At 42.9% G+C, this 187,647-nt stretch carries 145 protein-coding genes, 1 tRNA gene and 1 other RNA gene (1 of these 147 running past the window's edge); 60 read left to right on the top strand and 87 right to left on the bottom strand.

Annotated elements, in window-relative coordinates; genetic code table 11:
* The 3 genes from ald to Q0895_RS03545 form a co-directional block, all read right to left on the bottom strand.
* Positions 1-1,061: the 5' portion of an alanine dehydrogenase gene (gene ald, locus Q0895_RS03535; RefSeq protein WP_299185547.1), read on the bottom strand. It extends 55 nt beyond the left edge of the window; 1,061 of the gene's 1,116 nt are visible here — the first part of the coding sequence; its start codon is at positions 1,059-1,061; the stop codon falls past the left edge of the window.
* 229 nt (positions 1,062-1,290) lie between these two features.
* Positions 1,291-2,649, bottom strand: a complete 1,359-nt coding sequence (locus Q0895_RS03540; RefSeq protein WP_299185548.1) for an NCS1 family transporter — start codon at positions 2,647-2,649, stop codon at positions 1,291-1,293.
* A gap of 60 nt (positions 2,650-2,709) precedes the next feature.
* The gene (locus Q0895_RS03545) at positions 2,710-3,408 is read right to left on the bottom strand and encodes an aspartate/glutamate racemase family protein (protein ID WP_299185550.1); all 699 of its coding nucleotides are present in this window, start codon (positions 3,406-3,408) and stop codon (positions 2,710-2,712) included.
* A gap of 185 nt (positions 3,409-3,593) precedes the next feature.
* On the opposite strand from Q0895_RS03545, the gene Q0895_RS03550 reads away from it, so the two are divergent.
* The 3 genes from Q0895_RS03550 to lspA all read left to right on the top strand — a co-directional run bounded on the left by Q0895_RS03550 (position 3,594) and on the right by lspA (position 8,148).
* Positions 3,594-4,310, top strand: a complete 717-nt coding sequence (locus Q0895_RS03550) for a GntR family transcriptional regulator (RefSeq protein ID WP_299185552.1) — start codon at positions 3,594-3,596, stop codon at positions 4,308-4,310.
* A gap of 399 nt (positions 4,311-4,709) precedes the next feature.
* Positions 4,710-7,529, top strand: a complete 2,820-nt coding sequence (ileS, locus tag Q0895_RS03555) for an isoleucine--tRNA ligase (RefSeq protein WP_299185554.1) — start codon at positions 4,710-4,712, stop codon at positions 7,527-7,529.
* Positions 7,522-8,148 (top strand): signal peptidase II, encoded by a 627-nt coding sequence (lspA, locus tag Q0895_RS03560; protein ID WP_299185556.1) that lies wholly within the window; start codon positions 7,522-7,524, stop codon positions 8,146-8,148. The genes ileS and lspA overlap by 8 nt, the downstream gene beginning before the upstream one ends.
* Before the next feature lie 127 nt (positions 8,149-8,275).
* Here lspA and Q0895_RS03565 read toward each other — a convergent pair whose 3' ends face one another.
* Positions 8,276-8,887 (bottom strand): glutathione S-transferase family protein, encoded by a 612-nt coding sequence (locus tag Q0895_RS03565; protein ID WP_299185557.1) that lies wholly within the window; start codon positions 8,885-8,887, stop codon positions 8,276-8,278.
* 200 nt (positions 8,888-9,087) lie between these two features.
* Between Q0895_RS03565 and Q0895_RS03570 the strand changes: the two genes are divergently transcribed.
* The gene (locus Q0895_RS03570; RefSeq protein ID WP_299185559.1) at positions 9,088-9,738 is read left to right on the top strand and encodes an O-acetyl-ADP-ribose deacetylase; all 651 of its coding nucleotides are present in this window, start codon (positions 9,088-9,090) and stop codon (positions 9,736-9,738) included.
* 9 nt (positions 9,739-9,747) lie between these two features.
* Here the strand turns inward: Q0895_RS03570 and Q0895_RS03575 are convergent, their stop codons facing one another.
* Complete coding sequence (locus Q0895_RS03575; RefSeq protein ID WP_299185561.1) at positions 9,748-10,407, bottom strand: DUF1294 domain-containing protein; 660 nt, start codon at positions 10,405-10,407, stop codon at positions 9,748-9,750.
* A gap of 150 nt (positions 10,408-10,557) precedes the next feature.
* Between Q0895_RS03575 and Q0895_RS03580 the strand changes: the two genes are divergently transcribed.
* Entirely contained in the window at positions 10,558-11,055 is a 498-nt protein-coding gene (locus Q0895_RS03580; protein ID WP_299185562.1) for a peptidylprolyl isomerase, read from the top strand.
* 50 nt (positions 11,056-11,105) lie between these two features.
* The gene (locus Q0895_RS03585; protein WP_299185564.1) at positions 11,106-12,146 is read left to right on the top strand and encodes an aldo/keto reductase; all 1,041 of its coding nucleotides are present in this window, start codon (positions 11,106-11,108) and stop codon (positions 12,144-12,146) included.
* 132 nt (positions 12,147-12,278) lie between these two features.
* Here Q0895_RS03585 and Q0895_RS03590 read toward each other — a convergent pair whose 3' ends face one another.
* Positions 12,279-13,079, bottom strand: coding sequence for a lysophospholipid acyltransferase family protein (locus tag Q0895_RS03590; RefSeq protein ID WP_299185566.1), 801 nt, complete (start codon positions 13,077-13,079; stop codon positions 12,279-12,281).
* Positions 13,080-13,570: 491 nt separating this feature from the next.
* On the opposite strand from Q0895_RS03590, the gene hflX reads away from it, so the two are divergent.
* From hflX to Q0895_RS03610, 4 genes are all read left to right on the top strand, one after another.
* Positions 13,571-15,019 (top strand): ribosome rescue GTPase HflX, encoded by a 1,449-nt coding sequence (gene hflX / locus Q0895_RS03595; protein WP_299185568.1) that lies wholly within the window; start codon positions 13,571-13,573, stop codon positions 15,017-15,019.
* A 246-nt stretch (positions 15,020-15,265) separates the two neighbouring features.
* Positions 15,266-15,700, top strand: coding sequence for a CidA/LrgA family protein (locus Q0895_RS03600; RefSeq protein ID WP_299185569.1), 435 nt, complete (start codon positions 15,266-15,268; stop codon positions 15,698-15,700).
* Between the two features lie 16 nt (positions 15,701-15,716).
* Positions 15,717-16,406, top strand: a complete 690-nt coding sequence (locus Q0895_RS03605) for an LrgB family protein (RefSeq protein WP_299185571.1) — start codon at positions 15,717-15,719, stop codon at positions 16,404-16,406.
* A 480-nt stretch (positions 16,407-16,886) separates the two neighbouring features.
* Positions 16,887-17,705, top strand: a complete 819-nt coding sequence (locus Q0895_RS03610; protein WP_299185573.1) for a lytic transglycosylase domain-containing protein — start codon at positions 16,887-16,889, stop codon at positions 17,703-17,705.
* A 172-nt stretch (positions 17,706-17,877) separates the two neighbouring features.
* Here Q0895_RS03610 and tsf read toward each other — a convergent pair whose 3' ends face one another.
* From tsf to Q0895_RS03665, 11 genes are all read right to left on the bottom strand, one after another.
* Positions 17,878-18,759: a translation elongation factor Ts gene (gene tsf, locus Q0895_RS03615; RefSeq protein WP_058368171.1), complete on the bottom strand. Its 882-nt coding sequence runs from the start codon at positions 18,757-18,759 to the stop codon at positions 17,878-17,880.
* 250 nt (positions 18,760-19,009) lie between these two features.
* Positions 19,010-19,819, bottom strand: a complete 810-nt coding sequence (gene rpsB / locus Q0895_RS03620; RefSeq protein ID WP_299185575.1) for a 30S ribosomal protein S2 — start codon at positions 19,817-19,819, stop codon at positions 19,010-19,012.
* A gap of 412 nt (positions 19,820-20,231) precedes the next feature.
* The gene (locus Q0895_RS03625; RefSeq protein WP_058368169.1) at positions 20,232-20,681 is read right to left on the bottom strand and encodes a chemotaxis protein CheX; all 450 of its coding nucleotides are present in this window, start codon (positions 20,679-20,681) and stop codon (positions 20,232-20,234) included.
* Positions 20,682-20,722: 41 nt separating this feature from the next.
* Positions 20,723-21,172, bottom strand: coding sequence for a chemotaxis protein CheX (locus tag Q0895_RS03630; protein WP_299185576.1), 450 nt, complete (start codon positions 21,170-21,172; stop codon positions 20,723-20,725).
* 30 nt (positions 21,173-21,202) lie between these two features.
* Positions 21,203-21,565: a response regulator gene (locus Q0895_RS03635; protein ID WP_058368167.1), complete on the bottom strand. Its 363-nt coding sequence runs from the start codon at positions 21,563-21,565 to the stop codon at positions 21,203-21,205.
* Positions 21,566-21,585: 20 nt separating this feature from the next.
* A complete protein-coding gene (locus Q0895_RS03640; RefSeq protein ID WP_299185581.1) occupies positions 21,586-23,757 on the bottom strand; it encodes an ATP-binding protein in 2,172 nt (723 codons plus the stop codon).
* 12 nt (positions 23,758-23,769) lie between these two features.
* Positions 23,770-24,651 carry a transporter substrate-binding domain-containing protein gene (locus Q0895_RS03645; RefSeq protein ID WP_299185583.1) on the bottom strand — a complete coding sequence of 294 codons (882 nt, stop codon included), beginning with the start codon at positions 24,649-24,651 and terminating at the stop codon, positions 23,770-23,772.
* Between the two features lie 499 nt (positions 24,652-25,150).
* Positions 25,151-26,032, bottom strand: a complete 882-nt coding sequence (locus tag Q0895_RS03650; protein WP_299185585.1) for a transporter substrate-binding domain-containing protein — start codon at positions 26,030-26,032, stop codon at positions 25,151-25,153.
* Between the two features lie 345 nt (positions 26,033-26,377).
* Positions 26,378-27,637 carry a multidrug effflux MFS transporter gene (locus tag Q0895_RS03655; RefSeq protein WP_299185587.1) on the bottom strand — a complete coding sequence of 420 codons (1,260 nt, stop codon included), beginning with the start codon at positions 27,635-27,637 and terminating at the stop codon, positions 26,378-26,380.
* Positions 27,638-27,903: 266 nt separating this feature from the next.
* Positions 27,904-28,716: a crotonase/enoyl-CoA hydratase family protein gene (locus tag Q0895_RS03660; RefSeq protein WP_299185588.1), complete on the bottom strand. Its 813-nt coding sequence runs from the start codon at positions 28,714-28,716 to the stop codon at positions 27,904-27,906.
* A 241-nt stretch (positions 28,717-28,957) separates the two neighbouring features.
* Positions 28,958-32,545 (bottom strand): ATP-binding protein, encoded by a 3,588-nt coding sequence (locus Q0895_RS03665; protein ID WP_299185589.1) that lies wholly within the window; start codon positions 32,543-32,545, stop codon positions 28,958-28,960.
* Between the two features lie 438 nt (positions 32,546-32,983).
* On the opposite strand from Q0895_RS03665, the gene cysM reads away from it, so the two are divergent.
* The 6 genes from cysM to Q0895_RS03695 all read left to right on the top strand — a co-directional run bounded on the left by cysM (position 32,984) and on the right by Q0895_RS03695 (position 41,038).
* Entirely contained in the window at positions 32,984-33,952 is a 969-nt protein-coding gene (cysM, locus tag Q0895_RS03670) for a cysteine synthase CysM (RefSeq protein WP_299185590.1), read from the top strand.
* Between the two features lie 56 nt (positions 33,953-34,008).
* Positions 34,009-34,833, top strand: a complete 825-nt coding sequence (locus Q0895_RS03675; RefSeq protein WP_299185592.1) for a 3'-5' exonuclease — start codon at positions 34,009-34,011, stop codon at positions 34,831-34,833.
* Between the two features lie 71 nt (positions 34,834-34,904).
* Positions 34,905-36,440, top strand: a complete 1,536-nt coding sequence (gene rlmD / locus Q0895_RS03680; protein ID WP_299185594.1) for a 23S rRNA (uracil(1939)-C(5))-methyltransferase RlmD — start codon at positions 34,905-34,907, stop codon at positions 36,438-36,440.
* Between the two features lie 364 nt (positions 36,441-36,804).
* Positions 36,805-39,363, top strand: a complete 2,559-nt coding sequence (locus Q0895_RS03685; RefSeq protein ID WP_299185596.1) for a bifunctional (p)ppGpp synthetase/guanosine-3',5'-bis(diphosphate) 3'-pyrophosphohydrolase — start codon at positions 36,805-36,807, stop codon at positions 39,361-39,363.
* A gap of 146 nt (positions 39,364-39,509) precedes the next feature.
* The gene (mutM, locus tag Q0895_RS03690) at positions 39,510-40,421 is read left to right on the top strand and encodes a bifunctional DNA-formamidopyrimidine glycosylase/DNA-(apurinic or apyrimidinic site) lyase (protein ID WP_299185597.1); all 912 of its coding nucleotides are present in this window, start codon (positions 39,510-39,512) and stop codon (positions 40,419-40,421) included.
* Between the two features lie 176 nt (positions 40,422-40,597).
* A complete protein-coding gene (locus tag Q0895_RS03695) occupies positions 40,598-41,038 on the top strand; it encodes a hypothetical protein (RefSeq protein WP_299185599.1) in 441 nt (146 codons plus the stop codon).
* A gap of 81 nt (positions 41,039-41,119) precedes the next feature.
* On the opposite strand, the gene typA is transcribed toward Q0895_RS03695, so the two are convergent.
* On the bottom strand, positions 41,120-42,970 hold the full coding sequence (gene typA, locus Q0895_RS03700; RefSeq protein ID WP_299185601.1) for a translational GTPase TypA: 1,851 nt from the start codon (positions 42,968-42,970) through the stop codon (positions 41,120-41,122).
* A 355-nt stretch (positions 42,971-43,325) separates the two neighbouring features.
* On the bottom strand, positions 43,326-44,594 hold the full coding sequence (locus tag Q0895_RS03705; protein ID WP_299185602.1) for an OmpA family protein: 1,269 nt from the start codon (positions 44,592-44,594) through the stop codon (positions 43,326-43,328).
* 627 nt (positions 44,595-45,221) lie between these two features.
* Here Q0895_RS03705 and Q0895_RS03710 point away from each other — a divergent pair.
* The gene (locus tag Q0895_RS03710; protein ID WP_299185604.1) at positions 45,222-45,863 is read left to right on the top strand and encodes a GspH/FimT family pseudopilin; all 642 of its coding nucleotides are present in this window, start codon (positions 45,222-45,224) and stop codon (positions 45,861-45,863) included.
* A gap of 61 nt (positions 45,864-45,924) precedes the next feature.
* Here Q0895_RS03710 and Q0895_RS03715 read toward each other — a convergent pair whose 3' ends face one another.
* The 19 genes from Q0895_RS03715 to coaD all read right to left on the bottom strand — a co-directional run bounded on the left by Q0895_RS03715 (position 45,925) and on the right by coaD (position 66,277).
* The gene (locus tag Q0895_RS03715; protein ID WP_299185605.1) at positions 45,925-46,698 is read right to left on the bottom strand and encodes a pyridoxine 5'-phosphate synthase; all 774 of its coding nucleotides are present in this window, start codon (positions 46,696-46,698) and stop codon (positions 45,925-45,927) included.
* 133 nt (positions 46,699-46,831) lie between these two features.
* On the bottom strand, positions 46,832-47,578 hold the full coding sequence (locus tag Q0895_RS03720) for a DNA repair protein RecO C-terminal domain-containing protein (RefSeq protein WP_299185607.1): 747 nt from the start codon (positions 47,576-47,578) through the stop codon (positions 46,832-46,834).
* Between the two features lie 46 nt (positions 47,579-47,624).
* A complete protein-coding gene (gene era / locus Q0895_RS03725) occupies positions 47,625-48,797 on the bottom strand; it encodes a GTPase Era (protein WP_299185608.1) in 1,173 nt (390 codons plus the stop codon).
* Positions 48,798-48,985: 188 nt separating this feature from the next.
* Complete coding sequence (gene rnc / locus Q0895_RS03730; protein ID WP_058368149.1) at positions 48,986-49,780, bottom strand: ribonuclease III; 795 nt, start codon at positions 49,778-49,780, stop codon at positions 48,986-48,988.
* 202 nt (positions 49,781-49,982) lie between these two features.
* Entirely contained in the window at positions 49,983-50,378 is a 396-nt protein-coding gene (locus Q0895_RS03735) for a DUF4845 domain-containing protein (protein ID WP_299185611.1), read from the bottom strand.
* A 188-nt stretch (positions 50,379-50,566) separates the two neighbouring features.
* A complete protein-coding gene (lepB, locus tag Q0895_RS03740) occupies positions 50,567-51,469 on the bottom strand; it encodes a signal peptidase I (RefSeq protein WP_299185613.1) in 903 nt (300 codons plus the stop codon).
* 103 nt (positions 51,470-51,572) lie between these two features.
* Entirely contained in the window at positions 51,573-53,372 is a 1,800-nt protein-coding gene (gene lepA / locus Q0895_RS03745) for a translation elongation factor 4 (protein ID WP_299185615.1), read from the bottom strand.
* Between the two features lie 424 nt (positions 53,373-53,796).
* Positions 53,797-55,026 carry a capsular biosynthesis protein gene (locus tag Q0895_RS03750; protein WP_299185616.1) on the bottom strand — a complete coding sequence of 410 codons (1,230 nt, stop codon included), beginning with the start codon at positions 55,024-55,026 and terminating at the stop codon, positions 53,797-53,799.
* 131 nt (positions 55,027-55,157) lie between these two features.
* A complete protein-coding gene (locus tag Q0895_RS03755; protein WP_299185618.1) occupies positions 55,158-57,611 on the bottom strand; it encodes a capsular polysaccharide biosynthesis protein in 2,454 nt (817 codons plus the stop codon).
* Between the two features lie 56 nt (positions 57,612-57,667).
* Positions 57,668-59,449 (bottom strand): polysaccharide biosynthesis/export family protein, encoded by a 1,782-nt coding sequence (locus Q0895_RS03760; protein WP_299185619.1) that lies wholly within the window; start codon positions 59,447-59,449, stop codon positions 57,668-57,670.
* A gap of 153 nt (positions 59,450-59,602) precedes the next feature.
* Positions 59,603-60,709 (bottom strand): capsule biosynthesis protein, encoded by a 1,107-nt coding sequence (locus Q0895_RS03765; RefSeq protein ID WP_299185620.1) that lies wholly within the window; start codon positions 60,707-60,709, stop codon positions 59,603-59,605.
* Positions 60,687-61,358: an ABC transporter ATP-binding protein gene (locus Q0895_RS03770; RefSeq protein WP_299185621.1), complete on the bottom strand. Its 672-nt coding sequence runs from the start codon at positions 61,356-61,358 to the stop codon at positions 60,687-60,689. Before Q0895_RS03770 ends, Q0895_RS03765 begins: the two co-directional genes overlap by 23 nt.
* Positions 61,359-61,419: 61 nt before the next feature.
* Positions 61,420-62,232, bottom strand: a complete 813-nt coding sequence (locus Q0895_RS03775) for an ABC transporter permease (RefSeq protein WP_299185623.1) — start codon at positions 62,230-62,232, stop codon at positions 61,420-61,422.
* A 250-nt stretch (positions 62,233-62,482) separates the two neighbouring features.
* A tRNA-Met gene (locus tag Q0895_RS03780) sits at positions 62,483-62,559 on the bottom strand.
* A gap of 121 nt (positions 62,560-62,680) precedes the next feature.
* Positions 62,681-63,042, bottom strand: an RNA gene (gene rnpB, locus Q0895_RS03785) — RNase P RNA component class A.
* Positions 63,043-63,128: 86 nt separating this feature from the next.
* A complete protein-coding gene (gene bioD / locus Q0895_RS03790; RefSeq protein ID WP_299185625.1) occupies positions 63,129-63,851 on the bottom strand; it encodes a dethiobiotin synthase in 723 nt (240 codons plus the stop codon).
* Entirely contained in the window at positions 63,848-65,164 is a 1,317-nt protein-coding gene (bioA, locus tag Q0895_RS03795) for an adenosylmethionine--8-amino-7-oxononanoate transaminase (protein ID WP_299185626.1), read from the bottom strand. The genes bioD and bioA overlap by 4 nt, the downstream gene beginning before the upstream one ends.
* Positions 65,165-65,411: 247 nt before the next feature.
* Positions 65,412-65,660, bottom strand: coding sequence for a YfhL family 4Fe-4S dicluster ferredoxin (locus tag Q0895_RS03800; protein WP_058368137.1), 249 nt, complete (start codon positions 65,658-65,660; stop codon positions 65,412-65,414).
* A gap of 26 nt (positions 65,661-65,686) precedes the next feature.
* Entirely contained in the window at positions 65,687-66,277 is a 591-nt protein-coding gene (gene coaD / locus Q0895_RS03805) for a pantetheine-phosphate adenylyltransferase (protein WP_256713882.1), read from the bottom strand.
* 281 nt (positions 66,278-66,558) lie between these two features.
* Here coaD and smpB point away from each other — a divergent pair, with 281 nt between their 5' ends.
* The gene (smpB, locus tag Q0895_RS03810) at positions 66,559-67,035 is read left to right on the top strand and encodes an SsrA-binding protein SmpB (protein WP_058368136.1); all 477 of its coding nucleotides are present in this window, start codon (positions 66,559-66,561) and stop codon (positions 67,033-67,035) included.
* Positions 67,036-67,168: 133 nt separating this feature from the next.
* Here the strand turns inward: smpB and rarD are convergent, their stop codons facing one another.
* Positions 67,169-68,179: an EamA family transporter RarD gene (gene rarD / locus Q0895_RS03815; protein ID WP_299185629.1), complete on the bottom strand. Its 1,011-nt coding sequence runs from the start codon at positions 68,177-68,179 to the stop codon at positions 67,169-67,171.
* Between the two features lie 216 nt (positions 68,180-68,395).
* Between rarD and Q0895_RS03820 the strand changes: the two genes are divergently transcribed.
* From Q0895_RS03820 to Q0895_RS03840, 5 genes are all read left to right on the top strand, one after another.
* On the top strand, positions 68,396-68,863 hold the full coding sequence (locus Q0895_RS03820) for an Lrp/AsnC family transcriptional regulator (protein ID WP_299185631.1): 468 nt from the start codon (positions 68,396-68,398) through the stop codon (positions 68,861-68,863).
* Between the two features lie 226 nt (positions 68,864-69,089).
* The gene (locus tag Q0895_RS03825) at positions 69,090-71,540 is read left to right on the top strand and encodes a YgiQ family radical SAM protein (RefSeq protein ID WP_299185632.1); all 2,451 of its coding nucleotides are present in this window, start codon (positions 69,090-69,092) and stop codon (positions 71,538-71,540) included.
* 470 nt (positions 71,541-72,010) lie between these two features.
* On the top strand, positions 72,011-72,463 hold the full coding sequence (locus Q0895_RS03830) for a hypothetical protein (protein ID WP_299185633.1): 453 nt from the start codon (positions 72,011-72,013) through the stop codon (positions 72,461-72,463).
* Positions 72,464-72,748: 285 nt separating this feature from the next.
* On the top strand, positions 72,749-73,285 hold the full coding sequence (locus Q0895_RS03835) for a hypothetical protein (RefSeq protein WP_299185634.1): 537 nt from the start codon (positions 72,749-72,751) through the stop codon (positions 73,283-73,285).
* 76 nt (positions 73,286-73,361) lie between these two features.
* On the top strand, positions 73,362-74,945 hold the full coding sequence (locus Q0895_RS03840; protein WP_299185636.1) for an RNA-directed DNA polymerase: 1,584 nt from the start codon (positions 73,362-73,364) through the stop codon (positions 74,943-74,945).
* Between the two features lie 79 nt (positions 74,946-75,024).
* Here Q0895_RS03840 and ligA read toward each other — a convergent pair whose 3' ends face one another.
* The 3 genes from ligA to Q0895_RS03855 form a co-directional block, all read right to left on the bottom strand.
* Positions 75,025-77,019, bottom strand: a complete 1,995-nt coding sequence (gene ligA, locus Q0895_RS03845; RefSeq protein WP_299185782.1) for an NAD-dependent DNA ligase LigA — start codon at positions 77,017-77,019, stop codon at positions 75,025-75,027.
* A gap of 263 nt (positions 77,020-77,282) precedes the next feature.
* Entirely contained in the window at positions 77,283-78,302 is a 1,020-nt protein-coding gene (locus Q0895_RS03850; protein WP_299185638.1) for a cell division protein ZipA C-terminal FtsZ-binding domain-containing protein, read from the bottom strand.
* A gap of 216 nt (positions 78,303-78,518) precedes the next feature.
* On the bottom strand, positions 78,519-82,442 hold the full coding sequence (locus Q0895_RS03855) for an AAA family ATPase (protein WP_299185640.1): 3,924 nt from the start codon (positions 82,440-82,442) through the stop codon (positions 78,519-78,521).
* Positions 82,443-82,581: 139 nt separating this feature from the next.
* Between Q0895_RS03855 and Q0895_RS03860 the strand changes: the two genes are divergently transcribed.
* Complete coding sequence (locus tag Q0895_RS03860) at positions 82,582-82,881, top strand: DUF4298 domain-containing protein (protein ID WP_299185641.1); 300 nt, start codon at positions 82,582-82,584, stop codon at positions 82,879-82,881.
* Between the two features lie 8 nt (positions 82,882-82,889).
* On the opposite strand, the gene Q0895_RS03865 is transcribed toward Q0895_RS03860, so the two are convergent.
* A complete protein-coding gene (locus Q0895_RS03865; RefSeq protein WP_299185783.1) occupies positions 82,890-83,693 on the bottom strand; it encodes a sulfite exporter TauE/SafE family protein in 804 nt (267 codons plus the stop codon).
* 339 nt (positions 83,694-84,032) lie between these two features.
* On the opposite strand from Q0895_RS03865, the gene Q0895_RS03870 reads away from it, so the two are divergent.
* Both Q0895_RS03870 and Q0895_RS03875 read left to right on the top strand, forming a co-directional pair.
* A complete protein-coding gene (locus tag Q0895_RS03870; protein ID WP_299185642.1) occupies positions 84,033-84,980 on the top strand; it encodes a biotin--[acetyl-CoA-carboxylase] ligase in 948 nt (315 codons plus the stop codon).
* Positions 84,981-85,124: 144 nt separating this feature from the next.
* Positions 85,125-85,853: a pantothenate kinase gene (locus Q0895_RS03875; protein ID WP_299185644.1), complete on the top strand. Its 729-nt coding sequence runs from the start codon at positions 85,125-85,127 to the stop codon at positions 85,851-85,853.
* 89 nt (positions 85,854-85,942) lie between these two features.
* Here the strand turns inward: Q0895_RS03875 and Q0895_RS03880 are convergent, their stop codons facing one another.
* The 12 genes from Q0895_RS03880 to Q0895_RS03935 form a co-directional block, all read right to left on the bottom strand.
* On the bottom strand, positions 85,943-87,130 hold the full coding sequence (locus Q0895_RS03880) for an isovaleryl-CoA dehydrogenase (RefSeq protein ID WP_299185646.1): 1,188 nt from the start codon (positions 87,128-87,130) through the stop codon (positions 85,943-85,945).
* Between the two features lie 191 nt (positions 87,131-87,321).
* The gene (locus Q0895_RS03885) at positions 87,322-88,242 is read right to left on the bottom strand and encodes a hydroxymethylglutaryl-CoA lyase (RefSeq protein ID WP_299185647.1); all 921 of its coding nucleotides are present in this window, start codon (positions 88,240-88,242) and stop codon (positions 87,322-87,324) included.
* Positions 88,243-88,451: 209 nt separating this feature from the next.
* On the bottom strand, positions 88,452-90,557 hold the full coding sequence (locus tag Q0895_RS03890) for an acetyl/propionyl/methylcrotonyl-CoA carboxylase subunit alpha (RefSeq protein ID WP_299185649.1): 2,106 nt from the start codon (positions 90,555-90,557) through the stop codon (positions 88,452-88,454).
* 56 nt (positions 90,558-90,613) lie between these two features.
* The gene (locus Q0895_RS03895; RefSeq protein ID WP_299185651.1) at positions 90,614-91,408 is read right to left on the bottom strand and encodes an enoyl-CoA hydratase/isomerase family protein; all 795 of its coding nucleotides are present in this window, start codon (positions 91,406-91,408) and stop codon (positions 90,614-90,616) included.
* 136 nt (positions 91,409-91,544) lie between these two features.
* On the bottom strand, positions 91,545-93,155 hold the full coding sequence (locus Q0895_RS03900) for a carboxyl transferase domain-containing protein (protein WP_299185652.1): 1,611 nt from the start codon (positions 93,153-93,155) through the stop codon (positions 91,545-91,547).
* Between the two features lie 148 nt (positions 93,156-93,303).
* Entirely contained in the window at positions 93,304-95,061 is a 1,758-nt protein-coding gene (locus Q0895_RS03905; protein WP_299185654.1) for an AMP-binding protein, read from the bottom strand.
* Between the two features lie 397 nt (positions 95,062-95,458).
* Positions 95,459-97,231, bottom strand: a complete 1,773-nt coding sequence (locus Q0895_RS03910; RefSeq protein ID WP_299185656.1) for an AMP-binding protein — start codon at positions 97,229-97,231, stop codon at positions 95,459-95,461.
* A 269-nt stretch (positions 97,232-97,500) separates the two neighbouring features.
* On the bottom strand, positions 97,501-98,748 hold the full coding sequence (locus tag Q0895_RS03915; RefSeq protein WP_299185657.1) for an FAD-dependent oxidoreductase: 1,248 nt from the start codon (positions 98,746-98,748) through the stop codon (positions 97,501-97,503).
* Positions 98,749-98,954: 206 nt separating this feature from the next.
* The gene (locus Q0895_RS03920; RefSeq protein ID WP_299185785.1) at positions 98,955-99,686 is read right to left on the bottom strand and encodes an amino acid ABC transporter ATP-binding protein; all 732 of its coding nucleotides are present in this window, start codon (positions 99,684-99,686) and stop codon (positions 98,955-98,957) included.
* A 113-nt stretch (positions 99,687-99,799) separates the two neighbouring features.
* Positions 99,800-100,471, bottom strand: a complete 672-nt coding sequence (locus Q0895_RS03925) for an ABC transporter permease subunit (RefSeq protein WP_299185659.1) — start codon at positions 100,469-100,471, stop codon at positions 99,800-99,802.
* Positions 100,468-101,214, bottom strand: a complete 747-nt coding sequence (locus Q0895_RS03930; protein WP_299185661.1) for an amino acid ABC transporter permease — start codon at positions 101,212-101,214, stop codon at positions 100,468-100,470. Before Q0895_RS03930 ends, Q0895_RS03925 begins: the two co-directional genes overlap by 4 nt.
* Before the next feature lie 98 nt (positions 101,215-101,312).
* The gene (locus Q0895_RS03935; RefSeq protein ID WP_299185663.1) at positions 101,313-102,290 is read right to left on the bottom strand and encodes a glutamate/aspartate ABC transporter substrate-binding protein; all 978 of its coding nucleotides are present in this window, start codon (positions 102,288-102,290) and stop codon (positions 101,313-101,315) included.
* Between the two features lie 333 nt (positions 102,291-102,623).
* Between Q0895_RS03935 and Q0895_RS03940 the strand changes: the two genes are divergently transcribed.
* Complete coding sequence (locus Q0895_RS03940) at positions 102,624-103,601, top strand: Hsp33 family molecular chaperone HslO (protein ID WP_299185664.1); 978 nt, start codon at positions 102,624-102,626, stop codon at positions 103,599-103,601.
* A 126-nt stretch (positions 103,602-103,727) separates the two neighbouring features.
* Here the strand turns inward: Q0895_RS03940 and Q0895_RS03945 are convergent, their stop codons facing one another.
* The 10 genes from Q0895_RS03945 to Q0895_RS03990 form a co-directional block, all read right to left on the bottom strand.
* Positions 103,728-105,221 carry an alpha/beta fold hydrolase gene (locus tag Q0895_RS03945; RefSeq protein ID WP_299185666.1) on the bottom strand — a complete coding sequence of 498 codons (1,494 nt, stop codon included), beginning with the start codon at positions 105,219-105,221 and terminating at the stop codon, positions 103,728-103,730.
* Between the two features lie 175 nt (positions 105,222-105,396).
* On the bottom strand, positions 105,397-107,622 hold the full coding sequence (locus tag Q0895_RS03950; protein WP_299185668.1) for a PhoX family phosphatase: 2,226 nt from the start codon (positions 107,620-107,622) through the stop codon (positions 105,397-105,399).
* Between the two features lie 226 nt (positions 107,623-107,848).
* Entirely contained in the window at positions 107,849-108,589 is a 741-nt protein-coding gene (locus Q0895_RS03955; RefSeq protein WP_299185669.1) for a fumarylacetoacetate hydrolase family protein, read from the bottom strand.
* A gap of 146 nt (positions 108,590-108,735) precedes the next feature.
* A complete protein-coding gene (locus Q0895_RS03960; protein WP_299185671.1) occupies positions 108,736-109,461 on the bottom strand; it encodes an ABC transporter permease in 726 nt (241 codons plus the stop codon).
* 13 nt (positions 109,462-109,474) lie between these two features.
* On the bottom strand, positions 109,475-110,194 hold the full coding sequence (locus Q0895_RS03965) for an ABC transporter permease (RefSeq protein ID WP_299185673.1): 720 nt from the start codon (positions 110,192-110,194) through the stop codon (positions 109,475-109,477).
* A 427-nt stretch (positions 110,195-110,621) separates the two neighbouring features.
* Complete coding sequence (locus tag Q0895_RS03970; protein WP_299185675.1) at positions 110,622-111,569, bottom strand: ABC transporter substrate-binding protein; 948 nt, start codon at positions 111,567-111,569, stop codon at positions 110,622-110,624.
* Between the two features lie 60 nt (positions 111,570-111,629).
* On the bottom strand, positions 111,630-112,571 hold the full coding sequence (locus tag Q0895_RS03975; protein WP_299185676.1) for a transporter substrate-binding domain-containing protein: 942 nt from the start codon (positions 112,569-112,571) through the stop codon (positions 111,630-111,632).
* Positions 112,572-112,603: 32 nt separating this feature from the next.
* The gene (locus Q0895_RS03980) at positions 112,604-113,404 is read right to left on the bottom strand and encodes a transporter substrate-binding domain-containing protein (RefSeq protein WP_299185678.1); all 801 of its coding nucleotides are present in this window, start codon (positions 113,402-113,404) and stop codon (positions 112,604-112,606) included.
* A gap of 348 nt (positions 113,405-113,752) precedes the next feature.
* Positions 113,753-114,550 carry an ATP-binding cassette domain-containing protein gene (locus tag Q0895_RS03985; protein WP_299185679.1) on the bottom strand — a complete coding sequence of 266 codons (798 nt, stop codon included), beginning with the start codon at positions 114,548-114,550 and terminating at the stop codon, positions 113,753-113,755.
* 315 nt (positions 114,551-114,865) lie between these two features.
* Positions 114,866-115,243, bottom strand: a complete 378-nt coding sequence (locus tag Q0895_RS03990) for a hypothetical protein (protein WP_299185680.1) — start codon at positions 115,241-115,243, stop codon at positions 114,866-114,868.
* A 451-nt stretch (positions 115,244-115,694) separates the two neighbouring features.
* Between Q0895_RS03990 and Q0895_RS03995 the strand changes: the two genes are divergently transcribed.
* From Q0895_RS03995 to Q0895_RS04020, 6 genes are all read left to right on the top strand, one after another.
* Positions 115,695-116,996, top strand: a complete 1,302-nt coding sequence (locus tag Q0895_RS03995) for a glutamate-5-semialdehyde dehydrogenase (protein ID WP_299185682.1) — start codon at positions 115,695-115,697, stop codon at positions 116,994-116,996.
* Between the two features lie 202 nt (positions 116,997-117,198).
* On the top strand, positions 117,199-117,387 hold the full coding sequence (locus Q0895_RS04000) for a cold-shock protein (protein ID WP_299185684.1): 189 nt from the start codon (positions 117,199-117,201) through the stop codon (positions 117,385-117,387).
* The gene (locus tag Q0895_RS04005; protein WP_299185685.1) at positions 117,384-117,962 is read left to right on the top strand and encodes a ribonuclease domain-containing protein; all 579 of its coding nucleotides are present in this window, start codon (positions 117,384-117,386) and stop codon (positions 117,960-117,962) included. Before Q0895_RS04000 ends, Q0895_RS04005 begins: the two co-directional genes overlap by 4 nt.
* 1 nt (position 117,963) lies before the next feature.
* Positions 117,964-118,308, top strand: coding sequence for a barstar family protein (locus tag Q0895_RS04010; protein ID WP_299185686.1), 345 nt, complete (start codon positions 117,964-117,966; stop codon positions 118,306-118,308).
* Positions 118,309-118,396: 88 nt separating this feature from the next.
* Positions 118,397-119,671 carry a sodium/glutamate symporter gene (gene gltS, locus Q0895_RS04015; RefSeq protein WP_299185687.1) on the top strand — a complete coding sequence of 425 codons (1,275 nt, stop codon included), beginning with the start codon at positions 118,397-118,399 and terminating at the stop codon, positions 119,669-119,671.
* 192 nt (positions 119,672-119,863) lie between these two features.
* Positions 119,864-120,562: a zinc transporter gene (locus Q0895_RS04020; RefSeq protein ID WP_299185689.1), complete on the top strand. Its 699-nt coding sequence runs from the start codon at positions 119,864-119,866 to the stop codon at positions 120,560-120,562.
* A gap of 216 nt (positions 120,563-120,778) precedes the next feature.
* Here Q0895_RS04020 and glyA read toward each other — a convergent pair whose 3' ends face one another.
* A complete protein-coding gene (gene glyA, locus Q0895_RS04025; protein ID WP_299185690.1) occupies positions 120,779-122,035 on the bottom strand; it encodes a serine hydroxymethyltransferase in 1,257 nt (418 codons plus the stop codon).
* 399 nt (positions 122,036-122,434) lie between these two features.
* The gene (locus tag Q0895_RS04030; RefSeq protein WP_299185691.1) at positions 122,435-123,757 is read right to left on the bottom strand and encodes a GNAT family N-acetyltransferase; all 1,323 of its coding nucleotides are present in this window, start codon (positions 123,755-123,757) and stop codon (positions 122,435-122,437) included.
* 771 nt (positions 123,758-124,528) lie between these two features.
* On the opposite strand from Q0895_RS04030, the gene Q0895_RS04035 reads away from it, so the two are divergent.
* The gene (locus tag Q0895_RS04035) at positions 124,529-126,748 is read left to right on the top strand and encodes an NADP-dependent isocitrate dehydrogenase (RefSeq protein WP_299185693.1); all 2,220 of its coding nucleotides are present in this window, start codon (positions 124,529-124,531) and stop codon (positions 126,746-126,748) included.
* Between the two features lie 210 nt (positions 126,749-126,958).
* Positions 126,959-127,492: a potassium channel family protein gene (locus Q0895_RS04040; protein WP_299185695.1), complete on the top strand. Its 534-nt coding sequence runs from the start codon at positions 126,959-126,961 to the stop codon at positions 127,490-127,492.
* Between the two features lie 219 nt (positions 127,493-127,711).
* On the opposite strand, the gene icd is transcribed toward Q0895_RS04040, so the two are convergent.
* The gene (gene icd / locus Q0895_RS04045) at positions 127,712-128,971 is read right to left on the bottom strand and encodes an NADP-dependent isocitrate dehydrogenase (protein WP_299185696.1); all 1,260 of its coding nucleotides are present in this window, start codon (positions 128,969-128,971) and stop codon (positions 127,712-127,714) included.
* A gap of 386 nt (positions 128,972-129,357) precedes the next feature.
* On the opposite strand from icd, the gene Q0895_RS04050 reads away from it, so the two are divergent.
* Both Q0895_RS04050 and Q0895_RS04055 read left to right on the top strand, forming a co-directional pair.
* Complete coding sequence (locus Q0895_RS04050; protein WP_299185698.1) at positions 129,358-129,972, top strand: pseudouridine synthase; 615 nt, start codon at positions 129,358-129,360, stop codon at positions 129,970-129,972.
* Between the two features lie 168 nt (positions 129,973-130,140).
* On the top strand, positions 130,141-130,950 hold the full coding sequence (locus tag Q0895_RS04055; protein ID WP_058368079.1) for a DUF305 domain-containing protein: 810 nt from the start codon (positions 130,141-130,143) through the stop codon (positions 130,948-130,950).
* A 158-nt stretch (positions 130,951-131,108) separates the two neighbouring features.
* On the opposite strand, the gene Q0895_RS04060 is transcribed toward Q0895_RS04055, so the two are convergent.
* Complete coding sequence (locus tag Q0895_RS04060; RefSeq protein WP_299185700.1) at positions 131,109-133,112, bottom strand: PDZ domain-containing protein; 2,004 nt, start codon at positions 133,110-133,112, stop codon at positions 131,109-131,111.
* A 461-nt stretch (positions 133,113-133,573) separates the two neighbouring features.
* Here Q0895_RS04060 and Q0895_RS04065 point away from each other — a divergent pair, with 461 nt between their 5' ends.
* The gene (locus Q0895_RS04065; RefSeq protein WP_299185701.1) at positions 133,574-134,059 is read left to right on the top strand and encodes a peptidylprolyl isomerase; all 486 of its coding nucleotides are present in this window, start codon (positions 133,574-133,576) and stop codon (positions 134,057-134,059) included.
* 512 nt (positions 134,060-134,571) lie between these two features.
* On the opposite strand, the gene Q0895_RS04070 is transcribed toward Q0895_RS04065, so the two are convergent.
* Positions 134,572-136,800, bottom strand: a complete 2,229-nt coding sequence (locus tag Q0895_RS04070) for a carboxy terminal-processing peptidase (RefSeq protein ID WP_299185787.1) — start codon at positions 136,798-136,800, stop codon at positions 134,572-134,574.
* Positions 136,801-137,289: 489 nt separating this feature from the next.
* On the opposite strand from Q0895_RS04070, the gene nagZ reads away from it, so the two are divergent.
* Positions 137,290-138,375: a beta-N-acetylhexosaminidase gene (gene nagZ, locus Q0895_RS04075; protein WP_299185702.1), complete on the top strand. Its 1,086-nt coding sequence runs from the start codon at positions 137,290-137,292 to the stop codon at positions 138,373-138,375.
* A 104-nt stretch (positions 138,376-138,479) separates the two neighbouring features.
* On the opposite strand, the gene Q0895_RS04080 is transcribed toward nagZ, so the two are convergent.
* Positions 138,480-140,168 carry an OmpA family protein gene (locus Q0895_RS04080; protein ID WP_299185704.1) on the bottom strand — a complete coding sequence of 563 codons (1,689 nt, stop codon included), beginning with the start codon at positions 140,166-140,168 and terminating at the stop codon, positions 138,480-138,482.
* A 395-nt stretch (positions 140,169-140,563) separates the two neighbouring features.
* Entirely contained in the window at positions 140,564-142,273 is a 1,710-nt protein-coding gene (locus Q0895_RS04085; RefSeq protein ID WP_299185706.1) for a hypothetical protein, read from the bottom strand.
* 661 nt (positions 142,274-142,934) lie between these two features.
* On the opposite strand from Q0895_RS04085, the gene Q0895_RS04090 reads away from it, so the two are divergent.
* The 6 genes from Q0895_RS04090 to Q0895_RS04115 all read left to right on the top strand — a co-directional run bounded on the left by Q0895_RS04090 (position 142,935) and on the right by Q0895_RS04115 (position 148,005).
* Positions 142,935-143,543 (top strand): rhomboid family intramembrane serine protease, encoded by a 609-nt coding sequence (locus tag Q0895_RS04090; RefSeq protein ID WP_299185707.1) that lies wholly within the window; start codon positions 142,935-142,937, stop codon positions 143,541-143,543.
* Between the two features lie 64 nt (positions 143,544-143,607).
* Positions 143,608-144,552 (top strand): metallophosphoesterase, encoded by a 945-nt coding sequence (locus Q0895_RS04095; protein ID WP_299185708.1) that lies wholly within the window; start codon positions 143,608-143,610, stop codon positions 144,550-144,552.
* A 109-nt stretch (positions 144,553-144,661) separates the two neighbouring features.
* Positions 144,662-145,210, top strand: coding sequence for a 5-(carboxyamino)imidazole ribonucleotide mutase (purE, locus tag Q0895_RS04100; RefSeq protein WP_299185709.1), 549 nt, complete (start codon positions 144,662-144,664; stop codon positions 145,208-145,210).
* 177 nt (positions 145,211-145,387) lie between these two features.
* Positions 145,388-146,758 (top strand): 5-(carboxyamino)imidazole ribonucleotide synthase, encoded by a 1,371-nt coding sequence (locus Q0895_RS04105; RefSeq protein WP_299185711.1) that lies wholly within the window; start codon positions 145,388-145,390, stop codon positions 146,756-146,758.
* On the top strand, positions 146,758-147,207 hold the full coding sequence (locus Q0895_RS04110) for a YaiI/YqxD family protein (RefSeq protein ID WP_299185713.1): 450 nt from the start codon (positions 146,758-146,760) through the stop codon (positions 147,205-147,207). The genes Q0895_RS04105 and Q0895_RS04110 overlap by 1 nt, the downstream gene beginning before the upstream one ends.
* A gap of 159 nt (positions 147,208-147,366) precedes the next feature.
* The gene (locus Q0895_RS04115; protein WP_299185715.1) at positions 147,367-148,005 is read left to right on the top strand and encodes an NAD(P)H-binding protein; all 639 of its coding nucleotides are present in this window, start codon (positions 147,367-147,369) and stop codon (positions 148,003-148,005) included.
* A gap of 178 nt (positions 148,006-148,183) precedes the next feature.
* Here the strand turns inward: Q0895_RS04115 and epmA are convergent, their stop codons facing one another.
* From epmA to Q0895_RS04130, 3 genes are all read right to left on the bottom strand, one after another.
* On the bottom strand, positions 148,184-149,206 hold the full coding sequence (gene epmA, locus Q0895_RS04120) for an EF-P lysine aminoacylase EpmA (RefSeq protein WP_299185717.1): 1,023 nt from the start codon (positions 149,204-149,206) through the stop codon (positions 148,184-148,186).
* A gap of 54 nt (positions 149,207-149,260) precedes the next feature.
* Positions 149,261-150,388 (bottom strand): 4-phosphoerythronate dehydrogenase, encoded by a 1,128-nt coding sequence (locus Q0895_RS04125; protein ID WP_299185788.1) that lies wholly within the window; start codon positions 150,386-150,388, stop codon positions 149,261-149,263.
* 112 nt (positions 150,389-150,500) lie between these two features.
* Positions 150,501-151,646: an AI-2E family transporter gene (locus Q0895_RS04130; protein ID WP_299185718.1), complete on the bottom strand. Its 1,146-nt coding sequence runs from the start codon at positions 151,644-151,646 to the stop codon at positions 150,501-150,503.
* A 767-nt stretch (positions 151,647-152,413) separates the two neighbouring features.
* Here Q0895_RS04130 and Q0895_RS04135 point away from each other — a divergent pair.
* Complete coding sequence (locus Q0895_RS04135) at positions 152,414-154,135, top strand: NAD+ synthase (protein ID WP_299185719.1); 1,722 nt, start codon at positions 152,414-152,416, stop codon at positions 154,133-154,135.
* A 244-nt stretch (positions 154,136-154,379) separates the two neighbouring features.
* Positions 154,380-155,654, top strand: coding sequence for a hemolysin family protein (locus Q0895_RS04140; protein ID WP_299185720.1), 1,275 nt, complete (start codon positions 154,380-154,382; stop codon positions 155,652-155,654).
* 80 nt (positions 155,655-155,734) lie between these two features.
* Here the strand turns inward: Q0895_RS04140 and Q0895_RS04145 are convergent, their stop codons facing one another.
* Positions 155,735-156,460 (bottom strand): YggS family pyridoxal phosphate-dependent enzyme, encoded by a 726-nt coding sequence (locus Q0895_RS04145; RefSeq protein WP_299185722.1) that lies wholly within the window; start codon positions 156,458-156,460, stop codon positions 155,735-155,737.
* A gap of 331 nt (positions 156,461-156,791) precedes the next feature.
* Here Q0895_RS04145 and Q0895_RS04150 point away from each other — a divergent pair, with 331 nt between their 5' ends.
* Positions 156,792-157,847 (top strand): type IV pilus twitching motility protein PilT, encoded by a 1,056-nt coding sequence (locus tag Q0895_RS04150; protein ID WP_299185723.1) that lies wholly within the window; start codon positions 156,792-156,794, stop codon positions 157,845-157,847.
* 84 nt (positions 157,848-157,931) lie between these two features.
* Positions 157,932-159,053 carry a PilT/PilU family type 4a pilus ATPase gene (locus tag Q0895_RS04155; RefSeq protein WP_299185725.1) on the top strand — a complete coding sequence of 374 codons (1,122 nt, stop codon included), beginning with the start codon at positions 157,932-157,934 and terminating at the stop codon, positions 159,051-159,053.
* Between the two features lie 90 nt (positions 159,054-159,143).
* Here Q0895_RS04155 and fur read toward each other — a convergent pair whose 3' ends face one another.
* Positions 159,144-159,578 (bottom strand): ferric iron uptake transcriptional regulator, encoded by a 435-nt coding sequence (fur, locus tag Q0895_RS04160; protein ID WP_299185726.1) that lies wholly within the window; start codon positions 159,576-159,578, stop codon positions 159,144-159,146.
* A 282-nt stretch (positions 159,579-159,860) separates the two neighbouring features.
* On the opposite strand from fur, the gene bamE reads away from it, so the two are divergent.
* The gene (gene bamE, locus Q0895_RS04165) at positions 159,861-160,295 is read left to right on the top strand and encodes an outer membrane protein assembly factor BamE (protein WP_299185728.1); all 435 of its coding nucleotides are present in this window, start codon (positions 159,861-159,863) and stop codon (positions 160,293-160,295) included.
* Positions 160,296-160,321: 26 nt separating this feature from the next.
* Here bamE and Q0895_RS04170 read toward each other — a convergent pair whose 3' ends face one another.
* From Q0895_RS04170 to Q0895_RS04185, 4 genes are all read right to left on the bottom strand, one after another.
* Positions 160,322-160,690, bottom strand: coding sequence for an RnfH family protein (locus Q0895_RS04170; protein ID WP_299185730.1), 369 nt, complete (start codon positions 160,688-160,690; stop codon positions 160,322-160,324).
* Positions 160,678-161,829 carry a hypothetical protein gene (locus tag Q0895_RS04175; RefSeq protein ID WP_299185732.1) on the bottom strand — a complete coding sequence of 384 codons (1,152 nt, stop codon included), beginning with the start codon at positions 161,827-161,829 and terminating at the stop codon, positions 160,678-160,680. Before Q0895_RS04175 ends, Q0895_RS04170 begins: the two co-directional genes overlap by 13 nt.
* 144 nt (positions 161,830-161,973) lie before the next feature.
* The gene (locus Q0895_RS04180; protein ID WP_058368039.1) at positions 161,974-162,642 is read right to left on the bottom strand and encodes a c-type cytochrome; all 669 of its coding nucleotides are present in this window, start codon (positions 162,640-162,642) and stop codon (positions 161,974-161,976) included.
* A gap of 346 nt (positions 162,643-162,988) precedes the next feature.
* The gene (locus tag Q0895_RS04185; protein ID WP_299185734.1) at positions 162,989-163,324 is read right to left on the bottom strand and encodes a c-type cytochrome; all 336 of its coding nucleotides are present in this window, start codon (positions 163,322-163,324) and stop codon (positions 162,989-162,991) included.
* 401 nt (positions 163,325-163,725) lie between these two features.
* Between Q0895_RS04185 and yihA the strand changes: the two genes are divergently transcribed.
* Entirely contained in the window at positions 163,726-164,490 is a 765-nt protein-coding gene (gene yihA, locus Q0895_RS04190; RefSeq protein ID WP_299185736.1) for a ribosome biogenesis GTP-binding protein YihA/YsxC, read from the top strand.
* A gap of 75 nt (positions 164,491-164,565) precedes the next feature.
* Here yihA and Q0895_RS04195 read toward each other — a convergent pair whose 3' ends face one another.
* The gene (locus tag Q0895_RS04195) at positions 164,566-165,234 is read right to left on the bottom strand and encodes an HAD-IIIA family hydrolase (RefSeq protein ID WP_058368036.1); all 669 of its coding nucleotides are present in this window, start codon (positions 165,232-165,234) and stop codon (positions 164,566-164,568) included.
* A gap of 69 nt (positions 165,235-165,303) precedes the next feature.
* Positions 165,304-166,329 (bottom strand): RluA family pseudouridine synthase, encoded by a 1,026-nt coding sequence (locus Q0895_RS04200; RefSeq protein ID WP_299185737.1) that lies wholly within the window; start codon positions 166,327-166,329, stop codon positions 165,304-165,306.
* A gap of 1,186 nt (positions 166,330-167,515) precedes the next feature.
* Between Q0895_RS04200 and Q0895_RS04205 the strand changes: the two genes are divergently transcribed.
* Positions 167,516-171,565 (top strand): Rne/Rng family ribonuclease, encoded by a 4,050-nt coding sequence (locus Q0895_RS04205; protein ID WP_299185739.1) that lies wholly within the window; start codon positions 167,516-167,518, stop codon positions 171,563-171,565.
* Between the two features lie 151 nt (positions 171,566-171,716).
* Here the strand turns inward: Q0895_RS04205 and Q0895_RS04210 are convergent, their stop codons facing one another.
* Positions 171,717-172,637, bottom strand: a complete 921-nt coding sequence (locus Q0895_RS04210) for a DUF808 domain-containing protein (RefSeq protein WP_299185740.1) — start codon at positions 172,635-172,637, stop codon at positions 171,717-171,719.
* 407 nt (positions 172,638-173,044) lie between these two features.
* Between Q0895_RS04210 and Q0895_RS04215 the strand changes: the two genes are divergently transcribed.
* The 5 genes from Q0895_RS04215 to Q0895_RS04235 all read left to right on the top strand — a co-directional run bounded on the left by Q0895_RS04215 (position 173,045) and on the right by Q0895_RS04235 (position 178,954).
* Positions 173,045-173,911, top strand: coding sequence for a DsbC family protein (locus tag Q0895_RS04215; protein ID WP_299185741.1), 867 nt, complete (start codon positions 173,045-173,047; stop codon positions 173,909-173,911).
* A gap of 179 nt (positions 173,912-174,090) precedes the next feature.
* Positions 174,091-175,431: a homoserine dehydrogenase gene (locus Q0895_RS04220; protein WP_299185743.1), complete on the top strand. Its 1,341-nt coding sequence runs from the start codon at positions 174,091-174,093 to the stop codon at positions 175,429-175,431.
* Between the two features lie 160 nt (positions 175,432-175,591).
* On the top strand, positions 175,592-176,773 hold the full coding sequence (locus tag Q0895_RS04225; RefSeq protein ID WP_299185744.1) for a thiolase family protein: 1,182 nt from the start codon (positions 175,592-175,594) through the stop codon (positions 176,771-176,773).
* A 495-nt stretch (positions 176,774-177,268) separates the two neighbouring features.
* Positions 177,269-178,117 (top strand): PRC and DUF2382 domain-containing protein, encoded by an 849-nt coding sequence (locus Q0895_RS04230; RefSeq protein WP_299185746.1) that lies wholly within the window; start codon positions 177,269-177,271, stop codon positions 178,115-178,117.
* Between the two features lie 195 nt (positions 178,118-178,312).
* The gene (locus Q0895_RS04235; RefSeq protein WP_299185749.1) at positions 178,313-178,954 is read left to right on the top strand and encodes a DUF2382 domain-containing protein; all 642 of its coding nucleotides are present in this window, start codon (positions 178,313-178,315) and stop codon (positions 178,952-178,954) included.
* A gap of 126 nt (positions 178,955-179,080) precedes the next feature.
* Here Q0895_RS04235 and Q0895_RS04240 read toward each other — a convergent pair whose 3' ends face one another.
* The 3 genes from Q0895_RS04240 to Q0895_RS04250 form a co-directional block, all read right to left on the bottom strand.
* Positions 179,081-179,611, bottom strand: a complete 531-nt coding sequence (locus Q0895_RS04240; RefSeq protein ID WP_299185750.1) for a hypothetical protein — start codon at positions 179,609-179,611, stop codon at positions 179,081-179,083.
* Between the two features lie 228 nt (positions 179,612-179,839).
* Positions 179,840-182,662, bottom strand: coding sequence for a preprotein translocase subunit SecA (gene secA / locus Q0895_RS04245; RefSeq protein ID WP_299185751.1), 2,823 nt, complete (start codon positions 182,660-182,662; stop codon positions 179,840-179,842).
* A gap of 90 nt (positions 182,663-182,752) precedes the next feature.
* Complete coding sequence (locus Q0895_RS04250; protein ID WP_299185753.1) at positions 182,753-182,941, bottom strand: hypothetical protein; 189 nt, start codon at positions 182,939-182,941, stop codon at positions 182,753-182,755.
* A gap of 187 nt (positions 182,942-183,128) precedes the next feature.
* Between Q0895_RS04250 and mutS the strand changes: the two genes are divergently transcribed.
* The 3 genes from mutS (at position 183,129) to Q0895_RS04265 (ending at position 187,584) form a co-directional block, all read left to right on the top strand.
* Entirely contained in the window at positions 183,129-186,380 is a 3,252-nt protein-coding gene (gene mutS / locus Q0895_RS04255) for a DNA mismatch repair protein MutS (protein WP_299185754.1), read from the top strand.
* Positions 186,381-186,476: 96 nt separating this feature from the next.
* Positions 186,477-186,800: a ferredoxin FdxA gene (gene fdxA / locus Q0895_RS04260; RefSeq protein WP_299185756.1), complete on the top strand. Its 324-nt coding sequence runs from the start codon at positions 186,477-186,479 to the stop codon at positions 186,798-186,800.
* A gap of 358 nt (positions 186,801-187,158) precedes the next feature.
* Positions 187,159-187,584, top strand: coding sequence for a PAAR domain-containing protein (locus Q0895_RS04265; protein ID WP_299185757.1), 426 nt, complete (start codon positions 187,159-187,161; stop codon positions 187,582-187,584).
* The last annotated feature ends 63 nt before the right edge of the window (positions 187,585-187,647 follow it).

Consider the following 187,647-nt stretch of genomic DNA (forward strand, 5'->3'; position numbering starts at 1 on the left):
GCTTCACAAGTCATATGGCCTTGCATAGTATTGACACCTTTTGCCAATGCTGCATCATCAAGGCAGGCCTTTTGATAGCCGTTTTTGGCAAGTGCTTGTATATATTTTAAGGTAACGTTAGACAATGCCATGGTAGAGGTACGTGGTACGGCGCCCGGAATGTTAGCAACTGCATAGTGGACGATGCCATGCTTTGTGTACGTTGGACTATCATGAGTGGTAATACGATCTGTGGTTTCAAAGACACCGCCTTGATCGACTGCAATATCAATGATGACACCGCCATCGTCCATAGATTCAATCATCTTCTCAGTCACCAGTTTGGGCGTCGCTGCGCCCGGAATCAGTACTGCACCGATGATCAAGTCACTGTTTTTTACACTCTCAGCAATATTGACCTTATTAGATACTAAAGTTTGTACGTTATTACCGAACATCTCGGACAACTCTTTTAACCGCTGAGGATCTAAGTCTAAAATAGTAACGTCAGCTCGTAGACCAACGGCGATTTTGGCAGCTTCCGTACCAGATACACCGCCACCGATGATAGTTACTCTACCCTTTTTAACACCGGGGACACCGCCCAGTAGGATTCCTTTGCCGCCATAAAAAGTCTGCAAAAACTGCGCACCAATTTGCGTACTCATACGCCCAGCGATTTCACTCATCGGTGTGAGTAGTGGCAATGAATTATCCGTTAGCTGTACCGTCTCATAAGCAATGGCCGTCACTTTATTGTCGATTAATACTTTGGCAAGCTCAGGCTCATTTGCTAAATGCAGGTAAGTAAATAGGATTAAATCTTGTGTTAGATATTGATACTCATCTGTTTGCGGCTCTTTTACTTTGATGACCAATTCTACGTCCCAAGCATGAGCCGCGTCATCAACGATGGTTGCGCCAGCTGCTTTATAATCGTCATCAGTAAACTGTGAGCCTATACCAGCATCCGTTTCGACAAGTACATCGTGACCATCGTCGGTTAGGACACTAACGCCATTTGGCGTTAAGCCGACCCGATTTTCGTTATTTTTTATCTCTTTTGGAATTCCTATTTTCATAATTTTATCTTCCTTGATGAGAGTAAAGTTAGGCACTTAGATATGGGAGGTAAGCAGTGTTATTTTAGTGTTTTAAGATTGGGCTAAAACGCGGCAGCCCAAAGGTTATCATGCCGTAACGAGTAACCTAACGCAACAGTCCCTACAGTAGAGCGTTCTACGATAGGGACTGTTTGACTGTTTGTATAAAACGGCTTGTACAAACAATTGAGTACATTAGTAGTAATGACTATGGCATAAAGCGCTGTGCGGCTGGCATCTTAAGCATCAATATCCAATAGACGGCCCCTGCTGGGATTAAGCTTGCATACCAAGAGACGCTTGAGAACATCAACGCGACTACGATACCGACGGCCATGGCGATAACTGCGGCCATATTCACACCTTTATAAGGACCATCTTTATCATATAGCTTGTCGAGATTGAGTTTTTGTTTGCGTAAGAAGTAAAAGTCTACTACCAAGATGGCAAATAAAGGACCTAAGAATGCTGAGTAGGTTTGGATAAATAAATTCAGTCCAGCCGCCGATTCATCTTTTACCAGTTCCCAAGGGAAGGTGCAAAATGCCAGCAAACCCACAATAACAGCTGCTGTTTTATATTTAATGTTAAATATATCCATTAATGCATAAGCAGGTGGAATGACGTTATTTAAGATATTGGTTGTGACTTGCGCAAAAGCGATGAAAAGCATGGTGATAATCAATAAAGGCTTGTTATCGACAGCACTAGAAAACACTTGAATAGGATCAACCTCACCCGTCGCACTGGTGACCATAACGCCGATTAACCCCATAAATAGCGTCGCAGGCAAAATTGAGTTGGCGTAAATAACCACTTGACGAAACAATCCAACATTTTCGCGTAGCTCGCGCGAATAGTCAGATACGTTGAGCATCATGGTACTGTACACTCCCAAAAACAGCATTGTGGCGCCCCAAAACGGTGTGCCCCATGTGCCTTCGACGTTGATAAGATTGGTCGAGATCGTATCGCCGTATTTATTAATGACACTAAAAAACATATAAGCAAGCGCGCCAATAATAAAAACTGAACCGATATTTTCAAGCCATTTAATACCGTGAAAACCAAGGACAGATAAACCAATCTGCAAAAACTGAAAGCCGACAAAAAAGACCACAATATTGTTATAACCAAATAGAGTGTCAGATACTAGATTCAGTGCTCCAGCACCAATCCAGCTTTGGAAACCAAACCATACAACCGCTGGCACCGATCGTACCAGTGCCGGAATACGACTACCTGAGAAGCCAAAGGCAGAGCGAGTCTGTACCATGAACGGTATGCCATATTTATGGCCTGCTCGGCCATTAATCATGAGCGCAGCCCCAATAACAGTACAACCAATTGCGATAGCCAATACTACTTGTAGCAGGTTTAATGTACCAACAAGCCCCGAACCAACGGTGAATGTGCCAATGGATACACATCCCCCTAACCAAGCAAACAAATAAGACCATGAGCCCATAATACGCGTAGTTTGCGGTGCCAGACTCTCCTCCCCGATGGCTTTATTATCGAGGGTTTGTACTCCTGCCGCAGCGACGGCAACTTTCGCATTTTCCATTACGTTCCCCTTCCTTGAGAAAGATTATTGGTTAATCGTGGGTTAATTCATTTGGTTAATTTAACTCTCAATCGGTGCAGCATAAGCACCAACCTTGCTGGTTTTAAGACCGCAGCCAATCAAAGCCTCAACCATGCGCGTGGCAACTGTGACACCATCGATGACAGGCACGCCCGTCTCTTTTGTCAGCCATTCTGTCAGATCTGCCATGCCTGCACAGCCTAAAACAACGGCTTCACAATTGTCTTCATGCACTGCACGTAAGATCTCATCACGAACCTTTTCACGTGCGCCAGAGCCTGGCTCCTCAAGAGCAAGTACTGGTATGGCAGCCGAGCGTACACGGCGGCAGCGATGCGATAAGCCATAACCATGGATAAGATCTTCGATGACAGGTACAGAACGAGGTAGCGTTGTGACCACACTAAAAGATGTCGAAATCATACTTGCTGCCTTGACTGCGGCTTCACAGATTCCAAGAACTGGCCCTGAAAAGACTTCGCGGCAAGCACCGATTCCTGGATCATCGAAACAGGCAACCACTACCCCATCAACGCCCTCTGCTTCAGCTTGCTTTAAACGCTTGATTAAACCAGGAACAGACATCGCTTCATCGTGATGCCCTTGAATAGAGGCAGGTGCATCCGTGCCAGAAGCTCCAATAATGGTAGTGCCTACGCTGACCTTTTGACGTGCGCTTTCTACGATTTTGTCTGTCATAGAAGTGGTAGAGTTTGGATTCATGACTAAGATTTTCATAGCGACTCTCTATTTATAAATTTTGCTATTGGTTTCATTTTCCATTATTGGCTTTTGTCTTTGATTACCCATTGGTATGGAATAATCGTTGTTAACAAGTATTGTTAACTATTATTGTTAACAAAACAATCAAAAATTTATAATATTTGTTGTGGAGGTAACAGCGGCACACTATAATTGCGCCTATGAATGATATAAAAACTGAAAATACAGCTTCTAGGGTCGATGCGATGCCAGAGCAAACGATTATTAACTCAATTACTGCGGCTGTGTCAGAGCAGCGGCTGCCAGCTGGAACAAAACTGGGTGAGCAAGTACTAAGCGATCTATTTAACTGTAATAGGGCCAATGTTAGACGGGCGCTCTCTACGCTTGCCACGATGCATGTGGTGCAATTGCAGCCCAATCGAGGAGCATTTGTCTCAACGCCCTCTCCTAAAGAAGCGGGTGATGTCTTTGAAGCGCGTCGAACGATTGAGCGTATGCTGGCACGTAAAGTCATCGAAAACTTCACGTCACAAGATATCGCTGACATGCGTGCTACGATAGCCGCTGAGGCCGAAGCACGTACCAAGGGAGACAAACCTGCTGAGCTTCGCTTATCACGTACGTTTCACATGCGTTTGGCGACGATCGCTGACAATCAGGTCTTAGAGCGATTTTTGAGTGAGCTCACGTTACGTACTACCTTAATTATCGGATTGTACAATACGGCCGGCTCATCTCATTGTGCCGAAGATGAGCACCTCGAAATAGTACAAGCTATCGAAAATAAGGATGAAAAGCGCCTTTTGCTACTTATTGATCAGCACTTAAATCATTTGGAAGCTGGCCTTGATTTTAAAGCCTCGACCAAACCTTTTTTCAATTTAGCAGAGCATCTAACCATCGTACCTGTTTAAAGGAATAAAAAAGCCTGTGATACAGCCAAATGATAATATTGCAGGTATTCTCCGTCTCTTGTGCCAACCCCTTCCCTCTAGCCATACAACAGTTTGTTGACTGCGCAGTCTATACTGGCATTCTGTTGTAAGCTAAATCAAACCTCATCCTTCTAGCCTATTGTCACGAAAAGTCACTTAACCACAACTCAAACATTTGGTCTGCTTTTGTCCTAATAACTGCTTGATTTTGTCGGTCAGCTCCATACATGATAGCCCCTATTTTTAGTCCCTTTTTTATCCTATAATGAGTAGCTTTGATTTTGCTAAATATGTCTGCTGGTTTATGAGTCATCACATAATATATCGCATCCCAACCCTTATCTTTCCACTGTATAAATAGAGACAAAGACGAAGACTATGACCGAATCTATCGACTATAAAGACACACTAAATCTTGCTGACACGCCTTTTGCCATGCGTGCAAATCTTGCCAAACGTGAGCCTAATTGGCTTGCAGAATGGGAAGCTGACGATGTATACGGTAAAATCCGTCAAGCACGTACAGGCGCAACCAAATATATTTTGCATGATGGCCCTCCATACGCAAACGGACAGATTCATTTAGGTCATGCAGTCAATAAAGTGCTTAAAGACATCATCGTCAAGTCAAAAACACTATCAGGCTTTGATGCGCCTTATGTGCCCGGTTGGGACTGTCACGGTCTGCCTATTGAGCAAAAGGTTGAAGCCAAGGTCGGTAAAGTCGGAAAAAAAGTCACTGCTACTGAATTTCGTGGTCTTTGTCGTGAGTACGCAAGCACTCAGATTGAATTGCAAAAAGCGGACTTTAAGCGTCTAGGGGTGTTTGGTGATTGGGACAATCCTTATCTCACCATGAACTTTGCGCAGGAAGCCAACATCGTACGCGCCTTAGCCAAAATCTATGACAACGGTCATGTGACTCGCGGTATGAAGCCTGTGAACTGGTGCTTGGATTGTAGCTCTGCTCTAGCTGAAGCCGAAGTTGAATATCAAGATAAAGTCTCTGACGCTATCTATGTCAGCTTTGATGTACTTGATACCGAAAAGGTTGTGACATTAAGTGAAATTGATGGCAGCATCAAAGCCGTTATTTGGACCACGACGCCTTGGACATTGCCTGCTAACCAAGCGATTTCGGTACATCCTGAACATAACTATAGTGTAGTCGCAACTGACAAAGGCAACTTCCTATTAGCGACTGACCTTGTTGAAACGGCATTAACCGAGCTGAAACTCAGTGATGAAGGCGTATTGGCTACCGTATCAGGGCGCGAGCTTGAAGGCTTGCGAGCTCAGCATCCATTGATTGCAGATCGTCAAGTGCCATTTATCTTAGGCGATCATGTGACTACTGATAGCGGTACGGGTCTGGTACACACTGCCCCCGGTCATGGTCTTGACGATTATATCGTGGGTCTTAAGTATAATCTGCCAGTCGAAAATCCAGTGGGCGGAACGGGCGTCTATCTAGACAGCGCGGCAGTATTTGCCGGCGAGCACATCTATAAAGCCAATCCAAAGATCATTGCTACTTTGCATGAAAATGGCCACCTCGTTAGCCATACCAAGATTGAACACAGTTACCCGCATTGCTGGCGCCACAAGTCGCCCATTATTTTCCGTGCAACACCGCAGTGGTTTATCAATATGGAAACCAAAGGTCTGCGCGAACGTGCTCTAAAAGACATACCAACCGTTAAATGGACACCAGCTTGGGGTCAAAATCGCATTGAATCTATGATGACAGGTCGTCCTGACTGGTGTATTTCACGTCAGCGTACTTGGGGTGTACCGATTGCCTTTTTCACTCATAAAGAAACAGGCGAGCTGCATCCAAAGACGCTTGAGCTGATGGAGATGGCCGCACAAAACATCGCCAAAGGTGGCGTTGAAGCATGGTTTGATGCCAGCTGTGAAGACTATCTAGGCGATGAAGCTGCTGATTATGACAAGTCTACTGACACCTTAGACGTTTGGTTTGACTCAGGGACGACGCATTTTGCGGTACTTGAACAACGTGACGAGCTGACCAACCCTGCTGATATGTATTTAGAAGGCTCTGACCAACATCGCGGTTGGTTCCAGACTTCACTGCTTACGTCTGAGGCGATGTATGAGCGTCCACCGTTTAAGCAAGTATTGACCCACGGCTTTGTCGTTGATGAAAACGGCCGCAAGATGAGTAAGTCACTTGGCAATATCATCACGCCGCAAGATGAGATTAATAAAACGGGCGCGGATATGCTGCGTTTGTGGATCGCCTCTAGCGACTATCGTTATGAGATGAGCGCAGGTAAGACGGTGTTTAAAGGCGCAATCGATATGTATCGCCGCATCCGTAACACCTTGCGTTTTTTGCTTGCCAATACTGATGACTTTAATCCTCAGACCAATAGCATCGCGATGGATGAGCTGGTCAGCCTCGATAAATTTATCATTAAGCGTACGCAAGCAGTACAAGCACAAATTGTCAGTGCTTATGATGCCATGGACTTTCACCAAGTCACCCAGCATATCGCCGCGTTTTGTTCGCAAGACTTGGGCAGCTTTTATTTAGATATTATCAAAGACCGCCAGTACACGACTCAAACTGATGGACAGCCGCGCCGCTCTGCTCAAACGGCTATTTATCATATTGCTCATGCACTCATTCGCTGGATTACGCCGATTTTGTCATTTACTGCACAAGAGGCTTGGGAAGTATTGCAAGGTAAAAACGGACAAGACGCCGGCTATGTGTTTACCCAAGAGTGGTACGAGTTCCCAGAATTTGAGCTCAGTGCTATCAGTAGTGAGGACTGGCAACGTATCATGCAAGCCAAAGACATGGTCAATAAAAACATCGAGACCGCACGCGGTGATAAGATTATTAACGCTAATTTGTCCGCTGATGTCACTTTGTATGCTGATGGCGCGATGCATGAGAGCCTAGCAAAACTTGGTGAAGAGCTACGGTTTGTCTTGATTACTAGTAAAGCGACCTTAGCACCACTAGCTAAAGCGCCTAACGAGGTTAAGCAAACAGAAGACAGCTCAGCCGACTTGGCTGTAAATGTGAGCGCTGCCACTGGCACGAAATGTGTGCGCTGCTGGCATATCCGTGATGACATCGGTACAGATCCAGCACACCCTGAGTTATGTGCGCGCTGCGTAACCAACGTCGTAGGCGATGGCGAGGTGCGTCACTATGCCTAACCCAACGGACTCAACTGAAAACCAGTCGCCGCAGGTTGAGGCCGACGGCTCGCCCAAACCTGCTCACGCGACCACGGGTAGTTCATCAACGCCCAAAGGACGCTTGACTAAAACACCAAAAGTTATCGCTAATGGCAGTCGTGCCTTTATGTGGTATTTGCTGTCGCTTGCTGTGCTTGTCGTTGATCAATGGACAAAATGGCTGGCTGAAACCAAGCTGACTTTCCATGAGCCAGTACCCGTTATTGAGCCGTTTCTTAATTGGACCTTAGCGTACAATTATGGCGCTGCTTTTAGCTTTTTAGCTGATGCAGGCGGTTGGCAAAAGTGGTTTTTTGCCGGCCTTGCTCTAATCATGTCGCTGTTTTTAATCAGCTATCTGATAAAAGCACCACGGCAAGCCAAGCTGCTATCGATAGGCCTTGCGCTGGTACTCGGCGGTGCGGTTGGTAATCTGATTGATCGCTTGCTACATGGTCATGTGATTGACTTTATCCATGTGCATAATGCGGATGTTTGGCATTATCCGATATTTAACATTGCTGATATGGGTATCAGTATTGGTGTAGCGATGATTGTCATTGATATGCTTTTTTTAGAAAAGAAGCGTGAAGTTTAGCAATTATAATCGTAGATAGTTTTTAGATTTGGCAGGTGGGTTTACGAATACGTAACCCACCTTTTCTTTTACCTGTTATTCTTAATAAATTAACGTGTTGGAGCTGCTCTTGCTATACGCTATTATTTCACCTCCCATGAAACTTCTCACGCTTTGATAACTTCTTAAGATAAGCCTTAACATGCTCAGGCAATTCAACTCCTAACATTCTTACCCACGAAAACAGCTGCTGATAATAAATATCTGCCAGCGTAAAGCTATCCCCTGCTATATATTCTTGGCTCTCTAACCAACTGCATGCAATCGGTAGCGCATTTTGGATACATTTCATGCAGTTCTCAGCCGTACCCTCAGGCCAGCTCTCAAAGTTTTGTAGTACTTTGATTTTGGTCAGTATCCATAGATAACTTTCCATCTCAATCATGCCAAATGAGATGACTTGACGCAGTTTATAGTTTTTCTCCGCGTAATTCTCATCATCGTGACTTGGCGTGAGTGGTTTATCAGGATGTAAGTCGTTTAGATATTCAATGATAGCCAAGGATTCTGTAAATACTTTGCCGTTATGGGTTAATGCTGGGATTTTCCCAAAGGGATTAATCGCCAAAAACTCAGGACTTCTTTGCTCGTTTTTTTTAGCGTCTATCTCTTTGACTTCGTAATCTAGGTCAAGCTCGGTTAGTGCCCAAATCACAGTCTCTGCTCGACTTGGCTGGGTATATTTGTATAGAGTAATCATTATTATTCACCTTGCTATGATTAAAGTCCATTTACCTGTTTGACTGTTTGACTGTTTGACTGTTTGGTTGTTTATAGTTCTATAAAATTGCACTGATAAAACACAACTTATTATAACCATATAACATATAAGCTAATGATGACAATCATTTAGAATAAGGAATAAAAGACGATTATTAAATCATTAAAAAGGTAACTACAATGACAAAGCCAAACATTAAAACAAAACCTGACTCTCAAAAAAGCCCTATCTTTGAAAAACCTAACTCTGAGAAAACAGTCTTCGCGGCTAACCACTCTAGCACTCAGCATACTAATGACAACGCTGTCACTCTATCCGTGCGACAGGCAGACATTACTACTTTAGACGTAGATGCTATTGTTAATGCTGCCAACTCGAGCTTACTGGGTGGTGGCGGTGTCGATGGTGCAATTCATCGGGCAGCGGGACCTAAGCTGCTTGAGTATTGCCGTACATTAAATGGCTGCCAGACTGGCGATGCCAAAATCAGTCCAGCATTTGACTTGCCCTCCCAGTATGTGATTCATACTGTAGGCCCTGTTTGGCATGGCGGTCGTAGTAATGAACAAGCACTACTTGCCAGTTGTTATCGAAAATCTTTAGAACTGGCAACTCAAAAAGGTCTCACCAGTATTGCCTTTCCATCTATTAGTACAGGCGTCTACGGTTACCCTATTGATAAGGCAGCTAAAGTTGCAATCGATACAGTCACAGAGTATGTGCAAAACGGTTTAGAACAAATGGATGATTTTTCAATTTATGAAGTGATCTTTTGCTGTTTTTCGGCCTCAGATGCAGCCATTTATGAGCAAGTACTGGCGCAAATTTAATTCAACGCTTTATACTAATTCGCTTAAAAACTCTAAGCCGCCGCCCACTATGATAAAGAGTAATCCTGCTAAGTTGATAATGACCGTCAAATAGTAAGTCATACGAAATTCAGGCTTTTGTGATTTGTGGCGTAAATAAGTCTGTGCGACCATCGCTCCGACCCAGCCACCAAGCATGCTAAGTAGGTGCAGTGTTGATTCAGGCGTACGCCAATCGCCACTTTGGGCAGCGGCTTTATCTTTGGCATACATCATATAAGTGATAAATCCTAGTGCGGCGTACCAAGCAACCACCAGCCAACTTATTTCACTGGTCAACGCAAGTAATATAAGCACGCCATAAAAGCCAACACCAAGGAACAAACGTTTTTTTTGACCATCCTCAAACTCAGCTTGCGCCGTGCGCTGTTGATTACGTTTACGGATTTGACTGTTTTTCTTCGCCATTTGTTGTTGTACATATTCAAGCTCTTGTACTTGTCTTGCCTGCATACGACCTTTGTTATCTTGCCCAAGCGTAAAGATGACAGACTCACCAATCTTGGGACGACGCTGTGCTTTAAATTCACTGATATGAAAAAACAATGACTCACCGCTTAGGGTTTCGATAAAACCAAAACCCTTATCGTCTTGCCATTTTTTAATCGTGCCCTGTTGTCTATCTGTCATCTTTTTGGCCTATACCTTAAACAGTCAAATATTGTACACTATTTAGGTTACATTATTAACGCTTACATTAATGGTTAATTGTCTTATCATTTCTTACACTATATGCATTATATAACCCCTGATTATTTTAACGACTAATGGTTTTTGACTATGACTGACTCCCAATTTATCAATCCAAATGAAGACACACGTATTACCTACGGCAGCCTTGTTAGGCTTCATTTTGAAGTGTCTCTAGAGAACGGTACCATCGTTGATTCAACCTTCCACCGTGACTCACCTGTTAAGCTCACGATTGGTGATGAGAGTCTGTTACCAGGGTTTGAGCAGGTACTCATGAACCTGCGTGCTGGCGACACGCGCTCAGCTCATCTTGACCCTGAGCAGGCTTTTGGTGAATGGAATCCTGAAAATATACAGCATTTTAGTCGTGCTCAGTTCGCTTTAGTCACCGACAATCCAGAAGTTGGCATGTTGGTCGAATTTGAAGACAAAGGCAAAAACACCTTACCTGGTACGATCAGCGCCATCAACGACGATGAGATAGAGGTGGATTTTAATCATCCTCTAGCTGGACAGTCCGTGCTATTTAAAGTCAAAGTCTTTAAAGTTACCCCTCCTGGGGTGACTGGCGTCCAGCTAATGTAATGCTTAAACGTACTATAGACAACAAAAACAATCTTCAAAAGGACATTTATATGCAATATCAGACGCTTCCGCAAATCGATGAACAAGTCTCCAAAATCTGTCTAGGTACGATGACATGGGGCCAACAGAACACCGAAACTGAAGCACATGCGCAAATGGATATGGCGCTCAGCGAAGGGGTGAATTTTTGGGATACGGCTGAGATGTATCCATCGCCGCCAGACAAAGACAAGCAAGGTGATACAGAGCGTTACGTAGGTACATGGTTTAACAAGACCAAACAGCGTGACAAGGTTATACTTGCCAGCAAAATGTCACCGATGAGCTTTTTACGCGATGGCCAGACGCGTTTTAACGCTGAGCAAATTAGTAGCGCAATTGATAGTAATCTTGAGCGTCTACAAACGGATTATATCGACATCTACCAATTACATTGGCCTGAACGCCAATCCAACTATTTTGGAAAACGTGGTTATACTGAAGATATGGCCGCACAGCCATTAGAAGACTTAACACCATTTCTAGAAACCATCACAGCTTTAAACGATGAAATTAAAAAAGGCCGTATTCGCGCTTATGGTCTATCGAATGATACTGCTTGGGGTCTGATGCGCTATTTGTGGGAAGCGGATAAACATGGTTTAAAGGCACCGATTACGGTACAAAACCCGTACAGCTTACTCAACCGCTTATATGAAGTAGGAATGGCAGAGATTGCACATCGCTCAAACGTCGGTCTACTCGCCTACTCTCCACTTGGTTTTGGCGTCCTATCCGGTAAGTATTTAGATGGTAAACGTCCAGAGGGCGCACGCCTGACGAAATATGATCGTTTTGAGCGTTACGTCAATGAGCAAGCTAAAGAAGCAACTGCTCAGTACGCTAAGATAGCCGCAGATGCAGGCTTAGATATGGCGCAGATGGCACTAGCCTTTGTCAATTCACGCTCATTTGTCACTAGTAATATCATCGGAGCCACCAATCTTGAGCAGCTAAAGTCAAATATTGACAGTATTCATCTAACCTTAACCACTGATGTACTAGACGCCATAGAAGCGGTACACACACGCCAGCCTAATCCGTCTCCATAAACCGCTTATACTAGTATTTACACTACTAATATGATGTTATCTATTGCTGACATCAAAAGGCGCAAATCGCTATAATGATAGCGATTTGCGCCTTTTTTATATGCTCTTACTCTCAATGTTAAGTGTGAAGTCTTAGGCGGCAGGTGACGTACTAAGTACTCTTGAGTGCAATTCAGCCAACCCCTCTTGCATACGTTTTTGTAGCTCGTTGGTCAGCTCACTCTTACTACGGCCACTTGGGTCTAACGGTTCAAGTGGTAGTACATAAGCGGTCACGTTTTTACTATCAAGGACACGTTTGATACTGTCTTTCATCGTAAGCTTGCCATAATAAGGCAATGCTTCACTTAAGGTGCCATCTTGATTAGCATAGCATAGTACGAGCGGTTGAATCGGTACATCGGCATCGATTGCTGCTTGTAATAAAGTACCATGAATACGCTTCACTTTTTTGCCATCAGTGGTGGTCGCTTCAGGGAAGAATATAACTGAAAAACCTTCATTTAAAAAACTGGCGATTTGTGTGGTCACTGAGCCTACGTCGCCAGAGCCGCGTTTGATAAATACTGTACCTGCCGCGTGGACAAGCTTACCAAAAATGGGCCAATCGCCAATCTCGGCCTTTGACAAAAAGAAAGCGGGGCTGACAGTACCAACTACAGGAATATCCATCCACGAAACATGGTTAGATACCCATAGCCCATGATACTGCGGCACAGGCTCGACTTGGACAATCTTGACACCAAAAGAGCTTGCCATTTTGCGACAAAAAGTCTGAATATAACGTGGTAGCGTCTCACGTGGTGGTTCACGAAAAGCACCAATACGCTGTGCTGTGCGCATACCGCCCGCGATAGTCGTCGTCATGCCAGCTATTTTTTTGCCGCGGCCCACTTGCTTTCTGAGCGAAAACTTCGATTTAGATTGGCTCATCTGTGCCCCTCATGATTAGATAACGGTTTGAACAATTATCTGAATAAACTCATAATTAGATAAATTAAAATTTTGATTCAGCCTAAAGATTAATATTCTTATCTTGATAAACTTAAGCCAAAAAACGAGGTAAGTATAACAAAGTTTTGTGAGTCAGTGATAATTTGTTCACTCAGTTTCCTTATGCCCTTAGTCTCCATTATCGTCAGTCTCCTTACACTGCTTTAAAGCAAGCGCGTTTCTTCTTTTCTTAAAATGTAGTACCGTTTTATCAGCAGTTTTTACCTCTATTAATAAAAAATTTAAAACAACAATATTACTTGTAACAAGTCGTACTAAAAGCGCTGTAACATAAAAACATCGCTAATTATCTTTATACGCTTTAATATCAAGACATCAGGCCATATATAGGCTTTAACTGAACGCTGCTTACATGCTATATTTTTATAAAATAGTAGCGATTTATTTACTCTATTTATAGGTGAGAATTTTTGGAATATTTTGAAAGACACTCAGGTGGCGAACGCGCCATTATCGTACATTTAGACATTCGTCAAATCCAAGATCCTGATGATCTAAGTGAATTTGAGTTGTTGGCAGATTCGGCAGGGGCTGATCGTCTGGCACTAGTCACTGGGTCACGTTCAAGACCCGATGCCAAATATTTTGTTGGCAGTGGTAAAGCTGAAGAAATCGCTGAACTGGTTCGTGAACATGATGCCGATATTGTCTTGTTTAATCACAGCTTATCGCCCTCACAAGAGCGTAATATCGAAACCTTAGTAAAATGCCGCGTACTTGATCGCACCGGTTTAATTTTAGATATTTTTGCTCAGCGTGCACGTACTTATGAAGGTAAGCTGCAAGTAGAGCTTGCGCAGCTAAATCATTTGTCTACTCGCTTGGTACGCGGTTGGACGCATTTGGAGCGCCAAAAAGGTGGTATTGGTCTGCGTGGTCCCGGTGAGACTCAGCTTGAGACTGATCGCCGCTTGTTACAGACGCGCGTCAATCAGCTGAAAAACAAGCTTGATAAAGTAAAGCAAACTCGAGCTCAAGGTCGAGCCAAACGTCAAAAGTCAGATGTACCTACCATCTCTTTGGTCGGCTATACCAATGCGGGTAAGTCGACCTTGTTTAACCGTTTGGTTGATGAAAACATCTATGCAGCAGATCAGCTGTTTGCAACCTTAGACCCTACGCTACGCCGCTTAGACTGGCAAGGTGTTGGTCGAGTTGTGCTTGTTGATACTGTAGGTTTCGTTCGTCATCTGCCGCATGAGTTGGTAGAGTCGTTTCATGCAACCTTAGAGGAGACATTAGAAGCTGATTTATTGTTACATGTTATTGATTCATCTAGTGAAGATATGCATGAGCAAATCCAAGCGGTTAAAGATGTCTTGGCTGAGATTGATAACGATGTCCCCGTACTCAATGTTTATAACAAAATCGATATAACCGGTGAGCCTGCGCATATAGGCTACGCAACTGAAGGTAAACCCAACCGCGTCTATGTGTCTTCAAAAGATAACTTAGGTATGGAAGAGTTGACACTTGCTGTGCAGCAATTATTGACGGGCACATTGACGACGTTTGACTTGACGCTTCCTTATGATGCCGGTCAGCTCAAAAACACGCTTTATGAGTTGGGGGTTATTCAAGCAGAAAGCTACGATGAGACAGGACACGAATGCCTAACCATTCGTCTGCCAAGTGACAGGCTCAAGCAAATACTAGGGCAAGCAAACTTATCACCACTGGATGTCTTACCATTAGCGCAGGCAACTCTATTAATGCCTACACTTGAACCATTTGAACAGGCTATTAGCTCTGAGCAGGCGGCAGGTGATGGTGACAATAGTTTTAAAAATACGGATAGCCAAGAGGCTCATGAGCCTGTTAATATTGATGATGCACCAGCTACCGATTCATCTTCTTAATAAGCCAAATGAAATCTATAATTTTAGTCTAAAGAAGGCTTGTACTTGCGACGTTCGCTTGTACAGGCCTTTTTTAGTCTATCCAACATGTATATAATCAAGCACAAAGTCGATAGAAGTACTATTACCTCGTTACTGTTGCGCTTTGCTTATCACTTTATGCTATGGCGCCACTTTCTGCGCTAATAATGCAACTCCTACTTTATTGATGACACCGATTGATTGCTATTTCGGCAAGGATTGTTTATGAAAGCTACCCACTCCTCGACTGTGCCTCCATGGATTGCCTTAATATTGACGTTAATCATGGTTATTGTGGTTCGTGAGTCCTCTGTTATAGTCTGTCAGTGGGCAGGTATTGAAAAAGCCGCTAATGTGGTTGGGCTGGTGGCGATGTTTTTTATTCTTATTGCATGGCGTATGCTCAAAGGTTTACCAAACTGGTTGACCAAAGCGAGTAACACACTATTGGTCGATAGTGGCTTTGCTTTTTTACCTGTCTCAGCTGGCGCAGGTTTATTGCTTTTCGCGTTAGGTGATGAGCTATGGGGAGTCATGATGACTATCTTGATAAGCACACTTTTACCGCTTTGGGGACTTGGTCTACTTGCCAATCGTTGGTTAAGTAACCGTACAAGTATCGATAACGACACTATTATTCAGCATAAAGAATCACAATAAGCTTAGGAGAGAAAGTATGAGCTTTGATAGTGTATTTATAGCTACTTTTGCAGCGATATTACTAACGCTAGCGGCCCATGTGATAGCCCGTGTATTGGCACGGAGAATATCGTGGCTACCAATGGTCATTACTGCGCTTATTTTGGTCATTGTGTTTTTGCTTATTTTACAGTGGGATTATGACAATTATTACGCGGTTGCCAAGCCTGTATTTGACCATTTATTAGGTTACGTAACCGTGCTATTAGCTGTACCGTTAGCAGCCATGAGCTTTAAAGGATTGCCTGTCAAAAGCTTGATCGTGATTGTAGTCATCGCTAGTGTGGTCGGCGCGCTGCTACCTATGTCATTGGCCTATATGTTTTCCTTAAGTCATGACACTCTATTGGCTTTTGCTACCCGTTCTGTGACGACTCCTATTGGCCTTAGCGTGGCAGATTTGATAAAAGCACCTTTAGCAATGGCCAATCTAATTATCATTGTGTCAGGATTAATAGGTGGGATGTTGGCTCGGTTCTTATTTCGTGGTATAGATGATGACCGTGCGAAAGGCTTAGCGTTGGGATTGGCAGCTCATGCTTTTGGTACAGTAGAAGCTTGGCAGATCAGCCATACGGCTGGGCGTTATGCGGCCTTTGGACTAGCGGTCAACGGTCTACTGACAGCGGTTTGGGTACCTATCTTTATCAGTGCCTTAGGCATCTAAAATCTGAGCTCACGAAGCATATAAGGTTACTTACTCTCAAAACTGTTACAGGCTGTGTTAATTTGCAAACTTATGTCTGTAAAAAATTCATAATTTTATATAGTCATCTGTCCTTGACTTTTTTTTATTGCTTCGTAACTACGTCATATACACACGTACCTACTCTTTATCGTTCACCTTATCTAAAACAATAATAATGTTAATATTTGATTTTCCTAAGCTTTTATTACAAATTCAAAGAATACTGAGTAAGCATTTTTAATCAAAATTATAGGGTCGAAAGTTATTTTATGATATAGTAAGCAACTATTATCTTTTGTATCTATTATAAGTAATTTTTGTTAGACGTAATTTTTGTTGGCTATTTATTGCCGCCTTTGGTATGAATTTTAATAGTCACCAATGATATTTATATAAAGCAGAACATTACGCCTATAAGCAGAGCCATTTGCTGTTATTCGATAAAAAGTGATATTTTCTATGATAAACATTGCCCCTCTATTTAATCGTTTTCTGTCTCCTTTTATATTGACTGCTATCACTCTATCTACTCTGTCAGTTACCGCTCATGCTGGTAATATGTATATATATAAAGACAAGGGTGGCCAAGTTCTCTTAACAAACGTCAATCCGACTGGTAATTTTGATAAGTTTACTAAGAAAGTAAAAGTGACTTATTATAAAGATTCAAAGATGTATGACGGTGATAATAGTAGCAATAACTATGGTAGTAGTTCTGCTAGCAGAAGTAGTAGTCGCAATGCTTATGATAGCTATATTCGCGCCTCTGCAGCGCGACATGGTGTTGATCCAGGTCTGATGAAAGCGATGATGCATACTGAATCAGCTTTTAATCCAAACGCTCGTTCTCCTGTCGGAGCGCAAGGACTTATGCAATTGATGCCAGCTACTGCTAGACGATTTAAGGTTAGCAATCCTTGGAACCCTGCTGACAATATTGAAGGCTCGGCCAAATATATCGCTTGGCTTATGCGCCGCTTTAATAATAATGTCGAATTTGCGATTGCAGGTTATAATGCAGGAGAAGGTAACGTCGATAAATACAATGGTATACCACCTTTTAAAGAAACTCGTAATTATGTCAAAAAAGTGATGAGTCGTTATCATAGCTTATATAAAAATGACTCAGGTCTGACTGGCAATACTATGAGCGCTAACAATAACGCTACCATCAATAGTAATGACAATAATGGTGGGATGCAAACTGTCAGTTATGGTACTAGTAATAACATTGGTAGTGCCAGCTATGCCAACTCTGCCTATGCTGCGCTGCGCTGATACTAAAAGTGGGATACAGATTACAACATTAAAACCCGCCCACAAAAAAGCCCGCTAATTCGTTAGCGGGCTTTTCATTTTTTACTTCGTCATTCAAATAGAGCCAGTTTATGACGTTAAATACAAATCTAATTAGCATTTAACATTCATAGTCTCTAATAGACTGTATCTCTTAGTTACTAGCAGCTTGAGCAGCAGCAACTTCAGCAGCAAAGTCTTCTTGCTTCTTCTCGATGCCTTCACCAACTTCTAGGCGTTTAAAACCAAGTACTTTTACGCCTTCAGCTTTTAGTACATCGCCAACTTTTTTGTCGTTGTCCATGACGTACGGTTGACGTAGCAAAGTTACTTCGTCTAGGTACTTACGTAGGCCACCTTCGATCATTTTTTCAACGATATTGTCAGGCTTACCAGATTCTTTAGCTTTTGCTTCGATGATGTCTTTTTCGCGTGCTAGTACGTCAGCTGAGACGTCTTCAGCATCAACAGCTGCAGGGTTGAACGCTGCGATATGCATAGCAAGGTTTTTGCCAGTTTCTTCACTGCCGCCTTCATACGATACTACAACCCCGATACGTAGACCGTGACGGTATGATGCAATGTTATCACCTTCGATAGTTTCGACACGACGAACCTGAATGTTCTCACCGATTTTTTGTACCAAAGATACACGTGCTTCTTCAACCGTTTGACCGTCGCCATAAGGCAATTCAGAGATTTTAGCCACGTCAGTCACGTTGTTTTCTAGAGCAAGGTTTGCAACTTTTTCTGCAAACGCTGTGAAGCTGTCATCTTTTGCTACAAAGTCAGTTTGGCAGTTAACTTCTAACAAGAATGCTTTTTTATCACCTTGAGCGATAATAATAGCGCCGTCAGCTGCGATGTTACCTGCTTTTTTGGCCGCTTTCGCTTGACCAGACTTACGCAAGTTATCGATGGCAACTTCGACATCACCATTGGCTTCTTGTAGGGCTTTTTTACATTCCATCATGCCAAGACCAGTACGGTCACGCAATTCTTTTACCATTTTGGCGGATACTTTTACTTCTGACATAAGAGTTACCTTAGTATTGTTATGTATGAGGAGCTTAACTTTTGCTGATGTTTTACTATCTACATATAACAGAAGAAAACATAGACGATAATACTTAGCTATTAACGAGCTATCCATCAACAACAAAGCATGACGAGTAAAACTGCATCATGCCTATTGTAAGCTTGTACGTTGTTAATAACCTAATATGGATGCAGATAGATACACTATCAAAACATCCTTATAACGTTAGACCTTAACGATTAGCTATTTATTCTGCTGGCGTTGTGGCGTCTGCTTTATCTTCAGCTGGTGCTTCTTCAGTCGTAGATGCTTGCTGTGCAGTTTGCTCTTGGTCAGCTTTGCCACCAGCTTGAGTCTGTGCATACTCTTTGCCAGCGATAATTGCATCAGCAACAGAAGACACATATAGAGTCACAGCACGAATAGCATCGTCGTTTGCTGGAATGATGTAATCAACGTTGTCTGGGTTAGAGTTTGTATCAACGATACCGATAACTGGAATACCTAGATTCTTAGCTTCTTTGATTGCAATCGCTTCATGATCAACGTCAACGACAAAGATTGCATCAGGTAGGCCGCCCATATCTTTGATACCGCCTAATGAACGCTCAAGTTTTTCCATATCGCGAGTACGCTCTAACGCTTCACGCTTAGTTAGCTTAGCAAATGTACCATCTTCGCTTTGCTTCTCAAGCTCTTTTAGACGAGTGATTGACTGACGTAGAGTTTTCCAGTTAGTCAACATACCACCTAACCAGCGATGGTCAACGTATGGCATACCGGCACGTTGAGCTTGCTCACGGATGATACCGCTCGCAGCACGTTTAGTACCAACAAACAATACTTTGTTTTTCTTAGCAGCTAAGCCATTTACGTAAGTCAAAGCTTCGTTAAATGCTTTTACAGTATGCTCTAAGTTGATGATATGAATCTTGTTGCGTGCACCAAAGATGTAAGGACCCATTTTTGGATTCCAAAAGCGTGTTTGGTGACCGAAGTGAGCGCCAGCTTGTAATAAGTCGCGCATTTCAATTTTGGTTGGATTATTTGTAGCCATGTTAAATGTCCTGTTGGTTGGGTTATGCCTCCACATCACAAAAATTACCTATCTAGCAACACGCATTTGCTGGCGATACCCTCTGCTTTAGAGTCATATCGTCATTATCTACTATATGCAAATTAATCAAGTCGCCAAACACCCAGTAATTTTTTACCGTGGTGTGTGTGTCATTGGTTGATTTAAAAATTGAGCTATTACTTAAAAAACAAGCAAACTCTAAAAATAGCTGCGCTGTATTTTATCATAACTGGCTATCAATTATAAACAACTACTTTGACGATATATTCTTTATATTCAGATAACAGGCAATAAAACCAATAACTTATTAAGAAAACACTAAAAATTAAGGATGCACAAAAAAACGACGCCTATACGTCGTTTTTTGATGATGATTAGTTTGTTAATTGGATTAAGCGATACAAATACCTATTACTGCTTCATAACCACGCCATGTAAAGGTTGTAATATAACTATGTCGCTCTTTTGGCAAATAGGACACACTTGGTGCACCTTCAACGATATGAGGCGGTGAGATAATAAACTCTGGACCAAACTCGGTACGAGCATTACCAGATATCGTATTGGCCATTTCGCCAAGTAAGTCCTTCATCATTGTAATCGATGAATCAGGCTCACCCATTATTTTAATCACTTGTCGCAACATATTGCTAGGAGCGCTCACATAAACGCAGCCTTCAAGAGGGCCTGATATTTCAATAACACCGCTATAATCATAACCGATAGCGCTTTTGTTGTTATTCAAATAAGGGGTATTAACAGCCACTTGTGCGTCGTCGATTTGTGCAAAAAATGCATTAATCGAACTTAGGAACACACCTAACTTTTCTACTTTAACCATAATATATTATTGTCCATATTCAACACATGTCAGCAATATGATTAATCCTGCAGACAGACCACAATTTCGCCAACTTGTGACAGCCAAGTAATAGGAATAATAAAGGAACGCTCATCGCTAGGTAATACAATACTTTGCGGTGCGCCTTTAAACACGAATGGTACAGAGATATGAAACTCTGCTCCGAACTCATTACGCGCATTGCCAGCGATAGTGTTGGCAACCTCACCTGCAAGGTCCATGTAAAGTTCTTCACTATTTTCAGTTTCGCCCATACTACTTAATAAAGAGGACAGTAATTCGCGCGTTGCCGAAAAATATACCACGCCTTTTTGGACGCCTGATATTCCAATCACACCTGTGTAGTCATGGACCTTTGGCTGCTTGTTTTCTAACAGATAAGGCGTATCAGCGATAAGCTCTGATCCACCAAACTGATTGAAATAGTTACTAATAATACTTAAAAAAATCTGTAGCTTTTGTTCTTTCATAATGACATCTGCTTAGGTCGTTGGATGATATTAGTCTTGCACCAGCTCATACAAAGACTCTACGAGATCTTCTTCTGAAAAGGGTTTACACAAAAACCCACTAGCACCAAGCGATAACGCCTCAATCCCCGTAGATTTATCTGACAAAGCCGATACCACCAAGATTCGTACATTAGGATCAATAGCGATGATTTTTTCGATGCATTCAAGACCATCCATTTGTGGCATGGTTAAATCCATAGTAATAACATCAGGGCGGTGTGTATTGAACTTCTCAATAGCTTGAACGCCGCTGGTGGCCGTAGCAACCAACATAAAGTTCCCTGAGTCATAAGCCCGTTGGATGCGGTTTCGAATGATATTGGAATCATCAACAATCATTAGTTTATACATAACGTATTTATTATCCTTAATTAAGCGTTAGGCAGCGTAATGACAAAACGTGTCATCTTACCGTGCTCACTATTTACATTGAGCTTACCGTCATATTCTTTTACTTGAGCTTTGATGATGTCTAAACCAACACCGCGTCCACCATCTTCATCAGCATCCTCTTTCGTAGAAAAACCAGAAGAAAACAGATGTTTTAGTAGACCATTACGATCAAGTTGGTTCGCCTCTTCAACATCGAAACGACCTTGTTTGACTAACTTCTCGCGAATACCATCATAGTCAATACCTTGACCATCATCTTGTAGAGTCACAATGAAATCTTGACCACTACTTTGCATCTCAAGACCAATTGTACCGACAGTGGGCTTGCCAGCTGATTGACGTACATCAGGCGCTTCAATACCATGTACCACAGCATTACGTAACAGCTGAATACTGATTTCTTTTACAGTCTTTTTAAGGCGTTCTGGTATCTTGACTTGACCTAAAGTCGCACTATCAAGCTGTACTTGCTTGCCTTGTCTGGCTGCGATGTCTTGTGCAAAGTCATGATAATAATCTAACAAATGATTGTCAGCTTCTTCATCTAAGTCAATCTCATTGCCTGCAATTTCTGAACCATCTATTGACAGATCTGTTGCTTGGTTTTGAACTACTGGTTCATGCACATCTGACGCTGTACTCGCTGGCGCTGTACGGTTGATACGCTCACCCAGTGTTTCAATAGTGTTAGACAAGCTCAGTAAGTCATCTAAATGCACCGCTAGAGGTAAGAAGTCATTACCAGATAGCTTGCCTTGATTTTGTAGCACATTAAGCTGATCTTCTGCTTCTGATGCAATCTTAGTAAAGCTGTGTAGCTTTAATGCTGAGGCCTCACCTTTTAAGCTATGCATTTCGCGATAGATAGCGTTTAATTTAACTTCAAGCTCATATTGCGTACTGCCAGGATTTTTTAAGATATTGTTGATCTTTTCAATATGCGTTTTGGTGTTAGTGATAAACTCATTAATGATTTTTGGATTTACGTTTAAGATGGTCGTTAACATCTCAATCTGCATATCATTTTGTGAACGTTCTTTTTCTAGACGTTGTTCTAGATGAACAGCGTCCGATACATCGTTGACGTTGACCAAGATACGAGCGATATCTTTATCTTCATAAACACGTGAAAACCTAAAGTCTAAGAAGCGGCTGTCTGAACCATGTTCGCCAGTAGTATTATGTAGTAATACCTTATGCAGCGGGTTTAGATCATTGACAAGTTTTTCTTTAACGCGTGGGTTGTATAGCTGCTCAACGAACTGACGTGTGGTCGTGAGATCTTTATCAGAGATACGCCCACGTAATACACTGGCAAAGTTTTCTCCTGCCAAGTTATCAGAGCCAATGATTTTATTGAGGGCTTTTGAATGCTGCTGACCGATATTTAGATCTTTATCAAGCAAGAACAGACCGGTATTAACCGTTTGCATAATCTCTTGGGTTTCGCGACGTGCTGCTAATGCCTCAGCATCTGTTTCACGTAGACGACGTACAAAGAAGAATACAAAGATCAAGAAGTAAGCGAAGATAGCTGCAACACCAAGTATCTGCACTAGACGAATAGTGTTGGCTTGGTTTTCAGCACTCGTAAATACGTTATCAGTTAGGTCATCTAAAGAGTCGTTAATAAACAAACTTGACGTCTTTGCCTGCTCAACTGCTTGGGTCAACTCATCAGCAGAGTCAACCATGATGTTATCAGCATCTTTTAGATACGCCTGAATTTTAGGCTCTAAAAGCTGCCACTGCTCATTGGCTGCAGCGATATCGGCCTGTGCCTTGCTATCGACTTGCGGTAAGTCATAGGTATTGCCGTCGATATCAGTAATCGTACCACCTTGTCCGATAGCAGTAATAGAGTTTGTAATCAATGCTGTATTTTGCTCTAAACGCTCAAAAACTCGCTGCATGTGAGGAGAGTTGGTATCTTCACCATAGCTATTGTCCAAGTCAAACAAGTCTTTAATCACCGCCTGTGCGCTGTTAGCAACTTGGTTGGTTTGGTCAATTAGTACGGTGTTTCTTTCTAATAAACTTGAGGTATAAAACGTAAATGCAAGCAAAGCGCCAATCAACGACAAGAACAATGCAATTGATATAATCAGACCTTGATAACGTTTATTATCGACATTATGTGTGGTTGCCATGTTAAAAGTCCTTTAGTTTGCCTGCTCAGTAGTTTGGGCATCAGGTTGAGCTTCACCTAACCATTTTTCTTCGATTGTCTTAAACGTTCCTTCTGCTTTAAGTTTGGTGATACCTTCATTAACAGTGTCGATAAGCTGAGTGTTATCCTTTGCCATTAGTACAACTTGCTGCGCTGAAGGCGTATCTTCACCTTCATACGGTACGATAGTCACTTTATATTCTGGATGAGTTTTAGCGGTATATTGCAAAATAGGCAAATCATGTAGGATAACGTCGACCTTGTTTTGCAGTAGGTCTTCAAATAGTAAAAAGGCTGTGGTTCTTGTAGAAAGCTCACCATATTTGCCAATTTCTTTTAGTTGCTCTACAGGTTTTGCACCTTCCATACCAGCAACATGTAGTCCTCCTAAGTCCTCTAAACGCTTCAAGTTTAAGTCTTTATTTGAGTACATCATGGCTGATGGGTTAAAAAAGTAAGGTGTGGACAAGCCATACTTTACGTTACGGTCGTCTTTATAAGAGATACCTGATACAGCCAAGTCACGACCGCCAGTCTCTACGCTATCAAACATGTCTTGCCAAGTTTCTTTATAAAACTCGACTTTAAAACCTTGCTCTTCTCCAATAGCACGGATAGCATCAATATCGATACCTTGCATATTTCCATAGTCATCTTGGAAAGAAAACGGAGGCATTGTACCTGTCGTCGCCACTTTAACTACTGGTGCGTCATCAGGTAATTTACTAACAAAAGTATCTTTGTTTTCTGCCACTGTTGGACTGGTTGTAGTTGCATTTTCTTGCGTAGTTGTATTGCTGGCGTTGTTAGAATTGCCACAACCAAATAAGCCCACACTTAGTACAATAGGAAGTACACGATATAACTGTTTCATAATCTATCCTTGAAAAATAGGGAGGTTTTACAGTTTAATAAAACGCACTTGTCGTTCTTTCATATTCAACATTTACTTTTTATTTAATACAAAATGATTTTTCATAAATACCTTTTGTATTTTGAATCAATAAACTGTCATAAACTCAAATGAATTTTGACTATTGCAGCTTAAAAATAAATATTGAACCCATATTTTTCACCTAAAACGATATACAATGACTAGGTAAATAACACGTTGAACTCGCAGTACATTTATTACACAAACTTACAATGAATAATACTCAAGTAACTTTGTAATAGCAATCAAGGTAAGCGAGTGGTAATTGATAATCGTTATCATTAAATTGGTAAATTTGCATACAATAACGCCTATGTAGACATAAACGGTGTCAGATAGGTTCAGGTGTTACAAAAAAAGCATTCATACGATTAATATGTATGAATGCTTTTTAACAGAGAATTTTTTAGTTAATTGAGTGTCTTTGAGCTGATAAACATTAAGTATTTGGTTTACGTTGTTCTGATACAGCTTGCGTCAGATCTTCACCGAACCATTTTGTGGTTAAAGTGGCATACGTACCATTTTGTTTTAGACTCTTTAATCCGGCATTGACCTTTTCAAGTAACTCAGGTTGCCCTTTTTCAACAAGCAGTACTTTGTATGCACTTTCTGCATGGATATCTTCATAATCAAAATATTTTGGCTTCAAATCAGGCAAATCGTTCATAATATAGCGAAGGGCACCTGCATCTTCGGCAACCGCATCAACTTCACCCCGCGCCATAGCCTTTACTGCTAAAAAAGTTGACGGATATGGGCTAACAGATTCAACATTGATTTCGCCACTACTAAAATAATCATATTGTACGGTATCGCTAAGCACTCCAATCTTTACATCGTCTAATTCGTCTATAGAGGTAAGAGTTAAGGACTCATCTAGATATACCAAGCTTGAAGGTAGCGGCGCATACGGGTCTGACAGTAAATACTTTTTGTCACGTTCCGCACTATATGGTACAGCCGCTGCAAGCATATCTCGAGTTTTGTTATCTAAGTTATCAAACACCTCTTCCCATGGATCACTATAGATTTCGACTTTAAAACCTTGGTCCTCACCAATCTCACGCATAAGATCGATATCAAATCCAGTAACACTTCCATACTCATCATTAAATCCATAAGGAGCAAACTGCGCGTCAGTAGATAGCTTTACGGTCGGTGCATTATCAGGCAATTTACTTACAAATTCATTTTTGTCTTTGATAGCTGCAGTGCTGTTGGTACTTGTATTGTCTTGAGTAGTCACATTGTTGGCATTACTACAACCAAACAATCCTACGCTCAGCATCACTGGAAGTACTTTATACAATGTCTTCATAACTCATCCTTGAAAATTAGAAAATATTTGTAGCCTCTCAAATAACAACTTAACGGATTTGTATATAACTTTTTTGTAATACAAAAAACAAACCGTTACATTTGATACTAATTCAGTAATTTTAGGATAGCTAGAAACATAGCAAAAAACAGATGAATGGACGCACAGTATGACGAAAGGTATTAACAGAAGTTATTATGAATAATTACTCATTTATTTGAGAAAAATAATTTTTTAGTTTTGTATTAAATATTATAGTATGAATTTTATTATAGATATAAAAAAAGCATTCAGTACCTATCAGGTACCTAAATGCTTTTAAATAAAGATCCAATAATAGAACTTTTAATCTGTATCTTCAAGATTTAAGTTACGATCTATTTTCCAAATTAAAAAACAACCGAGGCTCATCAAGGCAAACATTGCAATACCAATCTTAAGCACAGGATTGACTGGAAACAGATTCAATAATAACCCACCAAAAATACCGACTGAAAACATCAAAGAGCCTTGTAATGCACTCGCCATACCAGCACGGTGTTTTTGAAACGCTAACGCAATGGCAGAAGCGTTTGGCTGAGTCAGACCAAGACCTGAAATACAAAAGAAGATACAGCTTAAAACAAGCGGTAGCCAAGCATCCGTACCAAGAAAAATCCCAACTAAAAATAGTACGCCTGCAGAAATCACCTGCATCATCGCACCAAAACGTAAGATACTCAAAATACGAAAGCGATTGGTAAGCCATTGATTAAGCTGAGTTAATGCCACAAACCCTGCAGCATTCATACCAAAGAGCCAACCAAAATGCGTCGCTGAGACCCCATAAGTGTCCATAATTAATTCAGAAGCTGAGCTAATATAGACAAACATCGCCCCCATCAACAGCCCGCCACCAATCGCTGGATAGTTAAAGTTTTGATCCTTTAATAGGCTCCAATACTGATTGAGCACCTCTTTAGCAGGGCGTACATTACGATTTTCTTCTGTGAGAGTTTCAAAAAAGAAAAACTTAGTTAACAGTAAGTTAAGCACCCCAAAAGCCGCTAAAAACCAAAAAATAGAATGCCAACTAAAGAATTGTAAGAATAGCGCGCCAAGAGATGGCGCTAAGATAGGTGCCAGTCCCATTACCAAAATCATAATAGAAAAAGCTTTGGCAGTTTGTTTGGCGGTAAGTCGATCACGTATCGCTGCGCGAGTGACGACAGCACCCACACAAGCGCCAAGTGCCTGTAGCGTCCGCCCAGCGAACAACACATACTCGTTACTGGTCGTGGCACAAACTATCGATGCAATAACGTATAGGGTCATGCCAATATATAAAGGTTTGACACGACCAACACGGTCACTAAAAGGACCATAAAACAGCTGTCCAAATACCAAACCAAAAAAATAAGCCGGTACAGAGTTGGCCATAAATGCTGTGGTTACAGCAAAATCATCTGCCATCGATGGTAGAGCCGGCAGATACATGTCGATAGATAATGGCCCTATTGCCACAATCAGCCCAAGCATCATAATCCAGGCAACAGGCAAATCAGCAGAACGCACACGCTCAGCAGTAATAGGTTTATTGGGCAAAGAGGATTTTGGAGCAGACATAGTGAGACCATTCTATACAAAGATTGTCGTTGATACTTCGATTGTTTTTATCCAATATAAACTTTATCAATAAAATGATCCTATTTGTTGACAGAAATCACTGATAAAAACAATGATGCATATCTAATTTATTATCATTACAAATATGCAAGCGGACAGTCCTATATCGTACTATCTGCTTATATTTCAATAGACGTACACCGTTAATAGAACAAACCTCAATAATTAAACACTAACCAAGATAACGCCATAAGTTGGGAGTCAAATTAACGAAATTGGCGTTTGCTAAATGCTGTACTGGCTTCTTTGGCTTTTTTGAGCGCAAGCTTACGATTTCGTCCTAGCATAAGTTTTAACTGCCACATTTTTTCTTTATATAGCGTGGTATGCGACTGCTGATACATGGCATTGATGACACGCTTACTTGCGAGCACCGCATCAGGAGAACGCTCAGCGAACTCAGCGGCCAGCAGCTGTGCCTGTTGTAGTGGCGACTCGCTACAATGACTAACCAACCCCAATGCTCTCCCCTCCTCAGCATCAATGGTACGCGCACTCATTGCCAGCTCTTTTAGCACGTCTGCACGCACGACCCCTAGCGCCGATTGCGTCAGTCCCATGTCTGGTACCAACCCCCATTTGGCTTCCATAATAGATAGTTTGCAATCAGGATGGCTGATACGCACATCACAAGCCAATGCCAGCTGCAATCCTGCGCCGATACAGTATCCTTCTAATACAGCAATTACAGGAACTGGCACCTCGCGCCAGACCAAGCAAACCCGCTGAAATAGGCTTTGGTGAGGTTTAATTAATTCCCAAAAAGCGTACGCTTGATTTTTAGGATGATTCAAATCACCCATATCGATGCCAGCACAAAACGTCCTCTCAGCACCATTAAGAATGACAGCACGTAGCGTTTTATCCTTACTAATATGTCCAGCAGCAGCAATCAGCTCATCAACCACTTTAAAGCTCATAGCGTTCTTTTTTTGAGGACGATTTATAGTGACGGTGGCAATATTTTCGGTAATGCTAACTTGTAGGGTTTCATATTGATAAGCGGCGATAGCATGCATAACAATCCTTAATAAGCAGTTTGGATGATAAGTTGATGTTCGTTTTAGCAGTTATATTTTATTAATCTTAACAGGCTTATATCTGCTATGCCGTGCGAATAACTGACTGTGAAGGTAGCAATTTTCTATTAGCCATAACGTTCTATAATATCTGGCTCTTTGCTCAAGCCGCCGCTAACCAGACATTTATTTTGATGACTTCTTCCACTAGATTCTTTTTTAAATCAGATCCTTTTTTAAATCATATCATCTTCCAAGTCATATCATTTTCGCTTAAGCGATGATAGTTCAATTGCGGATATGGCGACAGATCAAGCGTTTGTAAATTGGTAAGCGCAAGCAACAAATCTTCATAATATGGCTTGAGCATAGCAAACTGTGCTGGCGTAGTATGTTGGACATTTAATAGACATTTATCTTCCAAATCTTGACTGGCTTGACGTAACTGCGGTACACCAGTATAGCGACTGGCACCCAAAATACGATGTGCAACTTGCGCCAGCATGTTTCGATCGCGTGCTTGCCATGCTTGAGCTAAGGCTTCTTTTTCATCTGCTATTGTATCGATCATCATAATAATTAGCTTGGCGGCCAGATCCGGCTTGTTTGCCGAACGTGTCAACGCATCTTGCCAATCTAGTATCTCCAACCCTTCTATACTGCTGTTTTTTGAGCCATACTCATGCTGTGCCTGTTCTGATGAGTAGCTTTGTGACTGCTCATCTTGTTCGATGAGAGTGTCCTCATGCAGCTGGTTTTGGTACTGTAAGCCTTGATAACGCGGCTGAGTCGCCCGTTGGGGTTCTCGTCTATACTCATCACGAGGGTGAATATCTCGCATATAGTCGTCACGAATTTTCTTTAAAGAGAGCGGCCGTGGTACGGTTTTATCTACAGGTGGACTTTTGACTTTGGTATCGTCTACAGCATTAGACGCCATACTATCTGCAGCATCAGTAGATGCTATTTGTAATAAATGCTGCGACGTTGACGTGCGTCCCAACCATTTTTGTAGCACTTGTAATAACTGCGGCTGGCTAATTGGTTTGCCAACATAATCATCGATACCACTTGCAAGCAGCTTATCGCGCTCATCAGATAATCCATGAGCCGTTAGGGCAATAATAGGAATATAGCTGTCACCAACCTCTATTTTACGGATTTGCTGCGCCGCTTCACGACCTGACATACGCGGCATTTGAATATCCATAAAAATAAGATCGATACGGTCTTTATCCTGTAGTCTATCTTGTGAGTTGCTTTTTGAATGGGTCGATGTTTTTTCTTCTGTATTTGCGTCTATCGTTGAGGCAGCATTGGATGACACATGGGTTTGTGCGCGAGCTTGAGCTTTTGATATCTGTGTTTTGTTGGATAAGCTTTGTTGAGCAGATTTGGCGTTTTTTATATTTTTGGCCTGCTGCTTGCTGATCAATTCGATAGCATCAAAGCCGCTATTGGCAGTAATGACATGGATACCAAGCTCACTAAGAAGCGCATCTAATACCAAAAGGTTGGGCAGATGGTCGTCTACCGCCAGCACGGTTATGCCATGCCAGCGCGGTGCTTGCGCTGCGACCGGTTCGCTTTTCTTTTGTGTATCGAGCATGGCATATAACTGCCTTTTATCCAATGGCTCATATAAGACATTGGCATGATAGCGGTTTAATAATGCCTGATCAGCGGCAACCTGATAGCCAAACACAGCAAGCTTACCTTGATAGTGCAAACGAATTTGCTTGAGCAGTGCTGTCATGTCATCTTGCGTATCATTATCGACGATTACCCAATCCCAATAATTGCCACGCTCTTTTAAAGATTCAAGCACACCAGGTAGCGAGTTGGCTTGAGTAAGTTTGATAGGTAGAGCTTGCAGACTGGCTTTGAGGACTTGTCTTGAAGCAATGTGATTGATCCAGACCAATACATTGAATTCGTCATTTGCACTAGCCAGTGGCGCAAGTACTGGTAAGGCAATGGTTTGACCAGTAGCAGCTTCCAATACATCGATATGAGTTGGCATACGAAACCAAAATGTTGCTCCTTGATTGGCTATATTCTCTTGTGCATTGTCATAAAACCCAATATCACCGCCCATAAGACGTGTTAATTGCTTAGAGATGACCAAGCCCAATCCTGTGCCACCATACTGACGCGTGATAGAGGGATCGCCTTGACTAAAGCTTTGAAACAGCATCTTTTGGTCTGCAAGAGATATCCCCTTGCCACTATCTTGGACGCTAATCATTAGATGATTATCGCGATGATCATCTAAGCTTACGCGCACCACGACATCACCGCTATCAGTAAATTTAATGGCATTACCAACAAGATTGGTTAAAACTTGTTTGAGGCGCAGGGCATCACCTACGATTCGCATCGGCACATCGTTGTAAAATAGCACAGCCATACGTAGGCCTTTCTCTGCCGATACAGGAGAGAGCATATCGACCACGTCATAAATGGTGTCATAAAGGTCAAACTCGTGACGATCAAGTACCAGTTTTCCTGCTTCAATTTTGGAGAAGTCCAAGACATCATTTACCAGTGCCAGTAGATGTGCGGACGATTTACGAATGGTATGCACATACAAGTCTTGCTCAGGATTTAGCTCACCGTGACGCGCCAACAAATTAATAAATCCGTCGATACTATTTAGCGGCGTGCGCAGCTCATGACTGATATTGGCTAAAAATGCAGACTTGGCTTGACTGGTTGAGATCGCATCATCTCGAGCATTTCTGATAGAAATATTTTGCATCTCCATCTCGTCAAAAGCCAGACGTAGATCGTCTTCGGTTTGCTCAGCGTGGTCTTTTAAATCCTGAAAGCTACTGTGTAAGCGCCGTAACGTCTTAACCAAGTCTTGTTGTAATAAGTTTAACTCACCATCAGACTCAACGGGAATAGGCTTGTATAAATTGTCCACATGAGTACGCTGCAGCTGCAAACGCAGCTCATAAATAGGCGCAATCCAGCGTTTAGCATAGATATTGAGACTTAATAGCAAAATTAAGATAGTGAAAAGACCAGTAATGACCAGCGCCATCGCGATACGATAACGTGCAATATAAAGTGGTTCATTATCCATATCGACAAGCAACCACAATCTATGACCTTCAAAATCACCCAATACAGTGCCATAAGCTGTACCAATAGGCGTCGATTGCTGTGATAAAAAACTCTTTGACGCATCGATTAGAGGCCAACTCTCACTCACCCCATAGCCGACTGTTGCAAGTACCTGATTATTTTCATTGATAATGGCGATGCGTTGTACATGCTGCTCTGATTGCATGCGACTGAGCCTATCGCGAATCGATACCAATGTCGCCATCGCCCCTTGCGGAGCGTCTGCTGTCTCGTTGAGACTTTCATCAATGACTGCAGCAGTCGATAAGTGAGAGGTAGACACTCCTCCAAGCGCTTCTTCTGACAGCACTGTACTACTTAGTCTGCCTCCGCGAGCACTAATATAATGGTCCGAATGTACTTGTGATAACGGCAGATACTCAGGCCGAATATTGTTTTCAAGTGCTGCTTGACTGGCTGCTGCCATATTATCAATCATATCTTGCGAATTTTTTTCATTGGCTTTTGATCGCTGACGTTCTTGCACTAGCAATGCAGGGATCAGCTCAGTAACCATAGGCTTATAACGAATCAATACAGCCTCAGCTAATGCTTCTTGCTCTGATTCACTAGCACGCATCGTTTCATGAAAAACGAGAATACCGCCGACTGCCGCCAATACGCATATCGGTAAAAACACCAAGATGATCAACTGACCATAGGCGCTACTGGTATCAAAGCGTTTTTTGTATGCCATGCTAAATCTTATCCCTACAGATGTCTTTGCTATGTATAAATAGCCACTATAAACGGTTTTACTCAACCATTACGTTCTAAGTACTTGCGTTATTTTAGCAGCATTTAGAAGTGTAGGTATTATCTTCGCCCTTCATATCAGCTTATTATAAATATCTACTTTACATTACCATCGCTATCAATCGCCTCACCATCTATAGTTACTTATTCTTTTTAGTAGATAAGTTATTAGTAGATAGTTTAGGGTTTAGCTCTTTTAATTTTATTCATTTACCAAAATATCTTGATGCTAACAGCGTAGCCAAAAACAAAATGATATAATGATGCCATTTTTAATTTGTCAAAATTCTCGGGTAACAGCGAACCACTCATTATTGGCTAGAACAAAATTTAGAACCATATTTACAAACTATTATTCCAAAATAAATAAGGGTACCTTATGTCCTCTACCGCTACGCCAAACGCCAATTTTATCAATCAAGTCACCGAACTTGCTGATTGTGTCGGCCAAACACCGCTTGTAAAACTACATCGTTTGCCTATAGAGGAAAGCATCACCAATGGAGCGATGTTGCTGGCCAAACTCGAGGGTAATAACCCTGCAGGCTCTGTAAAAGATCGACCTGCTTTTAATATGATTTATCAAGCAGAACAGCGCGGAGATATCAAGCCAGGTGACACTTTGATTGAAGCAACCAGCGGTAATACTGGTATTGCCTTAGCCATGGTTGCTGCTATGCGTGGCTACCCGATGACCCTATTAATGCCGACAAGCTCAACCCAAGAGCGTAAAGATGCAATGAAAGCTTATGGCGCAACCTTAATCGAAGTCGATGAAGGGATGGAAGCTGCACGTGATTTGGCATTACAGATGCAGGCTGAGGGTCAAGGGGTTGTGCTTGATCAGTTTAATAATGCTGACAATAAGCAAGCGCACTATTTGACGACAGGCCCGGAACTGTGGACGCAAACTGAGGGCAAAATCACCCATTTTATCAGCTCAATGGGTACTACAGGTACCATTACAGGCGTATCGCAATACCTAAAAGAACAAAACCCAGCGATCAAAGTTATCGGCTTGCAACCTGATGAGGAAGCGTCCATCGCTGGTATTCGCCGCTGGCCTGCTGCTTATATGCCAGGTATCTTTGAAGCAGATTTAGTCGATGAGATCATGGATATTGATCAACATGTCGCTGAAATATATATGCGCAAATTAGCGAAGACTGAAGGTATTTTTGCTGGTGTATCATCAGGAGCAGCAGCGTGGGCGGCTATGCAAGTCGCCAAAGAGAACCCTGATGCTGTTATTGCCTTTATCGTTTGTGATCGTGGTGATCGCTATCTATCGACCGGCCTATACAATGTCGATGATAGTGACGTTGATGATAGTAGTACTCAGTCGTAATGTCTGCGTCACGCTTGCCGAAGTCACGCTTGCCCAATAAGTAACTAGGACTATTTATGTCATATGCCCTACCTGCCAATCCTGTACTGGTCTTTGATATTGAGACCGTGGCAGATACAGATGCTGCACGTCGTATTTATCCAAAACTGGCTAACTTAAACGACGCTGATGCGTTAAGTGCCCTGACTGCCATTCGGATACAAGAGGCTGGGCATGACTTTATGCGCTTGCCATTACAGCGCATAGTGTGCATCTCAGCGCTATACATCAAAGATGGACAGTTTTCTTTATTTTCTTTGACAGCAGATAAGTTTAGTGAAAAAGATATCCTTGCCAAGTTTTTTCGCGCCTTTAGCGATATCGAAACCCTGCCACAGCTGATTAGCTGGAATGGTTCAGGCTTTGATATCCCTGTACTTATTTACCGTGCTATGCAATATGATCTGTCCGCGCCATGGTTATTTGAAGAGGGCGAGCGCATTAAAAACATGCGTTTTGATAATTATGTCAATCGCTTTCAAACCAAGCATCTAGATTTAATGGACAGATTTAGCCAATATGGTGCGAGTCGCCGTGAAGCGATGGATGTGGTTGCAAGCCTGTATGGCCTACCCGGCAAAACCGATGTGGATGGCAGCATGGTAGGTGCTCTGGTTAATGATGGTGACTGGCAGACGTTATCGATATATTGCGAATCTGATGTCATGAATACATGGCTGATATATCTACGCTGGCTGCGTCTAACCGGTAAGTTATCTTCACCCGCTTATAATCATTGGCAACAACAAAGCCGTGACTATTTAACAAAATTTACTCAAGCAGATGGCAAAGCGCGCCATCACGAGTTTCTTGCCGATTGGTCATCTGCACCCGAACCATAAAAAGACAAAACACAGTATTATCAACAATAGCACTTACTCTCATTTTAGTTACTTATTATTAAGGCAGGTTTATGCAACCCACCGATACTCACACAGCACCTGACACAAAGTCGCAAGCCCGCGACACTAAAACGATTACTATCCCGCCTAATAAGAAAAAATCCAAACCATCGTCAAAGACGCGTCGGCGTTTGAAAGAGGCAGAACCACTACCCTTCAATGTCGATGGATTGTCACACGATGGGCGCGGGGTTGCCGTATATGGCAATGGCTTTGATGAAAAAGAGGGACACGTAGCAGACAAGCATGGCAAAAAAGTCTTTGTCAGCTTTGCCTTGCCGGGTGAAAGCGCCTTGGTCAAACTAACCAATAGCCGTGCCAGCTTTGAGGAGGGAGATGCGATTGATATCACAGCCAATCCAAATCCTGAACGTGCTGTACCGCCCTGCCCACATTTTGGCGTTTGCGGTGGTTGCAGCTTGCAGCACTGGCAGCCAGATGGCCAAATCAACTTTAAGCAATCGGTACTTGCTGAGATGCTTATGCATCAAGCCAATGCTGAGCCTGATAGCTGGCTTGCCCCTGTGGTCGGTGATCGCCTTGGCTATCGTACCAAAGCACGACTTGGCGTACGCTATGTCGCCAAAAAAGAAACTGCCTTGGTCGGCTTTCGTGAGCGCTCAAGCAACTTTTTGGCTGAATTAAATGAGTGTCATATCTTAGATCCACGTATTGGCTTTGAGATTGAAAACCTAAAAGCGCTTATTAGTACGCTTGAGAGCCGCGATAAGATTGCCCAACTAGAGCTAGCAATGGGAGAATACCTACCAGAGCTGCCTGATGGCGATCAGCCAGTTGCTCTTATTGTACGTAATCTAGCCCCATTATCAGACTCTGATATCGAGAAGCTAAAGACGTTTTTTGCAGCGCGTCATTGGCAGCTATACCTACAGTCCAAAGGCGCTGATAGTATCCAACGTATTGCTTTAACTGATAAAGACGACTTAAGCCAGCAATTTGGACGTTTATATTATCAACTGCCAGAATATGACCTTACCTTTGAATTTATCCCGACCGACTTTACGCAAGTAAATCTCTCTGTCAATCGTCAGATGACCAAACTTGCTTGCGATTTGTTAGATTTAAAAGCAGGCGAGCGGGTACTAGATTTGTTTAGCGGTTTAGGTAACTTTAGTTTGCCCTTAGCTCGCCTTGTTGGTGAAACTGGCGCCGTGGTAGGCGTCGAAGGTAGCGATGCAATGACGGCCCGAGCAGCAGACAACGCTCGCCGCAACGGTATCAATAATACTGAGTTTTATAACCAAGATTTGACTCGCGACTGTACTGATGAACCTTGGGCCAATCAAGGCTTTGACGCCCTACTCATCGACCCGCCTCGCTCTGGTGCTTGGGAGATCATGCAATACTTGCCTAAATTTAATGCCAAGCGAATTGTCTATGTTTCTTGCAACCCTGCTACCCTTGCGCGCGATACAAAAGCCCTGTTAGAGCAAGGCTATCGTCTCACCCACGCTGGAGTGATGGATATGTTCTGTCATACTGGTCATGTCGAATCCATCGCTCGCTTTGAGAGGATAGCGAGTTAATTTTATTAATTGTACCGTTAGGCTCTTTACTGCTCTAAATTGAACGGTTTTGAACGAATAAAATTTCGTCAGAATATAGTTACGCTTATATGCATTATCACTACAGAGCCTTGCTTGAAATACCATTTTAAAGTGACATAATAATACCCATACAAGCTGTATGTGTATTATTCGCACATTGTGCATATTTGCGCTTATCGTCTCAAAATACTGGGCATAAACTCTTTACAACAGCTGCTAAAAAACGGATTTTTGCAGCTGTGTTGATCACATCTAATAATAATGTATTACTGTGTAGATCAAGCGTTTTTGCAGAGCAGGTAAGACGATAAGAAATTTCGAAAATAGCTAAGAGGAGCCGGCTATGGTAAAAATTCGGGAAGGTCTACCGCTTATTGATGGACAAACAACAAAAAATGATAGTGCGACCATAGCAGCGCAGCTAGTTGCAAGCCAGCGTTCTCATCAATCTGCTAATAGTTACGCTCAAGTGCCACTTGATATTAAACAACAGCTGGCAACCCATAAGCTGCATACCACTTTTGATCGCTCTGCCCGATACTCTTATCACAGTCATGATCCTAAATTAGAAAACGAATATTCGGACCTTATTCTTCCAGACGATATGCAGATGCTTACAGAAGCATCTATCGCTGATGATTCAGATCAAGCCAATATTGATGTGCCTGTATGGCTTGATAATGTCGCAAAACGTATTGATCAAGACTCTGTCCCTAATTTAGCGGCTGCTTGCGAGTTTATTCGTAGTCGTATGAATACTAGCGAGTCTGAACGTTCTGGTGCTTATGTGACGGGTATTGGTATGGCAGATATCTTGACCTACCTATACCAAGATGAAGACGCTTTGGTGGCTGCTATGTTATACCGTAGCGCACGTAAGTCGCTGGTGAGTTTGACTGATATTGAGCAAAGCTTTGGTGCTGATATTGCACGTTTAGTCAAAGACGCTTTGGCGATGGGAAAGTTGTCTGCCATTATAGAAAGCAATAAACGTCTAGAAGATCATTTCGTTAATAATCAACGCGATCAGCTATCTAACATCTATAGTATGCTCATTTCTGTTACTAATGATGTACGCGTAGTGCTTATCAAGCTTGCCGAACGTACCTTTGCTATGCGTGAGCTATCATTTTCCAAACCTGAACGTCAACAACGCGTAGCTCGCGAAGTGATGACTATTTATGCACCGCTTGCTCATCGATTAGGTATTGCTCAGTTAAAATGGGAGCTTGAAGACTTAGCTTTTCGCTATCTTGCCCCTGAGCGTTATAAAGAGATTGCCAAGTTATTGTCCGAAAAGCGCAGCGAGCGCGAGGACTATATTCAACGAGTGCAAGACAAGCTCAATGAAGCTTTAGCAGAAGCTGGTATTACCGCTGATGTCTCAGGACGAGTTAAACACATTTATTCTATCTATCGCAAAATGAAGCTAAAACGCTTATCGTTTGATCAGCTTTATGACATTCGCGCACTGCGAGTATTGGTAGAAAACCCAGCGGATTGTTATCATGTGCTAGGCTTAGTACACGGCCTATGGCGTTACATTCCTGAGCAGTTTGATGACTATATTACCAATCCAAAGCCAAATGGTTATCGCTCTTTGCACACTGCCGTCATCGCCGAAAACAAATCACTTGAAGTACAAATACGTACCCAAGGCATGCACTTTGAAGCTGAGCTTGGCATGTGCGCTCATGTAAACTATAAAGAAGGCCTCAAAAAGAAAAAAGACAACTACCTCACTCAAAAGATCAGCTCATTGCGTCATCTGCTTTCTATCAATAATGAAACCCGCAATCAAAATCGCTTAGGAATAACGCCAGATGGTGAGTTCAATGACCGTGAGTTAGGTGAACTAGAAGACGAAGAGCCAATCGTTGATTTTGATGAGCTCGAGAGGATTTATATTTTTAGCCGAGATGGTGACATTACTGAACTGCCAAAAGGTGCTACCGTACTTGATTTTGCTTATTATGTACATACGCAAGTAGGCAATCGCGCTCAAGCAGCTCGAGTAAATCAGCGTTACGTGCCGTTGACTTACCAGCTAAAAACTGGCGAGCAGGTCGAGATTATCACCAAGGCCGCCCGCGAGCCTAATCGTGATTGGTTGGTCGCATCACTTGGTTATATTCATACCAATCGCGCACGCTCTAAATTACGCCAATGGTTTAATAAGCAAGACCGTGATAAAAATATCGAGATTGGTAAGCAGATGCTGAGTAAAGAGCTTGAGCGACTTTCAGTACATCCCAATAGCATTGATTTGAATGACTATACGCAGTATTTTCATGTCAATAATACGGATGATATCATCGTCGGCTTAGTCACAGGTGAAATTGGACTCCATCAATTAACTGGTCACATTTCTCGTCAGCTCCATCTAGAGCCTGAAAAAGAAAAGGAAGAATATACGCCTAGCGTTGATCCAAAGACGACAGGTAAACTTGACGCGTATAAAATCTGCATTGATGGCTTAGATAATATTGAGGTAAATTTGGCGGGTTGTTGTCATCCTGTACATGGCGAGCCAATTTCGGGTTACATTACTTTGTCTCGCGGTGTCAGTATTCATAATCGTGGCTGTCCTGAATATATGCGCCTGATTGAACGCGACCCTGAAAGAGAGATTAGTGCGGCTTGGAAGTCTAAATCCGGTCGCTACCAACCTGTCGATATCCATATTGAAGCTTATGATCGACGCGGATTATTGCGCGATTTGACCCAAGTTATTGACAAAGAAAGCGTCAATATACGCAAGGTTGAGACCTTGAGCACTGATGACAATATTGCTTCGTTAAAATTCCATATTGAAGTTTCAGGATTGGCGCATCTATCTAAACTGCTAGCCAAGCTCGAGCAGCAGCCAGGTATCTTGCATGCCCGTCGTACCATTGTCTAACAGCTAACAAGTAATACCTGGCGCTTTATACATGTGTCAAACCTAAAGATTATTATTTGATAACTAACTCATAGCGTTAAAGACAATTAATATAAATAGATGGTGATTTGTCCTTTATATTTTCCAATTTTTTGTAGAATGCCCTTATGCCTGAATTACCTGAAGTTGAAACCACAAAAACAAGTCTTGTCCCCTTATTGGAACAAAAACTTACTGCCATACAAGTGTTTCAGCCAAAACTACGTTGGCCTGTGCCTGATGACTTAAATACGCTGATTGATTATACGTTACAAGACGTAGAGCGCCGAGCGAAGTATCTAATCCTAACTTTTGTACCCAAAGCACAGCTAATACAAAACAGTCAAAATGCAATTGAACGTCAACGTCAATTGATCATACATTTAGGCATGTCAGGTAGTTTACAACAGCACTCTTTAGGTGCTGACAAGCGTAAACACGATCATTTAATAATGACTTTTAACGATAGCAACGGCATTCAAACACAACTTCATTATCATGATCCTAGACGTTTTGGCGCAGTTTTATGGTATAAAGATTACAATACCAAGCTCTTAGATCATCTAGGGCCTGAGCCGCTATCAGAAGATTTCACCGCTGATTATCTATATCGTTTGATTCAACGTAGCGATAGCGATGGCATAACAAATAAAACAACCAAACAACGTCCTATCACTCGTGCTATCAAATCAGTCATTATGGAACAGCAGGTTGTGGTTGGCGTAGGCAATATATATGCAACAGAGAGTCTATACTTGTCCGCTATTCATCCTGCCACCCCAGCACATAAGTTGTCTTATGAACAAATAAGCATATTAGTTGAACATATTAAGGTCATACTACAACGAGCGATCGAGCTTGGAGGCTCAACATTGCGTGATTTTACAGTAGCGAGTGGACAAACGGGGTACTTTCAACAAACCTTAAATGTCTACGGTAGACAAGGTGAGTCTTGTCCGCATTGCGCTACTGTACTTGATAATATCAAACTTAATGGTCGTGCTAGCGTGTTTTGTCCATTTTGTCAGCCAATTCTATAAACAAACTTTTATTAAAAAATAAACTAAAGAGCAGTATAACGTGTTTTCATATTGCTTATCGGCACGCATCTTGCTTTAATAAGAAGTCAATGCTGCTTTATAAGTACCTTTATTTGTAAGTATCTTCAATAGCAGTGTTCGTTACTTATACCGCTTACATGTTTTAGGAAATTATAATGACTGTTAATGCCGATAACCGACGCTCCAATAAAAGTAAGCTTTTGACCGCTGCCCTAAGCTTGGGCTTTATGATAGCTTTCACACAGCCAGCTTCGGCCGCTATAGAGATAGATGAGAGTGATTTTGGCCCATCGTATGACACGATGGTCGTTGATACAGTCGTTGGAAAGCCATTACAGCTGGTTACTGCTGTCATTGGTACTGCTGCTTATCTTGTCAGTCTGCCCTTTTCTCTTATTGGCGGTAACGCTGATCAAGCGCAGCAAAAACTGTTCGTTGAACCTTGGAATGCGATGGCTCGCTGCCTAGGTTGTACAGTCGCTGAAGACAATTTTTATAAATCACAAGACGTCAATGACAACATCGTACGCATCGTCGTCGATCAACCGTCGGAGATTCTCATCGATACCAATGACTATGTCGTAGTGACAAAGTGATTTGTTATAAAATGTGAGTCATTAAACATAAAAAAAGGCTAACGTAACGTTAGCCTTTTTTAATCATACTATACAGAAGTATTAAGCACCTTTCTTACTACGACCATGACGTTTACGCTCACTTTCAGTCAAATAGCGCTTACGAATACGGACAGCTTTTGGCGTTACTTCTACCAATTCATCATCTTGAATAAATTCAAGCGCTTGCTCAAGGGTAAACTTAACCGCTGGCGTTAGAGTCAAAGCCTCATCAGTACCGCTAGCACGTACGTTAGTAAGCTGTTTAGCGGTCGTTGGATTAACAGCCATATCATCGTTACGTGAGTTCAAACCAACGATCATACCTTCATATACTTCAAGCTGTGGCTCAGCGAACAGTTTGCCACGCTTTTGTAGATTGAATAGCGCAAAACCTAAACAAGTACCAGTCGCCATAGATACCAATACGCCATTAGAACGACCACCGACATCACCGATTTTCTGCGGCCCATAATGCGAAAAGCTTGACGTCATGATACCAGTACCTGAAGTTAGTGTTAAAAACTCAGAACGGAAACCAATCAAACCGCGAGCAGGTATGGTCGCTTCAATACGCATACGACCTTTGCCATCAAGTTCCATATTGGTCATCTCGCCTTTGCGCAGACCTACTTGCTCCATAATAGAACCTTGATGTTCTTCTTCGATGTCAAAGACCACATTTTCATACGGCTCTTGTAACTTACCATCAACTTCTTTAACGATAACTTCTGGGCCTGAAACACCCATCTCAAAACCTTCACGGCGCATGTTTTCGATCAGCACTGATAAATGTAGCTCACCGCGACCTGATACTTTGAATTTATCAGGAGACTCTGTATCTTCTACGCGTAATGCTACGTTGTGAATCAGCTCACGCTCAAGACGCTCACGAATGTTACGTGAAGTCACAAACTTACCATCACGACCAGCAAATGGCGAGTTGTTTACTTGGAAGTTCATTGAAACCGTTGGCTCATCAACAGTCAGAGCTGGCAACGCTTCTACGTGATTAGGATCACAAATAGTATCAGAGATATTCAGTGCATCAATACCAGTAATACAAACGATATCACCTGCCTGAGCATCTTCTACTTCGATACGGTCGAGACCATGATAGCCCATGATTTTTAAAATACGACCATTACGCGTGTTGCCGTTTTTATCAATGACAGTCACTTGAGTATTGGTTTTTACTTTACCGCGCTGAATACGACCAATACCGATGACACCGACGAAGCTATTGTAATCAAGGCTTGAGATTTGCATACGGAATGGTGCATCTGCATCAACCTGTGGCGGCTGTACAACATCGACGATAGTCTTGAAAAGTGGAGTCATATCTTCAGCCAAATCATCGGCTTCTAAACCTGCAATACCGTTCAATGCTGATGCATAAACTACTGGAAAATCTAACTGCTCGTCCGTTGCACCCAAGTTATCAAATAGATCAAAGATCTGATCCATAACCCAATCAGGACGTGCGCCTGGACGGTCGATTTTGTTGATGACAACGATCGGCTTTAGGCCTTGCTCAAACGCTTTTTGAGTCACAAAACGGGTTTGAGGCATTGGTCCATCAACAGCATCTACGACTAAAAGTACGCAGTCAACCATTGACATGACACGCTCAACTTCACCACCAAAGTCGGCGTGACCTGGAGTATCTACAATATTAATACGGTATTCTGTATCGTCAGAACTATCTGTCCAACGAATGGCTGTATTTTTAGCCAAAATAGTAATACCACGTTCTTGTTCAATATCACCTGAATCCATTGCACGTTCAGCAATGTTTGCACGATCGCCAAAAGTACCAGATTGATGTAATAATTTATCAACTAGAGTTGTTTTACCATGATCAACGTGGGCAATAATTGCAATATTACGCAGATGTTTGATATCGTTCGCCATATAAAATGCTCGTTTTGTCTTAATAAAATGCAGTAGCAGTAAGCGCCGCTGGAGAAGCTTTTATCATAAAGCAGATAGTTATTTTTACTTTACTATAAAATGACTACGCAATAGGGGTAGTGAAATAAAAAATACTGGCAAAGTAAGGTTTTCTACTGATAAATCCATCATACAGATAGCTATGCTAATGTACACTTTGTCAATCTACAAAGTGTTTGGGCGGCTAGTATAACATTATTAGATTATAAATTTATGCAATAAGTTATTTATCTCACAGTATAAACAAAAAAAAGCCACCTAATAGGTAGCTTTTTTTGTAACTATATAATTTAGAACATAACTAATTGGCTATATGTTATTGAATAACCATGTCTTTAGTTTGTTCAACAGTCATAGTTTTGTCACCAGTGATGATGGCATAAACACGACGGTTCATTGCACGACCTTCTTCAGTATCGTTTGGTGCGATTGGACGGTCATAACCGTAGCCAACTGTTGATAGACGGTTTGGAGCGATACCAAATTCGTTAGTCAACATAGATTTCACAGCAACTGCACGAGCTTCAGATAGACGTTGGTTATAACGTGCTGAAGGACCAGTTTTAGAAGCGTGACCTTCTACACGAGCGCTAGAGTTAGGATACTCACGCATCTTCTCAGCTACTTTAGCGATTTCAGTTTTGTACTGGTCTTTGATAGCTGATTTGTCGTTATCAAAGAATACACGTAGTTCCATTTTTAGCTCGTCAGTAATATCTACTGCTACTGGGCAACCACGCTCATCAACAACAACGTTCATTGGAGTGCCTGGGCATTCATCGATGCTATCAGGTACACCGTCGCCGTCTGAATCAACGTCTTGCTCAACCACTACTACTGGTGGAACAGATACTTCAGGCTCAACTTGTGGTGGTACTGCTACTGTTGGCGATAGATGGCCACCAAGGACAACTTCTAGACCAGCCAATGCCATGCCTTCCCACCAGTTGTTATCAAAGTTATGAATCGCACGAGCTTCACCACGTAGGCTTAGTGCGTCGTTGATGCGATACATAGCACCTAGACCTAGGTTACCGATAGTATCTTTCGATGATGATACTTCAGTACCAGCTGAAATTTCTTCACCAGTAACGTCAGAGATATAAGTTTCCTGATTTTCTACTTCAATCTTAGACTGACCAGCACCAACTAATACATATGGTTTGAACGCGCTATCAGTATAACCAGTAAACTCTTCAGTACCGATCAAGAAGTTACCAGAAATCATCGTTTGTTCGACGTCAAAACGATTAGCACCAGACTCAGCAGAGTCTTCAGACGCTTCACCATTTGCATTTGATACGCCATACTCAACTTGGAACTGAGTAGAAGGAGTTAGCTCAATACCTAGAGCAGCACCAGTATATAGGCTACTTTCTTTAGCAACGCCACCGTTAGGATTACCTTCACGATCAGTGTTATTTTGTAAGTTTTTACCAGTACGTAAGATTTCACGCTGCTCATCATGCGCTTCATCAGTGTAGTGATAACCTAGTAATAGCGGGCTAATAGTAACGCCAGCATTAGCTGCTAAAGGCGCAGCTGCTACGGCAACCAAAGCTAGAGCAATTTTATTCAATTTCATGGACTTCCTCCAAAGGATGATTTGAGTGATGCATTAAGCAAAACCGCTTCCTAAGATGTAATAAAAGTAGACATCTTTTACGAATGCATAATTATACAACAAAACTAATTAGGAAGTAGCTTATCGACTATCTATTAAGTTTACAACTTTTTTCGTTAGGCAGCTACACATTATTACACGATAGTGTTGCAACACAAACACAATAGCCTGCTTGTTTTACTAAGAACTAACATACGTTGCAATTTTAGTCTTTTGAATGTTAATTCGCAATAGAAGTAGAGTAAATTCTACTTATTGTCTGCGGTTAGTTTAATACAATCGAATTTTTTTCTCTATTACAAAAGGTTAGTCTTCACTAATTGAAACAAATTTTGACAGTCGTACTATAATTCGTATATATTTAATAGTGAACATTATTCTAGTATGGATACTTGTTATTTTAAGCTGATCTGAAATGTCATATTAAAGATATTATTGTTAAAAATTTGTGAATTTAAAAGTCGCGGGTATTTTTAAGAGTTAACGTCTTGTATATGAAAAGGTATCAACGTAAGACCTGATTTAAACGTATGAAGCTAATGAAATCAACTTATATAATTCAATCTATGGTATAGGCGATGACTATATATGATTAAGCTACGTCATACGTTATTAAACGTTCATAAAGTAACAAACCCTACTCTATTTTACCTAAGTCTCGTTAAACCTTTAACAAACGAGGGCTCTTTAAAACCTTACAAACAAAGCGGCTTTAATCTTGTAGAGCTTATAGTAACAGTGGCAATTCTAGCTATTATCGCAACCATTGCAGCGCCAGCGATCATGGATCAACTAGCAAGTATGGAAGCCAAACGTATCAAGAATCAACTAGAGAGCACTTTAAAAATAGCAAAAGCTGAAAGTTTTATTCGACGGCAGAATTTATTAGTATGTTTATCTGATGCAGGAGGACGCTGTCATAGAGATAGTGATCAAAAGCTTCTATTATTTGTAGATAACAACAATAATAAGCACTTTGATGCTCAAATAGACCTTTTAGTCAATGAAGAAACTTTAAACCCTAAATATAGTACATTGAGTTTACGAGTAGGAAACCAACGTCATTACACCAAGTTTTGGGGAGATAGTGGCAAACCTCGAGGACACTTTGGTCACATAAAATACTGTCCAAGCCCGACGTATAGTCAGGCTATGTATCAAATTTCTTTTAATCAAAATGGTAATATCACATACAAACCTAATGATAGACACCCTACTGGTTGTGTATAAATGCATTATTTATTGTAGCAACATTATTAGAGGCATATTAGCTTAGACTCAATCTAAAAAGTCACTTATGCATTGCCGCTTTCATCATAATTACTGCTTGCGCCAAACCAACAAATACAGCGTCAGCAATTAAGGCATGTCCAATATTGAGCTCATAAATACCATCGATTTGAGCGATAGCGTTTACATTGTCACGAGTTAGACCATGGCCTGCATTAATAAGCAACTGGTTATCTAGATCTTTTGCGATGGTCACAGCTTGTTTAATACGCTCTAATTCGGTCTTTTGCGCATCAATATTCCCAACCAGACCTAATTCAGCATAAGTACCAGTATGTAGCTCAATAGCATCAGCATTACAGGCAACGGCAGCAGAAATCTGCTCCTCATCTGGATCTATAAATAAAGAAACGTTAATTTCTTTGGCCTGTAAGTCTTGGATATAGGGTTTTAAATAACTGATCTGCCCTGCTACATCCAGTCCACCTTCGGTCGTTAGCTCCGCACGCTTTTCAGGCACTAAGCAAACCCAATACGGCTTAACTTTATGAGCAATAGATAACATCTCAGATGTTGCTGCCATCTCTAAATTCAGTCTGGTCGTCAACTGTTCTGCTATCTCATAGACGTCTGAGTCTTGAATATGACGACGATCTTCACGCAAATGTATAGTGATACCATCTGCTCCCGCCTCCTCACACAATAGCACTGCTTCTAAAGGACTAGGATAGCCAACCCCGCGGGCTTGACGTAAGGTTGCAACATGATCAACATTAACACCGAGTAAAGGTGTTTTTACTGTACTTTTCGATGAATGCTGTAAAGATGTGGTCATAAGAAATCCTTTTGATAACGAGACCCGATATAATATATAGATAATGACGCTACAGTAGCATTGGCTTAAATACTTTTTAAACGACCATACTTCTTACGACTATCGACTATGCTTTGACTAAAGGTTGACGCTATCATTGGTAACGTTGCTGCTGCTGCCATAGTAAACGGCTCTGTAACGGCTGATAATCAAGCAGGTGGTCAATCAGATGTTTATGAAGCCGTGACCAATTGCTCAATGTGGGCTCAGATATTCCTAGACGTGCCATGTCGATAATATCGGCGCCAGTAAAAAGTGTTTGTAACGAATTAATCGTCGTTTTATCAGGTTGATTAGTAGCGACAAAACCTACATCAGATAAAAACCGATAATCAGTATCAGGTTCGATAGGCGCTAATACATTGTCATGGGCTAGCGCCAAAGAAAAGCCCAATTCTTGAAACAAGTGAGACTCAAACTGACGTAAGCATAATCTAAGTGCAGTTGCGGTCAATGGCTGCTTTAACTGCATCAAGCTGTCTTGGTAATGCTGCCATAATACGGGCATTGGATCTTCGCTGGGCAATAGCTTCCACAGTATCTCGTTCAAATACAAAGCTGCATACTGCTGCTGACCGCTTATTTGCTGGTAACGTGTTGGCTCAGTGGTTATAGCATCTTTTGTAAAACTATCTTCTGCCGGCAATAAACCAATCTGACTAAAGGTCTTTAGATCCCGCTTACCTGTCGCAAACAGTTGGAGCGGCTCAAATAAAGGCGCACCTTTTTTGCCAATACCGTGCACTACGCCATGTTGCCAAGAGAACAAATAGTAAAGTGCCCGTTTTTCTTGATAAGGACGCTGATGTAATAAATACCCTGTTAACGCTTCATTACGCATCGTCTATTACCTCAGCACTATACATAGGCTAAATATTTATTTTAAATTAATAACCTAGACTGGTGAGCGCGCGTTCATCATCTGACCAACCACGCTTGACTTTTACCCATAAAGTTAGCATGACCTTTTTGCCAAATAATTGCTCCATATCTTTGCGTGCATCTATTCCAACTTGCTTGATACGTTGACCTTTTTCACCAATTACAATAGCTTTTTGTCCATTACGCTCTACATATATTGTGGCATCAATGAAAGTACAGGCTTTACGTGGACGACCAGTTTTGGGATCTGTATGAGCCGCTTCATCTTTAAATTCATCAATTTGTACAGTGAGATCATAAGGTACTTCATCACCTGCACTACGCATGATTTTTTCGCGAATGATTTCACTGGCCAAGAAACGCTCTGAGCGATCGGTAATCTGTTCAGTGTCATAAATAGGTGTGGCATTCGGTAGATGCGACGCGATTACCTCTTCAAGACGATTTAAGTTTTGGTTCTTTAAAGCCGAAACGGGTACGATATCAGCAAAGTCAAAACTCTCATTAAACGTTTCAATCAATGGGAGCAACGTGCCTTTATCTTTCAACGTATCTGCTTTATTGATGACCAACACGACCGTCAAATCAGTTTCGCCAAGCTTTTGTAGCGTCAACAAGTCATCTTCACGCCACTGGTCTGAGTCGACCACAAACAATACTAAATCCACATCTACCAATGCTGATACGGCCGCTTTATTCATACGCTCGTTAATAGCACGTACTTCATTATGATGAATACCTGGTGTATCTACAAATACTGCCTGCATCTCATTGGTACTCAAAATACCATGTATGCGATGGCGCGTTGTTTGTGGCTTACGGGAAGTAATTGATAGCTTTTGACCCAGCAGATGATTCATCAGAGTCGACTTGCCAACGTTTGGACGACCGACAATCGCTACATAACCTGCTTTAAAGTCGTTAGCAACACCATTGTTACTACTTGGCGCAAAAAACCCATCAATCGCAGCATTGTTTTCAAGAGTAATGCTATTATCATGTTCGTCAGCACCACTACTATCGTGCGGCTGAACAGCTGTTAATGACTCACCTATTTTTCTTGTTTCTTGCATATCTTCAACGTTTTCTACAGTATCATTTTGACTGGTATCAGTGTTTTGTGTCATATCATGGGTATTATTTTTGGGAGTTAATGGCAAGTCGTTATGATTGCTCATAAGGTAATCCTGTGGGGTTTTGATAATAATCTTAGCAGCACATTTTATATACTGATCGTGCCAACTAAGCTTATTTTGATTTAAAGGTGTTTGAAGATTTATATCATCTATTAAAACATGAAAGATAGAAATTTTTTATCAATGTCTTAGCGCTTATATGAATCAAATATAGTGTAAAGCTAAAACCATCAACGTTTTTTAAATACACCAGGTAGCTTATGTAACTGATTAATCATTAATTCAGCTGCTTTTTGCTCTGCAATACGGCGACTCTCTCCAGATTCAGTAATATCAGGACAGTTGTTAATATTAACCTGACAGCGTACTACAAATATCTGATAAGGGGCATTGCCTCGTGTTTCAACCAACTCGTAATGAGGCAAATCAAACTGTTTAGATTGTAGCCATTCTTGCAAACGGCTTTTGGCATCTTTGAGAGCTTTTTGGTCGTTGACGTTATCAATAAGATCACCATACCAGGCCAATACGCAATGACGAGTAACTTCCATATCTTGGCTATCTAAATAAATAGCGCCAATTAATGACTCTACGGCATCGGCCAATATCGAGGCGCGGTTACGGCCGCCACCTTTACGTTCACCAACTCCTAGAATCAGATGATTGGATAGATCTAAATTTTGCGCAATAGTCACCAATGATTCTTGACGTACCAACGTGGCACGCATACGCGTCAGGCGTCCTTCGTTTTGATTTGGATAACGATGGTATAAGGCCTCACCAATAATCATACCAAGCAGCGCATCCCCCAAAAACTCTAAACGTTCGTAATTTTTTTTGCTATCAAACGAGCGATGCGTTAAAGCCAAATTCGGCAAACTCAAATCATTAAACTCGTAGCCTAATTTGCGAGTCAATACTGCCAGACGCTGAACAAAATCTGAGCCTTTAGGTAAAGTCTCCATAGTTGCGCTATTTTTTTTGGCGGTAGGCAGCGCTTTGTATGATTGTGAAGTTGATTTCATGCGTGGCTTTTGGTTATCCTTTAATGTTGGTAATTCATACGGTTAAATAGTTGGTAGAGTAGCTGTATAAAACCTATTAAACGCTTATAAACAGCCTATGTTTTGCTAATCGTTGCAGATCAGTTATTACAAATGGTGAATGCTTTTTAATTGGTTAACTTCCATCTACTATAAACGATAAAACAGCTACTTATGTCGATATTTACTCTACTGAAGCGGCGTTTATCTCACCTTCAAAACGATTAACGATATCAACGTTACCAAAGAAATGACTGGTTTTATCATAATCCTTATAGATAGCAAGCTGACCTGGTTGTTTATTGGTAAAAGTAAATACTTCTTCAGCAGTCGTGTCATAATCAGCATTGATAGACAGTTGACGATTGACACGTTCAACGAACTGTTTTGCAGTCTCGCCATTATTATTGGCTTCTTTTAGCTGAGTACCTAATGTTTTGCTCAGCTGATAGTCTCCAACTTGAGCAGGCATAATGGCAATCACCAACTTGCCAGCAATAACGATAATAATAAGTAATAAAACTATGCTAGTCACACCAGACCCACGTTGCGACGACAACCCTGTTAACTGCTGCGGCATAAATTCTCCTAATGACTCAATATAATATAATTGTATTTCATGCTCTATTGGTGTTTATGTCTTAATGTTCTATAACCATTTTGTGCATCTCTTGCGCAACATGGTTGATGAAGTACATACAGTATATATATTAATTTAATTAGGGTTAATATTGATATTAGCACAATAATCAATCAATAGAATAGCGACTAATCAATTGAGCCGTTACGTGCGAAAGTCGGCAGATTAAGCCCAGGTGGTTTATGCATCCAAATATACACAGCTTTACCGGCTAAATTCTCATCAGGTACAAATCCCCAAAACCTGCCATCAGCACTACGGTCACGGTTATCACCCATCACAAAGTACTCGCCAGCAGGCACGGTGACGCGCCACTCTGTACCTGCTGAGCTTACCACTTCTGGTGCTTGCTGTTGCAAAAACGGCGCATATTGCGAGCTATTCATACCTGATAAATAGCGCACTAAATGCTTATTCTCACCTTGTGTTTCTTGAAAATACTGAGCCTGTTCTTCTTCTTGTTGGCCCATTTTCATAGCCTCAGACTCAGTCAATACTTGACCAGTCGTTACTTGACCAGCAGGATAAAGCTGCGCAGTTAGATCTTTATTAGCATCAAAATCTACTGGCTTAGTATCGACTGGTACATCATTGATCGCAAGCTGTCCTTGGCTGTAGCTGACAGTATCACCAGGCAAACCGATGACACGCTTTATATAATAGATGCTGGGGTTTTCAGGGTAGCGAAATACTATCACATCGCCGTGTTCAGGACTCCCCGTGTCCAACACTTTATTATACGTCAAAGGCAAGCGTACACCATACGCATACTTATTAACCGCGATAAAATCACCAGTATATAAAGTTGGCACCATAGAAGATGATGGAATGTTGAAAGGTTCAATTAAGAACGAGCGTACAACCAACACCACTGCTAAGACAGGGAAAAAGTCGTAAGCCCAGCGTACCAACAAGCTCTCTTTACCATGGCCACGGGTTTTACGCTGTTTTAATGCCAACTTATCTAGTAGCCATATTAGCCCTAGACCTAACGTTAATGGCACCAAAATCAAATTAAAATCAAAATCCATACTCATTTGCCTATTAAAGAGCTGCTTATCTCACGACTTTAACGCTAAGAATAACGACATGCGACGTATCATTTGCAAAAACAAGGTAAAACAGTTTAAACCATTAACTATCTACTTGCAGTACCGCTAAGAAAGCCTCTTGAGGAATCTCGACGTTACCGACTTGCTTCATACGCTTCTTGCCTGCTTTTTGCTTAGATAACAGCTTTTTCTTACGCGATACATCCCCGCCATAACACTTAGCAAGGACGTCTTTACGCATGGCTTTGACCGTACTACGACCAATGATTTGACTACCAATTGCCGCTTGAATGGCCACATCGAACATCTGCCGCGGGATAAGCTCTTTCATCTTGGTCACTAACTGATTACCACGGAAACGCGCTTGATCCTGATGTACGATCATCGCTAGGGCATCAACTTTATCACCATTGATCAACACATCAACTTTTACCAGCTTATCTACTTGATAACGCTCAAAGTTATAATCAAGCGATGCAAACCCACGAGAGACGGATTTTAGACGGTCAAAGAAATCCATGACCACCTCACCCATTGGAATATCAAAGATTATCTGCACTTGCTTGCCCATAAAGCGCATATCAACCTGCACCCCGCGTCGCTCGATGCACAGCGTCATAACGTTGCCTAAATAATCTTGCGGCACTAAAATCTGACAACGAGCAATCGGTTCGCGAAACTCTTCTATATTGTTCGGTTCTGGCAATTTTGAAGGGTTGTCGACATAGATTATTTCACCATCTTTCTTTTCAATCTCATAGATAACAGAGGGCGCCGTGGTAATTAAGTCCAAGTCATACTCACGCTCTAAACGCTCTTGGATAATCTCCATGTGCAGCATACCCAAGAAGCCGCAGCGAAAGCCAAAGCCTAATGCATCAGAGGTATCAGGCTCAAAAAATAGTGAGGCATCATTAATTTGCAGCTTTTGTAGTGCTTCACGAAATTTTTCAAAATCGTTGGCATCAACAGGGAACATACCTGCATAGACTTGCGGGGTGACTTGTTTAAAGCCTGGGATACGCTCGACATCTGGCGTCTTGGCGTGGGTGATCGTATCACCGACAGGAGCACCTGCAATATCTTTAATACCAGCGATAATAAAGCCCACTTCCCCAGCTTCTAAAATACCTGTATCGACAGGCTTGGGCGTAAATACACCAATAGAGCTGACCGGATGCGCCTCTTTGGTCGATTTGATATAAATCTTATCGCCTTTTTTTACTGTGCCTTCACGCACACGCACCAAAGAGACCACACCTAAATAACTATCAAACCAAGAGTCGATAATCAAGGCTTGCAGCGGGGCTTCTCGATCACCAGTTGGTGCAGGAATAAACTCCACGAGCGCTTCTAACAGGGAATCGACGCCCAAACCAGACTTGGCTGAAACACGCGGCGCATCAATGGCTTCAATACCAATAATATCTTCAATCTCTTGAATGACACGCTCAGGCTCAACTTGCGGTAGGTCAATCTTGTTTAAGACTGCCAGTACCTCTAAGCCTTGATCAACGGCAGTATAGCAGTTGGCAACGGACTGTGCTTCTACGCCTTGGGCTGCATCTACAACCAACAAGGCGCCCTCACAAGCGGCTAATGAGCGAGAAACTTCATATGAAAAATCGACGTGTCCAGGCGTATCAATAAAGTTAAGCTGATAGCGTTCACCATTTGGATGGTCATAGAACAGGGTTACTGACTGTGCTTTAATGGTAATACCACGCTCACGCTCGATATCCATGGAATCGAGTACTTGTGCTTGCATTTCACGATCTTGCAAGGCACCGCACATTTGAATAAATCGATCAGCAAGCGTTGATTTGCCATGATCAATGTGGGCAATGATAGAAAAGTTACGAATATTGGCTAATGCAGTCACAAAGCGCCTACTAAATAAAAGGTGATTGGATAACCGTTATTGAACAACGATACGTGAACAATAGTAAAAAACGAACGGTTATTAGATATTAATTATGATAAAAATGTTGCAAAATAGAGTTAATAGCAAAGATTAGTGTGGTCGGTGATAGTAGTCAAAGCGTGTTTGGTTAAACTGAATTAATGACATTAATTATTCAAATCAAGACGAACGACGCTTGCTAATATACACAGACATATGAGCGTATTCTAGCAGTTTTCCACTGTAAAGTAAGGAGATTTTGTTAGTAGCGATCTGGTTAAAAGTGAAATCAACGACTGATTAGCGTTGACCGTTGTATCAGCCACAAAATTTAAGGTTTATGGCTTCCGGTAATTGACTATGAATCATTGCACCAAACAAATTGGTCACTATGCCTAAAACATTATTTGGCTGTATCAGACACTATGTCCGTGGTCACGGGCCGCTGCAAATATTTATACATCCATGGCGACTTACCATAGAACGCTCCATTTATCTGTGTTTGTTCAATCAAATACTCGCGAAACCTTAAATAAAACTCATTGTCTGGATATTTAGGCTGCTGCCAAAACTGCGCGAGCGTCTTAGGGTCTGTCAGCTTAGGAGTATCATAGATAGCGCGTCCCATAACCTTGGTAGGCTTTTTATGATACACCGATTGTAAGCCTGTCGTGCTATTTATGGTGACCATACCAATACTGTGTTTCATGAGCGTTGGTAGGTGCATATCACAACCATAAAATACTCTAGATTTGATTTGATAGCGGGCTGCTAGGCTTGCCACCAATTCGCGATAATCACGATGACCACGATCTAAAGGGTGATGCTTGAATACGAGCATCTGCTTTGTATCAGCATGCTTAGCAAAGCTTGCAATAACCTCATCTATAAACTGTACTACATCACGATAACCACTATGGTGGGTGATCTGTGAGTCATTGTGCACTTGCAAACTGACTAAAAAGTAGTTGTTATCTGCTTGAGTAACGAGATGGTTTTGTAGTTTTTTATCGGGTAGATACCCGCGCAACTTACGCCAAGGTGCTTTTAACCAAGCGATTGCTTCTTGCCATGCTGTCATCCCGCGATAATGTGAATAATGCGGATAACGCGACTTGTATAGCCGAGTAACGATATAATAAACGATAGCAGCGATACTTAACCGATAAAAGCGATTGTGCGTATATAATGGTTTGTCATTGGCTTTTTTGAGCGCTTTAATATCAGCAATGTTTAAGCGTGAGTAACCATTGATACCGTGCTCTTGTAAGGTAATATAATCGGGGCGTAAGTAGCCTTCTTCAAAAACAAAAAAGGATATGCCTAACTTCTCACTCAAACAGGCAGCTTGCGTATGATGCGGGCGACAATCACCGAAGCAGACAATCGCATCAATGCTGTGCTCTTCAATAAAAGCTTGTAACCAAGAGGAAAACTGACCCAAAGTCCCTACATAATCATGAGCGTTAGAATGACGATAAAAAAATGCGTCACCAGCATTAAAGTTAATTTTACTTACTTGGATATCTTGAGTTTGCAAGAATGTTGCAAAACGGTTGAAAAACCCACCCATCTTTCCTTGTAGCAGCAAGACATGTCGATGAGTAAGCAATTGATGCATCGAAGCTGCCATAAGAGTATGTACCGTCGGTTAGAAAGTTAAAAAGTAGCGATAAACAGATAAAGCAATTATATAATAACTGCTAAATTGTACACAAATTATACCGAAAAAAACATAATTGTCGTAATAGTTTTATTTTAGGCTTACTGGTTTTTTTTACGCAGATGCTGTTGCCATCGATGACGCTGTTGCATAAAGCGCGTAGCAGTATGGCGTTTAAACTGATTAGTGAGCTTTGATAGCGTAGATAACGTAGATGACTTTACTGGCAAAATAGTGGCTATATGGGCCGTACTATCACGTGACATCTTTTGAGACGTCTCTTTACGGTGCTTAGAAGGATATAAGTAATCAACCACTTGCTCTACTTGTGCAAGTCCATAACCCTCAGGTAAACGATATAGTGGATAGCGTATGAGTGCGCAGTACAGTAGTTGTTCAAGCGATAATGCTGTATCCCGCTTTCGCCTCTGTAGATAATCCGCTTTTGGTGATAACTGCGCATCTATATCAGTCGTCAAGCCCCACCCTGCATAAAACGGCAAACCGTAACAAGTCACTTTTAGCCCGCGCAATAATGCTTCAAAGCCAGTCAATGAACTAATCGTATGTACCTCATCGACGCACTCTAAACAATCAGGCATCGCTGCATCATAGGCAACTGCTTGTACTTTTGCTAAGCACTCCTTATCAACTTTGCCTGCTCGTAGACCAGCTTCTACATCGGGATGCGGTTTATAAATCAGATAGGCATCAGGATTATCTCGTCTGACACGCTCAATCAGACCTCGATTGGTCTTAATATCTGAGCCGCAATACTGTACCGACAGATCGTCTTCTACTTGCCCAATGATAAGCAAACGTGGTCTGCCAGATACCTTTGCATCCTGCATCCATTGCTTTTTTTGCTCAATAGTGTCTGCTTTGTCAGTAGTATCAACCGCAGCATTGACTTCTGTGCCGACGTTGTATTTACTCACTCGCTGAGTAAGCAGTTTTGCTTGAAGCCTCTGTACTCGTGCATTTTGCTGTGGCGTCAACGCTTTACAGTTGCGGAGTAAGGTTTCTAAATCTGAGGGCTGAGTGGCATCATAATAGATACCTTGTTTGTCTATCACCACCGATAATGGCGCAAGAAGCGTCGCACCCAAACCATTTGAGCGGATAAAACCATCTTCCATACAATAGATAGCAGGAATATCCAAAATCCTGTTTTTTGAAACTTTACTTTGTAGCTGTTTTTGGACTTGTTGACGTTTAGCCAACCCCCATACCAATAAAGGCTGGTTGTAATCAACTTTAAAATGATCTGGATGTAGCAAGTTTTTTAGACGCGGCTTTGGTTTGATAAATAATGTCGTACGCGGCAGACCAGTAAAGGCTCTAACGAAAGGCAGCTTCCATCGGCTAAACTCATATACCGTCAAATTACCTTCAAGATGCGATTGCCAATGGCGATTGGTTACCAACCATTCAATTGCAGTATCAATATCACATGCCTGCCTCGTAGCTGGATCGACATAGCGACTGTAATCAATATAAGCGCTATAAAATAATGTCTCTAACGTTGCTGTTGAGTTTTGACGGCGCTTTTTAACTGTTTTTAGCAACCGTTTTGGTGCGCCGCTGTCATCAGTGAGTCCCCAACCGCTATACCAATTTACCCCAAAGCAATGTACAGCCTTGCCTAGCATCAACCCCTCAAACCCCATATGCGAGCTGACTGTATAGACATGATCTACTTGTGCCAGTAGCGCGATTGGATTAAGAGCTTGCGTTAATAGTCGAACATTTTTAGGTAGCTTGAGACTGGTCAGGTAACCTGACTTGGCGGCAGGATGCGCTTTAATCCATATATAGGCATTAGGATGGTTGCGACAGGCAGCCTTTAGCATGCGCTTAAACTGACTCTTACTTGCACCAGCACCTTTGATAGAAGCATCGCCAGCGACTTGATCAAGTAAGAGGACGTGCGACTGTACTGAATCTTTTTTTTGATTGATGTTTTCTTTAGCAATCAGTTCATCTAGTGATGGACAAGTAAACACAGCATTATATTTGCTTAACTTTTTATCGCAAATACGTGTTATCAACTGGCGAGCACGTACTTTATCTAAAATATTACTATCAGAGTTAGCGTATTCTTTAGCGCGTGCAGCGATTAATTGCTCAAGGCGTGAGCTTTGCGTTAGATCAAAGTAGATACCGATGTCATCAACCACCATGCTTAGTCCATGACGACTGCCAATACCAGAATCTAGAGAGCGCAAAAAGCCATCTTCGATACTTAAAGTTGCAAGCTGTTGACGATCTGCTGCTCTTTTAGCGCGTCGATAGCTTTTTTTGTGCCCCCAACCGATAAAGGCGTCGGGCGTTTGAATAGTCGAATTAAAGCGTTGCTGTACTCTTGACCATGGATACCAGCGTTGAATATCAGCTTGTAATACTTGAGATAACAGCTCGTTGTTACGACGCATGCCTTTACCAATTACTGCTAGATTATTGGGTAATCGTCGTTGAGTTGATAACAAACGTAGCGCATCATTAGAGGTAGAAGTTAAGGTCATCTTGCCTTCATGTGCTACGCTTTTTGCCATCTCTAATATCCTTGTTAACTATTTATGTCTTAACTTATGTATCAAGCATCACATAGTTATAAGTCTAAAATAACTTTAGCCGCGACTGCCAATTGATAGACAATCTGTGAGATTCCGCGGGTAATCTCTACACGTTTGGTTTTGACCTTTGGTAAGACCATGATTTCATCACCTTGTTGAATGCGATACGCAGTATTGACCACTTCATTCGCCCCATTTTGATGAATTACTAAGATCTCTTTGGTATCAGCGTTGTCTCCAAAGCCGCCTGAATTAGCAATATAATCACCAACCGTAAAGTCTGGATTAAAGGTCAGCGCGCCTTGTGATCGTACTTGACCATTGACAGTAATCACTGATGTTTGCGCAGGTATTTCGATGACATCGCCTTGCTGAAGGATGATATCCTGCCAAGAGTTTGGTACAACTACTATCTGACCATCAGGTCTCACAGTACGTGCCTTGGCTACAAATTGCTTGACCAGATTGGCATCGTCTTGACGTAGCGCTGCCTCCTCACGCGTCGTTGATTGAGTAGCTAGCGTTAATTCTTCTAAGCGATCAAGTGACTCGTTGATCATGCGTTTTTGCTGCTCAGCCACTGACTCACGGTAAATCGTCAAGTGCGTAAGCTTCGCTAATGGACTTGGTTGTAACTGCGGAATGATATCTTTTAGACGAGCGCCATAAGGCACGACCATAGCACCATTACCAGTATGAGCGCCTTTTACTTGTACCGCGATTGTGCCAGCGTAGCGATCTGAGGTGACGACCATTTGATCGCCATTATAGACAGGCACATTTTGTGCTTCAGCAAGCGAGTAATATTCTGCCGTTTGTGCACGTCCTGCACTGCGAGTGATGCTGACGTTGGTTGCATTGGCAGCTGGATTGGCAACTTGCAATACATCACCAATGGTCAAGTCGTTGACATCGAATTCAAAAGTATATTCGTTCTGGACCTGCCCGCCTACGGCAAAGGTTTTTTTCTGCGGTGCCACCGTGATTACATCGCCATCACGAAAAGAGAATGGCTGCAGCTTACCCGCTAACAAGAAATCATATAGATTGACTTGCTGTAATAGCTGACCATTACGCTTGATTTGAATATCAATGTAACTGCCGCGAGTGGGATCAACACCGCCTGCCCGATCTAAGTATGACAACACTGAGTCTGCGGCAAGTCCGCCATAATAACCAGGTTGCTTAACGAAACCTGTGACAAACACTTTAACGGGCTGGGCTTGCTCTAATGATGCATAAACACCAACGTTTGAGCGATAAATACGGTTAACAGCACTTTTAACGACGTTTTGTAGGTTGCCGTTCTGTACACCAGATACACGCACTGGACCAACATTGGGTAGAAATATATTTCCTTGCGGATCGACGGTCATAGTCGATGCAAATTGATAGGCGCCCCACATACGTACCTGTACATTGTCGCCAGGGTTGATGACGTAGCTGTCATTAAAAGTGGAGCCTGATGTGGTAGAAAACGCACCGCGAAACAATTGCTCACCGAACATCAAATCTTGTGTATTGATATCTTGATAAGCGTGGGTGGTATTAATAACCGATTGACTCGGTAAGCTTGCTGCGTTAACTGCCTCTTGTGTCGTGGCTTGACCAGGAACACCGCCTGCAAATGCTTGAGTCGAGACATTGATGTTATTACGGTTTTGATCTTGACTATTATTATTGGCATTGGTCCCAAAGCTAGATCCCGCTATTTGATCCGCATAACTGGTTGCGGCCAATGCTGGAAGACTAGTAGCAGCCATCGTCAAACTGATCACTTTAATCATCATCACGATTGGGCGTGGTTTCATGTTCATGAGCGGTATTCCTTTGCTGATCTGTCGATCATTGCTGATATCTGCTTATATAAGCCAAGTTTATCAAATCGTTTATGGTTATTAAGTACCTTAAGCTTCTAACCACTTATAGTACTAATAACCAGCTGTTACTTTCTAAACACCAATGCCAAACTAGCTACGATGATCACGTATGACTGCCATGACTAACCGTACAAAGCCGTAAAGCATCAGTAATAACGCCAGCGATGTCCAGATAATGTAAGCACGGCGCGGATATAACGCATCTTCAGCCTCGTAAGGGGCGGAGATGACGATTAGGTTTTTCATCTTTTTAAAAGCTTCTAAACGTGCTTTTTCAAGCGATGATAGCGATAGCTTATAGAGTTCGGTCGCAAAATCGACGTCTGCTTTAATCGTCTCAAACTGAACTGCTTGACGATTTAGTTTGGTCGTATTTGGCGAGGTCAGCTTAGTTTGTTCTTGACTGATTTGTTCCTCTACCGCTCTAATCTGACTTCTTAATGACACCACTTGCGGAGCGTCAGGATTCAAGTAGCTAAGCAACTGCCGCTCTTCGGTGCGTAGTGAGCTTAACTGCGCTTGTAAACTACCAATCAGTTGATTCACTATCTGCGCATTGGCTTGCGGATCGTAGATCTCGTTAGTATTTTGATAAGTGAGTAGCTGCTCTTTGGCTTCATTTAAGCGATCTTGTGACTCCTCCAGTTGGGTTTCGGCAAACACCAGCTGATCGCGCGCGACTTCTTGTGAGATACGGTTGACGAACTGCTCAGACTCACCCAAAATGGCTTTATTGAGCTCATGAGCATAATCAGAATCAAAAGCTTCTGTCGAGACACTAAGTATGTAACTTTGTTCATCTAGGTCAATATGAACGCGCTTTTTGAAGTACTCAAGCAATTCTTCTTGTGACGCTTCAGGGTCTATCTCATAGATAGGGTCTGAGCCATCGACATAATAAGCTTCCCGAAATTGAAACTTATTATCAAGACGTTTGATCATGTCATTGGACAAGATATACTCGGTCAGATAGGTAGCATCTTCTTTACTTGTGCTATTAACGCCAAGCAGCGCCGATAAGCCACCGCCAGAGGGTACGCTTGCATCACTAACTTGCTTGACCACTACGTCAGCTGTGGAGATAAAGCGCGGATGTGCAAGCGTCATGACATAAAAAATCACCAGCACCCAAGGCAGGATTACCAAGCCGATAAACAGCGAGAAGTTAACTATCTTATTTTTTCGCTTTGTGGACATGCTCTTCATATACTTCAATCGCTTCTTTTGTATCGTTAAACACGAGTGCTGTTTGATCCATTAACACAATACCAATATCACAGTTACGCTTAATATCGCCGATATTATGTGACACTATCAAAAATCCTGCTTGCTCACGGCGAGCTGCCAAAATATCCTCACTACGCTTACGAAAAGCGGCATCACCAACAGCGCCCGCTTCATCGAGCATGTAATAATCAAAATCAAAAGCTAGACTCAAACCAAAAGTTAAGCGTGACTTCATCCCTGATGAGTAGCTTTTGACTGGCATATCAAAATAGTTACCGATATCAGCAAACTCTTCGACAAAGCGAATCTTTTCATCGATGTAGGGCCCACTTGAATATAAACGACAGACAAAACGGACGTTTTGACGTCCAGTCAAACTGCCTTGGAAGCCACCTGCAACGCCGACTGGCCATGAAATCGTTGAATCAGTAATAATCTCACCGTGGTCCGGCTCGTCAAGTCCGCATATGATGCGCAGCAAGGTAGACTTACCAGCACCATTACGGCCTAGCAAACCCACACTTTGTTTATCACCAATGGTCAGGTTTAAGTCTTTAAATAGATAATGCCGACCTTGCTTAGTCATAAACGACTTAGAAATATTTTTAATTTCAATCATTTATTTACCATGAGTTAGAACTAATTCCTATAAACACTGTATTTGGTAGTTATTAGATATTTTACTTTGAACGTATCAAATCCTTTTCTACCGCTTTATACATAAGCAGACCTAAGAAGTTTGTCGCTACCATCCATTCTAGAAAATATCCAATATCAATATGATAAGAAGGATAATTAGGTGCTAAAGCATGCCGCATTAACTCGATATTATGAGTGAATGGTATGTAAAGTAAGTAACTAAAATAGGGCTCTGGAACAAGATGAATAGAGTAAATAATTCCTGAAGCAAAATATAAAATAGTAAATACTAAACTAATAATTTTGCTAATCTCGCCACCATAGTAACCTACTACCATCATAATAAGGGCAAGACCAAAACCAAATAAAAATAAGGTTATCCAGCAAAATAGCACTATATGTAGCTGCGCAAAACTAATAGGAATACCAATAAAAAACAATATCGCTAATAAAAGCACAAAGGTAAAAAAGTAAATAACCAACTCTAAAAACGAGCGCGCGATGATGACATCAATATGACGGACTGATCGGTACATTAAGAGGCCTTGGTTGGCCTCTACTGCTCCCAATGACCTTGTCGCTATCGTACTCATCATCCGAAACGGTACTAAGCCTGCAACCAAAAATAGCATATAGTCTATTCCAGGCATGACTCGAGTCATAATAGTGCCAAATATAATCAAATAAATGGCCACTTGGAATATAACTTCCAATGGCGCCCACAGGTAGCCCAAACGATAACCACCAAAGCGCGTTTGCAGCTCACGCATTAGTAAAGCATGAAAGGCGGCGCCCATGACTTTAAGGCCACTGCGATGCTTAATAGGACGATAAGGAGGCAATTGTACAGACATAGCGTTACAGGACTTCACCAAAAACAGCCCCTATGATAAGTAAGAGGGACATAAGTTACAAGAAATAATCTGTGAGTAGGTAGATAAAGCTATGATTTAGCAAGAAATTGGCAAGTAAATAGCAGTAGTAATGATTGTTTATTGAGCTTGTATCATTAATACAGACACTGTCTAACGACTTATTTTAGACAAAAAAAAACCAACCACAAAGGATTGGATTTATTCATACTACACATTACTGCTATATAGATGGTGGCGATGGAGAGACTTGAACTCTCGACCTCACGATTATGAGTCGTGCGCTCTAACCAGCTGAGCTACATCGCCATTTAAGGCTCGGTATAATACCGATAGAGGTGGATATCGTCAACCCCTAATTGGCTTTTTTTGCAAAAAATCTAAATTTAATTCAAATTAGTTGTAAATATTAGAGCATAAACAATAAAAAAGGTTTGGTAAACCGATAAGCCGGGTTCTGTCGTGGACGATCATTCCTCTAGGCGTATCATCGCTGATACGCTCAAGCAACCTACCCGCATCGAACGCGGGCCGCGCCATGCCGATGCCTATTTGGTCTTGCTACGCGTGGAGTTTACCATGCCGTGAGATGTTGCCACCCACGCGGTGCGCTCTTACCGCACCCTTTCACCCTTACCTCACGTGCTGACGCGAGGCGGTCTGCTCTCTGCTGCACTGGTCGTCGGGTTACCCCGCCCAGCCGTTAGCTGGCACGCTGCCCTATGTAGCCCGGACTTTCCTCCCCTGCAAGTCTGTTAAACAGTATGCAGCGGCGATCGCCTAGTCTACCAAGGGCGCTAGTATAGCAAACCAAAGGATTATCTGGAAATATCTTTTGTGTTTAATTTTAACTCATCGAGCAGTAGACTTTAGCAGTCTCAGACAAAGTCGTTTGGCAGGCAAAAATCTGGCAAGGCTCTAGGTTGCTCAGCCTTTATATATGGCAACTTGAGCCAATGCGTAGCTGGATAGTGCTGCTGTAGGTGTTTTTTCAAAAAATCAATCGTGCTATTAGCAATCTCAGCATCTGTCTGAGCAGCATTATCATGAATGGGGTTGTAAATTACACTATGCACAGACAAACCGCGCTGAGTAATAGCTTCAAGGCTAAGCAGCGTGTGATTGATACTGCCAAGACGTCCAGAAGTTACCAATATAATAGGATAGCCTTGAGTAGCAATATAATCTAAGGTTAATAATTGCTCTGTAATAGGTACGAGCAAACCACCTGCGCCTTCTAGCAGCACCACGTCATAGTTTACTTGCAATTGCCGCGTCGCGTGAGTGATGACATCAGGGTCTAAAACTGCGTTGGCAAGTTTTACCGCCAGATGCGGTGAGGCAGGCTTGTGATAACGATAAGGACAGGTTGTAAAATCCAAATCATAAGACTGTAGAGGAATACCCATTAACCTACGATGAGTGATAATGTCATCAGCAACTTCCATCTCGCCCGTTTTTGGATTTATGGACACGCCCGTTTGCACCAGCTTTTGAGTGATGACGTTGACGCCTTGTTGCATCAATGCGTTAGCAATTATTCCAGTCGCGTAAGTTTTGCCAATGTCGGTATCGATACCGGATATAAATAGGACGCTCATATTGAAGCTCTATTGGCGACAGAAACCTGATTCAAATAAGAAGTGACAACGGTTAGTAGCGCTTGGCACAATGTCACTAGCTCATCGTCAGTAATGACATAAGGCGGCATAATATAGACCAATTTTCCAAAAGGTCTGACCCAAATACCATTGTTGATCAACAATGCTTGAAAAACTGGCATATCAACGGCTATCTCTAGCTCTATTACGGCAACTGCTCCCAAACACCTCACTTCTTTCACACCATTTAATGCCATAGCAGGCGCAAGCTGCTGCTGCATCACAGCTTGCATATTCGCCGTACGCGCCTCGATATCATAAGACATAATTAAATCAATCGACGCACAAGCGACCGCGCATGCCAGTGGATTACCCATAAAGGTCGGCCCATGCATCAGCGCTGGATAATCACTGTGATGAATAGTATCCGCGATTTGTCTTGCACATAAGGTGGCAGCAAATGTCATATAACCACCTGTTAGCGCCTTACCAATGGTCATGATGTCAGGGCTAATATCAGCATGTTCACACGCAAACAGCTTACCGCTGCGTCCAAAGCCCGTGGCAATCTCGTCAGCGATTAACAACACGTCATACTCGTCACATAGCTTACGTAACAGTTGCAGGTATTCAGGACTATAAAAGCGCATACCGCCTGCGCCTTGAATAATAGGCTCAATAATAAATCCGGCAAGCTTATCGCTGTTGTTGGCAAAAAACTGGGTTAATTCATCGCGCACGTCTTGCGTTAACTTATGCTCAAACCCCATAGGCGGCGCAGAAACAAAATGCTGCGTCGGCAATTGCGTGCCATATAAGCTGTGCATGCCATTGACCGGATCACAGATACTCATGGCATGCCAGGTATCGCCATAGTAGCCTGAATGGGTCGAGGCAAATTGGTTTTTATTAATACGTCCAACCGCGATTTGATATTGCAGCGCCATTTTAAGAGCCACTTCTACTGCAATACTACCGCTATCAGCATAAAAAATAGCATCTAGGCCTTTTGGTACGATAGAGAGCAGCTTTTGACCCAAATCTATCGCCGGCTTGTGCGTCAACCCTCCAAACATGACATGCGCCATTTTGCCCAGCTGCTTTGTGATAGCAGTATTTAGTTTGGGATGATTATATCCATGTACGCTCGCCCACCATGACGACATGCCATCGATAAGGCGCGTACCATCTTCGGTGACGATGTAGATACCCTCTGCATAGTCAATAACGATATTAGGATAAGTGGGCGGTAAGCTGGCGTAAGGATGCCACAGGTGGTTTTGATCAAAATCGCTAGTAGCAGGTTTCGTCATAGCACACTCTTAAACATCAAACGTGGGGAAAATTGAATGTCCATATTCGTCATATTATTCCTAGTTTTTAGCACTTCCATATAGATAGTGAACTCAATTTAAAATAGGTAAAGTGCGACTGGGATGAATTTTTCGTAGCCTCTGTGATAGCAGCAAGCAAGGGAAATTTATACCAGTCGCATACAACTATTAACGTATCGATTTTATTTTGAGCTGAGTATTTATCAATAGCATAATCTACAACGCATCATTGACCAGTAATACGTTTATATTTAGCCAACAAATCATTTTCGGTCTCAAGGTGGTTTGGATCCTTAGGAATACAGTCCACAGGACAGATGACCACACATTGTGGCTCATCAAAATGACCGACACATTCAGTACATAGATCGGGGTCAATGACATAAATATCTTCCCCTTCTGAGATGGCCTCATTTGGGCAAGCTGGCTCGCATACGTCACAGTTAATACATTCGTCAGTGATTAATAAAGCCATAAACTACTCCTATTAAATAAGTAGGGCTATGAGCCAAGTTTGTTAATAAAAGCTTGTGAGACGCACTTGGGCACAAATTTACTCACATCACCATCAAGCTTGGCGATCTCACGAATCATCGTCGATGAGATAAATGAATAATGCTGAGATGGGGTCAAAAACACTGCTTCAAAGCGCTCATCAAGCTCACGGTTCATATTGGCGAGCTGAAACTCATACTCAAAATCTGACATAGCGCGCAGGCCTCGTAATACCGCGGTAGCATTTTTTTCACGCATAAAATCTACCAATAGTCCTTCAAAGCCCACCACCGATACTTGCGGTAAGTCTGCAAATACAGTCTCTACCAAGCCAACACGCTCCTCAAAGCTAAACAACGGCTTTTTGTGATGACCTGAAGCAACAGCGATCACCACTTCATCAAACAACTTGGTCGCACGGGTGACCAAATCGACGTGACCATTCGTAATAGGATCAAAAGTACCTGGGTATAAAATTTTGGTATGTAGCTTTGAAGACCTTGAAGATTCTAGAGATGTGGCAGCGTTCGAAAGCTCCGACGTATTAGAATTTGGGGTATTAGAATCTAAGTCATTAGAAGTAGTTACTGGATTCATGGCGCGGCTAATTTATTGGTTAATAGTAGCGCTTATGCTAACAAATTTTGGTTAAACATAATACTTATCTATGGTCAGTACTTAGTATAATTTTTAATCTAAATGCACTAAACAGCGATCACGCATGACTACATTTGCCCTAACATTTTTAGCATCAGCTTTGCTACAATAGACGGTTCGACTCATCTCTTGCTTTTGTTAAAGTAATGATCCAATAACAGGGTTACGATGAGGAATAGTTAGACAAGGACCTGGTATATTGCGGTCCTTATGGAGAGTTTATGTCAAAAAAATCAAGAAAACCTGACAATCAGATTTGCTCAAACAAAAAAGCGCGTCACGAGTATTTCATCGAGGAGACGTTCGAGGCAGGATTGTCGCTACAAGGCTGGGAAGTCAAAGCCATCCGTGCTGGTAAAATGTCCATTACCGAAGCTTATATCACCTTTCGTAACGGTGAAGCGTTTTTGTTTGGGGCACACATTCAGCCACTATTATCAAGCTCAACGCATGTCAGCCCTGATAGTATCCGTACGCGTAAGCTGCTGCTCAATCGCCGCGAGATTGACAAACTCTACGGCGCGGTCAATCAAAAAGGCTATGCTTGCGTGCCGTTATCGTGCTACTGGAAGCGCTCTATGGTGAAATGTCAAATAGCGCTGGCAGTTGGTAAAAAGCAGCATGATAAACGCAAAACCTTAAAAGACCGTGATTGGGAACGTGATAAGCAGCGCGGCTTTAAACAGCATTTGGATTAATACCCTAACTAAATTTACTTTACGGTATTAGCATTCAAAAAAAGGACGATTCAACTTTAAGCTGTGTCGTCCTTTTTTCGTTCTAGGTATAAATATAGTTTCACAAAAGCAATCTACTTGTACTGACAACTATTTAGACGGTTTTAGCAGTTAGCGTCGCTTTTGTTTCTCGATTTGCCTTACGTAATTGACGGACGCCATGAATAATCAAAAAACCTATCCCTAACCAAATCAATCCGTAGCTGTATATCATCGCTGACTCAAATGGGTTGCCAAGTACCGTGATAGCTAAGATAAATAATAGCGCAGGCTCAATATAGCTCATCATGCCATAGACATTTACTGGCAACATTTGGCTAGCATCGACGTTGGTTTTCATCGCCAACACACTAAGTATGCCTAATCCTACTAGCATCATAATAAAAAACCCAGAACCGCTAACGAGCATCAAACTGGTCGGTGCAACGAAGAATAAGTAAGCCATTGCAAATGGTGCAAAAATAGTCAAATCGACCAATAATCCAGTGATTGCGCCAATACCTTGCAGACGGCGAATGATATAGTACAGCGGATACGTACCACAAACCCACAAGGTCGCCCAAGACACGCTTTGGGTGCGCACAATTTCACTGCCCACGCCTAATGCGGCAAAAGCAACAGCCAACCATTGCAAACGGCTTAATTTTTCGCCAAACAAAACGCAGCCGAACACCACCATCATGAGGGGAAATAAAAAATATCCCATCGCGGTTTGGACGCCTTGACCGTTGACTGGTGCCCACATAAACAGCCAAAATTGACTAAGAAATATCGGTGTCGGCAATAGCAACCATGCCCATTGTTTAATGGAGCGCAAGCTTTTTAACTTTTTAACATGCATCCTCAAACGGCCGCTAACCATGAGATACCCTACCAAAGCCGTCCACATCGCTAACATCCGCCAGATGAATACTTGCGTACCTGATAATGGTGCCAAAAAGCTGCTGTACGCATAAAGCACGCCAAATAGAAGGTTTGATAATACGGCCAATGCCACGCCCATTATTAATGTACGTTGCTGAACGCTGCCCGCTGTCCACATTGCAGGTAACGGCATGCGCGCAATAGTATTTGCGAATGTATTAGATAGCATTGAGATAGACATAATCAGCACCGTAAGTTTGAATAAACGTTAGAGAGATCAGCTTTTATTTTGTATAGAACAAGCTTTATCGGTATGTTTTATTCTACTAAGGTACTACGAGATATTATCTCTATATAAATACTATTTTGAATTTTTTTATCAAATTACTAGTGCTAAACTGAATTATTTATCAACTATTAGGTTATAGTGATAATACTTTCTATAAGAGCCAATACAATGAGTGAAACTTTAGATGATATTGATAAAGCCATTTTAAATTTATTACAAGATGATGCAACGCTGCCATTAAAAACAATCGCAGAACGTGTTCACGTGTCTATCGCTACGGCCCAACGACGTATTCAATCACTTGTCAATAATGGTGTTATTACCAAACAAGTCGCTATCGTTAATCCAAATAAGGTTGGCTACGGTCTAACGGCAGTGGTGATGATTCAAATGCTACGCTCGAATAACTCTATGCAGCACCGATTTGAGCGCTTGATGAGTGATCAACCGCAAGTAATGAGCTGTTATGAAGTATCAGGGGACGCGGATTTTATGCTAATGGTCAATGCAAAGAACATGCAAGACTATCATCAGTTTACCCGTAATCTACTGACGCATGAGAATAATGTACGTAGTTTCAGCAGTCAGTTTGTGATGAATTTTACAAAGAGTGGGACAAAAATTTTGTTGGATTAACCACAGATAAGCTGTTGTATTGTCGATATATTTAGCGGACTTATCGTTATTAACCACCTATAAATGGTAAATACTGCAATATTATCTCACGCTATCAATAACTTATCGCTACCTGAGGGTAATTCATGTTAAAATGAGCGGTTTTTAAAGGCACAGAAAACCTGTCCGTCTGCCTTTAAATCCTCTTTATGCTCTACAGCCAAACTCTTAGCTAATAGGTCCGCCCATGTCTGCCGATACCATCGCCCGCACCGCCTTTAAACAAGGCGTCAAACCGCTTTACGACTATGATAAACATTGGGCAAGCTGCTATGAGCCCGCTCCTTACTTGCCGATGACGCGTGCTGAGATGGATGCGCTCGGTTGGGATGCTTGTGATGTCATTATCATCTCAGGTGATGCTTATGTCGATCATCCAAGCTTTGGCATGGCAATCATTGGTCGTCTATTAGAGTCGCAAGGCTTTCGTGTCGGTATCATTGCCCAGCCTGATTGGAAGAGTAAAGACGCTTTTATGGAGCTTGGTAAGCCCGTCTACGCTTACGGCGTCACTGCGGGCAATATGGATAGCATGATTAACCGCTACACCGCTGATCGCAAGATTCGTAGTGATGACGCTTACTCACCAGGAAACGTCGCCAATAAACGCCCTGACCGCGCGGCTATTGTCTATAGTCAGCGCTGCCGTGAAGCTTATCCTGATGTGCCGATTATCTTAGGTGGTATTGAAGGCAGTCTGCGCCGTATTGCTCATTATGACTATTGGTCAGATAAGGTGCGCCGTAGTATCCTCCTCGACTCTCGCGCTGACGTTTTATTGTATGGTAACGCTGAGCGGGCCATCGTCGATGTGGTACATGGTCTCTCAAAAGGCTATACGTTTGAGCAAATGAGCAAGCTACGTGGTACAGCTTATTTGCTGTCGCCTAGCCGTCGCCATTGGCAAGCGGATATGACTGAAGTGGCAAGCAACGATGTCGATACCGTCGGCCGTGTCGATCCCATTATCAATCCGTATGTGATGACCGAAGACGTTGATAGCTGTAAAATCGAGCAAGAAAAGCCTAGCGACTCGCCAGTTGGGCAAGCCATGACAGGAATGTCTGCCCAATATGCTGGCTTCGTCGCAGAGCCAGTTACCAATAAAGTTATTAACGCTGATCAAGTCGATGAAGATACTCAAGTGGTGCAGCTGCGAGGGTTCGACAACGTCAAAGAAAAGCCTAAGACTGCGCGTAAATATAAACTTAAATTACCTGCTCGTGAAAAGACGGTGATTCGCCTACCTGATTATGAGCAAGTCAAGTCTGATCCTGTTCTTTATGCTCACGCCAGCCGTATCCTGCATTTAGAGACCAATCCAGGTAATGCTCGTGCGCTGGTGCAGCGTCATGGTAGCGGCGGCGGCAACTCGCACACTGCTATCGATGTATGGCTCAATCCACCACCGATTCCACTCTCAACTGAAGAGATGGATTATGTGTTTGATCTACCCTATGCACGCTTGCCGCATCCAAGCTATGGCGATGCGCGCATTCCTGCTTATGACATGATTAAGTTTTCGGTCAATATCATGCGTGGCTGCTTTGGTGGTTGTACGTTTTGCTCTATCACTGAGCACGAAGGACGTATCATCCAAAACCGCTCAGAAGACTCTATCTTACGTGAAGTCGAAGCCATCCGTGATACTGCGCCAAACTTTACTGGGGTGATATCTGACCTTGGTGGTCCAACTGCCAATATGTATCGCCTAAACTGTAAAGATGAAACCATTGAGAAAAATTGCCGTAAGCCGTCTTGTGTCTATCCTGATGTCTGTGAAAACCTGCTTACTGATCACAGTAATTTGACTCAGCTATACCGTAAAGCCCGTGATATCAAAGGCGTCAAAAAGATTCTTATCGCTTCTGGTTTGCGCTATGACTTGGCAGTAAAAGATCCTGAATATGTCAAAGAATTGGTCAGTCATCATGTCGGTGGGTATCTCAAAATCGCACCAGAGCATTCTGAAGAAGGCGTGCTATCGAAGATGATGAAGCCTGGTATGGGCAGTTATGACGCATTTAAAGCGATGTTTGAGCGCTTCAGTCAGGAAGCAGGTAAAGAGCAGTATTTGATTCCTTACTTTATCGCGGCTCATCCGGGTACTAAAGATGAAGACATGATGAATCTTGCGCTATGGCTCAAACGCAACGATTACCGCGCTGACCAAGTGCAAGCGTTTTACCCAAGTCCTATGGCGACGGCGACCACCATGTACCACACTCACAAAGACCCGCTACATAAGGTCAGTCGCAGTGAAGGTGATATGGATATTGTCAAATCTGGTAAACAGCGCAAATTACACAAAGCTTTTCTGCGCTATCATGATCCAAAAAACTGGGCGATGTTACGTAAAGCGCTACAAGATATGGGCCGCAGCGATCTAATCGGTAAAAATCGTGGCTGTTTAATACCGCCATTTAATGCACATTTAGAAGGACGCGACGGGGCGCAAGATAGCTATCAGTCGGCACGCAAAAAGAATAGCCGCGTAGGCAACGACTCAGTGAAGCGTAGCAATGGTTCAACCAATAATACTTCAGCGAAGAAGTCAGCTAAGAAAAATACGAAACGAGTGAGCAAAGGTAACTTCCAAACGCAGCATACTGGTTTGCCGCCGCGTAAAACTAAGTAGCGTTAATAAGTCGTATTAAATATTAGAAATTAGTTACTACAAATTATAGGCTAAACGTTATTAGCTCATAGCAGTAAAACAATAAAAGCGCATATCAGCTCCCAAGCCGATGTGCGCTTTTTATTTAAACTGGTTTATTGAGCCTGATAATTATCGATATAATCAATTCACTCTAAAAATGTCGCAGTACGGCTGATAGTAATTTTTGCAGTCTCTGTCTGCGTACGCACAGTAAGCAATATAATTTTATCAGTCGCGCATTTAGACAAAATATATGCCACTTTAATTTAGAGTTTTTAAGGTTCTCCAAATTCTGAATTACATTAGCCAGCGATCACGTAACGTAAATAACAGCTTACAAACAATTTCTAACAATCTACCGTCTTTATTTTCGCTAATATGTGCGTCATATGCTTAACGCATTGTTAAATACAAATAAACGATATGACTGTATGTTTTTGGAGAGAATTATGAAGACCTTAACTAAGATTGCTACTGCCCTGCCTGCCCTTGCTTTACTTAGCGCTTGTGCTACTACCGCACCTACCCCTACTGCTCCAAATACTCCTACTACTCCAACGACGCCAAGTACGACTACCCCTGCTTCAGAAAGCGTGACTGATGCAGCCTATGATCGTATGGCGCCTGCGCCTTATACTTGTACTGACGACAGTCAAATTCTTGCCAAACAATCTATTAACAAAAAACAAGTCATGTTGACTGCCACACTTCCTAAAGTAAACTGGTCAGAGCAGCCAATTATCTTAAATGGCGATGTGAAAGGCGACACAGCAAGCTATGTAAATGAGTCAAACCCAGAAGTTGTCTATGCATGGCACATGACAGGCGACAAAGGCATCTTAGCTATGAAATGGGCTGATGGTAAAGAGTATCAAGTTGATTGCAAAATAGGTAGATCATAATTCTGGTTGTACTCTTGATCGATAATCAACCTACACCAAAGAAGCTGAGCACTAGAATGAACAGTCATTAGTAATGGCTGTTTTTTTATGCGTGTAGTCCATAAAACATATAGTCAGTTCGAAATAAAATCAATACGTTAATGGCGAAGTGAACCAACTATACCTGTCTTGCCGATATTTTTATAACAATCGCTCGTTTGCTGCGTTTTGCTAGAGAAGCATAACGAAAGCTGTCAAAATAGTGCTTATATAAAATTTATAACCAATGTTAAAGAGGAGACGTCGATGACGAAGCGCTTAATGAATATAATGGTAATCGCTACCGCTAGTATGTGGGTGCTAACAGGCTGTAATAATAGTGCTGATACGACTGGTAGCGCCGACACAGCTACCGAGCCAACTGTCTCAGACTCATCGACGCCAACCAACGAAATCGACTGGTCTTTGGTAGCAAGCGGACAGGAGCCTGCTGACCTTGCTGATTACAACTATCCATTTGCACATGATAGTCAAAATGTACGCGACTACGCCGAGTATTTCGATGTAGATAATGCCACTGCCCAGCACAATCTAACCGTGAGTATGGCAAGTAACGAAGCGCTGTCAAAGGTGCTCGATCAAGTCAATGATAGCTATATCTCTCATGAGCTGACCGATGATAAAGATATGACGCTTATCATCCATACCACACCTGATATCACGGCCAGTAGCTATAATTATGTATTGGCTGGTGACTTTGCTGAAGGGCTGGTGTTACCTATTGAGATTAAACCTGATGGTAAAAAGGGTGAGGGTGAGGTGCATGGAGAGGTGGAGGAGTAAAGGTTAAGTTTTACTGTTCTAAACTAAGAGTGATTAGACTGAAAAAATTAGATAGATTGTAAAAACAAGGAAGTCTATGTTTAAATCATATTATCAACAACATCAATTGCTTAGCTCGGACGAAGTTTATGCGGGTTTATTAAGCTATGGCATGTTTAGCGACAATTTACCCCCATTTCTGCAGTCTATTGATTTTTTTGGGTGGTGTAAAAAACAAAAAGAAACTACTTTCCAAAAGGAAGAAACTACTCCCGTTTATTATGAAAGTATAAGGAATATAAACATACCCAGAATTCTTACAATCCCAAATCCTATAGCGTATAGAAATCTTTGCTTCAATTTGAAAAATAATTGGAGCGATATCCTATTACATTTTCAAACTAATACAGATAGTCATGATTGGAAAGTTAGTAGAATACATATAAGAAAAACTAAAGAGAATAAAAAAATATTAGTTATGGGAAAGTATGACACATTGAGAGTCATAAATCGTCGAATAGATAAAGAGCAACTTTTTGATATGGGTTACTCTGACTATGAAGAAGACGATGACCCATTATTGAAGTTCAAGATTGGAGCAAGATTTCAGGCTCATGCTGATATTTCCAATTGCTTTGGTAGTATCTATACCCATTCTTTGACTTGGGCAATTGCTGGTAAAGCAAATGCAAAAGTTAAAGCAAATCGTAAGAAAAAAAATTGGTATAACGATCTAGACTCACTTTTAATGAACACTAATAATGGGGAAACGCACGGTATTTTAATAGGTGCTCATGCCTATAATTTAGTTTCTGAAATTGTATTGGTAGTAGTCGATTACTACCTAGTCAAAAGGGGTTACAAATTTATAAGGCATATTGATGACTATATCTGTTTAACAGAAAACTATGAAACAGCAGAAAATTTTTTAGCTGACCTATCTAGTGAGTTGCGGAAATATGGTCTGATACTTAATGGTAAAAAAGTTTCAATAAAAGACTTACCTGCTACAAGAAATTCAAGTTGGATTGTCGATATTTCCAACCATCCAGTAAGTTTGCTAAATTATCTCAATTATAGTGTTATGGTTAGTTATTTAGATTTTCTATTGAGTTTGCTTAATAAAAATGATGATGACGCTACTATATTAAATTACGGTATAAAGGTTATCACTAGTAAACAAGCTTCTAAAAACGCTATTGATTATCTTGTAAATACTGTTCATCATTTGGTTATTCTTTACCCTTATCTTGTAGGAGTTCTTGAAAATCAACTGTTTGAAAGATATAAAGTAAAAACCTCTACAATCAAAAGCATAGCTGACAACTTACTCGTTTATGGAGCTAAGCGAAATAGTTATGAACTTGTAGCATACTCAATATACTTTTCATTAAAATACGATTTTGAGTTTGATATAAATTCTACTTTATTAGAAAAAGTTGGTAATCTTGATGACTGCTTAACATTGCTGCTTGCCTATTTATACGATAAAAAGAAATATGGAGCCCGCAGCAATGTGATTAAGCAGCATAAAGTAGTAGCTGAGCATCTGTATAATAATAATGAAGATGATTACTGGCTATACTATTACGAGGTTTTGCCAGCTAACAAACTGCAAAAGTACTGGAGTAAGATGAAAAAGGACAAAATTAGCTTCTTGAAGCCCCTTTTCAACATCTAACAAATTATTCTTTTAAAAAGTAGAAATAATTGAGGTGGGTTACTCTATCTCCAGCCCACCATACACATTAAAAACTATGCTACGAATCTTCTAACATCGCTAAAAACTCTTCCTCACCCACTATCTTAACGCCCAATTTTTCAGCTTTGGTTAGTTTAGAGCCAGCTTTATCACCTGCCAGTAGCGCAGTGGTTTTGGCCGAGATACTACCCGAGACTTTTGCGCCCAATGCTTGCAATTTGGCCTTCGCTTCATCACGCGCCATGCTATCGAGCGCGCCTGTGATGACCCAAGTTTGCCCATCGAGTGGCAGCCCTTCTGACGCCACTTGCTCAACCTTATCCCAATGCACGCCCGCCTCCGTTAAGGCGGTGATGACTTCGATATTGTGCGGTGCGCGGAAGAACTCATGGATAAGCTCAGCGGTGATAGCGCCCACGTCAGGCGTTTGTAGTAGCGTATCAATATCTGCTGCCATTAGGCTATCAAGATCGCCAAATTGCTGGGCAAGGTTTTGTGCAGTGCCTTCACCCACACCGCGAATACCAAGTGCGTAGATAAAGCGTGACAAGGTGGTCTTTTTGCTGGCTTCGATAGCACTGATGATGTTTTGTACGGACTTCTCACCCAGTTTTTCATAAGTAATGAGATCGTCTCGATGATTATGCAAGTTATAAATATCGGCGACAGTTTTGACAAGACCGTGCTCAAAGAAGCTAATGAGCCAGCGCTCGCCTAGACCGTCAATATCCATCGCGCGGCGTGAGACAAAATGAATGAGGGCTTCTTGTTGCTGCGCGGGACAAAACAGACCGCCAGTACAACGCGCTAAGGCTTCATCTTCGGGCAGCACCACAGGCGAGTCGCATACTGGGCAAGTAGAGGGCAGCTTAACAGGTACCGAGTCTTCTGAACGCTGATCATGCCAGACGCGCGTGACTTTGGGAATCACATCGCCTGCTCGATGCACGCTAACCATATCGCCTGCGCGCACATCCAAGCGCTGAATCTCACCAAAATTATGCAAGGTGACATTGCTAACGGTGACACCGCCGACTTTGACTGGTTCAAGCTTACCGACTGGGGTGATTTGTCCGGTACGTCCGACTTGCCATTCAATAGCGTGCAAACGGGTCATAACGGTCTGGGCAGGGAATTTATACGCCGTTGCCCAGCGCGGCTCACGCGATAAAAAGCCAAGCTGCTGCTGCAATGCCAAGCTATTGACCTTAATCACTGTCCCATCAATTTCAAACGGTAGATCATCACGCGTTTCAATCACCGATTCATAGTAGGCTTGCGCTTCACGTGGATTTTGCACGACCTCGACCGCACTGACCGTAAAGCCAATGTCTTTTAACCATGCTAGCGCCGCTGATTGAGTGCTGATATTTTCAGGTAAACCTTGGTTAACTGAATAACAATAAAATGCGAGCGGGCGGCTGGCAGCAATAGCTGGATCAAGTTGTCTTAAGCTACCAGCAGCAGCATTACGCGGATTGGCAAAAGTTTTACCATCGTTCTCTTCTGCTAGGCGGTTGAGTCGCTCAAAGCCTGCCTTGGGCATTAGCACCTCTCCGCGCACCTCTAACAGCTCAATATCAGCGGCGTCAGCTAACCATAATGGCAAGTTACGAATGGTTTTGGCGTTTTGAGTGATATCTTCACCTGTCTGTCCATCGCCACGTGTCACTGCTTGAATAAATCTGCCGTACGCATACTTTAGCGAGACTGCTAAGCCATCAAGCTTAAGCTCTATCTCATATTCGGGGTTTTGCTGGGCGTCACTTAGACGGTCATTGATCCTGCGCATAAATGCGTGCAGTTCATCATAATCAAAGACGTTGCCAAGCGACAACATAGGAATGTCATGGGTCACTTGGGTAAATGCTGCCAGCGGCGTATCACCGACTTGATTGATAGGACTGTCCGGCTGCACCAAATCTGGGTATTCTTCTTCAAGCTCAAGTAAAGAGCGGCGCAACTGATCGTATTCGCTATCTTCTAGAATGGGGTTGTCGAGCACGTAATAGGCATAATTATGTGTCTTGATAGCATCGATAAGCGTGCGCATTTGTGCCACGATGTCGTCGGGCGTGATTGATTGTTGTGGGCTTTCTTGTGCTGCGGCGGTCGATAAGAGAGGGTCAGTCATAGTCAGCGTCTTTATAATTCAAGATGCCGATATGATAACAATTTTGCGGGTTACTCGGATATAATTTTGCAGAAAATCAGGACGATTAAAAAAGGCAAACAACGCAACCATTGATATGTTATCTACGCTGCATTGTTTGCCTTTTAGAATACAGTTAGTACTGCTGTTAACTTTTGTCTTTACTAAATTTCATAGTCGCGAACTTGATTACGTAGCTGTTGTTTATATTCAGGAGTAATCGGTTCGTTGTTTTCATCAAGTATCAGCGCGTTTAAATCATCCGCCATCATATAAGCAATGCTCATCATACTATCAAAGCTGCGCAGCGCTTGTGGATGCGGTAGGGACAAAAACACTACTACACCATTATAAGTGTTGGTCGCCACGCTATGCGGATCAAACGGCGCGATACCACTGTCTGTGATACCCATCATACTAAACCAAAGCATGCCAGTACCATCTTTTTGCTCATAACGATGAAACATGTTCATCGCCCCAAAGCGTAGGCCATACTTGTCGATTAGAGTCAACAAATCACGCCCGCGTATAATCTCTACCGGGCGATCACGGTACTGGCGCGGCAATATAGTGATGTTGATATTGTCTTTGGCATTAATAAGTGGGCCATTTTGCGCTTCATCGACAGGCTCTAATAAATGCTGATCAAGTATCGGGCTATTGTCATCAAAGCTTGGCTCTTCGGCCGTATCGATCACTGGCATCAAGCTATCAGTCGCTGACATAAGGCTAGAAAACGCATCAGGCTCTTGCTCACTACCACCTTGCATGTAGCCAGCTACTTCTGCAAACTCAGCATTGTCTGCGCGTTGCTGCTCAGCTTGCCAGCGCGCATAGTCCTCATCATCTTTATTATCGACATTGGCTCCGGTCTCACCGCGACCCTTGGTCAATTGAGCGTCAATATTGGTATGAGTCTCGGTTAACGGCTCGTCTTCGATAACCGCATCGAGATAATCACGATTGGGCGCAATGGTAGTCTCGCCGGCGACCGTGTCATCAAAGTCTGGCTGATCGACAATATTGCGCTCGTGACGCGGTATGATGGGAATACCATTTTTATCATAATTGACTGCCGCGGCCTCCGTACTATTACGACGCTTGAAGCTACGAATGACCATAAACAGGCCTGCAAGCACGATAAATGCAGCAATGGCAATCAAGATAAACTGAATAGCGGTCATGAGAGATATGTCCTAATAACTATGATAAAAGGGAATACACAAAATAGAATAAATAGCAATAGTCTAGCATGGCTGACTAAACTCGTCACCATATAGTAATTGTTTATAGCCAGCTCAACATAGTGGCACTACGTTGTAATCTTGGCTCTAACTATAATACTAGAGTCTGTATAAAACTCGATATCGATTATCAATTCTTAACACTAATTACCAATACTAGCCATCAATGTAGCTGACAGCCTCGTTAAGCGAGACACTGACCAAGGTAGAAATACCAGCATTTGGCATAGTAATGCCTTTAAGCTCATCAGCGATCTGCATCGCTAGCTTGTTATGACTGATAAAGATAAACTGCAAATCGTCTGCTAACTCATGAATGAGGCTAGTAAAACGACCAACATTGGCATCATCAAGCGGCGCATCTACCTCATCTAGCACACAAAATGGCGCGGGATGCTGCTTAAAGATAGCAAAGATAAGACTGAGCGCGGTTAGGGTTTTTTCGCCACCTGAGAGTACCGCAAGGCGGCTATTACGCTTGCCTTTTGGCTGCGCCATCAAGGTCAGCCCTGCTCGCCACTGCTCTGACTTAGGTGTGTTTGCTGGCAAATCCTCTAAATTTAAGGTCAAGCTTGCTTGACCGCCGCCAAAGACTTTGGCAAATAAATTGGCAAGCTCGGTATTGACCGCCTCTAACGTCTCGATAAATAAAGTCTTGGTGGTCTCATCGATAGAGGCAATTGCCTCGCTCAATGTCTCCATACTGGCGGTGATATCAGCGGTCTGCTGCGCAAGTGGCTCTAAGCGCTCATTAACCTCTGCTAGCTCTGCCACGGCGGCTGAATTGACCGCGCCAATTTTGCTGATTTGCTGCTCAAGCTTGGACTTTTCGCGCTCAAGCTCAGCGATTTTATCAGGGCGCACGCGGCGATCATGGGCGATAAAGTCCGCCAATAAGTTTGAGACACTCACCGTCTGCTGTGACAACTCTTTATCTGCTTTATATTTATGACTCACACTATAATAATCTTCTAGCGCCTCTTGCGTATGACGACTGGCATCATCCAAGCGTGCCACGCTCAATGCCAGTTCGGTGGCAAGATGAGCAAGCTTGCTCTGCTGAGTCTGCAGTGTCTGCTGTAGATTATCTAATGCTGCCTGCTGCTGGTTATATTCTTCTTTTAGCGCCGTCAATGTCGTTTCGCGTTCTGCCAGTAGCAATTGCTGCTCATCGCGCGTTTTTTGTACTGTCTGCAATGCTGTTTGCAGCGCTGGCAGTTTATTTTGCTGCTGCTCATGCTGCGCCTTTAGGCTTTGCTCGCTTTGTAGCGACTTATCATATTGCTCACCCGCCCGTTTTAGACTACTGCTACTGTGCTCAAGGCGCATCTCGCTTTGTTGCACACGCAGCTGTAGTGCTTGCCACGCCTCCTCATCTGCTTGCTGACGGCGTTGCTGCTCACTGCGCTCGGCCTGCAATTGCTGACTCAAGGTCCGAGCATCCGCTATTTGTGGCGTTAGCGCCACTATCTCGCTTTTAATATGCTGCTGTTCATGATTGAGAGTCTGTTGTTCTTGCTCAAGCTCCTGCTGCTCTTGCTCAAGGGCTGCTTTGTCGGCAGTTAGGCGCTCGCTGTCCGCTTGCAGGCGCTCAGCGGTAGCGCGCTGGGTGGTAAGCTGCTGCTGACAATTGTGTCTATCACGCGTCAGTTGCTCAGCTTGCGCGCGCGCCTCATCTAAGCCAATCGTCAACGTATCATAGTTGCGTTGGTTATTAGCAATGGCTTTTCGCTGCTCTTCTATTTTATCTTCAAGCCCATCAAGCAGCTCTTCTAATGTTTGCAGACGCTCGCGCTGCTGTAGGCGCTGCGTCAAAAATCGACTATTGCTGTCGTTTTGACCATCTTGCGCGCCCATAAGCTTGCTAAGATTTATCGTACCTTGACGACTGATAAGCCAGCCATCAGACGTTAACAAAATAGCCGATGATGGTAGGGCTTTTAATATATCTGCCAGCGCATCGACGGTCTGATTATTCGTTGTAAGCTCTGCGATATATAGATAGCACTGCTGCCAAAGCGCTAATTTAGGTGCAGCTACCAGCTCTGATAAAGGCAGTACCTTATCAGTCAAAGTATCCGGTAATGCGCTAACAAATGGCTTTTCGTTTACATTATTTTGCTTAGCAGATAGCCACAAGCTATGACCAGTTTCTATTGACGAATTGTCCTGTTTATTAATCTGTTCGTTTTGCGCATTCTGATAAGTAAACAAATCCCTTAAATTATACTCAAGCACTTGCCATAAGCTACTCGCTTTTTGCACGTCGCCGTTAATTTTTTCATTACTTGATTGTTTAGAAGCCAGCACATGACTATCGAGCCATAGTGCTAACACCTTATCGAGCAGCTCAGCATGCTGCTTGCCTACTGCGCTAAGCTCAATCTGCTCGCGCAAGGTGGTAATGGCTAAGTCGTTATCGTTATTTACTACTTGATTTTCTAAATCAGTTTTTACTACATCGGTGGTTTTTACATTAGCAGACTGTTGTGATTTTGGCGTAGGTTTTGGATGTAATATCTGGTGCAAAGTGTCGTATTCACTAGCCAATACCGCATGACGTTTTTCATCCTCGCTAAGCGCGCGCTGCTGCTTATGTAAAAGCTGCTGCAGCTTATGCGCTTGCGGTTGCAGCTCGGAGAGGCGCTCATCGACGCTGTCTTGTTGGCGCTCGATCTGTTGTAGCTGTTTATTCAGCTCAGCAATGTGCGACGCTAAGGTCTGCTCTTGTCTATCTGTGCCATGCGTAAGAGCCGCATCGGCCTTAGCAGATAATGACTGCTGTAGCTGCTGCCAGAGATTTTGCCAGTTTTGCTGGCGACGCTGCCATTTCTCATAATTTTGCTGCTGGCGTTTTTGCGCTTGGCTATTGATCGCTTGCTGCTGCTCGAGCGCGCGATGATTGTCTTGCAATCGTGATAGCTGGTTTTGCGCGTCATGATAAGCGCGCTGTAATGGCCGCTCGTCACGTTTATGCGTCTCACGTTTACTCGCTACCTCATCGAGCTGGGGCCGCAATGCTTCTAGCGTATGTTGCTGCTCAGCTTGCTCAGCTTTTAAGCGCTCAATCTCATCAATGGCTTGCTGGCGCTGCTGCGCTAAGCTGTTCAGTTGCTGCTCGATGACGGTTAACTGTGATTTGGCATCACTAAGCTGATGTTCGGCATGCTGGTAGCTTAGCTGCTGCTGATAATGACTGCTTTGCGCATCGTCTTTGAGCCACTGTTCTTGATTGATATGTGCGGCAAGCTTATCTTGCTTGGCTTTTAGCGTATCATAGCTCGCTTGCACGGCAGCGACCTCATTAGCGCTACGCTCATGGGCGATTTTTTGCTGCTGCTGGCTATGCTTGGCCTGATACAGCTGCTGAATGGCCAGCTGCTGCTGGATATCGGCCAGCGTCAGTGCCAGCTCTTCATAACGCTCAGCGCTAGCCGCTTGCTTGGACAGGCGCTTTTGTTGGCTTGCCAGCTCGCTTTGCATGTCATGCAGACGCGCCAGATTATCTTGGGTTTTTTCAAGCTTTTTTTGTGTCTCTATTCTGCGCGCTTGATAACGTGAGACGCCAGCCGCCTCTTCGATAAACTCACGCAGCTGCAGCGGACTCGACTCGACAATACGCCCAATCATGCCCTGCTCAATCACCGCATAGCTACGCGCCCCAAGTCCAGTACCCAAAAACACATCGACCACATCACGGCGGCGCGCGCGCGTGCCATTGATAAAGTAATCTGAGCGTCCCTCTTTATTGACCTGACGGCGCACAGACAGCTCATGATACAGGTTCAATTCATGGCGAATACCAGTCTGCTCGTCTTGGGTATGCTCAAAGGTCAGCTCGACACTGGCAACACTTTTGGCAGATTTATCTTGCGTACCGGCAAAGATAACATCGCTCATCGCCCCGCCGCGTAACTGCTTAGCTGAGGTCTCACCCAGCACCCAGCGAATGGCATCGATGACGTTGGATTTGCCGCAGCCATTTGGCCCGACAATGGCGGTGATACCATGACGAAAGGTAAAAGTCGTAGGATTGGCAAAGGATTTAAAGCCTGCCAGCTTAAGAGATTTTAGGCGCATGAAGAATCAATGAACTTAACAAAAACAGGCGGCTATTCTACCGCAAATGATGACGAGTTTTTAGACTTTGTACGGGATGCTATAATAAGGCTTAAAATAATAATGATTCCTCTAAGCACTAAAAATTAAGGGCATTAAAATGACTGATTATAATCCGCAAGAATTACAACAAAAATATGAGCAGTGGTGCGAGCTATATCGCCAGCAAATTGAGGCGCAGCAGCAGTTCTTAAAAGCTGAAGCATTGCAAAATGAGTTGAAAGACTACTATCTAAATCCGCAATGGATGGCAGATCGTGAAGCGGATCTGCCCATTGAACACTCAGGTAAAGAGCACTCAATCTTTAGTGAAGATGCGCTGTGGAGTATGCTCACCGACCATGATGAATTAGCAAGAAAGTGGATGCGTTTGGGGCTAGATGCGATTGATAGGAAGTGAACCTTAGCCTAAATTACCCCAATCCCACTAAGCAACAGCTGCCCACCGGCAAATAACAACAACACGCCAAAAGCACGCTTGAGCACAAGTGCTGGCAACACATGGGCAAGCTTGGCACCGACTTTTGCCATAGCGAAGCTAACGACTGAAATACATATAAAGCCTGTAACATGGACAAAGCCTATTGTGCCTTTAGGCAAATTGACCACGTCTTGTCCGAACCATGCAAATCCCGCTGCGCCAGCTAATGCAATCGGTAGACCACAAGCGGCTGAAGTGCCGACCGCTTGCTTCATCGGTAGCCCTGCCCAATTTAAAAACGGTACGGTCAAGCTACCACCGCCGATGCCAAAGATAGACGACGCCATACCAATCCCTGTACCCGCGCCAAACTGCACGCCAGCGGGCGGTAATGGCTTACCAAGCTGTTCTTTGTTAGAAAAGAACAACATCTTTAATGCCACCAATAAAGCACCAACACCGATAATAGCTTGCAATACCTTACCGTCAATCAAATCCGCAATACCTGCACCGACAAGGCTTCCGATGACCAAACCTAGCGCCATCTTGCGCCATACTTCCCAGCGCACGCCGCCACGCTTATTATGCGCTGTCAATGAGCTAATAGAAGTCACAACAATGGTCGCAAGCGAGGTACCAACCGCCAAATGAGTAACCACTTCAGGAGGAAAATCATAGGCTGTAAAAATCCATACCAAGGCGGGCACGATAATCATGCCGCCGCCTACCCCAAACAAGCCTGCACTGACCCCTGCAAATGCACCTGCAATGACAAACCACACATATAACATCATCGAATCAGCCTTTTATTTTGCTTGTTTTTGAGTTTTTTATCTTGCTTGTTTGTCTGCTTACTTAACCAAACGTTTTATAATTAAGCCATTTTAAAACGTTACAGTGCGATTAGAATATCTACTTGTAACATATAAGCTGCGCAGCCAGTCCAGCACAAAAATGCATCTATTTTATTTAGGGTTATATATTTTAGGCTGTTTATTTAGAGTTGGCTTCATTATATTTGCCAAACCATTAACCGATCTTTATGCTGTTTGTCTTATACTGTTTATTGTCGATAAATACCCAGTATATCAAAGATTATCCATGCGACCTTAACCACAGTGACCAAATTTATGCCGTCATCAGCCAACACTTCCGTTTATTTATCTGAGCTTACACATCGTCATGTGACCAGTAGCGCGTCTACCAATAGCGAGCTAATACAAAGTGTCCAAGATGGCACACTAAACGCCATTCAATTGCATCTGTTAACGGCTGAGACCCAAAGCGCAGGACGCGGACAACGAGGACGCTCATGGCAATCACCGCGCGGTAATGTCTATCTGTCTTTATACCATCCAGTGTATACACCCATCAGCGGTTTGTTATCATTAATCATTGGCGTCGAGCTGGCAAAAATGCCCATTATCCAAATGTTAAATGAGCAGCTGCGCGCACAAGGTTTAACTCCTATTGGCGTCAAATGGGCCAATGACTTGGGGTTTTATCAAAGCTCACCTAAATCAGATAAAGCTGAACCCGATACGCAAATTATTCAATTTAATAAGCTTGCTGGTATTTTAATTGAACCAGTGTGGAAGGCTGGAAAATTGGTCGGTGTGGTTATGGGCGTTGGCCTTAATGTACAAGCTGCACCAAAGCTAACCGTGCAGACTTGCGAAGGCATGAGCTATCAGGCAATTAGCCTACAAGATATTTATGGAATGCTGGAATCAGATACTAATAATGATACCAACGATGTAAGTCTACCAACCTTACAAGCGCTTTATCAACAAATGAGCAAAGCCCTGATAGCAGCGATGACGCGCTTTGAGCACTTCGATATAGAAAAACCAACTGGTCATACCTACTATCTAGACAGCTTTTTGCAAGAGTTTACGACGATGGATGCTCTGACAGGTCTACGTTTACGTGTGACTCAAGACCATGATGATAAAGCGCATGTGGTTACTGGGCGTGCTTGTAGTATCGATACAAACGGCTGTTTGCAATTGCGCCAAGATAACGGTAAGATTTCTGCGCTTTTTACTGGTCGTATTGATGTAATTCGTGAGGCTTAAACCATATATAGTCAAGGAATTTTAAAATCGCTACAAGGCGACCGACCGCAGATAGTACACTAAGTACATCTAGGGCGGGTAACACCGTAGCGGTTTAAAAGTGCTCCGACTATACTTAACGAGCACCATATAAAGGGATTTTTTATGCTCTGGTTAGATCTTGGAAACACCCGTCTCAAATACTGGCTCACCGATGACATCGGACAGATAGTCACGCACGATGCCAAGCAGCATTTGCAAGCGCCTGCCGAATTACTCATGGGTCTCACCGATCGCTTTGAGCGATATGCGCCTGACTTTATTGGTATCTCATCCGTGCTTGGTGATGAGCTGAATGTAAAAGTTTCAGAGACTCTGAGCCGCTTAAACATCCCTTTTGAGTTTGTCCATGTCGATGCCGCGCACCCATTGATGCGTAGCGACTATAATGATCAGCAGCTCGGCTGTGATCGCTGGCTACAGATGCTGGGCGCAGTCGATAAGAAAAAACGTCAGTGCGTAATAGGTTGCGGTACAGCGGTGACGATTGATTTGATTGATCACGCTGAACATTTAGGTGGTTATATTTTTCCCAGTATTTATCTGCAACGTGAGTCGTTGTTTTCTGGTACCAAGCAAATCACCATCTCTAACGGTACGTTTGATAGTGTCAGCCAAGGCATCACCACACAAGATGCAGTCCATCGCGGGATATTATTATCCATCGTTGGTGCTATCAACGAGATTAGCCATCGTCATCCCAACTTTGAAGTCATTATGACGGGTGGCGATGCCGCCATCATCGCCCAACATGTCAATCGCCCGGTACGCCTGCGCGATGATTTATTGTTAAATGGTCTAGCACGCTATTTTGATCATAGCAAACAGATATAGCAATTTTCATGACTTTATAAAATTAGCATAAAAAAAGCAGTACGTCTTAAGCGTACTGCTTTTTTGGTTTAATGTGAAAGTAAGTGTTTCTACTTAGTCTCGTTAAACAGTTCACGACCGACCAGCATACGGCGAATCTCACTGGTACCCGCACCGATTTCATACAGCTTAGCATCACGCCAAAAGCGACCTAGCGGATATTCGTTGGTATAGCCATTACCGCCGAAGATTTGAATGCCCTCGCCTGCCATCCATGTGGCTTTTTCGGCGCACCACAAGATCACACTGGCGCAGTCTTTGCGCACTTCCCGGCTATGACCTGCGCCGCGCTGATCGAGCATATCGAGGTTTTTACCGACCGTGTATAAAAAGCTACGTCCCGCTTGCAAGATGGTATACATATCCGCGACTTTGCCTTGGATCAGCTGAAACTCACCAATCGCTTGCCCAAACTGCTTACGGTCATGGATATAAGGCACGACATTATCCATCACCGCTTGCATGATGCCAATAGGGCCTGCGGCGAGTACCGCACGCTCATAATCAAGACCACTCATCAGTACCTTGACGCCATTGCCAACGCCGCCTAAGATATTATCTTTGGGGACTTCGACATTATCAAAGGTCATCTCACCGGTATGGCTGCCGCGCATGCCGAGCTTGTCGAGCTTTTGTGCGGTGCCAAAGCCCTTCATGCCTTTTTCAACGATAAATGCAGTCATGCCTTTGGCGCCCATTTCGGGATTGGTCTTAGCATAAACAACCATTACGTCAGCATCTGGACCATTGGTAATCCACATTTTGCTGCCGTTTAACACATAATGGCCGTCTTTTTCTTCGGCTTTGAGCTTCATACTGACCACATCTGAGCCAGCGCCCGTTTCACTCATCGCTAAAGCTCCGATGAATTCACCACTGATGAGCTTAGGCAGATACTTTTGTTTTTGCGCCTCATTACCATTGCGTTTGATTTGGTTGATGCATAGGTTTGAGTGCGCGCCATAGCTGAGTGCTACAGAGGCAGAAGCGCGGCTGATTTCTTCCATTGCGACCATATGAGCCACGTAGCCCATATCCGAGCCGCCGTACTCTTCAGGAACAGTAATGCCATGCAAACCCAAGTCGCCCATTTTTTGCCATAAATCCATTGGGAACTCATCGCTGCTGTCGATTTCGCTTGCGCGCGGGGCGATTTCATTAGCTGCAAACTGCTGCACCACATCACGCAGTGCGTCGATATCTTCGCCAAGCTGAAAATTCAATCCGGGTAAACTCATAACCATTCCTTGTATTTTGATGTTTTAAATCTTAAAAATTTAGATCCATTTAAAAAGAGACCATATAGCTGGTACAAATTTTTATCGCTTGCTGTGCGACTGCGTCACTCCAGAGGCTTCAAAAAATTTATACCAGCTATCAATTCATTTATTTCTATTCATTTAGCTTATGACTAGCTTTATTTTTTTAGTTAAGACTGACGCTTATTAATCAGCGCACGCGCCACGCTTGAGCCATTGCGGCGACCTAAAAACTCACTGATACGCTCACCTGCCACGACCAATTTATTTAAATCTATGCCAGTACTGATTCCCATACCATGCAGCATATAGACGACATCTTCGGTGGCGACATTACCCGTTGCACCTTTGGCATACGGACAGCCACCAAGACCCGCAACCGAGGTATCAAATTCGCTAACGCCCATCTGCAACGCCGCTAAAGTATTACTGACGGCTTGACCATAAGTATCATGGAAATGCCCTGAGAGCATAGTGATATCGGCATACTCGAGAGCAGCTTGTAGGGCTCGCTGTACTTTTAGCGGGGTGCCGACGCCAATCGTATCAGCAATACCAATCTGCTCAGCGCCGATCTCAACCAAACGCTTAGTTACATAAGCGACTTGGCTAGGATCAATCTCGCCTTCATAAGGGCAACCGACCGTGCAAGAGATGACGCCGCGCACTTTGATGCCATGCTCTTTTGCCGCAGCAGCAACGGGAGCAAAACGCTCGATGCTTTCATCAATACTGCAATTGATGTTTTTTTGACTAAAAGTCTCGCTGGCTGAGCCAAAAATGACGATTTCATCAGGACGATGTGCAATCGCATTATCAAAGCCGCGCATATTTGGCACGAGTACCGAATAAATAACGTCATTATGCCGCGTCTCTGCCAGCGCGGTCATCAGCTCACTGTTGTCGCCCATTTGCGGCACCCACTTTGGCGAGACAAAACTGGTTGCTTCCAGCTTTTTGACGCCTGCTGCGATTAAATCGTTGATAAGCGTTTGCTTAACCGCCGTCGGTACCGTCATGGCTTCGTTTTGCAAGCCATCACGTGGGCTGACATCAACGATGGTGACGTGCTCTGGATACGAATGGCTCATGATTATTATCCTTTCACTGTTCTTATATTTCGGTTCTTATAGTCGAATTCACATAAATCAGATACATGGCTATCAAGTCGCTCAATGAAAAGTTGTTTTTCTTGCGTGCTGTGCCTACGCCGACAGATGCTACGAAAAACAACTTTTCATCTCACTGTATCGTTTTTATATCGAATTGACTATATATTCCACTTCTTATACTTCAGCGCTTAAGCGCCGCTAGCTTCTGTATCAATACGCAGCAGCTCATCACCATCGGCCACCGAATCTCCCGCTGCAAATAACAACTCTCCCACCACGCCATCGGTGGGTGCAGTAATGGTGTGCTCGATTTTCATCGCTTCGATCACGGCGAGTGGCTCGCCTTTTTTTACACTATCGCCGACAGCCACCTTAAAAGCAACGACCTGCCCTGGCATCGGTGATTTTAAGCTACCGACTGCCGCAGACTCTTCGCCTACATGCGCCATCACATCGACAAGTGTAATTTCATCACGGCCACGATCGGTGAACACATAGACGGTTTCATTGTTCACCCAGCTCTGCGCATTGATACGTGCGCCATCGAGCCATAATGTATGATGGTGCGCGTCATCGCTGGCGTAGCTGACCTCACCTTCATATACCGCTTCGGTTGGCGCAGCGACATTGGCATTGGCATTTTCGTCAGCGTTAGCGATTTCTTTTTCGATCACTAGTGTAAAGCTGCTCAGATTATCTGTGCCTTTTTTGCTACCCGTGACAGTGGCGTTGTGCCAATGACTAATACGAGCGCTATAAGATTGCTCATCATAAACCAAGCTAAACGAGCGTGTATAATCGTTATAAGCACGGAATCCTATCGGCTTACTAAACGGATCGGCGTCTTGCGCCATGCCTTCACTAGCCAGCTGCTGGGCGATAGCAGTCACAACCAGCGTCGATAAATCAAGTGGATGCTGATCAAATAACTCGTCCGCCTCGCGATCGATAAGCGCCGTATCGAGATTGGCTTGACTAAACGACTCTGTATTCAAGATATAACGCAAAAACGCCACGTTATTTGGCAAGCCCACGATGCGCGTTTGTGCCAATGCGCGATCGAGTTTGGCCAATGCCTGCTCGCGAGTCGGCGCATGCACGATAAGCTTGGCAATCATAGAGTCATAAAACGGGCTAATCACATCGCCTTCGCGTACCCCATCGTCGATACGTACATCGGCAACATCAAAGGTGCTGTGTTCAGGCTTTTGATACGTAAAGAGTGTACCCGTCGCTGGCAAAAAATCATTGTCAGGATTTTCCGCGCAAATACGCGCCTCAATCGCATGACCATTAATCGCCAAATCATCTTGCGACTTTGGCAATGGCTGACCAGAGGCGACCAAGAGCTGCCACTCGACCAAATCGACACCAGTAATGGCTTCACTGACTGGGTGCTCAACTTGTAGGCGGGTATTCATCTCCATAAAATAAAAGCTCATCGTGCCTTCGCGCTGTTCAACGATGAACTCAACCGTCCCTGCACCGACATAGCTGACCGCACGCGCCGCCTCAATCGCCGCTGTCCCCATCGCTTCACGCATCGCTGCATCGACGCCTGGCGCTGGCGCTTCTTCTAGCACTTTTTGATGACGACGCTGCACCGAGCAATCACGCTCAAACAGATGCACATAGTTGCCATGCGTATCACCAAATACTTGGATTTCGATATGGCGTGGTTTTAGGGCGTACTTTTCAATCAACACTTGATCATTACCAAAACTGGTAATGGCTTCGCGACGACAAGAGTCTAGCATTTCGATAAAATCGCTGCTTTGCTCAACGATACGCATGCCTTTACCGCCGCCACCGGCACTGGCTTTAATCAACACAGGATAGCCAATCGCGTCGGCCTTCGCTTTTAAAAACTCGGCATCTTGATTGTCGCCATGATAACCCGGTATCAGCGGCACGCCAGCCGCTTCCATCAAACGCTTGGACTCAGACTTGCCACCCATCGCGCGAATAGCATCAGCGGATGGACCGATAAACACCAGCCCCGCATCCTGACAAGCCTGAGCAAAGTCGGCGTTTTCACTTAAAAAGCCATAGCCTGGATGGATCGCTTGCGCGCCCACATCGCGAGCAATCGCAATGATCGCATCGCCTTTTAGATAGCTGTCTTTCGGCGATGAGCCACCCAAATAAACGGCTTCATCACAGACGGCGACATGTTTGGCGCCGCGGTCGGCATCAGAATAAACAGCGACGGTACGGACGCCTAAGCGCTTGGCAGTCGCGGCCACACGGCAGGCAATTTCACCACGGTTGGCGATTAAAATTTTAGAAAACATAACTATCCCTGTGTCTTGTCGTTTTTATTTGTCGGCTTGGCTATCGTTTTTTGTCGCTAGTCTGCCGTCAACCAATCAGGCTTACGTTTTTGCAAAAACGCTTGCACGCCTTCCTTACCTTGTGTGGATGAGCGAATATCAGCGATGCCTTTTACCGTATCGGCGATCAGATCGTCGCTAATGGGCGCGCCTGCAATATCATGCAACAGCTGCTTGCAGGTTTTTACCGCATCGGGGCTGTTTTTGACCATCTTGGCACAAAACGTTGCCACCGCATCGTCGAGCGCTTCCTCACTGACGCGCTCATGGATAAAGCCTAATTGACGCGCTTTTTTGGCATCAAATACTTCTGCACTTAAAAAGTAGCGATGCGACGCTCTAGCCCCTAATGCTCTTACGACATACGGACTAATGGTGGCAGGCGCTAAGCCCAGACGGACTTCACTGAGACAGAAATTGGCAATCTTCACCGCGATGGCCACATCACAGACGGCGACCAAACCCATGCCACCTGCATAGACATCGCCTTGGATAGCGGCAACTGTTGGTTTTGGGCACTCATAAATAGTTTTGAGCATTTGCGCGAGTTTATCGGCGTCGGCTAGATTTTCTTCATAGCTATAATCCGCCATGGCGCGCATCCAGTTTAGATCGGCGCCCGCACAGAACGCTTTCCCAGCCGCCGCTAGCACAATGACTCGCACATTATCATCAGTGCCAAGCGTGGTAAAAACCTCTGTCAGCTCAGCGATCATTTCATCGTTAAAGGCATTACGTATCTCAGGGCGGTTTAGCGTCACCGTCGCCACGTGCTGTTCGATATCAACCAATAGGCTTTTATAATTATTCATATAGGGTTATCTCAATATTTTGTGGTAACTTTTGCATGTCTTTTTTTACGGATAATTTTGCGTAATGTTCTCTGCCTTAGTAACCCAATTTTTATTTTAAACCAACGCACTCTTTCATCGAAAATATAGTACCAATCTACATCCTAAAGACCCCGTAAGTAGTCTCTTCAATCGGTGCGTTATAGGCAGCGCTTAGCCCTAATGCTAGCACGCTACGCGTATCGGCAGGATCAATCACCCCATCGTCCCATAGACGCGCGGTAGCATAATACGGATGACCTTGCTCTTCATACATGTCGAGAATCGGCGCTTTAAAGGCCGCTTCGTCCTCGCTACTCCATTCTTCGCCTTTACGCTCGAAGTTGTCACGCTTAACAGTGGCCAAGACCGATGCCGCTTGCTCACCACCCATCACCGAGATACGCGCATTTGGCCACATCCATAAGAAGCGCGGACTATAAGCACGGCCACACATACCGTAGTTACCTGCACCGAACGAGCCACCGACGATGACGGTAAACTTCGGTACTTTGGCATTAGCCACCGCCATGACCATCTTAGCACCATGACGCGCGATGCCTTCGTTTTCGTATTTACGGCCAACCATAAAGCCAGTGATGTTTTGCAGGAATACCAGCGGGATTTTACGTTTGCAGCACAGCTCGATAAAGTGCGTGCCTTTTTGTGCCGACTCGCTGAACAAGATGCCATTGTTGGCGATAATGCCGACTGGCATGCCCTCGATATGGGCAAAGCCGCAGACCAGCGTGGTGCCAAAGCGCGCTTTAAACTCATCAAACTCGCTGTCATCGACGATGCGAGCGATAATTTCCTTAATATCAAAGGGTTTGCGCTTATCGGTCGGAATGATGCCGTATAATTCTTTGGCATCGTAGCGCGGTGGTCGCGGCTTGATTTGATTGGGGATTTGCTTGGCTGGACGGTTAAGGTGACTGACGATATCACGCGCAATCGATAACGCATGCGTATCGCTCTGTGCCAAATGATCGACCACCCCAGACAGACGGGTATGCACATCACCGCCACCCAAATCCTCGGCGCTGACTTCCTCACCTGTCGCCGCTTTTACTAGTGGCGGCCCACCCAAAAAGATGGTGCCTTGCTCTTTGACGATGATAGACTCATCACTCATCGCCGGCACATACGCACCGCCCGCCGTACAGCTGCCCATAACCACAGCAATTTGCGGGATACCCGCCGCACTCATATTGGCTTGATTAAAAAAGATACGGCCGAAATGCTCTTTATCAGGGAACACATCATCTTGGTTGGGCAAATTTGCGCCGCCTGAGTCCACCAAATACACGCAAGGCAAATTGTTTTCTTGTGCGATTTCTTGCGCGCGCAAGTGCTTTTTGACCGTCATGGGATAATAGGTGCCGCCTTTTACCGTAGCATCATTACAGACGATCATACACTCAGTGCCATTGATACGGCCGATACCGGCAATCACGCCCGCGGCGGGTATCTCTTCGCCATACATGTCGTGCGCGGCCATCGGAGCGACCTCTAAAAATGGGGTGCCGACATCCAGCAAACGCTCGACTCGCTCACGCGGCAGCAGCTTACCACGTGCTAAATGCTTGGCGCGCGCCCGCTCTGAGCCACCCTGAGCGACTTTACGTAGGTGTACATATAAGTCGTCGACGATTTCTTGCATGGCGGCACTGTTTTGCTGAAAGTCACTGGCGTTTGGACTCAGTTTACTGGTTATGATAGTGCTCATGATATCCCTTTTCTTTGCTGCGTAGATGCAAGTAGCCTTTTTATGCAAATTATTTTAACTGCTGGTTACTTCAAGCATTACTCACATGATTAATCTTTATTGTTTTAGACTCAAATGTTTCAGGCTTAGATATTTCAGTTAAACAAGTTTACTCTAAGCTTAGCTCATCTTTCATCATCTCAACGATTTTATACTTTTGAATTTTGCCCGTAATGGTCATTGGGTACTCTTCGACGAAACGATAGTAAGTAGGTATTTTATAGTGGGCAATATTATTACGACAAAATTCTTTAACCTCTTCTTCGGTTAAGCAATCAGGCTCTTTAGGAATAATCCAAGCCGCTAGTACTTCACCATACTTAGCATCAGGTATGCCAACGATTTGTACATCGCGAATCTTGGGATGGCGATACAGATAGTTTTCAATCTCTACTGGGTAGATATTCTCGCCACCGCGAATGACCATATCTTTGCTACGTCCGACCACTTTGACATACCCATCTTCATCCATAGTGGCCAAATCCCCAGTATGCATCCAATTGTCTTGAATGGACGCGCGTGTCTTGAAGCGGTCACCCCAATATCCCTTCATCACCGAATAGCCGCGCGTGAGTAGCTCGCCTTTTTCTCCTAGTGGGACAGTCTCGCCCGTCTCTGTATCGATAATTTTGACTTCAAGCGCTGGCTGCACCAATCCGACAGTAGAAACCTGCTTTTCAAGCGGTGTGTGCTTGTTAGTCTGACAAGATACTGGACTGGTCTCGGTCATGCCATAGGCAATGGTAACCTCACTCATATGCATCTTATCAATGACGCGGCGCATGACTTCAATCGGACAGCTAGAGCCTGCCATAATACCAGTACGCAGTGTAGATAAATCGTATTGATCAAAGTCTGGATGATCAAGCATCGCGATAAACATCGTTGGCACCCCATGCAAACCAGTACATTTTTCTTCTTCGACCGCTTGCAGGACACTTAATGGCTCAAAACCATCGTTGGGATAGACGATACAACCGCCATGCGTCAAAATGGCCAAATTGCCGAGCACCATACCAAAACAGTGATAAAGCGGCACAGGAATACACAAGATATCTTCTTCAGTGAGATTCATCGCCTCACCGATAAAGTAGCCGTTGTTTAAGATATTACGGTGGGTTAAGGTCGCACCTTTTGGTGTGCCAGTCGTACCACTGGTAAATTGGACATTGATAGCGTCAGTATTTTTGAGCTGTGCTTGGCGTTCGGCAACGCGTGGATCGTTCGGGTCACCCTCGCTTATCCAGTCAGAAAACTTTTGCATATAACTAAAAGTTTCATCATTCCCTGGCTCATCGATCCAAATGATACGCTCAATCGTCGGTATTTCGACCAAATCCAGCTGATTGTAAGTTTTATGATAAATCTCCGGACACAGCTCTCGCACCATTTGCGTATAATCACTGGTCTTGAAGTGGCGCATGAGCACCAATGCCGAGCAGCCAAGTTTATTCAAGGCATACTGCAACTCAAAGGTACGATAGGCAGGATTGATATTGACGAGGATAACGCCGACTTTAGCGGTCGCTAATTGCATGAGTAACCACTCGCTATTGTTATGAGACCAAATACCGACGCGATCGCCAATCTCAAGCCCCATCTCAATAATGGCACTTGCCAACTGATTGACCTTTTGTTGCAGCTGCTTATAAGTCCAGCGAATGTTTTGATGACGAGAGACTAGCGCCATGCGCTCTGGATATTTATGGACAATAGCGTCAAAGAAATCACCGATGGTCGCTTCAATGAGCGGCACATCGGGGCCTTTGTCATAGCTTTCACTGAGCGGCGCGTTGGCAGATTTTGCGCCCATATTGACACTAGGAATGTTAGCTAAGATAGTATCGAAATCAATATTTTGAGTCATAACGAGTCCTTTCGTTTTACTTTTTTATTCTATATAAAACCAGCATATAAGCTGATCTTTCATCCTTGAATATATATCATATATTATTATCTACTATACCGCTTCAAATGAAAGACTGTCAATGATAGCGATACAATATGTATCATTTAAAAAGAAAACATAAAATAAATGAATGATTTCTTATTAAACGACGTGTCTTTTGTATGATTTAAATTATATGGCTTAAATCATAAAAGTCAGCTTTATACCATAGTGGTTTAAAACTGACTTTATCAGTGTTTAACACTTCTGTCTTTATATCTTTAGCATTCAGTTGTAAGTCTTTATAATAATAACGCTTACAAATTAGTGCTTATAAATGAATCATTTATATTTGTTGGCGTCTATCTACTACAGCCTACTCTAAGCCCAACTCCTTTATCATTTGTTCAACGATTTTATACTTCTGAATTTTACCCGTCACGGTCATCGGGTATTCATCAACGAAGCGAAAGTAGGTCGGCACTTTATAATGAGCGATATGGTCACGACAAAATTGTTTTACCTCTTCTTCGCTCAAGCTACCTGGCTCTTTGGCAATAATCCACGCCGCCAATACTTCTCCATACTTTTTATCAGGCACGCCGACGATTTGCACATCACGAATCTTAGGATGGCGATACAGATAGTTTTCCACTTCTACTGGATAGATGTTTTCGCCGCCACGAATGATCATATCTTTACTGCGCCCAACTACCGTAATATAGCCCTCTTCATCCATCGTTGCCAAGTCACCCGTATGCATCCAGCCATCAGTGATTGCCGCACGTGTTTTAAAGCGGCTACCCCAATAGCCTTTCATGACCGCATAGCCGTGTGTGAGTAGCTCGCCTGTCTCTCCAATCGGGACGACCTCACCCGTTTCGGTATCGACGATTTTGACCTCAAGTGCTGGCAGTACCATTCCCACTGTCGACACTCTTTTTTCAAGGGGCGTTTGCGAGCTGGTCTGACAAGAAGCTGGACTGGTCTCGGTCATCCCATAAGCAATGGTCACCTCACTCATGTGCATCTTATCCATGACGCGGCGCATGACCTCAATCGGACAGCTCGAGCCGCCCATGATACCGGTGCGCAAACTGGACAAATCAAAGCTATCGAAGTCTGGATGATCAAGCTCTGCGATAAACATCGTCGGCACGCCAAGTAAGGCGGTACATTTCTCTGCTTCCACTGTCTGCAATACTGTTAGCGGATCAAAGCCATCATTGGGATACACCGCGCAGCCACCGTGGGTTAAGATAGCTAAGTTGCCACCCACCATACCAAAACAGTGATAGAGCGGCAGTGGGATACATAGCCTATCCTCCTCTGTCAGCCTCATCCCCTCGCCCATAAAATAGCCGTTATTTAGGATATTGCGATGCGTTAAGGTAGCGCCTTTTGGTGTGCCAGTCGTACCACTGGTAAACTGTACGCTAATAGCATCGGTGTTTTTGAGCGAGGCTTGGCGTTCCGCTACGCGAGGATCATTGGCATCACCCTCTGCCATCCACGTAGAGAACTTTTGCATAAAATTAAAGACCTCATCACTCTCTGGCTCATCAATCCAAATGATACGTTCAATAGTAGGAATCTCGACCAAATCAAGCTGATTATAGCTTTTATGATAAATTTCAGGACATAGCTCGCGAATCATTTGCGCATAGTCGCTATCTTTGAAATGACGCATCAATACCAATGCCGAGCAGCCTAGTTTATTTAACGCATATTGCAGCTCAAAAGTTCGATAAGCAGGATTAATATTGACTAAGATAACGCCAATTTTTGCTGTTGCTAATTGCATCAGCAGCCACTCGCTATTATTGTGCGACCAAATAGCGATACGATCACCTATCTCAAGCCCCATCTCAATAATGGCACTGGCTAACTGATTGACTTTTTCTTGTAGCTCGCGGTAAGTCCAACGGATATTTTGATGGCGAGAAACCAAGGCTTCACGTTCAGGATATTTATTGACAATGGCATCGAAAAAATCTCCGATGGTCGCCTCAATCAGCGGCACCTCAAGTCCTTTATCATGGCTTTGGGAGAGGGGCGCATTCGCCGAGCGCGCGCCTATATTAACTTTGGGAACATTATCAAGAATACTGTTGTTAAGAGTGTTGTCAAAATCGGTGTGCTGAGTCATAACGAGTCCTTTCGTTTTGCTGGTAATTTTATTATGAGCATTCAATGCGCTGCTAAGGTAAATAACATATTCTTCCTTGAATATTCTGTTAACTAGACAGTATAGTTAAATCACGTCCTAATCAATATAGCCCCTTAAATAAAAGCCTGTCAATAATATTGATACACTACGTATCAGTTATTAGTGATATAACAGATTAATCAATCATAAAAAAAGCCAGCGCTGCATTAGGTTTGCAGCACTGGCTATGGTGTAGACGTTTTTAATAATTAAGATTTTGGTACTACAGGCGCTTTAATAGTGACTGTCGCACTGATTTCATCGTTATCATCTAACAATTCCATGATTAGCTCTTCATCACTTTCAGTCTTTACCTGCCAATTACCCGTCGCTTGTGGCACCCCAGTCGCCATGACAGAGATGGCTTTATTTTTTAGACGAATCATCGGCGGCTTGTGATCGTAGCCGTCATGTTCATGACCCAAAATATCATCAGCGATAGTTGCAGCTTGCGCACGCAGCGGGGCGACGTAACGGCAGGCAACTCCATTGATAGACATACAGTCACCAATGGCATAAATATTAGAAGCATTGGTACGTAGTGTTGTCGCATCGACCACGATACCGGTACGACGATTGAACTCAACACCAGCAGCAGCAGGCAACTTATCGTCGACAGTGAGGCCTGTACTAGCTATCACATGGTCTACGATTAAGGGTTCAGGTTGCTGATCAGCCGTACTATCGGCACCTGCTATCGGCTTATAATCTACTTGTAATTTATCATGACCGCTTGTACTGTCATTAGCATTGGCGCTGTCATCAACTCGCGTAACGCCAGACACTTGATAACCACCCAAAAAGTTAATCCCTTGAGATTTGACTGCTTGAGCGATACGAGCCGTTGCTTTTGGCGGCAGCATTTGTGAAAGCGGTGCATCATTTAAATCAATCAGCGTCACTTCATGTCCAGCTTTTAGCAAATCTTCTGCAATCTCCGTCCCAACCATACCAGCTCCGACGATAGCGACATGCTGACTACCTGTTGCCAGCTTCTCTTGCAGCTGTCCAAAGCGCTCGATATGATTGACGTGCCAAACCAAATCTTCTGGCAAGCTTTGCGGAAAGATAGGATGAGCGCCCATTGCTAATACTAATTTATCATAGCCAATAGTGGCGTAATCCACATTGGCCGGATCTGAGCGCGTAGCAGAGACAAGATGTAATTGCTGACTGGCGGCATCGATGTCACTAACTTGGGTATTGGCGAGTAAATTGACGTTTGCAGCCTTAGCTGCATCACTACCTGTAGCCCGTACTAAATCTGAGGCGCGTTTGTTTTGACTAATCGCCATGGTTAACATTGGTTTGTGATAACGATCTGCACTATCTGTCGTGACTAAAGTGATTGCAATGTCTTTATCTTTCGCACGAATGGCATCAATGACATGCCAACCAGCCAGCCCTGCCCCTACAATGACCACACCTTTCGATGTAGATGAATGTTCTGCACTCATACAAGCTCCCATTAAGTTAACTATTATGTTTGTTGAATATGATTGCCCTTATTGTAACAGTAAACAGCCATGCACTCACCTATTCTCCCGCGTCGCTTACGATGTGCTCACTCCTATCAATATTGAAAATATATATTTACTCACACAAAAAAGCGCCTATTTATTTATAGACGCTTTAGAAATGACTCGAAATATAGTGTTGTACATTAATGATTAAGAATCTTCGATAAGAACAGCTGCGCGCGTTCACTTTTTGCGCCTTCAAAGAACTCATCTTTACTACAGTTCTCGACGATATAACCTTCATCCATAAAAATAATACGGTTGGCGACCTGACTGGCAAAGCCCATCTCATGAGTCACACACATCATCGTCATACCATCGCGGGTCAGCTCTACCATCACATCGAGCACTTCTTGAATCATCTCTGGATCAAGCGCCGAGGTTGGTTCATCGAACAGCATTGCTACGGGGTCCATCGCCAGCGCACGAGCAATGGCGACGCGTTGCTGTTGACCTCCAGACAACTCGGCTGGATACTTCGCCGCTTGCGCTGTCAATCCTACTCGATCCAAATATGCCATCGCCTTTTTTTTGGCATCAGACTCCTTACGGCCTAACACTTTGACTTGTGCAACGGTCAGATTGTCGATAATGGTTAAATGCGGAAACAGCTCAAAGTGCTGAAACACCATACCAACGCTACTACGCAGCTTAGGTAAGTCAGTCTTTGGCGCACCGACTGAGATACCATTGACCATAATCTCACCTTTTTGAAAAGGTTCGAGCCCATTGACAGTCTTGATTAAGGTAGATTTACCACTACCTGATGGGCCACAAACCACTACCACATCACCCCTATGTACGTGAGCAGTACAATCGCTCAAAACTTGGAAGTCACCATACCACTTGCTGACGTCAGTCATTTGAATGACCATCTCATCGCTAGCATGACCATTGTTCGTAACCAGTCCGCCAAAGTCATTTGTATACGTATCAGCACTACTCATCGCTGGCTCCTAACCACATTATTTTAAAATTATTAAAAAACTCAAAACCTCAGACGTTTTTGCACATGTTGTACACCGATAGAAGCGCTCAAACTGATGACAAAATATACCGCTCCTGCGCCTAAAATATAAGGCGTCAATAAACCCATCAGCTCACCACGTACGTAGGCTGCACGGAAAAAGTCTGTCAAACCGATAGCAAATACCAACGTTGTATCTTGGAATAAAATAATACATTGTTGCAAGATAAGCGGCAGCATTTTTCGGAATGCTTGTGGTAGTACGACCAAACGCATGGTCTGCCCGTAAGTCATACCCAAAGCTTTTGCAGCATTGACTTGGCCGCTACCAATAGACTGAATACCAGCCCGCACCACTTCTGAAAAATAAGCGGCTTCGAACATCATAAAAGCAACGACGCATGAGGCAAAAGCGGCATCAAGTTGCAGGTATTTACCCGCTACCCAAAAATAGATCATCGGTACGGCAAAATAAAACCATAACAATACTAGTAGCAGCGGTACAGAACGAAAGTAATTGACATAGAGTTTAGCCGGTACTTCTAACACTTTGATACCAGATAGACGCATCAAAGCGAGTACCGTTCCTAAACTGATACCACCAAGGATGGCGAGAAATAATACTTTTAAGGTGGTTAGCATACCACCCATTAGACCTGGATAGGCCGTTGCAAGTTCGGTCATCATACTCATTTCTGACTCCCTGCAATAAGCCCAGGCACACGCAGTTTGCGCTCAATCAAACCCATGATGGCGATTAAGGATAGATTGAATACCAAATAGATAACAGTCGCATAAGTATAAATCTCAATGTTGTTTTGAGTATATTCGCTAATGGTTTTGGTCTGACTAATGAGCTCCATCACCCCTACCAAAGAGGCCACTGATGCGTTTTTAAAGCAGTTGGTCAGCTCAGAGCTTAAGGGCGGCAAGATGATACGAAAGGCCTGTGGTAATAAGACCTCTTTATAAGCTTGCGGAACACTAAATCCAAGAGCGTAAGCTGCATTGATCTGACCTTGTGGTAATGACTCGATACCTGTACGTACTTGCTCAACGATACGCGCAGCGGTAAATAAGCCAAGGCCGATACTTGCTGAGAGCATGGCTGAAGTATTCGGAGACAAGTCCTTATACCACCATTCTTGTAAGGTCGGTGTCAGCCAGCCAGGGGCGACATAAAACCAAAAGAATAATTGAACCAATAAAGGGATATTACGAAAAAAAGTGACATAGGCGGTGCCAATACTGCGCGCAGTCTTACTTGGCAAGGTGCGCATGATACCGAAGATGGTACCAATAACCATGGCTATCGCCCATGCGATACTACCAATTAGTAACAACCAGCCAAGACCGGTGATCATCCAATGTAAGTACAGCTCATTACCGATACCAGTCTGCTCAAAGAGCACACCCCAGTTCCAGCTATAATTCATTTTTGTCTCTCCGAGCAGCGGAAGATAGACTCATACGCCAGGTTTATCTCGAATAATCTCTTAGGCGTATGAGTCGGCTATAGTGAGGGACAAATGTCTTATTGTGCAGCGTCTTTTGGCTGGGCACTATCATGTGGATTGGCAATTAAAGCTTTTAAGTTGTCTGACATCTCAAAGTTTAAATTGACGTTTTTTGGTGGAATAGGGTTTAAGAACCACTTATCATAGATGTTGTTAATCTCACCTGAGCTAAAGGTATTGGCAAGCGCCTCATCGACCACCGCTTTAAACTCAGGGTCGTCTTTACGCATCATACAGCCATAGATTTCAAACGATTGCGGTTCACCAACGATAACCCATTCATCAGGGTTTTTGGCCTTGGCTTTCTCGCCGGCGAGCAGTACATCATCCATCATAAAGGCATCGGCACGGCCATTCTCTAGCATCAAGAAACCTTCGCCATGGTCCTTTGCAGAGATGATATTGGTGTCCATATTGTTTTCATCATTGTATTGACGAATGTAACGCTCTGAAGTTGTGCCTGCCGTAGTAACTAAGGTTTTGCCTTTTAAGTCTTCAAAGTCTTGAATGCCAGAGTCAGTTTTGGTCAACAAGCGCGTACCAATCTCAAAAAAGCCATTAGAAAAAGCAACTTGTTTTTGGCGCTCTTCATTGTTGGTCGTTGAGCCACATTCAAAATCTACCGTACCGTTTTGTACCAGTGGAATACGAGTTTGCGAGGTAATGAGATTGTAACGGACGTTTAGATCTGGCATGTTGAGCTTTTGCTTAACTGCTTCGACGACTTTCATCTCTAGATCGTGTGCATAGCCCATTGGCTGATTAGGATCATCGGCGATATAAGAAAACGGAATTGAGGAGTCACGATAACCGACGACAATAGTGCCCGAATCTTTTATTTTTTGTAGGGTACCATTAGAGTTCGCCGTAGTCTCTGTCGTTGCAGTATCATCTGCTGGAGCTTCGCTGGTGGTTTGATTACTATTATTACAGCCAGCTAAGCCAAGCGCCATAACCGCAGCTAGCGTTAGAGGTTTTGAGAGCGAGTAAGCCATAAGATACATCCTTTTATCAGATTAGTACAAATCAGTGAAAACTCTGGACGTTTTCTATACTACTGTCCAGCATCCTTGCTGTTACTTTCAGTTATCATAGAGCAACTTAATGTTACTGTACAACACTTTTAGCTAGGTTGGTAATTTTTCTTACGTATATTCATAATATTTCATATACGCTTATACTCCCTCTTACCGCATAAAAAACGACGTCTAAAGACTTGAGCGACCATTAATGGTAAAGCTTGAAGAGTGTGTTACTGCTTTGTCATCGTTGATAATTCATCAATAATCCCCATAAAGTTAGCAACTTCTTAACTATACTAACGACTTATGACTCAAACCAATCACAACACTCAAGTAACGACAGCTGACATGGCTTCTACCAGTAATGATGTACGTCAGCGCTTTTTTATTCAAGATTCACCTGTACGTGGTGACGTCGTCCGTCTATCACGTAGTTATGCCAGTACTATCGCTCAAAAGCCCTACCCTGAAGCCATTAAACGCTTGCTAGGCGAAATGCTGACGGCGGCCAGTTTACTTATCGGTACTGTTAAAATAGACGGCCGCTTGTCTATCCAATTACAGTCATCAGACAGTGACAGCTTGCTAAATTGGGCAATGGCTGAATGTGATCAAAACGGTATCATTCGCGCGCTTGCTAGCTGGAAAGCTGATACCGATGAGCAAGTGCAAGCGTGGGAAAATATGACCCATGCTAATGAAGCCTTCGCTGAACTTGGCGCGATGGGTCAAGGTGTATTATTTATTAATATCCAGCCGGATGGCGGTGAGGCATATCAAGGTATCGTCGAGCGTAGCCATGACAATTTGGCTGACTGCTTGGCACATTATCAAAAGCAATCTGCACAAATTCCTACGCTGATTAATTTGGCATCTGACGGTTTGCAAGCAGGTGGCATATTGGTACAAATGCTGCCACGTACTGCTGAAGAAACCCATGAAGTAGAGCAAAACAAAGATGCGGGTATCGATGATGACTTATGGACGCGTTTAAGCGTTTTGACTCATACAGTCAAAGCTGAAGAGCTGACCACACTTGATACCAACGAAATCTTATATCGCTTATATAATGAAGAAAACGTCGTCGTGCCTGACCCTGTCGAGCTGACTTTTGGCTGCACTTGTTCGCGTGAAAAATCAGAGATGGCGATTGAGCAAATCGGTGAGGCAGAAGCTCTAGATATCATCGAGGAGCAAGGCGGTACTTTTGAGATGGATTGTGGATTTTGCGGTGAAGTCTATAAATTTGACAAAGACGATGTGGTAGCGATATTTGCTGAGTAGTTGTCATTAGCTTGATTTTTTATTTGTAGCGATGATAAGAACCTCCGAGTGTGATGCTCGGGGGTTTTGTTTTACTAGATGAATCTAAATAATAAAGTGAGGCTACATACCTAAAAGACTAAAAACCTAAACTCTCACTTCGATGTTTTCGGGATAAGAATGTATGCAATTGCCAAATATATCTCCTTCTTGATTGGCGCTACTCTGGCCATTATCCAACAACCATGCGACAACCTGTTTGTGTACCCTGTCGTTATAAAGTAAATTGTAGTGACTTACGCCATAAAAAATGGCCTTGTGCCCTTCAGGGACTGACAAAGCATGCTCACCATCATGCTCTCCTAACGCGGATTCTATCGTCACCAAACTATCACCTAATAAGCTTGTCGCTTTAGAGTCATAATGAGCCTCAACCAGCGTGGCTGCGACAAAATAAGTATTCACATGCAGCGGCAAACGCGCAGGATGAAGAAACTCTTGCGGCAGTACACTGCGGCCTTCTAAAGACATCCAGTCATCGTCACGAATACTACCATGACGCAAATCGATGATGCCTGTACTACGTAAATCGCCAAGTTTCGCAAGTGATCCTGCAAAAGGCAGCTTGGCAATCATATCTTGCACAAAGTAGCCAATACGTTCTAGGCTTGCACCATGGTGCGGTGAGCCAAGAGTAATCAAATTACCAACTCGCTTCACCCACTCAAAACCTTGTTGCTTACCATAAAACAACGCACTACGAGCGACCAATCCGCCCATGCTATGCCCAACCAAGTCTATCTGATTGATGCTTGGATTGTTATTTATTAGCTCTTGTAGCACTTTGGACAAGTTGCGACCACTAAGTGAGATGCGCCGTCCGGTATTGTAATCAAGGTATAGAATGGTAGATTCTGGCAGACTGTGGCTAATACGTGCGCCAAGACTATTATGGGCAGTTGGTTGCCAACTTAGATGGCTCATACAAAGACCGTGGCATAAGATAATAACGCGCCCTGATATCTCTTTGTTTTGTAGCTGTTCCCCTATTGGACGTGAGACGCTGTCGCATAGTGTCATTGGAATGGCAAGGGGATTATTATGATTAACGAGATGATCGCCCATCACACCATTTAGGACGTTAATAAGCTGCTTAAAAGATTCTGGTAGCGGACGAGCATCTTTTTGACTGATTACGTTTTTATACAATCGCAGTGCCAATGCTAGATTATTACCTACTAACAACGCCACTTGACGTACTGCACCATATATCCGCCCTGTGAGACCACGTTGCCATTTACTGACATTGCCTTCATTAAAACGCCCCAAAGGACGTAAAACAATCTCACGGTGGATGGCTTCTACGATATCCGTTACTTCAACCACTCCCATCGTCGCAAGCTGCGCTAACCCCTCAAAAAAATCGCTTAAAGATATGGGCTTAGGTGAAGTGAGGGTCTTATCGTCATTTGCCTGTAATTCTATTGCATCATCGATATAGATATATTCAAGCTTTGCCAGCTCCTCATACAGATCACCTTGGAACCTTGTGTTAACGTCAGAGCCAGAGCTTACATTAGACTCAAGCTTGTTTTTGGCAAATAAATTGTGAATCGAGTCGATAGAATCTAGATTGTTCATAGTTTTAACGTATTTAGCGGCCAGAATACCCACTCATATTATCTGCTATGTCAGATAAACGAAACCTTTATACTGTCACATAAGCTTACTATGCTCATCTTCAATAAAAAATCCCAAGTTTTGGCTTGGGATTTTTTAGATGTTAGCTGTTTAATAAATATTAACTACTTAATCACTATGTCGTTCTCACATCCGTTGCAAACGACTCTGCCAGTATCATATCTCCGTCCTCACGAGTAATCATGACCGTAGCTGAGCGCGGTATACTGCCGCCTGCGACTGCACCCCACGTATTACCAGGATGCTGAATGTTAATGAATAACGTTTTGAAATCTGGTGTTAGGGTAATACCCGTTACCTCACAGCCTTCAGGACCGACAAAAAAACGTTTGATATTGTCATTATTTGCTCTCATACCGACACGTGTTTGCTGTCCTGCCGAGGTGGTTTTGAGCGTACCATCGCTGACATTGCCTGGTAGTGCTGCGAGCAACATGCAACTGCTGGTATCGGTATAAGCGCTGTCATCAGTCTGAATCCACAATACCCCACGTGGGTCAAAGTACAAACCATCTGGCGAAGAAAAATCGTTATTATCATTTAATTGCGATAAGTTCTCTGCTGACAAAGCACTCGGCGCGGCAAATAGATAAATATCCCACTCAAAGCTCATTGCCGCATGATCCCCTCCTGCTTCTGCCCAGCGAATAATATGACCATTGTCATTGCCACGCGCTTTACCACGAGCCTGATAACTGCGCGGGTTGGTTGCAGACACTGGTTGGTCATCACGTTCACCGCGATATTTATTATTGGTCAAAGTTACATAAACTTCACCTGTAATAGGACTGACGGACACCCATTCAGGACGATCCATCTTGGTTGCACCTAACGTATCAGCAGCAGCACGCGCAAACACTAAAACATCATCTTGTCCATTAAAAGGCAGCACGCTATTAGTGGCATCTAGTCCGTTTTGACCATGGACTAACGGCTGCCACTCACCGCTCCCATCGTCATGGAAGGTTGCAACGTATAGCGTGCCCTCATTCATATACTTATCACCAGCTTTTAGGCCCGCCCCTATATCTGTATTTGACCACAGAGCTTTAGAGACAAACTTATAAATATATTCACCGCGAGCATCATCACCCATATAAAAAACCACTGGTTTGCCTTGCTCAACAGGTGCATAGGCGCAGTTTTCGTGAGCAAAACGTCCTAATGCTGTACGTTTTTGTGGCATAGAATGTTGGTCAAAAGGGTCAATTTCAGTGATATAACCGAAGGTGTTAAAACCATTGCGATAATCGTCAGTCGCTGTTGCACCGACAGCTGTCATGTCCCAGCGGGAAAATTCATCAGAGATTTTGGCGTCTTTGGCTTCTGGGGTATGCCATAAATACCCTGAGCTGGCAAAATTTTCTGTTGCACCATAACGCTTACGACCATAATTCTGCGCGGCAGTTAATCGACTGGCATCTTGACCACGGGCAAAGACGCCTAAGAAGTTTTCTTCTGTCGTCAAATACGTACCCCAAGGCGATAGCCCTGCACCGCAATTATTATTGATTCCACGAGTCTGAAAGCCTGTCGGATCAAACTTGGTCTTGACCAAATCGGAGCCAGCAACCGGCCCCGCTAACTGCGATTGAGTACTACTAGTAATGCGGCGATTGTATTTTGAATTGAGCACCATCTCATATCCTATGCCATCAGCACGGCGAGTCATCTCAACTACCGCCACGCCATGACAATTGGCTTCACGGCGCACATCACTGGCGAGACGGCGATTTTTGAATATAGCTGCAGCATTATTATCTTGGATTACATGGTAGCCAAACGGGCTTAGCTCCTCACTATTCACGTACTCATGATTCATGACTAGCAGACCATTCTCTGATGCTTTGGCATCGTATCCATGACCCTTTTTGCCAAAGAACCACATGCCATCATGGTTATCACCCATGCGCCAATCAAACGACTCAGCGGACTGCTCACGATTGTCTTTCCAATCATCAATGCCAGAAATTAATGGCGTGCCCAGTGGTAAAATAATTTCGGCCTTATAACCTTCTGCCACGCTCATTGTTTCGGCAGTGGAGTGTGCGACTGCTTTAAACTTTAAAGTATCAGGACGCTTTAAGTCACCTTGCGCAGGGATAGCAGCATTATTATTATTGACAATCGGTCTTCCAATACTACTCTCATCATCGTCAGCACATCCGACTAAAGGAAGTGCGCCAAAAAAAGCAGCAGCTGTCAATCCTGTACCACCTTTTAGAATACTACGGCGGTTAAGACGACGATTGATAATGCTTTGAAAGTCAGTATTATGAGTAGGATTGGAATCTTCAACAACTTCGTGGGCAAGATTTTGCTTATCATTTAGTAATGTCATTGTCAGTCACCTTGCTGTTAGGCTGGATTAGCATAAATGGGATCAGTCGCAGCTTTATAATTAACACTACGAAAATGCGGATTACGCTTGAGTCTATTGAACTTTCATGACGATACGATGACATTTAAATAACAGGCTTTATTTAAACAAAAAATCCCAAGCATTGGCTCAGGATTTTGTATTTTCAGACATCAAATTTTTATTTAAGCTTATATTTAAAGTAACGCTATTGCACTCGCGCCTGCCACTCGTGCGCGCCCAATACCAACTTTAAATCATCGCCTGCATGCAGTATACCAACCCCACTTGGCGTGCCAGTCATAATCACATCACCTGCCTGCAAACTAAAAGCATGGCTAATCTCGGCAAGTAACTCATAAACGGGGAATAACATCAGCGCGCTTTTACCATCTTGCTTAAGCTCATCATTAATATAAAGCTGGTAATGCACATCGCTACAGTCGCCAAATGTCAGCGGATCGACCCAGTCAGCGAGCACACATGCGCCATCAAAGCACTTTGCACGCTCCCATGGATGGCCTTGTTCTTTGAGCTCACTTTGTAAGTCTCGCAAGGTCAAATCTAGCCCTAGCGTGACTGCTTCAATTAAACCAGTAGTACTGACAACCTCTTCTAACGAAGCTGACTTCAAATCCTGACCCAAACGAATACAGAACTCCGCTTCATAATGTACTGGATATACTTTTTCGCGGGGCACATCACGGATACTACTAGGAATAGCGTCTGATAAAGAGATGATACTTGAAGCAGGCTTGATAAATAGTAGTGGACGCGTTGGAACAGCATTGCCAAGCTCAGTGGCGTGGGCGGCGTAATTACGACCGACACAGACGACTTTACCTATCAAATTGCGCTTGTTATTAGCGCTGGTATCATCGTCTAGACTAAACTCATTATCTTCTCTAACGATGTCATTAATCAAAGAAACATGGGGGGATTCAGTCATGATGCGTTCTCACTATAAAAGGAAGTCGTACGATTATTTACCAAGCAGCTTTCCTCACTATTTTTTATTATTATCTTTTAATAGTGGTTAATCAATCGCTCTATCGTAATGTGTAATCATCTACGTAATAGAAACATGGTTTTGCATCATGAGATAGTGCGTGTCACGACATCTGGTGGTACGTAGCTGGTGTGACGATTCATGCGTTTTTCAAACCTGCCAAAAACGAATAAAATCACCCATGATAATAGTAAGTAGACGACACCTGCAGCGAAGAATAATTCCATCAAAGTATAAGTACGGGCACTGATAGTACGGGCTACCCCAGTGATATCCATCAGCGCAATCGTTGATGCTAAGGCACTACCTTTAAGCATAAAAATCACTTCATTACTATACGCTGGAATCACAATACCAAATGCTCGCGGCAAAGTAATACGAGTGAGCTTTTGCCATCTCGACATACCAATCGCATCCGCAGCTTCAAGCTCGCCAACTGGAATAGCTTGAATGGCTCCACGAATAATCTCGGCAAGATATGCACTCGTATTCATCGTAAAGGCAATGATGGCACACCAATAAGCTTGGCTAAGTACTGGCTCCCACAAGAATGAATCACGTATGGATTCGAACTGGCCAAGACCATAGTAAATCAAGAATATCTGTACCAGCAGCGGCGTACCACGAAAAAAGAAAATATACAAAAAAGGTATGATCTGCACCATCCAACTTTTGGATAGCCTTAATAATGCTAAAATCAAACCTAAAAACAGTCCAATGATGCCCGAAATCACGACCAGTTGTACAGTTAATACCGCACCGCCCAATAGATCTGGGATATGTTCAAAAATAACCTGCCAATTCCAATCCATGAGTATCTCTCCTCTACCCTGTGGTCGATTGACGGCTAAGCTTTTTGGCATAGCGTGCTGCTGGGTTGGCACGCCATTCAAGCCACATCATAAAGCCTGTGATGAGCATCGTCAGCCCTAAATAAATTATCGCTGCTGCCATATAAAACGTAAAAGGCTGCTGAGTTGACTGAGCGGCGCGGGATGACTGATACATAATATCTTTAAGACCAATGACTGATACCAAAGCAGTATCTTTGAGCAGTACCAAAAATAAGTTACCCAAACCCGGTAAGGCAATTTGCCATACTTGCGGTAAGGTAATCCGATAAAACGTCTGAAAAGGGCGCATCCCAACTGCTTGGGCCGCCTCACTCTGACCTACTGGAATCTCCTGAATAGACATCCGTAAAATTTCGGTCGCATAAGCACCAAAAGCAATAGATAAGGCCATGACCCCGCCCCAAAACGCACTGATCTCAATATAGTCGTTATAACCAAACTTTTTGAGTACACTCATCAGCAGTATAGAGCCGCCATAATATATAAACAGCACCAATAGTAGCTCAGGAATACCGCGCATCGTGGCTGTATAGACAGTCGCAATTTTACGTAGTATCCAAATCTTGGACAGCTTAGCAGTCGCACCCAGAAGCCCGAGGACCATGCCTATAGCTAAGCTGGTCAAGGCAAGCTTGATAGTGACGGTTGCGCCGCTCAGTAAGAGCGCGCCAAATCCTTGTAAGTCAAACACAGTTGTCCACTCAGTCTCTTTATATTAGCAAGTTAGCAGAATGTTAGTTAAAAGAATCAGTACCAATCGTCTTATATTTTCTAGAGCAACAACACATTTAAACTTGCGCACAGACGATGATTGATTGACTCGGTAGAAATGCGCCGTGATTTTATCATAATCGGCAAGCTCTATGTTACTGCTCATAAGCAAAACCTGTCTATAAATGAACATTCCTACTGTCAAAACCCCGACTACTAGGATAAATTTGGCAAGACTGTACAGTCAGTTTACAGTTATCTCTGATACCTAGCAGGTGCTTATGTACACATCACGATAAAACACTATCGACAAAATAAAAAAGGATATCACCAGTTTGGCAATATCCTTTTGACTAATAAGATAAGTATTTTGAGGTTGGCTTATAAATCATTAGAGCAAGACACCTCTATTGAGCAGCAGTATCTGCGATAGGTTCATCGATTACCACAGTTGACGTAACCTCATTATCAGTAACAGTCTCAGCCGCTGGCATAGCAAAGTACTTTTGATTAAGCTTATCATAAGTACCATCAGCTTTTAGATTCGCCAATGATTGATTAATTTTTGCTTGCAAATCATCGCCAGGACGCACAGCGATTGCAAAGTTATCATCGATATCGATCTCATCACCTTTGATCACATATCCGCTACCTGATGGCGAGCTTAACCACTCTAGCGCCGGCAGCTTATCGGAGATCATTGCATCAACGCGGCCTGACCCTAAGTCCAAAAACGCATTGCTCAAAGTATCATATAACTTCATATTGGCTTTTGGATAAGCATCCTCTAACCACTGTGAAGAAATGGTTGAGCGCTGGGCGGCAATAGAGTGAGCATTGATATCACTACTTTGACTTGGATCAAAGCTACTGTCTTTTTTGGCCAAAAATACCAAGGTATTGCTAAAATAGGGATCAGTAAAGCTGACTTGTTGTGCGCGCTCTGGCGTTATAGACATCGCGGCTACAATCGCATCATACTTGCCAGCCTTTAGACCAGGAATGATACCATCCCAATCTTGCGCCGTAATCTCACATGTGACTTGCATATCAGCACAGATAGCATTGGCCATATCGACATCGAAGCCGCCGAGTGTCCCATCTGCATTGGTATAGTTAAAAGGTGCATAAGCGCCTTCGGTACCAATACGTAACACCTCACCTGACTCGGAAGCTGATGTTGTCTCAGCAGCTGTTGCATCAACGTCATCAGCACTGTCTTGGCTATTGCTACAACCAACTAACGTAAAGGCAGCAGCCATAGTCAGCAGAGGGGTCGACAAACGTTTCACTTTAATCGATTTAATGACAGACACATTCGCCATTACGATAGCGGGGACAAAATGGTTGCTCATAATCATCCTTGATATTTACTAAAGACAAACAGCTCAGGTTTTTACTCATTAAGTGCGCTATTAGTTAGTCGCTGCTTCTGCTTGCTCTTCTTCAGCAATCATAGCATTGGCATCGACATTCCCTTCGTCCACGACGACTACCTTTTCGACACCATCAGTTGCTGTCGCTTGTTGAGCAGCAGCGGTCGTGCTGGTACCAAAGTAGCTACCAGTAATCTGATCATAGACACCATTAGATTTTAGCTCAGCCAAAGCTTCATTGAATTTGGCAACTAAAGGATCACCTTTACGAAAGGCAATACCCATTGCATCTTCTTCAGTACTAATCTCTTGACCTTTAACTTCATAGTCTTGACCAGCTTCAGTCTTTAACCAATCAATGCCAGTCACTTTATCTGACATCATGGCACGTACGCGACCTGATGTCAGATCTAGATAAGCGTTGTCTTGAGTATCATAAAGCTTGATGTCAGCCTCTGGATATTCGTCTTGTAAGTACTGTGATGAGACCGTTGAGCGCTGAGAAGCTACAGGCTGCCCTTTTAGATCAGCAACGCTGATATCGTCGCCCTTTTTACCGATCAAGATAATACCAGTATGAAAGTATGGATCCGTAAAATCTACTACTTCTTTACGCTCAGGCGTGATCGACATACCAGCGATAATCGCATCGAATTTTTGTGCATTGAGCCCAGGAATAAGACCATCCCAATCTTGAGAGATAACCTCACACTCAGCTTGCATCTGCGCACATAGCGCATCGACCAGTTCAATCTCATAACCGATAAGTTTGCCATCAGCATCTGTGTAACTAAACGGCTTATAACTTGATTCGGTGGCGATTTTTACATTAATAGGCGTATCAGAAGCTGTAGTATCTGATGCGGCATTCTCTTCTGGTGCAGTACTGTTGTTACAGCCAGCCAGCATCAGCATAGCAGCGCTAAGCGGTGCCAACCATTTGGCTTTACTTACGATTGATGATGTCATAGATGTTGTCATAATTGCTACTCTCTTATTTCTAAAACAGAATGTTATTGACCAAAGTTTTCTTGTTCAAGACGAGCAAGCTCACCGTTGCTGCGGATCTCACTTAACGCCTTATTAAAGTCATCTTTAAGAGAGTCATTTTTACGTACAGCGATAGCAATGTTGTCGTCATTATCTATTTCATCACCAACAATACCAAAGCCTTCAGGGTTATCTGCCAACCACGATTTGGCCGATACTTTTTCGGCCAATACCGCATCGCTACGACCAGATTTTAGGTCTAAGTAGGCATTATCATAATTATCGTATAACTGAACTGTATTACCGTCCTTACCTTCATAATTATCTTGTAGATAAGCGCCTGGAGTCGTTGAGCGTTGACCACCTAATGTCAGGTTTTCTATTGCCGTCGGATCAAAACTGCCATTAGTATCAGTTAGCCATACCATGGTATTAGCAAAGTAAGGCTCAGTGAAATCGACCTTTTCTTGACGCTCAGGAGTAATTGACATACCTGCGACCACAGCATCGTATTTTTGCGCCAATAGACCTGGAATGATACCGTCCCAGTCTTGAGCGACGATCTCACAGTTGGCCTGCATCTGCTCACACAAAGCATTGGCCACATCGACATCAAAGCCTGCCAAACTGCCATCAGCGTTGGTATAGTTAAAAGGAGGGTAAGCGCCCTCAGTCGCGATACGAATAGTCTTACCAGCCGCGTCTGCCGCAGGTGCATCAGCGCTAGTATCAGCGGCTTCATTAGCAGGTTGGCTACAAGCACTAAGCGCAATGGCCGCGGTGATGGTCATCGACGACCACAATAGGCGAGAGTTCGACATCATACGTTCCTCATTTTTTAATAAATTTTTGATAAAGATTTGTGTTGTTTTAACGTCTGACATCCTTGCCAGATATAAATACAATAACAGGTATTGACATTTTATAGACAACTCGATAATACCTCACTCAAATATCAAAAACAAACGTTTTGCATATTGACTGTCATTATCGAGTAATAAAGCGTCAAATGAGGATAAAAGTCATGGTTGATGATCGTTTGACACCGTCACTATCTGACGTTGTTAGTTTGACACTGTCAGATAGTGGTAATGCGATTGATTGTCTGAAAAGTTAAGACATAAGGTTAAAAAATAGCGCGATGGATAATAGATGATGGGTATTTTTAATAATTAATTTTGATTGTGCGATGCCATAAATTCTTTGACTCGCTCTGAGGTGGGATTATCAAATACCTGCTCAGGTGTGCCTATCTCTTCAATCACACCTTGATGTAAAAACACTACTTTGTTTGAGACTTCACGAGCAAAGCGCATTTCATGAGTGACAATTAACATCGTACGTCCCTCCTCTGCCAAGTCTCGCATTACGGTCAGCACTTCATTGACCAGCTCGGGATCAAGCGCAGAAGTTGGCTCATCAAATAATAATACGCGCGGCTGCATCGCAAGTGCACGAGCGATAGCAACACGTTGACGCTGACCGCCTGATAAGTTGGCAGGATAAGCATCTTTTTTATCAAGCAAACCAACTTTATCTAGCAGTTTCTCTGCATCACTGATGGCTTGCTGTTTTTTAACTTTTAATACTTGCGTTGGCCCTTCAATGATGTTTTGAAGAATGGTCTTGTGCGGCCACAAATTAAAGTTTTGAAAGACAAAACCCACACGGGCTCGTAAGCTATCAAGCTGCTTATTGTCTGCTGCCTGCATTTCGCCGGACTTGGTTGGCTTTAGCATGAGCTCTTCATTGCCAACACTAATATGTCCTTGCGTGGGCTTTTCGAGTAGATTAATACATCGTAGTAAAGTCGATTTACCAGAGCCAGAAGATCCTAAGATAGAGATGACATCACCATCGTAGGCAGTCAACGATACACCTTTGAGCACAGCCAATGAGCCAAAGCTTTTATGAAGATCTTGTAACTCTAAGGCAATAGGGCGAGTCGAGTTTGCGGCAGTCTCAAGCATGGGTTAGCAGATTTCCAATAAAAATAAATAAAGAGAGAAGCGTCATAATAACTTAAAATGATACTAATAAGTTTTATAGTGCTATTGCGCCACATTGTCGCTTAAAACAGGACCAAAAGGCAAACTTTCTATCTGTTTTTTATGCTTGATACATCTTGCTTCTTTACCCATAAAAATAGCTCAGATAGCATTGGCATATCTGAGCTCACATATATTATTAGCTTTTTTATACAAAGGTAGTAAAAGTCTGTTTAATTATTAGCTTAAGTAATAGACAGTCTATAAGCTTATTGCTCATAACTTAATAGGTTAAAATTAGTAGGTTGAGACGTGTTCTTCTGATTCGCTACCGTCTAGTATTTCAGATTCGTCAGCTACTTCAGACTCATCAGCTGTCGCGATGGCAACGTCATTGTTCATCATATCACTATCAGCGTCGCTAGGCATATCATCTGAAGCGTATGCCGTATTTTCACTGGTGGCTATGGCTGTGTCATCGTCTACATTGGTGACACCCTGCTCCACTTCTGCTTGAGCATCCATGGCTGTCTCATCTTCACTCACCGGCGTCTCGTTGTCCGCGCAAGCGCCTAAGGCTAAAGCAGATGCTGCTAGCGAAGCGTACAACCACTTTTTGAGCATTGGTTTATGCAGCATTGTCTCTATTGTATTGGTTTTTTTCATGGTCTTCATTTTAATTCTCCGTGGCTCTTTGGCACTGGTAGGATTCAAAATTTTTCTAAACACGCTCAATGGATATTGAGTCTAGTGAATGCTTGATGATTTAGTACTCAACTATACTGATAACCGCTTGTCACTACCTTAGTAGTTACAGCGCAGTTATGTTAAAAGTGCGTAACCACGTACGTATTAAGTTTTTTGTATTATTGTTTTGAGTTAACAGTCTTACAAATAGACAATATCTTGAATTAAATCTTATGTTTATAAAAACTGACAAAGTCAGCATAAGTAACAATAATTGCTGAGTAAAGGCAGGTACTGTTCACAAATTCATCTTTACTATCGACCGTAACTCCTCTATGTTAAATAGCATAACGCTGTGAGGCCGATAAAACGTAAATTCTGTCAACGACACCCCATTACTAACGAAAAACTCTCATCCACAGACACAAGGAAATCTTCTATGAGTCAATCAAATACCGCAGACGTCGCAACTTATATGCAACAAGTCGGCAAACAAGCCCGTGCAGCGTCGCGTACGCTTGCCGCTGCTAATACTGGCGATAAAAACTCCGCATTGTTAGCGATTCATGATGTATTAGTTGATGCAAAACAAGATATCTTATCTGCTAACAAAATCGATATGGATAAAGGTCAAAAAAACGATCTTGAAACAGCGCTTCTAGACCGTCTAGAGCTAAATGAAGACCGGTTCGAGGGCATGCTCCAAGGCCTAAAAGATGTCGCCGCACTGCCTGATCCTATCGGTGAAGTCACAGACATGACCTATCGTCCATCTGGTATTCACCTAGGTAAAATGCGCGTGCCTCTTGGCGTCGTTGGCATGATTTATGAGTCGCGTCCAAACGTCACTTTAGAAGCTGCTTCTTTAGCCCTAAAATCAGGTAACGCCATCATTCTACGCGGCGGCTCAGAAGCATTTGAATCCAACCAAGCAATCGCGAAATGTATTCATCAGGGCCTAAAAAAAGCTGGCCTCTCTGAGCACAGCGTGCAAGTACTACAAACCACAGATCGCGCAGCAGTGGGCGAGCTTATTACCATGACAGAATATGTCGATGTCATTGTACCGCGTGGCGGCAAAGGTTTGATTGCCCGTATCAGTAATGATGCCAAGGTACCGGTGATCAAACATTTAGATGGCAATTGCCACACCTTTATCGATAGCGATGCCGATCCAAAAATCGCTATCGACGTCAGCGTCAATGCTAAAACGCATCGCTATGGCACGTGCAACACTATGGAGACGTTATTGCTCGATGACACGGTTGCAGATGAGCTATTACCGCGGATTGCTGAAGCCATTATCCAAGCTGATGACGCCATGCAACTACGTCTCGATGATAAGGCGCAAGCTATCTTAAATGATAACGCCAAGCTCGAGGGCCATCTATCGGCTGCAACTGATGAGGACTGGGATACTGAATATCTAGCGCCTATCTTAGCGATTAAAATCGTGGCAGGCATTGATGAAGCCATTGAACATATCAACACCCATGGCAGTCATCATACCGATGTCATCATTACTGATAACTATACTAAGTCGCAGCGCTTTATCCGTGAAGTGGACTCAGCAAGTGTTATGATCAACGCTTCTAGCCGTTTCGCAGATGGTTTTGAGTATGGCTTGGGCGCAGAGATTGGTATCTCAACCGACAAGATTCACGCGCGTGGCCCTGTAGGACTCGAAGGCCTAACCTCACAGAAGTGGATTGTCTATGGACATGGCGAGACGCGTGCTTAACTTGTTGTCTCTTGTTAACTTATTGTCCCTTAACCTACCATTTATAGCGTAACCTCAAGTATAATCCACAAAAAACGTCAGCTTAATTGCTGGCGTTTTTTTATTAATGGTAAATGGACCATAAAAACTCGGTTACCCAGTAGAAGCCAACATAAAGATTAGGATGCAACATAACAAAAACACTGTATAGGAACGTAGCCTTATGCAAAGTGGCAAAATCAAGCACTATAACTCAGATAAAGGCTATGGCTTTATCGACGTTGATGAGCAAAATGAAGATGTTTTCTTCCACGTCAGTAAAGTAAGGTTGTCAAAGCCGATCACCGTAGGTCAAAGAGTCTATTTTAATAGGAACGTAACGACAAAAATCAATTGCGAGCAACTGAGGTGACTGATGCTTCGTTGAGTATCGAGCAGAGTACGACAAAATCAAATCATACGTCAGTACATTTAAACCAAAGTAATCAGAACGGCGGCCACAGACCAAGTAGCGTGAATAGCCGCAACCGCTATCATACCTCTAATAATCAATATCCGAGGTACAGCAATAAAAGCTGGAAATCGACTGCTATTAGCGTACTTATTCTTATTGCCGTCATATTCTTTGGCTATACAGAATTAAAGCCTACGTTACTCGGTGATAATTCATCTAATGTTACATCAACCTCTTCTTATGTTGAGACACAGACAAACGCTATCACTGGCGACCCTCAGATAGATCAAACCATTGCGCTGATTCAACAAGGTGGGCCTTTTCCATATCCGAATAAAGACGGTACTACCTTTTATAATCGTGAAGGCAGACTGCCTGCCGAGTCCCAAGGCTACTACCGCGAGTACACAGTACCTACGCCTGGAGTGTCTCATCGAGGAGCGCGGCGTATTGTCACTGGTGGCAACCCTCCTACCGTCTATTACTTGACCGTTGACCATTACGACAGCTTTCGAAAGCTTAAGGTAAATTAATATGAGCCAAGCCATTTATTTTGTTGATCAAAGCAGTGCAGCACTTAGTGACAGCATTCCTAAAGAAGCTGTGAGTATCCCAATCGGTAAAGCGCTCGATAAAAAAACCCTTTTGACCAGCCTAGCCAAAGCATGCGATTTTCCTAGCTACTTTGCTCATAACTGGGATAGTGCGTGGGATTGTTTGACAGATAGTGAAGTTGAGTATCTAGAGCTTAATTTGGCTGCGGTAGAGAACATAAACACTGAGGACTTTAACGTTTTTAAAGGCATCGTTGAAAATGCCTATAAGGACTTCGGCAAGCCGCAACTTTGGGTGGTTGTGCCGACAAGAGACAAGGATTAGTCGCTAATTATCACAAAACCTAAATTTGAGATAAATATAATTTTGTCTCCAATTTGGGTTAATTTATATTTAGAAAAAGGATTGATCTATGGAAATTACTTTAAATGGCTATTACACCTTGATATTAGCCACTTTAGTACTACTGCTAGGGCGATTTTTGGTTAAGAATATCAAGTTTTTAGAAAACTTTAATATTCCAGAACCAGTTGCAGGCGGTTTGGTGGCTGCAGTCGTTGTTTATATATTAAATATATTTTGGGGATTTAGCTTTAACTTTCATCAAGGATTGCAAACAGCGACCATGCTGATGTTCTTTGCTTCCATCGGTCTGAGTGCTGATTTTAGTAAGCTCAAAGCAGGTGGTACGCCATTATTAATTTTCACCATTGTGGTGTCCGTTTTTATTATCTTGCAGGATGTCGTTGGCGTCGCGATGGCAAGCGTTCTTGGACTTGATCCTTTACTTGGGTTGGTCACGGGTTCTATCGCGCTGACTGGTGGACACGGAACAGCAGGCGCATGGGGCATAACTTTAGAGGAGCAATATGGCGTGGTCGGTGCAACGACTCTGGGTATCGCTGTTGCAACTTATGGTCTGGTCGCAGGCGGCGTAGTCGGTGGGCCTGTGGCTCGTCGATTGATCCAAAAGCTTGGTATAGAGCCAACTCCCTACAATCAAAGCCCAAGTGACATCGAAAAGGTAACAGGTGCACAGTCACTATATAGTACCAAGCACGACGAAGACGACATTTTAAATGACAAAGAAATCTTTGAAAAACCTGACCACATTCGTCTTATTACTGCGTCCTCTACCATTGAAACCTTAGCCCTGTTCGCCGGTGCACTGGCGTTTGCAGAGACCATGACGTTGGTGGCAGCCGATACTTGGTTTGAGTTGCCTACCTTCGTTTGGGCGTTGGCAGGCGGTGTGATTATTCGCAACGTACTAACGATATTTTTTAACTTTGAGATGTTTGACCGTGCCATTGATGTGTTAGGTAATGCTTCTTTGAGCCTATTTTTGGCCATGGCACTGTTGTCACTAAAACTATGGCAGCTGACTGATTTGGCAGGACCTGTACTGATTATCTTAATCGTACAAACGGTGGTTATGATTATCTATGTGTACCTAGTAACCTTTAAGATAATGGGCAAAAACTACGATGCCGCTGTCTTGTCAGCAGGCCATTGTGGTTTTGGTATGGGGGCAACGCCGACTGCGATTGCAAATATGCAGGCAGTCACCGATCGCTACTTGCCTTCGTATAAGGCGTTCTTAATTGTGCCAATGGTTGGTGCATTCTTTGTCGATATCGTCAACGCTACGGTATTGCAGATATTCATTAATTTACCGTTTATGTAGAAACAAGACTTTTTAGACCAGTCTTAGTAATAATTAAAGCCCCAACTACACTTCGGTTAGTTGGGGTTTTTGGTTGGCGTGTTTACTGATCACATAGATTAAAGAACAAATCTTGCGTTTTGTTACGCAACTTCTAATGACACCAAAACCATAAGCCGTTATCAATGGTGTATAAAAATATTGAGGTAAATTATGTTAGTGTTTGCAGTAATCATTGTCGTCTCAGGCGCCCTTATCGTCGGGGCGCTTTGGGGGTTGTATGGACGACTACCTAGCTGGCTTGAAGGCAACTTGCTGGCGGTCGCAGGTGGGGCACTGACGATATCAGTGGTCATCGAGCTATTACAACCAGCCGTGACTGATAGCGGAGTTTGGATCACAGCGGCTTTCACTTTACTAGGCGCCATCGTATTTACAGGTATTGACTACTTGATTGATGAAAAACTCAACTCGGAGGGCGGTGGTGGTCTATTGGCTGCCATCACACTTGACGGGGTGCCTGAAAATCTGGCGCTAGGCGTATCACTCTTAAGCGGCAACGTAATGCAAGTCGCTGCATTAGCAGGTTCTATCTTGTTGTCCAACCTTCCAGAAGCGGCTGGCGGTGCCAAAGAGATGCGCAAAAATGGCAAAAGTAACAAGAAAGTGCTCATGCTTTGGATCGGTGCTGCTGTTTTGTTATCGCTTGCTGCTATCTTAGGTAAGGTGCTGCTCAAGGGCGTTGATGAAGAGATTATTAGTGCTATCGATTGTTTCGCTGCTGGCGCTGTTATTGCCTCTTTAGCGACTGAGGTGTTCCCCACTGCCTTTAAACGCGGCAACCACTGGGCAGGTATCAGTGCGAGTGTTGGCCTGATACTGGCGTTGGCCTTAAACCAGCTTGGTGGTTAATCTGTTTGGTATGGCTGATACGTTGGCTGCCTAATCTCCGTGTACTATAGTTCTGAACACTATGACCAAATCATCGATGACCCAAAGACTCGACTGAGAAGTTCACCATAAAAATACCGACTTTTTTATAACAAGAAAAAACCGCCCAGCCTAAGCTGAGCGGTTTTTATTTTACTCAACGCTAAATAAGCGCTAGCTAAAATTAAAAGAACTGGCTTACTGGTTTTTTTCGTAAACTGGTAGCTCTTTACAGATGGCTTCTACTTTGTCACGTACATCAGCCAAGACTTTTTCATCACCGCGGCTATCTAGTACGTCGCAGATCCAGCCAGCCAAATCGCTAGCTTGTGCTTCGTTAAAGCCACGTGTAGTAATCGCTGGCGTACCGATGCGGATACCAGATGTGACGAATGGAGATTTTGGATCATTTGGTACAGCGTTTTTATTCACAGTGATATGCGCATCGCCAAGCCATTTGTCCGCTTCTTTACCCGTCATTTCTTGCTTAACCAAGCTTATCAGCATTAGATGGTTTTCAGTACCACCAGAGATGATTTCATAACCACGATCTTGGATGACTTTAGCCATGGCTTGCGCGTTTTTGACGACTTGCTGTTGATAGGTTTTGAAGTTGTCTTCTAGCGCCTCTTTAAAGCAAACCGCTTTGGCTGCGATGACATGCATGAGCGGGCCACCTTGGTTGCCTGGGAATACGGCAGAATTAAGCTTTTTCGCCAGCTTCTCATCACGAGCCAAAATCATACCTGAGCGCGGGCCACGTAGGGTTTTGTGGGTTGTAGTAGTAACCACATCAGCGAATGGTACTGGACTTGGGTAAACGCCACCAGCGATAAGACCTGCTACGTGCGCCATATCTACCAGTAAGTACGCGCCTACTTCGTCGGCGATTTCACGGAAACGCTGCCAATCTACAACCTGTGAGTAGGCTGAAAAACCAGCAATAATCATTTTAGGCTTATGCTCTTTTGCCAAACGCTCAACTTCGTCATAATCGATAAGGCCAGTGCCCTCAACCAATCCGTACTGCACAGCATTATAGTTAAGGCCTGAGAAGTTGATATGCGCGCCATGCGTCAAGTGACCACCCGCGTCTAGGCTCATGCCAAGTACTGTGTCATTAGGCTCAAGCAATGCTAAAAATACTGCTGAGTTTGCTTGGCTGCCTGAGTGCGGCTGTACGTTGACATACTCGGCACCGAACAATTCTTTTGCACGATCAATAGCCAACTGTTCAACGACATCAACATGTTCACAACCACCGTAATAACGCTTGCCTGGATAACCTTCAGCATATTTATTGGTTAGATCTGTACCTTGCGCTTCCATCACAGCTTGCGAGCAATAGTTTTCTGAAGCAATAAGCTCGATATGGTTTTCTTGACGTACACTTTCAGCTTCCATGGCTTTTGAAAGTTCTGGATCAAAATCCTTGATAGATATATCTTTAAACATATAAATGTCCTATATATTGACTATTGTTAGAAAGGAGTTGGTAGAGATAAGAAGCCTAGAGGCGGCATCTCGGTATCAGCAATAGTTTTGATGTGCTCCTGCATTCAGGATATCGCTATAACCAAGTGTAACATGAAACTTTACGTTATGAGCGCAAAAAAGCCCTACCTTAAGCTGGGCAAATCAAATGGTTTTATAACACAAATAAATAGCCAATAAAATAAGTGTTTTACCAAATTTTGGCATGCGCTAAAAACGACTAAATACTTTATAGATAGTGATGTATATCTGAAAAGGCTGTCTTTAGCTTTGCTCGACCAAAATAACGACAAAGAACCTCATTGATTAGTAATTCTTGACCTTAGCAATCACAACTCTCAAACCTTTATAATCACTCTATTAATCAAGATCAGTAAACTCTGGCATATTATCAGTATTGAACGGTAATGCATCGTGTGCTTGCTGGCGATAGTGTGCCATATGTAGTCGATCTTTTGCGCAAAAGTCTGCAATCGCTGGTACAAAACGTGGATCATAAATACGGTGCAACGAATGTGTTTTGGTTGGAACAAAGCCGCGTATTAATTTGTGCTCGCCTTGAGTACCGGGATCAAAATATGTCAAACCTTGTTCAATGGCAAACTCAATACCTTGGTAATAACATAGCTCAAAATGCAAGCTGTCATACTCTCCAAGCGCGCCCCAATAACGACCATATAAAGTCGCGTTTTTGCTATGAGGTGTGTCGTATAAAAACAAGCTACTGGCAATAATCTCGTCATTCTCATTATAAGCTTGCGCTAAAAATAAGTGCTCAGGCATCTCTTTTGCCAATGCCATAAAGAACGCTTCTTTTAAGTATGGTTGCTGTCCGCGAACCGCATAGGTCATCACGTAGCAATGATAAAACGTCTTCCAATCCGCCTCAGTAATCTCATCTCCGCATTTACGAACGCAACGAATCCCTTGGGCAGTGACTTTTCTACGCTCAGCACGAATATTTTTACGTTTTTTGGCCGTCAATGTCATTAAAAACGCATCGAAGTCTGTAAAAGGCTGATGGCCTTTTAAGTCTATATTTTGCCATAGGAACTGACAACCTTGGCGCTCAAGGATAGGATTGTTTGCAGTGAGAGCTTCTATGTCCGTATGAGTTATTTGTGCCGGATCACTCACGTTATTCGCAGGCATCAGTGACGTTGCCAGCTTAGCCAATGTAGGTGTTACAAACAATCCATGCCAGCTTGATGCTCCTACTTGCTGAGCAATATTATCTACTCCTGCCATCGCTGTTTTTACGATATCGGCATCAAGCGTTTCACCAGCCGCCAACCATAAGCGCTGTCCCGTAATTGGGGTATAAGGAGAGCTTGTCACCAAACGCGGATAATAATCAAGCCCATAGCGCGCATAAGCCTGCGCCCACGCATGATCGAATACAAACTCACCGCGATGGTGGTCTTTTACAAATACTGGCATGACAGCGACTGCTTGGGAGATATCTACTGGTTCTATGTTGGTGTCATTTGTCGCTTCGTGACCCATACTCTCTGTACGATAAACCAAGACAAATATGGGCAGCCATCCTGCACGCTCGCCAATCGCTTGTGTATCTATTAGTGCTTGCCAAAAAGCAAATGACATAAAAGGCGTATCAGGCAACTGCCAATTGACTTGACTCTGCCAGCTTGTATCCTTAAGTAGTGCATACTGTAAATTCATAATTCTCACACTGTTTTTTCTTTATGGTTTAGCGTATCAAACGTCAATTTTTTTGCTGTCACAATTTGCAAAAGACACGGTTGAAGTGAGCAATAACGTTTAAAATCTTTGATATATCTGTTTGTTAAGCACAAAAAAGTCATCTACAACGATGCAGATGACGTTACTTGTTATATTATATGTTTATACTCGTATTAGGGCGCATTGAACGTTTGGCCATGGTCCTATTAGCCCACTAGCACAGGTTTTTACGCTATTGATCAGTTTTATAAATTATAATAAAGGAGCTGCAACCAAATAACAGCAGCAAAAAAATGATAATTGCATGGAAAAGATGATATCAGTGTCGATGACTGGTAGAATAAAGCTGTTATTAGATTAATATAATTTAGATACATAGGATATGAGCAAAAACAGTACACTTAGTTCATTATATGAGATTGACATTGAGCGAATTTGTAGTGGATTAGCTATAATATGCGCTCAATCAGTTACTTTTGGATAACTATCATTAGATGATTTAAATGAAAGCAAAAAGTAACTTTTTAAAAATGGTTTAGAAATGGTTCCTTAAGAGCGACCTTTTTAAATGTTGTTTTATCGAATGTAGATGAACGTTATTAGTAGAAATTTTGAAGCAGGCTCAAATTTTGGGTCTGCATGATGTACTTGATATAGCCATATAGTTCGTTATCGCTTAGTATGATTTGACATTAATAATCATATTTGAGCCTTATTATTAACTACCGACTAAAGGATTACTTTACTAAAATGTCAAAAATTATTTATACAAAAACTGATGAAGCCCCAGCGCTGGCGACTCTGTCGTTCTTACCTATTGTTGAAGCCTTTACGCAGACGGCAGGGATTGCTGTTGAGACCAGTGATATCTCTGTTGCCGCCCGAGTCTTGGCTGAATTTCCTGAATACTTAAATGAAGAACAACGCGTTCCTGACAATCTAGCTGAGCTTGGTCGTCTAACGCAAGAACCTGACACCAATATCATCAAACTACCTAACATCAGTGCTTCTGTGCAACAGCTCAAAGCTGTGATTAAAGAGCTACAAGGCAAAGGTTATGCGATACCTGATTTTCCAGAAGATCCACAGACTGATGAAGAAAAAGAGCTGCGTAAGCGTTTTGGTAAAGTGCTAGGTAGTGCGGTAAACCCTGTATTACGTGAAGGTAACTCAGATCGCCGTGCACCAAAGGCCGTCAAAAACTATGCTCGCAAACATCCACACTCTATGGGTGAATGGAAGCAATGGTCAAGCACGCACGTATCACACATGCATGGCGGTGACTTTTATGATGGTGAGCAGTCTATAACATTGGATAAAGCTCGTACCGTCCGTATGGAGTTGTTGCTCGATGATGGCACCAAAAAGGTCTTAAAGCCTGAGATTGCGTTACAAGACAAAGAAGTCATCGATTTGATGGTTATGAGTAAAGACGCTTTGCTAGAATTTTATGAGCGTGAGATGGAAGACTGCCGCGAAGCAGGTATTTTGTTTTCCTTGCATGTAAAAGCGACCATGATGAAGGTGTCGCACCCTATCGTCTTTGGTCATGCGGTTAGAATCTACTATAAAGAAGCGTTCGAAAAACATGGCGCTTGTTTTGATGAGTTAGGCATCAACGTCAACAACGGCATGGCTGATCTATACGACAAAATCTCAGTATTACCAGCATCAAAGCGTGAAGAGATTGAGCAAGATCTACATGCTTGTCAAGAGCATCGCCCGCGTCTGGCTATGGTCGACTCTGCAAAAGGTATTACCAACTTCCATTCTCCAAGCGACATTATCGTAGATGCTTCTATGCCTGCTATGATTCGTAATGGCGGTAAAATGTGGGGCGCCGATGGCAAATTATATGACTGTAAAGCCGTTATGCCTGAGTCTACGTTCGCCCGTATTTATCAAGAAATGATTAATTTCTGCAAATGGCATGGCAACTTTGATCCAACTACGATGGGTACTGTGCCTAACGTAGGTCTTATGGCACAAAAAGCCGAAGAATATGGCTCGCATGATAAGACTTTTGAATCTAGCGATACCGGTATGGCACGTATTGTCGATGTTGACACCGATGAAGTATTGCTCGAAAAAGACGTCAAAAAGGGTGATATCTGGCGCATGTGTCAAACCAAAGATTTACCGATCCAAGATTGGGTAAAACTTGCTGTACGCCGCGCACGTGAATCAAATACACCTGTTATCTTTTGGTTAGACCCATATCGTCCACATGAAAATGAGTTAATCAAAAAGGTTAAAACCTACCTAAAAGATCATGACACTGATGGTCTCCACATTGAGATCATGTCACAAGTTCGTGCGATGCGCTATACCCTAGAGCGTGTGGCTCGCGGTCTTGATACCATTTCTGCGACTGGTAATATCTTACGTGATTATCTCACGGACTTATTCCCTATCTTAGAATTGGGTACGAGCGCAAAAATGCTCTCAGTTGTACCTTTAATGAAAGGTGGCGGTTTGTTTGAAACTGGTGCAGGTGGTTCAGCACCTAAGCATGTCGAGCAGCTGGTAGAAGAAAACCATCTACGTTGGGATTCTTTGGGTGAGTTCTTAGCCTTGACTGAATCTTTGGAGCATTTGGCCAAAAACGATGACAATGCTAAAGCACAGGTATTGGCAGATACGCTTGATAAAGCGACAGAAAAACTGCTATTGAATGACAAATCACCATCACGCAAAACAGGTGAGTTAGATAACCGTGGTAGTCACTTCTATCTGGCTATGTACTGGGCTGAAGAGCTTGCGGCACAAGAACAAGACAGCGAGCTAAAAGAGAAATTCTCTAAACTTGCTCAAAGTCTTGAGAGCCAAGAAGAAACTATCGTTAAAGAGTTTAATGAAGCTCAAGGTAAATCTGTAGATATCGATGGCTACTACTTTGCTGACGAAGAGCTGGCTAAGCAAGCAATGCGTCCAAGTAAAACGTTCAATGAGACTATAGCCTCACTATAGTTTTACTTGCATAACTGAGCTTTAAATCAAGGCACCCCAATGGTTGATTAACCATTGGGGTGTTTTTACGGGTATAAAGTATTCAAGATAGATGATCTATAACAACGTACTTTACAAAAGAATCCTTTTCGCATTGCCACACAACCATTAATGTTAAAACTTCTCTTAAACTATTGATAAGTTTCATATTGAACACGTGGATAAAACGCTATGATGTCAAAAAAAATAACAACAGCTAGAGGTATTCTTTTTATTTTTGTCCTCGTCGGTGGTCTATGGTACTCACTAACTCGCTTTTTACCTGACAACATTTGGCGAGATATATTTACCATTGGTCTTGCCTTCCCGTTTTGCGGGGTTTTTATGTGGTCGCTGTTTAGCACTTTACAGCGCATTTATGGAAATGATGGCAACTTGTGGAAAGAGCTTGGGATGACCTCTCTTAACGTGTTTTTATTTTTGCTCATATTTTCGGCAATTTACTATGAGGTTGGCATTATGGATACCACTCTCGATGGTAATCCAATTACGCAAGATTTTTGGGCGTGTTGTTATTATTCGATCATTACTTTTACTTCTACAGGCTATGGTGACTTTCGGCCGCAAGGAATCGCCCGAGTATTAGCAAGCCTACATGCATTGATCGGCTATTTAGTACTAGGTTTAATGGCCTCAACCAGTATGTCAGTTGTTCAATGGACAGCGAAGGGTAGCGGTAAACATCGTGGGGCAAATGACAGCTAACTAAAATCGAAGTGTAGATAAGCAGAGCCATATTATGACAAATTGAGCTTTTAAAGCCTGTAAGAAGTACAAAAATAGGGATTATGCAACTTAGAAACGCTCTTCTTTTAAGGTTTATCTTCTTTACTAAGCATTACAGATACATGGTCGACATTGAGCAGATAGTTTTTTTCGCTTAATGTCGATTATGCGTCTGTAGCATTTTTCTTAATTAGTTTATTAAACATCCATATGCTTGATGACTGCTGTACCGAACTCCGAGGTACTAAGTAAGGTAGCCTTTGGCATCAAGCGCTCAAAATCATAAGTCACTGTCTTATTCGCAATCGCGCCTTTTATACCTTCAATAATCAGGTCTGCTGCTTCAACCCAGCCCATATCACGTAACATCATCTCAGCAGACAGTATCAACGATCCTGGATTTACCGTATTTTGACCAGCATACTTAGGTGCCGTACCATGAGTAGCCTCATAAACAGAGACAGCGCCACCTTTGTTCGCGCCTGGTGCGATACCAATACCACCAACTTCTGCAGCCAATGCATCTGAGATGTAGTCCCCATTTAAGTTTAGGGTCGCAACCACAGAGTAGTCGGCAGGACGCATTAGTATCTGCTGCAAAAACGCATCAGCGATGACGTCTTTAATGATAATCTCGTTACCTGTTTTAGGGTTCTGCATCGTCATCCAAGGACCACCATCTAACAACTCAGCACCAAAACGCTCTGCAGCTAACTCATAGCCCCATTCTTTAAATGCACCTTCAGTAAACTTCATAATATTGCCTTTATGCACTAAGGTTACATTTGGCAAGTCATTATCGATAGCATGCTGGATGGCTTTGCGCACTAGGCGCTGCGTGCCTTCTTTTGATACGGGTTTTATACCGATACCGCAGTTTTCGGGGAAGCGTATTTTATCGACACCCATCTCATTTTGTAAAAAATCGATGACCTTTTTAGCATCCTCGCTGCCTGCTTTCCATTCGATACCAGCGTAGATGTCTTCTGAGTTTTCACGGAAGATGACCATATTGGTCAGTTCAGGATGTTGGACTGGGCTTGGTACACCTTCAAACCAACGTACTGGACGCTGACAAACATACAAGTCGAGCTCTTGACGCACTGCGACATTTAGTGAACGAAAGCCGCCACCAACTGGTGTGGTCAGCGGCCCTTTGATGCTGATAACATAGTCCTTTAATATCTCTAGTGTCTCGCTTGGTAGGTAGTCACCTTCATAAATTTTGGCAGCTTTTTCACCAAGGTAGGCCTCCATCCAGATGATTGATTTTTTGCCATGATAAGCTTTATCTACAGCAGCATTGACCACTTTTATCATGACAGGTGTGATATCTATACCGATACCATCACCTTCAACGAATGGAATAATGGGATTATTAGGAACATTTAACGATAAGTCAGCATTGACGGTCACTTTTTCACCGTCTCTTGGTACGATAACCTTTCTATAAGACATAAATAAAACTCCTTGATTATATGTTATGGTTCGCAGGCATACTTAGCGCTCTGCTATAGATACTTCAATTACCAGTACTACAAAAACCTTTATTCCATCATGGTTTTATAATTGCGGTTATTTAGCATGATGTTTATTTAGTACACTATCTACTCAATAATGCTGTTGTTATATCTGACAATGTTAGATGGTTAGATGCTTATTGGCTTGGATATTTATGAGCGATCACTATTCTTGGTCAGCATGAGTAGATGCTAGTGCCTACTTTAACATCTATTGTCAGATGATTTGGTTTCAAAATGTCAGACGATGATATGTGATTCAACTTCTCTTTTTTATGTTAGCAAACCTATTAACTTCTTCTTTTGTTTGGATGTATTTACCCTATGTCGACATCAAGCCTTATTTTATTTAACAAACCTTACGGGGTACAAAGTCAGTTTCGTGACGATAGTAACAATGACCATACTACTTTATCTGAATTTTTCACTGATAAGTCTTTGAGAGTGGCTGGACGTTTGGATGCAACGTCAGAAGGGTTACTTATTTTGACAAGTGATGGACGGATAAACAAAGCCATCACGCATCCACCAAAGGCCAATAAAGGGCATAAACAAGGCAAGACTTACCTAGTACAGGTTGAGGGTAACCCAGCCCCTGAGCAACTACGTCAACTTGAAAAGGGTGTAGTTTTAAAAGACGGTAAGACGCTGCCTGCTAGCGTCAAATACCTAAACGAAGATGAGTTACCGATGCCTCTTTGGCCGCGTAACCCGCCCATACGTGAACGTAAAAGCGTGCCAGACTCGTGGCTGATGCTAACCATCTACGAAGGAAAAAATCGGCAAGTACGTCGTATGACAGCACATGTCGGTTTGCCTTGCCTGCGCTTAATCAGATGGTCAGTTGCTGGGTTTGAATTGGGCGATTTGGGTGTTGGTGAGTTTGTACGTATTCACTTAAATAAAGAGCGTTGTCAGCAGTTGGGTATCATGAAGTAACTCAATAAAGATTAAAGCAAATTTGGTGATGATATTTGAAACGTTAGCGTCTCGAATTAGCAAGATTAACCTGCTAATATTCATTATTTGTTGTGTTTTAGCCATCTAGTTTGTCAATTTATTATTCTATTTGACTATTGATTGGCTTATTTATGTTAAGGACATATTATGGCCGCTTGTTATCGTTACCCTCTTTCTGCTCTAGCTATTAGTGTTGCAGCGCTACTTTTTCTTAATGCTTGCCAGCCGGTCACCGAAAGCCCAGAAAGCACAGCCCTCCAAAACGATGAGACGACGACCATAGAAGAGGTAATAGCGCCCTCAACCAATACACAGGCGTCTGAGGTAGATGAAGCGCTTGATTCGCATACAGACCATGATATGCCAAATACAGCGATAAGCGCTGATGATAGACAAGTAAGCGACGTGCTCAAAGATTACACCAAATCGATGACTAGAATGCACGATGAGATGATGATCGGTATGAATTACAATGATCCAGATACCGCTTTCGCTAAGGGTATGCTTGGGCATCATCGCGGTGCATTAGATATGGCAAAAACTCAGCTCAAATACGGCACCGATGAAACTATGCGTAAGCTTGCACAAGAAATTATCGACTCGCAGCAAATCGAGATTGATATCCTAAACAAGTGGCTTGCTAGTCATCCCGATGCTGCTAAACCAAAGCCTGATACTCAAGCTATGCAGCGTGCATACGCTGAAGGTATGGTTACTATGCATGATGAGATGACACTTGGCATCGCAGACCCAGTGCCTGATATGGCGTTCGCTCGCGGTATGCTGCCACACCATATAGGTGCAGTAGATATGGCGATGGTTCAGATGGAGTATGGTAAGGATACAGAGATGCGTAAGCTTGCACAGCAAATCATTGATACACAGCAGCGCGAGATTGAGCTTATGCAAGATTGGATTGCTCTACAAGAGATCGATAATAATGAGCTTAATCAATAGCCGTCGCCAGCACTACGACTAGACTTTTATATATTCTCATATAAACCCCGTGTTAAGAATAACCGCTTAGCAAGGGGTTTTTATAGTGCTACATGGTTGATAGTTATTATCTAAACGCTACGATATTGATAGGCTTGTTCTTGATGATATTGATAGGCTTATTTTTGATAACGCTTCATGCCATCAAGCCACGCTTGCCAAGCCAGAACGGCCTGCTGACTCGCATCGTCCTGCTCTTGGGAGCTCTCTGTTTTCGCCAAACGCAAATTTACCTTATGTGGAAACGCTTTTTCTACTGTATCTTGCGCTTGCATGGCTACGCTAGGCAATACGCTGACACATACTAACTCATCACGGCGGAATAAATAGCAAGTAATCTTGTGCTGAGCATTACTTAAGGCGGTTAGTTGTTTATTATCAGCCTTAATACCATCAATAGCGATAATAACGTCATGAGCCGATATCCCAGCTTTTGCTGCTACGCTACCGCGTTTTACTCGATTGACTTTAAGACCTGCTGGTGTCTCGGTGCAACGTATGCCCCAAGGTATCTTTTTATCAGCCGTCTCTTTGACATCTTCATGAATGGTAATACCGTTTTTCGTCAGTAAGCGCTCAAGGGGTAGCTCCTCCACCCCATTGACATAACGTTGCTCAAAGTCTTCCCAATCGGCTATCGGCATAAACTGACTGATCACTGTACCTATATCAGCACTACTGATACCAATACGCTTGTTGTCGTTTTGCTTTGCTTGCGTATAAAAGGCTTTTACCACATCGAATAGGCGATAGCGACCAGCGCTTTTTTGCTGTAGCGTCAAGTCTAAGCAAAGAGCGACCAATGCCCCTTTATTATAATAACTGATCCCTGCGTTGCCAGTGTTCTCATCGCTACGATAAAGCTTAATCCATGCATCAAAACTGGATTCTGCGACACTTTGATGAGTGCGACCATCGGTTTGGTAATATCTATTAATTTGTTCAGCCAACAGTTTTAGATAACTGGCTTTATCAATCACGCCTGAGGCTTGCAGCATAAAATCATCAATATAAGAGGTAAAGCCTTCAAACACCCAAAGTAGTGGCGTAAACGCTTCCTTACGCAGATCTACGTCTAGCATGACATCTGGACGTACAGTCTTGACCCACCACGAATGAAAGTACTCATGACTACATAGACCCAAGAAGCGCTGATAGTCGCTACTTGGTATCTTAGGCTCATCAATGCTTGGTAAATCGCGGCGCGGGGTGATCAGGCTGGTAGAGTTGATATGCTCAAGACCGCCATAATCTTGACCACTGGCATAAGTCATAAAGGTATAGTCGTCGAATGGCGCATCACCCAGCCAACTGACATACGCCTGACAAATCTGGGTCACATCTTGCTGCAAGCGTCCCATGTTGGCATTGTGTTTGCCAGAGATAAAAAATCGATGACTCAATGCTTGTTGCATCTTGTCTTGAACGATAAAATTAAATGACGTTTGGGCGGCAATCTCAAAAGGATGATCTATCAGCTCATAGTAACTGTCTGCTTGTAAACTATAGCTATGCTTACCATGACCGTCCTGCGAATCAACAGATAGATGCGTGGCCTCAAGACCGCATGCCAATGTAATATCACCATCATCATTAGTCGCCAGATTCTGCTCTGCCAAAAATGTGGCTGGTACGATAAGGCTTACTTGTACCGGTTTTTTCTCTTGCCCTTCTACAGCTAAGGCAAGCGACGTAAAATTTCCGTACAAACGCTGCTGATCGACATAGGCAGTGCGCACTGATAAGTCGTAACAATAAACTTCATAATGGACGCTTAGTAGCTGCCCAGCTTCAACCTGTGGCAGTTGCCACGTATTTTTATCAATCTTTTGAGCGCGTTGTTTAAAAGAGCTGTCATCACTATGTTCTTTACCCTCTTCACTCTCTATTCGGTAATAAACTGCCGTAATGTTGCGAGCAAACTCACGCATCAAATAACTGCCTGGTATCCATGCGGGCAGCCATAAGCGCGGCGATGCCGTATCTGCCGTAAAGTTCAGAGTAACATCGACTAAATGCTCAAAAAAGCGGTCAAAATCGAGCTGATAACTAATATCAGCGATAAGTTTCGGTGCAGACTCATGACTTGATGAGCTGTCTTTGGATACGGATAGTGTTGTCATATTAAATACTTATTATAGTGTTTAACTTATGGTAGAAGCCTCAAGTCCAAAACGCAACCAATAAACAACGAGTAATATAGTCGATATCCTCTAAAATAAATACAAAGTTACGGTGATAAGCTTTTTAATGCCTCTAACTGGCAAAGCATATAGTAAGCGAGGCAGGTTTGTGCCGGTAACGCATTAATTTGACTATATGGGCTCGCTTTTAAACTGCCTATAAATAACCTATATAATGAAATTTGAATTAATTTCACTAATATTGGCATTTTTTATGTTTTTTGCCTTGAAAGTTATTATTACCATCTCAATTAAAGATGCTAACTGCTAAAGTTACTTTTATAAATTGAAATAAACTGATGATAATTGACTAATGATTTGGCTTTTGGCTTACTGATTGGCTTTTTTAGGTTTATTACAACCGCATTTAATTTTTTACATAGATATATTTAGGATAACTTATGACTACTATCGCAAAAGACACTGCCGTCAAATTCAATTACACTCTAAAAGACGACGAAGGCAACATTCTTGACCAGTCACCAGAAGGTCAACCACTTGCTTATTTGCATGGCCATAGCAACATTATTCCAGGTCTTGAGCAGCAGCTAGAAGGTAAATCTGCGGGCGAAAAAGTCAATGCAGTTGTTGAGCCTGCTGATGGCTACGGCGAATACCAAGAGCAAGCGGTACAGCACGTACCACGTGAAAACTTCCAAGGTGTCGACGATATCCAACCTGGTATGCAGTTCCAGTCAGAAGCCGGTGGTCAAGTCATGCTAGTTACTGTTACTGAAGTAAACGACAACGAAGTAACTGTTGATGCCAACCATCCACTAGCTGGTAAGCGTCTGACTTTTGATGTAGAAATTCAAGAAGTACGTGCAGCCACAGAAGATGAGTTAAACCACGGCCATGTACATGGCGCAGGTGGCGTTGAGCACTAATTTGTTGCAAATTAGCTAAAATATTTAAAGATGAGTGACGAGCGTTACTTGTCTTTTAGCCCATAAAAAAACCAGTAGCGATGTCTACTGGTTTTTTTATGGGCTAAATTTGTATGATAGCTTCACGATAAAAAGAGAGCGATAGACTTAGTGATTTTAAACGTCATAATTAAGAAGATGCCATAACAACTAAACTATTTACTTCCAAACATAATAAAACCGCATAACGACAAGCGCTATACGGTTTTTATTACCAACCATCCTTGTTAATGTTATGCTATACCCAATCCCAAGATATAGTACAACTGACAGGCATCCAGCCTTATCATCCATGATGAGCAGTCCATCCCTGAAACAATTTATAAACAACCTATAAATACCAATCCCTAGTATCAAACATAGTATCGTCAAACTGTGCAGTGGGACTATAATCGCAGATTGCTCTTTGCTTAGTAAGAGGTTGAAACGACATTACATGTAAGCATATGCTTACAACACCCTATACAAAGTATTTAAGGTTCCATCGTTGTTTGCAACTTCTCCTTAGGACTAAGTGTCGCTTTCGAGTCCGCACTGAGCATCAAGTAGGCAGCCTCATTGATAAAGGCTTCATCCTCTGGTAGCTGCGGACGCTCATCAGCTTTCATTTTGCTGCGCTCTTCAAATTTTGCATCCATGGCTGCTTGATAAGTATCCCAATTGGCGTACGGACTCTTACCAGTCGCTATTAGGCGTTTGTTTTCAGCTTGCAACGAGCGCTCCTCAATCAGCTCCATCTTCGCTCGGCGACTGTTTATATCTAAATTGATAGGCTTTTTCTCGTCATCCATATCACGAATGTCGTTTAGGGTAGATAAATAAACGAACTGTGGATTTTGCTGTTGACGTATTTTAGATTGCTGGTTCAGTGTGGCTAGCGTATCTGAGGTAAATTTGCCCTCAGGTTTGTATGCAGCCGTCTTAATAGTATCCCATGGCAGCGCTTTTTTCTGTGCGCGCTCACCAAAGGTAGCATCATCATATATATTTACCAGCTCTACATCAGGTACAACCCCTTTATTTTGTGTACTACCCCCTGTAATGCGATAAAACTTACGCTGAGTTAATGTTGCAGAACCCAGCGCTAGATTGTCCAGCTGAATCTGTGCAGAGCCTTTACCTGTCGTTGTGCTACCAACCACTAATCCTCGTCCATAATCCTGAATCGCTGCCGCAAAAATCTCACTAGCAGAAGCTGAAGCTAGGTTTGTGAGCACCACTAACTTACCATCATATAACTGCTTGCCACCATCATCATCGCGATACACTTGAACATTGCCACGGTTATCACGTATTTGTACCAGTGGCCCACTTTTAATAAATAGCCCTAGCATCTTTGCCACTTCATCCAAAGAGCCACCTGGGTTATTACGTAGATCAACCACTAGGCCATCGATGTTTTCCTTATTTAAGGCTTTGATTGCCTTTTCGGTATCGACACTGACGCTACGATAATCCTCGCCATTGCGACGCGCACGATAGTTCAAATAAAAGCTTGGTATCTCAAGCACACCGATGCGTTTTGGTGTCTCATCAATATTGGGCCGTTGTACCTCTACGACGCGGTGCGTGACCCCTGACTCTTCTTGCTCGATAATGTCGCGTACGACAGTAATAGTACGGGCGCTCGCTTCTGGTGTATTGGGCTGACGCACTTTTAGAGTCACTGAAGTGCCACGTTTACCGCGAATCAAACCGACAATCTCGCGCGTTGACCAGCCGACCACATCAGTCATGGTTTTGCCATCTTCAGCGATACCAATAATGAGATCGTTGGGTTTGATTTGACCAGTTTTGGCTGCAGGTCCACCATCGACTAAAGTGACGATACGTGTATAGTCTGGGTTTTTTCGATCTGGACGAATAGAGACCCCGATCCCTTCTAACTGTAAGCTTGACTGAATCTGTAACTCAGTCGCCTGAATAGGCGCATAATAATTACTGTGTGGATCATAAGTGAGCATGGCAGTATTTAGTACTGTCTCCATTATCTCATCGTCTTTTAAACGTGACATCTGTCCCTGTTGACGTGACAAACGGTTTAATAAAATCTCACTTGGCGTACGCTGATCATCACGTACTAAATCTTGACCACGAGTGATATCAGGGTTGTCTAAAAATATCTTCTCTTTACCTTTTTCACTTTCTTTACCCAAAGTGATGCTTATTAACTGAAACTTTAACTGACGCGCCCAATAATCACGCTGGGCTTTTTTGGTCTTAAAATGACCAAGTTTTTCGCGGTCGAGAATAATAGTCTCATCGCTTGTCAAATCAAGATCTGTTTTTAGCATTCTTGTGGCCATATCGAAGTACTCATTTGAGCGTTTGCGATAGCGCTCAAAAATATCGACACCAGCAGATAGATCACCACGTTTGAGACGATTACCAAATTCGCTTGCATATTTCTTTTTGAATTCATCAACATCAGATTGCAAAAACAACGTATGGTTTGGATCAAGGCTGTCTATATACATAGACAAAATTTCACTACCCATTTCACTATCAAGTGGTTGGTTTAAATAATGACTGCGGTCTAACAGTGCCGCGACTTGCCTGGTTGTAATTTTTTGCTCAGGAGTTTGGACGAAACCTTCAGTGCCGGTATCTGCTACTGCTGTACCATAGCTTTGTGTCAAAATAAGCCCAGCCACGCCAACTGACGCCACGCTGAGTAACCACTGTGCTGGTTGTTTTTTCATCATATGTACCTAGTTGTTTTAAGTGATAAAATACCTAAAATGGGTCTTAAATTGTCTTATCAATGTATCTTAAATGAGCTTGTTAATAGAGAATACGTTATATTCGATATTAGCATGGTCATTGGTTTACAACTGTCTCAAACTGTATAAACAATCTTACACGCTACGCCTATACATACCAAACTTTCTATCATCTTTATTGTACGTGCTATCATGTTTATGTTAGTTATCTAACCAATGTCAATTACGTATTTATATTGTGGTCATAACTTTATACTTAAACGGTAGCTACGATAAATGTACTAATACCTATTTCTGCCGAATCAAAATAGGTCTTACGATCGATAATGGGGAGGATATATTAGTAGAAAAAGACAGTTTTTACTCATATTATTCCAATAATGTCATAATTAAACTAACCATAAAAACAGTAATCAGTCACTAATCGAATTTAACAATATAAGTGCACAGCACTCTAAGGATTTTGCCATGTATGGTGTCTTAATGATCGATATTGATAGCACCACATTGACAAACGAAGACGTCAGTTTGCTCGAACAAGCTCAAGTTGGAGGCGTAATTTTGTTTGCTCGTAATGTCGTAGATGCAGCGCAGGTACGCGCGCTATGTGACGATATTCGCTATCATAATCCTGATATTCTCATCGGCGTCGATCAAGAAGGTGGGCGCGTTGCACGATTACGCAATGGGTTTACACCGCTACCTGCTATGGGTAAGCTTGGCGAGTTGTTTGATCATCATTCAACTCAAGCGCTAAGCTGTGCTTATGACTGTGGTTATTTGATGGCCGCTGAGGTATTGGCAGTGGGTATCGATCTCAGTTTTGCGCCAGTACTTGATAGAGATGGGGTGAGTCAAGTAATTGGTGATCGTAGTTTTCATAAAGATCCGCAAGTGATTGTCGCTCTAGCCACGCAGTTTATGCGCGGCATGAGAGCCGCCGGTATGGCAACCACAGGCAAACACTTCCCCGGTCACGGCGCTATCGCTCCTGACTCTCACGTAGCAGAAGCCATTGATGACCGCAGCCTTGATGAAATACTAGCAAGTGATATGCAGCCTTTTGCTCAGACACTACCATGGCTTGACGCATTGATGCCAGCACATGTGATATTTTCGCAAGTAGATGATAAGCCTGCAGGCTTTTCTAAGGTTTGGTTACAAGACATCATCCGCGACAAGCTCAAATTCGACGGTGTTTTATTTTCTGATGATCTATGTATGGCGGGCGCGCAAGCGGCTGGCGACATTAGTGATCGTGTGCGTGCAGCTATTAAGGCAGGTTGTGATATTGCTCTAGTATGCAACGATCGTATTGCCGCTCATGAAGCAGCTAAAACGGCACAAGAGCTGCCCTATCCTAATCAAAACCGTATTAAAACCATGCGCGGTCAAGTGCCATCATGGCAAGGAGATATCGAATCTACTTGTAAGCAGTTTGAATATTGGCAACAAGCCAAGGACAGTGTCCTAAAGACATTCTTTAATGCTCAATCTAATGTCGCGCTACCCCAAAGTGAGCATAAAGTACTAGACCCAACTGACTACAGATAGTTTTGATAAGTAAATATTTTTTATCTTTAATAATAGTACGTTGTACAATAAAAAACCGCACCTCTAAAAGATGCGGTTTTTACATTAAGGGCTAGAAATAATTTTTATTGTGGATCTAATGCTGTACCTTGAGTAGGATCATCACTATCTGGCAATACATCATCGTTATTGTTATCTAACGGGTTCAAATCCGGGTCTGGCATAGTAGCGTCTACACCGTTATCATCACCATCTACCGTCATATCATCATTGTTGCTATCCAAAGGATTTAGATCTGGGTCAATAGAGTCGTTGGTAATTGCACCGCTCGCGCCAGTATTATTTTGTGTCGCTTCGTCATTGACAGAAAACTCGATACGACGATTACGGAATCGTCCTTGCTCGGTTGAATTATCAGCGATAGGATCACTCTCACCCATTCCTTTAGTCGTAAGCTTGCTAGCATCGACACCTTTAGACACTAGATACTCTTTTACTGACTCAGCACGATCACGAGACAACTCCATATTGTATGCATCTGACGCTAGGTTGTCTGTATGACCAATAATTACTAATTCGATGTTAGGTACTTCTTGAATAATATTAGCAGCACGGTCAAGGAAAGGTTTATTCACCTCTGGAATAACTGCTTTATCAAGTTCAAAGTTAATCACCTGAATACTCAAAGCACGAGCAACATCTCGAGGGTCTGGGTTTTCACCAAGATTGTCGACAGCAGCCTCTGCTGCAACCAAACTATTATCAATCTCACTTTGTAGGTCTAGTGGGCCTTCAGCTTTTACGGTCATTGCTGGAGCAGCTGCTTGCAAGTCAGAGACAAGCTTATCAAGTACATCTGCATCGGCAGAGTTGACCACGATCTCATCGCCTTTGATAATCATACTAGCATTTGGCACACTTTTAATAATTGGCAAAATAGAAGCCAATTGTGCTGCAGCTGGCATATCCGTTGCAAAGTTATCATCTACATCCGCGCGGCACTTATCAGCCTCGTTACCAAAAGTGCTACTCATAGCATTCATAACGGTGGTTTGCAACGTCTCATCACCAACATTCATACGGCAAGCATACAAGGTATTTGCCTCGCCAGTAGCAATACGGATAGAGGCAGGTTCTGTACTAGCGGCTACTGCGGCTACCGCTTGACCCTCATCTTCAGCTTGCTCTTCAGTAACGACTGGAGTTGCTACAGGTTCAGGGTTGTCTTGACAACCTCTTAATAATGCCCAAGCTAATGCACCTAAGATAATTAAACCTATAATAGGTAGTAAGGCTTTCATAAAACTGCCCGACTCTTCTTCTTTATGCTGTAGTGGCGCCATACTGGTAGTATCTGAAATACGTGTACCAGCAGCGCCAGCACCAGCACCAATCATGCCCGCAGGAACTACCGCACTGGCCCAAGCAGGAATATGATGCTGATAATCAGCAGAATTATCGTTCAAGAACTGAGGTACAGGCGTCGTACCTGCTAAGTTTTTGATTTCATGATAAGCAAGTGGCGCTGCCATAGCGACCAAACCACGCGCTGCAGTTGCATCGACGTTATGTGCGTCAGCAAGCTCGCGGGAGATGCTGTCACGATGTGAGCCATCAGTCCATACACGATCATAAAAACCTTGATCATCGCGGGCTATGTTTTCATTAGCAAAACGACCAAAAGTGTCTTTATCTGCTAAACGCGCTGCAAAAATCGCATAAAACTGTTCTAATAAACTTTTTTTAGCTGGAGACTGATCATCCCCTAATACTGCTGGGCTAACTGTACGTGTCAAATGACCAATAATATCCATAATATACTCCCTCCAATCACTATTATTTTGTATATGATTAGTTCAAACAAAATGCAGAAACTAATTTTTATAAGTTTTTATATAAATGAATAATCTAAATAAAAAAATCAGCTTTATATATCAATCAATTTTGAAAATTTAGTAACTTCATTTGATTGTTCATTTATAGAACTTAACTTTCAAGTATTATAGGGGTAATGTACAAGCCAACTCTACAAACGCGCTGTTGTGGAAATGATACATTAGGTAATTTTTGAGTTGTGGCGCGTAACCATATCGCTAATACCGTACAGTTTAATAACACAAAGATAAAAATAGTATTAAAAACAATTATTAGCAGTCTTATAGCCTCTCAAGTCAATCAGTAAAATATATTTTAATCGTCTCTCACATATTTACTTGTCTTGAATGAGATCTTTATCAACTGGTCTCTCATTACGTAGCTTTTCGGCGACGATAGTAGTACTAGCCAAATCATCAACCTCTGCTGCTGATATAGAGCCGGCTGAAGTAGTAAACGAACGATTATTATTAGGCTGGCTATTAACGTCCCTATTAGCATTGCTATTATAGGGTATTGCTTCTATTGTATTATCGGTAACGTCACTTGATTGCTGAGCATTCTGATTGAAACTCATGTCGTTATTTTGAAGGTCACTGTTTTCAGGAATATTATTTTTAGGAACATTGTTTCTAAGATAGGTATCGTCATAAGTATTGTCTAGGGGCATATTTTCATTGACAAACTGATTGTCACGATTATTCATTATGCTTATATCATCATCGTTATTAACGACTATTTCGTCGCTATTCGTTGATGATAAGGGCGCAGCACTAATGATCGTTGCTGTCGGTATTATGGTCCGTATATCAGTCAGCAAGCGTTGGAGCAGTATGCCATCAGGCGCCTCCACACTAAGGGTGGCATTTTGTAATTGTAATCGTGCAAAAGGAACTGAGCGTAGTAGCATAAATACACGAGGAAGCGCTTCTATATCGATATTAGACAAACGTTTAGCAACGCCTGATTTTACTTCCAGCTCACAAGTACTTGCTTGTTCTCCAAAGCTGACATTCAACGTTTGCTTCAGTGCCTTTTGTAACGCTGTATCCCCTACAGTCGCTGTACAGTTATATATATTCCCACTGTCATCTAACGCAAGCAGTAGCTCTACGGGTGATAACGTCTCTACGGCCGGCTCACTTGTTGGCTCAACCGCTGCAGATGGAGTAACAACTGGCTCTACAGGTGCAGGTGTTAGGTAATTAGGCTTAATGATTAATACCCATGCTAGCCCGATTGCGGTTAGTGTACCAATGAATAACAAGACCTTTACTAACAGGTTATCTTTTGGATTACGAGTGCGGCCTTTTAAACGGCTCTTAGTAGTGTCTGGGTCACGATATTCTGATGGATTGGCATAAATAGTATCTGCCATATCGACTAAAAGGGTTTGATTATCTAATGTGGTTGTATTATTGGGAGCACTATCATCTGATGAACTATGAGGTATATTGCTTATATCTATTGTTGGTTTGGCTATCGTTGGTGGCGCACTAGTAGCGTTAGACTTAACAACGTCATCAGTTACATCACTAGCGTTATCAGCATCGATAAGCGTGTTTTTATTTAATTTTATAGCGTCGTTGACTGCTTCTTTTGGCCCTATGACTTTCTCTGCCCATACTGGCAAATAAGACCTTATCGACAGTTGCTGCGCCTGTAAAAAAGCAGGTAAAAACTGACCATTAGCTAAAATATTTAGCTCTTGATAGATCAGCGATGTAGCATTGATTAATAGCTTTTCTGTGGTCTGTGTATCAACATGATGGCTCGTCGCCAACTCATCAATTAACCATTGACGCAGGCTTGCCTTTTGCCATAGCTGCTCAAACATCGTGACGCTTGAAACTTCAGAGCTCAAAGTTGCTGGTACTGATATGTCTTGCTCAGTATGTAACAACTGCGTATACACATCTGGCTGAGCTAAACGCGCAATAAAAATGGCATAAAACTGTTCAAGTAAACTGACATGCGCCACGTTATTATTATCACATAAAACCGCCGTCGTTACCGTTTGGTCAAGCTGATCAATGATAGTCATAAATATTGCCTTTGGAGCGAGATAATATAGAGGGGATTTACGTCAAAACCGGTGACGTACGACTAAGATGAAAGTGATGTCATCTCAGTAGCCGTAGCCTCAGTAATAGTTGCGCGCAAAAAATACTTATCTTAGTTGCCTGCGACTATTAACATAACGATTTAATTTTGAACTGACTATAGTAGAGGAAATAGACGAGGATTTTATAAATATAACTATAATCTGTACTATTGGTTAATTAAGTAATCATCTTTTTAGTTGTGTGTTTATACAAAAGCCAAATATCTTTATTTCATTGAATAACTCTGTCGCTATTATGCTTTTAAACAAAAGCTATTTTAAAATCAATAGTGAAAAGCCGACAGATAAATCCAAAGCCGTTTTGCAAAAACTGTAAAAGATATGATTTTAGTACGTTAATTTAATCGCTTATTCAGTATAATTTGTATACGTATGTAAATCCAATCAACCTATGACTGTATTTTAACTCTATAATCTGCTCCATTGGTCACTGTCTCTACGATGGATACTTATGGTATGCATTTAATTTATCATACCAAAACGTAATTTCTGACGTATGCTAATCTCTAAAAACACCTTGAGCTGTAGCAACTAAGCTTGCAACGTCTTTGTTTATCAGGCTTGACCTAAGGATTACTCTTTGTTTAATCACACGACACTTATTATTATAGTCACAGTCATCGTAAGTTTATTAGCGTGGCAAAATAAAACGCTGTTTAATCGATTAATATTTTACCCACCAGCGGTAAGTAACGGTCAATGGTATCGCTTTGTCAGTCATGGCTTTATCCATGCTGATAGTATGCATTTACTGTTTAATATGTTTACTTTGTATTTTTTTGGTCGCGCTATAGAAGGGCTTTATCAGCCATTTTTAGGTGGATATGGGTTTGTGGCTTTTTATTTATTGGCCATTATTATTGCGATGATACCAAGCTATCTGCAAAATAAGGGAAATGCCAGTTATTTAAGCTTAGGTGCATCAGGCGGCGTATCAGCGGTATTGTTTGCCTTTATTCTGTTAGCGCCGTGGGAGACCATTTATCTGTTTGCTATTGTGCCGATCCCTGCGATACTGTTCGCTGTTGCTTATGTGGCCTATAGTATCTATGCTGACAAACGTGGTGGCTCTAATATCAATCATATGGCTCATATGTGGGGCGGTGCATTCGGTGTAGTAGCGACCATCATTCTTGAGCCACGAGTATTGTCACATTTTATTAATGCTTTACTTTCTCCTAGTTTTTAGCTTATCTAGTATATGGTTCAATTTACTCTTAATTTCATTTACTTTTAGGTTTTGATAACGACTTATGATTATAGATGTTATTGGTGATATTCACGGTTATGCTGACAAACTAATAGGGCTGCTTGAGCAATTAGGTTATGTCCATAATGGACAATACTTTGTGCCGCCAGATGGTCATCGTGCGCTTTTTATTGGTGACTTAATTGACCGCGGCCCTCAGCAAGTAGCGACCCTTGAGATTGCTTTTGCTATGTTAGATGCTGGCGTCGCTGATATCGTCATGGGTAATCATGAATATAATGCAATCGCATTTGCAACGCGTGATCCCGACAACCCTGAACGCTACTTGCGCTCTCATGATGAAGTCCATACGCGTCAACACGAAGCATTCTTGGCTGAAGTCCCCTTTGACTCAGAGCTACACCATTATTGGCTACAGCGCTTTTATGAAATTCCTTTATGGATTGAGACTGATTATGCCTGCTTTGTTCATGCTTGCTGGGACGTGGACAGTATGGCGCTGCTTAAACCCTTACTTACAGCCGATAACTGCCTAACTCCTCATGCACTTGCAGTAACTTCAAAAGAACACACCCCACTATTCGATGCTTTAGAGCGTGTGCTAAAAGGTGTGGAGACGCCATTACCGGATGGCATTGTTATGATTGACAAAGAAGGCACTAAACGCTCACGTGTGCGGGTACGTTGGTGGCTCGACAAGTTAAGATCGCGTACGCTTCATGAGATTGCTCGCGCACCCACGTCAGCACTGGCACAGATTCCAGTTGACGCTTTGGCTGAGAATATTGACTTTGCTATAAAGACCCATAAGCCAGTGTTTGTCGGACATTATTGGCTGGCAGGTGAGCCTGAACCGCTCAGCTCGCAGGTCGTTTGTACTGATTATTCAGCAGCGATTGATAGTGGTTATCTGACTTGTTATCAGCTCGATACCACTCAACCGCTACCTCTACAGTCTGCCAACTTTGTGCAATATCGCCCTCATTGAACCATATTCATTTAACGAATATGAGGATAATGTGAGTATTATCATTAAAACATGGCTTTACGGCTATAGCATAATTTTTGTATGATGGTCGTTTTGAGGATATCACATTATGAGTACCGTATTGGCGACCGAAAACCCCAATCCTATCTCCTCTCCTGACGGCCAGCCAAAAGTTGGTATCATCATGGGCTCACAGTCTGATTGGGCAACCATGAGCTGTGCTGCACAGCTATTGGCCGACTTCGATATTGCTTTTGAGTGCGAAGTGGTCTCCGCTCATCGTACGCCTGATCGATTATTTGACTACGCAAAAGGGGCCAAAGACAAAGGCTTACAAGTAATCATCGCCGGTGCAGGCGGCGCGGCTCATCTGCCTGGTATGTGCGCCAGTCAGACGCCACTTCCTGTATTTGGTGTACCAGTCAAGTCATCGATGCTAAGTGGGTGGGACAGTTTGCTTTCTATCGTACAGATGCCCAAAGGCGTGGCAGTTGGGACCTTAGCCATCGGTACCGCTGGCGCTTATAATGCAGCCTTACTTGCTATTCAAGTGCTTGCTTTACATGATAGTACCATCGCTGCCAAACTTGATGATTTGCGTCACACGCAAACCGATACCATCTTAGCCAGTCCTACACCTGGTATTATTAACAGCTAGATAGCTTTATATCACTATAACCACACTTGTTATCCTGATAGAGATGAGTGGAATTTCGTTGATCTACACTTGATATTTAATTTTAGATAGGTTTTACTGATCACAAGGTGCATACATTGCACCTTTTCCTGTTTTAAACCGTTCGTTTTAATCCATTTTTAATTCAAAGAGTTTCTCATGACCACAGCAAACGCTTATCCTGTTACGCAAACTATCCATACCATCGGTATTTTAGGCGGTGGTCAGCTTGGTATGATGCTCGCTCAAGCTGCTCTGCCACTCGGCTATCAATGTGTGTTCCTAGAAGACAACCCCGACTGTCCAGCCAGCCTTTATGGACAGGTATATAGCAGTGAGCAGTTAGATGAATTTATCGCTGCAGCCGATGTGTTTACATTAGAGTTCGAAAATACCCCAACAGCAACTGTCGAGCAGTTGGCAAGCCTTGCAGCAGCGGGTAAAAAACAAGGTATGTTTCCACCGCCAATTGCCCTTGATATCGCTCAAGATCGCTTAAAAGAAAAGCAGATGTTTAATGAGCTTGATATCGCGACGGTACCTTTTATGGCGGTCAGTACGCAAGCTGAGTTAAAGCAAGCTTGTGAGCAGCTAGGCTTGCCCATTGTCCTTAAGACCAGTCGCGGTGGTTATGACGGTAAAGGCCAATATGTCATCCAGCAAGATAGTGATATTAAAGCCGCGTGGCAAGATCTTAAAGATGCGGTCAGCGGTAAAGGTATTTTAACGCCAACCCCAGCGCCACTCATTGCAGAAGGCTTCGTGAAGTTTAGCCGTGAGGTCTCTATCATCGCAGCACGCGCTCAAGACGGCCATGTACGCTGTTATGATTTGGTTGAAAACCATCATCATCATGGCATTTTGGCAAAGACTCAAGCGCCCGCCATTGGTACGAGCCACATATTTAATCAAGCAAAACAAGCCATCACTACGGTTATGAACCATTTAGGTTATGTGGGGGTTATGGCACTAGAGCTGTTCGTCACTAAAGACGACCGTGGTCATGATTATCTGCTTGCCAATGAGATTGCACCGCGCGTACACAACTCTGGACACTGGAGCATTGAAGGCGCTATCACTAGTCAATTTGAAAACCATATTCGCGCAGTGGTAGATTTACCTTTAGGCGATACAGACAACGTTCATCCCGCAATTATGGTCAATGTGTTAGGTCAATATCCTGATATCAGCGACGTATTGGCTATTGATGGTGCCCATTACCATAGTTACCACAAAGCTGAGCGTGAAGATCGCAAGATTGCTCACATTACCTTGATGCCCAACGACGTTATCAATCTAGAGCCAGCATTGGCCAAACTGGTGGCAATACTACCTAACAAGGTTGGCTTGGACAAAAACCATACGAGCGTTGTAACGCAGCAAAATGAGCCAGACGAAGATATTACAGAGCTTGATAACGCAGGCGACACAGCCAGTACTGATACTAAAAACACTGTTTTAGCAAACACGGACAGTCAAATAGATGATGCAGTCAATGCTAAAGCAAATACAGAAAAGGCTAACAAATAATGCAAATTTGGGTAGATGCTGATTCAGTACCATTGATTGCCAAAAACTTAATTATCAAAACTGCTGAGCGCACACAAACGGTGGCGATATTCGTCGCCAATCAGCCAATCAAACTGCGTAAGTCCCCACTGCTCGTCATGACAGTGGTGCCATCAGGGTTTGATAAGGCTGATGACTATATCGTAGAGCAAATCCAAGCAGGTGATTTGGCCATTACTAGCGATATCCCTTTGGCCAATGACATTTTGGACAAAGGTGGTATGGTTTTGACAACTCGCGGTATGATCTACGATAAAAATAACATCAAACAAAAGCTCAATATGCGCGACTTTATGGATACCATGCGCGGTACTGGCGTCTTAGAGTTGCAAGAGATGAGTGGACAAAAACCCTATGGCGATCGTGACAAAAAAGCCTTTGCCGATGGTCTAAACAAACTGGTGCGTTAACTTCTTATTTGTCTTATCTCTTGTCTGTCTTGCAAACCCTATACACTCTATAACCAAACACTATGCAACTAGCACCCTTCATAACGGAGTGTGCTACTTATTCTTGTTACCGTATATACAGTTTTTAGCATAACGTTAATACGAAAAACAGGAGAAACTATGAAAATTTTAGTCATAGGTGCAAGTGGCCGCGTTGGTAGCGATTTGGTCAAGCAATTATTAGCTGATAACCATCAAGTAGTTGGTACGACAAGGCAAGACAAAACTCTTTTTGATGCGGATAATTACACGCAGTTAGATTTGGATATTACCGCAGACAAAGACGCTATTCAAAGCCAAATTGCTGATGATATCGAGGCGGTATATTTTGTGGCAGGTTCTGGCGGTAAGGGTGTGTTAGAAGTTGATTTGCATGGCGCGGTTAAGACCATGCAAGCTGCAGAAGACAAAGGTATCAAGCGTTATATCATGCTAAGCACCGTGTTTTCACTAGATACTAGCAAGTGGGACAACCCTGCCATCGCTGAATTAAAAGACTACTATATCGCTAAGCATTACGCGGATCAGTGGCTGGTCAATAACAGTACGCTCGACTACACTATCGTACAAGCGGGCGCTTTAAAAGAGCGTGCCGGCACTGGTAAAATCGCTATAAACAATACTGAAGCTGGTGAAAATGCCATTGAGGACGTTGCCGCTACCTTAGTAGCAGTATTGGATGCAGATAACACCAATAAGCAAGTCTTTAGTATGCAAAATGGTGATACTGCTATTAGTGACGCTATTGCAAAACTATAGTAGAGCCTAACGCTACTATAGTTCAAACGATAAAAAAGCGAGTAAGCCAAAAGGTTTGCTCGCTTTAATTTTAGAACACTTTATAAGATAATTTTATTATCAAAAGCTAGAGCAACGAAAGGGGTTGTAAATTATCAAACTAGCAGCAAGGCAAGTTTTAGTGCTAGGCCAATTATTGCTAGGCTAAGTCACTTGGAAAAGTAATAACGTCTTCTAAGCAAGTTGCTCCTGTTATCACCATAAGCAGCCTATCTAAACCCAACGCAATACCGCTACACGCTGGCAAATCATCGCAGGCAGCGAGCAGATGCTCATCGATAGGCATGATTGGTAAGCCATGACGCTTGCGCAATAGATTGTCTTGTTCAAAACGCTGCTGTAATGCTGTCCCGTCTGCTAGCTCATCATAGGCATTGGCAATCTCAATCCCACTGATATATAACTCAAAGCGTTTAGCCACAAGATTGCCATCTTTGTCTAAATCAGTCTTAGCGAGTGCCGCTGTGGCAGGCGGATAGTCGATAATTAGTGTCGGTAACTCGTGACCTAGATTTGGTTCGACAGCATGACTAAATAGCAAATCTAACCATGATTGCCGACTGTCCTCTTTATTATCTAGATCAGTACCAAAATCAAAACCTGTCAATCCTTTATCTTCTGCGACCGCTTCTAGTGCCTCTATACTGGCCGTCAACGGATGAATACCCACAAAATCCATAAATGCATCGACATAACGATAGTGATTCATGACTACCGGATAGCCATACAATACCTCTAACAATTGTCCCAGCTCATCAGCCAAATCTGTCAGGCTGTAATTTGGCTGATACCACTCTAGCATGGTGAATTCAATATTATGCCGCGTCCCTATCTCATTGTCGCGAAATACAGAGCAAATCTGATAAATAGGTACTTGCCAGCTGGCAAGAAGACGCTTCATCGCAAACTCAGGGGAAGTATGTAGATAATAAGTATACGGCTTATCTTGATAAGTAACTTGTGCCGCCACTGATTGCAAAAAAGTATCCGTATTGCCTGCTTGCGATAGCAGTGGCGTCTGTACTTCAAGCACTTGATGCGTTGTGAAAAACTGGCGTATATCACTAAGTAGTTTCGCACGCTTTTGTGCCATGGCAAGCGCCATAGTTGGAGCATAGGTAGGCTTAGGAGTGTGGGTAGAAGTACGGCTTGATGGGTTCATTATTATCCAATATGATTATTAACAATATGTTTCTAAGATTGATATCTACCGCCTTTAAAACTGCCACTCACGGCGCAGATGATAATCGCGACGTAGTTGATCAAAATCCGCCCCACTTACCTGTCCATCTGTTACTTTTTCTCGCAGCTCTTTATCATCTTGCATGATGTCATAAAACTTTATCAGCCTATTTGGGTAAGCTTTAAGCTCAGACCATAGATACATATTGACTGGTAAAAGCTGCTGCATAGCCTGCGTGGGCGTGACCGCAAACTCTGCACACAACGCATCATAGATCATTTGCGTACCGCGCAGTTTGCCTTCTAGCGTATAACCAGCGATATGCGGGGTAGCGATAGCAAGCTTCGATAATAACTGCGCAGATACTTGCGGCTCCTGCTCAAACACATCGAGCACTACTTGGCGCTTATTATTCTCAATGTCGGCCTGCAGTGCTACTGCATCGATAACTGGTCCGCGTGCACTATTGATTAATAGAGTCTCTGACGGCATGGCAACTAACGCAGTTTTATCGATTAAGTGCCGCGTTGGGTAATCACTACCACTGGGATTATTATTATTTTTTTTGTCAGTCAGCGGTACATGTAAGCTAATAACATCGCTTTGGCTAATGACCTGCTCAAAGCTGGCATTGTTGATGTTCGATGCAGGTAATAGCGGATCATAACCCAAGACTTGCCAGCCAAGATCAGTAGCGTATTGCGCAAGTATGCTACCAATATTACCGAGACCGATAATACCCAATGTTATTGGTGTCGATGTTTGCTGCCAATACTCTGGACGCAAGGTTAAAATAGCCGTCAATACGTATTGTGCCACCGAATGCTTGCTACAGCCTGCTGCATTGGCAAAAGTAATATTGCGTGCTTTCAGATACGCTTGGTCGACATGGTCAGTGCCAATCGTCGCCGAGCCGATAAACTTAACGCTTTGATTATCTGCTAATAAAGCTGCATCAACCTTGGTCACAGAACGTATCAATAATACATCTGGTTGCATCTTAGCCACCAATTGCGCGTTAATGTCTCGTCCAGCGACTTTGATGATATCGACCGTTTGATAAGTATCTTGACCCAAAGTTTTTTCATTAAAAAAATCTTCAAGACCAGCGATATTACCATCAGCAATGATAGTCAGATCGTGAGTGGCTTTAGATGTCATAGAATCAGTGCTTATAACATTGGACATAGATGAGCGCCTCGATTAATGGTAGATAGAGAATATTGGCATACGCCATTAAATAGATAGATAGCAATACCACCTGGCAAAAAATTCAACTCTTTGTATTTTTTTCTATTGGGTCATCAAAGTCTAACAACATCTGATTGTCTACTAACGTTAACTCTTTTGGCGCAAAAATCTCATCTCTATGCTGGGAGATCCATTCGCGCCATACAGCAAGTCCGATAGCTAGCACTACTGGTCCGATAAATAAACCAACAAAACCAAACGCGGTAAGACCACCTAATACACCAATAAAAATGATAATGAATGGGATTTTGGTCGCGCCACTAATCACAATCGGACGTATCAAATTGTCCACCCAACTAATAACTAAGATACCCCATAATGCTAGACCAATACCTTCTGTCGTATGCCCTTGACTCAATAGCCAAAACGACACCGCGCCCCACGCAAACGGCGTACCAAAAGGTATTAGCGCGATCATAAAGGTTACGATTGTCAATAAAATCGGGCTGGGTGCTCCTGAGAAATAATAGCCAATACCTGCAAGCAGCGCTTGCGCCAATGCGGTCAGACCGATACCGTATACCACCGCGCGTGTGGTCGTACCAACTGAGTCAATATAACCGTCGATTCGATTGCCAATGACGTTGCGTAGTGCTTGACGAATTTGACGTATCAGACTGGTCCCATCCCGATAAAAGAAAAACAATGTCATGAGCGCCATACCAAGCTTAGCTAAAGTACTAAGCACCACATCTAGAGCTACTTTGCCATAGTATAAGTGCGATTGAATCCAAGCACGAAAAGCTTCAAGCGTCCCTTCAGGGTTTTTATTAATTTGCCATAATATATCTTTGATCTGCTGACCGATAACGGGTAAATCCTTGAAATAATCGGGTACATCAAGGTAGCCTACCTTTACACGGTAGATTAAGTTGCTATAAAGACTAAGCGCCTCTTGTTGCAAAATAAACACCCCGATTACCAGTGGCACTCCAATAATCAACGAGATACTTACTGTCATAATGCCAGCGCTAAAATCTGGACTGAGTCTGACTTTTTCATGAAAAAACGTATAAATTGGAAAAGTCACGTAGGCCAAAATCGCAGCCCATAAAGCTGGTACAATAAAAAACTGTACTACTTGGAAGCACAGTATGAATAACATCACCAATAGCGTGATAGCGAGCAGGCGTTGAATGACTACTTCTTTTGTCCAGTTTTCAATCATAACTTTTGAACCAAGCATTGACAGCAAAAACTTAGCGAGCTTTTACTGCAAAATTTGTAAATGAGTAGACATCAGCTTATAGATGATGTCTACAAACTATATCCATATATAAAAGTTTTATTTAATAATTTCGTTCAATAAATTTAAGGGCTCTCAAACACTTGCTTTTGTCCTTTCTACTGTCAACTATATCCTATTAACAGCTCAATAACTTATGTACAACAACAAATAATTTATTGATTAACCTTACTGACCTAATATCATCAACTTAGTAAAAAATCTTAAGTAACGTCCATCATTATGCAATAACGACCTATAAATAAACAATGATGTGTTGTAATTTTTACTTACAATTTCCTCTTTATTTACCGAAAAACTATCGTTTATGAGATTTATAGCAGATGATATTTATGACCTGAATGTTTAGACAACTGAGTAGTCATCTATAAAGGTAAATCACTGCTACATTCTCGTAGGCTATAAAATTGATGTTATACTAAAGCTATTAATTTATTTTTAACAATACTATGTAGATTTTTCGGACAATATTCTGTCTAAGCGTCAATATCGTTGATCATATAAGATCGATTCTTAGTATTGATTGATTAATACTGTTTATCTGAAACCATTAGCATACAGTCTAATAATTGAGACGAGATGCTTGAGCAGACTATAACTGCTAGCACCGTTCTATAGATACAGATACTTTATTTTGGGCTTATAACAGCTCTCCAATTTTCATTGATACACTTATAGGAACAATAACAATGTCAAAAGACACTAATAACTCTAACCTGACGGCAGAAAATTCTGCCAGTACGACCAATGCACCTTCAAACGATGTATCCTCAAACCATACATCTTCAAATAATGTCACTTTCGCATTAGCTCAATCACACTTTTTGGTAGGCGATATCTCTACCAATGCTGACAAAATGCGTCAACTTGCCATTCAAGCGCGTGATCAAGGCGCTGACGTTATTGTCTTTCCAGAATTGGCTTTATTGGGCTATCCTCCGCAGGATTTACTGCTACGACCAAGCTTGTCTGGGCGTATCAAAAGCGCATTATCGGCTTTAAGTGATATTCAAGATATTGTGATGATTGTCGGCTATCCACATGTTGATCATCATGGTACCTTTAACTCAGCCGCTATCTTGCATAATGGCCACCAAAAAGGTTTTTATCATAAGCAGTTTTTGCCCAATTATGGGGTATTTGATGAACGCCGTTATTTTGACAAAGGTCGCAATCAAGTATTGTTTGATTATAAAGGTATCACTATCGGGCTCCTTATCTGCGAAGATCTATGGGAAAAAGAACCCATTGCGGATCTAAAACAGCAAGGTGTCGATATCATTATCAGTCTCAACGCTTCTCCATTTGAGACGGGTAAGCAAGATATGCGTAAGACCATGCTGACTCAGCGTAGCCGTGAGCACCAAGTGCCAATTGTCTATGTGAATGCAGTGGGTGGTCAAGACGACTTGGTGTTCGATGGTGGCTCTATTGTTGCCCAAGCTGATGGCTCTATCGCTCATGAAGCTTCGCGCTTTTTAGATCAATTGATGCTGGCGACCTTGGACGTTGATAGCGGCAAATTTGATACTCAAGAAAAAGCGCCACTGACATTAAGCCGTGAGTCAGAGATGTACCAAGCACTGGTCGTTGGACTACGTGATTATGTCAAGCATTCAGGGTTTGGCGGCGTACTTGTTGGCTTGTCAGGCGGTATCGATTCGGCCTTAACCTTGTGTATCGCTGTAGATGCTTTGGGTGCAGACAAAGTCTACGCTGTTATGATGCCTTATGAGTTTACTTCAAAGATAAGCCTAGAAGACGCTCAAGCACAAGCACGTCGTCTAAATGTCTCTTATACGGTCTGCCCTATCTTTGATGCCGTCGAAGGTATTCGCCATACATTAGCGCCACTATTTAATAAGTCACCTGCTGATACCACTGAGGAAAATATCCAAGCACGTGCGCGCGGCGTTATCTTAATGGCATTGTCTAATAAATTTGGTCATCTAGTCATTACGACTGGCAACAAGTCTGAGCTAGCAGTTGGTTACTCTACTTTATATGGTGATATGGCTGGCGGTTTTGATGTACTAAAAGACGTTTATAAATCACAGGTTTATAACTTGGCAAGCTATCGTAATCGCTTGGAGGATACACCTGTGATTCCTGAGCGGGTCATCACTCGTCCGCCATCAGCTGAGCTACGCCCTGATCAAAAAGACCAAGACAGCCTACCTGATTATGATGTATTAGATGGTATTTTAACTTTATATATCGATGAAGATATGGGTTATCAAGCAATCGTTGATAAAGGTTTTGATGCCGAGATGGTCGCCAAAACGATCAAAATGGTGGACAATAGCGAATATAAACGTCATCAGTCGCCGATTGGTACTAAGATCAGTCAAAAAGCCTTTGGACGTGAGCGTCGTTATCCATTGGTCAATAAATGGTCAATAGATAGCTAAGAGTTTATTAGGCTCATTGTTTGGTCTTGAGCATACCTTTATATCGTCATGTGTATGATTAGCTGGGCACTTGTCCAGCTTTTTTATTAGCAGTACACTAAGTTCTAGTATGGTTATTTGCTTTATACACGTCATAGCATGTATTTAGCACCTACTCTATCAACGTATAAACCATACTTAGTACGACTTAGAGTGCTATCCTTTTATATATTTTCAAACCTTTCTACCTTTCTTTGAGTACTTCATGAGTTTGCTAACCGCTAGTATCTGTCTTCTTTTGTTGCTTGCCCTAAGCGCTTTTGTTTCTGCTGCCGAGATTGCCATCGCAGCTGGTCGCAAAATTAAACTACAAATTATGGCAAAAGAAGGAGAAGTCCGAGCACTTGATGTCCTACACATGCAGGACAATCCTGGTAGCTTTATCACAGTCGTACAAGTGGTTTTAAACGCCGTCGCTATTTCAGCTGGTGCAGTAGGCGAATCAGCTATTAGCCCTTATCTACATCTTTTATTCAACAATGAAGCCATAGCATCGATTGTCTCTTTTGTTTTGATTACAAGCTTATTTTCTTTGCTGGCTGACCTGATGCCCAGACGTTTGGCAATGTCTAGTACTGAGATTATAGCCGTGCGACTCGTACGGCCAATGATGCTTTTGATTTTTGTATTCAAACCCATCATCTGGGTATTTGATGGTGCGGCAAACGTTATTTTTGAGGTACTTGGTATCTCTACTGCCCGTCAAGATGATATAACGCCAGAAGATATTTATGCCGTTATGGATGCCGGGGCTGAAGCTGGCGTGTTAAAAAAGCAAGAGCATCATCTGATAGAAAATATCTTTGAGATGCAAGAGCGGACAGTCACCTCGGTGATGAATCCACGCGAACATCTCGTATATTTCGATACCAAAACAAGTACCGAAAAAGTGGTCGAGACTATGATCGAGCAACCCCACAATAAGTTTTTGGTTTGCAACGATGATGACTTAGAAAATATCGTTGGTTATGTAGAGTCTCGTAGCTTTTTGGCATTAGTCCTAAACCAGCAAGAGGTTAGTTTAACCAATAAAGCGTTACTAAAGCCGGCCCTCTTCGTTCCTGATACTTTGTCTTTGTTTGAAGTGCTAGAGATGTTTAAATCTACTGGCGCTGACTTCGCTGTCATCGTCAATGAGTATGCCATGGTCGTTGGCGTCATTACGCTCAAAGATGTAATGAGCATTGTCATGGGCGAGCTTGTTACATTAGAAGATCAACCTATTGTCCAGCGTACTGATAACTCTTGGTTGATCGACGGTATGACTCCTATCGAAGACGTGGTTCGTGCTTTAGATATCGTAAACCTACCGCGCAATCAAAACTACGAAACCATCAGTGGTTTTATGATGTATATGCTGCGAAAAATACCCAAAAAAACCGATACCATTGAATACGCCAACTATCGATTTGAAATACTAGATACTGATAAATTAAAAATCAATCAGATGCTAGTGACCAAACTTGAAGAAACTACTTAAAAAAATCTGCAATAAAAGCCTTTTCTAAGATAACTTTAAATAATCTAAAGTACGGATAGTGAGAGAATAAGTATCTTAGATCAGTCTCGTGCACCAAATATGGCTGTACCAACGCGCACCATCGTAGAGCCGTTGGCTATAGCGGCTGCCATATCATTACTCATACCCATACTAAGCGTATCCCAAGCTGTTAGTTCTGGATATTCTTGCTTTACCTTTTCAAATAACAGTTTGGTGCGTTTAAAAGCATCTGTGTCAGATTTGGCAGGAATAATCATCAAACCGCGTAATTGCAGGCGATCATAGTCCTTAATAGCTGCTATTAAATCGGGCAAATCTTTAGGATGACAGCCTGACTTACTCTCCTCATCATCTATATTAAGTTGTATTAACACATTCAGTGGTGGCATGTCTTTTGGACGCTGATCGTTCAGGCGTTTTGCAATGATGCCACGCTCAAGCGTTTGTACCCAATCGAAGTTTTCGGCAATATCGCGAGTCTTATTACGCTGAATATGACCAATATAATGCCATACGATAGAGACCGCATCAGGTTGATCTTGTAGAGCCTTGATTTTTTCAACGGCTTCTTGCAGATAGTTTTCACCAAAATCCCGTTGTCCTTGCTCGGCTAACATAGCGATCATATCAGCAGGCTTGGTTTTTGAAACTGCAAGCAATGTAACATCGGACGCTGGTCTAGTGCTTGTTTCCTGCTCCTTTGCTAAGTCATTTGCCTGTTCACATGCTTTAGTAACTTGTTTGTTAACCTGCTGCCAGTTTGCAATCAAACGATCATCATTCATATCTTGCCCTTATTGTTATATTCATTCTTACTGAAAACCTTGTTTAAAAAACCTTAATTAAAAATGCTTAATAAAATTTTCTTAAGGAAATTAAGCCGTTAATCGTCATTATTTACATTTAATCTGTTTCTTTTATGATAGAAATTGACTATTATTGTTATTAATTTGTTACTTTAGCTCGCTTACACTGCTAAAGTAAGTATGAGCTGTAAGTAAAGTAAGGCTAGTGTTATTGGTCTTTTAATAGCATTATTAAACTTTAAAACAATATCAACATAAAATCATTTCATTGCTCGTTTTTTACTGTATTGCTGGATAGGAACGCTCGACCATGGCTGAAAAAAGCAACTTAAGCATCGAAGATCTGCTGCGATTTACGGTGAAGCACAAAGCATCAGATCTACATCTATCAGCTGGAATGCCCGCCGTTATTCGAGCCGATGGCGAAATCACGCGTATTAATATGCCTGTTATGAGTCATCAAACCGTGCATCAGCTGATTTATGACATTATGAATGATAAACAGCGTGCCGACTTTGAGGAGTTTTTTGAGACTGACTTCTCATTTGAGATTCCAAATCTAGCGCGCTTTCGGGTAAATGCTTTTAATCAAAACCGCGGCGCTGGCGCTGTCTTTCGTACCATTCCTTCAGAAGTTCTCACTTTAGAAGACTTAGGAATGGGTGATGTATTTAAAAAAGTCTCGAACTTCAAACGTGGCGTGGTGCTAGTAACAGGGCCGACTGGTTCTGGTAAATCTACCACTTTAGCGGCAATGATCGACTATATCAATGATACACGTAAAGAGCATATCTTAACCATCGAAGACCCTATCGAATTTGTTCATGCATCCAAAAAAAGTCTTATCAACCAGCGTGAAGTCCATCGTGATACGTTAGGTTTTGAGCCTGCTCTACGCTCTGCACTACGAGAGGATCCAGACGTTATCTTGGTTGGTGAGCTACGTGACCTCGAAACCATTCGTTTGGCTTTAACCGCTGCTGAGACTGGTCACTTGGTATTTGGCACTTTGCATACCAGCTCTGCTGCGAAGACAATTGACCGTGTAATCGATGTGTTTCCGGCTGCCGAAAAAGATATGATTCGTGCGATGTTATCTGAATCACTCCAAGCTGTTATTTCCCAGACTTTATTACCAAAGCAAACAGGCGGACGTGTTGCTGCTCACGAAATCATGCTCGGCACACCTGCCATTCGCAACTTGATACGCGAAAACAAAATTGCCCAGATGTATTCTGCTATTCAGACTGGTGCTGGTGACGGCATGATTACACTCGACCAAACTCTCAAAAATTTAGTCAGCAAAGGCACTATTAGTAAAGACGTCGCTCGTCCCTATGCTAAACAGCCTGAAGCATTTATATAGTACTGGTACGACTCATTTGTTTTTACGTTATTTTCAATACTTTCAACTTATTCTTTGATAACTTACTTTTAATTTGGATATGTTATGGACTTCGATAAATTACTGCAACTCATGGTTAAAAAGAACGGCTCTGATTTGTTTATTACAGCTGGCGTCGCTCCTTCTATGAAAATAAACGGCACTATTTGTCCTGTAGGACAAGCACCATTGACTGGTGAGCAAACTCTGCTTTTGGTCAAAAGTCTTATGACCTACAATCAGCAAAAAGAGTTTGAAGACACTAATGAATGTCAGTTTGCCATCTCAGATAAATCGCAGCTAGCACGTTTTCGGGTTAGTGCTTTTATGCAGCGTGATATGGCAGGCATGGTTCTACGTAAAATCGAAAACAAGATTCCAACGGTTGAAGAGCTGCGCCTGCCTCCTTCGCTAAAAGAGTTGGCAATGAAAAAGCGTGGTATCATCTTATTAGTCGGTGCTACAGGGACAGGCAAATCGACAACGCTTGCATCAATGATAGGCCACCGTAACCAAAACTCTCATGGTCATATCATTACCATTGAGGATCCTATTGAGTTTGTACATCAGCACAAAGGCTGTATCGTCACGCAGCGTGAAGTTGGTGTCGATACTTTATCGTTTGAAGCTGGGCTAAAAAACACCTTGCGCCAAGCCCCTGACGTCATCCTTATTGGAGAGATTCGTAACCGTGAAGTGATGGATTACGCAATTCAATATGCCGAAACAGGGCATTTGGTTTTTGCAACGTTGCACGCAAACAATGCCAACCAAGCTATTGATCGTATCATTCACTTCTTTGAAGCTGATCGCCATAATCAGCTATTTATGGATCTATCGCTCAACTTACAAGCCATTGTTGCGCAGCAGCTTATCCAAACGCCAGACGGTAAAGGCTATCGTGCAGCGATTGAAGTGTTACTTAACTCACAGCTGATTAGTGACTATATTCGTAAGGGTGAGCTACACGAAATCAAAGAGGTAATGACGCGCTCACGTGATAGCGGTATGCAAACCTTTGATCAGGCTTTGTTTGACCTATATGAAAATGGTGACATTACTTATAAAGATGCGATTAAACATGCTGACTCACCAAATGATTTACGCCTAAAGATCAAACTAAACAGTAAAAACGGCAGTAAAGACATTGACGAAAACGCCAGCAGCTTGTCGTTAAATATTAGCTAATAATCATTGATTGCCATTAAACCAGACCAGTGTCACAAACAAAAAAACAGCTCTCAATTTGAGAGCTGTTTTTTTGATTAAATCTATTTGTTATTTTGCACTGTCTTTACATTCTTGATTGTTGCAAATGCCATACAACACCAGTGAATGTCCAGACAACTTGAAGCCGTGCTCTGCTGCTACTTTGACCTGCTCTTCTTCAATGACTTCATTATGAAACTCAACAATCTTGCCACAAATATCACAAACCAGATGGTCATGATGCTCTTCTTGGGTGATTTCAAACACTGACAAATTGTTTTCGAAGTTATGACGTTCGACAATACCTGCTTGCTCGAACTGCGTCAATACTCGATAGACTGTTGCCAATCCCACATCTTCGCCTTGATCAATGAGCGCCTTGTATACCTCTTCTGCACTCATATGATGCAGCTCTGCTTTCTCAAGTAGCTCTAAGATTTTAATACGCGGCAAAGTTACTTTTAATCCTGCTTTGCGTAAATCCTGATTGGTAAAAGAAGCCATAATATCCCTTCTGACTGTTAAGTCTTAACAAATAAAAACTGAAAAATAGCTATAGCGAATTAGTAGCTAGGACGTGTCCTCATTTAAAAAGTGTTGATAAAAATGAGATAAATTGCAGCTATAAGCTTATGAATTGACACTATAAATTACTGAGTATATCAGGTAGCATTTGGTAAATAATGTCGTAAGTGGTAGGCAATTGCAAGTAAATGACGTATCATTTGTCCAAGATTGCCGGCAAGACTTGCACGAGATGCATTTAGCCGCGCCTAACCCATTTTTGTGAGCCATCTTACCATGATAAAGCTATTAAATCGTTTTCCGCTTGGCCATCAATCATCTAACTATTCAGCCAATCTGCGCAAAGTTATGATCACTGCAACCCTTGGCGTTACTGTCGCCCTATCTGGTTGCTCACTATTTAGCGTTTATAGAATTGACTTACCGCAAGGTACACCAATCACTCAAACTCAAGCACAAAAACTACAAGTAGGTATGAACCAAAACCAAGTATTGTACATACTAGGTAGTCCTGCTATCAAAGATACACTAGCACCCAATCGTTGGGATTATATCTACGACTACCAAGCAGGTACAGAAGGCGAACGCAAAGGCATTGCAGATGTCAAAAACGCCAGCCAGCATTTGATTGTCTACTTTGATGCCAATGGCATTGTCACTCGTATCGAAGGTATAGAAACCCTACCTCAGTCTTAATCTGAGCTAGATACAGTCTTAAACCATCACTTTTGCTTTTTCTTATCGCGATTTTTGCGCTGAGACATGGGATCAGCGCTTAAGCTGCGGTATACCTCAATACGATCTAACGGTTGCAATATATAGCTTATAGGTTGTTTTTGTGCATAAATGCCTACATGCCAGCGCTTGGCAGTAGGCGTTGTCATACCTACTACCTGCTCGCACCATAAAGCCAAGTTAGGAAACTGAATTAACCAGCCTGCTTGTTCTAGTGCTTCATATAAAGTCGTACCTTTAGCGACTTGCAATGTCACATAGTGCTGACGTTTTACATCTTCAGCATAAGCCAAATGTACTGTTATCATGGCCGACGTTTGGGAACATTTAGCCGTATTCTCTATTAACTCAGCCACAGCATCATCCAACCTATTAATGCTAAAATCAGTGCTATCGGTATAATAAGACGAATGGCTACGCGCCATAAATTGTACGATGCTTCACTGCCAAAGTTTAAAGACTTGCGTAAGTGACTGATTTTCATATGCCAACCAGCAAATATAGACAACACCAACACTGCAATACTACTTACTATAACCAATAGGCCTACTAGCCAAGTTGTCGGTACTATTGTGACTAGTAATAAACCTACAATCAACGTAATAACTAAGCTTACTACTAGACCAAATTTATGTGCTAGCTGCTGGGCACTATAATACAATAAATAGCTTGCCACAAATAACACCCCTGCATGATATAGCAGCTGTCCAATGGGCGGCATTGTCAAACCACTACTAAATAATGCAACAGCACCGACAACCAGCTGTAGTACCCAAATAGGCAGCACCAGCTTAGCAGCATGGTAAGTACGAGAAGCCTTAGTTGAATGTAATTTAGTAGAATGTGACTTGGTTAGACCTTCTGGCTCTACTGCAGTTACTGTCTGTTTTGTGACTAAATGCTGACCAAACCAGTATAGCCCAGTACCCGCTCCTACACTGACCAACGCAAGTGCAACCGCTCGTGCCCACTCAGTTAAGTTGATGTTAGTCATGGCGAATTCAACTTGCGGTAGTCCATTTGTCAAACTCATCACTAAGCCTACAATCATCAAGCCCAGACCTATAGGTAGAGGCGCGACACCAAGCAAACTTAACAATACTGCAATCACCATCAAGCCGCCAGCGACCGCAAAAACTGGCAGGCTTGGCGCACTATTAAGCTCAGTCAGCGCAGATAACAGACCGCTACTCGCTCCAGATATAACAAGTGCAGCGATAGCAATCGCAACTACCGCTGTCAACCAACCAAAGCTACGCCATAATGGACTAGCATCAGCTTCGCGAGTAAGCTTTTGCATGCCTGCTAAAGGCGCCTCAATACTGCGATACGCTAAAGCAATCTCTGCATAAATAACGGGCAATGAAACCAATACCATCGCAAATAGCCATAGTAACCAAAAATCTATTTCACCAATTGAGGTGGGTGTAAACCAGCGAAAAAGCAGTAGTGGCAACAGTGCTGCCATAAAATAAGAAGCATAGCGGACCATCATAATCTCAATCCAAACGATCTAAAGTGAATGACAATAGGCAATTATACAGACCAATGAAGAGGGCTGTATTTATTTATACGATATAGGGACAGACAGCTATAAAAAAACCCCGAAAACGGGGTTTAATGATTAGCTAAGCGGCGCTTAATGAACAGCGCTGATATAATCTGACAAGATACGAATGTCACGATCTGATAGTCTCGCTGCTACTGTCTGCATCATACCCATCTCGCCTTCTTTGGCTGCATCATTGACACGTTTTTGATCTTCACTTGCAATATCATCTACGCGGCCTGCTGCACGGAACAGCTTTAGCTGAGTGGCAATATATTCAGCATGCTGTCCTCCCAAACGTGGGAAAGCTGCAAACTCGTTACCAGCAGCATCTGGACCATGACAACCAGCACAGCCAATCACACCGCGTGACTTATCACCACCTAAATAAAGCTTGGTTGCTTCTTGATTGGTTGCAGGATTACCAAAGCCTACGCCCCAAGGTGCCTGCTCGGCATAGTATCCTGATACGTCAGCAAGATCTTGCTGAGACAAGTTGGCAACTTGTGACTGCATAATACCGTTTTTACGATATCCAGATTTAAAATTGACCAATTGCTTATATAGATACTTTACATTTTGACCGCCAAGATTTGGCTGAGCTGGCACGACACTCACTCCGTCAACACCGTGACAAGCGGCACATACCGTTTCTGCAATTTGTTTACCCGCATTAGCGTCATATTCAGGAACAATAATAGCAGCTTGTACGCTGAAACTTGCAACACATAAGCTGGCGGCAGCGATTAACTTTTTCATTGATACAGATCCTACTAACTCGCCGTAAGCATTAACTTGATTGATTGTATTAACAGAACACTCACCAAATCATACAAGCACGTCTATAGCTTGACAAAATCAATCATGCGATTTGAGGTGTTAATAACAAGCAGCCCGAAAGCACTTACTAACATCAGGGTTTATTTGCAATTATTATAGCAAGACTTTAAAGAATTTGCCTACTTAATCATAGTAACTAACGTTTTTTATCGAAATTCAAGTTTGCTATATATTCTATAAACCATTTATCTTTTGAATAAAAAGGTACAGGCTATCATTAAAATACCTAAGGCTTTTACAATAAAACTGTTAACTAGATTCTTATCTACTTACTCATATATTCAATCAATTTTTGATAATCATCATCGCTACAATTATTACATAATCCGCCTGCTGGCATCTGAATCATGCCGCCCTTTACAGAATTAATCAGCGCTGGCATACCTTTTTGCTTTATAAGGCGTTGCCACTGAGCGCTATCGCCTTTCTTGATAGCGTTTAAGGCACCACTGTCATGACACGCTGCACATGAGTCGTTGTAGGTTTGGGAAATATCAGCTGCTGTATGACCACTTGTCATAGTCAAACTTAGGACAAGTGCCATCATACTACTGCTCAAAACCTGACGTGTTTTAGTGGTATTGATATTTAATAAACGCATACGATATCCCCTTTAACTGAATAACCATGGAATACTTATATCTACAATTATTCGATACATAAACTTATTAACCGATAATATCTTATATTGTAACGATATATGTCGAGTTAAAGTAGTGTTATCGCGTTTAGGGTTAGTAACGTTTAAGCGCTAGACGATAATTTTTGCTAAGCTGTTATTCACTTTAGTGTTATGCTGTCATATATAGAACGACAGAGATAAGTTATACAATAAACAGATTACCGTAATACTCATCATTTATCTGACTGCTTATTTATATTCAAAGATACTCTAAAGCCTATATAATCAACGTTACCGCTGATTCCTTGTCTTTTTTTGACCGGTTCTGCATTATTATTCCAAACTTCGTTTCAAATTTTTTGATTGTTAATGAGTCATTTATGAGTACCCCGTTTAAAGATGTTGCCGCTGAACATGCGGCGTTTAATACCAAAGCCCGCCAGCGTATTCAACAAACTGAATTTATGACGTCGGCGCCTACTTTTCGTCTCTGCCCACCTGATATCGGGCTAGAAGTGGCTTTTGCAGGACGTTCAAACGCAGGTAAATCCTCTGCTATCAATGCTTTAACCAATCAGCGCCAGCTTGCCCGCTCGTCTAAGACTCCGGGACGTACGCAAATGATTAATTTTTTTAGCATTGGAGATACCAACAGACGCTTAGTCGATTTGCCAGGTTATGGTTATGCAGCTGTCCCGCTTGAGATGAAAAAAGAATGGCAGGTCGAACTAGAAGAGTATCTGGTATCGCGCTCAAGCCTTGCAGGTTTAGTGCTTATGACTGATATTCGCCACCCTCTTAAATTCTTTGATGAGCAGATGCTACATTGGGCCAAAGATGGCGAGTTGCCTGTCCATATCCTATTAACTAAAGCGGACAAACTCAAATATGGTGCGTCAAAAAACGCTCTACTTAATACTCGCCAAGCTCTCAAAAAATTGGGCTTGAACTGTACCATTCAGCTGTTTTCTGCATTAAGAAAAGAGGGTCTTGATGAGCTGGCAGGTGTAATGGGAAATTGGTACGACTATAAACTTGATAATGACAAGCTCGTCGAATCGGATCTTCAGACATTTGATACTACCCAACAAGACGCTGAGCAAAAAGATGCTGAGTCACAAGATAAGCAGCAAGACAACGAATAACCATCATCTGTAACAAACTAAAAGGGTTTATCATTATCTTGATAAACCCTTTTTTTGCTTATTATGTCTTTTATTTTAACCACATAGCAGCTCAGTTAAAGCTTGGGGCGTATCAACTTGATAAGTAGGCTGCTGAGCGGCAAGCTCTTCATTGGTTGCTGTACCATAATCTACAGCGATGCTAGTCATGCCAAGCTTATTTGCCATTTGAATATCATATACACTGTCACCGATAAACACAGCTTTAGATATACTATGCTGCGTATGCTCTAAGATATCTGTCAGCATCTGCGGGTTGGGCTTGGAGCCTGACTCATCAGCACAACGAGTTATTTCAAAGTAGTGCTGGCTAGCAGAGGCGGTAAGCACCCTATCAAGACCCCGTCTTTTTTTACCTGTCGCTACAGCCAATTTGCGGCCTTGCTGCTGCAACGTTTGCAACATGCCTTCTATAGGAGTAAAAAACGGTGTGCGGTGACTGTTAGGAATGTAGTAGTCAGCATAGCTTTGTTGAATAGCCAGCTTTTGTAGCTCATTTGCTTGCGGGTATAAAATCTCGATACCATTCATCAGACTTAGACCGATGATATCCCTAACCGCTTGGTCTGTGGTACAAAAACCATGCGCCTCTCCAGCGACATGCATGGATTCAACGATTAAACCGATAGAATCCATTAAAGTACCATCCCAATCAAAGATAACTAGGCTCTTATCTGCCAAGCAATGATTAGATTGTTTGCTCATAAATTTACCTTAGCGTACGCCAATAAACCAAAAATTCAACAACAATACATTAATATAGAGGCATTAAGCTTATTCTGGCAATGCGGTTTGCTCCGGCAACCAGTCTGCCATATCGTCTGGTAACGGGGCAGTAATGGTTTTATAGCCTGGAATATCTAGTCGCCATGCGTGTAAGCACAAGCGATGGACACCTGACTTGTCATGTACATTGTATTTGTCATCACCTAAGATAGCATGACCGATATGAGCCAGATGCACACGTATTTGATGCGTACGTCCTGTCAATGGCTTGGCTTCAATCAAGCTGACTGGCTGATCTGCCAGCAGAAAACGGCTATGTACGATAATATCCGTTTGGCTCTCTTTAGATTGAGGGTCCTGATTTTGTGAAGCACTGCCATCCACTTTGACACGGCGCTCACCGTTAGCAAGCGTGTAGCGTAGCAATGGGGCATCAATACGTTGCTCATTAAGAGCAGGCTGTCCTTTTGCCAGACAAAGATAATGCTTTTGAATGGTTTTGTCGACCAGATGCTGCTGCAACACTTTGAGTGTTGAGCGCTTCTTAGAAATCATAAGCAGACCTGATGTGTCTTTATCAATGCGATGTATAAGCTCTAGGTATTTTTTACCAGTCACCTCACGCATGGCTTCGATGACACCAAAGTCAAGACCACTACCGCCATGTACTGCGATACCAGATGGCTTATTGAGCACCAGCAGCCCATCATCTTCATATACGACGCGCGCTAATAGACTATTGGCGAACTCAGTACTAATGATTGGTTTTTCACGGGTTGCCAGCTGTATAGGTGCGATACGTACGACATCTTCGCGCTCTACTCTATCATGCGCTTTACAGCGCTTATTGTTCACTCGAACCTCATCTGACCGTATCATTTTATAGATATGGGATTTTGGTAGCCCTTTTAAGCGGTTTAATAAAAAATTATCTAAGCGCTGATCGTGCTGATGGCGTGTGACTTCAAGGTAGTTAACCTTTCCAAAGTTACTAATCTCATCATCAGCGCTTTGTGGGCGTGTCCTGCTGTTAAATATCGCTGGAGCTTCATGGGTAGGTGCGTCGTCAGTCATTTTAGAGTTTGTCATTTTTAGTTAGGTATTTACACAAAGATTTGCTATAGTTTACCATGTTGAGCGCCAATTAAGCAGAGACTAGGACAATAATCGTTATTGTCTTAAACAACTTGTTGTTATCATCATTACTTGCTAATGATGAGTCAATCTTGCGATTTTTGTACGCATCATCTACTTTCAGGACAAGATGCCTAGTAATATAGGCATCGCGTTCAATAAAAGGTATTTATACCAAATTGATCGCTTTGGTAATGATGGCAAACGTGCCAAATTATCAAGCGGTAATAGTACACAACTACTCATTAACACACGACCACGACTTGATTTTTTTGATCATTGGGTTGGTGCAACTGAGCAAGTGATGTTAATCCGATGTTAAGAGTTTAGCGCTGCCTAAATATTGGCGGTCAAACAGATAAACTGATTGTCATACAAACAATATATATCCACCGAGCTGATGAGCCGGTTACCTACTCTGTTTGCCAAGTACGCCCCGCTGAATAACAGTGCAATGGCACTCATAACTTAAGATTCTAAAACAGTTAGATGTTATAAAATAATAGATAGATAAAACAATTGAATTAATTTGAGCTGATATGAAGACGTTCGCTGGCGTTAACAGTTTAGAAAATAAACAAAACAGCGAATAAATTGTGACTTTGTGGTAAGTGCTTATATACCTTTACAACGTAAACTAAGCACATTTTATATGCTAATAATCCTTGTAAAACTTACCAAGGTAACGTGTTGGACACTAGCCTTGAAACCAGTACAAGATGATTGGCATTAGATCCTGTTACAGCCCTACACTCTGTATCAAAATTACTTAGAACAATTATTTTAGTAGCTTTGCAGTCGTTAATTTAAAACATAGTCGTTGATTTTGTATCAGTTACCGGCCACTATGGACTAAGCTACGATGACCACTTAATTCGATACTGGTATTTATCTGATTTTGTCCGAGCAGTACACTTGCTCTACATTTACTGGTTTTAGTATTGGCATGACTTGTCATTGCAACTTTACTTTGATTATATTTATATTGTTTGCTGTCCAGTTGGCAGCCTGAATAATCTGTTAGTGCTTTTTATTATTAAAGCGTTTGATATTAGAGTTTTTATTCAGAACCACTCAATATAGTAGCCCTTCTCGTCGTTGTCCTGTGCACTCATAGGATAATAGTATGAAACGCATTTTGATTAACGCCACCCAAAACGAAGAAATTCGTGTCGCCTTGTGTAAAGGCAATCATCTCTACGATTTTGATTTAGAAAACCGTACCCGCGAACAAAAAAAATCTAACATTTATAAGGGTCATGTTACCCGTGTAGAGCCATCGCTTGAAGCAGTATTTGTCGAATATGGTTCACAGCGTCAAGGGTTTTTGCCTATTCGTGAAATCTCTACTGAATATCTAAGTGGCAACCCACGTGACGAAAGCATCAAAAAACTTATCAAAGAAGGCGATGAGCTGATTGTTCAAGTTGAAAAAGAAGAGCGCGGCAACAAAGGCGCAGCCCTTTCAACTTATGTATCGCTAGCTGGCCGCTATTTGGTGCTGATGCCAAACAACCCTCGTGGGGGCGGTATTTCGCGCCAGATCTCGGGCAAACTGCGCGAAGATATGAAGCGTATGCTTGGCAATCTTGACTTGCCTAAAGGTATGAGCGTCATCATTCGTACTGCAGGTATTGGCAAAACTCAAGAAGATCTGCAACACGACCTAAATCATCTGCTTAATATTTGGCAAGCCATTCAAGAGCAAAACAAAAAGTACCCATCACCGCGTCTGGTCCATCAAGAAGCAGGTGTTGTGACACGGGCGGTACGTGATTATCTGCGTGACGACATCGCTGAGATTTGGATCGATAACGAAAACGCTTACATTGAAGCGGCAGGATTTATCGATGCAGTCATGCCAACGCAAGCGGACAAACTACGCAAATATACTGACTACGAGCCGATGTTTGCACGCTTTAATATCGAAAAACAGATCGAGACGGCTTATCAGCGTGAAGTACGCCTGCCATCTGGTGGCTCTATCGTCATTGACCAAACTGAAGCGTTGGTGTCCATTGACATCAACTCGGCTAAGTCTACTAAAGGTTCAGACGTCGCCGAAACTGCCTACCATACCAACTTAGAAGCAGCTGATGAAATCGCCCGTCAATTACGTCTGCGCGACATGGGCGGCTTGATTGTCATTGATTTCATTGACATGAATGATAATAAGCATCAAAAAGAAGTCGAAAAACGTCTGGTTGATGCGACCAAATATGATCGCGCTCGTGTCCAGTTCGGTGAGATATCTAAGTTTGGTTTGATGGAGATGAGCCGTCAACGTCTGCGCCCATCGTTAGAAGAGTCTACCGGTTACATCTGCCCGCGCTGTCATGGCAACGGTATGATTCGTGATTTGCGCTCATTATCACTATCTATCATGCGCCAAATCGAACAAATCGCTCTAAAAGAGCGTCAAGGTGAAGTACAAGCAGAAGTACCAACTGATATTGCCGCATTTATCTTAAATGAAAAACGTGACAGCTTGGTTTATCTTGAACAAGATAGCGGCACACGTATTACTATTTTGCCACACGCTCACTTAGAGTCACCCAATTTTAAATTGCACTTTAATCGTGATGGTTTTGCACCGACAAGCTATGAGCGTATCACCGATACGCAGCAACAAGAACATAGCGACCTTGGTTATGACGTTGACTGGCAAACATCAGAAAAAGAACGTCCTGAGCAGCAGCCTACCCGTCAGCCGCGTAAATCAGCTGATAATCAAAGTAACACAGACAATCGTGCGAGCACTCAAAGTAACGGACGCGCGTCATCAAATAATGAGCCAAAAAATACAGACCACAATCAAAACAACCATAGGCATACTGACAAGACGTCAGAGAGTACGCAAGTCTCCTCAGCGCGCGCTACCACAGACAATATTGCACAGAGCAAGCAGCAGGTCTCTACTGCGCAGCCAAAAGCCGTTGCTTGGCTGTCTAATCTGTTTGCGCAGGCTCCGCAAGCACAAACTGCAAATAGCGTTAGTAGTCGTGATGCCGCCGAAGCTATTGAAGCGCTAGTCAATACTGGTGCTCAAAGCTTGGGTTCGTTCGGGCAGGTTGATCATACAGCACTAGATAATAGCCAGCGCTCATCTATTCAACATGACGATCAGCAAAACGCACGTACGCAAGACGATAGCAATGCTCAAGGTGGTCATCAATCGTCAAAACAAAGCTCTCATAGCGATGACGACGATAAAAAAGGGAGTCACAGCGACGATAGAAGAAAGCGTAAGTCACGCAAATCAAAATCTTCTAAATCACGTCAAAGAAAAGATCAGCGCGATGACAACGGTAGCGTAAATAATGGTACAGATAGTACCAGTAACAATAAACAGTCTGATACGCAGGATGCAGGTGAACGCGATAACAAGCGCGCCAATGATCGTAACGGCAATCGTCAAGACAGTCGTCAAGATAATCGCCAGAACAATCAAAATGATAAAGAGCGTACAGAGGACAATACTTCGAGCGAGCAATCACGTACAAAACGTAAGCCTCATAGCCAGCGCAACTCACGTGGTAAGCTTGAGCGCGGTGAAACCTTAACAGCTGACGATAATACCAAGCAGCATAATCAGCAATCTGCTGCTAGTACAGCAAAAGGTAAATCACAGGCGCATGCTCAGCGCGACCAAGACCCCAATGAAGTAATACTACAGGTCAATGAAGCGCCGTCCAAGATTAAGGCTTCAGAAGTAGTGCATCTTTCTTTGGACGATAGTAAATCTGCTCAATCAACATCTAAAGCTAAAGATACGCAAGAAGCTGGGCATCAGACGGTCGATGACAAAAACACGACGGCCAAACAGCGTCATAAAGACAAGTCTGAGACGACAAAGTCTAAGTCAGAAGATCGCTCATCATCCGCTGCGAGTAGTACTAAACCTACTGAAAGCTTAGTTGAGAGCAAGGCTCCAAGCACTGAGTCAAAAGGCAATTCATCTGATAGCACATCCGCAGTTGAAAATACCAAAAAAGCCTCTAACGCGCAGGAAACCTCTCAGCCATCGGCTCAAAAAGTAGATTTGGAGCCAAAAGCAGCTAAAACTAGCAGCGTACAATCTGCTGCTGTTGCCCAGCCAGCTGAAAATGATGAGTCGAAAAATGGTAATAAAGCCGATGTAAGCAGCAGTACGAATGAGGATGCAAAAGGCAATGCCGCCCTCATGTTTACTCACGAGGCCTTATTTGCCGCTCGTTATGTGACTGCTAATAAGTTTGGTCAAGCAAGCAACGACCCTCGTGTCGTCCGTCGTCAGCAGTCAATGCCAGTCGCTGAGACCAACGCGCAAGCCAGTCCTGCACCTGCTACCATTCGCGGTACAGTTGGTGAGTTTATTCATGCAACGTTAGCAGATGCCCAGAGCCGCTTGGCAGATAAAGGGGTTATCAGCTGCTTTATTCAGGCGATTGAAGCGCATACGCAGCATACTAAAGCTGCTGACACTACTGGCATTGACGCTAGTTCTGCAGACGATAGCCAAGATAAGGCTTTTGACTTTAGCAATTATGGTTACCAGCCTTTAGATGCTGATTACTTGACTCGGTTTGATGCCATGACTCAAGCAGTTAGCCAATTTGCTACTGGACAAGGTAAGACAGAGGTGGCACCGCAGGCTATTAGTAAACGTGCTAGCAACGATCCGCGTGGGCAACATCCCGACTACCGTGCTGAAGAACAGGCGACATTAAATGTTCCTGATGCGCAGTTAGATGAGCCAAAGCAAGATGTCCAATCTGACCAGGTGGCAAGCTCTCAAACTACTGAGCCTGATCATGAGTCTAGCACTGATGATCATCAAGTTGATGCTCATGAAACCGCAGCCACAGCATTGGCCAGTGAAGTACAAGCTGACGATATCACTGTTGAGAGCGAACAGCTATTAAAAGCAGATCAGGCGTTACTTGATGATAGCAAAGCTACTGAGCATACCGATGCTACAAAAGAGGACAGCCAAGCAGCTAAATCAAAGACGACTATTGCCAGTTATAAGAACATGATTGAGAGTGTCGCTGAGCAGCTGCTGCCGCAGACTGGTATGTTTAATTTGACCACGCCAAAGGTGCCAAAAGCGCGTAGTCGTAAACCAAAGTCTGAACATATAAAGCCTACGCAAGCTGAAAAGTCTGAAAACGACCACTCAAATAGCGACAGTTAATGGTTAGCCTTGATATAATTTGTATGATTGGTATAACACAAATTTTATAGTCGACTTATACTTAACAATCTAAAAAGCCCCAAAGTTATCAGTAACTTTGGGGCTTTTCAATATTTGTATAGTGCTAAGCTAGCGTCGATGTTAGGAAACTCTAATGAGCAGAAGCTCCGTTACCACGTAACTTATTAACCATCGTAAAGATAGCAACAACCACTGCCCCAATGATAAAGCCTATCAAACCATTTAATAGTGCTGTCGTCACGCTTTCAAAAATACCAGTTAAGTGCGCCAGATCCTCTACTCCATGATGTAAAAAACTGATACCGTGCACTAAGATACCACCGCCTACTAAGAACATTGCCAACGTACCAGCGATAGATAGAAACTTCATCAGTTTTGGTGCGGCGGCAAACATCACCTTACCAAGTTTTTGTTTAAAGCTACTTTCTTGTTCCATTAAATGCAAGCCTGCGTCATCTATTTTGACAATACCAGCAACCAAACCGTAAATACCAACGGTGATAGCAATCGCTAAAATAGACAGTACCAGACTACGCTCTAACAATGTGGCACTCGCCGTTGACCCCAAAGCGATGACGATAATCTCTGCTGATAAAATAAAATCTGTACGTATCGCGCCTTTGATTTTCTCTTTTTCAAACGCCACCAAATCCACTGTTTCATCGGCATTGGCAAGGCGACGCGCACTTTGTTCTTCGTCATGCGGCAAAGCATGTGGCCAAAATCTATGGATAACTTTTTCAGCACCTTCATAAACCAAAAATAAACCACCGCACATTAATAAAAAAGTAACCAATGGCGGATAAACGGCACTGATAAGCAGCGCAGCTGGCACCAAGATAAGTTTATTAACAAATGAGCCTTTTGCTACCGCCCAAACGACGGGTAACTCGCGATTGGCTTTGACGCCGGTAACTTGCTCAGCATTTAGCGCAAGATCATCACCCAATACGCCAGCGGTCTTTTTGGCCGCAACCTTAGTCATTACTGAAACATCATCTAATATCACACTGATATCATCAAGTAGGGTTAATAAACTGGCACCTGCCATGCTCTCTCCTTAGCGTAAAACCGCTCAAATAGTGAATAAGTATTAAAATTGATCATGTTGATTTATCTTATTTACTGTAGCCTACTGAGCTACTGCAACATATGAAATAGTAGGAATGTAGCTTATTTTACTTTTTTGTTCACCCATCACCAAATTATTAGTTAAGTAAGTTTTGGTTTTGACTGTCATTTATAAAAATATGTTAGTATATGGCACTTTATCACTATTTATGTTATGACTCACTTCTTACTTTATAATCAAGATGATTCGTCATCATAATAAGGGTGCTGTAGCTTAGAATTTATTCGTTTGACTGCTGATAAATAAAGAGACTTATATTGCCTGTCTTTACGCTAAGTTTTTTATCAAAATCATGATCAAGCGCGCCCGCCTATAGGAAATGTCGTATGTTCTTATCCTCTATATCTACTGGTCTAAAGCCTGCTAACATCTCTACTCGTCGTAAGCTCTCAGGCGCCATTATCAGTGCGCTACTAGTTACTGTTGCGACAGGCTGTTCAAACAATACTCCTGATACTACCAGCGAGACCAGTGTGGTAAGTAGCACAAAGGCAAGTAGTACCACTAATGCCCCCAAACCTGCTGCCGATAGTGATCAATCGGTCGTTTCAGCATTACAGTCAAACCTAGAAGCGTCTGGTATTAACGAAAATATCGTCTCAGCAGTGCCAACAGAGATGGACGGTATTTACTGGGTAACTGCTGAAGGGTTGCCGGCATTTTTTACTGATAAGTCAGGCAAGCACATCATTCAAGGCCAGATTATCTCTGTTGGACAAGGCGATCCTGTCGATATCAGTGGCGCATTAGTTGCTCGCACCGCGCAAGAGGCTCTCAAAGCTGTAGACAAAAAAGACATGATCATTTATCCAGCCAAAGGCGAAACCAAGTCAGTGGTGTACTCTTTTACCGATGCTGATTGTCCTTACTGCACCAAATTGCATGCAGAAATGGATGAGATCAATGCGCTAGGAATTGAGGTTCGTTATTTGGCCTGGCCTCGTAGCGAAGGAAGTATCCCTAAAATGGAAGCCATCTGGTGTAGTGAAGATCGCGTTGCCGCTATGGATCAGGCAAAATCAGGCGCCAATGTCATGGCTCCTAGCTGCGAGAGTCCAGTAAAAGAGCAAATAGCACTGGGCGCCCGTCTTGGGGTTCGCGGAACGCCTGCCATATTTACCGAATCTGGTCAGCAGATCGGTGGTTATCTACCAGCCAAACAATTGGCACAAACAGCGATTGATGCCAGCTAACTGTCTGCCATAATATCATCGGCTTTGGCGATAGTCAGTTTGGGTAGACGTCACAATTGCTTGTCGGTATGATACGGTGAGACATTATATAAAGGTGGCTTTCTTAGCAATAGCTAACATCTCAATAGCGACATCTACTTTTTATACAATCTACAATCATTTAATTTTCTGAGGATACTGTGAGTAAATCCATCAAACTAGCGATACTTGGCCTAGGTACCGTCGGTACTGGCGTGGTCAACCTAATCAATGACAACTTATCCGAGCTTAAACGTCGTAGTGGACGCGACATTATTATTACCGAAGTCGGTACACGCCGTCAGCGTGATGATATCGATCCTAGTATCGTCCAAAATGATGATTTGATGGCAATTGCTGCCAGTGATAACGTCGATATCGTCATTGAAGTCATTGGTGGTACAACTCTCGCCAAAGACATTATTATGCACGCCATCAAGAATGGCAAACACGTCGTTACCGCTAATAAGGCGTTACTTGCTGAACATGGCAATGAGATATTTGCGTTGGCTGAAGCGCATCATGTGCATGTGGCTTATGAAGCTGCAGTGGCAGGTGGTATTCCTATTATTAAGGTGATGCGCGAAGCACTTGCCGCCAATAAAATAGATTGGCTGGCCGGCATTATTAATGGTACTGGCAACTTCATCATGACTGAGATGCGTGATAAAGGCCGTCCATTTAAAGACGTTTTGACAGAAGCTCAAGAGCTTGGCTATGCTGAGGCAGACCCGACATTTGATGTTGAAGGTATTGATGCCGCTCACAAGCTTGCCCTACTTGCCTCTATCGCCTTTGGCATTCCATTACAGTTTGACAAAGTATATTGCGAAGGTATCACTGGTATTACGCTACAAGACGTCAACTATGCTGAAGAGCTGGGCTATCGTATCAAGCACTTGGGCTTTGCCGTTCGCCGTAACAGTGAAGATGAGCAGCAAGACAGCGCTGGCATTGAGCTACGTGTACATCCAACGTTGATCCCGCAAGATGCTTTACTTGCAAATGTGAATGGGGTGAAAAACGCTGTACTGGTTAACTCACATCCTCTTGGACAAACGCTGTATTGCGGTGATGGTGCAGGTGCAGGTGCAACCGCCTCTGCAGTGATGGCAGATGTCATGGACCTTGTACGCGTACTGGGCAACCATGACGATAGCGAGCACAGTCATCATGTACCTCACTTGGCGTTTATGCCAGAAGAACTCTCTGATACGCCCGTGTTGCGTGCAGAGCAGATGATTACAGGCTACTATTTGCGTGTGCATGCTTATGACAATCCAGGCGTACTAGCAGATATCACTCGCATCTTAAGTGATGCTGGTATCAATATTGATGCCATTTTACAAAAACCTGCTCACAAACTTGGACAAGTACCTGTCATTATTTTGACATTACCGGTCGTCGAAAGTCAGATGAATCTAGCGATTGAAAAAATTGAAAAATTAACTGCAGTTACGGATAAAGTCGTCCGTATTCGACTAGACGAATTGGCCCAATGACATAAAGCAGTAATGACCAGCGAGTTATTTTGATACACCTTGATTTTTATCTTGACAATGCACATTATAGTAATGATTCTTTATTAACAATTAGTGAAGCACAGTGTTCATCTAAAGCGCTGAGTTTTAATTTAAAATAGGTAAATAAGGCAGAACAACGATGTCGAACGATGCAATTGTAATTATTAACGGTGCGCGTACGCCAATGGGCAGCTTTCAAGGCGCTTTAAAAGATGTCAGTGCTACAGAATTAGGTGCGACAGCTATCAAAGCAGCTGTTGAACGTTCGGGCGTAAGCAATGACAATATTGATGAAGTCATCATGGGTTGTATCTTGACCGCTGGATTGGGTCAAGGTCCTGCTCGTCAGGCAATGCGTAAGGCAGGTCTGCCTGATGAGACTGGCGCGGTGACTATCAATAAGCTTTGTGGTTCAGGCCTAAAAGCAGTCATGCAGGCGCATGATGGTATCAAAGCAGGTAGCTTTAATGTCGCTGTCGCTGGTGGTATGGAGTCGATGACAAATGCCCCATATCTTATGCCAGGGTCACGTGGCGGCTATCGCATGGGTCATAAAGAAGTCAAAGACCATATGTTCTTAGATGGTTTAGAAGATGCAGAAACTGGTCGCTTGATGGGTCAGTTCGCGCAAGAGATGGCCGATGAAAAAGGCTATACGCGTGAGCAAATGGACGAGTTTGCAATCGAATCGCTCAACCGTGCGTTGACTGCGATTAAAGATGGTCATTTTAAAAATGAGATTGAGCCTGTTACTTTTAAAACTCGCAAAGGCGAACAAACAGTCGAAAATGATGAAGAGCCAGGTCTTGCTAACGCAGAGCGTATCCCTAACCTACGTCCTGCATTTGCCAAAGAAGGTACTATCACTGCAGCCAATGCCAGCTCAATCTCAGATGGTGCAGCAGCTGTCGTTATGATGAAAGAGTCACAAGCGCAGTCTGAAGGCTTAGACTATCAAGCTCGTATTATCGCGACTGCCTCTAACTCACGTCATCCAAGTGAATTTACCATTGCTCCGATTGGTGCTATCGAAAAAGTATTGGCTAACGCAGATTGGTCAGTTGAAGAAGTCGACCTTTGGGAGATCAATGAAGCCTTTGCGATGGTAACGATGGCGACGATGGATGCGTTAGATATTGATCACGCAAAAGTTAATATCGAAGGTGGTGCTTGTGCTTTAGGTCATCCTGTAGGTTGCTCAGGCGCTCGTATCCTGATCACGCTTATCAACTCATTACAGCGTACTGGCGGCAAAAAAGGTATTGCAACCTTATGTATTGGCGGTGGTGAAGCAGTAGCAGTGGCTATTGAATTGCCTTAATTAAAAGACGCTGTCAAAAGCTTTTGTCATGACGCTATTAGATGTGTCGTCACAATGCATTTAGTGCATTTAGTCAGATGACTGTTTAATACTGATAATCTTGATATTAATAATTCCATAACCGTACTATTAATTAATAGTACGGTTTTTTTGTGTGTAAGACATACAAAAATATGGCTAATATTTATCAGTGTAAAAATGCGTTAACTTATACCCAATCGATGTTATGACACTTACAGCCTATTACACGCAATTACGTCAGTTGCACATTTTGCTACCTTGCTTATATATCTCAAGTAAAATCGCGATGTTACGATAATTACAAGTTGATGCAGTCATTGCTTATAACTGCAAATCTTATAACTGCAACTAATGAAGTAGAGGAAAGGTCAGTATATTCTGACTTATTCAACGACATATTTATCATTGGCGTTATTTTTTGACGCTACTATTTATTTACAATTAATCATTTACTCATATAAAAGGAAGACAATAATGAGCCAACTAATTCGCTTACAAGATATTCAAGCAACTCACCGTGATCTTATTGGTGATGACTATTATGATCCAACAGGCAAGACTGCCTATGGTGTCAATGAAGAGAAAATCGGTAAAATCGATGGCGCACTAGTAGAAGATACTACTGGTCGTATTCGCTATCTAATAGTCGATGCAGGCGGCTGGTTTAGCTCAAAAGAAGTCTTAGTACCAGCAGGTCTAGCTCGTATTGTCGGTGATGACGTGTTCTTTGATAGTTTGACCAAGTCACAAGTCGAAGCCATGGAAGAGTATGACCATGACTATCAGTACAGCTATAAAGAGCAGTATGAAAAAGACCGTCAAGCATTTGTCGCTGATTCTGTACCAGAGACTGAGCGCCGTGATATAGCTGACGCTGATTATAATGCGCCAAATACACTAGAGCTACTAGAAGAGCGTTTGACAGTAAACAAAGATCGCATCGTGGCAGGATTAGTAAAAGTTGGTAAGCATGTTGTGACTGAAGAGCGTAACGTTGAAGTAGATCTTGAAGAAGAACATGCAAATATCCAACGTACCAATGTAGATCGTCCGACAGATCGTCGTATCGGTGATGTCACAGGTAACGAGTCTATCGAAGTTGAACTAGAAGCTGAACGTGCTCGTGTTAATAAAGAGACTTACGTGTCAGAAGAAGTAAACGTCGGTAAAACCACTGAACGCCACACTGAAACTATCGCAGAGACTATTCAGCGTGAAGAGTTAGATATTGATCGTGATGGTAATGTTGTTGACCGTGAAGGTAATATCGTAGACCGCGATGGTATTACTGCTGAAGATGTACGCAACGCACGTGGTATGTAATATTCTGATCTATCGTTTATCCTAATATGATAATTACGATTAGGTAGCGTGAATATATAACTGAGTAGTAAGACTCGGTGGATTAAGGTCAGAGTGTGTCTCTGGCCTTTTTTTATGCCTTTTCTATGAATTATAGGCTTTACCTGCCGTAATCTAATCATACTAGTAAAATACTTACCAATAATAAGGAACGTAATGATGAATACTAATCACAACAACAAAACCCATGATAAATATGATGCAAGTGAAAACCTGGGCCAACGATCAGATACTATAACCTCAGCGACGACAGCAAAGCTAGAAGATCACGCTAGTGAGAATAAGCTAGCAGCTCCTGATACTGTAAGTGATGGTACTTTTACCAATCGCCTAGAACTGTTAGAAGAGCGTCCAGTCGTCAATAAGGAACGCTTAGACGTTGGTAAAGTGACGGTAACCAAGCATACTCGTACCAAGTCTATTGAAGTACCTATTGAGCTGGTAGAAGAGTATGTCACAATTCGTACTGAGTATCACGATGCCGAAAGCCAAGATTTATTATCAGGCAGCTATGATGAAAAAGACATCTTGCGCCATGTTGAGCCATCATTAGACAGTAAGGCGGTAGTCACTATCAATGGTAAGCAGATAGAAGTTGGCGACGCTCCTGTCGAGATTGTTTTATCACGTCAAGTAGCGACTGTGACAAAAGAGACTTATGCTATTCAAGAAATCGAAGTCAATAAGACCACGCACACGCATACAGATAGTATCCAAGTTGAGCTACAGCATGAAGAGCTAGACGTAACAGAGGAAGGATTTTTGGAGCACGAAACCTCCCGTATTCGCAAAGAGTAATCCTGCCTGTATTAGATTTTTCTATTAAAATTGGAGGCAGGAATTAAAGACAGAAATCGTGACACAAAAAAAGCAACGTGAGCGTTGCTTTTTTTGTGCAAAATTAAAATGGGCGATAATTAACGCTTAGGTCTTATTACATTCGTAAGTACTTATATCAGCTTCGTCTTCACCTGCTGTACGCATGACACCTGTTTCACGCTCTCCGTGTGCTACGCGCCACTGGGTAAAGCCTTGGCCGCCATCCATCGCTGTGTCGACTTCAAAGACTTCAGGATTGCTACCTTCATTGGTTTGTGCCAATGTAACTGTACCCATATCCGTACCGATGACCACTTGATTGGCGTCATCTTTATAAGTTGCCTCAACTTCTAGAGCAGGCGTACATAAGTAAGTTATCTGATTCAAATCCGTATTCACATCGGCAACAGTATCATCTTCTACTTCATTTAGCGAAGCATCATCAGTGGCAACGATGGTATCATTAGGATCTGCTGGCTCAGCTGACATTGGCACTGATTCTTCAGCATTGATACTATCTTCTAGGCTCGGCTCTGGCTCTTGCTGCTGCTGACAAGCACTAATACTGATAGCACCAGCGAGTAAGCCTGTCATAAATACGGTCGTACGTAATTGTTTTAATTGTCCTAGATTCATCGTTGTCTCCTAGATTGATATGGTAAATACTATAGCGTGTCTACCTATATTCGCCTATGTTGAATTTGTAAACAGTAATGAAAAACTATGAAGCACTTAGCTCAATAATTATGACAGCCTATATTCAATCTAAATTAGATAGCCAATGATTTTGTACAAAAATACCCACCACTGCTAACAGTGATGGGTATTTAACCTAGCCGATTCATTATACGGTAACTAACAGGGTTAGATTTTACCGTGACATTGCTTATACTTTAGACTAGAACCACAAGGACAAGGCGCGTTACGACTAATATTCATACCGGCATATGGGTTTGGCTCAGCGTCACTTGCGTTATCAGGACTATTGACTCCCGCACTTGCGCCTGCTGCTACGCCCCCAGCAAGATTTACGCGCATCTGACCATTGGCCCGCTCACCTTGGTTTTGGGGGCGCGGCGTTGGCTGCGGTTCACCTGATAAGTTATTGACATCGTTATGCTCAAACTGCATTTTCATACGCTCGGCATCTGCACGTTGCTGCGCTTCTAATGCCTCAAGCTCTTCTTTGGTTGGGATATGGACACGCGATAGATCTTGGACCGTCTCTGATTTAATAGCGCCTAACATCATTTGAAACAGCTCAAACGATTCACGCTTATATTCTTGCTCAGGGTTCTTTTGGGCATAGCCGCGTAAGTGAATGCCTTTACGTAGCTGATCCATCTGCGTTAAATGCTCTTTCCAATGCTTGTCGAGGCTTTGAAGCATAAAGTGACGCTCAAGCTGGGCAGCGCTTTGCTCGCCCATTTGTTCACGGCGACTATGATAATGCGCTAGGGCCGTTTCGATGATTTTTGCTCGCAGGCCCTCTTCATCAAGACGACGATCTTCATCAAGCCAATCATTGATTGGCATATAAATTTTGAACTCTTCTTCAAGCTCATCCTCTAATCCGTCGATATTCCACTGATCATCGACAGAACCTGGCGGAATAAATTGATTAATCATGGCATTATAGACTTCATGATGCATCACTTCGATGGCTTCCATAAAATCCATATCAGCAAGCAAATCATCACGCTGAGCATAGATAACTTTACGTTGCTCATTGGCCACGTCGTCATATTTTAGCAAGTTTTTACGAGCATCAAAATCGCGGCTTTCAACCTTGCCTTGCGCGTTTTCGATCGACTTTGACACCATCTTATGTTCGATAGCTTCGTCTTCTTTGAGACCCATAGCACGCATCATATTGACCACGCGATCACCGGCAAAGATACGCATAAGATCGTCTTCAAGCGATAAGAAAAAGCGCGACATACCAGGGTCACCTTGACGACCAGCACGGCCACGTAACTGGTTATCGATACGGCGAGACTCATGGCGCTCAGAGCCGATAATATGCAAACCACCTGCTGCGACCACTTGATCATGCTTGACTTGCCACTGGGCTTTTAGACGCTCCATCTCCTCAGCACTGACCGAGTCAATATCTTCGATAAATGACTGCCAGTTACCACCCAAGATGATATCGGTACCGCGGCCTGCCATGTTGGTTGCAATAGTAACGGACTTTGGACTGCCCGCCTGCGCGATGATATCAGCCTCGCGCTCATGCTGCTTGGCATTTAGGACATTATGCTTAACGCCTTCTTGATCGAGCAAATAAGACAACTCTTCACTGGCCTCAATCGTCGCCGTACCTACCAAGACTGGCGCGCCTTTATTTTGTATCTCTTTAATCTCGCGAATAATACCTTTGTATTTACCCAGTTTGGTCAAAAATATCTGATCATCCATATCGACCCGTGCAATGGGCTTATGGGTTGGGATGACAATCACTTCCAAATCGTACGTCGACTTAAATTCTGCCGCTTCGGTATCGGCAGTACCAGTCATACCTGATAGCTTGTCGTATAAACGGAAAAAGTTCTGGAAAGTTGTGGTTGCAAGCGTCTGGTTTTCGGCTTGAATCTCGACGTTTTCTTTGGCTTCGACCGCTTGATGCAGACCTTCTGACCAGCGGCGACCTGGCATCGTACGACCCGTATTTTCATCAACGATGACCACTTCACCTTCATCGACGATATAGTGCACGTTTTTGACAAAGATGTGATGGGCACGAATAGCAGCTTGTACGTGAGCTAACAGTGGCAGACGGCTTGGGCTATATAGGCTCTCGTTTTCACCAAGCTCCCCTACTTCAACTAAGAAGCTCTCAATCTTTTCGTAGCCTTTTTCGCTGATTTCGATTTGACGGTTTTTTTCATCAATCCAAAAGTCTTCATCTTCATTATTCTTATTGGCTTCTTCATCTTTTGAGCGCACAAGCACCGGAATAATCGTATTAATCAGTGCATACATCCGTGATGAATCTTCGGCTTGACCTGAGATAATCAATGGCGTACGCGCCTCATCGATTAAGATAGAGTCAATCTCATCAATGATACAAAAGTTCAGCGGGCGCTGCTTTTTCTCACTGAGACTAAAGACCATATTGTCACGCAAATAATCAAAACCATATTCGTTGTTGGTACCGTAAGTGATGTCCGCTTGATAAGCATCGACTTTTTCTTGTGCTGGCTGCTGTGAGTAAATCACCCCAACCGTCAATCCCAAAAAGTTAAATAGAGGACGGTTCAAGTCTGCATCACGAGCGGCCAAGTAATCGTTGACCGTGACCACGTGGACACCTTTACTACTAATGGCATTTAGATAAATCGCCAAGGTCGCCATCAAGGTCTTACCCTCACCGGTCTTCATCTCAGCAATTTTGCCTTCGTGCAAGGTGATACCACCGATCAGCTGCACATCATAGTGACGCATGCCTGTGATGCGTAGAGACGCTTCACGGCAGACGGCAAAAGCTTCAGGCAATAGCGCATCTAGGCTCTCACCTTTTTGAAAACGTGCTTTGAACTCTTCTGTTTTTTGTTGTAATTGTTCATCAGACAGAGCTTGCACGCTAGCCTCTTGGGCATTAATCTTGGTGACCACCTTACGCATACGTTTTAGTTCGCGGTCATTTTTGGTGCCAACCACACTGCCTACAATCTTTGATAACATAATTTTTTAACCTATGGAAATATTCGATAATTAGCGTAAATATAGTCAGCACAACACAAAATCGATAAGTGACGATAAGTAAATAGTCACTTATGAGAGATATAAATCGTCGTTGTGCATTGCTAGCAAGCGTGTCTTCGTACCAAAAACCCATGTCTTAACAGCACTATGCCGCTTGTAAAGTGCATCGACTATAGTAGCCAAAGCTTTACCCGCCGTCCTATCATCATCCGACTCAGTACTATCTGATGAAGCATCGCCAATAAAATGTGCCGTCATTATATATGGTTATGGCGCTGATGAATACAAGGGCAACTGGCGGATATTTGCTAGCGCGGAAACGTGGCAGCTCATGTTAAAATGGTACTTATTTGGCTATCGCCAAGCGCTGTTATCTACCTACCATACACCCAACTCTATGCGTTTTATCAGCAATATTTAAGCCAAGCAATATAAGAGATTATGAATGTCTGCTAAACCACTTGATGCAAACCATGCCAATACCGAAACCCTAACCATAGGCGATGCTGTCTATGATTTGGCCCATCATACGCCGATGATGGTGCAGTATCTGACCATGAAAGCGCGCTACCCAAATGCCTTGTTGCTCTATCGAATGGGCGATTTTTATGAGCTGTTTTTTGATGATGCCAAGCGTGCCGCGCAGATATTGGACATTACTTTAACGCGCCGCGGCACTGATAAAGCTGGCAATACTATCGCGATGGCAGGCGTACCATTTCATGCTGCAGATAGCTACATGGCACGGCTCATTGCCGCTGGGCAAACAGTGGTAGTCTGTGAGCAAATCGATGAGGCTGCCGATAGCAACTCTTATCCAAGCATCGGTGAAAAAAGCAAAAAAGATAATACGCTACACAATAAAGGTAGCACTAAAGCCGCTAAGGCTAAGCCGCCCACCATCATGCGCCGCGAAGTGGTCAAGACGCTGACTGCTGGGACGATAACCGATGATGCACTTATCGCGCCCAATCAGACGCCTACTGTCGTCGCCATCGACATCGCCACACCGAATCCAAAGGCAAAAGACCTCAAACTGCCTATCCAAGCTGCAATCAGTCAACTGGACTTAACAGCAGGAACGCTCACCACTCAAACCTTAAGTGTGGATAGTAGTGCAAGCACTGCAACTGGAGATAATAGCGATATAACAACGCTCCAAGCGCAGATGCTCACTGTCTTGGCACGCTTTGCCCCTAGTGAGTGTATCATCAGTGAAGCCACCAGTGAAGACTGGCTACTGTGGTTACGTAGTCATCTCGACTGCCCTATCATCGAAGTGGCGTCCAATGACTTCCACCGTGAGCATGCGATCGCAACGCTATGTCAGCAGTTTGAAGTACAGCGCTTAGATGGTTTGGGTATTAGTGATGCACCCCTCAGTCAATCTAGCTGTGCGGCGCTGATTCATTACGCACGTCAAACGCAGCAGCGCCAAGTGCCGCAGGTCAACCAGCTTATCGTAGAACACAGTGACGACTATCTGATTATAGATGCCAATAGCCAACAAAACCTTGAGCTATTTAGCCCTGTCAGTGTTAATGGAACGTCTCTGATATCGGTACTTAATCATTGCAAAACGCCCATGGGACGACGGTTATTGGTACAACAAATGAAGCGTCCACTACGCTTACATACCCGTATCAACCAGCGCTTGGATGCGATAGCCAGCCTAATAGAAGCAGACAATGCAAAAAATCATTTATCCAATGAAAATGCGACCTTAACCACACACTTACGCGACACACTCAATGCCATTGGTGATATCGAGCGTATTAGCAGTCGTATCGGCCTTATGAGCGCAAAACCACGCGACCTACGTAAGCTTGCCGATGGGATTGCCAGTAGCAATCAGCTAACGACGCTACTGACCGAAGCAGGCATCCATCCTGAGCACACAGGATTACTACCGATGCTGATGCAGCAACTGCCTGCTCAGCTGCCAGCCGCACAAGCGGTCGCCGATCTTATCGAGCGCGCTATTGTCGTAGAGCCACCTGCTCATATCCGTGATGGCGGTATGCTTGCAGCGGGCTATGATGAAGACCTTGATCGCTTAACCCACTTGCATGACAATATCCAAACGACCCTTGATGAGATGGCAGAGCGCACGCGGCAAGAGTGTCAGCTGCCAAGTCTAAAGGTTGGCTTTAATAAAGTCAGTGGCTTTTATTTTGAGCTGCCCAAGATGCAGGCGCAAAATGCGCCCAGTCACTTTATCCGTCGCCAAACCCTCAAAAACGCTGAACGCTTTATCACTGACGAATTAAAAGCAGTCGAAACCGAATATCTAAGCGCGCAGACCTTGGCACTGGCGCGAGAAAAACAGCTGTATCAGCAACTGCTGACTACGCTTAGCGAGCATTTAACCGAGCTACAACAGTTGAGCGCTGCCATCGCTCAGATAGACGTACTGAGTAACTGGGCGCAGCTGGCTGTGACTCATAACTGGCAACGGCCAGTCATGCATAATGGCGCATCAAATAACGATATACATAATAGTAATGCAAAAAAAGACGCTGGCTTACAACGTAGCCAACGAGACCAACAGAGTCAGCAAAACCAGCTTAACTTTGACAACGATACTCAAAATCGGTCTCAAAGCCAACGGTCAGATCAGACACAAAACCAAACCAGCATCGATATCCGACAAGGTCGTCACGTCGTCGTCGAAGCGGCATTAAATCCAGCCAATACGCACCATCGAAACGCTCCAACTGAGCATCTTAGCCATTTCGTTGCCAATGACTGCGCGCTTGGCAGCGATCAGCATCCCGAACGCTTATTAATCATTACTGGCCCTAATATGGGCGGTAAATCAACCTATATGCGCCAGACCGCCCTTATCGTGCTACTCGCTCATTGCGGCAGCTTTGTACCGGCTGAACACGCCCTTATCGGAGATATCGACCGTATCTTTACCCGTATTGGCTCAGCCGATGATTTGGCTGGTGGCAAGTCAACCTTTATGGTGGAGATGATTGAGACGGCCAATATTTTAAACTTGGCGACGGATAAATCGCTGGTGCTTATGGACGAAGTCGGACGCGGTACGGCAACCACTGATGGCCTTGCTATCGCGCACGCCTGTGTCAACAGGCTACTTGAGATTGGTTGCTTGACCTTGTTTGCCACTCATTATTTTGAGCTGACTGCCCTAGCAAATAATAAGCAGGCAAATAACGAGCAGGCAAATAACGAGCAGGCAAATAATAAGCAGGCAGACAACGAACTATCAAACGATGAGCTGACAAATAAAAACGACAAGATTCGCAATGTGCATGTCGCGGCAAGCGACGTTGATGGGCAGCTATTACTGCTACATCAAATCCGTGAGGGCGCGGCAAGCTCCAGCTTTGGGTTGCATGTTGCCAAGATGGCAGGCATACCGACGCAAGTGCTAAGTGACGCCAAGCGTTATCTTATCGACAACTTAAAGTCTGAGCAGACCAAAAGCACTGATGACAAAAATGAATTAGCTAAGTCGGCAAATGATAAAGCCCAGCCATTCGATCAAAGTGATACAACTGAGGCGACTGTAAAAACCAATGCACAGGCGAGTTATCTATCAGGTAATAAACAACAAAAACAACTGCTTAGCTTATATGACGAGCTGATAAATACTGATCCTGACAGTCTAACGCCCAAGCAAGCCCATGACTTATTGTATGATCTTAGACAACGCATCAGTCGCTAAAGGGGTTTGTTAAAATCGTTTAAAAGCGCTAAAATATGCATTATTTTCATTATTCTATTCAGGCATTAGCCGAACCAATAATAGGTAGACCTCAATATGACCTTCGTCGTTGCAGATAATTGTATTCTTTGTAAACATACTGACTGTGTGGAAGTCTGCCCTGTGGACTGCTTTTATGAAGGGCCAAACTTCTTAGTCATTGATCCTGATGAGTGCATCGACTGCGCACTATGCGAGCCTGAATGCCCAGCCAATGCGATCTTTTCAGAAGATGAAGTGCCTAAAGGGCAAGAGATATTCATTGAGCTGAACGAGGAGCTGGCGCAAAAATGGCCAAACATCACGGAGATGAAGCCACCTATGCCAGACGCTGAAAAGTGGGACGGCGTCGAAGGTAAGATTCAGTATTTAGAGAAGTAGTGATCTGTTCATGATTAAATGATGGATATAATATTGCTGCACATACATCTTTGTGAATAAGACTATGACTATTGTCATGGTCTTTTTTTTGTTTATTACACTCAACAAATTAATACTGTCAATATATCGTAGCGCGCCTCTTACATACGGCTACCCCCTGCACTATGGCGAGCCATGCCCTTCCCCGCTTAACTCTTTTGTTTTAGCTATTTTATATTAGTGTTGAATATCATACTGATAACTTTAGACTTTTGTTCTTTTTTACTATAAATTATAGGCTACTCTTTAAAGTAGCGTCTTGAACCATTTGTTAGGAAAGCAACACTTTTTTTGGAAACTACTCTTTTCGGAAAACACCATGGCAGCTTATATCACAGTGGGTGCAAAAACTACACATGGCGGTGAAGTCATTACTGGTTCACCATATACTACGCACAATGGCGTCCAAGTCTCTCGTAAGGGCGATAAAGTCCTCTGCAAAAAATGTAACAAGGTTACTACCATTCTCACCGGCGACCCATCGTTCATCGTGGATGGCGCCCCGATTGCCCGCACAGGTGACATTACCAGCTGCGGCGCAAAGCTTATTGCGATTCAGCAGTCGTTTTGTGAGTCGGACTTTGAAGTAGGCGGTGTTGAGCAGCCCGCACCGCTAGTGTTCCCCAAGTCTGATCCAGAGGCTTTTTTTGCGAGTTTAGCTCCTAAATCTGATGAAGAATCTCATTTTGCTATTCAAGATGTATATTTAAATAATAATTTATTTATACCTTTTGTAGTGGCATAATGAAATAGGACAGTAGATAAGAGGTTATACTATCACCAAGACTGGAGAGAAGATATGACCACC

Source organism: uncultured Psychrobacter sp. (genome assembly GCF_947495825.1).
In the GTDB taxonomy this organism is placed as follows: Bacteria; Pseudomonadota; Gammaproteobacteria; order Pseudomonadales; family Moraxellaceae; genus Psychrobacter.

Excerpts from the sequence above, each read along its gene's own strand:
- Q0895_RS03915 (WP_299185657.1), bottom strand. The coding sequence starts at position 98,748 with ATGAGTGCAGAACATTCATCTACATCGAAAGGTGTGGTCATTGTAGGG.
- Q0895_RS04175 (WP_299185732.1), bottom strand. The coding sequence starts at position 161,829 with ATGATGGTCCGCTATGCTTCTTATTTTATGGCAGCACTGTTGCCACTA.
- Q0895_RS04095 (WP_299185708.1), top strand. The coding sequence starts at position 143,608 with ATGATTATAGATGTTATTGGTGATATTCACGGTTATGCTGACAAACTA.
- Q0895_RS03660 (WP_299185588.1), bottom strand. The coding sequence starts at position 28,716 with ATGCATGCTATCGCCGCTTATCAATATGAAACCCTACAAGTTAGCATT.
- Q0895_RS03925 (WP_299185659.1), bottom strand. The coding sequence starts at position 100,471 with ATGAGTATGATGACCGAACTTGCAACGGCCTATCCAGGTCTAATGGGT.
- Q0895_RS03820 (WP_299185631.1), top strand. The coding sequence starts at position 68,396 with ATGAGTGAAACTTTAGATGATATTGATAAAGCCATTTTAAATTTATTA.
- Q0895_RS04040 (WP_299185695.1), top strand. The coding sequence starts at position 126,959 with ATGATGTCAAAAAAAATAACAACAGCTAGAGGTATTCTTTTTATTTTT.
- rpsB (WP_299185575.1), bottom strand. The coding sequence starts at position 19,819 with ATGGCTACAAATAATCCAACCAAAATTGAAATGCGCGACTTATTACAA.
- Q0895_RS04210 (WP_299185740.1), bottom strand. The coding sequence starts at position 172,637 with ATGGCAGGTGCCAGTTTATTAACCCTACTTGATGATATCAGTGTGATA.
- epmA (WP_299185717.1), bottom strand. The coding sequence starts at position 149,206 with ATGAACCCATCAAGCCGTACTTCTACCCACACTCCTAAGCCTACCTAT.
- Q0895_RS03590 (WP_299185566.1), bottom strand. The coding sequence starts at position 13,079 with ATGAGCCAATCTAAATCGAAGTTTTCGCTCAGAAAGCAAGTGGGCCGC.
- Q0895_RS04000 (WP_299185684.1), top strand. The coding sequence starts at position 117,199 with ATGCAAAGTGGCAAAATCAAGCACTATAACTCAGATAAAGGCTATGGC.
- Q0895_RS03905 (WP_299185654.1), bottom strand. The coding sequence starts at position 95,061 with ATGACTCAAAATATTGATTTCGATACTATCTTAGCTAACATTCCTAGT.
- Q0895_RS03775 (WP_299185623.1), bottom strand. The coding sequence starts at position 62,232 with ATGTCTGTACAATTGCCTCCTTATCGTCCTATTAAGCATCGCAGTGGC.
- Q0895_RS03985 (WP_299185679.1), bottom strand. The coding sequence starts at position 114,550 with ATGCTTGAGACTGCCGCAAACTCGACTCGCCCTATTGCCTTAGAGTTA.
- Q0895_RS03900 (WP_299185652.1), bottom strand. The coding sequence starts at position 93,155 with ATGAGCACTATCATAACCAGTAAACTGAGTCCAAACGCCAGTGACTTT.
- Q0895_RS03865 (WP_299185783.1), bottom strand. The coding sequence starts at position 83,693 with ATGTTATATGTGTGGTTTGTCATTGCAGGTGCATTTGCAGGGGTCAGT.
- tsf (WP_058368171.1), bottom strand. The coding sequence starts at position 18,759 with ATGTCAGAAGTAAAAGTATCCGCCAAAATGGTAAAAGAATTGCGTGAC.
- Q0895_RS04195 (WP_058368036.1), bottom strand. The coding sequence starts at position 165,234 with ATGAGCAAACAATCTAATCATTGCTTGGCAGATAAGAGCCTAGTTATC.
- Q0895_RS03855 (WP_299185640.1), bottom strand. The coding sequence starts at position 82,442 with ATGCGCCTAAAATCTCTTAAGCTGGCAGGCTTTAAATCCTTTGCCAAT.
- Q0895_RS03760 (WP_299185619.1), bottom strand. The coding sequence starts at position 59,449 with ATGAACATGAAACCACGCCCAATCGTGATGATGATTAAAGTGATCAGT.
- fur (WP_299185726.1), bottom strand. The coding sequence starts at position 159,578 with ATGGCTTCTTTTACCAATCAGGATTTACGCAAAGCAGGATTAAAAGTA.
- icd (WP_299185696.1), bottom strand. The coding sequence starts at position 128,971 with ATGTCTTATAGAAAGGTTATCGTACCAAGAGACGGTGAAAAAGTGACC.
- Q0895_RS03945 (WP_299185666.1), bottom strand. The coding sequence starts at position 105,221 with ATGAACAATCTAGATTCTATCGACTCGATTCACAATTTATTTGCCAAA.
- Q0895_RS04065 (WP_299185701.1), top strand. The coding sequence starts at position 133,574 with ATGACTACTATCGCAAAAGACACTGCCGTCAAATTCAATTACACTCTA.
- mutS (WP_299185754.1), top strand. The coding sequence starts at position 183,129 with ATGTCTGCTAAACCACTTGATGCAAACCATGCCAATACCGAAACCCTA.
- Q0895_RS03695 (WP_299185599.1), top strand. The coding sequence starts at position 40,598 with ATGACTGTTAATGCCGATAACCGACGCTCCAATAAAAGTAAGCTTTTG.
- Q0895_RS03910 (WP_299185656.1), bottom strand. The coding sequence starts at position 97,231 with ATGACTCAGCACACCGATTTTGACAACACTCTTAACAACAGTATTCTT.
- Q0895_RS03735 (WP_299185611.1), bottom strand. The coding sequence starts at position 50,378 with ATGCCGCAGCAGTTAACAGGGTTGTCGTCGCAACGTGGGTCTGGTGTG.
- Q0895_RS03640 (WP_299185581.1), bottom strand. The coding sequence starts at position 23,757 with ATGGCAACCACACATAATGTCGATAATAAACGTTATCAAGGTCTGATT.
- lepB (WP_299185613.1), bottom strand. The coding sequence starts at position 51,469 with ATGGATTTTGATTTTAATTTGATTTTGGTGCCATTAACGTTAGGTCTA.
- gltS (WP_299185687.1), top strand. The coding sequence starts at position 118,397 with ATGGAAATTACTTTAAATGGCTATTACACCTTGATATTAGCCACTTTA.
- Q0895_RS03835 (WP_299185634.1), top strand. The coding sequence starts at position 72,749 with ATGACGAAGCGCTTAATGAATATAATGGTAATCGCTACCGCTAGTATG.
- Q0895_RS03630 (WP_299185576.1), bottom strand. The coding sequence starts at position 21,172 with ATGAAAGAACAAAAGCTACAGATTTTTTTAAGTATTATTAGTAACTAT.
- Q0895_RS03940 (WP_299185664.1), top strand. The coding sequence starts at position 102,624 with ATGACTCAAACCAATCACAACACTCAAGTAACGACAGCTGACATGGCT.
- Q0895_RS03975 (WP_299185676.1), bottom strand. The coding sequence starts at position 112,571 with ATGACAACATCTATGACATCATCAATCGTAAGTAAAGCCAAATGGTTG.
- era (WP_299185608.1), bottom strand. The coding sequence starts at position 48,797 with ATGAGCAATCATAACGACTTGCCATTAACTCCCAAAAATAATACCCAT.
- Q0895_RS03675 (WP_299185592.1), top strand. The coding sequence starts at position 34,009 with ATGTCATATGCCCTACCTGCCAATCCTGTACTGGTCTTTGATATTGAG.
- Q0895_RS04225 (WP_299185744.1), top strand. The coding sequence starts at position 175,592 with ATGTCGAACGATGCAATTGTAATTATTAACGGTGCGCGTACGCCAATG.
- Q0895_RS03875 (WP_299185644.1), top strand. The coding sequence starts at position 85,125 with ATGCTCTGGTTAGATCTTGGAAACACCCGTCTCAAATACTGGCTCACC.
- Q0895_RS03705 (WP_299185602.1), bottom strand. The coding sequence starts at position 44,594 with ATGAAATTGAATAAAATTGCTCTAGCTTTGGTTGCCGTAGCAGCTGCG.
- Q0895_RS04030 (WP_299185691.1), bottom strand. The coding sequence starts at position 123,757 with ATGAATTTACAGTATGCACTACTTAAGGATACAAGCTGGCAGAGTCAA.
- coaD (WP_256713882.1), bottom strand. The coding sequence starts at position 66,277 with ATGAATCCAGTAACTACTTCTAATGACTTAGATTCTAATACCCCAAAT.
- mutM (WP_299185597.1), top strand. The coding sequence starts at position 39,510 with ATGCCTGAATTACCTGAAGTTGAAACCACAAAAACAAGTCTTGTCCCC.
- Q0895_RS04050 (WP_299185698.1), top strand. The coding sequence starts at position 129,358 with ATGTCGACATCAAGCCTTATTTTATTTAACAAACCTTACGGGGTACAA.
- Q0895_RS03970 (WP_299185675.1), bottom strand. The coding sequence starts at position 111,569 with ATGAGCAACCATTTTGTCCCCGCTATCGTAATGGCGAATGTGTCTGTC.
- Q0895_RS04130 (WP_299185718.1), bottom strand. The coding sequence starts at position 151,646 with ATGATTGAAAACTGGACAAAAGAAGTAGTCATTCAACGCCTGCTCGCT.
- Q0895_RS03825 (WP_299185632.1), top strand. The coding sequence starts at position 69,090 with ATGTCTGCCGATACCATCGCCCGCACCGCCTTTAAACAAGGCGTCAAA.
- Q0895_RS03710 (WP_299185604.1), top strand. The coding sequence starts at position 45,222 with ATGATTAAGCTACGTCATACGTTATTAAACGTTCATAAAGTAACAAAC.
- Q0895_RS04020 (WP_299185689.1), top strand. The coding sequence starts at position 119,864 with ATGTTAGTGTTTGCAGTAATCATTGTCGTCTCAGGCGCCCTTATCGTC.
- Q0895_RS03605 (WP_299185571.1), top strand. The coding sequence starts at position 15,717 with ATGAGCTTTGATAGTGTATTTATAGCTACTTTTGCAGCGATATTACTA.
- Q0895_RS03935 (WP_299185663.1), bottom strand. The coding sequence starts at position 102,290 with ATGGCTTACTCGCTCTCAAAACCTCTAACGCTAGCTGCGGTTATGGCG.
- rnc (WP_058368149.1), bottom strand. The coding sequence starts at position 49,780 with ATGAAATCAACTTCACAATCATACAAAGCGCTGCCTACCGCCAAAAAA.
- Q0895_RS03585 (WP_299185564.1), top strand. The coding sequence starts at position 11,106 with ATGCAATATCAGACGCTTCCGCAAATCGATGAACAAGTCTCCAAAATC.
- Q0895_RS03715 (WP_299185605.1), bottom strand. The coding sequence starts at position 46,698 with ATGACCACATCTTTACAGCATTCATCGAAAAGTACAGTAAAAACACCT.
- Q0895_RS04145 (WP_299185722.1), bottom strand. The coding sequence starts at position 156,460 with ATGAATGATGATCGTTTGATTGCAAACTGGCAGCAGGTTAACAAACAA.
- Q0895_RS04150 (WP_299185723.1), top strand. The coding sequence starts at position 156,792 with ATGGCTGAAAAAAGCAACTTAAGCATCGAAGATCTGCTGCGATTTACG.
- rarD (WP_299185629.1), bottom strand. The coding sequence starts at position 68,179 with ATGTCTATCTCAATGCTATCTAATACATTCGCAAATACTATTGCGCGC.
- Q0895_RS04070 (WP_299185787.1), bottom strand. The coding sequence starts at position 136,800 with ATGAAAAAACAACCAGCACAGTGGTTACTCAGCGTGGCGTCAGTTGGC.
- Q0895_RS04125 (WP_299185788.1), bottom strand. The coding sequence starts at position 150,388 with ATGACATCTAAAGCCACTCACGATCTGACTATCATTGCTGATGGTAAT.
- Q0895_RS04250 (WP_299185753.1), bottom strand. The coding sequence starts at position 182,941 with ATGACGGCACATTTTATTGGCGATGCTTCATCAGATAGTACTGAGTCG.
- Q0895_RS03685 (WP_299185596.1), top strand. The coding sequence starts at position 36,805 with ATGGTAAAAATTCGGGAAGGTCTACCGCTTATTGATGGACAAACAACA.
- Q0895_RS04105 (WP_299185711.1), top strand. The coding sequence starts at position 145,388 with ATGACCACAGCAAACGCTTATCCTGTTACGCAAACTATCCATACCATC.
- Q0895_RS04205 (WP_299185739.1), top strand. The coding sequence starts at position 167,516 with ATGAAACGCATTTTGATTAACGCCACCCAAAACGAAGAAATTCGTGTC.
- Q0895_RS04055 (WP_058368079.1), top strand. The coding sequence starts at position 130,141 with ATGGCCGCTTGTTATCGTTACCCTCTTTCTGCTCTAGCTATTAGTGTT.
- Q0895_RS04265 (WP_299185757.1), top strand. The coding sequence starts at position 187,159 with ATGGCAGCTTATATCACAGTGGGTGCAAAAACTACACATGGCGGTGAA.
- ileS (WP_299185554.1), top strand. The coding sequence starts at position 4,710 with ATGACCGAATCTATCGACTATAAAGACACACTAAATCTTGCTGACACG.
- Q0895_RS03600 (WP_299185569.1), top strand. The coding sequence starts at position 15,266 with ATGAAAGCTACCCACTCCTCGACTGTGCCTCCATGGATTGCCTTAATA.
- Q0895_RS04115 (WP_299185715.1), top strand. The coding sequence starts at position 147,367 with ATGAAAATTTTAGTCATAGGTGCAAGTGGCCGCGTTGGTAGCGATTTG.
- Q0895_RS03895 (WP_299185651.1), bottom strand. The coding sequence starts at position 91,408 with ATGAATAATTATAAAAGCCTATTGGTTGATATCGAACAGCACGTGGCG.
- smpB (WP_058368136.1), top strand. The coding sequence starts at position 66,559 with ATGTCAAAAAAATCAAGAAAACCTGACAATCAGATTTGCTCAAACAAA.
- secA (WP_299185751.1), bottom strand. The coding sequence starts at position 182,662 with ATGTTATCAAAGATTGTAGGCAGTGTGGTTGGCACCAAAAATGACCGC.
- Q0895_RS03755 (WP_299185618.1), bottom strand. The coding sequence starts at position 57,611 with ATGGCAAAAAGCGTAGCACATGAAGGCAAGATGACCTTAACTTCTACC.
- Q0895_RS03765 (WP_299185620.1), bottom strand. The coding sequence starts at position 60,709 with ATGTCCACAAAGCGAAAAAATAAGATAGTTAACTTCTCGCTGTTTATC.
- Q0895_RS03720 (WP_299185607.1), bottom strand. The coding sequence starts at position 47,578 with ATGCGTAATGAAGCGTTAACAGGGTATTTATTACATCAGCGTCCTTAT.
- cysM (WP_299185590.1), top strand. The coding sequence starts at position 32,984 with ATGTCCTCTACCGCTACGCCAAACGCCAATTTTATCAATCAAGTCACC.
- Q0895_RS03800 (WP_058368137.1), bottom strand. The coding sequence starts at position 65,660 with ATGGCTTTATTAATCACTGACGAATGTATTAACTGTGACGTATGCGAG.
- fdxA (WP_299185756.1), top strand. The coding sequence starts at position 186,477 with ATGACCTTCGTCGTTGCAGATAATTGTATTCTTTGTAAACATACTGAC.
- Q0895_RS04135 (WP_299185719.1), top strand. The coding sequence starts at position 152,414 with ATGTCAAAAGACACTAATAACTCTAACCTGACGGCAGAAAATTCTGCC.
- lspA (WP_299185556.1), top strand. The coding sequence starts at position 7,522 with ATGCCTAACCCAACGGACTCAACTGAAAACCAGTCGCCGCAGGTTGAG.
- nagZ (WP_299185702.1), top strand. The coding sequence starts at position 137,290 with ATGTATGGTGTCTTAATGATCGATATTGATAGCACCACATTGACAAAC.
- Q0895_RS03610 (WP_299185573.1), top strand. The coding sequence starts at position 16,887 with ATGATAAACATTGCCCCTCTATTTAATCGTTTTCTGTCTCCTTTTATA.
- Q0895_RS03885 (WP_299185647.1), bottom strand. The coding sequence starts at position 88,242 with ATGAGCCATTCGTATCCAGAGCACGTCACCATCGTTGATGTCAGCCCA.
- ligA (WP_299185782.1), bottom strand. The coding sequence starts at position 77,019 with ATGCGCACGCTTATCGATGCTATCAAGACACATAATTATGCCTATTAC.
- Q0895_RS03655 (WP_299185587.1), bottom strand. The coding sequence starts at position 27,637 with ATGTCTGCTCCAAAATCCTCTTTGCCCAATAAACCTATTACTGCTGAG.
- Q0895_RS03960 (WP_299185671.1), bottom strand. The coding sequence starts at position 109,461 with ATGGATTGGAATTGGCAGGTTATTTTTGAACATATCCCAGATCTATTG.
- Q0895_RS03625 (WP_058368169.1), bottom strand. The coding sequence starts at position 20,681 with ATGGTTAAAGTAGAAAAGTTAGGTGTGTTCCTAAGTTCGATTAATGCA.
- Q0895_RS04215 (WP_299185741.1), top strand. The coding sequence starts at position 173,045 with ATGTTCTTATCCTCTATATCTACTGGTCTAAAGCCTGCTAACATCTCT.
- Q0895_RS03770 (WP_299185621.1), bottom strand. The coding sequence starts at position 61,358 with ATGATTGAAATTAAAAATATTTCTAAGTCGTTTATGACTAAGCAAGGT.
- Q0895_RS03840 (WP_299185636.1), top strand. The coding sequence starts at position 73,362 with ATGTTTAAATCATATTATCAACAACATCAATTGCTTAGCTCGGACGAA.
- Q0895_RS03565 (WP_299185557.1), bottom strand. The coding sequence starts at position 8,887 with ATGATTACTCTATACAAATATACCCAGCCAAGTCGAGCAGAGACTGTG.
- Q0895_RS04085 (WP_299185706.1), bottom strand. The coding sequence starts at position 142,273 with ATGACTATCATTGATCAGCTTGACCAAACGGTAACGACGGCGGTTTTA.
- purE (WP_299185709.1), top strand. The coding sequence starts at position 144,662 with ATGAGTACCGTATTGGCGACCGAAAACCCCAATCCTATCTCCTCTCCT.
- Q0895_RS04035 (WP_299185693.1), top strand. The coding sequence starts at position 124,529 with ATGTCAAAAATTATTTATACAAAAACTGATGAAGCCCCAGCGCTGGCG.
- Q0895_RS04140 (WP_299185720.1), top strand. The coding sequence starts at position 154,380 with ATGAGTTTGCTAACCGCTAGTATCTGTCTTCTTTTGTTGCTTGCCCTA.
- yihA (WP_299185736.1), top strand. The coding sequence starts at position 163,726 with ATGAGTACCCCGTTTAAAGATGTTGCCGCTGAACATGCGGCGTTTAAT.
- Q0895_RS03750 (WP_299185616.1), bottom strand. The coding sequence starts at position 55,026 with ATGGCAGCTTCGATGCATCAATTGCTTACTCATCGACATGTCTTGCTG.
- Q0895_RS03930 (WP_299185661.1), bottom strand. The coding sequence starts at position 101,214 with ATGAATTATAGCTGGAACTGGGGTGTGCTCTTTGAGCAGACTGGTATC.
- bioA (WP_299185626.1), bottom strand. The coding sequence starts at position 65,164 with ATGACGAAACCTGCTACTAGCGATTTTGATCAAAACCACCTGTGGCAT.
- Q0895_RS04230 (WP_299185746.1), top strand. The coding sequence starts at position 177,269 with ATGAGCCAACTAATTCGCTTACAAGATATTCAAGCAACTCACCGTGAT.
- Q0895_RS03890 (WP_299185649.1), bottom strand. The coding sequence starts at position 90,557 with ATGTTTTCTAAAATTTTAATCGCCAACCGTGGTGAAATTGCCTGCCGT.
- Q0895_RS03980 (WP_299185678.1), bottom strand. The coding sequence starts at position 113,404 with ATGATGTCGAACTCTCGCCTATTGTGGTCGTCGATGACCATCACCGCG.
- Q0895_RS04155 (WP_299185725.1), top strand. The coding sequence starts at position 157,932 with ATGGACTTCGATAAATTACTGCAACTCATGGTTAAAAAGAACGGCTCT.
- Q0895_RS04060 (WP_299185700.1), bottom strand. The coding sequence starts at position 133,112 with ATGACAACACTATCCGTATCCAAAGACAGCTCATCAAGTCATGAGTCT.
- Q0895_RS04235 (WP_299185749.1), top strand. The coding sequence starts at position 178,313 with ATGATGAATACTAATCACAACAACAAAACCCATGATAAATATGATGCA.
- bioD (WP_299185625.1), bottom strand. The coding sequence starts at position 63,851 with ATGAGCGTCCTATTTATATCCGGTATCGATACCGACATTGGCAAAACT.
- Q0895_RS03580 (WP_299185562.1), top strand. The coding sequence starts at position 10,558 with ATGACTGACTCCCAATTTATCAATCCAAATGAAGACACACGTATTACC.
- rlmD (WP_299185594.1), top strand. The coding sequence starts at position 34,905 with ATGCAACCCACCGATACTCACACAGCACCTGACACAAAGTCGCAAGCC.
- Q0895_RS03850 (WP_299185638.1), bottom strand. The coding sequence starts at position 78,302 with ATGACCGCTATTCAGTTTATCTTGATTGCCATTGCTGCATTTATCGTG.
- Q0895_RS04080 (WP_299185704.1), bottom strand. The coding sequence starts at position 140,168 with ATGGATATTATTGGTCATTTGACACGTACAGTTAGCCCAGCAGTATTA.
- Q0895_RS03645 (WP_299185583.1), bottom strand. The coding sequence starts at position 24,651 with ATGAAACAGTTATATCGTGTACTTCCTATTGTACTAAGTGTGGGCTTA.
- Q0895_RS04180 (WP_058368039.1), bottom strand. The coding sequence starts at position 162,642 with ATGAAAAAGTTAATCGCTGCCGCCAGCTTATGTGTTGCAAGTTTCAGC.
- Q0895_RS03575 (WP_299185561.1), bottom strand. The coding sequence starts at position 10,407 with ATGACAGATAGACAACAGGGCACGATTAAAAAATGGCAAGACGATAAG.
- Q0895_RS04010 (WP_299185686.1), top strand. The coding sequence starts at position 117,964 with ATGAGCCAAGCCATTTATTTTGTTGATCAAAGCAGTGCAGCACTTAGT.
- Q0895_RS03880 (WP_299185646.1), bottom strand. The coding sequence starts at position 87,130 with ATGAGTTTACCCGGATTGAATTTTCAGCTTGGCGAAGATATCGACGCA.
- Q0895_RS03635 (WP_058368167.1), bottom strand. The coding sequence starts at position 21,565 with ATGTATAAACTAATGATTGTTGATGATTCCAATATCATTCGAAACCGC.
- Q0895_RS03920 (WP_299185785.1), bottom strand. The coding sequence starts at position 99,686 with ATGGTCATTCAAATGACTGACGTCAGCAAGTGGTATGGTGACTTCCAA.
- glyA (WP_299185690.1), bottom strand. The coding sequence starts at position 122,035 with ATGTTTAAAGATATATCTATCAAGGATTTTGATCCAGAACTTTCAAAA.
- Q0895_RS04200 (WP_299185737.1), bottom strand. The coding sequence starts at position 166,329 with ATGACTGACGACGCACCTACCCATGAAGCTCCAGCGATATTTAACAGC.
- Q0895_RS03570 (WP_299185559.1), top strand. The coding sequence starts at position 9,088 with ATGACAAAGCCAAACATTAAAACAAAACCTGACTCTCAAAAAAGCCCT.
- Q0895_RS03950 (WP_299185668.1), bottom strand. The coding sequence starts at position 107,622 with ATGACATTACTAAATGATAAGCAAAATCTTGCCCACGAAGTTGTTGAA.
- Q0895_RS04185 (WP_299185734.1), bottom strand. The coding sequence starts at position 163,324 with ATGCGTTTATTAAATATCAATACCACTAAAACACGTCAGGTTTTGAGC.
- Q0895_RS03550 (WP_299185552.1), top strand. The coding sequence starts at position 3,594 with ATGAATGATATAAAAACTGAAAATACAGCTTCTAGGGTCGATGCGATG.
- Q0895_RS03995 (WP_299185682.1), top strand. The coding sequence starts at position 115,695 with ATGAGTCAATCAAATACCGCAGACGTCGCAACTTATATGCAACAAGTC.
- Q0895_RS03540 (WP_299185548.1), bottom strand. The coding sequence starts at position 2,649 with ATGGAAAATGCGAAAGTTGCCGTCGCTGCGGCAGGAGTACAAACCCTC.
- Q0895_RS03665 (WP_299185589.1), bottom strand. The coding sequence starts at position 32,545 with ATGGCATACAAAAAACGCTTTGATACCAGTAGCGCCTATGGTCAGTTG.
- Q0895_RS04240 (WP_299185750.1), bottom strand. The coding sequence starts at position 179,611 with ATGAATCTAGGACAATTAAAACAATTACGTACGACCGTATTTATGACA.
- typA (WP_299185601.1), bottom strand. The coding sequence starts at position 42,970 with ATGGCGAACGATATCAAACATCTGCGTAATATTGCAATTATTGCCCAC.
- Q0895_RS03990 (WP_299185680.1), bottom strand. The coding sequence starts at position 115,243 with ATGAAGACCATGAAAAAAACCAATACAATAGAGACAATGCTGCATAAA.
- Q0895_RS03830 (WP_299185633.1), top strand. The coding sequence starts at position 72,011 with ATGAAGACCTTAACTAAGATTGCTACTGCCCTGCCTGCCCTTGCTTTA.
- Q0895_RS03955 (WP_299185669.1), bottom strand. The coding sequence starts at position 108,589 with ATGACTGAATCCCCCCATGTTTCTTTGATTAATGACATCGTTAGAGAA.
- Q0895_RS03870 (WP_299185642.1), top strand. The coding sequence starts at position 84,033 with ATGCCGTCATCAGCCAACACTTCCGTTTATTTATCTGAGCTTACACAT.
- Q0895_RS04110 (WP_299185713.1), top strand. The coding sequence starts at position 146,758 with ATGCAAATTTGGGTAGATGCTGATTCAGTACCATTGATTGCCAAAAAC.
- Q0895_RS03860 (WP_299185641.1), top strand. The coding sequence starts at position 82,582 with ATGACTGATTATAATCCGCAAGAATTACAACAAAAATATGAGCAGTGG.
- Q0895_RS03650 (WP_299185585.1), bottom strand. The coding sequence starts at position 26,032 with ATGAAGACATTGTATAAAGTACTTCCAGTGATGCTGAGCGTAGGATTG.
- Q0895_RS03545 (WP_299185550.1), bottom strand. The coding sequence starts at position 3,408 with ATGAAAATCTTAGTCATGAATCCAAACTCTACCACTTCTATGACAGAC.